The sequence below is a fragment of the Ruminococcus sporogenes genome (genome assembly GCF_054655175.1).
In genome coordinates this window covers 286,748-516,599 of record NZ_BAAHOA010000001.1, presented here as the reverse complement: position 1 = coordinate 516,599, position 229,852 = coordinate 286,748, and the positions used below count along the sequence as shown (strand labels likewise).

General features: G+C 40.2%; 245 protein-coding genes, 4 tRNA genes, 3 rRNA genes, 3 pseudogenes and 3 riboswitches (2 of these 258 cut by a window edge). Of the genes and pseudogenes, 80 read left to right on the top strand and 175 right to left on the bottom strand.

Translation table 11 applies throughout. The features are described from left to right. From ACYQ0N_RS02765 to ACYQ0N_RS02725, 9 genes are all read left to right on the top strand, one after another. Positions 1-3,382 carry the 3' portion of an Mbeg1-like protein gene (locus ACYQ0N_RS02765; protein ID WP_460161795.1) on the top strand. 548 nt of this gene lie to the left of the window's left edge, so the window shows 3,382 of its 3,930 coding nt (coding positions 549-3,930); its start codon lies beyond the left edge, outside the window; the stop codon is at positions 3,380-3,382. 149 nt (positions 3,383-3,531) lie between these two features. Then, the gene (locus tag ACYQ0N_RS02760) at positions 3,532-3,801 is read left to right on the top strand and encodes an ATP-binding cassette domain-containing protein (RefSeq protein WP_460161794.1); all 270 of its coding nucleotides are present in this window, start codon (positions 3,532-3,534) and stop codon (positions 3,799-3,801) included. A 194-nt stretch (positions 3,802-3,995) separates the two neighbouring features. Further along, positions 3,996-4,754 (top strand): response regulator transcription factor, encoded by a 759-nt coding sequence (locus tag ACYQ0N_RS02755; RefSeq protein ID WP_177532501.1) that lies wholly within the window; start codon positions 3,996-3,998, stop codon positions 4,752-4,754. Positions 4,755-4,918: 164 nt separating this feature from the next. After that, positions 4,919-5,638 (top strand): urea amidolyase associated protein UAAP1, encoded by a 720-nt coding sequence (locus ACYQ0N_RS02750; protein WP_177532502.1) that lies wholly within the window; start codon positions 4,919-4,921, stop codon positions 5,636-5,638. 12 nt (positions 5,639-5,650) lie between these two features. Continuing rightward, positions 5,651-6,298, top strand: coding sequence for an urea amidolyase associated protein UAAP2 (locus ACYQ0N_RS02745; protein WP_177532503.1), 648 nt, complete (start codon positions 5,651-5,653; stop codon positions 6,296-6,298). A gap of 105 nt (positions 6,299-6,403) precedes the next feature. Then, positions 6,404-9,991: an urea carboxylase gene (uca, locus tag ACYQ0N_RS02740; RefSeq protein WP_460161793.1), complete on the top strand. Its 3,588-nt coding sequence runs from the start codon at positions 6,404-6,406 to the stop codon at positions 9,989-9,991. 18 nt (positions 9,992-10,009) lie between these two features. Then, positions 10,010-11,704 (top strand): allophanate hydrolase, encoded by a 1,695-nt coding sequence (locus ACYQ0N_RS02735; RefSeq protein WP_460161792.1) that lies wholly within the window; start codon positions 10,010-10,012, stop codon positions 11,702-11,704. Between the two features lie 64 nt (positions 11,705-11,768). Beyond that, entirely contained in the window at positions 11,769-12,158 is a 390-nt protein-coding gene (locus tag ACYQ0N_RS02730; RefSeq protein WP_177532506.1) for a P-II family nitrogen regulator, read from the top strand. A 21-nt stretch (positions 12,159-12,179) separates the two neighbouring features. After that, positions 12,180-13,574, top strand: coding sequence for an APC family permease (locus tag ACYQ0N_RS02725; protein ID WP_460161791.1), 1,395 nt, complete (start codon positions 12,180-12,182; stop codon positions 13,572-13,574). Between the two features lie 291 nt (positions 13,575-13,865). Here ACYQ0N_RS02725 and ACYQ0N_RS02720 read toward each other — a convergent pair whose 3' ends face one another. Then, positions 13,866-14,747 (bottom strand): LysR family transcriptional regulator, encoded by an 882-nt coding sequence (locus ACYQ0N_RS02720; RefSeq protein ID WP_460161790.1) that lies wholly within the window; start codon positions 14,745-14,747, stop codon positions 13,866-13,868. Positions 14,748-14,876: 129 nt separating this feature from the next. Between ACYQ0N_RS02720 and ACYQ0N_RS02715 the strand changes: the two genes are divergently transcribed. The 6 genes from ACYQ0N_RS02715 to ACYQ0N_RS02690 all read left to right on the top strand — a co-directional run bounded on the left by ACYQ0N_RS02715 (position 14,877) and on the right by ACYQ0N_RS02690 (position 17,482). Beyond that, on the top strand, positions 14,877-15,104 hold the full coding sequence (locus tag ACYQ0N_RS02715) for a MerR family transcriptional regulator (RefSeq protein WP_177532509.1): 228 nt from the start codon (positions 14,877-14,879) through the stop codon (positions 15,102-15,104). Next, on the top strand, positions 15,104-15,781 hold the full coding sequence (locus ACYQ0N_RS02710; protein WP_460161789.1) for a flavodoxin: 678 nt from the start codon (positions 15,104-15,106) through the stop codon (positions 15,779-15,781). Before ACYQ0N_RS02715 ends, ACYQ0N_RS02710 begins: the two co-directional genes overlap by 1 nt. 118 nt (positions 15,782-15,899) lie before the next feature. After that, complete coding sequence (locus ACYQ0N_RS02705; RefSeq protein WP_177532511.1) at positions 15,900-16,127, top strand: aldo/keto reductase; 228 nt, start codon at positions 15,900-15,902, stop codon at positions 16,125-16,127. Further along, on the top strand, positions 16,060-16,809 hold the full coding sequence (locus ACYQ0N_RS02700; RefSeq protein ID WP_177532512.1) for a carboxymuconolactone decarboxylase family protein: 750 nt from the start codon (positions 16,060-16,062) through the stop codon (positions 16,807-16,809). Before ACYQ0N_RS02705 ends, ACYQ0N_RS02700 begins: the two co-directional genes overlap by 68 nt. Positions 16,810-16,821: 12 nt before the next feature. Next, positions 16,822-17,298 carry a flavodoxin gene (locus tag ACYQ0N_RS02695; protein WP_177532513.1) on the top strand — a complete coding sequence of 159 codons (477 nt, stop codon included), beginning with the start codon at positions 16,822-16,824 and terminating at the stop codon, positions 17,296-17,298. 16 nt (positions 17,299-17,314) lie between these two features. Beyond that, the gene (locus tag ACYQ0N_RS02690) at positions 17,315-17,482 is read left to right on the top strand and encodes a hypothetical protein (RefSeq protein WP_177532514.1); all 168 of its coding nucleotides are present in this window, start codon (positions 17,315-17,317) and stop codon (positions 17,480-17,482) included. Positions 17,483-17,668: 186 nt separating this feature from the next. On the opposite strand, the gene ACYQ0N_RS02685 is transcribed toward ACYQ0N_RS02690, so the two are convergent. After that, positions 17,669-17,959, bottom strand: a complete 291-nt coding sequence (locus ACYQ0N_RS02685; protein WP_177532551.1) for a winged helix-turn-helix transcriptional regulator — start codon at positions 17,957-17,959, stop codon at positions 17,669-17,671. A gap of 291 nt (positions 17,960-18,250) precedes the next feature. Between ACYQ0N_RS02685 and acgA the strand changes: the two genes are divergently transcribed. The 7 genes from acgA (at position 18,251) to ACYQ0N_RS02650 (ending at position 23,557) form a co-directional block, all read left to right on the top strand. Further along, a complete protein-coding gene (gene acgA, locus ACYQ0N_RS02680) occupies positions 18,251-18,445 on the top strand; it encodes an ACGX-repeat peptide (protein WP_177532515.1) in 195 nt (64 codons plus the stop codon). A gap of 93 nt (positions 18,446-18,538) precedes the next feature. Continuing rightward, complete coding sequence (gene acgM, locus ACYQ0N_RS02675; RefSeq protein ID WP_460161788.1) at positions 18,539-19,570, top strand: radical SAM/SPASM domain protein, ACGX system; 1,032 nt, start codon at positions 18,539-18,541, stop codon at positions 19,568-19,570. Positions 19,571-19,573: 3 nt separating this feature from the next. Then, positions 19,574-20,149 (top strand): nitroreductase family protein, encoded by a 576-nt coding sequence (locus ACYQ0N_RS02670; protein WP_460161787.1) that lies wholly within the window; start codon positions 19,574-19,576, stop codon positions 20,147-20,149. Positions 20,150-20,157: 8 nt separating this feature from the next. Beyond that, complete coding sequence (locus tag ACYQ0N_RS02665; RefSeq protein ID WP_460161786.1) at positions 20,158-20,772, top strand: 4Fe-4S binding protein; 615 nt, start codon at positions 20,158-20,160, stop codon at positions 20,770-20,772. Positions 20,773-20,818: 46 nt separating this feature from the next. Further along, the gene (locus tag ACYQ0N_RS02660) at positions 20,819-21,070 is read left to right on the top strand and encodes a GNAT family N-acetyltransferase (protein ID WP_177532518.1); all 252 of its coding nucleotides are present in this window, start codon (positions 20,819-20,821) and stop codon (positions 21,068-21,070) included. A gap of 276 nt (positions 21,071-21,346) precedes the next feature. Next, on the top strand, positions 21,347-21,544 hold the full coding sequence (locus ACYQ0N_RS02655; protein ID WP_177532519.1) for a helix-turn-helix domain-containing protein: 198 nt from the start codon (positions 21,347-21,349) through the stop codon (positions 21,542-21,544). A gap of 207 nt (positions 21,545-21,751) precedes the next feature. Next, on the top strand, positions 21,752-23,557 hold the full coding sequence (locus tag ACYQ0N_RS02650; protein ID WP_460161785.1) for an endo-1,4-beta-xylanase: 1,806 nt from the start codon (positions 21,752-21,754) through the stop codon (positions 23,555-23,557). 45 nt (positions 23,558-23,602) lie between these two features. On the opposite strand, the gene ACYQ0N_RS02645 is transcribed toward ACYQ0N_RS02650, so the two are convergent. Further along, complete coding sequence (locus ACYQ0N_RS02645; protein ID WP_460161784.1) at positions 23,603-25,321, bottom strand: phospho-sugar mutase; 1,719 nt, start codon at positions 25,319-25,321, stop codon at positions 23,603-23,605. A gap of 147 nt (positions 25,322-25,468) precedes the next feature. On the opposite strand from ACYQ0N_RS02645, the gene ACYQ0N_RS02640 reads away from it, so the two are divergent. The 4 genes from ACYQ0N_RS02640 to ACYQ0N_RS02625 are packed head-to-tail and all read left to right on the top strand — an operon-like array spanning position 25,469 to position 26,752. After that, a complete protein-coding gene (locus tag ACYQ0N_RS02640; RefSeq protein ID WP_460161783.1) occupies positions 25,469-25,627 on the top strand; it encodes a hypothetical protein in 159 nt (52 codons plus the stop codon). Then, positions 25,614-25,940, top strand: coding sequence for an SCP2 sterol-binding domain-containing protein (locus tag ACYQ0N_RS02635; protein ID WP_177532522.1), 327 nt, complete (start codon positions 25,614-25,616; stop codon positions 25,938-25,940). The genes ACYQ0N_RS02640 and ACYQ0N_RS02635 overlap by 14 nt, the downstream gene beginning before the upstream one ends. A gap of 12 nt (positions 25,941-25,952) precedes the next feature. After that, positions 25,953-26,186, top strand: a complete 234-nt coding sequence (locus ACYQ0N_RS02630) for a tautomerase family protein (RefSeq protein ID WP_177532523.1) — start codon at positions 25,953-25,955, stop codon at positions 26,184-26,186. After that, positions 26,186-26,752 carry a Maf family protein gene (locus ACYQ0N_RS02625; RefSeq protein WP_177532524.1) on the top strand — a complete coding sequence of 189 codons (567 nt, stop codon included), beginning with the start codon at positions 26,186-26,188 and terminating at the stop codon, positions 26,750-26,752. The genes ACYQ0N_RS02630 and ACYQ0N_RS02625 overlap by 1 nt, the downstream gene beginning before the upstream one ends. A gap of 38 nt (positions 26,753-26,790) precedes the next feature. Here the strand turns inward: ACYQ0N_RS02625 and ACYQ0N_RS02620 are convergent, their stop codons facing one another. The 8 genes from ACYQ0N_RS02620 to ACYQ0N_RS02585 form a co-directional block, all read right to left on the bottom strand. Continuing rightward, entirely contained in the window at positions 26,791-29,025 is a 2,235-nt protein-coding gene (locus tag ACYQ0N_RS02620; RefSeq protein WP_460161782.1) for a beta propeller repeat protein, read from the bottom strand. A gap of 159 nt (positions 29,026-29,184) precedes the next feature. Beyond that, the gene (locus ACYQ0N_RS02615; RefSeq protein WP_460161781.1) at positions 29,185-30,213 is read right to left on the bottom strand and encodes a 3-deoxy-7-phosphoheptulonate synthase; all 1,029 of its coding nucleotides are present in this window, start codon (positions 30,211-30,213) and stop codon (positions 29,185-29,187) included. A 262-nt stretch (positions 30,214-30,475) separates the two neighbouring features. Continuing rightward, on the bottom strand, positions 30,476-31,429 hold the full coding sequence (locus ACYQ0N_RS02610; protein ID WP_460161780.1) for an InlB B-repeat-containing protein: 954 nt from the start codon (positions 31,427-31,429) through the stop codon (positions 30,476-30,478). Between the two features lie 12 nt (positions 31,430-31,441). Further along, positions 31,442-31,618: a DUF4250 domain-containing protein gene (locus ACYQ0N_RS02605; RefSeq protein WP_177532528.1), complete on the bottom strand. Its 177-nt coding sequence runs from the start codon at positions 31,616-31,618 to the stop codon at positions 31,442-31,444. A 252-nt stretch (positions 31,619-31,870) separates the two neighbouring features. Then, positions 31,871-33,232, bottom strand: coding sequence for a DNA repair protein RadA (gene radA / locus ACYQ0N_RS02600; protein WP_460161779.1), 1,362 nt, complete (start codon positions 33,230-33,232; stop codon positions 31,871-31,873). A gap of 23 nt (positions 33,233-33,255) precedes the next feature. After that, positions 33,256-33,840 (bottom strand): N-acetylmuramoyl-L-alanine amidase, encoded by a 585-nt coding sequence (locus ACYQ0N_RS02595; RefSeq protein WP_177532530.1) that lies wholly within the window; start codon positions 33,838-33,840, stop codon positions 33,256-33,258. Between the two features lie 6 nt (positions 33,841-33,846). Beyond that, positions 33,847-35,421, bottom strand: a complete 1,575-nt coding sequence (locus tag ACYQ0N_RS02590; protein ID WP_460161778.1) for a recombinase family protein — start codon at positions 35,419-35,421, stop codon at positions 33,847-33,849. A gap of 108 nt (positions 35,422-35,529) precedes the next feature. Beyond that, entirely contained in the window at positions 35,530-35,652 is a 123-nt protein-coding gene (locus ACYQ0N_RS02585) for a hypothetical protein (protein ID WP_460161777.1), read from the bottom strand. A gap of 148 nt (positions 35,653-35,800) precedes the next feature. Between ACYQ0N_RS02585 and ACYQ0N_RS02580 the strand changes: the two genes are divergently transcribed. After that, entirely contained in the window at positions 35,801-36,643 is an 843-nt protein-coding gene (locus ACYQ0N_RS02580) for a hypothetical protein (RefSeq protein ID WP_177532532.1), read from the top strand. A 136-nt stretch (positions 36,644-36,779) separates the two neighbouring features. Continuing rightward, positions 36,780-37,463 carry a DNA/RNA nuclease SfsA gene (gene sfsA / locus ACYQ0N_RS02575; RefSeq protein ID WP_460161776.1) on the top strand — a complete coding sequence of 228 codons (684 nt, stop codon included), beginning with the start codon at positions 36,780-36,782 and terminating at the stop codon, positions 37,461-37,463. A gap of 11 nt (positions 37,464-37,474) precedes the next feature. On the opposite strand, the gene ACYQ0N_RS02570 is transcribed toward sfsA, so the two are convergent. The 7 genes from ACYQ0N_RS02570 to rpmG form a co-directional block, all read right to left on the bottom strand. After that, entirely contained in the window at positions 37,475-37,675 is a 201-nt protein-coding gene (locus ACYQ0N_RS02570; RefSeq protein WP_177532534.1) for a hypothetical protein, read from the bottom strand. A 199-nt stretch (positions 37,676-37,874) separates the two neighbouring features. Further along, positions 37,875-37,951 (bottom strand) — tRNA-Arg (locus tag ACYQ0N_RS02565). Positions 37,952-37,995: 44 nt separating this feature from the next. Then, positions 37,996-38,691 carry a 50S ribosomal protein L1 gene (rplA, locus tag ACYQ0N_RS02560; RefSeq protein WP_460161775.1) on the bottom strand — a complete coding sequence of 232 codons (696 nt, stop codon included), beginning with the start codon at positions 38,689-38,691 and terminating at the stop codon, positions 37,996-37,998. A 121-nt stretch (positions 38,692-38,812) separates the two neighbouring features. Further along, entirely contained in the window at positions 38,813-39,238 is a 426-nt protein-coding gene (gene rplK / locus ACYQ0N_RS02555; RefSeq protein WP_177532535.1) for a 50S ribosomal protein L11, read from the bottom strand. 93 nt (positions 39,239-39,331) lie between these two features. Further along, positions 39,332-39,862 carry a transcription termination/antitermination protein NusG gene (gene nusG, locus ACYQ0N_RS02550; protein ID WP_177532536.1) on the bottom strand — a complete coding sequence of 177 codons (531 nt, stop codon included), beginning with the start codon at positions 39,860-39,862 and terminating at the stop codon, positions 39,332-39,334. A 38-nt stretch (positions 39,863-39,900) separates the two neighbouring features. After that, positions 39,901-40,149, bottom strand: a complete 249-nt coding sequence (secE, locus tag ACYQ0N_RS02545) for a preprotein translocase subunit SecE (RefSeq protein ID WP_177532537.1) — start codon at positions 40,147-40,149, stop codon at positions 39,901-39,903. Between the two features lie 16 nt (positions 40,150-40,165). Further along, positions 40,166-40,315, bottom strand: a complete 150-nt coding sequence (gene rpmG, locus ACYQ0N_RS02540) for a 50S ribosomal protein L33 (RefSeq protein WP_177532538.1) — start codon at positions 40,313-40,315, stop codon at positions 40,166-40,168. A 328-nt stretch (positions 40,316-40,643) separates the two neighbouring features. On the opposite strand from rpmG, the gene ACYQ0N_RS02535 reads away from it, so the two are divergent. The 10 genes from ACYQ0N_RS02535 to ACYQ0N_RS02490 all read left to right on the top strand — a co-directional run bounded on the left by ACYQ0N_RS02535 (position 40,644) and on the right by ACYQ0N_RS02490 (position 50,985). Next, positions 40,644-41,717 carry a D-alanine--D-alanine ligase family protein gene (locus tag ACYQ0N_RS02535; protein WP_177532539.1) on the top strand — a complete coding sequence of 358 codons (1,074 nt, stop codon included), beginning with the start codon at positions 40,644-40,646 and terminating at the stop codon, positions 41,715-41,717. Positions 41,718-41,730: 13 nt separating this feature from the next. Beyond that, on the top strand, positions 41,731-42,540 hold the full coding sequence (gene murI, locus ACYQ0N_RS02530; protein ID WP_177532540.1) for a glutamate racemase: 810 nt from the start codon (positions 41,731-41,733) through the stop codon (positions 42,538-42,540). Positions 42,541-42,543: 3 nt separating this feature from the next. After that, on the top strand, positions 42,544-42,969 hold the full coding sequence (locus ACYQ0N_RS02525; RefSeq protein ID WP_460161774.1) for a YwiB family protein: 426 nt from the start codon (positions 42,544-42,546) through the stop codon (positions 42,967-42,969). Between the two features lie 17 nt (positions 42,970-42,986). Further along, complete coding sequence (gene argS / locus ACYQ0N_RS02520) at positions 42,987-44,753, top strand: arginine--tRNA ligase (RefSeq protein ID WP_460161773.1); 1,767 nt, start codon at positions 42,987-42,989, stop codon at positions 44,751-44,753. A gap of 215 nt (positions 44,754-44,968) precedes the next feature. Next, positions 44,969-46,054, top strand: a complete 1,086-nt coding sequence (locus tag ACYQ0N_RS02515) for a PucR family transcriptional regulator (RefSeq protein ID WP_460161772.1) — start codon at positions 44,969-44,971, stop codon at positions 46,052-46,054. A 64-nt stretch (positions 46,055-46,118) separates the two neighbouring features. Further along, positions 46,119-46,802, top strand: coding sequence for a cell division ATP-binding protein FtsE (gene ftsE / locus ACYQ0N_RS02510; protein WP_177532543.1), 684 nt, complete (start codon positions 46,119-46,121; stop codon positions 46,800-46,802). Next, on the top strand, positions 46,792-47,697 hold the full coding sequence (ftsX, locus tag ACYQ0N_RS02505; RefSeq protein WP_177532544.1) for a permease-like cell division protein FtsX: 906 nt from the start codon (positions 46,792-46,794) through the stop codon (positions 47,695-47,697). The genes ftsE and ftsX overlap by 11 nt, the downstream gene beginning before the upstream one ends. A 55-nt stretch (positions 47,698-47,752) precedes the next feature. Continuing rightward, positions 47,753-49,135, top strand: coding sequence for a murein hydrolase activator EnvC family protein (locus ACYQ0N_RS02500; protein ID WP_460161771.1), 1,383 nt, complete (start codon positions 47,753-47,755; stop codon positions 49,133-49,135). A 109-nt stretch (positions 49,136-49,244) separates the two neighbouring features. Next, positions 49,245-50,429 (top strand): S41 family peptidase, encoded by a 1,185-nt coding sequence (locus ACYQ0N_RS02495; RefSeq protein ID WP_460161770.1) that lies wholly within the window; start codon positions 49,245-49,247, stop codon positions 50,427-50,429. A gap of 139 nt (positions 50,430-50,568) precedes the next feature. After that, positions 50,569-50,985 carry a DUF3421 domain-containing protein gene (locus tag ACYQ0N_RS02490; protein WP_177532547.1) on the top strand — a complete coding sequence of 139 codons (417 nt, stop codon included), beginning with the start codon at positions 50,569-50,571 and terminating at the stop codon, positions 50,983-50,985. Between the two features lie 94 nt (positions 50,986-51,079). Here ACYQ0N_RS02490 and ACYQ0N_RS02485 read toward each other — a convergent pair whose 3' ends face one another. Continuing rightward, entirely contained in the window at positions 51,080-51,634 is a 555-nt protein-coding gene (locus ACYQ0N_RS02485; RefSeq protein ID WP_177532548.1) for a manganese catalase family protein, read from the bottom strand. 197 nt (positions 51,635-51,831) lie between these two features. Here ACYQ0N_RS02485 and ACYQ0N_RS02480 point away from each other — a divergent pair, with 197 nt between their 5' ends. Next, a complete protein-coding gene (locus ACYQ0N_RS02480; RefSeq protein WP_177532549.1) occupies positions 51,832-52,143 on the top strand; it encodes a GHKL domain-containing protein in 312 nt (103 codons plus the stop codon). A 338-nt stretch (positions 52,144-52,481) separates the two neighbouring features. Here ACYQ0N_RS02480 and ACYQ0N_RS02475 read toward each other — a convergent pair whose 3' ends face one another. The 27 genes from ACYQ0N_RS02475 to ACYQ0N_RS02345 form a co-directional block, all read right to left on the bottom strand. Continuing rightward, positions 52,482-53,006 carry an ImmA/IrrE family metallo-endopeptidase gene (locus ACYQ0N_RS02475; protein ID WP_460161769.1) on the bottom strand — a complete coding sequence of 175 codons (525 nt, stop codon included), beginning with the start codon at positions 53,004-53,006 and terminating at the stop codon, positions 52,482-52,484. A 22-nt stretch (positions 53,007-53,028) separates the two neighbouring features. Continuing rightward, positions 53,029-53,385, bottom strand: coding sequence for a helix-turn-helix domain-containing protein (locus ACYQ0N_RS02470; RefSeq protein ID WP_460161768.1), 357 nt, complete (start codon positions 53,383-53,385; stop codon positions 53,029-53,031). A 150-nt stretch (positions 53,386-53,535) separates the two neighbouring features. Further along, entirely contained in the window at positions 53,536-53,676 is a 141-nt protein-coding gene (locus ACYQ0N_RS02465; protein ID WP_460161767.1) for a hypothetical protein, read from the bottom strand. An 11-nt stretch (positions 53,677-53,687) separates the two neighbouring features. Further along, positions 53,688-54,347, bottom strand: a complete 660-nt coding sequence (locus ACYQ0N_RS02460) for an N-acetylmuramoyl-L-alanine amidase (RefSeq protein WP_460161766.1) — start codon at positions 54,345-54,347, stop codon at positions 53,688-53,690. 367 nt (positions 54,348-54,714) lie between these two features. Beyond that, positions 54,715-55,170, bottom strand: coding sequence for a phage holin family protein (locus ACYQ0N_RS02455; protein ID WP_460161765.1), 456 nt, complete (start codon positions 55,168-55,170; stop codon positions 54,715-54,717). A gap of 14 nt (positions 55,171-55,184) precedes the next feature. Then, positions 55,185-56,081 (bottom strand): hypothetical protein, encoded by an 897-nt coding sequence (locus ACYQ0N_RS02450; protein WP_460161764.1) that lies wholly within the window; start codon positions 56,079-56,081, stop codon positions 55,185-55,187. A 10-nt stretch (positions 56,082-56,091) separates the two neighbouring features. Then, positions 56,092-56,811, bottom strand: a complete 720-nt coding sequence (locus tag ACYQ0N_RS02445) for a hypothetical protein (protein ID WP_460161763.1) — start codon at positions 56,809-56,811, stop codon at positions 56,092-56,094. A gap of 367 nt (positions 56,812-57,178) precedes the next feature. After that, positions 57,179-59,413, bottom strand: a complete 2,235-nt coding sequence (locus ACYQ0N_RS02440; RefSeq protein WP_460161762.1) for a leucine-rich repeat protein — start codon at positions 59,411-59,413, stop codon at positions 57,179-57,181. Positions 59,414-59,422: 9 nt separating this feature from the next. After that, on the bottom strand, positions 59,423-59,785 hold the full coding sequence (locus ACYQ0N_RS02435; RefSeq protein ID WP_460161761.1) for a DUF6711 family protein: 363 nt from the start codon (positions 59,783-59,785) through the stop codon (positions 59,423-59,425). Between the two features lie 4 nt (positions 59,786-59,789). Beyond that, entirely contained in the window at positions 59,790-60,614 is an 825-nt protein-coding gene (locus ACYQ0N_RS02430; RefSeq protein WP_460161760.1) for a phage tail protein, read from the bottom strand. Beyond that, entirely contained in the window at positions 60,596-61,069 is a 474-nt protein-coding gene (locus tag ACYQ0N_RS02425; RefSeq protein ID WP_460161759.1) for a hypothetical protein, read from the bottom strand. The genes ACYQ0N_RS02430 and ACYQ0N_RS02425 overlap by 19 nt, the downstream gene beginning before the upstream one ends. A gap of 109 nt (positions 61,070-61,178) precedes the next feature. Then, the gene (locus tag ACYQ0N_RS02420) at positions 61,179-61,586 is read right to left on the bottom strand and encodes a hypothetical protein (protein ID WP_177531882.1); all 408 of its coding nucleotides are present in this window, start codon (positions 61,584-61,586) and stop codon (positions 61,179-61,181) included. A gap of 15 nt (positions 61,587-61,601) precedes the next feature. Next, a complete protein-coding gene (locus ACYQ0N_RS02415) occupies positions 61,602-61,970 on the bottom strand; it encodes a Gp15 family bacteriophage protein (RefSeq protein ID WP_177531883.1) in 369 nt (122 codons plus the stop codon). Continuing rightward, positions 61,942-62,277 carry a hypothetical protein gene (locus tag ACYQ0N_RS02410; protein ID WP_177531884.1) on the bottom strand — a complete coding sequence of 112 codons (336 nt, stop codon included), beginning with the start codon at positions 62,275-62,277 and terminating at the stop codon, positions 61,942-61,944. Before ACYQ0N_RS02410 ends, ACYQ0N_RS02415 begins: the two co-directional genes overlap by 29 nt. Before the next feature lie 350 nt (positions 62,278-62,627). Then, positions 62,628-63,110: a phage tail tube protein gene (locus ACYQ0N_RS02405; RefSeq protein ID WP_460161758.1), complete on the bottom strand. Its 483-nt coding sequence runs from the start codon at positions 63,108-63,110 to the stop codon at positions 62,628-62,630. Between the two features lie 5 nt (positions 63,111-63,115). Then, on the bottom strand, positions 63,116-63,523 hold the full coding sequence (locus ACYQ0N_RS02400) for a minor capsid protein (protein ID WP_460161757.1): 408 nt from the start codon (positions 63,521-63,523) through the stop codon (positions 63,116-63,118). A gap of 1 nt (position 63,524) precedes the next feature. Further along, positions 63,525-63,950: a hypothetical protein gene (locus ACYQ0N_RS02395; protein ID WP_460161756.1), complete on the bottom strand. Its 426-nt coding sequence runs from the start codon at positions 63,948-63,950 to the stop codon at positions 63,525-63,527. Further along, entirely contained in the window at positions 63,950-64,288 is a 339-nt protein-coding gene (locus ACYQ0N_RS02390; protein WP_460161755.1) for a hypothetical protein, read from the bottom strand. Before ACYQ0N_RS02390 ends, ACYQ0N_RS02395 begins: the two co-directional genes overlap by 1 nt. 5 nt (positions 64,289-64,293) lie before the next feature. Then, on the bottom strand, positions 64,294-64,671 hold the full coding sequence (locus ACYQ0N_RS02385; protein ID WP_460161754.1) for a head-tail connector protein: 378 nt from the start codon (positions 64,669-64,671) through the stop codon (positions 64,294-64,296). Beyond that, the gene (locus ACYQ0N_RS02380) at positions 64,668-64,886 is read right to left on the bottom strand and encodes a hypothetical protein (RefSeq protein WP_460161753.1); all 219 of its coding nucleotides are present in this window, start codon (positions 64,884-64,886) and stop codon (positions 64,668-64,670) included. Before ACYQ0N_RS02380 ends, ACYQ0N_RS02385 begins: the two co-directional genes overlap by 4 nt. Before the next feature lie 12 nt (positions 64,887-64,898). Next, positions 64,899-65,822 (bottom strand): capsid protein, encoded by a 924-nt coding sequence (locus tag ACYQ0N_RS02375; protein ID WP_177531774.1) that lies wholly within the window; start codon positions 65,820-65,822, stop codon positions 64,899-64,901. Between the two features lie 20 nt (positions 65,823-65,842). Next, a complete protein-coding gene (locus ACYQ0N_RS02370) occupies positions 65,843-66,424 on the bottom strand; it encodes a hypothetical protein (RefSeq protein WP_177531775.1) in 582 nt (193 codons plus the stop codon). A gap of 182 nt (positions 66,425-66,606) precedes the next feature. Then, positions 66,607-67,254 (bottom strand): Rha family transcriptional regulator, encoded by a 648-nt coding sequence (locus ACYQ0N_RS02365; RefSeq protein WP_460161752.1) that lies wholly within the window; start codon positions 67,252-67,254, stop codon positions 66,607-66,609. Between the two features lie 306 nt (positions 67,255-67,560). Then, positions 67,561-68,964, bottom strand: coding sequence for a phage minor capsid protein (locus ACYQ0N_RS02360; protein WP_460161751.1), 1,404 nt, complete (start codon positions 68,962-68,964; stop codon positions 67,561-67,563). A gap of 5 nt (positions 68,965-68,969) precedes the next feature. Next, positions 68,970-70,478, bottom strand: a complete 1,509-nt coding sequence (locus ACYQ0N_RS02355) for a capsid protein (protein WP_460161750.1) — start codon at positions 70,476-70,478, stop codon at positions 68,970-68,972. Positions 70,479-70,482: 4 nt separating this feature from the next. After that, entirely contained in the window at positions 70,483-71,874 is a 1,392-nt protein-coding gene (gene terL / locus ACYQ0N_RS02350) for a phage terminase large subunit (RefSeq protein WP_460161749.1), read from the bottom strand. Continuing rightward, on the bottom strand, positions 71,867-72,286 hold the full coding sequence (locus ACYQ0N_RS02345) for a terminase small subunit (RefSeq protein WP_177533591.1): 420 nt from the start codon (positions 72,284-72,286) through the stop codon (positions 71,867-71,869). The genes terL and ACYQ0N_RS02345 overlap by 8 nt, the downstream gene beginning before the upstream one ends. Positions 72,287-72,458: 172 nt before the next feature. Here ACYQ0N_RS02345 and ACYQ0N_RS02340 point away from each other — a divergent pair, with 172 nt between their 5' ends. Then, the gene (locus ACYQ0N_RS02340) at positions 72,459-73,100 is read left to right on the top strand and encodes a dockerin type I repeat-containing protein (RefSeq protein WP_177533590.1); all 642 of its coding nucleotides are present in this window, start codon (positions 72,459-72,461) and stop codon (positions 73,098-73,100) included. Between the two features lie 174 nt (positions 73,101-73,274). On the opposite strand, the gene ACYQ0N_RS02335 is transcribed toward ACYQ0N_RS02340, so the two are convergent. The 25 genes from ACYQ0N_RS02335 to ACYQ0N_RS02215 all read right to left on the bottom strand — a co-directional run bounded on the left by ACYQ0N_RS02335 (position 73,275) and on the right by ACYQ0N_RS02215 (position 83,249). After that, positions 73,275-73,739, bottom strand: a complete 465-nt coding sequence (locus tag ACYQ0N_RS02335) for a hypothetical protein (protein WP_460161748.1) — start codon at positions 73,737-73,739, stop codon at positions 73,275-73,277. Further along, positions 73,736-73,897, bottom strand: a complete 162-nt coding sequence (locus ACYQ0N_RS02330) for a hypothetical protein (RefSeq protein ID WP_419069869.1) — start codon at positions 73,895-73,897, stop codon at positions 73,736-73,738. Before ACYQ0N_RS02330 ends, ACYQ0N_RS02335 begins: the two co-directional genes overlap by 4 nt. Continuing rightward, the gene (locus ACYQ0N_RS02325) at positions 73,894-74,109 is read right to left on the bottom strand and encodes a hypothetical protein (protein WP_460161747.1); all 216 of its coding nucleotides are present in this window, start codon (positions 74,107-74,109) and stop codon (positions 73,894-73,896) included. Before ACYQ0N_RS02325 ends, ACYQ0N_RS02330 begins: the two co-directional genes overlap by 4 nt. Next, a complete protein-coding gene (locus ACYQ0N_RS02320; RefSeq protein ID WP_460161746.1) occupies positions 74,096-74,362 on the bottom strand; it encodes a hypothetical protein in 267 nt (88 codons plus the stop codon). The genes ACYQ0N_RS02325 and ACYQ0N_RS02320 overlap by 14 nt, the downstream gene beginning before the upstream one ends. After that, entirely contained in the window at positions 74,352-74,528 is a 177-nt protein-coding gene (locus tag ACYQ0N_RS02315; protein ID WP_460161745.1) for a hypothetical protein, read from the bottom strand. Before ACYQ0N_RS02315 ends, ACYQ0N_RS02320 begins: the two co-directional genes overlap by 11 nt. A gap of 1 nt (position 74,529) precedes the next feature. Next, positions 74,530-74,742, bottom strand: coding sequence for a hypothetical protein (locus ACYQ0N_RS02310; protein WP_460161744.1), 213 nt, complete (start codon positions 74,740-74,742; stop codon positions 74,530-74,532). Beyond that, positions 74,735-74,959 carry a hypothetical protein gene (locus tag ACYQ0N_RS02305; RefSeq protein ID WP_460161743.1) on the bottom strand — a complete coding sequence of 75 codons (225 nt, stop codon included), beginning with the start codon at positions 74,957-74,959 and terminating at the stop codon, positions 74,735-74,737. Before ACYQ0N_RS02305 ends, ACYQ0N_RS02310 begins: the two co-directional genes overlap by 8 nt. Continuing rightward, positions 74,952-75,422 carry a YopX family protein gene (locus ACYQ0N_RS02300; RefSeq protein WP_460161742.1) on the bottom strand — a complete coding sequence of 157 codons (471 nt, stop codon included), beginning with the start codon at positions 75,420-75,422 and terminating at the stop codon, positions 74,952-74,954. The genes ACYQ0N_RS02305 and ACYQ0N_RS02300 overlap by 8 nt, the downstream gene beginning before the upstream one ends. Continuing rightward, positions 75,397-75,624: a hypothetical protein gene (locus ACYQ0N_RS02295; protein ID WP_460161741.1), complete on the bottom strand. Its 228-nt coding sequence runs from the start codon at positions 75,622-75,624 to the stop codon at positions 75,397-75,399. Before ACYQ0N_RS02295 ends, ACYQ0N_RS02300 begins: the two co-directional genes overlap by 26 nt. Before the next feature lie 18 nt (positions 75,625-75,642). Next, positions 75,643-76,020 carry a RusA family crossover junction endodeoxyribonuclease gene (locus ACYQ0N_RS02290; RefSeq protein ID WP_460161740.1) on the bottom strand — a complete coding sequence of 126 codons (378 nt, stop codon included), beginning with the start codon at positions 76,018-76,020 and terminating at the stop codon, positions 75,643-75,645. Continuing rightward, a complete protein-coding gene (locus tag ACYQ0N_RS02285) occupies positions 75,983-76,186 on the bottom strand; it encodes a hypothetical protein (protein WP_460161739.1) in 204 nt (67 codons plus the stop codon). Before ACYQ0N_RS02285 ends, ACYQ0N_RS02290 begins: the two co-directional genes overlap by 38 nt. Then, on the bottom strand, positions 76,179-77,138 hold the full coding sequence (locus tag ACYQ0N_RS02280; RefSeq protein WP_460161738.1) for a DUF4373 domain-containing protein: 960 nt from the start codon (positions 77,136-77,138) through the stop codon (positions 76,179-76,181). The genes ACYQ0N_RS02285 and ACYQ0N_RS02280 overlap by 8 nt, the downstream gene beginning before the upstream one ends. Before the next feature lie 32 nt (positions 77,139-77,170). Then, positions 77,171-77,641, bottom strand: a complete 471-nt coding sequence (locus ACYQ0N_RS02275; RefSeq protein WP_460161737.1) for a single-stranded DNA-binding protein — start codon at positions 77,639-77,641, stop codon at positions 77,171-77,173. Next, positions 77,628-77,819 carry a hypothetical protein gene (locus tag ACYQ0N_RS02270; protein ID WP_460161736.1) on the bottom strand — a complete coding sequence of 64 codons (192 nt, stop codon included), beginning with the start codon at positions 77,817-77,819 and terminating at the stop codon, positions 77,628-77,630. The genes ACYQ0N_RS02275 and ACYQ0N_RS02270 overlap by 14 nt, the downstream gene beginning before the upstream one ends. Beyond that, complete coding sequence (locus ACYQ0N_RS02265; protein WP_460161735.1) at positions 77,816-78,289, bottom strand: ERCC4 domain-containing protein; 474 nt, start codon at positions 78,287-78,289, stop codon at positions 77,816-77,818. Before ACYQ0N_RS02265 ends, ACYQ0N_RS02270 begins: the two co-directional genes overlap by 4 nt. Next, positions 78,282-79,079, bottom strand: coding sequence for a PD-(D/E)XK nuclease-like domain-containing protein (locus ACYQ0N_RS02260; protein WP_460161734.1), 798 nt, complete (start codon positions 79,077-79,079; stop codon positions 78,282-78,284). The genes ACYQ0N_RS02265 and ACYQ0N_RS02260 overlap by 8 nt, the downstream gene beginning before the upstream one ends. After that, complete coding sequence (locus ACYQ0N_RS02255) at positions 79,060-79,581, bottom strand: hypothetical protein (RefSeq protein ID WP_460161733.1); 522 nt, start codon at positions 79,579-79,581, stop codon at positions 79,060-79,062. Before ACYQ0N_RS02255 ends, ACYQ0N_RS02260 begins: the two co-directional genes overlap by 20 nt. A gap of 4 nt (positions 79,582-79,585) precedes the next feature. Beyond that, positions 79,586-80,611, bottom strand: coding sequence for a hypothetical protein (locus tag ACYQ0N_RS02250; RefSeq protein ID WP_460161732.1), 1,026 nt, complete (start codon positions 80,609-80,611; stop codon positions 79,586-79,588). Positions 80,612-80,715: 104 nt separating this feature from the next. Continuing rightward, complete coding sequence (locus ACYQ0N_RS02245) at positions 80,716-81,021, bottom strand: AAA family ATPase (protein ID WP_460161731.1); 306 nt, start codon at positions 81,019-81,021, stop codon at positions 80,716-80,718. Positions 81,022-81,286: 265 nt separating this feature from the next. Further along, complete coding sequence (locus ACYQ0N_RS02240) at positions 81,287-81,448, bottom strand: hypothetical protein (protein ID WP_460161730.1); 162 nt, start codon at positions 81,446-81,448, stop codon at positions 81,287-81,289. A 276-nt stretch (positions 81,449-81,724) separates the two neighbouring features. After that, positions 81,725-81,970 carry a hypothetical protein gene (locus ACYQ0N_RS02235; protein ID WP_460161729.1) on the bottom strand — a complete coding sequence of 82 codons (246 nt, stop codon included), beginning with the start codon at positions 81,968-81,970 and terminating at the stop codon, positions 81,725-81,727. Positions 81,971-82,048: 78 nt separating this feature from the next. After that, entirely contained in the window at positions 82,049-82,243 is a 195-nt protein-coding gene (locus tag ACYQ0N_RS02230) for a hypothetical protein (protein ID WP_460161728.1), read from the bottom strand. 77 nt (positions 82,244-82,320) lie between these two features. After that, a complete protein-coding gene (locus ACYQ0N_RS02225) occupies positions 82,321-82,497 on the bottom strand; it encodes a hypothetical protein (RefSeq protein WP_460161727.1) in 177 nt (58 codons plus the stop codon). 320 nt (positions 82,498-82,817) lie between these two features. Beyond that, entirely contained in the window at positions 82,818-83,027 is a 210-nt protein-coding gene (locus ACYQ0N_RS02220) for a hypothetical protein (RefSeq protein WP_460161726.1), read from the bottom strand. An 18-nt stretch (positions 83,028-83,045) separates the two neighbouring features. Further along, positions 83,046-83,249 (bottom strand): helix-turn-helix domain-containing protein, encoded by a 204-nt coding sequence (locus ACYQ0N_RS02215; protein ID WP_460161725.1) that lies wholly within the window; start codon positions 83,247-83,249, stop codon positions 83,046-83,048. A 170-nt stretch (positions 83,250-83,419) separates the two neighbouring features. Between ACYQ0N_RS02215 and ACYQ0N_RS02210 the strand changes: the two genes are divergently transcribed. The 4 genes from ACYQ0N_RS02210 (at position 83,420) to ACYQ0N_RS02195 (ending at position 85,700) form a co-directional block, all read left to right on the top strand. Then, positions 83,420-83,764: a helix-turn-helix domain-containing protein gene (locus ACYQ0N_RS02210; RefSeq protein WP_460161724.1), complete on the top strand. Its 345-nt coding sequence runs from the start codon at positions 83,420-83,422 to the stop codon at positions 83,762-83,764. Between the two features lie 195 nt (positions 83,765-83,959). Beyond that, the gene (locus tag ACYQ0N_RS02205) at positions 83,960-84,838 is read left to right on the top strand and encodes a hypothetical protein (protein ID WP_460161723.1); all 879 of its coding nucleotides are present in this window, start codon (positions 83,960-83,962) and stop codon (positions 84,836-84,838) included. Positions 84,839-84,984: 146 nt separating this feature from the next. Then, positions 84,985-85,218: a hypothetical protein gene (locus ACYQ0N_RS02200; protein ID WP_460161722.1), complete on the top strand. Its 234-nt coding sequence runs from the start codon at positions 84,985-84,987 to the stop codon at positions 85,216-85,218. Between the two features lie 32 nt (positions 85,219-85,250). Next, positions 85,251-85,700 carry a dockerin type I repeat-containing protein gene (locus ACYQ0N_RS02195; RefSeq protein WP_460161721.1) on the top strand — a complete coding sequence of 150 codons (450 nt, stop codon included), beginning with the start codon at positions 85,251-85,253 and terminating at the stop codon, positions 85,698-85,700. Between the two features lie 29 nt (positions 85,701-85,729). Here the strand turns inward: ACYQ0N_RS02195 and ACYQ0N_RS02190 are convergent, their stop codons facing one another. From ACYQ0N_RS02190 to ACYQ0N_RS02180, 3 genes are read right to left on the bottom strand one after another with little or no spacing between them, the layout of a single operon-like run. After that, positions 85,730-86,452, bottom strand: coding sequence for a BRO-N domain-containing protein (locus ACYQ0N_RS02190; protein WP_460161720.1), 723 nt, complete (start codon positions 86,450-86,452; stop codon positions 85,730-85,732). 22 nt (positions 86,453-86,474) lie between these two features. Continuing rightward, the gene (locus ACYQ0N_RS02185; protein WP_460161719.1) at positions 86,475-87,272 is read right to left on the bottom strand and encodes a phage antirepressor KilAC domain-containing protein; all 798 of its coding nucleotides are present in this window, start codon (positions 87,270-87,272) and stop codon (positions 86,475-86,477) included. Positions 87,273-87,298: 26 nt separating this feature from the next. Beyond that, positions 87,299-87,511 carry a helix-turn-helix domain-containing protein gene (locus ACYQ0N_RS02180; protein ID WP_460161718.1) on the bottom strand — a complete coding sequence of 71 codons (213 nt, stop codon included), beginning with the start codon at positions 87,509-87,511 and terminating at the stop codon, positions 87,299-87,301. Positions 87,512-87,731: 220 nt separating this feature from the next. On the opposite strand from ACYQ0N_RS02180, the gene ACYQ0N_RS02175 reads away from it, so the two are divergent. The 4 genes from ACYQ0N_RS02175 (at position 87,732) to ACYQ0N_RS02160 (ending at position 91,301) form a co-directional block, all read left to right on the top strand. Continuing rightward, positions 87,732-88,448 (top strand): helix-turn-helix domain-containing protein, encoded by a 717-nt coding sequence (locus ACYQ0N_RS02175; RefSeq protein ID WP_460161717.1) that lies wholly within the window; start codon positions 87,732-87,734, stop codon positions 88,446-88,448. Between the two features lie 609 nt (positions 88,449-89,057). Beyond that, positions 89,058-89,264 (top strand): hypothetical protein, encoded by a 207-nt coding sequence (locus ACYQ0N_RS02170; protein ID WP_460161716.1) that lies wholly within the window; start codon positions 89,058-89,060, stop codon positions 89,262-89,264. After that, on the top strand, positions 89,261-89,653 hold the full coding sequence (locus ACYQ0N_RS02165) for a hypothetical protein (RefSeq protein WP_177532556.1): 393 nt from the start codon (positions 89,261-89,263) through the stop codon (positions 89,651-89,653). The genes ACYQ0N_RS02170 and ACYQ0N_RS02165 overlap by 4 nt, the downstream gene beginning before the upstream one ends. A gap of 223 nt (positions 89,654-89,876) precedes the next feature. After that, positions 89,877-91,301 carry a recombinase family protein gene (locus tag ACYQ0N_RS02160; RefSeq protein WP_460161715.1) on the top strand — a complete coding sequence of 475 codons (1,425 nt, stop codon included), beginning with the start codon at positions 89,877-89,879 and terminating at the stop codon, positions 91,299-91,301. 29 nt (positions 91,302-91,330) lie between these two features. On the opposite strand, the pseudogene ACYQ0N_RS02155 reads toward ACYQ0N_RS02160, so the two are convergent. The 3 genes and pseudogenes from ACYQ0N_RS02155 to ACYQ0N_RS02145 all read right to left on the bottom strand — a co-directional run. Continuing rightward, positions 91,331-91,423: pseudogene (locus ACYQ0N_RS02155) on the bottom strand (manganese catalase family protein); the annotation flags it as partial. Then, on the bottom strand, positions 91,423-91,674 hold the full coding sequence (locus ACYQ0N_RS02150) for a spore coat protein CotJB (protein WP_177532559.1): 252 nt from the start codon (positions 91,672-91,674) through the stop codon (positions 91,423-91,425). The gene ACYQ0N_RS02150 and the pseudogene ACYQ0N_RS02155, both read right to left, overlap by 1 nt. After that, positions 91,661-91,909 carry a spore coat associated protein CotJA gene (locus ACYQ0N_RS02145; protein ID WP_460161714.1) on the bottom strand — a complete coding sequence of 83 codons (249 nt, stop codon included), beginning with the start codon at positions 91,907-91,909 and terminating at the stop codon, positions 91,661-91,663. The genes ACYQ0N_RS02150 and ACYQ0N_RS02145 overlap by 14 nt, the downstream gene beginning before the upstream one ends. Positions 91,910-92,071: 162 nt before the next feature. On the opposite strand from ACYQ0N_RS02145, the gene ACYQ0N_RS02140 reads away from it, so the two are divergent. Beyond that, a complete protein-coding gene (locus ACYQ0N_RS02140; protein WP_177532560.1) occupies positions 92,072-93,055 on the top strand; it encodes an aldo/keto reductase in 984 nt (327 codons plus the stop codon). 66 nt (positions 93,056-93,121) lie between these two features. Here ACYQ0N_RS02140 and ACYQ0N_RS02135 read toward each other — a convergent pair whose 3' ends face one another. Further along, a complete protein-coding gene (locus tag ACYQ0N_RS02135) occupies positions 93,122-95,002 on the bottom strand; it encodes a DUF5620 domain-containing protein (protein ID WP_177532561.1) in 1,881 nt (626 codons plus the stop codon). A 130-nt stretch (positions 95,003-95,132) separates the two neighbouring features. After that, positions 95,133-95,220, bottom strand: a riboswitch (cyclic di-GMP riboswitch). A gap of 352 nt (positions 95,221-95,572) precedes the next feature. On the opposite strand from ACYQ0N_RS02135, the gene ACYQ0N_RS02130 reads away from it, so the two are divergent. The 3 genes from ACYQ0N_RS02130 to ACYQ0N_RS02120 are packed head-to-tail and all read left to right on the top strand — an operon-like array spanning position 95,573 to position 96,983. Continuing rightward, on the top strand, positions 95,573-95,896 hold the full coding sequence (locus tag ACYQ0N_RS02130; protein ID WP_177532562.1) for an STAS domain-containing protein: 324 nt from the start codon (positions 95,573-95,575) through the stop codon (positions 95,894-95,896). 6 nt (positions 95,897-95,902) lie between these two features. Continuing rightward, positions 95,903-96,340: an anti-sigma F factor gene (gene spoIIAB, locus ACYQ0N_RS02125; RefSeq protein ID WP_177532563.1), complete on the top strand. Its 438-nt coding sequence runs from the start codon at positions 95,903-95,905 to the stop codon at positions 96,338-96,340. Further along, entirely contained in the window at positions 96,333-96,983 is a 651-nt protein-coding gene (locus ACYQ0N_RS02120) for a sigma-70 family RNA polymerase sigma factor (protein WP_177532564.1), read from the top strand. The genes spoIIAB and ACYQ0N_RS02120 overlap by 8 nt, the downstream gene beginning before the upstream one ends. 32 nt (positions 96,984-97,015) lie before the next feature. On the opposite strand, the gene ACYQ0N_RS02115 is transcribed toward ACYQ0N_RS02120, so the two are convergent. The 15 genes from ACYQ0N_RS02115 to ruvC form a co-directional block, all read right to left on the bottom strand. Continuing rightward, complete coding sequence (locus tag ACYQ0N_RS02115) at positions 97,016-98,053, bottom strand: tetratricopeptide repeat protein (protein ID WP_177532565.1); 1,038 nt, start codon at positions 98,051-98,053, stop codon at positions 97,016-97,018. Positions 98,054-98,161: 108 nt separating this feature from the next. Next, positions 98,162-100,450, bottom strand: a complete 2,289-nt coding sequence (locus ACYQ0N_RS02110; protein ID WP_460161713.1) for an ATP-dependent Clp protease ATP-binding subunit — start codon at positions 100,448-100,450, stop codon at positions 98,162-98,164. A gap of 81 nt (positions 100,451-100,531) precedes the next feature. Continuing rightward, positions 100,532-101,416 carry a hypothetical protein gene (locus tag ACYQ0N_RS02105; RefSeq protein ID WP_177532567.1) on the bottom strand — a complete coding sequence of 295 codons (885 nt, stop codon included), beginning with the start codon at positions 101,414-101,416 and terminating at the stop codon, positions 100,532-100,534. A gap of 18 nt (positions 101,417-101,434) precedes the next feature. Next, positions 101,435-102,607 carry a DUF5711 family protein gene (locus ACYQ0N_RS02100; protein ID WP_177532568.1) on the bottom strand — a complete coding sequence of 391 codons (1,173 nt, stop codon included), beginning with the start codon at positions 102,605-102,607 and terminating at the stop codon, positions 101,435-101,437. Between the two features lie 16 nt (positions 102,608-102,623). Then, the gene (gene truA / locus ACYQ0N_RS02095) at positions 102,624-103,358 is read right to left on the bottom strand and encodes a tRNA pseudouridine(38-40) synthase TruA (RefSeq protein WP_177532569.1); all 735 of its coding nucleotides are present in this window, start codon (positions 103,356-103,358) and stop codon (positions 102,624-102,626) included. Next, a complete protein-coding gene (locus tag ACYQ0N_RS02090; protein WP_177532570.1) occupies positions 103,355-106,021 on the bottom strand; it encodes a YfhO family protein in 2,667 nt (888 codons plus the stop codon). Before ACYQ0N_RS02090 ends, truA begins: the two co-directional genes overlap by 4 nt. A gap of 14 nt (positions 106,022-106,035) precedes the next feature. Continuing rightward, positions 106,036-106,839, bottom strand: a complete 804-nt coding sequence (locus tag ACYQ0N_RS02085) for an energy-coupling factor transporter transmembrane component T family protein (RefSeq protein ID WP_177532571.1) — start codon at positions 106,837-106,839, stop codon at positions 106,036-106,038. Beyond that, positions 106,839-107,702: an energy-coupling factor transporter ATPase gene (locus tag ACYQ0N_RS02080; protein WP_177532572.1), complete on the bottom strand. Its 864-nt coding sequence runs from the start codon at positions 107,700-107,702 to the stop codon at positions 106,839-106,841. Before ACYQ0N_RS02080 ends, ACYQ0N_RS02085 begins: the two co-directional genes overlap by 1 nt. Before the next feature lie 31 nt (positions 107,703-107,733). Then, positions 107,734-108,585 (bottom strand): energy-coupling factor transporter ATPase, encoded by an 852-nt coding sequence (locus ACYQ0N_RS02075; RefSeq protein ID WP_460161712.1) that lies wholly within the window; start codon positions 108,583-108,585, stop codon positions 107,734-107,736. Continuing rightward, positions 108,570-109,436 carry a class I SAM-dependent methyltransferase gene (locus ACYQ0N_RS02070; protein ID WP_177532573.1) on the bottom strand — a complete coding sequence of 289 codons (867 nt, stop codon included), beginning with the start codon at positions 109,434-109,436 and terminating at the stop codon, positions 108,570-108,572. The genes ACYQ0N_RS02075 and ACYQ0N_RS02070 overlap by 16 nt, the downstream gene beginning before the upstream one ends. 13 nt (positions 109,437-109,449) lie before the next feature. Continuing rightward, complete coding sequence (locus tag ACYQ0N_RS02065) at positions 109,450-110,148, bottom strand: NAD(P)H-dependent oxidoreductase (RefSeq protein WP_177532574.1); 699 nt, start codon at positions 110,146-110,148, stop codon at positions 109,450-109,452. Further along, positions 110,145-111,497 (bottom strand): phosphoglucosamine mutase, encoded by a 1,353-nt coding sequence (glmM, locus tag ACYQ0N_RS02060; protein WP_177532575.1) that lies wholly within the window; start codon positions 111,495-111,497, stop codon positions 110,145-110,147. Before glmM ends, ACYQ0N_RS02065 begins: the two co-directional genes overlap by 4 nt. 23 nt (positions 111,498-111,520) lie before the next feature. After that, positions 111,521-112,573, bottom strand: a complete 1,053-nt coding sequence (ruvB, locus tag ACYQ0N_RS02055; RefSeq protein ID WP_177532576.1) for a Holliday junction branch migration DNA helicase RuvB — start codon at positions 112,571-112,573, stop codon at positions 111,521-111,523. 12 nt (positions 112,574-112,585) lie between these two features. Continuing rightward, positions 112,586-113,194: a Holliday junction branch migration protein RuvA gene (gene ruvA / locus ACYQ0N_RS02050; protein ID WP_177532577.1), complete on the bottom strand. Its 609-nt coding sequence runs from the start codon at positions 113,192-113,194 to the stop codon at positions 112,586-112,588. 21 nt (positions 113,195-113,215) lie between these two features. Next, the gene (gene ruvC / locus ACYQ0N_RS02045; RefSeq protein WP_177532578.1) at positions 113,216-113,698 is read right to left on the bottom strand and encodes a crossover junction endodeoxyribonuclease RuvC; all 483 of its coding nucleotides are present in this window, start codon (positions 113,696-113,698) and stop codon (positions 113,216-113,218) included. A gap of 211 nt (positions 113,699-113,909) precedes the next feature. Here ruvC and ACYQ0N_RS02040 point away from each other — a divergent pair, with 211 nt between their 5' ends. Beyond that, the gene (locus ACYQ0N_RS02040) at positions 113,910-115,025 is read left to right on the top strand and encodes a bifunctional chorismate mutase/prephenate dehydratase (RefSeq protein ID WP_460161711.1); all 1,116 of its coding nucleotides are present in this window, start codon (positions 113,910-113,912) and stop codon (positions 115,023-115,025) included. Here the strand turns inward: ACYQ0N_RS02040 and ACYQ0N_RS02035 are convergent. Further along, a complete protein-coding gene (locus ACYQ0N_RS02035; RefSeq protein WP_177532580.1) occupies positions 115,022-115,777 on the bottom strand; it encodes an SDR family NAD(P)-dependent oxidoreductase in 756 nt (251 codons plus the stop codon). The genes ACYQ0N_RS02040 and ACYQ0N_RS02035 overlap by 4 nt on opposite strands. 192 nt (positions 115,778-115,969) lie before the next feature. Here ACYQ0N_RS02035 and ACYQ0N_RS02030 point away from each other — a divergent pair, with 192 nt between their 5' ends. From ACYQ0N_RS02030 to ACYQ0N_RS02020, 3 genes are all read left to right on the top strand, one after another. Continuing rightward, positions 115,970-117,298, top strand: a complete 1,329-nt coding sequence (locus ACYQ0N_RS02030) for a hypothetical protein (RefSeq protein WP_177532581.1) — start codon at positions 115,970-115,972, stop codon at positions 117,296-117,298. A gap of 86 nt (positions 117,299-117,384) precedes the next feature. Further along, on the top strand, positions 117,385-118,053 hold the full coding sequence (locus ACYQ0N_RS02025; RefSeq protein ID WP_177532582.1) for a lactate utilization protein: 669 nt from the start codon (positions 117,385-117,387) through the stop codon (positions 118,051-118,053). Beyond that, positions 118,050-118,943 (top strand): SPL family radical SAM protein, encoded by an 894-nt coding sequence (locus tag ACYQ0N_RS02020; protein ID WP_460162161.1) that lies wholly within the window; start codon positions 118,050-118,052, stop codon positions 118,941-118,943. The genes ACYQ0N_RS02025 and ACYQ0N_RS02020 overlap by 4 nt, the downstream gene beginning before the upstream one ends. A 49-nt stretch (positions 118,944-118,992) precedes the next feature. On the opposite strand, the gene metK is transcribed toward ACYQ0N_RS02020, so the two are convergent. Together metK and ACYQ0N_RS02010 are read right to left on the bottom strand one after the other, a co-directional pair. Continuing rightward, complete coding sequence (gene metK / locus ACYQ0N_RS02015; RefSeq protein WP_460161710.1) at positions 118,993-120,180, bottom strand: methionine adenosyltransferase; 1,188 nt, start codon at positions 120,178-120,180, stop codon at positions 118,993-118,995. 112 nt (positions 120,181-120,292) lie between these two features. Further along, positions 120,293-120,397: riboswitch (SAM riboswitch) on the bottom strand. Between the two features lie 196 nt (positions 120,398-120,593). Continuing rightward, positions 120,594-120,863, bottom strand: a pseudogene (locus ACYQ0N_RS02010) (ABC transporter permease); the annotation flags it as partial. A gap of 192 nt (positions 120,864-121,055) precedes the next feature. Between ACYQ0N_RS02010 and ACYQ0N_RS02005 the strand changes: the two are divergent. Then, entirely contained in the window at positions 121,056-121,922 is an 867-nt protein-coding gene (locus tag ACYQ0N_RS02005; protein ID WP_460161709.1) for a HAMP domain-containing sensor histidine kinase, read from the top strand. Positions 121,923-122,129: 207 nt separating this feature from the next. On the opposite strand, the gene ACYQ0N_RS02000 is transcribed toward ACYQ0N_RS02005, so the two are convergent. The 5 genes from ACYQ0N_RS02000 to ACYQ0N_RS01980 are packed head-to-tail and all read right to left on the bottom strand — an operon-like array spanning position 122,130 to position 130,271. Further along, entirely contained in the window at positions 122,130-123,620 is a 1,491-nt protein-coding gene (locus tag ACYQ0N_RS02000; RefSeq protein WP_177532585.1) for a UDP-glucose--hexose-1-phosphate uridylyltransferase, read from the bottom strand. A 15-nt stretch (positions 123,621-123,635) separates the two neighbouring features. After that, positions 123,636-124,625 (bottom strand): UDP-glucose 4-epimerase GalE, encoded by a 990-nt coding sequence (gene galE, locus ACYQ0N_RS01995; protein WP_177532586.1) that lies wholly within the window; start codon positions 124,623-124,625, stop codon positions 123,636-123,638. A gap of 1 nt (position 124,626) precedes the next feature. Further along, positions 124,627-125,919 (bottom strand): galactokinase, encoded by a 1,293-nt coding sequence (locus tag ACYQ0N_RS01990; protein ID WP_460161708.1) that lies wholly within the window; start codon positions 125,917-125,919, stop codon positions 124,627-124,629. Positions 125,920-125,939: 20 nt separating this feature from the next. After that, the gene (lacZ, locus tag ACYQ0N_RS01985; protein WP_460161707.1) at positions 125,940-128,897 is read right to left on the bottom strand and encodes a beta-galactosidase, LacZ type; all 2,958 of its coding nucleotides are present in this window, start codon (positions 128,895-128,897) and stop codon (positions 125,940-125,942) included. Between the two features lie 15 nt (positions 128,898-128,912). After that, positions 128,913-130,271: an MFS transporter gene (locus tag ACYQ0N_RS01980; protein ID WP_177532589.1), complete on the bottom strand. Its 1,359-nt coding sequence runs from the start codon at positions 130,269-130,271 to the stop codon at positions 128,913-128,915. Positions 130,272-130,518: 247 nt separating this feature from the next. Here ACYQ0N_RS01980 and ACYQ0N_RS01975 point away from each other — a divergent pair, with 247 nt between their 5' ends. Further along, positions 130,519-131,379, top strand: a complete 861-nt coding sequence (locus tag ACYQ0N_RS01975) for a helix-turn-helix domain-containing protein (RefSeq protein WP_177532590.1) — start codon at positions 130,519-130,521, stop codon at positions 131,377-131,379. A gap of 117 nt (positions 131,380-131,496) precedes the next feature. Here the strand turns inward: ACYQ0N_RS01975 and ACYQ0N_RS01970 are convergent, their stop codons facing one another. From ACYQ0N_RS01970 to ACYQ0N_RS01940, 7 genes are all read right to left on the bottom strand, one after another. After that, entirely contained in the window at positions 131,497-131,826 is a 330-nt protein-coding gene (locus tag ACYQ0N_RS01970) for a helix-turn-helix domain-containing protein (RefSeq protein WP_460161706.1), read from the bottom strand. A gap of 1,076 nt (positions 131,827-132,902) precedes the next feature. Further along, a tRNA-Lys gene (locus tag ACYQ0N_RS01965) sits at positions 132,903-132,978 on the bottom strand. Positions 132,979-132,995: 17 nt separating this feature from the next. Continuing rightward, a 5S ribosomal RNA gene (gene rrf / locus ACYQ0N_RS01960) occupies positions 132,996-133,112 on the bottom strand. Between the two features lie 47 nt (positions 133,113-133,159). Next, positions 133,160-135,987, bottom strand: a 23S ribosomal RNA gene (locus tag ACYQ0N_RS01955). Between the two features lie 199 nt (positions 135,988-136,186). Further along, positions 136,187-136,263 (bottom strand) — tRNA-Ile (locus ACYQ0N_RS01950). Between the two features lie 4 nt (positions 136,264-136,267). Further along, positions 136,268-136,343, bottom strand: a tRNA-Ala gene (locus ACYQ0N_RS01945). 87 nt (positions 136,344-136,430) lie between these two features. Further along, a 16S ribosomal RNA gene (locus ACYQ0N_RS01940) occupies positions 136,431-137,943 on the bottom strand. The 16S, 23S and 5S rRNA genes sit together here with 3 tRNA genes alongside, the layout of an rRNA operon. Before the next feature lie 461 nt (positions 137,944-138,404). Between ACYQ0N_RS01940 and ACYQ0N_RS01935 the strand changes: the two genes are divergently transcribed. Continuing rightward, a complete protein-coding gene (locus ACYQ0N_RS01935; protein WP_177532423.1) occupies positions 138,405-139,196 on the top strand; it encodes a putative ABC transporter permease in 792 nt (263 codons plus the stop codon). 37 nt (positions 139,197-139,233) lie between these two features. On the opposite strand, the gene upp is transcribed toward ACYQ0N_RS01935, so the two are convergent. From upp to rpoB, 11 genes are all read right to left on the bottom strand, one after another. Further along, positions 139,234-139,863, bottom strand: coding sequence for a uracil phosphoribosyltransferase (upp, locus tag ACYQ0N_RS01930; RefSeq protein ID WP_177532422.1), 630 nt, complete (start codon positions 139,861-139,863; stop codon positions 139,234-139,236). Between the two features lie 6 nt (positions 139,864-139,869). Beyond that, positions 139,870-140,313: a ribose 5-phosphate isomerase B gene (gene rpiB / locus ACYQ0N_RS01925; RefSeq protein WP_177532421.1), complete on the bottom strand. Its 444-nt coding sequence runs from the start codon at positions 140,311-140,313 to the stop codon at positions 139,870-139,872. Between the two features lie 65 nt (positions 140,314-140,378). Further along, complete coding sequence (tsaB, locus tag ACYQ0N_RS01920; RefSeq protein WP_177532420.1) at positions 140,379-141,059, bottom strand: tRNA (adenosine(37)-N6)-threonylcarbamoyltransferase complex dimerization subunit type 1 TsaB; 681 nt, start codon at positions 141,057-141,059, stop codon at positions 140,379-140,381. Next, the gene (gene tsaE / locus ACYQ0N_RS01915) at positions 141,040-141,480 is read right to left on the bottom strand and encodes a tRNA (adenosine(37)-N6)-threonylcarbamoyltransferase complex ATPase subunit type 1 TsaE (RefSeq protein WP_177532419.1); all 441 of its coding nucleotides are present in this window, start codon (positions 141,478-141,480) and stop codon (positions 141,040-141,042) included. Before tsaE ends, tsaB begins: the two co-directional genes overlap by 20 nt. Continuing rightward, positions 141,461-142,045 carry a hypothetical protein gene (locus ACYQ0N_RS01910; protein ID WP_460161705.1) on the bottom strand — a complete coding sequence of 195 codons (585 nt, stop codon included), beginning with the start codon at positions 142,043-142,045 and terminating at the stop codon, positions 141,461-141,463. The genes tsaE and ACYQ0N_RS01910 overlap by 20 nt, the downstream gene beginning before the upstream one ends. 2 nt (positions 142,046-142,047) lie before the next feature. Further along, on the bottom strand, positions 142,048-143,718 hold the full coding sequence (locus ACYQ0N_RS01905) for a formate--tetrahydrofolate ligase (RefSeq protein ID WP_460161704.1): 1,671 nt from the start codon (positions 143,716-143,718) through the stop codon (positions 142,048-142,050). 126 nt (positions 143,719-143,844) lie between these two features. Further along, entirely contained in the window at positions 143,845-144,726 is an 882-nt protein-coding gene (locus ACYQ0N_RS01900; RefSeq protein ID WP_177532416.1) for a DUF368 domain-containing protein, read from the bottom strand. A 497-nt stretch (positions 144,727-145,223) separates the two neighbouring features. Continuing rightward, positions 145,224-145,637: a DUF3788 domain-containing protein gene (locus tag ACYQ0N_RS01895; protein WP_460161703.1), complete on the bottom strand. Its 414-nt coding sequence runs from the start codon at positions 145,635-145,637 to the stop codon at positions 145,224-145,226. Between the two features lie 221 nt (positions 145,638-145,858). After that, entirely contained in the window at positions 145,859-146,488 is a 630-nt protein-coding gene (locus ACYQ0N_RS01890; RefSeq protein ID WP_177532414.1) for a CatA-like O-acetyltransferase, read from the bottom strand. An 81-nt stretch (positions 146,489-146,569) separates the two neighbouring features. After that, positions 146,570-150,295 (bottom strand): DNA-directed RNA polymerase subunit beta', encoded by a 3,726-nt coding sequence (gene rpoC, locus ACYQ0N_RS01885; protein ID WP_460161702.1) that lies wholly within the window; start codon positions 150,293-150,295, stop codon positions 146,570-146,572. A gap of 65 nt (positions 150,296-150,360) precedes the next feature. After that, complete coding sequence (gene rpoB, locus ACYQ0N_RS01880; RefSeq protein ID WP_460161701.1) at positions 150,361-154,134, bottom strand: DNA-directed RNA polymerase subunit beta; 3,774 nt, start codon at positions 154,132-154,134, stop codon at positions 150,361-150,363. A gap of 460 nt (positions 154,135-154,594) precedes the next feature. Here rpoB and ACYQ0N_RS01875 point away from each other — a divergent pair, with 460 nt between their 5' ends. Continuing rightward, the gene (locus ACYQ0N_RS01875) at positions 154,595-155,374 is read left to right on the top strand and encodes a hypothetical protein (protein ID WP_460161700.1); all 780 of its coding nucleotides are present in this window, start codon (positions 154,595-154,597) and stop codon (positions 155,372-155,374) included. A gap of 56 nt (positions 155,375-155,430) precedes the next feature. Here the strand turns inward: ACYQ0N_RS01875 and ACYQ0N_RS01870 are convergent, their stop codons facing one another. The 24 genes and pseudogenes from ACYQ0N_RS01870 to ACYQ0N_RS01755 all read right to left on the bottom strand — a co-directional run bounded on the left by ACYQ0N_RS01870 (position 155,431) and on the right by ACYQ0N_RS01755 (position 173,543). After that, the gene (locus ACYQ0N_RS01870) at positions 155,431-156,231 is read right to left on the bottom strand and encodes a dockerin type I repeat-containing protein (protein ID WP_460161699.1); all 801 of its coding nucleotides are present in this window, start codon (positions 156,229-156,231) and stop codon (positions 155,431-155,433) included. Between the two features lie 257 nt (positions 156,232-156,488). Next, positions 156,489-156,977, bottom strand: coding sequence for a preQ(1) synthase (gene queF / locus ACYQ0N_RS01865; RefSeq protein WP_177532408.1), 489 nt, complete (start codon positions 156,975-156,977; stop codon positions 156,489-156,491). 5 nt (positions 156,978-156,982) lie between these two features. After that, entirely contained in the window at positions 156,983-157,663 is a 681-nt protein-coding gene (gene queC / locus ACYQ0N_RS01860; RefSeq protein ID WP_460161698.1) for a 7-cyano-7-deazaguanine synthase QueC, read from the bottom strand. A 12-nt stretch (positions 157,664-157,675) separates the two neighbouring features. Continuing rightward, positions 157,676-158,257 carry a GTP cyclohydrolase I gene (gene folE / locus ACYQ0N_RS01855; RefSeq protein WP_177532406.1) on the bottom strand — a complete coding sequence of 194 codons (582 nt, stop codon included), beginning with the start codon at positions 158,255-158,257 and terminating at the stop codon, positions 157,676-157,678. A gap of 2 nt (positions 158,258-158,259) precedes the next feature. Beyond that, a complete protein-coding gene (gene queE / locus ACYQ0N_RS01850) occupies positions 158,260-158,922 on the bottom strand; it encodes a putative 7-carboxy-7-deazaguanine synthase QueE (RefSeq protein WP_177532405.1) in 663 nt (220 codons plus the stop codon). A gap of 2 nt (positions 158,923-158,924) precedes the next feature. Beyond that, positions 158,925-159,347: a 6-carboxytetrahydropterin synthase QueD gene (gene queD / locus ACYQ0N_RS01845; protein ID WP_177532404.1), complete on the bottom strand. Its 423-nt coding sequence runs from the start codon at positions 159,345-159,347 to the stop codon at positions 158,925-158,927. Between the two features lie 122 nt (positions 159,348-159,469). Beyond that, positions 159,470-160,558 (bottom strand): hypothetical protein, encoded by a 1,089-nt coding sequence (locus ACYQ0N_RS01840; RefSeq protein WP_460161697.1) that lies wholly within the window; start codon positions 160,556-160,558, stop codon positions 159,470-159,472. A 106-nt stretch (positions 160,559-160,664) separates the two neighbouring features. Next, positions 160,665-161,912 carry a glutamate-5-semialdehyde dehydrogenase gene (locus ACYQ0N_RS01835; protein ID WP_460161696.1) on the bottom strand — a complete coding sequence of 416 codons (1,248 nt, stop codon included), beginning with the start codon at positions 161,910-161,912 and terminating at the stop codon, positions 160,665-160,667. Between the two features lies 1 nt (position 161,913). After that, on the bottom strand, positions 161,914-162,723 hold the full coding sequence (gene proB / locus ACYQ0N_RS01830; protein ID WP_460161695.1) for a glutamate 5-kinase: 810 nt from the start codon (positions 162,721-162,723) through the stop codon (positions 161,914-161,916). A gap of 32 nt (positions 162,724-162,755) precedes the next feature. Beyond that, the gene (locus tag ACYQ0N_RS01825) at positions 162,756-163,703 is read right to left on the bottom strand and encodes a D-2-hydroxyacid dehydrogenase (protein WP_177532400.1); all 948 of its coding nucleotides are present in this window, start codon (positions 163,701-163,703) and stop codon (positions 162,756-162,758) included. 1 nt (position 163,704) lies between these two features. Beyond that, positions 163,705-164,013, bottom strand: coding sequence for a hypothetical protein (locus ACYQ0N_RS01820; protein ID WP_177532399.1), 309 nt, complete (start codon positions 164,011-164,013; stop codon positions 163,705-163,707). Positions 164,014-164,668: 655 nt separating this feature from the next. Next, positions 164,669-165,250 carry a cadmium resistance transporter gene (locus tag ACYQ0N_RS01815; RefSeq protein ID WP_177532398.1) on the bottom strand — a complete coding sequence of 194 codons (582 nt, stop codon included), beginning with the start codon at positions 165,248-165,250 and terminating at the stop codon, positions 164,669-164,671. A 501-nt stretch (positions 165,251-165,751) separates the two neighbouring features. Beyond that, on the bottom strand, positions 165,752-166,228 hold the full coding sequence (locus ACYQ0N_RS01810) for an MGMT family protein (RefSeq protein ID WP_460161694.1): 477 nt from the start codon (positions 166,226-166,228) through the stop codon (positions 165,752-165,754). Positions 166,229-166,313: 85 nt separating this feature from the next. Beyond that, positions 166,314-166,481 carry a cysteine-rich KTR domain-containing protein gene (locus tag ACYQ0N_RS01805; protein ID WP_460161693.1) on the bottom strand — a complete coding sequence of 56 codons (168 nt, stop codon included), beginning with the start codon at positions 166,479-166,481 and terminating at the stop codon, positions 166,314-166,316. Between the two features lie 12 nt (positions 166,482-166,493). Next, positions 166,494-167,642: an ABC transporter permease gene (locus tag ACYQ0N_RS01800; protein ID WP_460161692.1), complete on the bottom strand. Its 1,149-nt coding sequence runs from the start codon at positions 167,640-167,642 to the stop codon at positions 166,494-166,496. Positions 167,643-167,646: 4 nt separating this feature from the next. After that, the gene (locus ACYQ0N_RS01795; RefSeq protein ID WP_460161691.1) at positions 167,647-168,339 is read right to left on the bottom strand and encodes an ABC transporter ATP-binding protein; all 693 of its coding nucleotides are present in this window, start codon (positions 168,337-168,339) and stop codon (positions 167,647-167,649) included. Next, positions 168,332-168,913 (bottom strand): TetR/AcrR family transcriptional regulator, encoded by a 582-nt coding sequence (locus ACYQ0N_RS01790; RefSeq protein WP_460161690.1) that lies wholly within the window; start codon positions 168,911-168,913, stop codon positions 168,332-168,334. The genes ACYQ0N_RS01795 and ACYQ0N_RS01790 overlap by 8 nt, the downstream gene beginning before the upstream one ends. 113 nt (positions 168,914-169,026) lie before the next feature. After that, a complete protein-coding gene (locus ACYQ0N_RS01785; protein WP_460161689.1) occupies positions 169,027-169,401 on the bottom strand; it encodes a TnpV protein in 375 nt (124 codons plus the stop codon). 9 nt (positions 169,402-169,410) lie between these two features. Further along, entirely contained in the window at positions 169,411-170,559 is a 1,149-nt protein-coding gene (locus tag ACYQ0N_RS01780) for a plasmid recombination protein (protein ID WP_444442605.1), read from the bottom strand. A 278-nt stretch (positions 170,560-170,837) separates the two neighbouring features. Further along, a complete protein-coding gene (locus ACYQ0N_RS01775) occupies positions 170,838-171,812 on the bottom strand; it encodes an AAA family ATPase (RefSeq protein WP_444442604.1) in 975 nt (324 codons plus the stop codon). After that, positions 171,805-171,954: a hypothetical protein gene (locus ACYQ0N_RS01770; protein ID WP_444442603.1), complete on the bottom strand. Its 150-nt coding sequence runs from the start codon at positions 171,952-171,954 to the stop codon at positions 171,805-171,807. Before ACYQ0N_RS01770 ends, ACYQ0N_RS01775 begins: the two co-directional genes overlap by 8 nt. Continuing rightward, positions 171,944-172,279 carry a plasmid mobilization protein gene (locus ACYQ0N_RS01765; protein ID WP_444442602.1) on the bottom strand — a complete coding sequence of 112 codons (336 nt, stop codon included), beginning with the start codon at positions 172,277-172,279 and terminating at the stop codon, positions 171,944-171,946. Before ACYQ0N_RS01765 ends, ACYQ0N_RS01770 begins: the two co-directional genes overlap by 11 nt. A 1-nt stretch (position 172,280) precedes the next feature. Further along, positions 172,281-173,355, bottom strand: a pseudogene (locus ACYQ0N_RS01760) (site-specific integrase). Beyond that, positions 173,355-173,543, bottom strand: a complete 189-nt coding sequence (locus ACYQ0N_RS01755) for a LysR family transcriptional regulator (protein ID WP_444442600.1) — start codon at positions 173,541-173,543, stop codon at positions 173,355-173,357. Before ACYQ0N_RS01755 ends, ACYQ0N_RS01760 begins: the two are co-directional and overlap by 1 nt. A gap of 287 nt (positions 173,544-173,830) precedes the next feature. Here ACYQ0N_RS01755 and ACYQ0N_RS01750 point away from each other — a divergent pair, with 287 nt between their 5' ends. Next, the gene (locus ACYQ0N_RS01750) at positions 173,831-174,361 is read left to right on the top strand and encodes a helix-turn-helix domain-containing protein (RefSeq protein ID WP_444442599.1); all 531 of its coding nucleotides are present in this window, start codon (positions 173,831-173,833) and stop codon (positions 174,359-174,361) included. Positions 174,362-174,393: 32 nt separating this feature from the next. Next, complete coding sequence (locus ACYQ0N_RS01745) at positions 174,394-174,978, top strand: hypothetical protein (protein ID WP_444442598.1); 585 nt, start codon at positions 174,394-174,396, stop codon at positions 174,976-174,978. Positions 174,979-175,192: 214 nt separating this feature from the next. On the opposite strand, the gene guaA is transcribed toward ACYQ0N_RS01745, so the two are convergent. The 8 genes from guaA to ACYQ0N_RS01705 all read right to left on the bottom strand — a co-directional run bounded on the left by guaA (position 175,193) and on the right by ACYQ0N_RS01705 (position 184,740). Continuing rightward, positions 175,193-176,734 (bottom strand): glutamine-hydrolyzing GMP synthase, encoded by a 1,542-nt coding sequence (gene guaA, locus ACYQ0N_RS01740; protein ID WP_177532397.1) that lies wholly within the window; start codon positions 176,732-176,734, stop codon positions 175,193-175,195. 167 nt (positions 176,735-176,901) lie between these two features. After that, complete coding sequence (locus ACYQ0N_RS01735; protein ID WP_460161688.1) at positions 176,902-177,597, bottom strand: tRNA threonylcarbamoyladenosine dehydratase; 696 nt, start codon at positions 177,595-177,597, stop codon at positions 176,902-176,904. Then, a complete protein-coding gene (gene hydE / locus ACYQ0N_RS01730; RefSeq protein ID WP_460161687.1) occupies positions 177,587-178,627 on the bottom strand; it encodes a [FeFe] hydrogenase H-cluster radical SAM maturase HydE in 1,041 nt (346 codons plus the stop codon). The genes ACYQ0N_RS01735 and hydE overlap by 11 nt, the downstream gene beginning before the upstream one ends. Positions 178,628-178,638: 11 nt before the next feature. Continuing rightward, a complete protein-coding gene (locus tag ACYQ0N_RS01725) occupies positions 178,639-179,781 on the bottom strand; it encodes an FtsW/RodA/SpoVE family cell cycle protein (RefSeq protein WP_177532394.1) in 1,143 nt (380 codons plus the stop codon). Positions 179,782-179,804: 23 nt separating this feature from the next. Further along, positions 179,805-181,343, bottom strand: coding sequence for a YifB family Mg chelatase-like AAA ATPase (locus ACYQ0N_RS01720; protein WP_460161686.1), 1,539 nt, complete (start codon positions 181,341-181,343; stop codon positions 179,805-179,807). A gap of 255 nt (positions 181,344-181,598) precedes the next feature. Continuing rightward, positions 181,599-182,099 carry a peptidoglycan-binding domain-containing protein gene (locus tag ACYQ0N_RS01715; RefSeq protein WP_460161685.1) on the bottom strand — a complete coding sequence of 167 codons (501 nt, stop codon included), beginning with the start codon at positions 182,097-182,099 and terminating at the stop codon, positions 181,599-181,601. 19 nt (positions 182,100-182,118) lie between these two features. Further along, positions 182,119-183,510, bottom strand: coding sequence for a peptidoglycan-binding domain-containing protein (locus tag ACYQ0N_RS01710; protein WP_177532391.1), 1,392 nt, complete (start codon positions 183,508-183,510; stop codon positions 182,119-182,121). 42 nt (positions 183,511-183,552) lie between these two features. Further along, the gene (locus ACYQ0N_RS01705) at positions 183,553-184,740 is read right to left on the bottom strand and encodes a carboxypeptidase-like regulatory domain-containing protein (RefSeq protein ID WP_460161684.1); all 1,188 of its coding nucleotides are present in this window, start codon (positions 184,738-184,740) and stop codon (positions 183,553-183,555) included. A gap of 218 nt (positions 184,741-184,958) precedes the next feature. On the opposite strand from ACYQ0N_RS01705, the gene ACYQ0N_RS01700 reads away from it, so the two are divergent. Beyond that, positions 184,959-188,246 (top strand): endo-1,4-beta-xylanase, encoded by a 3,288-nt coding sequence (locus tag ACYQ0N_RS01700; protein ID WP_460161683.1) that lies wholly within the window; start codon positions 184,959-184,961, stop codon positions 188,244-188,246. Positions 188,247-188,284: 38 nt separating this feature from the next. On the opposite strand, the gene ACYQ0N_RS01695 is transcribed toward ACYQ0N_RS01700, so the two are convergent. Continuing rightward, positions 188,285-190,375, bottom strand: coding sequence for a beta-propeller domain-containing protein (locus tag ACYQ0N_RS01695; protein WP_460161682.1), 2,091 nt, complete (start codon positions 190,373-190,375; stop codon positions 188,285-188,287). A gap of 14 nt (positions 190,376-190,389) precedes the next feature. Continuing rightward, on the bottom strand, positions 190,390-190,893 hold the full coding sequence (locus ACYQ0N_RS01690; RefSeq protein ID WP_177532387.1) for an RNA polymerase sigma factor: 504 nt from the start codon (positions 190,891-190,893) through the stop codon (positions 190,390-190,392). A 246-nt stretch (positions 190,894-191,139) separates the two neighbouring features. On the opposite strand from ACYQ0N_RS01690, the gene deoD reads away from it, so the two are divergent. From deoD to ACYQ0N_RS01670, 4 genes are all read left to right on the top strand, one after another. Continuing rightward, positions 191,140-191,853, top strand: coding sequence for a purine-nucleoside phosphorylase (gene deoD, locus ACYQ0N_RS01685; protein WP_460161681.1), 714 nt, complete (start codon positions 191,140-191,142; stop codon positions 191,851-191,853). A gap of 350 nt (positions 191,854-192,203) precedes the next feature. Then, positions 192,204-193,532, top strand: coding sequence for an aspartate kinase (locus ACYQ0N_RS01680; RefSeq protein ID WP_460161680.1), 1,329 nt, complete (start codon positions 192,204-192,206; stop codon positions 193,530-193,532). A gap of 109 nt (positions 193,533-193,641) precedes the next feature. Next, a complete protein-coding gene (locus ACYQ0N_RS01675; RefSeq protein ID WP_177532384.1) occupies positions 193,642-194,193 on the top strand; it encodes an RNA polymerase sigma factor in 552 nt (183 codons plus the stop codon). Then, positions 194,126-195,139 (top strand): hypothetical protein, encoded by a 1,014-nt coding sequence (locus ACYQ0N_RS01670; protein WP_460161679.1) that lies wholly within the window; start codon positions 194,126-194,128, stop codon positions 195,137-195,139. The genes ACYQ0N_RS01675 and ACYQ0N_RS01670 overlap by 68 nt, the downstream gene beginning before the upstream one ends. Positions 195,140-195,152: 13 nt before the next feature. Here the strand turns inward: ACYQ0N_RS01670 and ACYQ0N_RS01665 are convergent, their stop codons facing one another. Next, positions 195,153-195,332 carry a type II toxin-antitoxin system antitoxin gene (locus ACYQ0N_RS01665; RefSeq protein ID WP_177532382.1) on the bottom strand — a complete coding sequence of 60 codons (180 nt, stop codon included), beginning with the start codon at positions 195,330-195,332 and terminating at the stop codon, positions 195,153-195,155. Between the two features lie 18 nt (positions 195,333-195,350). Continuing rightward, positions 195,351-196,349: an SPFH domain-containing protein gene (locus tag ACYQ0N_RS01660; RefSeq protein ID WP_177532381.1), complete on the bottom strand. Its 999-nt coding sequence runs from the start codon at positions 196,347-196,349 to the stop codon at positions 195,351-195,353. A gap of 138 nt (positions 196,350-196,487) precedes the next feature. On the opposite strand from ACYQ0N_RS01660, the gene ACYQ0N_RS01655 reads away from it, so the two are divergent. Next, entirely contained in the window at positions 196,488-196,952 is a 465-nt protein-coding gene (locus ACYQ0N_RS01655; protein ID WP_177532380.1) for an aminoacyl-tRNA deacylase, read from the top strand. Between the two features lie 93 nt (positions 196,953-197,045). Here the strand turns inward: ACYQ0N_RS01655 and ACYQ0N_RS01650 are convergent, their stop codons facing one another. The 4 genes from ACYQ0N_RS01650 to ACYQ0N_RS01635 form a co-directional block, all read right to left on the bottom strand. Next, positions 197,046-197,816, bottom strand: coding sequence for a type III pantothenate kinase (locus ACYQ0N_RS01650; RefSeq protein ID WP_460161678.1), 771 nt, complete (start codon positions 197,814-197,816; stop codon positions 197,046-197,048). A 15-nt stretch (positions 197,817-197,831) separates the two neighbouring features. Beyond that, positions 197,832-198,743, bottom strand: a complete 912-nt coding sequence (locus tag ACYQ0N_RS01645) for a CAP domain-containing protein (RefSeq protein ID WP_177532378.1) — start codon at positions 198,741-198,743, stop codon at positions 197,832-197,834. An 11-nt stretch (positions 198,744-198,754) separates the two neighbouring features. After that, the gene (locus ACYQ0N_RS01640) at positions 198,755-200,386 is read right to left on the bottom strand and encodes a glycosyltransferase (RefSeq protein ID WP_177532377.1); all 1,632 of its coding nucleotides are present in this window, start codon (positions 200,384-200,386) and stop codon (positions 198,755-198,757) included. A gap of 135 nt (positions 200,387-200,521) precedes the next feature. After that, a complete protein-coding gene (locus tag ACYQ0N_RS01635; protein WP_177532376.1) occupies positions 200,522-200,899 on the bottom strand; it encodes a transcriptional repressor in 378 nt (125 codons plus the stop codon). Positions 200,900-201,102: 203 nt separating this feature from the next. Here ACYQ0N_RS01635 and ACYQ0N_RS01630 point away from each other — a divergent pair, with 203 nt between their 5' ends. Then, positions 201,103-202,734, top strand: a complete 1,632-nt coding sequence (locus ACYQ0N_RS01630; protein ID WP_177532375.1) for a hypothetical protein — start codon at positions 201,103-201,105, stop codon at positions 202,732-202,734. Between the two features lie 68 nt (positions 202,735-202,802). On the opposite strand, the gene ACYQ0N_RS01625 is transcribed toward ACYQ0N_RS01630, so the two are convergent. The 3 genes from ACYQ0N_RS01625 to ACYQ0N_RS01615 are packed head-to-tail and all read right to left on the bottom strand — an operon-like array spanning position 202,803 to position 204,924. Continuing rightward, positions 202,803-204,419, bottom strand: a complete 1,617-nt coding sequence (locus tag ACYQ0N_RS01625; protein ID WP_177532374.1) for a potassium/proton antiporter — start codon at positions 204,417-204,419, stop codon at positions 202,803-202,805. A gap of 24 nt (positions 204,420-204,443) precedes the next feature. Then, entirely contained in the window at positions 204,444-204,713 is a 270-nt protein-coding gene (locus ACYQ0N_RS01620) for a hypothetical protein (RefSeq protein ID WP_460161677.1), read from the bottom strand. Then, a complete protein-coding gene (locus tag ACYQ0N_RS01615; RefSeq protein WP_177532372.1) occupies positions 204,703-204,924 on the bottom strand; it encodes a DUF896 domain-containing protein in 222 nt (73 codons plus the stop codon). The genes ACYQ0N_RS01620 and ACYQ0N_RS01615 overlap by 11 nt, the downstream gene beginning before the upstream one ends. 155 nt (positions 204,925-205,079) lie before the next feature. Between ACYQ0N_RS01615 and ymfI the strand changes: the two genes are divergently transcribed. The 7 genes from ymfI (at position 205,080) to ACYQ0N_RS01580 (ending at position 212,289) form a co-directional block, all read left to right on the top strand. After that, positions 205,080-205,805, top strand: coding sequence for an elongation factor P 5-aminopentanone reductase (gene ymfI / locus ACYQ0N_RS01610; protein ID WP_460162160.1), 726 nt, complete (start codon positions 205,080-205,082; stop codon positions 205,803-205,805). 22 nt (positions 205,806-205,827) lie between these two features. Continuing rightward, positions 205,828-206,418: an HD domain-containing protein gene (locus ACYQ0N_RS01605; protein ID WP_460161676.1), complete on the top strand. Its 591-nt coding sequence runs from the start codon at positions 205,828-205,830 to the stop codon at positions 206,416-206,418. Positions 206,419-206,612: 194 nt separating this feature from the next. After that, positions 206,613-208,457, top strand: coding sequence for an LTA synthase family protein (locus ACYQ0N_RS01600; RefSeq protein ID WP_460161675.1), 1,845 nt, complete (start codon positions 206,613-206,615; stop codon positions 208,455-208,457). Between the two features lie 61 nt (positions 208,458-208,518). Further along, on the top strand, positions 208,519-208,914 hold the full coding sequence (locus tag ACYQ0N_RS01595) for a thioesterase family protein (protein WP_177532368.1): 396 nt from the start codon (positions 208,519-208,521) through the stop codon (positions 208,912-208,914). A 148-nt stretch (positions 208,915-209,062) separates the two neighbouring features. Then, positions 209,063-209,188: a hypothetical protein gene (locus tag ACYQ0N_RS01590; RefSeq protein WP_460161674.1), complete on the top strand. Its 126-nt coding sequence runs from the start codon at positions 209,063-209,065 to the stop codon at positions 209,186-209,188. Positions 209,189-209,387: 199 nt separating this feature from the next. After that, positions 209,388-210,854 carry a dockerin type I repeat-containing protein gene (locus tag ACYQ0N_RS01585; protein WP_460161673.1) on the top strand — a complete coding sequence of 489 codons (1,467 nt, stop codon included), beginning with the start codon at positions 209,388-209,390 and terminating at the stop codon, positions 210,852-210,854. Between the two features lie 139 nt (positions 210,855-210,993). Further along, positions 210,994-212,289: a dockerin type I repeat-containing protein gene (locus tag ACYQ0N_RS01580; RefSeq protein WP_177532366.1), complete on the top strand. Its 1,296-nt coding sequence runs from the start codon at positions 210,994-210,996 to the stop codon at positions 212,287-212,289. Between the two features lie 44 nt (positions 212,290-212,333). Here the strand turns inward: ACYQ0N_RS01580 and ACYQ0N_RS01575 are convergent, their stop codons facing one another. From ACYQ0N_RS01575 to ACYQ0N_RS01545, 7 genes are all read right to left on the bottom strand, one after another. Then, entirely contained in the window at positions 212,334-212,858 is a 525-nt protein-coding gene (locus ACYQ0N_RS01575; protein ID WP_460161672.1) for an adenylate kinase, read from the bottom strand. A 78-nt stretch (positions 212,859-212,936) separates the two neighbouring features. Next, positions 212,937-214,247: a phosphomethylpyrimidine synthase ThiC gene (gene thiC, locus ACYQ0N_RS01570; protein WP_177532364.1), complete on the bottom strand. Its 1,311-nt coding sequence runs from the start codon at positions 214,245-214,247 to the stop codon at positions 212,937-212,939. After that, complete coding sequence (thiD, locus tag ACYQ0N_RS01565; protein ID WP_177532430.1) at positions 214,248-215,036, bottom strand: bifunctional hydroxymethylpyrimidine kinase/phosphomethylpyrimidine kinase; 789 nt, start codon at positions 215,034-215,036, stop codon at positions 214,248-214,250. Further along, positions 215,036-215,683: a thiamine phosphate synthase gene (gene thiE / locus ACYQ0N_RS01560; RefSeq protein WP_177532363.1), complete on the bottom strand. Its 648-nt coding sequence runs from the start codon at positions 215,681-215,683 to the stop codon at positions 215,036-215,038. Before thiE ends, thiD begins: the two co-directional genes overlap by 1 nt. 39 nt (positions 215,684-215,722) lie before the next feature. Then, positions 215,723-215,820: riboswitch (TPP riboswitch) on the bottom strand. Positions 215,821-215,828: 8 nt separating this feature from the next. Continuing rightward, positions 215,829-216,896: a branched-chain amino acid aminotransferase gene (locus ACYQ0N_RS01555; protein WP_460161671.1), complete on the bottom strand. Its 1,068-nt coding sequence runs from the start codon at positions 216,894-216,896 to the stop codon at positions 215,829-215,831. Between the two features lie 26 nt (positions 216,897-216,922). Beyond that, positions 216,923-217,048 carry a hypothetical protein gene (locus ACYQ0N_RS01550; protein WP_460161670.1) on the bottom strand — a complete coding sequence of 42 codons (126 nt, stop codon included), beginning with the start codon at positions 217,046-217,048 and terminating at the stop codon, positions 216,923-216,925. Positions 217,049-217,177: 129 nt separating this feature from the next. Then, positions 217,178-218,737 (bottom strand): glycosyltransferase family 39 protein, encoded by a 1,560-nt coding sequence (locus ACYQ0N_RS01545; protein ID WP_460161669.1) that lies wholly within the window; start codon positions 218,735-218,737, stop codon positions 217,178-217,180. 285 nt (positions 218,738-219,022) lie between these two features. Between ACYQ0N_RS01545 and ACYQ0N_RS01540 the strand changes: the two genes are divergently transcribed. From ACYQ0N_RS01540 to pyk, 3 genes are read left to right on the top strand one after another with little or no spacing between them, the layout of a single operon-like run. Beyond that, positions 219,023-220,363, top strand: a complete 1,341-nt coding sequence (locus tag ACYQ0N_RS01540; protein WP_177532360.1) for an exopolysaccharide biosynthesis polyprenyl glycosylphosphotransferase — start codon at positions 219,023-219,025, stop codon at positions 220,361-220,363. A gap of 26 nt (positions 220,364-220,389) precedes the next feature. Continuing rightward, positions 220,390-221,958, top strand: coding sequence for a hypothetical protein (locus ACYQ0N_RS01535; protein WP_177532359.1), 1,569 nt, complete (start codon positions 220,390-220,392; stop codon positions 221,956-221,958). 38 nt (positions 221,959-221,996) lie between these two features. Next, positions 221,997-223,418, top strand: coding sequence for a pyruvate kinase (pyk, locus tag ACYQ0N_RS01530; RefSeq protein ID WP_177532358.1), 1,422 nt, complete (start codon positions 221,997-221,999; stop codon positions 223,416-223,418). A gap of 47 nt (positions 223,419-223,465) precedes the next feature. On the opposite strand, the gene ACYQ0N_RS01525 is transcribed toward pyk, so the two are convergent. From ACYQ0N_RS01525 to ACYQ0N_RS01510, 4 genes are all read right to left on the bottom strand, one after another. Further along, positions 223,466-225,631: a glycoside hydrolase family 9 protein gene (locus ACYQ0N_RS01525; protein ID WP_460161668.1), complete on the bottom strand. Its 2,166-nt coding sequence runs from the start codon at positions 225,629-225,631 to the stop codon at positions 223,466-223,468. Between the two features lie 118 nt (positions 225,632-225,749). After that, positions 225,750-226,133: a cytidine deaminase gene (locus ACYQ0N_RS01520; protein WP_177532356.1), complete on the bottom strand. Its 384-nt coding sequence runs from the start codon at positions 226,131-226,133 to the stop codon at positions 225,750-225,752. 77 nt (positions 226,134-226,210) lie between these two features. Then, positions 226,211-227,305: a redox-regulated ATPase YchF gene (ychF, locus tag ACYQ0N_RS01515; RefSeq protein WP_177532355.1), complete on the bottom strand. Its 1,095-nt coding sequence runs from the start codon at positions 227,303-227,305 to the stop codon at positions 226,211-226,213. A 19-nt stretch (positions 227,306-227,324) separates the two neighbouring features. Continuing rightward, positions 227,325-227,717 (bottom strand): hypothetical protein, encoded by a 393-nt coding sequence (locus ACYQ0N_RS01510; protein WP_177532354.1) that lies wholly within the window; start codon positions 227,715-227,717, stop codon positions 227,325-227,327. 190 nt (positions 227,718-227,907) lie between these two features. On the opposite strand from ACYQ0N_RS01510, the gene ACYQ0N_RS01505 reads away from it, so the two are divergent. Further along, positions 227,908-228,501 carry an accessory gene regulator B family protein gene (locus ACYQ0N_RS01505; protein WP_177532353.1) on the top strand — a complete coding sequence of 198 codons (594 nt, stop codon included), beginning with the start codon at positions 227,908-227,910 and terminating at the stop codon, positions 228,499-228,501. Positions 228,502-228,537: 36 nt separating this feature from the next. Here ACYQ0N_RS01505 and ACYQ0N_RS01500 read toward each other — a convergent pair whose 3' ends face one another. Next, complete coding sequence (locus tag ACYQ0N_RS01500) at positions 228,538-229,275, bottom strand: hypothetical protein (protein ID WP_177532352.1); 738 nt, start codon at positions 229,273-229,275, stop codon at positions 228,538-228,540. A gap of 213 nt (positions 229,276-229,488) precedes the next feature. Then, positions 229,489-229,852 carry the end of an ABC transporter ATP-binding protein gene (locus ACYQ0N_RS01495; RefSeq protein ID WP_460161667.1) on the bottom strand. The gene runs 1,520 nt beyond the window's last position, so 364 of the gene's 1,884 nt are visible here — the last part of the coding sequence; its start codon lies beyond the right edge, outside the window; it ends in the stop codon at positions 229,489-229,491.

The following is a 229,852-nucleotide window of genomic DNA, read 5'->3' as shown; positions in this document are numbered from 1 at the left end:
TCTGAACTTTTTTGAAAGTATCCCAAAATTAACAATGTACAATGATGTTCAGCTAAGCGGACATTCCAAGGGTGGTAATATGGTACAATATATTACCGTTGTGTCCAAATATTCCGAATATATTTCAAAAGCACTTTCATATGACGGGCAGGGATTTTCTGAAAAATTTTTGCTTAAATATTTTGAGGAAATACAAAAAAATAAGGATAAGATAGTTTCATATAGCGCTGAATTTGACGTTGTTAATGGCTTGCTATATGAACTCGATATTGAAAGGCACTATATAAAAGCTTCTATTGCAGATAAAAATCCTTTTAATCATCATTACTGGGATGTAGTGTTCAATGAGAATAATCAACTTAATTATGAAGTTGAGGAAAGTCAGCTCAGGAGACAGGTAAATGCATTAATTATATACATTTATGAAGGATTAAGTGAAAAGTATGATCCTCATACCGTTGAAAAAGATATAGCTGCAATCGGTAAATTACTATCCGATTATATGAATGGATTAGGGGTTGAAATTTCCGAAGATTTGGCCACTACAATAAAACATCTGGATGCAACCGGAATGCTTAAGCCAGTAATCAGCAGCTTGGATCAGGTATTAGTAGATTGGGCGGATGAAAAGGAAAATGAAGAATTCGTACAAATAGCAATTGAAAATGCTTTAGCGGATAAAGATAGAATTCTTGCAGTATCGCTTTCAAAAGCTTATGGAGCATTACTTCCGCTTCTCAAGAAATTTGGTATACTTGATAACATTGAAAACAGTTTAAGCGCTGAGGATTATATAGAAGAAACCGCCTTGATAAGAGCTTTAAAAGAAGATTACAAGAGTGAGGTTCATGCTATAGTAGAAAAATATACAACTGAAGAAAATGCAGGATTTATAACTGATTACATAACAAAAATTTTCAGTAAATTTTTACATAATAAAATAGTCGGAACTCCGGGTAATGATAATTTGGATGGCGATGATTTTGACAATTATATTTATGGCTTGCCAGGTAATGATTACATTAACGGCTTTGGCGGAGATGACGTAATTAACGGCGGAGATGACAGTGATTTACTCTATGGAGGGAATGGAAATGACGATATTTACGGAAATGACGGCGTGGATTTTTTAGACGGCGGAATGGGAAATGACTATCTTGACGGCGGAGAAAATAATGACAGCATTATCGGAGACGATGGCGATGATATAATCGTTGACTTGTATGGCGATAATAAAATAAATGGAGGCAACGGAAATGATAATATAAAAACAGGAAGTGGAATTGATACCATTTTCGGAGGTTCAGGAGATGATGAAATATATTCCGGTGACGGAGATGATACAATAGAAGGAAACGATGGTAACGACATAATTTACGGAGAAGGTGGACGTGACACCATTTATGGCGGTAACGGAAATGATTACATAGATGGCGGTGACGAATTAGATAAAATCTTTGGTGAAGCCGGAGATGATACTATCTATGGAGGCGGAATGACTGATTATATCAGCGGTGGAGATGGTGATGACTGGATTGACGGAGGATTAGGAATTGATCTTCTTTTCGGAGATGACGGTGATGATATAATATTTGGTAGAGGTGATAAGGATCATATCGAGGGAGGAAACGGTAACGATCACCTTTACGGAGGTGATGGAGATGATGAAATATACGGTGACAGCGAAGATGACAGCTTAGGGTACACTGGAGATGATATCCTCTACGGTGATTCCGGTAACGACAAACTCTTCGGCGGAGATGGTAATGACGAACTCCACGGTGGTAATGATTATGACGAGCTGTTCGGCGGCGAAGGAAACGATTATCTTGACGGCGATGATGGCGACGACTATTTAGAAGGCGGAAACGGACTTAATCATATGTATGGCGGTGAAGGCGACGATGTATTTGTCGGCGGAGAAGATACAGACTACATGTATGGCGAAGATGGCAATGATGTATTCCACGGCGGAAACGGTCCTAACTATATGTACGGCGGTGAGGGCGACGATAACTTTACCGGCGGCGAAGGTTTTGATTATATAGAAGGCGGTTCCGGAAATGACACTATGAACGGCGGAAATGGATATAATGTTATGCATGGCGGTACTGGAATAGATTACATTTACGGCGGTGAAAATGCTGACCATATTTATGGTGATGAAGGAAACGACCATCTGTATGGCGGTAATGGAAATAATATGATACGCGGTGGATTCGGTAATGATATTATTTATGATGGAAATGATAGCAGCCGCATTTTTGGTGATGAAGGAAATGATACAATCTATGCCGGCGGCGGAAACGATGTAATTGATCCCGGAGAGGGCGACGATTACATTCAGGACGATCACGGCGACGATACGATTATTTTCAAGGCTGGTTATGGTACAGATACTATTTCCGACGCTGCGGGAAATAATACAATACAGCTTTCGGGACTTTCAATATCAGACGCGGTTATGTCAAGAATAAACGGAAGCGACCTTATGATTTCATTCGGCGCAGATAATATCATTATAAAGCAGTACTTTGACGGAGCAGGCTTCCAGAATTTCAATATCAACGGTACGATGATAAACGATCTGATAACAACACTGCACGGCTCCGACAGTAGCGACTGGATGTCTGCTTGGAGCGATAATGGAGTTACAATAAAGGGTGAAGGCGGTAATGATACTATCAACGGAGGAAACGGCGATGATATCCTCGACGGAGGAACAGGAAACGACTGGCTGTACGGAGGAAACGGAAACGATACATATATCTTCGGCAAAGGCTACGGAAACGACACGATCGAGGACTGGGGCGGAAGCAGTATCGTAAAGCTTAAGGACATAAGTTCAAGTGAAGTTACAATAACAAATCTGTGGGATTCCACGCTTGAAATGACTGTAAACGGTACCGAGGACAAGCTTACTATTAACGGCTACAAGTGGAATCAGGGCGGCTATACCTTTGAATTTGCAGACGGAGCAGTAGGAACAGTAAATAAGGATACATGGGAGCTTGAGCTTAGTCAGCCTGCGAGCAATGATGCAATTGTTCAGGAAACCTCTGAGGAAGAAATTATACAGGCGAGTGCAGATTTGCTCAGCGATATATACGCTGACGACAACGTTACTTCTGAATTACTCACAGAAACAAGCGACACCGTTCTGATTGATTCATCAAGCGCTGTTTCTGCGGCAAAGGAAACGGAGGAAATCTCAGATCAGACGGATATACAGGTAATGATACTGACCGAAAATATGTCCGCTTTCGGTACGGAGAACAACGTTTCTGACTGCATGAGCGTCAACGATCCGATGCAGGATACGTCAGCTTTGAATCAACTGCTTGTCGGTACGGCAGGCAGAGTAATTTCAGAGGTATTATGATGGAATAAGACTGGAGAGCCATAATAAAGAAATGGATAAGAATAAGACTGAAAATAATGAGTGTTCTTGCGGTAATAGCCCTGATTTTATTGATAATAATAAAGTTAACGGTTAAATAAGTTAATGACTGCGGCGCAAATCAGACTGCTATGCCCGGCGTTCAGGGTAAAATTATATTCGATCAGGTGCATTTCAGATACAATCCGCAGGGCGGAGAGGTTATCAAGGGAATGAGTTTTGAGATAGAACCCGGAACGATAGTCGGTGTTGTAGGACACAGCGGTTCGGGAAAGAGCGCCATTTCAAAGCTGATTCAAAGACTTTATTTGCCGGAGGGCGGTAAAATATCCATAGACGGTATGGATATTTCACTTGTGAATCACGCAATTAGTGGTAATACACCAGATGAGCGAGGATGAAAAGATACAGGAGCTTGCAAGATTAAGAGAAAAGGCGCTGCACGATGAAGCCAGCGCGCAAAATATAGTAATCATATTGACAATCGTATGTAATTATGCTATAATGCAAATAGTAATATTAATGCAAAGAAGCATATATCGAGTATGTTACACTTGATATATGCTTCTTTTTTTATTTATGGAGTTGATAAATTATGTTGAAGGAATCAGAGTGGAAAATGATTAATAACATACTTCTTGAACTATATATGACAGAAAGCATAGAAGATTTGGCAAGTAAATTCTTCAAAATAATAAAAACATTAATACAATATACATCAGGCTATATGCTGCTGCTTGATAAAAATAAAAATATAATAATAAATAAAATTGTAAGTGAAAACATGGAAGAGAGAATAATGAGAGATTACATAAATATATACTATAAACAAGATTATTTAAACTATTTATACGATCTTACCAATGAAACCGTTGTATATCGTGATACAGATATTCTTGACGAAAGTATAAGAAAAGAGACAAATTTCTACAGAAATTTTCTTGAGCCGGGAAATTTTACATATGGCTGCGGCATTATTATGATTAGAAACTCGGATATATTAGGAATATTTAATATATTCAGAAATAAAGACATTGGAGATTTTACCGAAAAAGATATTTATATACTTAATATATTCAAAAATCATATTGAAAACATTGTATCTAAAGCATTAAAAGTTTCCGAAAACGCAAAAATCAATAATATTATTATTGATGAAATTTCTCAAAAATATGAACTAACTGCACGAGAAAAAGAAATATTGATATTTCTGGTACAGGGATATTCTAATAAAGATATTTCGGAAAAGTTATGTATCAGCCTTGCTACTGTAAAAACTCACATATATAATTTGTATATCAAGACAGGAGTTAAAAGCCGTACCGGTCTTATAAATTTAATTCTCGAAATATAATTTTTTCGTCTTCTCATACTTAAGTATTAAGAAATAATATTAAGTATGAGATAATTATATTTAAAATCAATATTTTTGCTAATTGTATAAAAATTATTTTCTGTTATAATATACATAAAGAAATAAATCAGATGGCATTTGCAGTCATCGGAACGGAGAAAATTATGCAGAAGATATTCTTAAAGGAATTTAAAGCCGGTGAAAAATGGTCGGGATTTATAGGCAAAGGTAAGTATATTCACTTCAAGTCACTTGGAGATAATGCAAATATATCTGTTTTACTTTATAATCTTATAGACAGATCGGAAAGATACAATATGCCTGATACTCTAAAGGCTCAATATACAGCTCATCTTACAAGAGGTAACGTACTCATGAGCGATAACGGAAGAGTTCTTGCAAGCATTGTCGAAGACAGTCTTGGATGGCACGATTCAATATCGGGACATACAACAAGAATCCTGACAGATGAAAAATACGGAAAAACATCATATCAAAAGCAAGGCAACGATTATTACAGATGCGGTGAAGAGAACTTCAAGGTAGAGCTTGTTAGAAACAATATGAGTAAAAGAGATATCGTTCCTTGTGTAAATCTATTTTCAAAGGTTTATGTTGAAGAAGACGGAAGTATGCATTATGATGAGAATCATTGCAAAAAAGGAGCTACCGTAACGCTTAGGACAGAAATGGATATTTTGTTCATAGTATCGAACACGCCAAATCCGCTTGATCCTTCAAATGAATATCCATCGGTTCCTGTAACAATGGAAGTTTATGATGCTCCGCCGGTTGATTTAACAGATTACTGTGTAAATTTCAGAAACGAAAATTACAGAGCTTTTGAAAATACATGGGATTATAATAATTTACTTGGAAAATAGGGAGGAAAATGTATGTTTGGATTTAAAGAAAAAGACAGTAATCTTAAAATTGAAAACGCAGTATATAATGAGGTTCTTGAAGCAGGGCTTGGCTGGATTCATAAATTACATAAGGGTCAGACTTTCAGAATACTTGATATTGAAGGCAATCAAGCTGTAGATACGACCTTTTATGATTTGACAAATCTTGAAGATCATTACAGCGCCGTACAAACTATTGTAATGCAGAAAAACATATATCTTACGACAGGCAGTATTCTCAGAGCTGAATCAGGAAAGCCTCTTCTTGAAATTGTTGCAGATAAAACAGGAAGACATGATACGCTTGGCGGCGCTTGTTCATCACAAAGTAATACGGTAAGATATGCGAGAGAAAAAAGATATATGCATAACTGCCGTGACAGTTTTATGCTTCAGCTGGCAGATTGCGGTGAAGATATCAGAAAAAGAGACCTTGCGCCAAATATAAACTTTTTTATGAATGTTCCTGTGACAAAGGAAGGCGGATTGAAATTTGATGACGGCGTATCGTCTCCGGGGAAATATGTTGAGATGAAAGCTCTTGAAGATGTAATGATCTTAATAAGCAATTGTCCGCAATTAAATAATCCTTGCAATGCATATAATCCTACGCCTGTAAGACTGCTTATTTGGGATTGAGTCAATTTAAATTAATATAGCGAAATTTTATTAAACTGTCATATTTTTAGTTCAACGGCGAACATATAAAATTATGGCAGCTTTTTATTTTTGGAGGAAACATAAATGTTTACTAAAGTTTTAATTGCAAACAGAGGCGCGATAGCCGTAAGAGTAGAAAGAACTCTTGCTAAAATGGGTATTAAAAGTGTTGCTGTATATTCAAAAGCCGACAGAGACAGCCTTCATGTATTGAACGCAGATGAAAAGGTTTATCTCGGTGAAGGAACAGCAAAAGAAACATATCTTGATGTAAAAAAAATAATAAACGCGGCAAAATCAACAGGCGCGGAAGCTGTTCATCCGGGATACGGATTTTTAAGTGAAAATACCGAATTTGCCGCCGAATGCGAAAAGAACGGAATAAAATTTATAGGTCCCGATTCAAATCAAATAAAACTTTTTGGATTGAAACACTCAGCGAGAGAAATTGCTGAAAAAGCAAATGTTCCGCTTTTGTCAGGAACAGGACTTATATCGGATACAGACATTGCTGTTAATTCTGCTGAAAAAATCGGCTATCCTGTTATGATTAAAAGCACAGCCGGCGGCGGCGGTATAGGTATAAGAATTTGTGAGAATAAGCAGGAACTTATTGATTCGTTTGATAATGTACGGCACCTTGCAGAAAGCAACTTTAATGATTCAGGCGTATTTATCGAAAAGTATATAAGAAAAGCGCGTCACGTCGAAGTACAGATTTTCGGTAATACATTCGGAGAAATTGCTGTACTGGGCGAAAGAGATTGTTCTGTACAGAGAAGAAATCAAAAGGTAGTTGAAGAAGCTCCTGCTCCGAATTTTCCGGATTATGTGAGAAAAGAAATGTATAAATCCGCTCGATGTCTTGCAAAAGCGGCGGGATACAGAAATGCGGGAACTGTCGAATTTTTATATGATGAGGAAGCGGAACAATTTTATTTTCTCGAGGTAAATACTCGCTTGCAGGTGGAACATGGAATAACCGAAGAGGTTGTGGGAATCGACCTTGTTGAATGGATGATAAAAGAAGCGGCAGATGAATTAAAAGATATTGACAGAGATTACTCTATGAACGGAAATGCCATAGAAGTCAGAGTATATGCCGAGGATTGTATAAATAATTTTCGTCCGAGCAGCGGTAAAATAGACGATGTTTGTTTAAGCTGCAAGGCACGTGTTGAAACATGGATAAGAAAAAATATTGAAGTTTCCTCATTGTATGATCCTATGCTTGCAAAATTGATCGTTCATGCTGATAACCGTAAAGACGCTGTAAAGAAAATGAATGATGTGCTTTGTGAAACTAAAATTTATGGCGTAACAAACAATACACAGTATTTAAAAGCGCTTATAAACACTGAAAATTACCATAAGGGCAAGCTTTTTACCAAAATGCTTGAAAATTTTGCTCCCGAGGAAAAAGCCATAGAAGTTCTTGACGGAGGAGTTCAGTCAACCGTACAGGATTACCGCGGTATGATTGGCTACTGGACCGTTGGCGTTCCCCCTTGCGGCGCAATGGATAACTATTCATTCAGAATCGCTAATAAGCTGCTTGGAAACTCCGAGGATGCGGCAGGTATAGAGCTTACGCTAAAGGGAGGAAGCTATCGTTTCAGAACATCCGCTTCGTTTTGCATTACAGGAGCCGATATGGAGGCTACGCTTGACGGAGTACCTGTAAAAACGTATTCTGTTGTAAATGCAGCGCCTATGCAGATTTTAAAGTTTAAAACTTGTGAAAAAGGAATGAGAACCTATCTTCTGATAAAAGGAGGAATAGATGTTCCTGTAATTATGGGAAGCCGGTCGACATTCGTTGACGGAAAATCCGGCGGACATAACGGCAGAACGCTAAGAACGGGCGATGTTTTAAGATTATTTGATAATTGCCGAACAAATGAAGTAAAAACGTTTGATGAAAAATATATCCCGGAAATTTCAAACGAATGGATAATAGGAGTTATTCCGGGCCCCCAGCCTACTGAAGAATATTTAAAATCCGATTATTTAAAAACACTTACAGAATCGGAATATACGGTTAATTTCAACAGCGCAAGAACAGGTATAAGACTTAACGGACCGATTCCTCAGTGGGTAAGAGAAGACGGAGGAGAAGCAGGCCTTCATCCGTCAAATATTCATGATAACGCTTACGCTGTAGGAACGCTTGATTTAACAGGAGACCAATCAATACTTTTAGGACCTGACGGTCCGAGCCTTGGCGGATTTGTTTGCCCTGTAACTACAGCAAAAGCAGAACAATGGAAACTTGGTCAGCTTCATCCGGGAGATAAAGTTCATTTCAGACTTATAACTTTGGAACAGGCTAAAGAAATACGAGACGCCGTAGACAAAAACATAAGCCTTGAATATACAAAGGTTATTTTGCCAAACCAATCAGATGATTTAGATTCGTCTTATGCGATTCTTGATAAGGGAAAAGCGTGTGGTATCGATTATATGATTCGTCTTGACGGTGAAGAAAACATCTTAATAGAATTCGGTGAAATGGAGCTTAATATCGAGCTTAGATTCAGAGTTCATATTCTTATGAAAGAACTTGAAAAATCAGATTTACCAATAATAGATATGACGCCGGGTATTCGTTCTTTACAGATACATTTTGATGTGTATGAAACAAATGCAATTGAAACGGCTGAAAAGGCAGCTGAAATAAATAAAAAACTTACTGCGATAGAAGATATAACTGTTCCGTCAAGAATAATAAAGCTGCCTCTTTCATGGGACGATCCGCAAACACAAATTGCCGCGAAACGTTATCAGCAAACGGTAAGACCCGACGCGCCTTGGTGCCCGAGCAATCCCGAATTTATAAGACGAATAAACGGTCTTGACAGTTTGGAAGATGTAAAAAATATTGTTTTTAACGCAAATTATCTTGTTCTAGGACTTGGAGACGTTTATTTAGGCGCTCCTGTCGCTACGCCTACAGACCCGCGTCATAGAATGGTTACCACAAAATACAATCCGGCAAGGCCCTGGACTCCCGAAAATGCGGTTGGAATCGGCGGCGCTTATCTTTGCGTTTACGGAATGGAGGGTCCCGGAGGCTATCAATTTGTAGGAAGAACTGTTCAGATGTGGAATTCTAAGCAGGAAACAGAATATTTTTCAGATGATAAGCCTTGGCTTTTAAATTTCTTTGATCAAATTAAATTCTATCCATGCAGTGCGGATGAAATTTTAAAATACAGAGAAGATTTTCTTCGCGGAGAGTTTAAAATAGAAATAGAAGAAACAACCTTTAACTTAGGTGAATATAAGGCGTATCTTGAAAGTATAAAAGAAAGCAGTGAGGAATTTAAATCACATCAAGAAGCGGCGTTTGAAGCCGAAAGAAACAGATGGAAGGAACAAGGGCTTGACCAATTCATTTCCGAAGAACCTGAAGTAAATACTTTCGAAGATATTGTTTTGCCTGATAATTGCGAAGGTATAAATGCCGCTATTCCGGGCAGCGTTTGGAAAATACTTGTTAAGGAAGGCGATTATGTAAAAGAAGGGCAGGATATAGCCGTGCTTGAAAGCATGAAAATGGAATTCCCTATTTCTGCGGATAACTACGGCGTTATCAAAAAAATATATATCAAGGAAAGCGAACAAGTTAATGCAGGACAGGTTCTTGCCGCGATTAAAATACAAAATTAAAAATCGGAGGAAATAAAAATGTTTTTTCCAAAAAAATTTACCGTAAGTTATATAAAACAAGCTTATCAAAACGGCGAGTTTACACCAACAGAACTTATTGAAGAAATAATTAAACGATCGGAAAAATATTCGGAATATAATGTATGGATTGTAAAACCGAGTATGGAATTAATCAAAAATTATATTGCAAATTTACCTGAAAACGCCGAAGATCATCCTCTATGGGGTATTCCGTTTGCAATAAAGGATAATATAGATCTTAAAGACGTTCCGACTACGGCTGCTTGCCCGGAATTTTCATATGTTCCGAAAAAAAGCGCGTCAGTTGTACAAAAATTAATAAATGCGGGAGCAATACCTATCGGTAAAACGAATCTCGATCAATTTGCAACGGGACTTGTAGGTACAAGAAGTCCTTATGGAGAAGTACATAATGCACATGATGAAAAAATGATAAGCGGAGGTTCAAGTTCGGGTTCTGCCGTAGCTGTCGCACTCGGAATGGCGGCGTTTTCACTTGGAACAGATACCGCAGGCTCGGGACGAGTTCCCGCTATGCTAAATACCATAGTTGGATATAAGCCTTCGCTTGGCGCCTGGTCAACAGACGGAGTCGTTCCCGCTTGCGCAAGTTTAGATTGTGTTACCGTATTTGCAAATAATCTTGAAGACACTCAAATTGTAAACAAAATTGTACGTGGTTTTGATGAAAATTGCCGTTGGAGTAAAGCTATTGAATTAAAAGGAAAAAAGTTACCCGAAAAAATATATCTTCCGAAAGACGAACCGATATTTTTCGGAGCTTATTCCGATAATTACAGAACAAAATGGAATAACGCGGCGGAAAGAATTAAAAATCTCGGGATTAAAATCGAATATATAGATTATGATTTCTTTTACACTGCCGCAAAGATTCTTTACGAAGGCGCATATGTAGCTGAAAGATGGCTTGATTTAAAAGAATTTGTGGAGAAAAACCCTAATAAGACTTTTCCGGTAACCGAAATTATATTAAGAAGCGGTGCAAAAGAAAGTAATACTGCCGCGGAATTATTTAAGAACCTTCATGATTTGCAAAATTACAGACATAAAGCTAGTATATTACTTAAAAATTCTGTCATGATTATGCCTACAGCCGGAGGAAGTTTCACAAGAGATGAAGTAAGAGAAAACCCTATTGAAACAAACAGCATGATGGGACTATATACAAATCATTGCAATCTTTTGAACTTATCCGCAATTGCAATTCCCGAAAACAGTACTGATAAAAATTTACCGTTTGGAATTACAATATTCGGATTAAGCGATTCGGAGAATCTTGTTATTGAAGCTGCAGACAAATTTCTTGATAGCGAATATATCGAATTCGCTGTTTGCGGACTTCATAAAAAAGGTTATCCTTTGGAATATCAGCTTTCTGAACTTGGTGCAGAATTTTTAAGGCATGATGCGACAGCTAAAAAATATAAATTATTTAAGCTGAATACATCGCCAGTTAAACCGGGGCTTATCAAAAGCGGCGGCGGAGAGTCGATTGAAGTTGATATTTACAGAATAAGCAAAAAATCATTTGGAATTTTTTCGGGCAGTGTTCTTGAACCGCTTGTTATCGGCACGGTGGAGCTTGCCGACGGAAGCAAAGCAAAAGGATTTTTGTGCGAACAATATGCTGTCCAAAATTCCGAAGAAATAACAGATAAAAAGAAATTTTAATAATAGATACAAAGGCGTGTTTGATAATTTATCGTCATGTCTTTATTTCAGAAAGGGAAAAGTTATGGAATTTTCAAGGGTAGAAATTATAAGCGGAATGTCAAAAGTAAATGAGCTTATAGAAAAATTTGGTCAGAAAAGCTTTATCAAAAAATTAAATAAGCTTGGCGTAACTGGCCTAACAGTATCGAATGTACTTGGATGCGGGGTTCAGCTTGGTTCTCTGGAATATGAAGAAGATACAAACTCAAATCTTCAGCTGCTTCCCAAAAGCAAGATTATGATTATTTGTGAGAAATCAAATGTTGACGGTTTGATAAAGCTAATAGAAGAAGAACTTTACACGGGACATATCGGAGACGGAAAAATTTTTGTTTCCGGTATTGATAACATCTATAGAGTAAGAACAGGTGAAGAAGGAGTGAAAGCTTTAAATAAATCAGAACTTGATTGAATTAATTAGGAGTGATTAGTTATGAATAAGAAACTTGGTTTATTCAGCGCCGTAGCAACGGGAGTAGGTATGCTTGTTGCAACAAGCTGCTTTATTTCTCTTGCAAGCGGAACAAGTATGGTCGGGACGCCATTTATAATTGCAATTGTAACAGCTTGTTTACTTAATATGATTGTCATTACTTCAATATCAGAATTAAATGCAGTAATGCCAAATCTTACAGGAGGTCTCGCGCAATATATGCTTGCGGGACTTGGACCTGTAGCAACGATAATAGCAATGCTCGGCGGATATATTATTGCAAATATTTTTGCCGCACCTGCGGAAGGCGCGATGTTTGCAAATGTTATGAATGATTTTTTAGGTAATGGTATACCGCCTGCTGTTTGGAGTGTATCGCTTACGGTTATTCTTGTAGTAATAAATTTAATGGGCGTTAATATGTCGGCGCTTGTTCAGTCGATAATCGCATCGTTTATGGTTATTTCTTTATTAATTTTGGGAATAATCGGCGCATTTGGTCTTGGAAGCGGTGAAACGGTTACACAAACTGTAGAATTAAATGTCGGAATAAAAGACGTTTTATCATTAACCGCTGTCGCATTTTGGTTTTTTATTGATTCAGAATTTATTGTTCCGATAGGTAAAGATATGAGAAATCCGAGATTAGTGCCATTAAGTATGTTTTTAAGTCTTGGAATAATGTGTGTAATTCAAATATTTCTTTCTTTAGGATTCAAAAATTATACTTTATATCAAGAGCTCGGTACAGCTGATTCTCCTCATATTTTGTATGCCGTAAATATGCTTGGAAAAGTGGGAAAATATTGGATAATAGCAGTCGCTTTATTTGCCGCGGTAAGCACTCAAAACGCAATTATCGGATGTGTTTCTGAAATTTGCTGCGGAATGGCAAAAAGCAATCTTTTACCTGCAATATTTCAAAAGAAAAATAAGAAAGGCGCTCCTTATGTTGCAATACTTCTTATGGGAATAATAACAATTATAATAGAAGCGACAGGACTTTCATCAGGTGATGCTGTTCAGTTTATGATTTTAACTTCTTCTATTTTTCTTATGCTGTCTTATATCACATATCACTTTGATGTAATAGTTTTAAGAAAAAAATTAAAAACGGTTCCGAGAACATTTAAAGTTCCGCTATTTCCTATACTTCAAATAATAGGCATTATCGGTACGATCTACATGATGTATAATATTTCGACTGATTCTGCTGAAAAACATAAAATTTTTATATTGTTTTTCATTTTATTTGTATTGTTGTTTATATATGCAATATTATGGACGAAACTTAAACTTAAAAAACCACTTTTCAAAAGTATTAGTGTAAGAGAAATAATGGCAATGGAAAGTCCGCTTTATTATGCTGTAAGAAAAAATAAAGAATTTCAGTAAAAACACTGCATACCAGAGAATAGGATATAGTCTGCGAGCCAACATGGGATTCACTGTCGTCCAATAAAAGACGGTTTCCAACATCGTAATTGGCGCACAGGGTACGTATTTTTCTTCCCTCTTCTTTTCCCTGAAGATTTTCATGTTTTTTATTAAGCTCGCAAAGCGCCTTTTAGTCTTCAGCGGTACGCTCGTCAAAACGGACGAGTCTTTCCCTCATAATTTCAAGTATTTCTTTTCTTAGCACAGTTTTTACATCTCTTTCATCAGTTCATCGAGCGCATAATAATTCTATACATTAATATTTGCCTTTATCATTTCCATAAACACCTTAACCGCAGGCGAAAATGTCTGATACTTTTTCGTGACAAGATAAAGCTCAAGGGAAAGCTCAGGATTAATTGGGCGAAACGTGAGATTTCGTCCTACCGTATTTACAAGCCTGTCAAGGCAAAGCGCATAACCCACGCCCTTTTCAACAAGAAAAGTAGCGTTATAAATCAGATTATAGGTTGCAACAATATTTAATTCATGATAATTAATGCCGAACCAGTCTATATTCTGATGTCCCAGAAAAGTCTGCTCCGAAAAGATAAGAGGCAGGCTTTTCAGCATTTCTATGGGGATAATTTTTTCCTGCGCAAGCTCACAGTCCTGCGGCATAAGCAATCCGAAAACGTCATTCTGATGAATATTCAGGTAGTCATATTTCTCCTGTTTTATAGAACCAATCAGCAGTCCTATATCTGCAAGACCTTTATCAAGGCGTTCCATGACTGTATCTGAGTCGCCGCTGTGAATATGAAGCTTCACATTCGGGTAATGTTCATGCAGCTTGCGATAATTTTCAGTGATGAAGTCCATAGCCGCTGTTTCCCCACAGGCAATGGTAATATCTCCAGTGATAATTTCGCCCTCGGTGAGGAATGCCGACTCGGCGCTGCTCATAAGCTCAAGAATCTGCTGCCCCTTGTTACGCAGAAAATTGCCTTCATCCGTAAGCGTAATTTTACGTTTTCCACGAATAAAAAGCTGTTTGCCGAGCTGTGCTTCCAAATTCATCATCTGCTTTGAAAGAGTTGATTGTGTAACGTGCAGGGTTTCTGCGGCTTTAGTAATGTTCTGCTCTCTCGCAATAGCAAGAAAATAGTGCAGAAGTCTTGTTTCAATCATTTTAACTTCACTCCTTTACTCTGATTATACAGCATCTTATCATTCCCGTCAACGATAATTTATCATTCATAATAACTATTTGCAATCTATAAAAACCTGTTGTATAATAAATTATAGGAGGCGGAGGAGATGGAAAAGGAAATCGCCGAATATACCCGTCGTTGTCTTGACGACTGCGGATTTTCCGAAGAACAGAAAGTGCAGTATCTTAAATATTTGGAAAGCGGTCAGCAAAACGAACGCCTGCGGCTGCTGCAAGCACAGCGCAAACTGCTTATGGACAGCCTGCATAATGCTCAGCGGCAGGTTGATGTGATTGACTATTTAATTCAGAAAACAGAAAGGTTAGATTTTTAATGAGAAAACTTGCGTTATTGTATATGACATTCATTTTACCGTTTTTTATGTTTGGCTGCGGAAAAACTACAGATAATGAAATTAATTTCTCTTCATCATCTGAAACAACGGAACAATTCTCAGAAAAAACAAATGCTTCCGGCAACGAAACTGTTTCTTCTGAAACTACAATTGAATCCGAATCGAAAACAGATAATAAATCCAAAATTCTCGTTGCATATTTTTCTGCGACGGGCACAACCCGACCAATAGCGGAGGAAATTGCAAATGTAACAGGTGGCGACCTATTTGAAATCGTTCCCGTACAGCCCTATTCAGAAGAAGATTTAGATTACAGTAATGATAACTGCCGTGCAAATCAAGAACAAAATGATGATACCGCACGTCCTGAAATATCAGACACAGTAGAAAATATAGACGAATATGACGTTGTGTTTATCGGTCATCCGATATGGTGGGGAATCGAGCCCAGAATTATTGATACTTTTCTCGAAAGCTATGATTTTTCAGGAAAGACAATGGTTGACTTCTGCACATCGGGCGGCAGCGGAATTTCTGAAAGTGAAAGCAATCTGAAGGAAATATGTCCCGATTCTGTATGGCTTGAGGGTAAGCGTTTTTTGGGAAGCTCTTCGCATGATGATATTGCGGATTGGGTTGACAATATGAATTTCTAACGTCAGAATCTTTTAGAAAAAGAAAATACACTTATGAAACAGCCAATAATCGGAAACACCGAAATTCGGATTTCAAAGCTTTGGCTTCGTTAAAATAAGAACGATGCACGACCGGACTATGAATGAGAAAGAAATCGAAAAGTCATATAACCTTGGAATAGACTTCTTCGATACAGCAAACTGCTGTTCCTCAGAAACAAGCGAGGAATACCTCGGTAAGGCTCTGAAAAATAATGTTCAGAAATATTTACTTCACAAGAAAAAAGGAGGAAATTTTTATGGAATTAAAGCAAACCGCTGGCAGAACAGCTTTAGGAGAGTTCGCCCCGAAATTTGCACAGCTTAATGATGATGTGCTTTTCGGCGAGGTATGGTCAAGAAAGGATAAGCTGTCTCTGCGTGACCGCAGTATTGTGACAGTCGTGGCGCTTGCGGCACAGGGACTTACCGACAGTTCCCTGAAATATCACCTTGAATCCGCAAAGAAAAACGGAGTCTCCAAAACGGAGATTGCTGAAATTCTTACACACGCCGCTTTTTATATGGGCTGGTCAAAGGCTTGGGCGGTTTTCCGAATGGCGAAAGAGGTCTGGACGGAGGAAATCTGCGATGAATTGTCGGCTCATGCAAACAGTATGATTTTCCCTGTAGGAAAACCGAATGACGGCTTTGCGCAGTATTTTGTCGGCCAAAGCTATCTTGCACCGATTTCAACGGAACAGGTTGGAATTTACAACATAACCTTTGAGCCAAAATGCCGGAATAACTGGCACATTCACCATGCCGACAAGGGCGGCGGACAGATTCTTATCTGCGTTTCGGGACGTGGCTGGTATCAGGAATGGGGCAAAGAAGCGCAGACGCTTCATCCGGGAGATACTGTTAATATTCCCGCGGGAGTAAAGCATTGGCACGGCGCGGCGGCAGACAGCTGGTTTTCACATCTTGCGGTTGAAGTTCCGGGTGAAAACTGTTCAAACGAATGGCTTGAAGCGGTAGATGATAAAATGTATTCTAAATTGAAATAAGGAGAGTTCAATATGAGCAAGAAATTAGTTGCATATTTCAGCGCAAGCGGCGTTACGGCACAGCTTGCAAAAACGCTGGCACAGGCAGTAAACGGCGATTTATATGAAATTAAACCGGAGCAGCCCTACACCGCGGCAGACCTTGACTGGCGTAACAAAAACAGCCGTTCAAGCATGGAAATGAACGATAAATCATTCCGTCCCGCTGTTTCGGGCAAACTTGATAATATATCTGAGTATGACGTAATTTATGTGGGATTTCCAATCTGGTGGTACGTGGCTCCCACAATCATTAATACATTTCTTGAACAGTACGATTTAAGCGGCAAGACAGTTATTCCGTTTGCAACATCGGGCGGCAGCGGCATGGGAAATACCAATGCCGAGCTTGCGCCCTCATGCAAGGGTGCGGTACTGAAAGCCGGTAAGCGTTTTTCTGCAAGCGCTTCCACGAGTGAACTGAAAAAATGGGCTGAAAGCCTTCAATAAACCGGAGATACAGCCAATGAACGATTTTGTTTCCACAATCATGTCAAGATATATTATCCGACGTGAAATTATGGAGCGCTCGTCCGAAAAATTGCTGAATTTCGGTAAAAGGACTCTGTTAGTTTACTTCGGCAGTTTTATCAGCGGCGCTGTTGATTTACGAAATGTGTCTATAATAAAGTAATAGTGTTTTTATGACTAAAAATATACTTAATTAATGCTCCCGGCGATATTAAGGAACATTCCAATCTAAAAAAAGCCTATGAAATGGGTAAAAATATCTGAATTACATAAATCATGCCCTTGTATCAAACGATACAGGGGCTTTGGCTTTTTTATATAATGAGATATGTGCGCTATCTATTCCAGATTATTTTTCAGAAGAACAGACCTGCTTACGATAGTCGGTTCCCCAGTTTGCCAGAGAATCCAAAATCGGCTTCATAGACATGCCCAAATCTGAGAGCGAATACTCAACTCTCGGCGGAACCTCGGCAAAAACAGTACGGATAACAATTCCGTCCGTTTCCATTGCTCTGAGGCTGTCCGTCAGCACCTTCTGACTTATTCCCACAAGAGATTTCTGCAATTCATTGAACCTCCACGGACGGACAAGCAAATTTCTCATAATCAGTAATTTCCACTTGCTGCCAATAAGCATAAGAGTCGTTTCAACAGGACATTCCGGTAATTTATTTGACTTTGTCAAAACGTTTCCCTCCTCAATACATCAAAAATTGATATTACATAAAATTATACTGTAATGACAGTACAATGTCAAGCCTTTAATTACATTTATATTTTGCTGCGTTTTCCTTAAAACTGCGCAATAGTCACCTTTAAGTAACTTAGGTTACTTAAAGGTGCGTACTTGCGGAAACATTCCGAGTATGCTATTCTTAAATTACGGAAAGCAAAGGCTTTGCGAAATTTATCAAGGAGGTCATTTGTTATGGCGCTTTCAAATCTTTCTGCATGGAACAATAATGAGGAAACTAAGACAGGCACATCCTGCGGCTCTGCTTGCGGTACTTCCGATAAGCCTGCTGAAGCTCCTGCCGCTTGCGGTTCTGCCTGCGGAGCTTCAGACAAGCCCGCTGAAACTCCTGCCGCTTGTGGTTCTGCCTGCGGAGCAAGCGATAAATAATTGCTCCAAACCGAGGTTCCCGATGAATGTATTTTCGTCGGGAACATTTAAAAACAAAACGGATTATCCGTTTATTATATGAGGTAAATTACTATGAGACAATATTTTTCTTTTCAATGGCATATTACTGACGAATGTGACCAAAGGTGCAAGCATTGCTATATTTTCTCCGAAAACAACTGCAAAAAACTCGATATGATGAATTGGGAGCAAATGCGGGATACTTTCTATAACTGCCTTGATTTTTGTAAGGTATATGATCGTTTGCCGTATTTTTATATCACGGGCGGCGACCCAATTTTACATCCAGACTTTTGGCGGCTGCTTGAGCTTATAAAAGAAAATGAAATTCCATTTACTATTCTCGGCAATCCATTTCATTTAACAGATGATGTTTGCAGGAATCTAAAAGCATACGGCTGTGAAAAATATCAGCTTTCGATTGATGGTATGCGTGAAACACACGATTGGTTTCGTAAGCCGGGATCATTTGACTGTACTTTAGAAAAAATCGAGTGCATCAATCGTGCGGGCATTCGTTCGGCGGTTATGACGACAGTATCAGGAATGAACATCAAAGAAATACCGGATATTATTGATACGGTTGTAAAGGCCGGCGTAAATGTTTTTGCGTTTGCCCGCTATTGTCCTACCAGCGAGGAAAGAGATACGGGAATGACGCCGCAGGAATACCGTAATTTACTTGCCGCTTGCGATAAAAAGTTTAAGGAATATGAAGCGAAAGGGTGTCGGACATACTTTAACAAGAAAGACCATTTATGGACGCTGTATGAATATGAAACAGGCGAGTTTAAAATTTCTGAAGCCGTAGAAGACGGAACGATATACGGAGGCTGTAACTGCGGTAGCTGTCACTTGACCATAGTTCCGACGGGAGATATTTTCGCCTGTCGAAGAGTACAGAACAGCAAGGTAGGAAATGTATTTGAGGACAGACTTGCCGACGTATGGGTTTGTGAAATGGAAAACTACCGTGACTATACAAAATTTGTAAAATGCTCAAAATGTGAGCTTTTAGCGTGGTGCCGCGGCTGCCCTGCTGTGGCAAGCGGTAAAGACGGTAATTTTTATGCGGCGGATCCGCAGTGTTGGAAGGAAGTGTGAATTATGTTAATGGATATTATTAAAGCTCGCCATTCTATCCGAAAGTATACAGATGAGCAAATCAGCCGTGAGGATATGGAGAAAGTTATGGAAGCAGGTAATTTTGCTCCCAATGCAGGAGGCGGTCAGCGCAGTATTTTAATCGGAATTCATAACAAAGAAATGACAACTGAAATCGGTATAATGAACTTATCAAAGTTTGACCGCAGTAACCTCGCCGGCTCTTACGTTTCAAAGGAACAACCCAGCGCTATTGATGATCCAACCATTAAAAATGGTTTTTACGGAGCGCCGAGTGTCGTGGCTGTTTTCGGGCAGAATGGATTTTCGTTTCGTGAAGCGGACGCTTTTTGCTGCGCTGAAAATATGGTTCTACAGGCAACAGAGCTTGGCATTGCGTCCTGCATTATTTCCCGCGGATCTGAAACATTTTTAAGTGCAGAGGGGCAAAAATTACTTAAGAAGTGGGAAATCCCCGAAAATTACTCTGCGGTTTGCTTTGTTATTCTCGGTTATATCGACGGCGAACAGCCGCACACAAAGCCAAGAAAAGCAGGAAGGGTAAGAATTATTGAATAGGTGATAATATGGACGCTGAAACTTGTATAAACAAGCTAAGGCTTGTGGGAACATTGAGCTTTGCTACGGTTGATAGAAATGGAAAACCACAAATACGTTGTGTGAGTGCAATTCACTATGAAAATAATGCGATGTATTTTTTTACAGCAAGAGGAAAAAATTTCTGCCGTGAACTTCTTGAAAACAATAGTGTGCAGGTTCTTGCGCATACGAAATTTAATGAAATGATTAGACTGTCGGGAAAGACCGTACCTGCTCCAGATAACGAACAGGAAAAGTGGATTGACATTATCTTTTCCGAACAGCCTTATCTTTCTAATGTATATCCTGATAATACCCGTAAAATCGGCATTGTCTTTTGTGTAAAAAACGCGGAAATTGAATATTTCAATCTTGGCGTTAATCCTATTTTCCGAGAGCTTTATACAATCGACAACGAGAAAATATTTTTTAAAGGTTACAAAATTTCAGAAAACTGCATAGGGTGTGGAGCGTGCGAAAAAGTATGTCCCCAGAGGTGTATTGAAAAAGACATACCGTATAAAATTCGTCAGAATAACTGTCTGCACTGCGGAGCATGCTATGAAAAATGCCCTGTTAAGGCGATTGAAAGGTTAGGGTAAAAGCATATAATGTAATACGGAAAAACTAACGAAGGAGAATTAAGATATGAAATATACTATTCAAACAAACAGAATATACAGTGAGGACGAAAATGGTAAGCTTCTTGCTGAAATAACTTTTCCTGAAATAGATAACGGAGTATTCTGTATTAATCATACATTTGTAGACAATGCTCTTCGCGGTAAAGGAATTGCCGACCAGCTAATGAGATTAGCAGTTGAAAAAATTAAAGAAAAAAACGGAAAGGTTACAGCCGCCTGTTCGTATGCGAAAATTTGGTTAGAAAAGAATAAGTAATAATAAAAAAGAATGTAAATATTCCATTAACAATCCTATAATTGCTTGATTTCTTATATAAAATGTTATATACTTAAAATATATTGTACTTTATTGACCCGTCTGAAGTAATCAGACGGGATTTTTAAATAATACCATTTGGTGATGTATTACGGTACTGTTTATTATTCTGAAAAAATTGTAATTTTTTTATTAATAATCATATTTAATGTTGACTAAGGTATTTTATTGGTATATAATGTTATTTATAAAATTTAAGAAAATAGGAGTATAAAAATGAGAATCGATTGTAAAAAGCTTGCATATGCAAGAAAAAAGAAAAGAATTACTATTAATAATGCGGCAAACCGTCTTGGTATACCTCCGATTTTGCTGGGATGTGTAGAATCAGGCCGAAGACCTCTTTCCAGCAATTCAGAGCTTGCAAAAAATTTATTAGAATTATATGAAGTAAACTTAGAAGACGTGATTTAAAATATAAAAGTTTATGATAAATAATCATATAATCAATATATATATCTTAATCTGTATGAATTATATTTAATTATAATTAGATTTGGATAAAATATAATATATTTTTAATATTTTGCGATTTTTTTTGTATAAATAGATTGACAGCCTAATTTAAATATGATAAAATAAAAAATAGAATAATTTAAATTAGCGGAGGGTGGTATTTAAATGAAAAAAAGAATTCTTGCCGGTTTACTTAGCGCAATGATGATTTGTTCTATCGTACCGGTCGCAGATTATTTTACTTCGGGAGATTATTTTAACGCATATGCTGAAAACTCATCGGATTCGTCGGATATAATATTTTCAACTGATTTTGAAGACGGCGACGTTTCCGCGTTTTCAGGCCGCGGAGGCGTGGAAACAATCGAATCCACAACGGAACAATCTCATAGCGGCAGCGCTTCAATGTGCGTAAGCGACAGAACCAAAGGCTGGCACGGTCCGCAGCTCCCGCTCGACGGATTACTTGAACCGGGTACTGAATACATCGCCAGCGCATGGGTAAAGGCCGATTGGTATAATGATATTAAAATGAGTATGGAATATACGGATTCTTCTGGAACACGTCATTTTACAAATCTCAAATCAGCCGTTTCTCAGGGAGATTGGGTTGAGATTTCGGAAGTAAAATTTAATGTTCCGAAAAATGTTACAAATCCTTTTTTATACTTTGAATGTAATGACGGCGCTAATATTTATATTGATGATTTTGAAATAAAAACCGCTCCCGTATACGACATACAATATGATATCGCATCATTAAAAGACGTTTACTCTTCTTATTTTAAAATAGGAGGAGCCGTTACAACTTCTGAACTCGCTATAAAGGGAGCACAGAATCTTATAAAAAAACACTATAACAGCATTACACCCGGAAACGAATTAAAGCCTGACGCGTTGCTTGATAAAGAAGCGTCGCTCGCCATGGCAGAGAACGGAGACGATACAAATCCTCAGATTAACATTTCCGGTGCCAGAGAAATTCTTGATTTCTGCCGTGATAATAATATTTCTGTAAGAGGACATGTTCTGGTATGGCATAGTCAGACTCCCGACTGGTTCTTTAAAGAAGGCTTTAAAGACGATGGAAACTGGGTTTCCAAAGAATTGATGCTTACGAGAATGGAGAATTACATTAAAAATGTTTTTGAAACTTTTGAAAAAGAATATCCAACTGTAGACTTTTATGCGTGGGACGTAGTAAATGAAGCGTTTCTTGACAATGGCAGTCCACGTACAGGAGGAAGTCAATCAGAAAATTCCAATTATTCCCCATGGGTAAAGATATTCGGCGATAACTCGTTTATTGAACCGGCATTTGAATATGCCAGAAAATATGCTCCCGAAGGATGTATGCTTTATTATAATGATTTTAATGAATACATGCCTCAAAAAACAACCGCAATGGTGGATATGGCTAACGATTTGAAAGCAAAAGGGTTGATTGACGGTATAGGTATGCAGTCGCACCTTGACGTTGGTTTCCCTACTGCCTCCGCTTATAAAAAAGCTTTAAAAGCTTTTGCTGAAACCGGTCTTGATATACAAGTTACTGAGCTTGACATTACAACAAGCGACTCAGAATCCGGCTTCAATACTCAGGCACAGCTTTACAGCGATATAATGGACGCCTGCGTTGAATATTCAGACAGTATATCAGCAGTAGTATTCTGGGGAACTACCGATGACAAAAGTTGGCGTTCTACAAAATTTCCTCTCCTTTTCAATGAGGATTTTACGGCTAAACCTGCCTACTATTCTATAATTGACGGCATAGAAGCTCCGGAATATGAAATAGGCGATCTCAATAAGGACGGCTCTATTAACGTTGCCGACGCAGTTTTACTTCAGAAATATCTTATAAACACAATACAGCTTGACGAATCACAATATACGCTTTCCGATATAAATCAAGACGATGAAATAAATGTTTTCGATTTTGTTTTATTGAGAAGAATGTTGCTTTTATAAAAAATAAAGCGTTCACATTAAATGTGAACGCTTTTAATTTTATTATCAGCAGCCGATAAGCTTAGTAAAATCATAATCAAGCTTTTTATTATATTCATAAGCCTCAGCTTCTGTTTTACCTGTCGTAGTATAATAAGCCTTAATCTTCGGCTCGGTGCCTGAAGGACGAATTATAACTCCTGCGCCGTCTGAAAGCCGAAATGCCAGTACGTTCGATTCAGGAAGATCTATATTCGATGTACCGCCTGTAAGTATATTTTTTGAAATTCTTGTCTGATAATCATCAAATCCTTCAACCTTATATCCCGAAATTTTATCTGGAATATTATTTCTGAGACTGGTCATAATATCATCCATTTTTTTCATTCCCGAAGCCCCCTCAAAGGTAAAGCTATGCTGAGTATGAGCGAAAACGCCGTATTCCCTGTACATGTTTTCTCGCGCCTGTATCAGTGAAATTCCCTGAGTTCTATAATAGGCGGTCATCTCGCATATCAGCATTGACGCTATAACAGCATCCTTATCTCTTACATATGTTCCGGCAAGATAACCGTAGCTTTCCTCATATCCAAATATAAACCTATTTTCTTCATTATTCTTTTCAAGAATACCAATCTGTTCTCCAATAAATTTGAATCCCGTCAGCACCTCTATAACTCTGACTCCATACTTTTTAGCAATTTTCTTAACTATATCGGTTGTAACAATCGTTTTAACTGTTACAGGATCAGGCGGCATGGTACCGTTTTCTGACCTTTGACTACAGATGTATTCAAGAAGCATAGCGCCGACTTCATTTCCTGAAAACAAAACATAACTTCCATTTTCATCAGGTACCGCAATGCCCACACGATCACAATCAGGATCAGTAGCAAGAAGCAGATCCGGTTTGACGCTTTCACATAGCTTAAGACCAAGCTCAAGAGCTTCTCTTATTTCAGGATTCGGATACGGACAGGTTGTGAAGTTTCCGTTAGGCAATTCCTGTTCAGGAACAACAGTAACATCCTTAATTCCTATCATATCAAGAATTTTTCTTACAGGTTTATTTCCCGTTCCGTTTAAAGGAGTATATACCACTTTAATACCGCTGTCTGCTACAAGAGACGTATTGATACCCTGACTAAGAACGTTTTTATAATATTCGTTTGTAACATCGTCTGAAATGTATTCTACCATTTTGTTATTGACAGCTTCTTCAAAGCTGACGTTCTTGACGTCTCTGAAAATATCAAGGGAGTTTACCTTTTTAATTACGGCTTCAGCAGACTCAAGGTTAAGCTGACATCCGTCGCTGCCGTATGCCTTATAGCCGTTATACTTTGAAGGATTATGGCTTGCAGTAATCATAACGCCCGCGCTGCATCCAAGCTCTCTTACCGCAAACGACAGCGCCGGAGTAGGCATCAGCTCCTTGTAAATATAAACCTTGATTCCGTTTGCCGCAAAAACGCCTGCCGCAGCTTTGGCAAAAATATCCGATTTAATACGGCTGTCATAAGAAACCGCTACGCTTGGAGAAAAAAACGCCTCGTTTATATAATCTGCAAATCCCTGCGTCGCGCGTCTGACAGTATATATGTTCATTCTGTTGGTACCGGCTCCTATAACGCCTCTCAGTCCTCCTGTGCCGAATTCAAGTTCTCTGTAAAATCTGTCGTTAATTGCTTCGTCGTCATTTTTTATGTCCTCCAGCTCACGCTGAAGATCTGAATCGTCAACTGCGCTGTCACACCATAGTTTGTATAGCTCTTTGATATCCATATTTATCCCTCCGTAAAAATCAGCAAAAAATTTAAAGAAGCCGAATTATTTCACTGAAAATCAACCTATTAAGTTATATTATACCATATTATCAACAATTTGAAAAGATGTTTTTTAAAAATTGTTTTTTAACAAAGGAAAAATAAATTGAAAAAAATAAACAGGTATGATATAATATTAATAATGATTCCAAATATATTATATGACGTTTTTAAGGCCAATGAAATAAAACGGATATTATTGAACAAAATAAAAAAGAGATTACAGAAATACAAATCTTTGGGAGGTAAATATGCCGGAGGATAAAATAACGCTTCTGATAAGAATGATCAGGGAAAAAGCTGAAACAAGCGACATTTCCAGCATAAAAGAGAAATTTGCAGCAGAATTTCAGATAACGGGCGAAGGAGTATTCTATGTCGAAGTAAGGGACGGAAAAATTTCTATTGAGCCATATGAATACAACGACAGGGATTTGCTGATTAAAGCGTCGGCAGATACACTCAAAAAAATTATCAATAAGGAACTAAGCATAGAAAAAGCTTTGATAACGAGAAAAATAAGCGTAAGCGGCAACTTGCAGAAAGCCGCTTTTATTAAAAAAATACTGAAAAAATAACGGAGGTTAAAAATGCCGCATATTTCACTTAAAATGCTTAAAGGAAGAACAGAGGAGCAAAAGAAGCTGGCAGCAGAAAAGCTTTCGAAGGCTCTAATAGACGCTATCGGTTGCTCAGAAAGCCATATTTCAGTGTCTGTCGAGGATTTCACTCCACAGGAATGGCAGGAACAATTTAAAATAGAGGTAACCGAAAATCCGTTTCTGATAAAGAAACCGAACTATGATCCTAAGGATCTGCTTTGATGAAAATAGTTTTGGCGTCAGGCTCGCCCAGAAGACGCGAGCTGTTTAGACTTATAACCGAGGATTTTGAAATAAGAGTAACAAATTGCGATGAAACCATACCGGAAAGCATATCGGCGGAAAACGCCGCCGAATACCTTTCCGTTAAAAAGGCTCTGGCGGCAGTATCCGATAATAAGGAACTGATAATAGGCTGCGATACGGCAGTTGTAATCGACAATCAGATCTTAGGAAAACCCTCCTCAGAGGAAGAATGCCGATATATGCTAACTCAGCTTTCCGGAAGAACTCATACTGTTTTTACCGGTATATCCATGATATACGGCGGCAGCAGACATTCCTACACAACCGCAACCGACGTTGTTTTCTATAACATCAGCGAAAATGAAATATCGGAATACATCAAAACAGGAGAACCGTTTGACAAAGCCGGAGGCTATGGCATTCAGGGAAAAGGTTCATTATTTGTACGTAAAATACACGGAGATTATTTTAATGTTGTGGGACTGCCCGTTTCATCTTTAAAAAGAGAGCTTGAAAGCTTTATAAACAAAATCAAAATATGATATCAATCCGCCTTTAAAGGGCGGATTTTTTATCTTAATTAAATCCTTTCCCCGCATATAAGTCCTCTGCTGCCCGTTCCGAGATAAAACCGTCCTTCTACCCTGCTGTCTCCTTCAACAGCGTTAATTTCGCCGAACATCTGCATATCGGTGTTTATTCTTATCCAACTTTTTCCGTCGTTATCGGAACTGTAGAAGCCGTATTTTCCTCCGATCCATCCGGTAATATACAGCATTTTGTCTGCTCCCAAATATTTTTTTCCTTTAATTCCAAGTCCGATTCTCATAATTCTGTCCCCACTGGCTGAAAGCCGTAATACCCTGCATTCATTTAACCCAAAGCAAAGCTTGTATAATACTCCGCACGCAGTAACATAAAACACGCCCGATTTTCCCATATCCGGCTTTATATCTGTTTTATTATCGCCGTCTATTCTGCCGAAATCAATATCCGGCAAATCAGAGTCTATCTGCCTGAATACAGCTCCGCCATCTTCACTGATAAATAATGTACCATAACTGCCAAACCCATAAAACGCCTTAGGCTTCAGCCGATCAGAGAAAACCTTGACATTTCCTATAAATTTCTTTCCTGACCTATCCAGAAACAATGAAATCCCATAGCTTTCGCACATATTATTGCTGTAAACCACACAATCAGACGGCAGTATGTTTCCTCGGTCTGCAACGCACCATACTATACTGACGCCATCGGCTGATATAGCCGCCCAGCCTGCGTTAACGTTAGGCCTTTCTATTCTGTGAAACAAAACGTCAAGCTTTTCAGATAACCCGAACGGCAGTTCCGGACGGAAATCAAATGTCCGGCACTGATCACGGCTGATAATCAATCCTCCCCTTGTAGTACCCCTCCAGTTTCCTCTTGCCGTAACTACGGTCAGATTCGGATTATTATCAGGAAAATCCGCATTAATGCATGTTATATATCTTTTGTTATCCTCGTCGGTAAACGTATTTCCGGCAAACCTTCGTATATCCGTAAATGCAAATCCTCCAAGATCCCCAAGTATATCGATAAGCATTACATCGCCTGAAGGAGGACTGTAAACGTTGAGGTGCACAGTTTCTTCAATTCCGCAGCAGCAGTCGCAAAAAACAGGCTTATCTGAGCAAAGATTTTCCGTCCTGAAAATTCCGGTTCCCGTATTAAACCAAGCCTCGTTTTTATTATACGGATTTATTTTTACGTCGCTTATCCAGTGAATAATAGAGCTTCCTTCGTTGTTTTCGGGTTTCATATACGGTATTTTAAATTCAACATCGTCAGTTCCGTTCAAAACAGACGTCCAGCTATCGCCGCAGTCATACGATATATAAATATGCTCCTCATCTGAATACATAGTTGAGACAGCAAGAATACCGTGCTCGGAGGAAATACCGCCGAATCCGCACTCCTTGCCGATTTTAGGAGTAATGTCCTCACAGCCGCCTAAACGGCCGTCCCTGCCGATTTTATACCTAAGAACCACTCCCTTGTTTATGCAGCCTGCGTCACAGCTATATGCCATTGGAATATTCCATTTTGCATTACCTGAGCAATTCATCGTTATATAAACATAATTATTATCTGATGAAATACGGTGTCCCGTCAAGCCGGAAAGAGGAACAGATCTATTAAGAATATTATCCGGCTGAGAAAGCTTTTCAAAGGTTTTCATACTGTCATAGGAAACAAAAAGGCTATGCCCCCTCATTTTGTCAGACGGCATATTCTGAAGTCCCGCTGATGATGCAATAATTCTTTTTCCGGAGTCATCGGCATGTACAAAGGTCATGCAGCGTTCCCCAAAGGGATAGTAAGAAACCCAGCTTTCCCCGTTATCCTCCGATTTAAGTATTCCGTCATAAGACGAAGCATAATAAATTATTCCGTTTTTTACCGTAAGTCTGCTGCCGGTTCCTCTTCCTGAAAAATTTCCATGAACCCTTGCCGGCACTCTTTTATATTCAAAGCTTTTTCCGTAATCGTACGATATACATAGCTTAGAATTATAATCGCCGACGCCGCATATAGAATAAAGCGCTCCGTTTTTACTGCACACAGCCGCCGGATATGTTTCAGATAAATCGTCTTCCGTAACAAAATCCATGAGACTTATCCATTTTCCGACAGATCTGTCAAAGCGGTATAATCCCCCTATATCCGTTCTTATATAAAGTATATTCTCTTTGCTGCCGTCGAACTCAATTCCTGTTACATATCCGCCTCCTCCTATGGGAACGTTATAATAATTATAGCTGATCTGATTCATAAAGCACCTCTGTCCGATTACAATTTGCTATTTAGTATACACTATAAGATGATTTTTTGCAATAGATTTCAGCAGAATTTATACGATAAATACCCCTCCCGGAAATAAAAATTCCGGAAGGGGTATAAATATATGATATTAAATTAAGAATAATTTCTTTTACAGCAGATCCGCAATTTCAAGAACAAGCCTTTCGGATTTTTCCCAGCCTAAGCAGGGATCTGTAATAGATTTTCCGTATACGCAATCGTCGACGCTCTGATTTCCGTCCTCAATATAGCTTTCAATCATTAGTCCCTTTACAAATCCTCTTATATCCTCGCTGTGGCGCATGCTATGAAGCACCTCTTTGCTTATTCTTACTTGTTCAAGATATTTTTTTCCTGAATTGGAATGATTCGTATCGACTATAACAGCACGGTTAGCCAGATCTCTCTGAGAATATAGCTCGTAAAGCAGTCTTAAATCCTCATAATGATAGTTTGGAAGATTCTGACCGTGCTTGTTGACAGCTCCGCGGAGAATCGCATGAGCATACGGATTTCCGTCGGTGCTGACCTCCCATCCCCTATAAAGAAAATTATGGCTTCCCTGTGCTGCAATTATTGAATTAAGCATTACTGATAAATCTCCGCCCGTAGGATTTTTCATACCTACCGGAATATCCATACCGCTGGCTGTAAGCCTATGCTGCTGATCCTCGACAGAACGCGCTCCTACGGCAACATAGGAAAGAAGATCGTAAAGATATCTGTAATTTTCAGGATAAAGCATTTCGTCTGCACATGTCATTTTTGTTTCGGCAATAGCCCGCGTATGCAGGTGACGAACGTGTATAAGTCCCTCCAGAATATCCTCAGCCTTTGAAGGATCCGGCTGATGTATCATTCCCTTATAGCCTTCTCCTGTGGTTCTCGGCTTATTTGTATATATTCTTGGAACGATTATTACCTTATCCTTTACCTTTTCCTGCAATATTGCAAGCCTTCCCACATAATCCATTACAGGCTCTTCCTTATCAGCAGAGCACGGACCGATTATTAAAAGAAATTTATCCGAATTACCGGTAAAAACATCTATAATTTCCTTGTCCCTTTTTTCTTTGGTTTCAAGCACCTCGTTAGGCAGAGGATAAAGCGCCCTTATTTCGTTAGGGGCCGGCAGTTTTCTTTTAAAATGCATACTCATTTTAATTACTCCATTTCCGTCACTATCTGTAAAAAGACTGTTAGCCGCAATCAGCAGAAATAATGCACTGCTTTAAATTAGTAAAGCAAATTACTGGAAACAACGCCCCGACAAGCAAGGCTTTCGGGGCAATTATTATAAAAAGCTTTAATCTTTTTTATTCGAACAGCCTTTTAACAAGCAATAATAACCAATTTAAATTCTTCTAAAGTTTTTTCAAGGTTAATTATATCACATAAGGGCTTAAAAGTCAACAAAAAATTTATTTCCATGTAGCAACTATAACAATTTTTTCACCGGTCAGCAAAGCGGGAACCGTAAAGCTTTCGCCGGGCTGATAAATAACGCCATTATACTTCCAGCCGGCAAACACCTTTCCGTCGTATGTAAAATCGCATTCCGGCAATACAAATTCATCATTATAATAAGCCTTAACCGTTACTTTATCCGCTGAATTACCGTTATTAGCCGATATATTGATATTATACTGTGCGGGAGCCCACACTGCTGTGAAGTCAATATTATCCGCTCCCGGAACTACATACTGCGTTCCCGGCTTGTATTCTTTATCATCATAGGAGCATTTCCAGCCGGATACAGTATAACCAGGTCTGGAAAAGCGGCTTGATTCAGCAATAGTAATTTGTGCATTTTCAGCAGACATAACATAAGCTGAAGAATTTCCGTTAATATCATCATAATCTCCGGCATAATAATTTATCTGACAGCGCTTGTACCATACAGGAGTGAAAACCACATCACAATCAGGAATTTTGATGTAATCTCCTACCTTATAAGTCTGACCGTCAAAATACCAACCGTAATGAATATACCCGTCCTTATACAAATTTGCTGAAGCTACTCTTACGCTTGATTTATACACAACGGTATCAGCGTCAAGAACTGACGGATCGGCATATGCGCTTGTATCCGCGCCTTCCGTATCATAGGACAAGGTAAAATATCTGATATTCTTTAATGAATTATTTACAAGATATGTAGAAACGTCCTTATAATCACTGAAAGTATAAACTCCGTCCTGATTTATAATACTTCTGCGTATTTTTATAGCTTCAAACACGCTGTAATCGCTAACGGCCGACACTTCCACACTTCCGTCCTCAGAAGCTTCTGCGCCGGACGCCGGAGCGGTAATCGTCGGAACAGAAAGTAAGACTGCTGCCGTAAGAGAAAAAATTCTTTTTAAAATTTTCATAATCCACCTCTATTACTTAAATCGGTTATACGCTTCTGAGTATTCATATCCGAGGGATTTCAGCTTTTCCGTTATCTCAGAAATTTCTATATTGTAATCCTCGCATAGCTCTCCAAGATTTTTATATTTATCACGAAGCATCGTATTTACAAAGCTTAGTAATATTGCCGGATCTTGCGGAAGCTTCACAGTAATCCCCCTTTCTAAACCAACTGTAAAAAATATAAATGAAAACCCGCTTTAAAATAATTTCCGTCTATTAAAAAAGAGTATATTTTCTCTGGGGTTTTATGTCGCAGATTTACGGTCGATCAAATACATTATTTATTGTACATCACATAAGCGTAAAAGTCAATATAATTCACAGATGTTTTTAAACTTTATCTTTATTTTTTGTTAATATAACAAAAACAGGCAATTTAAATTGCCTGTCAAAAATAATTAAATCAGTGAAAACGCCTGCTTAATACCAGATACGCCTGCCAGCTTAATTTTAAAATCCTCCTGTTTTACAGACGCAAGCGATTGCTTAGGCAGAACACAAATATCAAAGCCCATTCTCTCCGCTTCTTTTATTCGCTGAACTACGTTTGAAACTGCCCTTACCTCTCCGCCAAGACCGACTTCTCCGAACGCAATAAGCCCATCCGGAAGAGGTTTATCCATTATACCGGAATAAAGGCACATAGCGGCCGCCAGATCCCCTGCCGTTTCATCAATACGAAAACCGCCGACAACATTCAGATAAACGTCTAAATTACCGAAAAACATCCCTGCACGTTTTTCCATTACGGCGATAATAATTGCCATACGGTTAAAATCATATCCCTTAGACATTCTCCTCGGAGTTGCAAATCCGCTTTTGGCGGCAAGCACCTGTACCTCTGCGAGTATAGGACGCAGTCCCTCCATAGTACACGTAACGCATGTACCCGATACGCCTTCAGGACGTCCGGAAAGAAGCATCTGAGAAGGATTATCAACCTCGCACAGTCCCTTATCCAGCATTTCAAACACGCCTATTTCGTTGGTCGAACCGTAACGGTTTTTAACCGTGCGGAGAATACGGCAGCTCAGATTTCTTTCGCCCTCAAAATACAAAACCGCGTCGACGATATGTTCCATTACCTTAGGGCCTGCGATAGCTCCGTCCTTATTTACATGCCCTACAATTATAATAGGTATCTCATTATTCTTAGCAGTATGCATGAAAAGATTTGTGCATTCCCTAACCTGTGTAAGGCTTCCGGGACTTGAGGTAACAGAGGTTATGTTCATTGTCTGTATAGAATCTATTATAACTATATCAGGATCGGCAGAAACAATCGTATCGCATATGGCTTCGGCGTCGGTAACAGTCAGGATATAAAGACTATCCGTATCAACTCCAAGCCTGTCGGCCCTAAGCCTTATCTGCCTTGCGGACTCTTCTCCTGAAACATAAAGAACAGAATAATTCTGCCCCAGATACTGACAGACCTGTAAAAGCAAGGTACTTTTTCCTATTCCCGGAGCGCCGCCAAGAAGAACGAGAGAGCCTTTTACAAGTCCTCCTCCGAGAACACGGTCAAGCTCTCCAATTCCTGTTTCATACCTTACGTCGGAATCAACGTCTATTTCTGAAAGCTCCATAATTTTATCTGTCAAATCTGATGTCTTGCGCGCCGAGCCTGTTCTTACTGAAACCGTCTGCTCTGTTTCCTCAAAGCTGTTCCATGCTCCGCATTCCTGGCATCTGCCGTTCCATTTACCGCTTTCAAAACCGCATTGATTACATACAAATATAGTTTTTGATTTTGCCATTTAAACGTCCTCACAATAATTTATTATTTTTTCGCCAGATATTCATTTATAGCCGCAAATATGCTAAAGGCGATTTTGTTCTGATATTCCTCGTCTTTAAGATTTTCCGCCTCCTGAGGATTGGACAGAAATCCGCATTCCACCATAACAGTAGGATTATTACAGAAGTAGCATAAAAACAGCTCCTTGCCGCAAAGCTTTATTTCCCTGTCATTATCCGGCTGTATATATTCAACTATTTTATTCTGTATAGCCTGAGCAATATACTTGCTTTCCGAATTCGTATCGGAATAGAACATCTGAGCGCCGCTGTATTTAGGGTCTGTAAATTGATTTTGATGAATTGAAATACATATTGCGTTAGGATATTCGTTAAAAATTTCAAGTCTGTTATCCATATCCGAGCTTTTCTGATTTGCTATTCCCTCTATACCGTCGTCGTGTATAGAACGGTCGTCATCTCTGGTTAGCTTTACATCATAGCCGTTTGCAGTAAACAAATCTCTCAGACATAAAACAATATTAAGATTTATACCCTTTTCAGGAACTCCGTCTGCTGAAGAACAGCCGCCGTCTATTCCGCCGTGGCCTGCGTATGTGTTAAACAAGGTCAATTACAAATTCCAGTTTATAGTTATTTCTCTCTGTCCGCTTTCATTTTTTTCACCTATAAGAACAGATTCTATGAATTCCTCAGCAACAGTCCGGGTAAGCTTCTCTATTCTGGAATACCTGTCTATTATCATATCACGTTTTTCAGTTGCAGATCTTTTTTCTTCCAGTTCTTCGATACTTTGCCTAATACTTTCCTTACGAGCCTTTAGCCCTTCAATTTTATCGGTATATCTTCTGCTCATCATTATGTATTGTTCCTTTGAAATTGTCCCGTCCAGCTTATCCTCATATAGCCGTATAAGCTTTTCATTATTTTCAGAAACATCTCGGCAAACCGATTCTGATAATTTGATTAGCCTTGAAATACTTTCGTCAATACCGTTTACCACATTTATTTTATCCTGCTGACAGTAATTCTCTATAAGTTTATTTATCTGTTCTAATAAAAGCCTTTCCAGAGCCATACCGCTTATAGACGCTTTATTGGAGCAATTCATAGCTCCGGTCTTATATGTACCGCATATAAGACTGTAATATCGGATAGTCTTTTTCTTATTATAATATACGTTTCTCTTCATCGGTTTTCCGCATACAGCGCATTTCACCTTTCCGGCAAGCGGCGACAGCTCCTGATCCGTCCTGCCGGCTCTTACCCTGCTCTTAAGCTTTTGCCGGACCATTTCCCAAGTTTTTGCGTCTATCACAGCGTCATGGCTACCCGATATTTTTATCCATTCCTCCTCGGCCGCCCTTTTTCTTTTTTTATTCTTATAGCTTACCGTATGCGATTTGCCTTGTACCAGCGTACCGGTATAGGTTTCATTACGTATAATATTATAAATGGTGCTGACAGTCCAAAGCCCCTTCGACGAGCTTTTGCTTTCATTACTGTTCACATACCTGCTGTTTGTCCGGCGTTTATGAGATGTGGGATTCGGTATTCCCGCCTCATTCAGCGCAGCCGCAATTTTCCGGTATCCCCATCCCTGAAGATACCAGAGAAATATATCTCTGACAACCGGAGCCGCCATTTCGTCAATAATAAGATGATTTTTATCTTCAGGATCCACAAGATAGCCATAGGGAGCAAAGGATCCGGTAAATTTTCCCTCCTCCCTTTTATGCTGCAATACCTTGCGGACATTTGCAGATACCTCCTCGCAATACCATTCATTTACAAGCCCGTTGATCTGTCTTGTCTTTTTATTGGTTACGTCAAGGCTGTCCGCATGATCTATTATACTGACAAACCGTACTCCCCATTCGGGAAATTTATCATGTATATATGTTTCGACTACTGCCATATCTCTTGAGAATCTCGACTGCGATTTGCAGAGAACAACGTTTATACAGCCGCTTTCACAATCGGCAAGCAATCTCTGAAAATCAGGTCTGTAAAAATCCGTTCCGCTGTAATCCTCGTCACAATAAATATCAAAAATATCCCAGTTTCGCTGACGGCAGTAATCGGTAAGCAGTGATTTCTGATTCTGAATGCTCTCGCTTTCGTCCGCCTCGGATTTTTTATTCCTATCCTCATCTGAAAGCCTCAGATAAACTGCGGCGCTGACCATAAATTTTCCACCTCCGAATAAAGAGAAAAATGATATGATACTGGATAAGAAATAAATCTAAATAATTATACCATATCACAATTAAATCTGCAACTATTGCCGCCGCGTTTATGTAATCCGTTTAAGCTCAAGATTAATAATTCTTTCAAGCTTGCGGGTTATGATTTCCTGCAATAGCTGAATATCCTCCGGTCTTGTTTTAAATTTACTTACTATAAGAAATTGTTCCATACATTTATCCCTCCTTAATGTTATTATTATATGCTTAATTTCAAGCCTGTATAACTTATCAATCAAGACGGTAGCAAAACCCAAAGCCGGAACATATAATGAGTTGTGAAGACTTTCTTCATAATAATTTATTCAAGGGAGAATACCAATGGCAATTTTATGCAATCTTAGTGTTGATTACTCAAACGATTCGTCAAATGATAGAATACTTCCGTTTAAATTTACTCTTACAGACGATTCAGTTTTATCGCCTGAAGAAGGTGAATTTCAGAAGTTTTGCTATGACGTAGAGGCAACCGGTACCGATAACTCAGACTTTGCTGATCTGAGCCACTTTATACTCGGAATATGTCCTAATCTTACTCAGGCAGATTTCCATTCCGTTACGGTTACAATTAACGGAGTTCCCCAGACAGTAATCTGGGGCGGAAATGTAGAAATCAAAACGCCTGAAAAACCCGATCATCCGACTCAATGTTCGGGACTTAAAATTAATTTTCCTCTTGACAAGGAAACCGGAAACGTCATGCATGTATGCTTTGAACTAAACAGCGTTTCACCGGTAGGACCTACTAACGTATGTCTTTTCGGCGGAAATACAACCAAAACAGGCATGTCAATATGCGGTCCTGCATGTTCGTCAAGCCAGGGATGTACTCAAACTGTATTTCAGCAGGAAACAGTCTGCGTACCTGTAACGGTAAGGCCTTTTGCAATAGCCGGAGAAGCTACTACCGTCTGCTGCGGTGAACCGGTTGTTACAAGCGGAACCTCTCCCTGCACCGGAGGAAGCGAATGCACATTTACCGTTAGACAAACGATATGCGTTGAAGTACCAATCACATTCGGCGCCGACGTAAGAACCGGAACAGCGACTACTTCGTGCGGTACCGCAAGCTCCGGAGAATGCGATTGCATTTCTGAGACTCCCGAAGCTTCATTTACTGATACTGCTTCTGAAAACGGCTGCTCATGCAGATACGATTTCTGATAAGCCATTTATGAAAAAAGCCTGAACCGTTGGTTCAGGCTTTTTAGTTATGTATAAACTATAAACGCTAATGTAAATTAAAACTATTGATTCATGAAGATGATTATGATAAAATATCTCTGTAAGGAGAAAAATCATGACTTATAAAAATATTAATAAAGCCGTATTCATAGACCGGCCAAACAGATTTATCGCTCGCTGCGAAATAAACGAACAAGTTGAAACGGTCCATGTAAAGAACACCGGACGCTGCAAGGAGCTTTTAATTCCCGGAACAACCGTTTTTCTTGAAAAGTTCAACGCCCAAACCCGAAAAACAAATTATGACTTAATTTCTGTAATTAAAGGAAACAGGATAATAAATATTGACAGTCAGGCGCCAAACAAAATATTCCTTGAATGGGCTAAAAGCGGTAGATTTTTACCTGATATATTATTAATAAAGCCCGAATACAGATTCTTAAATTCGCGTTTTGATTTTTATATTGAAACTCCATTTAAAAAAATATTTATAGAAATAAAAGGAGCCACACTTGAAAATAACGGAGTTGTTATGTTTCCCGACGCACCTACGCAACGCGGATTAAAGCATATCTCAGAGCTTATTGAAGTTAAAAAGAAAGGATACGAAGCATATATTATCTTTGTGATCCAAATGGAAAATGCAAAATATTTTATGCCGAATTATATCACTCATAAAGCCTTTGCTGACAAGCTCAAAGAGTGCGACGACAACGGGGTAAATGTGGCGGCGTTTGATACAATTGTAACAGAAAAAAGCATCGTTCTTAATAATGAAGTTGAAGTAAGATACATGTGATATTATAAAAATTAACAGACCTTGTTTAAGACATATGCACCGTGACCTGCGTCAAGTACAATCACCGGCTTATCGCTCTGCACTGAGCCGACCGCCGGTAAAGAATCTCTTTCCATATACCGGTAGGAGCTAAAAACAACTCCTGCACAAACAGCTACAGCCGCGGATACGACCGCTATTCTTTTAAATATTTTTTTATTAATTTTTTTCATAAGCACACCTACTTCTGCAAAATAAAGCGGACCAAGCCGACTTGTCTTATTAATGCTTATGAAAACATATCTGAAAATATGACAGACCTTCTCTACATAAGCCATTATTTTGTTTTTTTAAAGGAATACAGCAATTGGATTGATGGTTACTAAATAAAAAAACCGAAACTGCTTTACAATACAGTTTCGGTTTTGCATATGGCGTTCCCGAGGTGATTCGAACACCCGACCTACCGCTTAGGAGGCGGTCGCTCTATCCAGCTGAGCTACGGAAACATTTGCGGACTTTCGTTATTTGGTCCGCAATAAAATAAAAATAATCAAGCGCCGTACTTAACAGTAGAAACAGGTACGCCAACGCCCATAGTAGAAGTCACAGTACAGGATTTAATGTATGTTCCCTTAGCAGCGGACGGTTTAGCTTTAACAACTGCTTCCATGAGAGTTGCAAAGTTTTCTTCAAGCTTAGAAGCTCCGAACGACGCTTTTCCGATAGGACAATGAATAATGTTTGTCTTATCAAGACGATATTCAATTTTACCTGCTTTGGCTTCAGTTACAGCCTTAGCAACGTCAGGAGTTACGGTGCCTGCTTTTGGGTTTGGCATAAGTCCTCTGGGACCGAGCACCTTACCAAGACGTCCTACCATGCCCATCATATCCGGTGAAGCAATTACAACGTCAAAATCCATCCAGTTTTCCTTCATGATCTTATCAACAAGATCCATGCCGCCTACATATTCGGCTCCGGCTTCCTTAGCGGCGTCATATTTGTCTTCCTTACAGAATACGCATACTCTAACGTTTTTACCGGTACCGTTAGGCAATACAACCGCGCCTCTGACCTGCTGATCCGCATGTCTTGAGTCTACGCCCAGACGAATATGCGCCTCAACAGTTTCATCAAATTTAGCCTTGGCATTTTTGCAGACCAAATCGAGAGCCTCAACAGAATCATACTGCTTTGTGCTGTCAACAGCTTTGCAGCTTTCCATATATTTCTTGCCGTGTTTCATTATAAATCCTCCATATAAAGTGGTAATACCGGACTGCTTAATCGCTCAAAATCCGGTTAGCGGAAATTTCCTCCCACCATTTCGGAAAACAAAAGACAAAAGCTTTCGCATCCGTCAGGTATTAATCAACTACAACGATACCCATTGAACGGGCTGTTCCGGCAATCATACTCATTGCCGCTTCAAGCGAGCCAGCATTCAGGTCAGGCATCTTCTGTTCAGCAATTTTCTGAACCTGTTCTTTAGTTATATTGGCAACCTTATTCTTGTTAGGAACGCCTGAAGCGGTTTCAATTCCGCATGCCTTCTTTATAAGAACCGCTGCCGGCGGTGTTTTTGTTACGAATGAGAAAGAACGGTCTGCATAAACAGTTATAACGACAGGAATAATCATACCGATATCATTCTTTGTTCTTTCATTGAATTCCTTTGTAAACGCCATAATGTTTACACCGTGCTGACCGAGCGCCGGACCAACCGGCGGTGCAGGCGTTGCTTTGCCTGCCGGAATCTGAAGCTTTATATAGCCGACTACTTTCTGTGCCATGCTTTTCGCACCTCCAAAAATTGTGGTAACACCGAGACAATGAAAAATTTTTGCCTCTCCCACCTATAAGCATTTGCAGCTTTTGTTTATTTTTTAATCATCAAGCCTTATAACCTGGTTAAGAGCCAAGGTAGCCTGAGTTTCACGACCGAACATAGAAACCAAAACCTCAACTGTTCCGTCTTCAATATTAATTTTCTGAACTATACCGACAAAACCGTCCATAGCGGTGCCTGAAACCTGAACCTGATCTCCGACTCCGAAATTCACCTCAACTGTGCCCGGACCAAGATCAACTCCCAGCGCTTTCACTTCCTCTTCTGAAAGAGGAGTAGGTTCAGACGCAGGGCCGACAAATCCTGTAACTCCCCTGGTGTTCTTTACTACATACCATGAATCGTCAGTATAAACCATTTTAAGCAAAACATAGCCCGGATAAGTTTTTCTTTCAACATCCTTGGTTTTGCCGTCGGTAATTTCCGTTACCTTTTCGGTAGGAACTCTTACTTCAAGGATAAGGTCGTGAAGCTTTCTGTTTTCCACAACTTTTTCAATATTCTGCGCAACCTTATTTTCATAGCCCGAATATGTGTGAATTACATACCATTTAGCCGCTTCTGACATTTAAAATCCTCCTAAAAGTTTTTGTTCTGCGCTCTTTATCAGCCGATATCCAGCAGAAACTTAAAGAGCTTAAGCAGACCGAAATCAAGAGCGCCTACAAAAACGCTTGAAACAACCATCGTTACTAAAACGACGAGCGTATTGTTAAACACCTGCTTTTTGGTCGGCCATACTACCTTTTTAAATTCACTTTTTAAGTCCTTAAACCACTTAACAATTCTGTTAGGCTTTTTCTTCTTGGACTTGTCCGAGGTCTTTTTTTCTTTTTTAGTTTCTTCTTTTGACATTTATAAGACCTCCGATTTACTTAGTTTCCTTGTGAAGAGTATGTTTCTTACAGAACTTGCAAAACTTGTTCATTTCAAGTCTGTCAGGATCATTCTTCTTGTTTTTCTTCGTACAATAATTGCGCTGCTTGCATTCTGTACAAGCTAAAGTCACCTTTACTCTCATATCGGCACCTCCTGACGATATTCCTCCGTTATACGGAAAATAAATAGTTTGCCTCCCTCAGTTTAGGGCTGATTAACAGAAACGAATGCAAAAAAATAAACCCCTAAAAGAGGTAAATTAAGTATATCATATCTTTTTATAAATGTCAAGGTCTTGAAATAATATTTTCCGAATCTTTTTATAAATAAAAGTATATAATAGTATAAAACTAATTTTTAAGCGGCGGTATCTAATTTATGAAAAATACTTGAAGTTTTTTGTGGAATATGTTAAAATATATTGATACATAACCGTTTATAAAGATATTAAATTTAAGGAGTTGTAGCTAATGTCAAAAATAAAAGTCGCAGTCATATTCGGCGGCGCCTCGAGCGAGCATGATATTTCACTTATTTCAGCAACAAATGTTATTGAAAACATGCCGAAAGATAAATATGAGGCGATCTGCATAGGCATTACAAAAAAAGGACGATGGCTTTATTATCCGGGCGACGTAAGCAATATCGCTTCGGGCGAATGGGAAAAGGATCCCGACTGTTCATCGGCGGTGATTTCTCCGGATCCTCTTCACAAAGGCGTCATAACGCTTGAAAACGGTGAATACACAATAAGAAAGGTTGACGTTGTTTTTCCGGTTCTTCACGGAAAAAACGGCGAAGACGGTACAATCCAGGGGCTTCTTGACCTGTCGAAAATACCTTATGTCGGATGCGGACTTTTAGCGTCCGCGGCATGTATGGATAAAACCCATACTCATTCCATTCTGGATTACAACAATATAAGAACTGCCAGATGGCGTGCGCTCGGTTTGAGAAATCTTAACCATCTTGACAGAGAATGCGCGGATATAGCGGACGATCTCGGATTTCCGATGTTTGTTAAGCCGGCAAACGCAGGCTCTTCCATTGGCATAAATAAGGCTGTTGATTTAGAATCGCTAAAGGAGGCCGTCAAAATCGCATTTTCCCACGACAACAAGGTTATTATAGAGGAATTTATCAAGGGACAGGAGCTTGAGGTGGCTGTATTCGGTTATGATTCGCCATTCGCGTCTTTTGTAGGCGAAATCGGAAAGAACAATGATTTTTACGACTACGATTCCAAATATATTAACAACTCCGTTAATCTTTATATCCCCGCAAAAATACCTGACGAAAGCGCCAGAGAAATCAGAGAAACGGCTTTAAACGCATATAAGGCTATGGGCTGCAAAGGTCTTGCAAGGATTGACTTCTTCCTTTCTGAAAACGGCGAGGTAATTTTAAATGAAATGAATACAATGCCCGGTTTCACATCCATAAGCATGTATCCGAAGCTGATGGAGGATCTGGGAATGTCCTACGGCTATCTTATAGATAAGCTGATAGAACAAGCTATTGATAATGCTGACAGAAACTATTAAAGGAATTTCTTATATGAATAATTACGCTATCGGAGTTTTTGATTCCGGCATGGGCGGATTGACAGCTGTTAAAGAGCTGAACGCTCTTATGCCCGACGAGGACATCATATATTTCGGAGACACCGCAAGGATCCCATACGGCAGCAGAAGCCGTGAAACTGTGTTAAAGTACGCCAAGGAAGACGTAAGCTTTCTGCTAAAGCACAATATAAAAATGATAATCGCCGCATGCGGAACGGTAAGCTCTGTTATAGGCTCAAAGCCTCTGGTTGACAATATGCCGTTTACCGGAGTTATACTTCCGGCGGCTCAGGCGGCCTGCGCCGCCACAAAAAACGGCAAAATAGGAGTTATAGGCACTCCGGCTACAATAAGAAGCGGCAGCTTCGGAAAAGCTATAAAAGCAATTAATCCTCACGCGGCGGTTATCGGAAATGCCTGCCCGCTTTTCGTACATCTGGTTGAAAACGGATATACGTCTAAGAACTGCGAAATAACAAGACTCGCCGCAGAGGAATATCTGACTCCTATTAAAGCGGAAGGAGTAGACACGCTCATTCTGGGCTGTACTCACTACCCTGTTATAAAGGAAGTAATAGCCGACATAATGGGAGACGGCGTAAGACTTATTTCATCGGGAGCGGAAGCCGCGAAATATGCTCAGAGCTGTCTGATGTCGGCGGATCTTTTAAACGACGGCGGACGCTGCGGCAAAAACATTTTTTACGTAAGCGACAGCAAGGAGCTTTTTGAAGAAAACGCTAAACATTTTCTTGAGCATCCCGTAAACGGAGAGGTGTTTAGCTGTAATTTAGGGGAATAAAAATTGAATTCAGAAAAATTTATGATTGAAATGAAAAGTATTCAGTCTATTTATAATGATAAAACCGAAACCGAGCTTGTTACATCGGGAAAATTCAGACGCGACGACGAATCCTTTCTAATTAGCTATAAGGATTCGGACGCAACCGGCTTCAAGGGCTCTGAAACGGAAATTTCCGTAACAGGCAACAGCATTGCTTCCATTATAAGAAGAGGCAGCGCCAACTCAGATCTTGTAATAGAGCCGGGTAAAAAGCATCACTGTCACTACGCCACTCCCTACGGAGAAATGGTTATCGGTATCTATACCCATAAGCTTGAAAACAATCTGAACGATAACGGCGGTAATCTCTATATGAAATATACTATCGACATAAACACAAGCTATATGTCGGATAATGAAATAATAATGAACATCAAAAAAGCATAGGAAGGTTGATTTTACATATGTCAGACTTAATCAGACTTGCCTCGTCGCAGGCAAGGGATATTATACTTGATTCACTGGGGAGGCTTGTTTCCCTAAAAAAACTCCCTGCCGAACCGATACCGGACTTCATAGTTGAAATACCGGCCGATAAAACCCACGGGGATTTTGCGGCAAACGCCGCAATGGTTTCGGCAAGGTCATTCAGACTTGCGCCCAGAAAAATTGCAGAGCTTATCTGCGAAGAGGCGGTACTTGACGGTACATTTTTTGAAAAAATGGAAATAGCCGGACCGGGATTCATAAATTTCTTTCTTTCAAGAGAATGGTTTTCATCAGCCGTCGATACCGTAATAAAAGAATCCGAAAATTACGGAAGAACGGATACGGGCAATGGTAAAAAAGCTATTGTTGAATTTGTTTCAGCCAATCCTACCGGTCCAATGCATATAGGAAACGCCAGAGGCGGCGCAATCGGAGACGGTCTTGCCGAAATACTTGACTGGGCAGGCTACAGCGTTGAAAGGGAATTCTATGTAAACGACGCGGGAAATCAGATTGAAAAATTCGGAAAATCACTTGATCTCAGATATATGCAAATATGCAGCCAAGACGGTCTGAAGGTTTTGGCTGAATGCAATAACGAAACCGGAGCGATAAGCGAAGCGATATATAATAACGCCGATACGTTTCCTATGCCCGAAGACGTTTATCTTGGAATGGATATAATAGCTCACGCTCATAATTATTTTACCGAATACGGCGGCGGTCTTGCCGAAATGCCTGAAGAAGAACGCAGAAAGCGGCTTGTCGGATATGCTCTTCCGAAAAATATCGCAGGGCTGGAAGAGGATCTTAATAAATATCGTATAACATATGATACATGGTTCAGGGAAAGCGATCTTCATAAGGATGGCTCAGTTGAAAAAATAGTCGATATGCTTACTGCCAGCGGATATACCTATGAGCTTGACGGAGCAATTTGGTTCAAATCCTCAGAGCTTGGCGACGAAAAGGACAGAGTTCTTGTCCGCGCAAACGGTATTCCCACCTATTTCGTTCCAGATATTGCCTACCATTATAACAAGCTTGTAACAAGAGGATTTGACAAGGCTATAGATATTTTCGGCGCTGATCATCATGGATATATCCCAAGAATGAAGGCCGCTCTTACGGCTCTCGGAGTAGATCCTGACAGACTGGATATAGTAATAATGCAAATGGTCAATTTAGTTAAGGACGGAGAAAAATACAAGCTTTCTAAACGTTCAGGCAAAGCAATCACTCTTTCAACTCTGCTGGATGAAATCCCAATTGACGCCGCAAGATTTTTCTTTAATCTCCGCGAGCCGAATTCTCACTTTGATTTTGACTTGGATCTTGCCGTTGAAAAGTCGTCACAAAATCCGGTATATTATGTTCAATATGCTCATGCAAGAATATGCAGTCTGCTTACAAACCTTAAAAACGAAGGATTTGAAGCCGCATCGTATGATAAGAAAGAGCTTGATATTCTGGACAAGCCTCAGGAAACCGAACTCATCAGACATCTTGCGTCGCTGCCCGGAGAGATTGACAACGCGGCTAAAACCTACGACCCTTCAAGGATCACAAAATATTCCGTTGAGCTTGCAACTCTCTTTCATAAATTTTACGACGCATGCAGCGTAAAAAACGCTGAAACCGAACAACTGAAAAAGGCAAGGCTTATTCTTTGCAGAGCGGTTTTGCAGACGCTGAGAAATTCTCTTGCAATATTAAAAATTGACAGACCGGAAAAAATGTGATATTATATAATTACAAGTTACATTTTAGTTACAAATAAATTAACCATTTGTAAGTTTCCGACAAATCTCAACGCAGTATTTTTGTGCACTATTTTATAAAACCCTAATTTGTTAACAGTTTGTTAACATTTACGCGTCTTGAATGTGTTACAATTTGTAATATATTAAGGCATTAAGAAGCATTATAAATAAAAAAACAGGAAGGAAATGCTGATATGTCTAACAGATTATTTCAAGGTCTTGTGCATCAAATGAGAGATGCTGTAAACGCCGTTATCGGAGTTGTCGACGAAACCGCTACTATTATCGCATGCAGCGATTTAACCAAAGTCGGCACGACAAACGAATTTGTTTCCCTAGACTTAAACGATTCTCATGATATTTTTATTAGAGACGGATACACCTATAAACCGTTCGGCTCAAGAGTAAAGCCGGAATATGCGGTTTTTATAGAAGGAGTAGACGACAACGCTGCTAAATACGCCACAATAATGGCGATCAGCCTGTCGAACATAAAACAATATTACGACGAAAAATACGACAGAAATAATTTTATCAAAAATGTAGTTCTGGACAATGTTCTTCCCGGAGATATCGTGATCAAGGCCAGAGAGCTTCACTTCAACGCTGAAATAAGCAGAGTGGTTTTTCTTATCAGAATCGTTTCAGCGAACGATATTTCCGCATATGACGTTATTCAGAACCTTTTCCCGGACAAAAACAAGGACTTTGTTTTCAACATCACTGAAAGCGATATTGTTCTTGTCAAGGAAATCAAAAGCTCGGTTGATTCCAAGGACCTTGAAAAGCTTGCACGCTCAATATCCGACACGCTCAGCAGCGAGTTTTACACAAGGGTAAACGTAGGAATCGGTACGTCCGTTATAGGCGTAAAGGAGCTTGCCCGCTCATTCAAAGAAGCGCAGATGGCTTTGGAGGTCGGAAAGGTTTTCGATACGGACAAAAATATAGTAAGCTACGACAATCTCGGAATTGCAAGACTTATTTATCATCTGCCGACAACTCTCTGCGAAACTTTCCTTCATGAAGTATTCAAAAAAGGAAGTATAGAATCTCTTGATCATGAAACTCTGTTTACTATCCAGAAGTTTTTTGAAAACAACCTCAATGTTTCAGAAACTTCAAGAAAACTTTTTGTTCACCGAAACACCCTGGTTTACAGACTTGAAAAGATCAAAAAGCTGACAGGACTCGATCTGAGAGAATTCGATCATGCAATTATATTCAAAATTGCCCTGATGGTAAAAAAATATTTATCGGCTAATCCGGTTAAATTCTAAATATAAGCGCAGGATCGGACAAAACAATTTATGCCGGATTATCGGCTAAAGGAAGGTGTCCCTTTTGGTAGAACTCAAGAATGTATCAGTCACATATTCAACCGGCGTTGACGCGCTCAACAACGTAAGTCTTAAGATTAACGACGGCGAATTCGCATTTGTCGTCGGATCGTCCGGCGCCGGAAAAAGTACGCTGATCAAGCTCATTTTAAAGGAGATAGACGCTACGAACGGTGTGGTTATGGTTAATAACTATAATCTCAGCAACTTGAAAAGAAAAAAAATCCCTTCTTTCAGGCGTACTATCGGTTTCGTCTTTCAGGATTTCAGGCTTATTCCGTCAATGACTGTTTATGAAAATATCGCGTTTGTTCTGAGAGTAATTGACGCTCCGAGAAAATACATACGCAAACGCGTTCCATATGTAATAAGTCTGGTGGGATTACAGGACAAGTCAAATTCTTATCCAAACCAGCTTTCCGGCGGAGAACAGCAGCGTGTCGCTATTGCAAGAGCGCTTGTAAACGACCCTCAGCTCATTATTGCCGACGAGCCTACGGGAAATATAGATCCGGAGCTGTCCTATGAAATAGTAGACCTTCTGAAGGGCATAAATGAATGCGGCACAACTATCCTTATGGTTACCCATGAGCATGACCTTGTACGTCATTTCGGCGGGAGGATAATAAATATCGACGCCGGTGAAATTGTCTTTGATGAAGTGATTGGAGGCAATAATGAAGCTTAGCGGTGTAAGGTATCTGACAAGACAGGGATTTGATAACGTTTGGAAAAATAGAATGATGGCGTTCGCGTCCTTCTGCGTTCTCCTTGTTTCTCTTCTGCTGGTTGGTTTATCAATTCTTTTTTATATCAATATTAACTCCATAATAGGAGGAATTGAGAACAAAAACGAAGTAATCGTCTTTCTAGACGAAAATATTACCCCCGCGCAAACCATGGAGACTGAAGTACTTCTAAAGCAAATTGATAATATCGACGAAGTCAGATTTTATTCAAAGGACGACGCCTTTGAAGATATGAAGAAAAGCATGAGTGAATATGAGGAGCTTTTCGACTCGCTGGGCGACGATAATCCTCTTGTGGATTCCTTCAGAATAAAGATAAAGGATATTTCCCTGACGTCCGAAACAGTTACTCTTATTAACGAATTAGATCATATATATTCAATAAGAGCGCCATATGATTTTGTTAATATTCTTACGGAGATGAAAAAAATTATAACTCTTGTCGCATCTGCGATCATTATAGCGCTTGCTATAGTATCTATGGTTATTATTTCAAATACAACCAAAGCAAGCGTATTTGCGAGAAGAAATGAAATAAGCATTATGAAATATGTAGGAGCGACCAATACGTTTATACGTATCCCATTCTTTGTCGAGGGTATGATAACGGGAATGGCTGCAGGTATTGCGGCAACAGTCATAACATGGCTCGGTTATGACGCAGTCGTTGATCTTCTGACAAACGAAGTGAACATTCTTAATATAATCGGAATGGGAAGTATCGTTTCATTCAGCGACATAGTGTTAAAGGTTGCTTTATCATATATTCTTGCCGGAGCATTTGTCGGAGCTTTAGGAAGCGTGCTCAGTACAAGAAAGCATCTGAACGTATAAAAATATTGCGAAATTTAAGATTGGTGGTGTTTAAGTCGGTAAGACGACGAAAATTATGAACATTTCATTTGGAAAAAATAAGCTAAAGGTAACGGCGCTGGTTCTTTGCGCTATTATTACAGCCGGAAGTTTAACATATGTTAATTACAGCAGCCCTTTGAAATCCGAGGCAAAGACTATTTCTGACCTGGAATCCGAAAAAGCTGAAAATGAAGCAGAAATCGAAAAAATCCAAAAAGAGCTTGACAGCCTTAACAGCGACATTGCAGATCAGGAAGCTATTCAACAGCAGCTTCAGAAAAAGATTGATTTACAGAATGAAAATATTGATAATATAAATACAATAATAAACGACCTAAATAATAAAATCAATGAAAAAGAAGAAAAAATCAAACAGCTTGAAATTGATATTTCCAATAAGGAAACTGATATAAATGAAGGAATGGAGCTTTTTAAGGATCGTTTAAGGGCTATGTATGTTTCCGGTAACGACAGTCTCGCCTCAGCGCTTGTAGGAGCTACCGATTTTTATGACATGCTGTCCAAAATAGAGCTTATTTCCCAGGTGGCCAAGCATGACGATGAGCTTATAGATTCTCTTATGACACAGCTCCAGCAGTTTGAAGAGGCCCAGGCTCAGCTTGATATTGAAAAAACAGAGCTTGACGCTGATCTGAAGGAACAGGAAGCAAATAAAAAGGAGCTTAATGAACAAATCAAACAGCTCAATGAGGATTATGCGGAAACACAGGATTATATAGATCGCAAAGAAGCCGATATGGAATCAAGACAGCGCGATATAGAGTCTCTTAAAGCTGATAACGAGGCTATGGACAATGAAATTGAAGAAATTAATGAAATAGCAAGGCGAAAAGCAGAAGAAGAGGCTGCGGCGGAACTTGAAAGACAACAGCAGCAGGAAGACAACGGCAGTTCAGACAACAGCGCTATCGGAGGCGGAGGAGATCAATCCGGCGACGGAGAAATCTCCGGCTCAACAGGCGGAGGAAACTACAACGGTTCATTAGGCTGGCCTGTACCGGGATTCTACAGTATTTCAAGCGGATACGGCTACAGGTGGGGATCGCTTCACGCCGGAATTGATATTGCCGGAGGCGGTATATCAGGCGCAACTGTAACCGCGGCTGAAAGCGGTACTGTAGTATTAGTAAAAACAGGATGTACTCATAACTACGGCAAGGACAGCAGTTGCGGCTGTAACGGCGGTTATGGAAATTATGTGATGATCGATCACGGAAACGGAATTTCTACTTTATACGGTCACTGCGCCGACGTATATGTATCTGTCGGACAATCGGTTTCAAGAGGCGAAGCCATAGGTTCTGTGGGAAGCACGGGCTGGTCTACTGGTTTTCACTGCCATTTTGAAGTAAGAATAAACGGCTCGACGGTTGATCCTACCGGTTATTTATATTAATAAGAAGCTATACATATTATATAAAACAGGGCAAGACGATCTTGCCCTGTTTTATAGTTCGCAATGAAAAAAAAATTTATATGATATATTAGAAAGGTGTGTAATATCTGTGAAAAAAATCAGTGTCAAATCAGCGGCATTAATAGCCGGCGCAGCCGCACTTCTAACATTTTCAGTTACCTCTTTCTGGGCATTCCAGATATGCAGCGACAGTGTTGCCACACTAAGAAAGAAAGCAAAATCTATTGAAGATATCTACACTGTAGACCAATATATAGACGAATATTATTACGGCAGCTATGACGAGGAAATAATAGTAGATCAAGCTCTTAAGGGAATGGTAAGCGCTCTTGATGATAAATATTCCGCTTATATGACTCCTGATGAATATGAACAGAATCTTATTGACGCTAAAGGCTCTATTACCGGTATAGGTATTACAGTTAATAAAGGTGATAATAATGAAATAAAAATCGTTGAAATTGCAGAAAAAGGACCTGCCGAGAAAGCCGGATTAAAAATCAACGACATTATTATTGAAGTTGACGGAAAAAACGTTAATGAAATGGAATATTCGGACGCTGTAAATCTTGTAAGAGGAAAAGCAGGAACTGAAGTAAATATAGCGGTAAAACGCGGAGATGAAGAGATTTCGTTTAAAATGAAGCGTGAAGAAATAACGACTGAAACAGTAACAAGCCGTATGCTGGAAAATAATATAGCTTATATTAAAATCACGGGATTTAAGGAAAACACCTCGCATCAGTTTAACATCGAACTCAAAAAATGTCTTGAAAATAATGCTTCCGCTATTATTTTTGATGTAAGAAATAACGGCGGAGGATTGGTATCGGCATGTTCAGACTGCCTTGATCCGCTGTTGCCGGAGGGAGATATTGCTATTGCCGAATTTAAAGACGGAAGCACCGAAGTTATATGCAAATCTGACAAAATAGAATTAGATCTTCCAATGGCAGTTCTTGTAAATGAATATTCGGCAAGCGCAGCAGAATTATTTGCAGCGGCATTAAGAGATTTCGGAAAAGCTGTATTAGTAGGTCAAAATACCTTCGGCAAGGGTATAATGCAAAACACATATAACTTAGATAACGGCGGCGGACTCAAGCTTACTGTCGCAAAATACAGAACGGTTAAATCAGAATGTTACCACGGAGTAGGCTTAAAACCAGATTATGAAACGGCGCTTCCTGATAAATATTCCGAAAATCAATCCGATGATATACCGGAAAATGAAGATACTCAGCTGCAAAAAGCGATTGAAATTTTAAAATAGTAATATATAAAGGTATTTTCTGTTAATTTACATTTTGTCCATATTTTATTAACAATTTGTACACCAATTTGTCGGTATTTATGGTAAAATGTAGATATAATCATTTATTGATTAAATTTAATCACCGGAGGATAAAATTATGTGGAAAAAGGCTCAAGGAACCATCAGACCATTAGACGCGCCAATGGCAGGATACGAAAATAAAAACGGTGTATTTATTGCACGTACAGAGTTTGAAGGCGGTATTCATCCGTGTAAGTTTGTCGATAATTTCGGATGCTATGTATCTTACGGAGGAAAAGAATACGGTGTTAAAGATTTCGAATATTACATTGGTAATGTCAAGTGGGTAAAGTGTAACAATCATCAGATACCGGACGGCGCCATTCTCGCAGGAAGAGAAGCTGATGGAAAATTGCTTTACATAGGAAGAACTGAATATGAAGGTATGATTATTACTGGTAAGGTAGGAACTCATTTGGCAAAAGGTATTTGTATCCCATATGCCGGCAAGGAATGGGAACTTTCAGATTATGAAGTACTTGTCGCAGATTAATATCCTGAATTTAATACAAAACTTAAAACTGATTTCGTTTAAATAACGAAATCAGTTTTATTTATCTATCGAAACAGAAATTCAAAAAACCGTATTATTGATTCATTCTTCTACGGCAGTTTCTTCCGCAATTCTTATCAAATGAAGGATTACATGCATAAAAATTACGGGAATTTAGATTATCCTGTGTTATTCTTAACCCTTCGCCGAAACGCTGAAAGTGAATTATTTCTCTTTCTCTTAAGAACTTAATAGGATCTCTTACGTCAGGATCATCTGCAAGACGCAGAATATTATCGTAAGTTGTTCTCGCCTTTTGTTCTGCTGCCATGTCCTCAACTAAATCAGTTATGGGATCACCTTTAGACTGAAAGTATGCTGCAGTAAACGGAGCTCCGGATGCAGCTACCGGATATATTCCTGTTGTATGATCAACAAAATAAGTGTCAAAACCGCTTTCTTTAATTTCTTCCGGCGTAAGATTTCTTGTCAACTGATAAAGTATAGCAGATATCATCTCCATATGAGCCAATTCCTCAGTGCCAATATCTGTTAAAAGTCCTCTTACTTCACCGTAAGGAGCAGAATATCGCTGATTAAGATATCTTAAAGACGCTGCCAATTCTCCATCTGGACCGCCAAATTTCAAAAGGAAATAATACTAATTAAATCAAAATATTCCGTCTGTACAAGAAAATGTTAATTACAATATTTACATATGGACATTAATCGACACCCTTGATATAATTTATATATATCTAAAGGAGGTCGATATTTTGAGAATTGCGGTATGCGATGATCAGGAGTTTTTTGTTAAACTGATTTCCAAAAAATATACGTAACCTGATGGACGACGCCGTGGAAGCATGCCAAAAATGTAAAGGCGAAAAAAGTATTAGCTTAACTGTAGTCAAAGAAATTAACTACATTAAGATCAGGGTGGCAAACAATGCAGAGACAACAAATTTGGCATACAACGGCAAAGCATTGAAAACTTCTAAAAAAGATAAAGCAAGCCACGGTATCGGAACTCAAATTATTAATGATCTGGCAATCATGTATGATGGTGAAACGGATTATAATTTAAAAGACAATAAGTTTACTGCCACGGTTTATCTTAAATGCAATATCCGTCAAAAAGCCGACTCGAAAAGCTGAGGCATAAACAAAAAGCGGCAAGGATCACTCCCTGCCGCTTGAATTATTTTTAAATAAAAACTTGATCAGCACAAGTTATATAAAAGTTACTTTCTCACTTTATCGTCATCGACCCAAAAGCGAAAAACTTTAAAACCGTATGTGCTTGCATATAAACGTTTTCCGTTTTTAGTAATATACGGTGAATAAATCCACATATAATACCACCTTTCTTTTTTGAAAATATCTATATAAAACCTCTTGTAAAATCAAAAAAAATGTGGTATAATTAAATTGTTAGTTTTATATACTGCTGATACAATTTTTTTGATTGTACAAAGTGGTGATTGCTGAGTTCGTTATTGGACTCGGCTTTTTTTATATGCTATTGATGCAGCTTGAAATGAGGTTCCGCATTCGTCTGCAATTTGTTTTACTGTCATACTTTTTATTAAGCTTCTGGGCATTAGCAAAGCGCTTGCAAAAGTATTAGCCTGCCATTCCGGGTTTAAATATGGTTTGATTTCTGATTCATTTACACTTCTGCTTAAACATACGCCTTCTGAATGAAGCAAGTAATGTCCTATTTCATGAGCAAGTGTAAATCTATGTCTGCCGTCCCCCATACAAGCCGCATCATAGACATCATCCCTTATGTACATAACATTTTCAGTAGAATTATAATAGGCATAAGTATTAGGCGGCATATCGATCTTTGAAACATACTCATAATTAAATCCAGCATCTACATTTGGCAGGACATTTTCAATAAAATTAATAACCGGAAAATATAAATTACTTTTTAAATTTAAAGTTTCTCTTATTCGATCGGCTATCATTTCGATATCGCTTGTACTTCTAGGTTTAGCTATTAAATAATCCATCGCATTAAACGTCCTCCATAAGTTACTTTTTCTTATTGATAATTGATAAAATCTCACTGATTTGTTCTGAATCTAAATCATTAAATTTTCTCGCAAAAACTAGGCCTAGATCTTGATGTTCTTTATTAAGGTTTCTTGATGAGATAGTTACTTCATTTATTGTTTTATATAATGCTTCTCGTATAATTAAGGATTGTTCTTCATCTAATCCATAAATTTTTATAATTTTATTTACTAAGGTTGGCGTAGGAGTTCTTTTACCGTTTTCTATAGAAGATAAGTATGATGGAGTAATGCCTATTTTAATTGCCATATCCTTTAGAATTTCGTTAAAATTCAAACGGATAATTCTTAATTCTTTTCCTAACGGTGTTACCATAACATTCCCCTCCTTGCTTTATGATAAATATATTTTAACATAATTTTCAATACTTGTCAAGTGATTTTCTGATAAATATTAACTTTTTTGTTAATATCCAAAAGAAATAAATATCCCCTCAGACAATTAAGTCCGAGGGGATTTAACTTATTACATCTTCTTTTCAAGCTCCGTATGCAGTCTTTTTATAAAATTCTGTCCGGCAATCCCGTTTTGTTTATAACCCCATTGCCCTAATAGATAATTCACTGCGTTCAGAGTTCCGTCTCCAAACCATATGTTTTTATCCATTCCATACTTATTTATTCCGGCCTTTTTCGCAAGGAGCAGCAGCTCTTTAAGGAAAGCACGCCGATAGTGCCGTCGCCCTTCTTGTAGCCCGTTTTGTCCAGTATAGGCTTAGCAGCCGAAACACTGTCAGTCTTAACCGTTATTCCCAGAGTTTTCAGAATACCGTCCGCATAAGCTCTTGCTATCTTACTGTAATTTGCCTTGATATAGTCTGCGTCCGATTTCGTATCTACAAATCCGCCCTCCAGCAAAACGGCCGGAGCGTCGGTCAGCCTGATTATTGCGAAGTAGTCTCTTCCGTTAGAATCAAGCTTTGTCTTTACTCCTCTGCTTTTCATAAGCTTTTTCATTTCCGTATTTATGTTTTCGGCAAGCGTTTTCGAAGTACCGCCTACACGGCTGTAATACACTTCAAAGCCCGTTCCGCCTCCCGCGTTGTAATGAACGTCTATTACAAGATCGGGATTGTACGCGTTGCACATTGCAACCTTGCTGTCCATATCGGTATCTACATCCGCAGTTCTCGACAGCTTATATTCCACTCCCGCCTCTTTGAGATACTGGGCTACAAGCTTTGCGGTCTTAAGGGTATAGTCCTTTTCGGTTATGTATTTGACAGCTCCCGGATCCTTACCACCATGTCCTACTCCTATAAATACTTTTTTACTCATAATAAAACCTCTTTTCTTAAATTTGGATATAAAAAATGCGCTCCTTACGGAACGCTTTGTAAAATATTGACTTTTATTATATAATATTGTATAATTTGTATCAAGGCATACCTGAAACGGTAGGCGGTCAATCCTGCTCCCGGAAGGGAGTGATAATTATGAATTATGTGTCATGGAGCGAACTGCTTCAGTTTGCGGCCTTTCTGACTACATACACAGCGTTAATTTATACTGTGTTTCATAATAAAAGGAAATAACCGCCCTCAGCTACCAAACTAAGACGGTTATTTACTTAACTTACTTATTGGGAGCGACCGTCTATCGGTATGCCCCTTTTTTATTATTATACAACAATTAACCGTATGTGTCAACCGTCTTGGCCGTTTTTATCCTCATTTATTTTCCCTTTAGCGTTCTTTAATAAATTAGCTATCCATTTCGGAATAATATCCGGGTTGCATTCGTAGAGATTCTCGCATATAGATATGCATTCGTTAAGCACTATGTAGCTTCCGATGATTAAACCGAAGGGCAAAGCAAAGGGTACTTCGACAGATACTATTTTTTCAAGAGACATGGGTATGAAGTAGTCCAGAAATACCCCGAAAAACAACGCCGCGAGAAGCGATATCTTTTTCCAGAAGCCGATAAAGCCTCTTTTACTTGACCAGGGAACGCCCGTTATTTTGCTTTTGACCAGTCCCGTAACGAAATCGAATACTATTCCTATCACCACAAAAAGAAGTATAAGCCCGTATTGCTTTGTGGCCGTCGCTATAAACCCTCCGATAACGGAAAGTATGTATTTTATCTTATCGTTCATTACATTAGCCCCCTTTAAATTATTGAATATATCTGTACGCTTCCTATTGCGGAACCGCTTGAATCCATAGCAAGCTCCAGCGTGTTCTTGTCCGGCATAGAAGCCGTTATATAGCCTCCCATATCCTTAGCGGCCTGCGGACCGCTTGATGTGATATACGAAGAGGACGGGATTCCGCCGTATATGCGATATATGTTATCGGCGGATTTCGATAAATACGATATCGGTATCATCGACGATACTCCATATTTAAAGCCGGTACTTGCGGATCCGTTTAAATTTATCAAGACTACAGAGTAGTCGGCTAATCCTGAGATTGAAGCTTCTCCGCTCGTACTCAGAATAGAGCCGTCATACAAAAGATTTCCGCCTGCCGCCGTAGTTATTTTTCCATCGGGCGTTATCTTTACTACCGGATTCTGATAACTGCCTATATAGTAATACTCCAGGGTGTCGGTGCGTCCGTATGCTCCTATTGCTCCAAGCGAGGTTTCCTTATCGGTCTTATAAAAGCTCACTCCCGAAGCCCAAGGAGACCCGTTGCTTGTGGTATATACCCTCATTCCGTTTCTTCCGAGTCCCGCGGCTCTTCCCGTCGCTCCGTAGGGTATGACTATCTCCGAATCAGGATTCATAGTTCCGCCGCTTAGAGGCAGATAATCATGGGTATGATTTGCCTTGGAATAATCATCTGCATTCTTAGCCGCCATACTGCCTAAAGTATACTTGCTTACCATAGGCACGCCATTATCAAGATAAATCGGAACTGTCGGTGAGCCTACGCTTTTTGTAAGTTTTTCTGCGCTTGCAGCCGCCCCGCCCGGCGTTGTACTGCCGGCAAAGTTCTTGTTATCAACATACTCCTTGGTTACAGCGTCTTTGCTTTCATTTATCGGGGAAAGATTTTTCATAAGCTCCTCCTTATCCTACGACGACAGCGTAATAAGAGCCTGCCGTTATCGTAGTGTCGCTTGATATTTTGATTATTACGTTTGATCTGCTGTTTATCGTGATATCGCACATCACCTTTTCACCGCTTGACGTATACACGTCGCATAGTACGGCGGTATCGTTTCCAGCAAGCGATAAACCGTGATTGCACGCCCAAGTACATACGCCGCTTGCAGGCGTAAGAGCAGGGCATAGTATTTTAGCCTTGTGTACTCCGTTTGTAACAAGAGACTGTAGGCTTTCTATAAGGTCCTTGTTGTCCTCCACCGCCTGCGCAAACTCGAATATGGTGTCGAGAGCCTCCGATGGCGCGCCGCCAAGCAGTGCGGAAACCTTTTCGTCCGTATACGATCTTGCGCTTGCGTAAGCCTGTGCGGCCGCTCCCGCCTCTTCAAACGCATTCGGGTCAATTACTTTAATACTCTGAACAGATGGCGAAAGGCTGCTGTTTTTCTTTTTCAATACGGTTAAAACTCCGCTTGAAGTACTTGAAAATTCAAAGGCGTCAAGCGGGTTGTAATTTATCCAGTCGGAACCGTTGTAAATTTTAAGGCAGTTGTTTGTTGTGTCCCAGAAAAAGCTTCCCGCAACGGGAGAATCCGGAGCGGACGACATCGCCTTGTTTTCCAGTACCGCGTTCAGCAGCTGATTGTTACATAAATCAATTCCAGTTTTTGCTTTTACACTCATAATAAAACCTCTTTTCTTAAATTTGGACATAAAAAATGCGCCCCTTACGGAACGCTTTGTAAAATATTGACTTTTATTACATAATATTGTATAATTTGTATTAAGGCATACCTGAAACGGTAGGCGGTCAATCCTGCTCCCGGAAGGGAGTGATAATTATGAATTATGTGTCATGGAGCGAACTGCTTCAGTTTGCGGCCTTTCTGACTACATACACAGCGTTAATTTATACTGTGTTTCATAATAAAAGGAAATAACCGCCCTCAGCTGTCAACTTAAGCGGTTATCCTGTATAATCCTAAAGTTTGGGAGCGACCGTCTATCGGTATGCCCTTTTTTATTATTATACAATTTTTCATAAAATATGTCAAGCGTTAATTAAATAAACCGTTCCCGCCGTAGGCTCGGAAAACCTAAGGGTGACGGTATTTTCATTCGTATACTCTATATCGCAGAGAACAACCGCCCCGGTATCGTCTATGACTGTAACCGACGGCTTTTTGTTTAAGCTGTGAAGTATCACCCAAACCTTTGCTTGAGTATCTTGCGTATATTCTCCGCTTTTATCCTTTCCTTCCCCGTCATTGTTAATATACGGATAAAACCTAACGGCGCAGTCCTCCGGAAACGAAGCCAGAAAATATTCGCAATCATTAGAAATATATACGCTTTTAAGTATGGTTCCGGAAAAAGCATAATTTCCTATGCTCTTTACACGAGGCGGTATATATACGAAATGAAGTTGATTTTGCTGTGCAAACGCCCCGTCGTCTACCGATCTGACAGAATCGGCAAGCAATATGGACGAAACGCTTCCCGTGCATACAAATTTCTCCATATAGCAGTCTACCGTCATAGTATAATCACCGATTTCATTGTAGGTATGGCTGTAAGACTTAGCCGGAGAATATTCCTCCGACGTACCGTCTCCCCACTCTACCACGCCTTTGCAAGTACTCTCCGAATCTATTACCGGTATTCCGGCGGCTGCCGTTCCAATATAGCTGACAGTAGTTATACAACTGCTGAAGCTTTCAAATTTCGGCTCGTCAAAGCGCCCACTTACCGCTATATAAGCGTTAGCTCTTGTATAGTCCTCGCTTATACTTTCTCCGTGTCCGTGGCTGCATTGTATGTAAAAATTAACAGTATAAGTTTTAATTTCCGAAGTATTGACAGGAAGGGATATATCAAGCGTATGCAGTCCCTTGCAAAGATACTGCTGAACCGCAATTTTAGTGTCGTATCCGTTAATAGAATTATTTACAGTCACCGTGCCGGGCTGAATCATATCAATACATATCTGCCCCGTAATTTCTACCGGAGAACCGTATTCCTTAGGTTGAAAGCTGATACGGCAGAGCCGTTTCTGATGAGTTCCGGCAAAAACCGGAGGAAGTCTGTAAATATACTGATTACGCAGATCGGTATAAATCGGAGTATCTCCTCCGCTTCCTGACGAGGTAGTATTTTTCCGGGATTTCGCCTGTATCATGCTGGCGTCGCTGGTTATTTTATGGGAGCCTCTGTAAGTCCAGTCGTTTTTTGTGACTAATATTCGTACACCCTGCCCCGCTACGCCTCCCGTCAAAAGAATATGGTCGCCTGCGTCTATTGTGGGATCACCGAATATTTCCGCTTCCGCTCCGTAATAAGTCAGCATAAAAAGACGGTCGGCTATTTCCTTTAAATATTCCTCCACAACGTTAATTTCACTAAGCCGCAATATGGGATTGTCGTCAATGGCAAGCGTATTTGCAGACGTGGATTCAGGCGGATATATATGCTTGTATTTGTCGCCTGTAAGTCCGGTTAGCGAAACGGAAACGGCGTCATAAAGTTTTTTATTCTTTATGGCTGCGGATTTTCTTTGACTGCCGTTTATTATTCTTGCATAATCCGGATACGCCTCGGAATATCTGCGGTCAAAGTTAATGATTTCAAGCTCGCCTTTTCTGTTTATGACCGCGCATGCGCATAAAAGCTGCGTTATCATTGTCAGAACGTCGCGAAAAGTTTTAATATCCTTGTTGCACGGGGCGGCTGTCGCAAAACCCATTGTCCTGCCGCCGTTGCTCATACCGGAAATATTGTATAAGCTTTCCTCCGATACGGCGACGCCGCAGTTATTGCCTATATGCCCGAGCCACAATGTAACCGGAATATCAAACACGGAACCGTCCCCGTACGGCGGAATAAAATCCTTGTCAAACTTGACCATGTCGTCATAGCATACCAGCTTTGTAGTGCGGCTATCCGGAACGCTTATTTCGGTAACGTTGAAAACTCCCATGGGAATCTCTTCAAAAGTACCGTCGGAAAGTCTTACGCAGCAAAAGGGGCGAATAACCGCCCCCTGATAATTCCCGCTGTCAATATTGTCGTCTAAAAGAGATACGCCGAATTCTCCTATGCATACGGCGCCCAGCTCGAAATCCGAGCCGCTTACGCACTTGCTTTTTACATAGGCAGTACCGCTTTTTATATTCTCGCTGCCTATTCTCCTTAAGCTTCCGCCGGGAAATGTAACCTGACAGTAAAAATCTGTAGTTCTGTCGGGACTGTTCAGAATCGCTCTGCATTCGTCGCTTACCTTATACATAAAACCTCCTTAATATTCGATAAAATTAACGCTGAATTCCCATTGAGCCGCATTTTCCCCGTCAATATTTGTTATCAGATTAAGCGATCTGTCCCCTGCATACATAGTTACGTTTTCAGCATAATAACCGTTTGCAGGAAAGAAAAAGGTAACGTTCAACGCCGGCGCTGAAATAGCGGAGGTAAGCGCCAGCAGCTCGTCTGTTGTAACCCTCCATGTCGCGTTTAGTTTTTTAACGCCGCCTCTTATACGTTCTCTTGACATATACCCCGATTCGCTTCTGCCACTTTCAGAGCTGTCAAGATCGGAAGCCGTAACAGAATATGATACAGGCGGCGGCGTATTATAGCTCCCGATTTTAATTAAATTCATCCCATCACCTTCCGTTTGTAATAAATGAGTTTTTATTCATAAGCTGTATGATTACCTCCTCAAGCATACGCCCGTCAATATTGAACTGCGCGACAAGGTCAAGCTGTCTGAGCAGCTCGTATATTTTCATCAGCAGTTCGTATATACGGTCGTTGCCGTTTCCGCCGCTTTGGGATATGATCCCTTGCAGCTTTGACAGAGGCGAAATAACCTCCGGATCCGTCCGGGCGTTTTTGTTGTCTCCTACCATTGCAAGCGTCGGCTGATATGCAAGTCCGCCTTTGGCTAAGCGCGGAATCGATACGGATTCCATTTCACCGAGTAATCCTAGCTCCACGCCAGGTATGCCGTTTATTGCTCCTATTACACTGTTTATGCCTCTGATAAATCCGTTGATGATTCCAATGAATCCGTTCACTATTCCCTCTATTATTCCAACTACTCCGTTATACATCCCCTTGAATAAATTCACTATGGGGTCGATAACCTTTTCTTTCATAAATGTAGCTAAAGTACTTGCTCCGGTTTTTATTCCTGTCCAAAGCCCGCCAAAGAAATTTGCAATCGGATTTATTATGTGATCACTAAACCAGTTGGAAACGCTGTTCCACACTGATTTTATTCCGTCCCAGCAAGTTGAAGCCAGATTTTTTATACCGGACCATAGCCCGCTGAAAAAATCACCCGCTGCATTCCACGCATTTTTTATGTGTTCCCATGCTGCCGCACCGACTTCTTTTATATCCTCCCAATGCTTTACGCATAAGATTATAATAGCGATGAGCGCCGCGATTCCTGCGACAACCCATGTTATCGGATTTGCCAGCATTGAAGCGTTCCATGCATTCTGAACTGCTGTCGCGATACCTCCGGCGGCCGAAAAAGCTTTAACAGCGTTACTACGGCAATAATTTTAGAGGCTATTGCAAAGGCAATACCGAGAGCGCTTATCATAGTCACAAAAACCTCAAAAAGCGTTTGATGTTCTGATATCCAGTCGCTTAATTTAGTCAAGCCGTCAGATATTCCGGTTAAAACGTCTATTATTATACCGCCGGTCCACTCAGCAATAGGCCTAAGCAAATTGTCAAAAAGCCACTCCCCCATAGGCTTTAACGCTTCTATAGCGGTATTCAGCACATCAAAAACGCCAGCCAGTATACCAAGAAAAGCCGGAAGGAGTTCATTTGCTGTCCATGTACCTAACGGCGTGAGAACATTTTGGAAAAACCAAAGAAGTCCTTCGCCTACGTTTAATGCAAACGGGGTTAATGAATCCCACAAATCATCTAATGCTCCGCTTATTTTATCGTAATCAATACTTTTCACAAGCTTAGTAAGACAATCTATAAAGCCTGGTATTCCTTTTCCAAGCGTCCATTTACCTGTTGGTTTAAGTACTTTTTGATAAAAGCTTTCTATAGCGCCAAAACTGTTTAAACGCCGTTGAAAAATTAGACGTCATTGCTTCAGCAGTGCTTTTAGATTCATTTTTTATAATTTTTAATCCTTTTTTAACACTTTTAGTGCCGTTATTACTGTGATAGCCAACATCTTTCCACGCCTTTGCCATTGCTTCACTTGCCGACATTCCTTGTTTTTTATATTCTGCCGCTAATTTGCCAACTTGAGACCTTGCCGATTCAAAGCTAATTCCGATAGTTTTGACCGCTGTTTCCGAATCTTTTGAAACAGAACTAAAAAAGTTTTTAACCGAAGTTTTAGCGGAAGAAATGCCTTTAGTAAAAGCAGTAGGATCAATATTTAGTCCTAAATTTATGCTACCCACATTAGTTCCCAATCAGATACCTCCTTTCTATTTAGAAAAGGCCGCTTTTGCCATTTCCTGAAAACTGGCCCAGTACTTAGCATAAGTTCCTTTGTCCATTTTTCTTTGCTTTGATTTTCTCTTTTGCCAATCGGAGCGTATTTTCTTTTGTTCCTTATTAAATCCCTTTATAATTTTCGGGTCCTTTTCAGAACGTATTGAAACGATCTGCCCCAGCGGAGTGTCCGGCATGATACCGGACAGTAAAGCGCAGAATTCAGGCCAGGACATGTTTTCCTCATTTCTCAGTCGTATGTTATACTGAGCGGCAAACGATGCTTCTATAAGCTCCCAATCGTCAAATAAGTCGTACCAATATTCTGTTTTATTATTGAAATCGTTTCTGGCTTTCCTCAAACTCTTCAAGCGTCTGACCGGAGCACGCGGCCATTACTGCGTTGAATATCGTCTTATACTCCGGCAAAGGAAGATCAAGACTATTAATCTCGTCGACAGTTTTCGAATTTGTAAGCGTTCTCAGAACGGTATCCATGAATTTAAACTCATCGGCTTTTTTGCCGCTTTTTTCAGCGTTTTCCGATTCCGCTATCATTGCTTGAACTGTAAGCACATTGCTTTTTCTGTTGTTTACAGAAACAATAAGGTTTTCGCTTATCTTAATAACGGGAAGCTCGTTTGTAATTTTTTTTGAAATATCAATCATTTTTATTTACCTCTTTCTTAAATTTAAGCATGAAAAAAGCGTTCCTCTACGAAACGCTTGACTTTTTATTAAATTGTGGTATAATAATAAATGAAAAGGGGCGTCTGCGATAAGCGGTTCACCTCCGAATACAGCGTAAATAATAATCGCCCTATGTAGGAGTGGGGCGGTTATTTTCTTTTATTATTGTTACCAAGCTTAACTATTTCAATAATTACAAGTAATAAAGTAAGTATTTCCATTATGCCCATAGTAACTCACCTCCAATACTGGAGGAAGAATTGAACCGCCTACCGTTTTATGCAGACACCCGCACGGTTATTATACCACAGGTGTCTTTTTTTGTCAATTTATACCGAAGCCGATCCCTTTATATACTCCGGCTTTCCGTGACTTAAAATTTCAAACTCCATAGCGTCTATTGCCGTACTGTCGCCGCCGAGAGACGTTACATTAACAACGCACGGAATCCCCAGCTCGTCGCCGTTGGGGAAAATTATATCAAAAAACGAATAACAATCGTTGCCCGTTTTCATAAATAAGCCGGCTATATAATCGTTTCCCGGGTCGCCGCTGTTTCTTTTCGCGGTCATTGAAATGGTAATGGATTTAGCTGTTACAAGTCTTTTAGTCCAACCTTCGCCGTCCATCGGATTCCATTCCTCGACTCCTCCGTCAATGCTTATGGAAAGCCCTTCGGCGTCGCTTATGGTTTTAGGGCTTTTAGGCATTGCCTGACCGTCCGTGAAATTTAACCCCGCCGTATCTATTCTAAAGGCAATATCATAATTTGCGTGAACTCCGGAGGTATATTTAACTGATTCTCCAGCCATATTAATCATTCCTTCCTTTCATAATAAAAATCGCATTCAATTACATATTCATATATGCCGTTTTCATCCGTATCAACCGATACAGGCTCATCGAGCAACAGCATTACGAACAGTATTCTGTTTCCGTTTATTACCGAATTTCTCGTACTGTAAAGCTCATTCCACAGCCGCTGAGCGGCGCGCTCTGTTTCACGCTGGCTTTTATTCCAATGGCAAAGCAGAGAAACGGACCTTACGCCATAGCTGCTGTTTTTCAATCCTCCCGCCGGTATATTCGGCGGACGAGAACGTTTCAGATTATAAACTCCTATACTCTTGAAGTTCTTATCCGGCATTTTGCCGCTATAAACCTTTTCGTCGTCAGTTATTCCCATTGTTCCGATAAAATCGCGTATATCAGACAGATAAAGCATTTCATACCCCCGTTTCCCGTTTATAAAATTGCTTAAACGCCGCCCTGACCTTTAAATTCTTTTTCCCTCCGTCCTTGTAAGGCTCAAACCATTTTCCGCCGGCATAGGGATTTTCGCCCTTATCAAAATTATATTCAGGGTGAAAATACAGCCGTCGGGCGTAGGGTCCCTCAACGCAGACGAATACCTTACCTATTTTACTTTGTGTCGAATCGATAAAATGCTTTTCGTTCTGTAATGTTCCGGCGGTTGTCTTGCCCGCCGCTTTTTCTTTTTCCGTCGGCACGTCGAACGGTATCGTCTGCGATTGCACAACATCGGTGTGGATAAATTCGGCAGTTTTTTCAAGAGCCGTTATCTGCGCGCGTTCAAGCTGTTTAATAGCTGTTTCATTCAGCTTTATATTACAGCTTACATTTTTTTGCATTATATCAGATCCAATCTTGTATAATTTACGGATCCGTCAGGATTTCTCGCCTTTTGTCCTTTAAAAATACGCCTTAAACTTCCGTTTACCGTTACCGTACCGCCTGTTATATTCGGTATTTCAGGCGCTATATCGCCGGTGAAAAGAACTGTACCGGAAAGTTGTATAAGCTTTTTTTCAGCGGTGAGAATTGTTTGGCCGCTATCCTGATAATTGCACATTTCTTTTATAACAACGCTTTTATTCGGCTCTCCGTATTTATTAAGCCCTTCCTGTTCTATTTCAACGATAACGGGAGTTCTGCACAGTCTTTTCGGCACAAGACACGGATATTTCAATTTAATCACCTCATCAATCTGCAGCACAGACCTGTCTGGGACAGCAGCGCGTAAACATCGCTCCTTATTGCTACCCCTTTATCCGTGTAAACGTTCCACGAGTTTCCAAACTGAGCCGATACCCCGTTGATACTATAGCCGGAAAGTATACTACCGATTTCGTCGTCATTTTCATATTCAAAATCCGCTTGCAGACAAACCACTTCGCGGATAATGCTCTGCTGAAAAGGCGTAAGCTCAGAAAATCCCCGGCCCACTATCCTGTTGTAGGTCAGGGAATCAACGTGTCTTGACGCAAAACCGAGGTATTTATTACGAGATTCTTCCGGTATTGTCGTACCGCCGTAGATGTCGGCATAATATGCGCTGTCTGCGTACATCATTTGTTTTCCTTTTTAGACGGCTTCGTTTCACGTTCGGTTTTCAGCTTTTCAAGCTCTGATCTTACCTTTTCATATTCGCTGAACGGTACGCTTTTGCCTTTGCCGTAGGAAACTATATTTCCGTCTTCGTCTTGTATATCAAAGCCGCGGCTTATGTACGACTGCTTTTCCTGTTCGGTTATATCGTATACCTTGTTTCCTTTTATCGCTTTCATTTTATCATCTCCTTATACGCTTTCCTGTTCCGTATTCTCTTCCTCAACAGTTGCCGGCTCTACGTTCATTGCACAACCGTCTTTTTTCATCTCAAGCAAAAACAGATCCCCGTAATTGCGGTTCTGATACAAATAACCGTCTGCGGTCCTGCTGTCTGTTCCAGGAGTAAAAAGCTTGATATAGCTGTACTTATCCCTACAAACAACGCAGGATGGATGAATAAGAATAAAGTTTATTTGTCTTGCCCCGTCTGCCGGAGTACAGCCGTCCGTAAAATTGTACTGCGTTTTCATTCTGGCGGATGGAACGCTTTTTATTTCAACGTTATCAAGACTATGCACCCGCCTGTCAATTCCCGACTGGCTGCTCACATCGATATTACGCTGAATACCTTCCGCGCGTTTAAGAAGCTTTTTGACAGTCGGAGTTGCGTACAGAATTCTGCCCTCCTCCGGCACTGCCGCCTCGTCCATTGCGGTCATCATATCGTCAAATTTATCAAGTATATTAGCCGCTGTCAAAACGGTAGCGTCGATATTTCCGCCGTAAGTTGTAAGCTCCGCAAAAAGCTTAGAAAAACGATAGCTGTCCTTTTCGGGAATAGCACGCTCAGTCTCAAATGTGTTCTGAATATTTGCAACTGAAAGCGTGAGATTAGTTTCGTCGATATCCATCGGATCGATGAAAAACTCTATATCTCTGTCATGTTCAAGCTTTTTAGGCTCCCAATCGTTTGACATAGTACCGGAATTAAAGCCCGGCGTTCTCGAGTGATCCTTGTAACCGCTAAGCGTCATTCTTGGAAGCTTGATAGTCTGAGCATTGATAAACTGCACCTGCATATTGCTCTTAGTCAGTGCGTCTGAGCAAAGCTCCTTTGAATATTTCTCCTGAAGCAAGCCTGTAAAGGTCGTCGCGTAATCATATACTGCCATTTATATCATCCTTTCTTGTATTAAAGCCCGAACGCCGCTTTAAGAGCTTCATTGTTCGCGTTATTGTCTCCGGAATCTCCATCGGCTCCGAATTTAAAGCCTTTAGCTCCGCCGGCCTGCGGCTTTAACTGGGGTATGTCTTCTAATACCTTTGCTATAGCGTTTTTCAACGCCTCCTGATTGAGCTTTCCATCTTCTCCGGTAACTCCGCTCATATCCGCCATTTTAAGAATATACGGCGCTGTCTTTACGTCAATTCCCATTGTAATGGCTTCCAGAGTGCCGGCTCGCTGAATCTCTGCCGTCAAGGCGGCTTTCTGCGCCTGTGCAAGCTGCGACTGGATTTCATTCAAATCGGGAGTGTTCTTTGCCTTTTCCTCCTTATATACGTTAATCGCGGCTGACATTTCCTCCTGAGACAATCCCTGACGTTTAAAATAATTTCTGAGTATTTCCGATTCCTTCTGTTCTGTGCCGTTTGCAACAATTTCGGCGATTTTGCCATAGTCAATTTCGCGGGCAGGAACGGACTGCGGATCGGAATTGCCGGCATTTTGATTCTGCCCTTGATTCTGATTGTTTACGTTAGCTTCTTCTGCCATAACATTACCTCCAAAAAATATTTAAGCAGTTTTATGCCGTGCTCGGGGCGCGGAGCGTTGACGTACGCTTCGGACGAGATATGCGGATCACCTCCTTTCACTGTCTGCCTATAAGCTTGCGTTTCATATGCTATCACCCCCAAATAGGTATAAAAATAACGCTCCGGCTATTGCCGAAACGCTTAACAAGCTATTTTCTTAACATTCGTTACTTCTATGAAGCTTTTTATCTGGTCGTAACCCCAGCCGCAATTAATCAAAGACGATACGAGCATTTCCATGCTTTCTATATCTCTGAGCTGTTCCGCTGTAAAACAATCGCGGAGATTATCTTTTTTGGGAATACCGTAATGCTCTCTCAGCTTATTGGCGTTCATGCCGAACAAAACCTTGTAAATGCAGTTTGTATATGTCGAATACGCATGACCGTGCATTCTTTCGTTTTCAGTAGACTGCTGCAAGGCTTTCGTGAGCGACTGCCTGACTGCGATCCCCTTTTCTCGTTCTATAAGCTTGCCCTTAAGAATATTTTCCATGACTTCAAACTGATTTATATAAGCCTCTTTAAAAGCGTCAGCTTTTTTGCCTGTGTAGCCCATTACCAAAAATGAGAATCCATTTTTTGTCATGTAATAGCACGGCTGTTTACGGCCTTGCTCATTAATGTATGTCGACTCCGCAAAATTGCGGAGTCGGAATTTGTCTGAACAGCCAAGATTACGAATAGATTTCAGCACATCATCATGACGTTTCTCAAACGTCTCCGCTACATCAAGACTGCTTACAACAGTTACTTCCTGCTTGTTGATTTTCGATACTTCTACTAACATAGTAATAATCCTTTCAGTTATTTTATTTTTGGGTATAAAAATAGCGCATACCTTTAGGCATACGCTGATTTGTATTAAATTGTGATATAACTAAACCGCCTTATCAAGGCGGCTATAACAACTTTAAATCTTCTTCACTGCAATTAAAAAGTGGAAAATCTCCTCCATAACCGTCTTTGCGTTTTCCTTTGATGTCACTTTCAACAGTTATTACTGTTTTGCTTCCGGTTTTTACGATATCAACTATTGTACCGGGGAGATTCTTCGATTTTATTATAACTTTATCATATAAATTAAACAATAATATCAATCCTCTCTATGACCGGTTATCAACCGTGGTTTACTTTCTGGAGTATCTTTTCTCCAAACAATTCGGAATCTTTTCTTATTATTAACACCGAGATACATAAATGTGCTGAAATCCTCTGTTCCATCCTCATTCTTTTTTATATCTAAGACTTTTGAATTATCAAACTCCGAAGTGATATCATTGAAAAGGCGTTCATAATCATTCTCATTGTATCCTACATCAAAAAATTCCTTGGAATGTTTTGCGCCTGGTTTTAATAGAAATTTATTGATTTTATCGGGATGAATTTCAATTCTTTCACTTGCCTTTATTATACCACTTCTACTTGAATTGTCAATATAATTTTCCGCCGTTTTTTTCCACTCGTCAGCTTTTTTACCGTACATGCGCCTATTGTCTTCATCAAGAAAATTTTCGGACATTCTTCTGAACTTTTCCGACTGATTTTCGGCATACCTTCGTTTCTGTTCGGCGTTGTACTGTTCTATAAGCTCCCGCCGTTCTGATTCTGTATAAGGTTTACCCTCGTCAGAAATACCCTCAAAATACGTCGTATGACCGTCCTTACATCTCGGATGGTAAAGTCCCTTTGCTATAGCTGTACTCATAAGCATATGCTTTCCGTCCGGTCTGCCCCCGCTCCATACATCGTCGATAAGTACTTTGCCTACAAACGGAGCGCACATAGGGCACGGATTGCCGCGCTTATTCATAATAACAAGGCTCTCGCCCCATTCCCTGCGCATTTCCCCTTCTCCGGTCAAATACGCCCTTTTGCCTGCGGTTGACAACGACATAGATATATAATCACGAATGCCGTGTCTCGCTCCGTTCTTGTATTCAATACAGTTTATTCCGGCTCTTAGAAAATCCTTTGCCGCCATGTCAACAGCCTTTTCATATGTTCCCGCCCCGCTTGCCGCATAAACCTGAGCGTTAAATACGATCTTTCGATACTGATCGTTTGCCATACGAAGCACGGCATGCTCGGCGCGTTCAGCGTCGTTAACGGTCGCCCTTATCAAAGCGTCCATTTTACGGGTATTCATTTTTATGAATTCTGCTGACGTTTCAGCATGGCCGCTGAATATATGTTTCGGCTTATAACCCTTTTTAATAGCTTCCAGTATTTTTATTTCCTGATTTGCCGATCCGTCGGCTCTCTCCTGTCTGATAAATTCATCTATTCTCGCATTAAGAGAAGCAAATTCCTTGGAAAATTTCTTTTTATTCTTCCGGCGGTATTCTTCCATAACCTTCAGTTGAATGGTCTGCCACATTTCCCAGTTATAGCCCTCCTTTGTTTCTTCCGCGCGGTGACGTTTAAAGTTGCGGAACATAGACGAAATCAATTCATTCTCAATACGGGCAAAAGCTTCGCTGATATCGTAATCAGGCATATTTTTTATACCTCCGGTTCAATCGTTTCAGAATCAAACGTATCGTCATTAATCAGAGTTTCGTCAATCTGCGCTATGCCCTGCTCTTCCTTAAGTCTTTGTATCTCTTCCGCTTTCCATTGCTTGTCCTTACTGTCCCCGTACAGTTCCTCAACGCTTGCCTCGATACTCATAATACCTCCCTGCTTGGCCTTTGATACCGTTTCAACCTGAGATTCAAACGAAGGGTTAGCATATTCTCCGAACGGAATACTGACTTCGACTTCCTCCGGAGCTTTTCCCAGAGACATAATATACGCGTTTATACAGGCGGCCGCTAATTTAGGAAGCTGCTCCTGCATAGCTTCAACTATAGCGTTTCTTGTATAAAGAGTCGCCTTTTCTTTTTCTCTCTGCGCCTCTGCGTTATCAAGCTTTTTTACGTCGATTCCTAATGTCGAGGGGCTTATAATCCCCTGCAAGCACAAATCAAGCGCGGTTACATAGCTTGCAAGATAGCTGTCGTGGGGAATGTCGGGCTGCTTTACTTCAATACACGGTCTTCCGTCCTCGGCAAACGCGCTTGCGGTCTGAATAAATCTGTTGTCAAACGGGTTTGGTTTCAACAGCGTTCCGTTATTCTCATTTTTCGGGATCATATCCTCCGGTATATAAGTTTTCGACCTTCCGGCACGCAGCGCGTCCATCCACTGCGACCATACCTCGTCAAAGGCGTCGAAGCTGTCCAGCTTACCGTCGAAAATACTTCCGCCTCTGTTTTTATATTTTGCGCTTTCAAATATTTTAAAGGGTACTGCAAGTATCTGCGACCCATCAAACGCAATAACGGGTTTAAGATCGCTAAGAGCTGAGACTGCGCTCATATCAACGGGCTTACCATCACAGCAGAGCTCGCTTTTTATGTAACCGAAGCCGTAACGCTCACAAAGTATATATTCTCGTCTATGTTCCCTGAAAAGCGTTTTGAATACGACCTCATGAAGTCGGCCGCGTCTGTATACAAGCTCTATTCTTTCGCCCGGATACCATTCAAGCATAGGATATTTGCTTATATCAGAATCCATTGTAATCTTGAAAGCGCCGTCGCCGATAAAAAGGAGCTCTCTTAAATTTGCTTCAAGATTTTTTCGGAAGCTGTTTTCATTTTCGATATTGTTCCATATATCTCCATGCGCGGGTTTTTTAAACTCAAAGTCGTTCATATCTGAAAGAGTAACCGAAACAAGCGTTTTGACGATCAACGACGGAAGTCCTGTATGTATTTTACGCATTTCCATTCCACGCGAGCATTTAGACGCCCAAAATTTATATTTATCGGCATATTCTGAAACGCTGCCGTAAAGCTGTTCAAGCTCGTTTCCGTCTCCTCTGTACCATATCCGGTTACGGATAGCGTTTACTTCAAAGTCCATAACCTCGTTTATCTGTATGCTGTAGGGATTTGCGGGCATAACGTTTAGCCAGCTTCGCAGCCCCCGCTTTATATTCTCACTCAATTTCTGTATTACACCCACCTTTTCACGCTCCTAACAAATACATAGTTTCCGCAACCCCCGTTGTCGCGTCGGGCGCGTCGTCGTGACGGTTGTCTCCGTCGCGCTGATATTTTATCATTGCGCTGTAATAATCCGGCCATTTGTCTTTCCAGTTCTGCGGAAAATATACATGCTCCATTACCCATGTGGAATTCGAAATGATTCTCGCTTTCTTATTTTTCGATTGATGGAACCATTTTACAACGGTCTGATTGCTTGAAAATTGTTCCCGCAATATGCGTATAACGTTTCTTGCGAAGCCTGAACCGCCGTTATTACTTTCTATCCTCGCCTTGTTTACCTTAAATTCAAAAAATCTGCCCGCAGTTTCTTTTTCTGTTATTTCCATTCCTTGCTGAGTATAATAAACATCAAGTATATACGCCTCTTTCATATACGCGCCCCAGATTACACAACACAAATAATCGCTTCCTTCGTCCGCCGTATCAGTGTAGCTGTATATTCCCTCTAAAAGGCTTCTTCCGCCGCTGTCCTGCGGCAGCTTATTATAGGTTTTAAAGCTTGTATACAGTCGGCCCTTGATATCTATCGGTTCCTGTTGATAATTGGCCGACGCTATATCGGCGCCCATAGCCTTGATTTTAGACATATACGACTTGTATGACAAAACCTCAGGACAAAGCATAGAACCATCGTCCTGCAACGCTTTCATGTAGATATGACGGACTTTAGCTCCTGATTCATAAAAATGCTCCAAAGCGCGGCCCGCTAAATCATCCGAAGCCCAGCGCGTCATAATTATTATAATTTTTCCGCCCTCCTCCAATCGGGAAAGCATAGTATCTGTAAACCATGCCCAGTGCTTTTCCTTTGTCAGTTCGTTATTTGCCTCCTCGGCATTTTTTATAAGGTCGTCGATAATGAGCAGCGTTGCGCCGAATCCCGTCGCCGTACCGGTCGGAGAAGTTGCAAGATAATTATTATATCCGCCCTCCAAGCTCCATAAATTCATTGCTCCGTCGCCGCGCTTAATCGATACTCCGGGAAACACGTCGGAAAAAACGGGTTTATGTACATCGGCTTTAGCCTCCATTATGTCGTTACGAACGTTTTTAGAAAACATAGTTGAAAGCGTTTCGTTATATGAGCCCGTCATGATCTTTTGATTTTTATCGTTTCCCAGCACCCACTCAACCAGCAGTCCGGCAGTCCGAGACTTGCCATGTCGGGGCGGCTCGTTTACGATCATTACTTCGTCGTCAGACTGTATAAAATCCTGGAACTCATTACAAAGATCAACCAAATATCGTCTATCTGCTTTGTAGAAGTCAGGAGCCTTTAAATTACAGTAAGCAAAAAAGTCGCGCCTTGCAAGCTCGATTTTTGCTCCGAGCTTTATCAATTCTCTATCCACTGCCGATCAGCTTCTTTAATTCCTCTGTAGTCAGACCGGCATAAGGGTTTTTAGAATTAATCTCACCCGACAATTCAAGCTTACCGGTATATTCTCCGTCCATTTTATTCAGAGTATCTATCGCCTTGATTCTTGCCTCCGTTTTTTCATTACCGTCAGCCGCTATATCGCTTAATACAATCATGCGGTCCTTTCTTTTCATAATGGCGTTATCCTTAGCCTCTTCCTGAAGCTCGCTATACCTTACCAAAACCTTACCATCTGAAAACAAAGCGCTTGCTTTTACATCGACGGTTGTATCTTTCCATTTCTGTGAAGCAGGAAATGCCTCGCGGTAAGCCTTTCTCTGGCTCATTCCCCGGATGAGGCACTGCACAAATTTCTCATGTCTTGCATTTTCTAATACAGCCATTACAGGCTCACCTTCCTTTCGTTGGAAAGCCCTGACAAAGAGCTCATCCATGTTAAATATTAATAAAGTGTTAACATTTTGTTAATGAATGGTAAATTTCACAAATTTACATTGACTTTATGAATTTTATATATTAAAATATAACCATAATATTTTATTAGGAGAGTTTTTTATGAAAAAATTTAAAAGAATCATTGCCGCTTTAACTTCTTTGGTTTCAGTTGTTTCATTATACGGCGTTTTTTCGGTTTCAGCGTCAGCATCAACAAGATATGATACGTATGCATATGTCTTTTATTCTCCCGTTGATACATATATTAAATTACTACATGGGTCTTCTGATTTTTATTCTAATAGTGACTGTATTTATTTATGGTCAAAAAACGGAAGCTTAGGTGGACAATTTTCAGTTGAAACCATGCATTTAGGATCTGAGCAAAAATCAAACTTTTATTATGAAAACAGCAGCCCAAATTCTAAAGCAGGAATAATGGGTTCTGCTGTTTATAAAGTACCGCAAGGCAAATCTTCTTTTAACGTTGATATAATTTCCCTGATAAACGACAGGAACAATTCGCTTGACGTCAAATCAGTAAGTGTTAATAAGCTCCTTATGGGAGATGTAAACCTTGACGGAAGAGTAAATAACGATGATGTTACACTTCTCAATAAATATATTTCAGGCACAGTAATATTTAATGAAACTCAAATAATAGCTGCTGATGTAACAAACAATGGGGAAATCGATTTTAATGACTATTCATGTATTATAAGGTATGTGACAGGAAATAGCAATATTGTTGTTGAAGAATAATATAAAAAGCATAATAATCAAGTAATATGATTATTATGCTTTTTACTATTTATAACAAGGTTTAATTACATATTCACGGAAAAGCGAACCGGACGCTTTCACGCCCGGAAAGCCTACTGTTTTTTCCGTTGGCTTTTATTTTGGTTTTTGCCATCATAATAATAACATTTTTTATTACGGAATAAAAGGGTATTTCCGGGTGTTTTCGGGTTTATTTAAAAATATAATTTCAAATTCTTTAAGTGCATTTGGATGCAATACTTTTCTTGTATAATCAGAATCCTTACCAATATTTTCAGCAACATCCTCCCAAGGCAACCCGTTGATGTAGTAATCACGTAATAGCGCGGAATATGTGTTATTCGGCATACTATAAATTTCGCAACTTATTTTGATTTTCAGTTGCTCCGCCTTTTCCTTCAATGTTTTAACATCAGTTTCATAATCCACAGCCCGCTCAGCATTGCTTGCTACCTTTTGGGAAATAGCTCCATTATGCTGAGGCGGCAATTCGTTGTATGCAGTCGTTATACTTGTAGCCCTCTCTTCACATTGTTCTATAGACCGCTTTAATGATGCTATTTTTTTATCGATGTCTCGTATCTGCAATAAATACTCTTTAGTTTCATCAAGATTCACGCCCTTACCTCCTCGATCCTGAAAATATCAAGCCTTTTACCCGCTCTGATTATGTACCTTCTGGCGGCTCTTGCAGAATCGAACTCCAAGTACCCGTTATCGAGCGTTCCGAGGTAACGGCTGGTCAGCTTATTAAATACACGGTATTTTTTAATCATATCAGTCTCCTTGACCTAAAGTTATATTTTATATCGTCTATTCTGTCAAAGTTACTGGACTGTCCCGGTCTGCCCTGCGGCAGCTTCGCCGCATGCAAAGCTTTTGTCTCTTCCTTTGTCGCTGATCCGTTAAAATGACAATCGTCCTCATAAGGGCATCTGCCGTTTAAGCAATCGTAAGGCGGATTGCATTTCGGTTTACAATACGGCACTGCTTTTACCCTCTGTACTTTTTAAACAAGCCTTTTTGCGGTATTTACAATCGCCGCATAAATGCTTATCGCGGCATAGTTCAATCGCTCTGTCATTAGCGGCGTCAAACTCTTCTTTAGTTTTATAAAACTTACAAATTTTTGTTTGTTTTAAACCGTCACATTCCTCACTAAGTAGATCGCATTTATATTCGCTGTCGCCAAAACCCGTTTTTGCAAATACGCATCTTTCCTTTTCGACGTTAAAATTCATTACTCTTTCCTCCTGAAATTTCCTCAATGCTTAAATCCGTGATATCCGCGCTTACATCACAAACATCCATTAAAACGCTTTTAACCAACGACTTCATATCCTCCGGTTTGTCCGTTTCAGCCGTAAGCTGAATCTGCGCCGTTGCTCTGACTATGTAGGTTTTCATTTCATTCGCTCCAATCTATTGCCTGACCGCATTTCGGACAATAATCATATTTTTCATAATCTATTTCATAGCTGCTGTCGCAGTTAGGGCAATCGTACATGTCGTATATCAGATTGTCGTCATCGTCATAACCGTCACCGTAAATATTCGGCTTTTTCGGTATCTGCTTTTCGATCGCCTCGGCAGCATACTTTAAGATTTCTTCTTTACTCATTTTCTTCGTCCTCCTCATACATATCAAGGTTTTCATTTATGTAAAATGGCTTGGACGTAAATTTAATACTTAAATGATTTTTCTCAGGTATAGAAATAATCATTGTGCAGTTATTTAAAACTGCAACTTCTGTATCTCCCACTTCCATACTCTGCCCTTTGTGTTTTTCCACGTACTTTTCGTAAAACATCCTCAATGCCTTATCTTCGTTAATCATTTTCTTCTCCTTCCAACAGTTCGGGGTTGTCAAATTTATTGCCTACTAATTTAGCGTAATAACAACAGTGGGATTTGTACACACCGTGTGTTTGACTGCTTCTATAAGTATATATTTTTTCAGTAATTATCTCGGGACCTTCTTCTAATCTATAATTTCGAAACAATTCTGTCATGTAAAATGAACCAGCAAACCACTCTATGAGCATTGTTTTAATCAATGCGCCATTATGATTATGTTTTGTTTTATTATAAAAATAAAACTCAACAATATCCCCCTCAAAAATCTTCCTGCCGTATTCATCCTTCATGCCCGTATACTGTCCGACTGTTTCGGGAATGACCGGATAACAGTTAACATCGCCTATAGGGCAAATATTTGGTCTTTCGTATTTGTTTGCAAGCAAATCTCCAGCAAGCCACGCGCCGTTATACCGCTTACCTCTGAATAATATCGCCCTCATCGGCTGCCTCCGTTCTAACCTTTTCCTTTTCATAATTAGCGCATTTAAACAAGCTTTCAGCAAAATTCAAACCCGCTTGAATACCGTCGTAATATTTTTTGAGTCCATATAAATCACGGTCGTAATCATACTCCTTTCGACGACGATAAGCTTCAATCGCTTCTAACGCTTTGTCAGTATCAATATTTTTTGCCTTATACATAGATTACCTCCTAATTTTTTATCCTCCCTGACTTTCATTAACAGCCGAATAGCTGTCGTTCGTTATTTCAATCTCCGTTCTTGGATTTTTCTTATCCACCTTGCCGCACAGTCTCAGGTCAATGTTGCTGAAGCTGTCGTCGGCAATAATACCCGCCTTTACAAGTCCGTCCAGTATAAACTTCCCGCTGTAGTTGTCGGGATCCCGCCGTATTTTATTTCCAAAAAAATATGTAAGGGTAACAACGGCCTTTTCAAGCGGTTTTTCCGGTTTAGGCCTGCATTTAAGCGATATAAGCTTCGCCCAGTACTTTTTCTTTTCCTGATACTCCCATTTATTTGTCCTCCCGATAAATTTGTTATTGCTCGGAGGTATCTCGTTTATCGTGTATTTCATTCCTGTATTTCTCCATAAGCACGCCGTTCCAACAACCGCGCTTGAAATAATTGCTTTTTTCAGTAGTCACTTTTTGGCCTATTTCACATAAGGCCAGTGAATTTCCGCCAAGCTCGCATTCATGACATGCCACCCATTGAAATCTTCCGTAAATATAGCTATTCATATTCGCCGCCGAAATCATTTACAAAGGCTTTTAAATCCTCCAAATTATAGCTGTGCTCTTGTTCAGGCAGATTTTTAGAGCGATTATCATAATTGCCGTCCAGAACCTTTGCCATATTGGTATCCTTTATAAGCCAGTCGAAAGTAGCCCGCCAATCGCATTTAATTTTTCCTTTTAAGAAATCACTGGATTCTGCTTTTTTAAACAGTCTTTCAAAATCTTTTAGATTATATTTTTTCAGGCTTGCTTTAACAGCTTTCTTTCTGGCTTCTGAATATTGGGTTATTCTGGGATACGACCTGCATATCCGATTATATAATTCAAATATTAACATACAGTTATCCTGGGGAGCGGCAGGTGTAGGCGGTACGCCGTCTTCTTTACTTTCCTTTACTTTACTCTTCTTTACTTTACTTTCCTTTACTTTACTTTGTTTTATTATCGGCTGATTAACTTCAACTATCGGCTGATTTTGGCTTAAAATCGGTTGATTTTCAAATAATTGCAAAATAGAATTCCTTGAAGACAGCTTTTTCATTTTTTCAAAATCTAAAAGCCAGTAATCAAGATTTATATCAACCGCTTTTCGCTCTACAGTAGCTTGATAAAATTGCTCCTGAATACGCTTAGACGATAATATTCCGGATTTAAATAGGTCGCCGCTAAATAGTTCACACGCCACTAAACCCTCGATTATTGCCATTACGGTTTCCGGAGTAGGAGGATACTTTCCTCTTATAATTCCAAGTATCTTCCATACTACGCGATTTTTAGTTTTCTCATCTCCATAATCAATATAATAGCCTTTGCCTCCATAAATTAGGTCAAGAAGAGTAAGCCATACATCAATCGCTACGGAGCCATATTCCATACGTAAATCCGATAATTTTTCATCATTTGTCATTCCGATAAAGTGAGAATAATAATCAATCCCCTCTTTGTTGAACGCCAACTTATCACCTCATTTCAAGATAAAGCACAAAGCTAAAACGGAACTTCTCCGTCGCTTAAAATTTCCTCGAAGTCCTCTAAACCGCCTATTGCCGCCGATTCCTGATTAGCCGTACTTACCGCCGATTTAGGCGGATCGGCGAAGGCATAACCCGCTGCGGAAGCGCTGACGTTGTCTGAGGAATTTTTGAGTGCAAATCCGACATTGTCAGCCTGAACGTCCATAGTATAATGCTTAACTCCGTTTGAATCGGTATAGTTATTGTTCCTCATGCTGCCTATTACTGTTATCGGGCTGCCTTTCTGAAAATATTTGCAGATAAATTCTGCCGTTTGCCTCCATGCAACGACATTTATAAAATCCGCTTCCTGTTCCTTATCCTTTTGATACGGACGATTTACAGCAATGCATATCCGGCAGTTGCTAATTCCCGATTGAGTTGTTTTCAGCTCCGGATCGGCTGTTAGCCGTCCGGATAAGCTGACTAAATTATATACGTTCATTACGGTTCCTTTCTATCATTTTAAAAACAATTCTTTCAAATTCAAATCTTTCCTCATCCGACAGTATCAAAGCTTTTACTTTCTTTTTGTAAGCGTCGTAAAGCGGCCTTATCTTCGGATGGTTTATGTTTATTTTGTAACCGTACCTGTTGGACGGATTGTATAAAGAATCGTTCATTCGAGAAGCTCAATAATACGGGCGCCGGTTTCAGATTTTTCACAGAATAAAAATTCCGTACCATAACCTATATGTATATCTATCATTCTTTTCATAAGCGTTTTCCCGGTCATGGCTTTGGGCCTGTATAACTTCGATTTAGAATCAAGCATGGGGTTTTCCCAGAACTGAACATCAGTAAGCTTCATTATGCCTTTTCCGTGTTCACAGAGAACGATCAATTTTATTCCGTATTTTCTTGCCCTTGAAGCTTCACGCATAAATCTGCTTCTATCCGATCCTAAATCCATAACCAATTCCGAAAGATCCTTTTTTGTATCAATAGATACGGATTGATCCGTTATTTTTACATAGTCTCCAACGAACAACGCCTGACGTATCAGTTCAATCCCTCTGCTTTTAAGATATTGGGCAATATTTTCATGCTTTCCCATCTGCTGACGGGTATCTTCAAATATAGCTTTAATCATTGATTTCTCCTGTTTGTATAATCTCAGGTTTTCTTATTATCTTGCTTGATCTGCAATAAGAACATATTTCGCATCGTTCTCCGTCGATCAGTCCGTCTTTTATTGCCTGATACATCGGAGCGGTCTCTTCAACGATGTCCAAAATGTTACGCAGGTATCCATTATCAAATTCGATCCACGCAACATCAGGTACATCCTCCTTTGTCGCTGCAAGCAATGAAAATGTTGTTGCTTTCCCAAACGTTTGGCAGGCCAGTTCGCTATATATTGCAGCCTGATAATGATATCCCCATGCTTCCCACCATGATACGCGGCGGCCTTCGTCGGCGCTGTATGTATCTTTAAAATCCTTCATACATTTTGTATCAAAAATTTCGCCGGTCTCAGGGTCGTAAAGGTCGAGAAGGCCTCGGAATTTCACGCCGGATATAACGCCTGTAACAAGAACTTGTTTTTTACAGCGTTTAACAATATCGCAAAATATTCGTTGTCTGTTAAAAGATTCTGCCGCATTAACAACTTTTTGATAGTTAGATTTTACATTGCCCTTCGTTTTTCCCTGAGACGATATGATTTCGGGGTGCTGCATGTAAAAGAGCTCTTCATTGCCGCTTACAATCGCCTCAAACATATGACCCTCGGTATAAGAATCTTTATTTTCCGGTTTTATCTCTCCGTTAATTTCGGCCATAATGGCTGCAGGGCATTTCATAAACGCTTTGAATTGCGACGTTGACATATATTCCTTTGCAGCTTCGTTTGAAAAATAGTTATCCGTTGTCAGCTTCATCCTGTTTAACCCCGCTTTCCGCATTTTTACGCTTTGTTGAGCATTCGGAGCATAGTGTAACTCCGTAACGCTTCTGTGTAATCGCTGCTATCTGTACCGCCGAAAACTTATCAAAGTCAGTTATTGTTTTACCACAGTCGGCACATTTATATACAGTACCTTTCGGTTCAGGTGGACGTTTAGCACGAACACGGAGTGCTTCAACCACATCACCGAAGGCTTTAACCTTTTCTATTCCTATCTGTATACGTTTCCCCGCCCATTCTTCGATTAGCGGTGTCCCGTAAAGCTTTGAAATTGTCTTGCAGTTTGTTACGTTCAATATCATCGGCTTTGCACCCTTATCGCTGAAGTGGCAAACTATGCAATCTTCTTTTTTTCCATCTGTTCCGATAACCTTTTCCTGGCGAACATATGCAATGGTTAAAATCAAATCCTTGCCGTCCTCAATGGAATATGCTCCAAGATAATCCGGATTGGTTAGTTTTTTCCAATGTGTCATTTTCTCAATCCTCCAATTCCGTTATAAGCAGCTCGTCTGAATTAGTAGTTCTGGTTGCTATAATCTGTATTCCCTTTTCCATACATCTGCTGTAAAGTTCTGCACGGCTTGCGTCGTCAAGTGCCTCAGCTCCGTCTATTAGTATTAAATCGAGCGTTCCTTTCTGAGCGATTGTTATATCAACGCAAAGATCAATTTTTTCTCCGCTTGAAAGATTTGCCACAGGTCTTCCGAAGATAAGCGGCTTACCGTCTTTTACCGTCAGCCCTTCGATTGGTATTCTGGCAGATTCAAGTACCATTCCAGGAAGTTCGCGAGCTTTGTTTATTTTTTCTGTCAGGCTTTCGCTTTGTGCAATTAACTCTTTGCGGCGTTCCTGCATTTCAAGCATAGATCGGAATTCGGAAACATACTCCTTCATTTGTATTGCTTCGTCCAATTCTGCGCGTATAGGCGCGGTATCTATCGGCTGTTTATCCTTATACTGTTCAGATACCTTAATATCGTTGTCAAGCTTTGCGATTTTTTCACGGCATTCAGCTTCAATTAACGCTTTCTTATCAGAGAGCTTACGATCCAATCCGTTAAGAGCGGTTTCCGCCGCTTTTATCTCTCCCTTTAGTCTTTCAATAGTTTTGTTAAGCGAAACACGTTCGGCGTTTATTGCGCTTTCCTCTGCATTAATGGCTATATCCTTTTCCGCCGTTATCCCTCTTACCTTGTTGTCATAAGCTTCATAAAAGGATTTAGCCCGACTGATAAGCGAATTTATTTCCTGCGCTTTCTGAAGCTCTGCCGATTTGGCGCGCAGATCGTAATCAGCCCACTTGTTTACGTCATAATTCTGCGGAAACTTCAAAGACATATCTTGTATGGTCTGTCTTTTATAATATTCCTCACGGTTAATTTCTTCGCGACGTTTCCAGTAATTTCCGTTTTTTGACTGGATATCCTCCAGTACTGAAAGAATATGCTGTGAATAATCTATACCGCTTGGTATTTCCCCGAATTGCTCTCGGATCCAGTCCATATCCCACTTGAAATCTATGAGCGATAATATGGCTCTGTTCTGCTCTTTATCGCTCCATGAAGCGAATTCAACGGGATTAAGCTGAAGAGGTGTGAAAATATCATTTAAAAAGCTTTGTGGCCGGATAAGTTTTCTCCATTATCTTTTACGCTTAGGTAATCGCTAGTTTCAGGACGCTTTTTTCTTTTTATTTCAATTCCCGTATCGGTAGATATGTAAATTTCACCCTCGTTAGCTCCGTCCTTTACTATATACGGACGATCTGATTTATTTGACAGTATATATTTTATACTATCTATTACGCTTGTTTTTCCGGTCCCTTTTTTTCCTGTTATTTCAACCGGCTTTCCGTCAAGCTCAAGATGATGTATTCCATACAGATTGTCTATTTTTATTTTAGTAGCTCTCAATTACATTTCCTCCTTAGTTACTCACGGTCGTTCAATCATTGGCGCACTTCAAAATGTGTCTTTACAACTTCAATAAATCCTAAATATTCTTTGGCGTATTTACTGTTACCGTGTTCTTCCTTTACCTTATTTTCGAACTCGTCGAGATTCCCACTAAAACACCCGCATAAAACGTGTATATGTCCGTCTTTGCATTTAAAGAAACTGGCGGATCTATTATGAGATCCGAGTCCCTTTTCACAAAGATAATCATTATTACTGTTAATCAGCCCATCACCGTTAACCCAAGCGTCACCGTCAACCCAAGCGTCACCGCCAACCTGAGCGTTTCCTCCAACCTGAGCGTTATCTCCAACCCGAGCGTTACCGTCAACCCAAGCGTCACCGCTAACCTGAGCGTTTCCTCCAACCTGAGCGTTATCTCCAACCCAAGCGTTTCCTTCATGGCTTAAATTACGTTCATTTTCAATGAATCCTCCTAAATCACCGGCTTTAATATCCCCGAATGATCTTAACGCCCCTTATTCTGAAAAGCGTTTTACCGCCTATTACTTTTGTCTCTTTCGTTAATTCATACTTTTTCATACTTGACATTTCCTTTCCGCTATGTTATAATAGCATTGTTAATATTTTTTATTTCCGTCCGCTACTGTGCCAGCAGTGCGGGCGGTATTCTTTTGCGTACTCATAAATTAAACCTCCTTTACCTAAGCATAAAGTCATACTGCTGATCCTTATACCATTGTTCTTCCTGGGCTTCTCCCGCGTCTACCACTATCACTTTTACTTTGTGACTGCTCACACTGTCGCTGACCATTTCCAGTGCGGCGGAAGCTCCCGCAAGCGCGGCTCCTAACGCTAAAAACCACGGATTCACCAGCAGTCCCAACGCTAAGCCCGCCGTCGCTCCTATTAAGCATATCGTTCCGATTTTTTGGTATATGTTCATTGGTTACTCCTTTCGTATACATCGCTTGTCCAAATTTTTAACGCTGAGGTTTCAAACCTCAGACAATTAACTTCCTCATTAAATCAAAGAATCAATCTCTTCCGGGTGTGAGCTAAGATATCTGCTTAAGTTCTCAGATACTTTTTTCATCATCTTAGCTGAAAGCTCGGCTCTTTTTTCCTCGCTGAGCGAATCCCACCTTATCGGGGGATCATCTCCGATACAAACATAGCTGACATGCGGATAAATATCCGTACTTTTCTTTCTCGGCATAAAATCACTTCCTTTCCTCTAAGTTTATGCCTTCACTGATTGTCCGTTTGACATTTGCTATGTATTCTCTACATCCATTATTTCTGTCCGTATCTCTGATTGACATTTTTCAAAAATTTCTCGTGTACCTTATTCAGATTTTCCATATATGTATTTAGCATTTTGTCAACCTGTCTTAGGTGTAATATTGCTCCGATTAATGTTACAATCAAAGAAAGCCCAATCGATAAAAAAACAGTTAATATAAACTCCATAACTTACTCCTTTCGCATACACCGCTTGTGCGAATTGTGTTAATTGACATTTTTCACCATTAGTTCTATAATTGGAATAGAAAGAAGGTGATATAAAATGAAGGTTGAATCCCCGTCTATCGGTATCGAAAAGTTGTGTCAAAAGTTGGGGCCCGCTTATAGCGTGCGTGTCATTGATTGCGAAAATGTTATATACCGCGATTTGGGAAACGGATATGACATCGAAATTAGCGGCTTAGATAATAATAGAAAATCAGTAAACGCCACTATATATGTTTGGGGCACAGAACCACGCGCAATTGTTGATACCGTTAAAAACGTTAATTCTTTTGAGGCTCTCGTTTACATTCTCGAGGGCATTGCATCGACGTATAGCTCTCGTTAAGTGCATAGGTCTCAAGCAATAGAATTAAATCTTCTCTGGACAAGCCCTTGCGCTCCATTAACGCAAACGCGGCTTGTTCTTTTTCTGCACCGCCCTTTACAATAAATCTGCGGTATACGTGCCCGTTTATTACTTGCTCTTTCATAATTCTTTCTCCTTTCGTTTACGCTGATCTAGGTGATATAAATTTATCTGGTGTTTCATGCAAAGCACCTAAAATCAATTCAAATTCTTCAATTTTAAAATTGCGATTTCCATTTAAAGATTGATTGATTTTTTTCACCTCTATGCCTGTTTTTTTTGACAGCTCTACTTGTGAAATATTTTTTTCCACAAGATAAAGTTTCAGTTTTTTTGAAACAGTCATAATAACCCTCCTTTCTAATTCCAGATTAACTGGAGTATGTATTTATTATAATCCATTTTATCTGGATTGTCAAGCGGTTTTAGAAAATAAATTCAGAATTTCTGGATTTTGTGTTTACAATCGCTATCTTTTATGTTATAATCATAGTACCACCTTAAAGGAGAATTACTATGACATTAGGGCAGAAAATAAAAAATGTAAGAAAAAATGCCGGGTATACACAATCTGAATTTGCTGAATTGCTTTCAAGTGAAACCTATAAAATAGGTAACACTACAGTTAGCAATTGGGAAAAGGATTTAAACAAGCCCGATATCGAAACCATTTCAAATATTTGCTACAAATTAAATATTCCTGCAAGCTATTTCATTGAGCCAAAAACCCCAAAAAAAGAATTAAATTCAGTTGAATTATCATTAGTTAATAACTTTCAGCAGCTCAACGAATCCGGCCAGTCAAAACTTATGGAGCGTCTTGACGAACTTCTGGAACTTCCTAAGTATCGAAAAGAGTGACAAACATTTGTTTTATGTCTATATTATAGAACAGCCGTTCTAATATGTCAATAGAAAATCGAACGGATTTTCTTAAATTGTAGATTTTTGTATAATTTTGACAAAAAACGAATAACTGATTGTATAGAAAACGAATTGAATTATCTTATAATATGTGCTATCATATATGAAGATATCATATATGGGGGTTATCATATGAAACTATTAATTTCAATTTTGCTTACAGTATTATACATAATTGAGGTTATCATAATTTTGTTAATCGCAATATTAGTTCCAAGCAATTCAATATTTATAGCGATTCCATTTTTAATCTTAGGCTTTCTATTGGCAATACCAACATTAAAACTAACTAAGTATAAAAAGGGCTTAATCAATAAAAAAAGTAATTTGCCGATTAAGATTGATAATGATTATCAATCAAAAAATGAATGTAAATACGATACCTCGAGACAAAATACGTCATTAACTTTTATTAATTGGGAAATATCTGTTTCATTTAGTAAATCAACTTCATCAAACTTTAACAGAGCTTTATATTTAGCCAAAAAGGCAAATCGTTTCGAAGAAAATAAATTTGAAGGTGAAATCATCTATCAGGCTTATTTTAATGCTGAACCTAAATCCTATTTAGATTTCATAGAATTATACGAATTAATTTCTAATTGGAAATCCGTTAAGGTTATGATTAATAATGAATTTATAGACCGAAAAATAGTTTCCGGTTTAAATTATTGTTATGGAGATAAATGCCGCAGCAGACGCTCAGATTTTTGTTATGGCGCAAGTTACATGACGATGAATCCATTTGGCTGTCATCGACTACAAATTAGTGCCTGTAACCATCCTTGGTTTATGTTTTCTGTGTTAAAAGGTGGATACTATATAATTGATAAACAGGCTATTTACAATCGAGCGTTTGAATATTCACAAGCCTATCGACATTGTCCTAATTTTGATTGGGAAAGAGTAGAATATATCATAAACAAACTCCCTGATAAATTAACTAAAAATCAATATAAATTAGCATGCTCAGATGAAAACTTCATGATAAAAGACTTTATTAAAATATGAATTACAGGTTACGTGTTAATAATTTAGTCATAATTTGTCACTTATTGACAAAAAATTCGATTTTTATTGTCGATATTGCGAATTGAATTACCTCGCCATATATGCTACTATTTTTATATTATAACATATATGGAGGATTAATTTCTATGACATGTCCTAAATGCGGCAGTGAAAATGTAACACTACAAATTGTCCAAACAGGGGGTAAAACACAAAATAAGGGCGGAGGTTGCTTGTGGTCAATCGGCAGATGGACGCTTATTATTTGCACTTGCGGTTTATGGCTACTAATCGGCAAACATAAAGGTACAGGAAAAACCACATTTAAAAATGAAACTATGGCTTTGTGTCAGCAGTGCGGAAATAAGTGGACGGTTTAATTTTGTGTATAATTTTTACAGAGGTGATATAAGTGAAAATTAAAAAAGTAATAACAGCTCTATTATCCGTCGGCTGTTTAGCGTCTGTTTTCATGTCAAATGTAGAAACTATTGACAAAACTCTCAAAACAAGCATATCAGCCGCAAGTTCTATTAAGGGTGATTTAAGCGGAAACGGAAAAATAGACCTTTATGATGCAATAGAAATCTCAAAGTACATTATGGGATTGAGGACACTCACGCATACGCAAGAAATTATTGCAGATTATAACTATGACGGTAGCGTAAATCTCTATGACGCAATAGCAATATCAAAACACATTATGGATAGCAAGCCCGCCGTACCATCGGTTGTTTACTACACTAAAACCGGAAAATGTTATCATTACAGCAACACCTGTAACGGCGGAACATATTATGCTTGTACATATAATGAAGCTATTAAGAAAGGTCTTAAACCCTGTAATAAATGTGTTAATTAACTTCCTCCCCGACTAACATCGGGGAGTTTTTATAACAAAAGCTTTCTGAATCGCTCCACAGCTTTATCGTTATATCTAAACGCGTCAACTTCTTTACTGGAGTACGGAGACTTATCGCGATAGAACTCTCCGTATTCGTCGGTTTTTAATTCGTAAGCATTTGCAATCCGCCCAACCTTTTGAGCCGATACATTAAACATTTCACCGATTTCAGTGGCCGAATACATTTTCTGTTCCGACTTAGGTAAAGGTAACAACGGTTTTCCGGCAAGAACTTCCGCCGACTTAGCCACCAGAATATTTTTATACTGCTCCGAAAGAGTATTGACCGAAGCAAGCTTTAAATATTGATTGGACATTCTAACGCGAGCATTCATTACTTTGACTTCCAAACTCTTGGATTTATCAGTATTGGACTGCGAGACTCGATAGCTTCCTGTTTTACGAATTGATGGTAATACTTCACTTGTTACCCAATGTTTGAACTTTTTCGCATTTGGCATTTTGCTCGAAAGAATAAGACTGTAAAGACCGGACTCGTTGATAACCGTTAAATCTTGGATTCCACCAAGGGTGTCGCATTTTGCTACCCCCTTATCTTCATCATCAACGTGCTTTGCCAGAGCATCTCTTGGATTGCTGTACCCTAAAATAACAGCAACATCCTTGCCTACAAAGTATGGCTCACCATCAATAGCAATTGTTCGAACAGAGCCGAACTCTGTGTTCTCAAAAATTTTAATTTCATTCATTTCAATTTTTTCCTTTCTGCCGCTATGCGGACTGTTTATATTCGACAAGAGGTAAAATTCCATCAGACTTTAAAGTTTCGTATATAAATAGTCTGCCTTTTTGTGTCCAGTAAGTATGTACCTTTGCATGCTGAATACCATCATCGCCATTGTAATTGTGAGTTTTTGTGCTTGTGTAGCCGCACTGCGCATAATTTTGATACAAAAGCCACACTCCGCCTTGTTTGTATTGTATTTTCTTATCATGGAGATAAGAGTTAAGCCAGACCGCTGACTTTCCGTAGTCCTTAGCAATTTTAGTAGTAGACAGCAAATCAGGACAATTAAGCACTACATCATAGTAACTTGCTTTTGGCTTTAATTCTGAAATCTGTTGGTCTTTAACAGCAATGCTTGTTTCAAGCATACAGATTTTATTGTCTTTTTCTTTCAGTAAAGCCTGGGCTTCAACAACTGCTGTCGCTATAAGTTTCATGCCTGTAAGACGTTGATCTTTAACCTCAAAATAATTTTCCACAAGGTAGTCATACACTTCCCACGCTTTATCTGTATTTAAACTCTTAGCATGAAGCAGCGCGCCCTTTTCTGCCCAGAGATAAAAATTACTTGCTTTTGAACCGTCCTCAATTTGATGACGGTTAACAAAACCTCGCTTAGCGTCACCTGTCAAACAATAATAATGCTTTCCCTCTGTATATCTTTCTTTATTTCGATTAAAGTTGTTTGAAATTACTTTACTGTCAGTTCCATACAGCTCTGCAATTTGCACTGTTGTCAAAACTCTCTGCCCATTATTTTCAATTACTTTAATTTCGTTCATTTTTATTACCTCCTTTTTAAATTTAATCAGTTTGAATTTACGGTACGATTTTCTGTACGTCCCAGCAGATAATCAATTGAACATCCGAAAAAGTCTGCCATAGCAATAAGAACTGTTGCAGGAATTTTCCCATTCTTCTGCCAAGTGTAAATCGACTTCCTTTGTACTCCAATCTTATCTGCCAATTCATCAAGTGACATTCTAAGCTTTACACGCTCAACATCAATATTAATGTACATTATCTTATCCCCCTTTCATTACGAAAACCCAAAAAATTGTTTCACCCGTATCGAGTAATTACATTATATACCCATTGTGAAAATTTGTCAACAAAATTGAATTCAAAATGAGTCACAAATAAATCCATTACTTTTTGTCTATTTTGAACAAACCGAAAAAATACAATTGACAATATACTCAAATCGAGTTATAATACAATATAGAAAGCAGGTGTGTTTAATGTTTGATAATCGATTAATAAAATTAAGAGAAGAAATGAAGAAAACTAAAAAGGAAGTTGCTGATGCTCTTGGTATGCCGTATAATACTTATTCAAATTATGAATCAAATTTACGAGAGCCAAATTCAGCAGTGCTAATAAAAATTGCTGATTTCTATAATGTTTCAATTGACTATCTTTTAGGTCTTAGTAACATTAAAAGTGTTGACACTGATATGCAAACTGCTTGTAAATATACAGGTCTTTCAGATGAGGCGATGAAAAATATAAAATCATCACAAAAAATGGATCTATCTTATGAAATATCATTAGATACATTATCCAAAGTAAATGATATATTTTATAATGCTACTGAAATTATAAATATGATTCTTTCATCCAGTTTCTTTTCAGAACAAGTTAGTTTAATAGGAATCTATGTCAATGAAATCATTAATAAATATCATAAGAAGACTATTGTAGATAACTTAGACGGTGAGATAAACAAATTCAATGATACAGAATGTGAGGAAAGATTAAGATTATGTGGCACCAGAAATAAGTTACAAAAAGAATGGGAAGATTTAGAAGAAAGGACTTATTACAATGAATTTCGCTTGACCAAATTGTTCGGTGAATTTTTATCAAATTTGAATTGTACAGCTAAAGAAACAGCCAAGTGCATTAGCCAAAAAGAACATGATTCAAATGCCGACAATAATCCCCAGAAAGAATAGGACGGTAACATCATATCCTATATCACGGCTATGACGGTCAGGAGAAACGTCTCATACCGTATACAATGATTTACAAGTTAGCTTTGAACATAACATAATTACCGCACTCCTTTCGATTTATTGTCGAATCATGATTACATTTTTTATTATACTCATGAATTTCAGGATTGCAATAGCGTTGTCGTGAAATACGCGTATACTGTCGCAGTAAAATTTGGAAGTGGGTTTCAACAGTGCTTTTTTGTGCAATATTAACATGTAAAGGAGCGATAAATTTGCTTTGTATAAAGTGTAAGAAAGAAATACCGGACGATTCCCCTTTTTGCAATTGGTGCGGAAAAAAACAACAATCCCCTCCCCACGCGCCTAAAAGGCGAGGCAAAGGGGAGAAAACTGTTTTTCACAAGCCTTGCGGCGCTTGGCACGTATACGGGCTTTTATCCTAAGCGCGATGTATAAAACCTTTTAAATAAAATATACGAATACGCCTTAATTGAAGATTATTGTAACAAGGTGCATACTGCATAAATTTTATATGATTTATTTGTTTGCTTTATACATGTACATGTAGTCTAAAATATGATATAATATATGAAAGGACGTGATTCAGTGCCAAGACCAAAAACTAAAACAAATTCGCAAATTAAAAATGATTATGCAAGAAAGGTTTATGATCAGTTACGAGTAAATGTCAAAAAAGGTCAAAAAGAAATAATAAAAGCACATGCGAAAAATCAAGGCGAGAGTCTAAATGGATTTATTAATCGCGCAATTAACGAAACAATCAAAAATGACAACGATAAGGAGCAGGAATGAAAATAATAAAATATCCGTCTGAATCAGACGTAAACAAAGCTATATGCGACAATGAGCCGTTATTAGCGCTAATATCCTTCGACGGAAAAACAGTTATTACAAGCCAGATTGACGAAGCTGTAGAACATCATATTTTATTAATGAAAACTGGTTTTAAAGACACGGATATTGATAAATTTTTTAGAATCATTCTTGATAAAGACGGTGCGGACTGGACTTTTGTATGTCCTCCTGATTACAAAAACATTCAAGACAAACAAAGGCGAATCGGTCAGTTTTATAAGGACGGTTTCAGTATTATTTCTGATGTGCTGCATGATTTAGGGTATATGGTAGGTATTAACATTCCCAGGAGATACAGACGGCATTTAAACATGTTGAAAGAATGATGTAATTAATGGAGCGGGATATTTTAAAATTGTGAAAAGTTGTGAAAAGTCGACAAAATATAACAGCAATCATCTTTTTTGGCAGTTGCATTTTTTCAGAAAATAGAATAGAAGAATTTGCTGATTGTTACCAATTAGTGATATAAATTTTACCCTTTAAGGCTGTTGAAAAAAATGTTTAAACTAAAATACCTGCGCATAAAAATTATAATGGGAGGAAAAAATGAAAACAGCGGCGGCATATATTCGAGTGTCCACAGAAGATCAGGTTGAATACTCCCCGGATAGTCAGCTTAAGGCCATAAGAGACTACGCCCGTAAAAATGATATGATTTTGCCGGAGGAATTTATTTTTGTAGACGAAGGAATAAGCGGGAGAAAAGCCGCTAAACGTCCCGAGTTTATGAAAATGATTGGTACTGCAAAAATAAAGCCAAAACAATTTGACGTTATCCTGCTTTGGAAATTCAGCCGTTTTGCACGTAACCGCGAAGACAGTATAGTTTATAAATCCATGCTTAGAAAGCAGTGCGGAATTGAGGTTATTTCCATCTCAGAACAGCTCGGCGAAGACAAGACATCTATCCTCATTGAAGCTCTTATAGAAGCAATGGACGAGTATTACAGCATTAATCTGGCGGAAGAGGTACGCCGGGGAATGACTGAAAAAGCTCAAAGAGGCGAGGTTGTAAGTACTCCCCCTTTTGGCTATGACGTTAAGGACAATGTTTTTGTACCGAATCCTGAAACTGCCCCCATTGTTAAAATGATTTTTAATAAATATCTGAGTGGGCGGGGTTGCCTTGAAATTGCTAAAGAGCTTAATACAATGGGTATCAGAACAAAATACGGGAACAAGTGGGAAAACAGAGGGGTTGAATACGTACTTCGAAATGTGGTGTATACCGGAAAGCTTACATGGACTCCCGTCAAGAGTAAGACAAGAGACTACAAAAATGAAGCTACTATAATAACCCAAGGAAAGCACGAGCCGATTATCGAACAAGAAATTTTTGATAAGGTTCAGGAAATGATTCTCGAGAAGAAAAAGCTGTTTCCAAAGCATTCAAGGCAATCTTCCAATGAATTTATGCTTAAAGGCTTTTTAAAATGCAGTAATTGCGGCGGCGCTCTTGTCTATGCGTTAAACGACAGAGTTCAATGTAACAGGTACTCCAAAGGCACGTGTGAGGTATCGCACAGCGCAAGCTTGAGCAAACTTAACGCATCGGTGATAAACGCTTTAAAGAGTGACCTCGAAACTCAAAATTTTAACATATATAATATAAAATCTGCCGAAGAACAAAAGGGATCAGATATCACTCCGATTCTGATTGAAAAAGAGAAAAAGAAGCTGGAACGAATAAAAGAAGCCTATGCCGCGGGAATTGATACTCTTGAGGAGTACCGTTCCAACAAAGAAAAAATACTTAAGGCGATTGAAGAGCTTGAGAAAAATAAAAAAAGCTCAGTAATTAATAAGGAAGATATGCACAAAAAATTAAGTGCGACAATACGTCAAAGCCTCGATATACTCGAAGATCCTAATTGCAGTGAGAGCCTTAAAAATATAACGCTCCGCAGCTTCGTCCGCCAAATTGTTTATGCAAAGAAAACACAATCGATTGAAATTTTATACCAGGTCTAATTCGCTTATTATCTCCTTTTACAATTTAGACCGCCAAGCTGACTTATTATAAATTTTGCCAGCTTAGGATTGGAATTCTTAATATTAACAGGATACTGCAATTTTTTCTCATATTGCCACATCAGTTAGCGCTCCTTTCCCATGGCCAAGGCTCGTGCGTCCATGTCCAGTTATCTCGGCTTTTCACCTGGTTTGCCGTTAGAGGTCCATATAGTCTGATATATTCCTCTTCTGCCTCGCGTCTTAAATCATTATACCTATGATAAAAATCAAGAGCGTTTCGGCAATTAGGGTGAGTATCCAAATAAAGCTTTATTTCATCAATAGCAAATCCATACATCTGAATTGCTCTGAACAGTTTATCTTTGTCCATTACAGCCTCCTTCGGGTTCAAAAGGAAGATTCAATTCAGGAAAAATTGTTCCCGCAGAAAATGCCGTTGCTTCATCATATGGCTCAGACCATTGCTGAAACGGAACATAAGCCATTCCTACCGGAGTATCTTCCGGAAAGCGGCTTCTCGTCATGTTATTCTGCGTCGTCATATGGCTTACAGATTGTCTCATTTCCGGCCTGAAGCTCATATTTTCAAACATACTGAAATCCAATATAATACCCCCTTGTCTTATTCGTACAAATTTATTGTACATTTTTATTTTATGACATAACTCATGTTTTTGTTACTTGACGTATTAAAAAAATTGTGATAATATGAAAATAGCCGAAAATAATAATCTTTTCGGCATAATTTATATTTAAGGAGAATTTTTATGTTTGTTGCAGATGATAAGAGATATGATAAAATGCCATATAATAAAGTAGGAAAGTGGGGCTTGAAGCTGCCTTCTGTTTCATTAGGTCTTTGGCAGAACTTCAGCTACAGCGATAATTTTGAAAATATGGAAAATATGTGCCGCACGGCATTTAATCTTGGAATCAATCATTTTGATCTCGCAAATAATTACGGTAATCCGTATAACGGATCAGCGGAAGAGAACTTCGGCAAGATATTAAAAAGAGACTTAAAAGTATATCGTGATGAACTCTGTATTTCAACTAAAGCCGGATACGATATGTGGCCCGGCCCCTACGGCGCTAAACACGGTTCAAGAAAATATCTTATTTCCTCATTAGATCAGTCGCTTAAAAGAATGGGACTTGATTATGTCGATATATTCTATCACCATGTCTTTGATCCCGAAACGCCTCTTGAGGAAACTGCTCTGGCGTTGGATCATGCTGTAAGGCAGGGAAAAGCAATGTATGTAGGCATATCAAATTATAACTCTGTTCAGACTGCTGAAATACAGAAAATATTCAACGAGCTTAAAACCCCATTCATTATAAATCAACCTTCATATTCTATGTTTAACAGATGGATAGAAACTGACGGTCTTAAAAATTACGCTGATGAAAACGGTCTTGGTCTTGCAGTATTCTCACCTCTGGCACAGGGCTTGCTTACCGATAAATATATCGGTTCCTCTTTAGCGGCATCAAAACGTCCTTGGATGAATAATACTCCGGACAAAAAAACTATTGATAAGCTGCATAAGCTCAATGAAATAGCTTCGTCAAGAGGACAAAAACTTTCCCAGATGGCTCTTTCATGGGTTCTTCGTGACGGAAAGATTACAACAGTTCTTATAGGAGCAAGCCGGCCTGAACAGATTGCAGAAAATGCTGAATCCGCTTTCAAAACTTCGTTCACCTCAGACGAGCTAATTAAAATCGAAGAAATAATCAATTCATAAAAAAAATATCCGTATCTTATGATACGGATATTTTTTTTATGAAAGGAGATTAAGACGATAGCTTATTTAAGCTAATAATCTTGCAAGATACATATAATCAAATACATTAACTTTCCCGTCGCCATTTAAATCTGCCGATTGATTATCTATTTCAAATCCTGATGTTTTAATACCTACCATATATTTTCTCAGCGCTTCGGCGTCTTCAAGCGTTACTTTTCCGTCCTTATTATAGTCGCCGCTGTCAATTCTATAATTAACTCTAACGGATTCAAGAACTAAATTTTCGTTATCGCCCCACCAATAGCTGATATTAAAACAGCCGTCCTCAGTTATCATTTTCTGAATTTCTTCAGATATTTCAACGCCTATAATTAATTGGCTGCAATCGCAGTTATCTTGAAAATCAATTTGTTCCCATCCATTGTCATTCCTCGATATACCAACACTAATTGTATAGTTATTTATTTTACGTCCGTCCGACGTAAAATTCAATTGAATACTTTCAACTATCTGATTAACAGAAAGCAGATCGCCGGCGTTTATAGTAATCGTACTGTTATTTTCTATTTCTGTATTAAAAGAAACAATTTTAGAATATTGAGAGTTCTTAAGAGTTGTGACCGTAGTAGTTTGTTCAGCGGTCGTAACCGTCGTCACAGGTTCAGAAGTCATTAAAGATGTAGTAACTGTAATCAAATTCTCTGCAACTGTTGTCGTTTCAATACAAGACGTCGTTGTCTCTGCGGTTGATACTATATTTTCATCCGAAGCCGCTTCAGACATTGTCGTTACCGGAGGAGCTGTTGTAACCGCTGACTCTGTTTTATATGTGACTGTTAATGAATCAATATAAAGAGGAGCGGTATTGCCCCACCAATATCCAACCTGTATGCTGCCGCCGTTAATTTTACCGCATATATCAGGATCCGCAAAATTTATAGTATAATTCTGCGACTGAATATTTTCATTATAATCTATCTGATACCACGATCCGTCTACCACAGTACCGATACCCGCAATGAAATTATTTATATTGCCGTTTTTAGACGATAAATTGATTTCAAGCTTTTCAATCGTTCCCTCTTCTGCAATTTCATCCATCTGGATATAATACATTTTTTTATCACTGTCATTAAAATCAAGCTCCGCATTCAGCTCATATTTTTTAATTAATGTACTGCCTGTACTATTTACATCAGTAACAGTTGCAGTTTCTGAAGAAACCGGCAAACTTTCAGTTACTGAAACATCCGTAGCTGTCGACGTAATTATCGGCGCAGAAGCCGTAGCTTCAGTTTCAGCAGAGGTTATAACTGTTGTCGTCTGAGTTGTCACTGTTGTTACAGGCGCTGTGGTTACTATATTTGAGGACTTTGACCATACTGCGGAAATTACAATTTTTGCTCCGGAAAGTATCGCAGGTATTTCAAATTCATCTCCGGCGTTATAAGTTACTCCGTCATATTGCCAGCCTTTAAACTGATAACCGCTGTAAGTAAAAGGATTTTCAGGAAGAATCATAGTCGTTCCGTATTCGGCGTCAATATAAATATTAGCGCTTCCCTCATCGGTTTTTCCGCCTTTACCTGTAAAAGTAATTTTATATGTTTCCGGAACCCAGTTTGCCACAAAGGTAATGTCGTGATCAGGCATAGTATATTGCGAGCCGGTTCCTACCGTCTCCCCTGTTGACGGTACATACCATGATTTAAGATGATAACCGTTTCTTGAAAACCTTGACGACGCAGCCGCGTCAAAGGTTGTATTTATTATTTTCTGAAAGCTTACCTCAGACGCTCCTACAAGATTGTCTACATCTCCCGCTAAATATGTCAGCGTTCGGTAAGTATAAGTTTCTGCTGAAGCATTAGAAAAAATCATTAATATCATTACTAAAGCAGATAAAACTGCAACTATCCTTTTAGAATTTACCACTGTTTTCATAAATAAAATAACACTCCTTCATATTACGGCCGGATACACTCGTTATTTTAATAAAATAAAAAGCTGCGTCTTTTCATGCAAAAAGACGCAGCTATAAACTCAATTAAAATAACAAATGTAAACTACAAGTGTTAGCAACCGGCTGTCATACCGTTTTTAGACGGCTTAGACCCTTAGCTTTGCGTCCTTACTTTTCAATAAGTTTGCCAAATATTAAATTTTAAATCGGAAAGATCTTCCTTATGTTTATATGATAACACTAAAACGTTTAATAGTCAACTGTTTTTTTCATTTTCTACCTTTCATACAAATAATTATCAACAAAACTGTTAAGGATAGAGCAATTTATAATTGTTTATACTATTTAATTATGTATATCCCATTAACATAATTATTAAACGTTTTCAGAACATAAAAATTAATTTCTTCAGGCAACTGAATCTGACAAAAAAGCTCACATAAAATATATTAAACTGTTATTAGAAAAATAAATACACTGTATATAAAAATAATATTTTACCAACAGGAAAAATATAACCGAATCTAAAAATTTCTTTAGGGAGGATAAAAATGTCTGTAAAAATAATCGAAGAAGAAAGCAGGACGGTTGCCGTATTGTCCGGTGAAATAGATCATCACAACGCCAAAAATCTCAGAATGGAAATAGACTTTGCTCTCAGAGAAAATCAGCCTCAGGAACTTATACTCGACTTCTCCGACGTAGGATTTATGGACAGCTCAGGAATCGGACTGGTTATGGGAAGATATAAGCTTATGCAGGAGCTTAACGGTAAAGTTACCGTCAGAAATCCGCCCAATCATATAAGAAAGGTAATGCGCCTTTCAGGAATCGACCGCTTAGCGTCAATCAGCAGCGGACAGGAGGGAATATAAATAAAAATGAATACTGAAAATGAAATGAAAATAAGTTTTGTCAGCAAATCCCAGAATGAAGGTTTTGCAAGAACGGCGGTCTGCGCCTTTGCAGCGCTTATGGATCCGGGGATTGAGGATATAGCGGACATACGGACCGCCGTTTCAGAAGCGGTAACCAACTGTATAGTACATGCTTACAGGGACACTGAAGGAATTATTGAAATTACCGGAAAAATACTCTCCGATAATGAACTTTACATAAGAATCAAAGATAAAGGCTGCGGCATTCCGGACATAAAAAAGGCTATGGAACCTCTTTACACAACCGCTCCGTTTGAAGAAAGAGCCGGATTAGGCTTTGCTGTTATGGAAAGCTTTATGGATAAGCTGACCGTTCGCAGTACAGTTGGCAAAGGCACTGTAATAACTATGAGAAAAAAGCTTGGAGTTAAAAATGAATAAACCCATTGCCGAAGAAAACCTCGGTCTTGTTCACCTGTGCGCAAACCGTTTCAGAGGCCGTGGTATTGAATACGACGATCTTTATTCCGCAGGCTGTATAGGTCTTTTAAAGGCGGTTGAAGCCTTCGACAGCGAAAGAGGCGTAAAATTTTCAACCTATGCAGTACCTGTAATACTCGGCGAAATAAAAAGACTATTCAGAGACGGCGGCACAGTTAAAGTAAGCCGGAGTTTAAAGGAGCTTTCGCTTAAAACAGTAAGAGCCAGAGAAGAAATGTCCAAAAAATTGGGAAGAGAGCCTACGCTAAGCGAGCTAAGCAGTCAGCTTGACGCAGACGAATGCACAATTGCAGAAGCATTATCTGTAAGTCTTCCGCCGGTTTCTCTCACTGATAACTCAGATGAAAGCGGAAGTCAGATAGATATAGCCGTACCTGCGCCTGACACAGAAATCGGCGATATGCTTGCTCTTCGTCAGATTTTAGAGCTTATGGAGGAAAAAGACAGAGAGCTTATTTATATGAGATATTATAAGGGCTGCACACAATCCGCTACCGCCAAAAAACTCTCCATGACTCAGGTACAGGTTTCAAGACGTGAAAAAAAGCTTCTACAGTTTATGAGAGAACAGCTTTTAAAATAAGGGACATGTTTTTTGAGCATGTCCCTTTTAATTTAATTATTTCTGGCTCTTTGAGCAGCCAACTGCGCGTTTAATTTTTCTATAATTTCCTTGACCTCGTTACTGTTTGTAAGGTTATATACGATCTGCATATAAAACAGCGTTTCCTGCGGAGGCGCATTATGCTCCATACAATAGCTTCCCAAAGAGTATGCGATGTTAACTACCTCAGGATTCGGACCGTTCCTTATCTTATATTTTTCGAACGCCGAAAGAACTTCTTCTCTTGTAGGAGGAACAACCTGTTTCCCGGTTATCGCTCTTATATGCTGCAGCTCTCCGTTTACAGCTTCATTCTGAGCATATATTAAGCTTTCATAATAAAAACATACTGCGCTGTCATAATCCTTGATTTCAATACAATAATATCCTAAATTCGTATAACAGCGAGCAATATGATAAGGCGTAGTAGAAATTTCAAGCGTATCCCTAACACAGGCAAAAAGCTGCTGCGGCTCATGCATGAGCTTAAAAGCCTCCGCAAGCTCAAATCTCGGTTCAACATTAACAGGATTATACCTTATAGCCTTTTCAAGCTTATCAACCGCCTCCTGAGGCTTATGCTGCTCAACAAGCAGATAACCATATGATGAAAAATACTGACAGAAGTCAAAAGGAGTTCTCTCATACTTTTTATTCGGTTTGTATATATGAGTATAAATATATTCGTCAAGCCTGTTTCTGAACGAAAACTTTTTGCTTGCCTCAGTTTCACTGAAATATTTATCCGCCTTTTTTTCAATCTCCGAAAAAAGCTTTTCAGCGTCTTCAAGCTTATTATCCTTCACAAGACCGTTAATTTCATTATAAACCTGATCAATGCGCTTTTCCCCTATAAACATTGCGTTTTTGAGATGTGCTTTACTTTCGTCAGGCAGCAGCTCAAAGGACATATCGCTCAATATTTTCAAAATTTCCGCCGAATCAGGACTATCCTTATATTTAGCAGCCTGCTCCTGAAGATACTGTATATCCTTCAGAGGATCGCCGGTAAGGCCTTTTTTTACTTCCTCTATAATGTTACTTACCATATTTTTTCTCCCGTCCAAGTTAATCAGTTATCTTATTATACATCATTTTCAATAAAAAATCAAGACAATAAGCATGAAATTATGTGATTTTTTCCGTTTAAAAGGAAATCACATATAATCAACCTTGATTTCTCCGTTTTCAGACGTGATTCCTATTCCCGCAACCTTACCGTTTCTGTCAATAATTATGTCGGCGATTTTCTCCTCTATTTCCTTTCTTATTACCCTGCGAATATCTCTCGCACCGTAAACCTTTCCAAACGATTTTTCAGCAACAGCCTTAAGAGCGTCGTTATCGTATTTAAGAATAATACCCTTTTCAGAAAGAGGTTCTTTCATTTCGTCCAGCATCAGCGCCGCAATTCTTTCAAAATCCTCCTTGACAAGCGGCTTGAATACTATAACCTCGTCAATACGGCTCAGAAATTCCGGTCGTAAAAATTCTCTCAGCGATTTCATCGCCTTCTCCTTTGATATATCCTCCGCAGATTTATTAAATCCGACTCCGGTTGATTTATCGGTTGAACCTGCATTTGACGTCATAGCTATAATTGTATTCTCAAAATTAACTGTTCTTCCCTGCGCGTCGTTTATCTTTCCTTCATCAAGTATCTGAAGCAGGATATTCATTATATCAGGATGAGCCTTTTCTATTTCGTCAAATAACACGACGGAATAAGGATGTCTGCGAACCTTTTCAGTAAGCTGTCCTGCCTCGTCGTAGCCAACATATCCCGGAGGTGATCCGATCATTCTGGCTACAGAATGCTTTTCCATATATTCTGTCATGTCAAGACGAATCAACGGCTCGGTCGAATCAAACATCTCTGTAGAAAGCGCTTTTACAAGCTCTGTCTTTCCTACGCCGGTAGGGCCGACAAAAATAAACGAAGCCGGACGTCTGCGCTTGGAAAGCTGAACTCTTGTACGCTTTATTGATTCTGACAGCAGGTGCACCGCCTCGTCCTGTCCTACAATGTGTTCTTTAAGTTTTTCTTCAAGGCGTAACATTTTGGAAAATTCGGTTTCAGCAATCTTATTAGAAGGTATACCCGTCCACAGTTCAATAACCTTGGCAATATCGTTTTCACTCACCTGAACAGCAGATACAACCTTTTCCAGCTCGCTTAATTCATTTTTCACTCTGATAATGTCTCCCTTGACCTCTGCAAGAGCTTCATAATTAGGCTCACTCTGCTCCTCTATGGATTTTTCCATATCCTCAAGAACCTTAAGCTTCTTAGTTTTTTCATCATATTCAGCAAGCTCCGGAGTTCTGATACATGTGCATGCACAGGCTTCGTCAAGCAGATCTATAGCCTTGTCCGGCAGAAACCTATCCTGTATATATCTTTCAGATAACACGGCGCATTCCCTTATCAGCTCGTCGTTTATTTTTACCCTATGATAAGCCTCGTAGTATTTTTTTATACCCTTTAAGACCTCGACAGTTTCTTCTATTGTAGGCTCGTTAACGGTCACAGGCTGGAATCGTCTTTCAAGAGCGCTGTCCTTTTCAATATATTTCCGATACTCGCTGAAGGTCGTAGCTCCTATAACCTGAACCTCTCCGCGAGATAAAGCCGGCTTTAATATATTAGCGGCATTCATAGATCCCTCCGAATCGCCCGTTCCTATGAGATTATGAACCTCGTCAATAAACAGTATAATGTTGCCCTCGGATTTCACTTCGTTTACAAGGCCCTTTACTCTGCTCTCAAACTGCCCCCTGAACTGTGTTCCGGCAACAAGCGCGGTCAGATCCAGAAGGTATATTTTCTTATCGGCAAGGTTAAACGGAACGTTTCCTTCGGCAATCTTCTGAGCAATACCTTCGGCAATAGCCGTTTTTCCGACGCCCGGTTCACCTATAAGGCATGGATTATTTTTCTGACGGCGGGAAAGAATCTGAATAACTCTTGCAATTTCCTTATCTCGTCCGACAATATTGTCAAGCTCCCCGTCCTCAGCCTTTTTGCTTAAATTCGTACAGTAATTATCAAGAAATTTAAGCTCCTTTTTTTTCTTCTTCTTTGTATCCTCCGCTTTGGCGGAACCCTGCTTAGATTTCCTTGCAGCGGGAGGATTTGAATCTCCTGATTCGTTCTTTTTAATATCCCCTAACTGCCCGTTGAGTAGATTCTGTATGTACGGAGGCAGCGTGCCGGCTCCGCCCATTTCAAAACCGTCGCCGTCCATAAGCTCCATCATCTGATCGGACATCTGCTCTATATCGTCGTCGGTAATTCCCATCTGCTCCATATATTCGGATACCTGCGGTATATTCATTTCCTTTGCACAAAGCATACATAGTCCCTCATTTTTCTTTTCACTTCCGTGCATTGATGTAATAAAAACAACCGCAGGACGTTTTTTGCATCTGCTGCATAATACCATAATCTTCACACCACGCCTAAAAAGGCGATGCTCCTTTCTGTTTTATTCTGTCGCTTCAGGTATAGCTTTTATCAGGTCATACTACTGAATCCGGTTAAATATATATTTAAAGAACTTTGTCTTTTCAACGGTTTCATAGCTTAAAAATGAGCCGTCGCTTTCAGCTACATTTATCATTATCTTAACAGCCACGGCTATAACTACCAGCACAGCCGCCGCATAAACGACTCCCAGCAATCCTCCGGCAAATCTGTCAAGTCTGTCATAGCCGTTGAGCAAGCCGAATCTGAACGTCCTGTTAATAACAACTCTTATAACGGTCATTAAAATAAGATAGCTGATAAGGAATACAAACGCCTTGACAAGCTTCAAAGCCGGTTTTCTTATATAGTTTTCTTCTATATATGAAGGAACGCTGTCGGGATTTTTAAGTATCATCTCGGTAGTTTTAACAAACAGCTCGTCATTTCCGGAAATTCTTTTTATCAGCTCATGGGTAACATACGGGGGAAGCTTGCCGCCTAACTGTTTTGCAAAAAGCTCTGTAAATCCGGCTGTCAATGTATCGGCAAAGTTTTCCGGAGTATCTACGACTGTTCCGGCTGCCTGATTGGTATACTCATAGAGCATTTCTATAGAATCTTCTGACTCGAGTATTTTTCTGACACGGCTGTCCTCAAGAACTGCCCCGTACCCCTGATCCTCTATAGCTTCTCTTACGGACTGTGCCGGATCGTATCTTTCGATAGCGTCCCCGACAGCCTCCGTACTCGTCTTTTTAATAAATTTATCATAGATAAAATCCGAGCACCTGCTGCTGATAACAGCGGCCAGCCATATTGAAACAACGCACCCGATTATCATTATCAGTATTTTAGAAAATCCCCTTTTAGCGCAGGCGCATATACTCAGTATAACGACTGCGGCAGAAACAATATCATATATCCACCAGAAATTCGTTCCCATTCTTTATCGCCTCATTCTTCAGCTCTTATAATCAATTCTGTCAATTCTGTCATAGCCCAAAAGGAAGATATAATCGTCTATATAAATCATTTCCTCATAGGAGCCCTCGGAGCTTATCTTTTTTTCGCTCCCCCCCTTGAAATTATACTGCGTTATGCCGTCCTTTCCGAGAACGCAAACATGTCCGTCTATAATACGGATACATTTCGCGTTATTATTTTCAAATTCAGAATAATTCGGCTCTTTATTTTCACTGTCAACAGTAGTTATATAGCTTAATCTTTTAGTCTCATTCTGGAAAAGCAATGCTGTTTTACCGTTTTGGTAATCCCAATCAATCAATTTGGCCGGATATTCATATTCCTTCTGCATTTCGCCCTTGCTATTATAATATGCGTATTTAGTATCTCCGATTACCAGTATACCGCTTTCGCCTCCGTAAAGCTTAAGACACAATGTATCCAGCGGCTCAGATACCCAGTTATCCTTTTTGGAATCGAATGAAACTGAAATTATTTTAGAATATACATAACCTCCGCCGGCGTCGGCAGTCGCAAGAACACAGCCGGTCGCCTTTTCGTTGAACGCAAGATCAGTTACCCGTTCAACGCAGTTTCGAGTATAGATTTCCTCCCCAGACTCATCGTATACTATCAGCCGGCAGATATAAGTTTCCGAGCTTGTTATAACAGCGGCTCTTCCGTCATCGCTCAGGCGGGCAAAAATTATATTGTCCTCAAGCTTTTTGGAATATATTATTTTGCTCCTGCTTTCAACTCTGAAACGATTACCTCCGCTTTCATATACCATCGCTTTTTTTCCGGCAGTCTGAAGCATAGCGTTTGAATAAGCGTGCTGTCTTTCTTCATAAAGCTCGCCGTTATCGTTGTATATGTATAGATATGCGTCGCTTAATATCGCAAGATATCCGTTTAGGTTTCCGGTCTGATAATCAATGCCTCCGGAAATACTAAGAGGGAAGTTTCCCTCCGCAAGCTCTCCGTTTGATTTTACGCTCTGAAACCTGCTTCCTATTCCCTCAAGCTTCGGGAACCATACATCTCTTTTCGAATAAAGCATTACGGCAGTTCCGACGATAAACATAAAAGCTGTAAATTTAATGAGCTGCCGACGTCTTTTTTTTCTTTTTCTCAGAAGAACAATGTCAACGTCCCTTGTGTATCTGTCCATTAAAGTCCCTTTCAGTTCAATAAAACACCCTGTTGAGATACAGCCCGTGGGGCTGTGCCGTCTTGCCTGCAAGCAGACGGTTTCTTGATTTGATAATTCCGTCTATATCGTCCGGCTTAATTTTTCCTTCGTTTACCGAAAGCAGAGTACCGACGATAATCCTAATCATATTATACAGAAAACCGTCGCCTTTTACAAGCATTTTAACCGATTCACCATTAATTACTATGTCAAATTTCTCTATAGTACGGATTGTGTTCTGCTTTCCGTCATAATTCGAGCAAAAGCCGGCGAAATCATGCGTACCGACAAAGATTTTAGCCGCGTAAGACACCAGCTCCGCGTCAAATGGGCGTCGGTAATGATACTCCAGATCGGTAGTAAAGGGATTTTTACTTTCGCTGTTGTGAATAAGATAAATATATTCCTTGGCCCTGCATGAAAATCTTGCATGAAAATCAAGCGGCGCATCCTCGCATGAAAGTATTGATATATCATCAGGAAGTTCCCCATTTACGCCCCTTACAAAGCCTTTAGCCGGTATATTGCTTTCCGTCAGCACCGAAAAGCAATAATTATTTGCATGTACTCCAGCGTCCGTTCTTGAGCACCCGTTTATAATACATTTATGATTTAAAACCTTGGAAACATACCGTTCCACAACCTCCTGAACAGTCAGAGCATTATCCTGTCTCTGAAAGCCATGATACGCAGTTCCCCTATAAGCCATCATAACCTTGAGATTTCTCATTTATTTTCAGCCGTTCCTTCTCCTGACATAAACCTTTTCTTTTTAACCTTAGGCACAAAAATCCAAAGCAGTACAAGCGTAGCTACTGACAAAATTGAAATCACTGCGCCTACAACAAAACCCGGAGGACAGTACCTTAATTCAACAGTATGTTCCCCTGCCGACATAGGAACACATACAAATGCATTTTTAATTGACTGAACTTCCGTCTCCTTGCCGTCGACATAAGCCTTCCAGCCGCCGTCATACGGAATGGAAGTATACATTAGACAGTCGTCCTCAGCAATTATATTTCCCTTAATAATAGTATCGTCATATTTGGTAACGTTCAGAGCGCCTTCCAAAAGCTTCCGGTATCCTCTTTCAAATACATCGCTGTTTATCTGATACACATAAATAGTTCCGCTGCCGTTTTTCTGATCCTTAGCGTCAGCCTGAAACGATACGACGTCTCCCGCATTAAAGTCTCCCGCCGCAAAAATATCCATATATTTTCCGGAGCTGTGAGTGCGCATAACAGAATCTCCGACCTTTATTCTTACGTTCTTTATTTCACCGAAATCAAATGTTACATAAAGCGGACCGTCGTCCGGAACCGTATAATTGAATTTAAGATAACAATCCTCGCTTCCGTCGTCCGGAGCGCTGTACTGATAGCTGTAATTTCCGTAGCCCGACTTGATAACGTTAAGCCCTTTGTGCCCTACGTCCTTTATATCTACTCTGGTCAGAACGTCTTCTTCTATACCGGTTGCCAGTCTGAATAATTCGTTTTGATTATCAAACTGGATAAATGATTCGCCCTTGTATTCGCTGATACTGCTTTCCGCCGCAAAGCCTATGGGAAGATAATGATTGTTTTCATAAATTGAAACACCGTCTTTAGAAGCCAGCGGATCCAAATATGTCAGGTCGCCGGAATAGCTGTCGTGAGATATGAGATATTTAAGGTTTAAAAACATATTTATAACAGCCGTATTCTGATTGTAATAATACCTGTTGCCTGCGGCCGAAGCCTGAAGTCCCAGGCTCTTCATTATATTTGTAACGTTGACGTTTGCTGTTGACGAAAACTGGGACACTCCCTTATATCCGTAAAGAGCCGGATCGTTGATTGTATAATTGGACATGGTTTCTATTCTGTAAAAGCCGTTATCTTCAGATTCTACAGAGCCGATCAGGTCCGAAACGCTTTCGCTGTTTCTCGGATAATTGCTGTATCCGGTTACTGTTACCGTCTTAACTCCCGTATTTGCATTAATGCCCATTTCCACCAGACATACTGCGAACACAACATAATTTAAAATCTTAGAGTTAATGAGCTTTCTTTCATAGACAAACATTATGGCAACGAATATAAAACATACGACCACGCTTGAAAGCAACGCCTTTTCAGATTGATCCCTGTAGGATATAACGGCAATAATAAACGCCATTGCAGACATTGCTATCACATCAAATATATTCGCTTCTTCCCTCATCACAATGTAAGCTCTGTATGCCGTGGCAAGAAGGATAAATGATAAAAGAAAAGAGAAACGATACGGCAGCATATTAGTAAAATGAAATCCGTGCCACATATAATTCAAAACGTTCATATTGCAGCTTACAATAATAAACGCAAGATATACAACCGTTATTATTTTTTCCCGTATTTTAATTTTGGACGAACGCAGAAACACTCCAAGAAGAACCACGGCAAACATTCCGCAGTAAAAATTAGGAAGTCCCTCTTTTGCAGTCGGTTCATGAAAACCGATAACGTTTGATATCATTTTAAGCCAGTTTTCATAAAACGTTATAGTTTCCGGAAATTTATTGTCCACACTGTTGGTAAGCTGAAGTCCCAGAAACGCCGGCAGTAATACCGCTGCTCCCATACCGATTCCTATAACGGTAGCTCCCGCAATCTGTCCAAGCCTGCGAAGCGAATGTCTGAAGCTGTGCCAATCGGCTATTACAAGCGCGCCGAAAACCATAACCGTAAATATACAGGTAAAAAGTCCGATATAAAAACTTGATAACAGCGAAAGAGCCAAGGATATAGCATAAAGCTTATATTTCCCTTCTTTAAAAAGCTTTACAGTTCCCAATACGACGAGCGGCAGCAAAGCGACTGTGTCTATCCATATTATGTTCCAGTAATATCCCATGATGTAGCTGCAAAGAGCGTAGCATATCGCAAAGGCGGTTATTGAAATATCATTTTTATTGAATGTGTGCTTTAAAAATACCGCAAAGAAAAGACCGGCGCAGCCAATCTTTATAGTTAAAAACAGCGTCAGCGCTTCCCTTGAATATTCGATAGGGAAAAATACTGAAAGCAAATTCAGCGGACTTGCCGCATAATAAGACAAAAGGGAAATAAAATTCGTTCCCATTCCCGTATCCCATGAATAAAGCATAGAGGAAAAGCTCTGAAGCTTTTCATGCTCAACCCTGAAAAACGGATAATACTGATGCCATAAATCTGTTACAAGTATCTGCTTATCGCCGAAGGGATGTACCTCGCTTTGTATAAAAAATATCCAAATTATTAAAAAAGGCAGTATGAACGAAAGAATAAGAAATACCCTCGTTTCGCCTTTTCTGTTATAAAGCAGAGGATTTGGTTTTCCCGTTTTATTTTTTATTCGATCAGTTTTTAGCTTTCCTTTATTCATATGTCAGCCCTTTCTCAGTCAATAACATTAATAAATATTACAACGGCAAGAAAAAACAACGTTATAGCCAGAGAAATATAATCGGCTATTCCGCTTTTTAACTGCTTCATTCTGGTTCTTCCCTCTCCGCCTCGGTAACAACGGCACTCCATGGCAGTCGCAAGCTCTCCGGCTCTTCTCACTGCCGATACAAACAACGGCACTATCACAGGCACAACGGACTTCACCTTTTCCTTGATTCCGCCGCCCTCCATATCCGCGCCTCGCGCCTTCTGAGCAGACATTATCTTATCCGTTTCCTCAATCAATGTCGGAATAAATCTAAGAGCAATGGTCATCATCATTGCAAGTTCATGAACAGGAAGCTTAAATCTTTTAAGAGGACTCAGAAGTCTTTCAATAGCGTCGGTAAGCGATACCGGAGAGGTTGTGTATGTCAGAAGGGAGGTTCCCGCAATCAGGAGAAGTATTCTTATTATCATAAAAACCGAAGTTTCTACCGCCTCGTCTGTAATTGATATAAACTTCCATTGAAACAGCGGTATACCGCCGGTAATCATAAATAAATTAAGAATCGTCGTAAACAACAGTATCGGCAGTATAGGCTTCAGGCTTTTAGCTATCATTTTAAACGGTATAGAAGAGCACAGCAGCGCCGTTGCCGTAAAAACCGTACCGACCTCAAGACATATGGTGTTGCCGCCGATAAAGAGCATTATAATAAAAAGTAACGTAATAACAAGCTTGAATCTGGCGTCCAGATTATGCACGACGCTGCTTCCGGGAAAATACTGTCCTAATGTAATATCCTTTATCATTACAGCTTTCCTCCGCTTTTTAAATATTCAAGTATTTTTTCCTTGGCGTATTTGACAGTATAAACGTCATTTTCAATATCAATTCCCTTTTTTCTCATTAAATTAAAAACTCTTGTGATCTGAGGAACAGAAAGTCCTATTTTCTCTATTTCATCAGACTGCTTAAATACGTCCGAGGTTTTTCCGTAGCAAAATATCTCCGATTTGTTCATAACAAGGATTTTAGACGCATATCTGGCAACATCCTCCATGCTGTGAGAAACCAGCAAAACGGTGCAGCCCATATTCCTGTGATATTCCTTTATCTGCTCCAGAATAATGCCCCTGCCCTTAGGATCCAGACCTGCGGTAGGCTCGTCCAGTATAAGTACCTCCGGCTCCATAGCCATTACTCCCGCTATAGCCACACGTCTTTTCTCTCCGCCGGACAGTTCGAATGGAGATTTGCCGAGAAGCTCCTCCGAAATTCCTACCGCGGCGGCGGTTTGTCTGACGCGCCTGTCTATTTCGTGCTCGCTGAGCCTCATATTTTTCGGTCCAAACGCAATATCCTTATAAACGGTTTCCTCAAATATCTGATATTCCGGATACTGAAAAACCAGCCCAACCCGAAATCTTACCTGTCTTATTTTTGATTTATCCTCCCAGATATCCTGACCGTCAAGATATATCCTGCCCGACGTGGGCTTAAGCAGTCCGTTGAAATGCTGAATAAGCGTGGACTTGCCTGAACCTGTATGTCCGATAATCCCCGTAAATTCTCCCTTTTCTATTTCAATACTCACATTATTCACAGCCGTTTTTTCAAACGGCGTTCCCTGACTGTAAACATAAGTCAGATTTTCTGTTTTTAATATCGCCAAAATTAAAACTCCTCTTAGATTCCGAAGATATTTATGAAATCAGCTTAATAAGCATATCGGCGCATTCATCTTCAGTTATTATGTGGCCGTCAAGCTCCAGTCCGTATTGATTCAGCTCATATACAAGCTCCGTTACCTGAGGAACATCAAGTCCTACCGACTTTATCAATTCCACCTTTGAAAAAACCTCTCTCGGCGTATCGTCCAGTAAAACCCTTCCCTTATCCATTACGATTACCCTGCGGCACTGCGCCGCTTCCTCCATGTAATGAGTTATCAGTATAATGGTAATACCGTAATCCTCATTAAGTCTTCTAACAGTTGCCATTACCTCTTTCCTGCCGGCCGGATCCAGCATTGCCGTCGGCTCGTCCATTACTATGCATTTAGGTCGCATAGCTATTATTCCGGCAATAGCGACTCTCTGCTTCTGTCCGCCTGAAAGCTGATGAGGCGAATGAAGCCTGTATTCATACATATTTACAGCCCTGAGAGCTTCGTCTACACGTCTGCGTATTTCTGCCGGCTCAACTCCTAAATTCTCCAGAGCAAAAGCAACGTCCTCCTCAACGATGGTTGCAACTATCTGATTATCCGGATTCTGAAACACCATTCCAACCTTTTGCCTGACATCGAAAATACGGCTTTCGTCTTTAGTGTCTATTCCGTCTATATATACTCTTCCCCCACTTGGAAGCAATATAGCGTTCAGGTGCTTGGCAAAGGTAGATTTACCGCAGCCGTTGTGACCTAAAATTGCGGTAAACTCTCCCTCCTTAAAGACCAGATCAATATTATCAAGAACCGGAGATTCTTCCTCTCCGTATCTGAATACCAGCTTTTCAGCCTTAGCAAAATTCTCCATATTCAGCCTTTCTGCCATATAGCCGTCGAACCGCAGGGCAGACAAAGTCCGCTCTTTTCAACCGGAAGACCAATTTCATCAAACGATACTTCTCCGCCGTATTTTGAGCATACCGTTTCACCTAATATATATCCCATTACTGACGGCGAAAGTCCGGTCGTATAACTGTTTATAAGAAAAAACAACGGATCATTGCTTAAAGCTCCCGCACAAAGCTTTACCAAATCAAAAATACCGTCCTCAAGCTTCCATACCTCTCCGCCGGGCCCTCTGCCGTAGCTTGGCGGATCCATTATAATCGCGTCATACTTTCTGCCCCGCCTGATTTCTCTTTCAATAAATTTTCCGCAGTCGTCCACCAGCCAGCGTATCGGCTTATCAGCAAGTCCCGAAAGCGCAGCGTTTTCTCTTGCCCAGTTGACCATTCCCTTGGACGCGTCGACATGGCAAACGCTGGCTCCGGCTTTTGCGCAGGCCAGTGTGGCCCCTCCTGTATAAGCAAACAGATTAATTACGCTTACGGGACGTCCGGCGTTTTTTATCTTATTCATCATAAAGTCCCAGTTTACCGCCTGTTCAGGAAAAAGTCCGGTATGCTTGAAGCCGGTCGGCTTTATGTTGAATTTTAGTTCCCCGTAAGATATCTCCCATGATTCCGGCGGTTTTTTGGTAAAGCTCCACTTTCCTCCTCCGGACGAAGATCGGTGATAATGTCCCTGAGCCCTGTCCCACAAGGGGGATTTATGCGAAGTTTTCCATATTATCTGTGGATCGGGACGAATAAGCAGAATACCGTTCCATGATTCAAGCTTTTCCTGAGATGTGGTATCAATAATCCGATATTCTGTCCAGTTATCCGCTATACGCATATACTGCATTCCTTTACTGTTTATTTTTCCACGGCCGGACCTTTCCGCACCAGCCCTTTTCTTTCCAGTATTCATCATCGACAGGGAAAAATCCCTTTTTATGAAGCTTACTCATAAAATAAAAAAGCGCTTTTGTTTTTACGGAGGGCTTAATCCTGCCGTTTCTGTATTTAACCTTTTCGGCGATTTTTTCAAGACTTTTATTTATTTCGCCCTTTTTCTTTTCCTTGACTCTTTCCCATGAAACCTCCTTAACAGCGGCCCCATAGGTATAGATTCTGCCTATGCCCCAGAAAAACATACTGTCTTTTATATCCTTATTAGCGGATTTCATACCGGCGCCGGCGGCAGTTGAAAGTATTACCGCCTGTTTTGAAAATATTTTTTCCTCGGGACGGTGAACCATCCATCTCCAGCCGTAATGGTCAAGAAATGATTTCATAGCGCCGGTACAGTGATAAACATAAACAGGCGAGGTGAAAATCAAAACATCCGCCCTGTCAATTGCCTCCGTTATAGGCCTAAGCTTTTCGTAGTGAGGACATAGCATTTCGCTTTTTCCAAAGCAATTATTACATCCGCAGCAGAATTCGCCGAAATCGAGCGGCAGAAAAATTTCCGTAACATCGTCCGACAGCTTATCCGCAAGTATCTTTCCCATGTTATAGGTTGAACCCTTATGATTCTGACCGTTTATAACCGTGATTTTCATTTTCCTGTTCTTTCCCTGATTTTATCGGCAATAGCTACTGCAAAGCTGTTGATTTGCTTAAAATCACGCCCCTCAAGCATTACCCTTATAAGCGGCTCTGTACCGCTTTCTCTTACAAGTATTCTTCCGCCGTCGCCAAGCTCATTTTCATACATTTCTATAAGATCGGTTATCTGACTGTCGTTCTTCCATACCTCTCTGTTACGGGGACTGATCTTTACATTTATCATAACCTGAGGAAAATGCTCCATAACCGAAGCAAGCTCAGACATCTTCAATCCCGATTCAGCAAGTATTTCAAGCACCTTTGCTCCTGAGAGCTGACCGTCGCCGGTATTCGCTTCATCAAGGAAAATAATATGACCGCTTTGTTCTCCGCCCAGATTATATCCGCCCTCAAGCATTCTTTCAAGAACATATCTGTCTCCAACTTTAGTAGTCTGCATTTTTATATCATTATTTCTGGCGAAATAGGTAAATCCTAAATTGCTCATAACAGTCACGACGGCGGTATCCTTTTTAAGCTTTCCCTTTTCTTTATAGGCCTTAGCGCAAATTGCAATAAGCTTGTCGCCGTCTACAAGCTCGCCCTTTTCATCAACCGCAAGACATCTGTCGGCGTCTCCGTCAAACGCCAAACCGGCATGACACTTTTTATCAATTACAAACTGCATCAAATTATTTATATGGGTTGAACCGCAGTTCTCATTTATATTAACGCCGTTAGGAGAAGCGTTTATTACATATACGCTCGCTCCGAGTCCTTCAAAAAGCCTTTTTGCAGTTGCAGAAGCGCTGCCGTTCGCACAGTCAAGCGCAATTCTGAGTCCGGTCAAATTTCCCTTTATACATTTCATAATATATCTTATGTAGTCGGACTGGGCGTCACGGTAATAAGTTATTCTTCCGACTTCACCGTCGGCCGCAAGCTTCATATCCTGCGGCTTATCAAGAATAAGTTCTTCTATTTCTTCCTCTATATCATCCGAAAGCTTATAGCCGTCAGAGGAAAACAGCTTTATTCCATTGAATTCAAAGCTATTGTGAGAAGCCGAGATCATAACGCCCGCGTCAGCCTTTTTCTGCTGAACGAGAGCCGCTACCGCAGGTGTGGGAACTACTCCCAGTATCTGAACGTTAGCTCCGACAGAGCAAATGCCGGAAGCCAGAGCCGCTTCCAATACGTCCGATGAAATTCTTGTATCCTTACCGATAAAAATAGTCGGCTTGTGTTTCGTTCTTTTTGTAAGCACTATAGCCGCTGCTCTTCCGATATTCATTGCAGTTTCGCATGTAAGCTCGGTTATGGCAACTCCTCTTGCTCCGTCTGTTCCGAATAGTCTACCCATTTGTCATATATCTCCTTAAGAATTTATAATTTTAGCTGACCGCTTTCATCATCGTCCCGATCCTTTTCAAACCCAAGATGGGCGTACGCCAGGTTTGTAGCAACTCTGCCTCTAGGGGTTCTGGCAAGAAATCCAAGCTGCATTAAAAACGGCTCGCACACGTCCTCAAGCGTAACGGCCTCCTCGCCGATTGCAGACGCAAGCGTTTCAAGTCCCGCCGGACCCCCGTTATATCCTTTTATTAGCATTGTAAGCATTCTCTTATCAAGACTGTCAAGCCCCAAAGAATCAATCTCCAGCCTGTTGAGCGCAATAGACGCTATTTCCGAGGTTATTTCGCCGTCGCCCATAACCTCGGCAAAATCTCTTACACGTTTAAGCAGTCTGTTGGCTATTCTCGGAGTTCCTCTTGAGCGTTTAGCAATCTCGTCCGCTCCGTCGCAGCTGCAGGGAATTCCCAGTATGGAGCTGCTTCTTCTGATAATATCGCTTAGCTGCTCATGAGTATAAAGCTCAAGACGCTGAACTATTCCGAATCTATCGCGGAGAGGCGACGTAAGCTGCCCTGCCCGCGTGGTAGCGCCCACCAAAGTAAACCTTTCGAGATCGACTCTTATAGAACGAGCCGACGGTCCCTTTCCTATAACTATATCAAGCGCGTTATCCTCAAGCGCAGGATATAGAATTTCCTCAATTGCTCTGGAAAGTCTGTGTATCTCGTCAATAAATAATACGTCGTTAGCTGAAAGGTTAGTAAGAAGAGCGGCCAGATCCCCCGGCTTTTCAATTGCCGGACCTGTTGTTATCCTTAAATTCGCGCCCATTTCATGAGCTATTATTCCGGCAAGAGTTGTTTTTCCCAATCCCGGAGGACCGTAAAGCAGTACATGGTCAAGCGGTTCCCCCCTGCGCTTTGCCGCTTCTATATAAACCGCAAGATTTTCCTTGACCTTATCCTGTCCAATATATTCCTGCAACGTCTGAGGACGGAGAGTAAACTCCGTTTCGGTATCCGCTTCCGAATATTCGGGAGCTACCGCTCTTCCTTCAAACTCAATATCTCCTGTTTCTATCAATTTAATCTCCCGTTATTTCATCTGACTGCCGATAATCTTAAGGGCGCGCTTAATAATCTCTCCCGAATCGAGAGAGCTGTCGATTTTTGAAACCGCTGAAGCCGCCTCCGCCTGAGTATATCCTAAAACCATAAGCGCAGACATAGCCTCCGACACGTTATCTCCTGAAGGCGCTTCAGGTATTCTGAAGCCCTCGGCAAGCTCCTTAGACGAGGTTTCTTTTGCTATTTTATCCTTAAGCTCCAATACAATTCGCTGTGCAAGCTTCGGACCTACCCCCTTGGTTTTAGTAAACGCCTTACTGTCCCCGGAAGCAATAGTAAGCGCAAACCTCTGAGAATCCGTATCTGACAGAATAGCAAGCGCAGCTTTCGGCCCCACTCCCGAAACTGTAATGAGCATTTTAAAGCAGCTAAGCTCCTGAGTAGTATAAAAGCCGAAAAGCTCAATATTATCCTCCCTTACATATAAATATGTATAAAGACTAATTTCCTTTCCTACCGCTCCGAGCTGCGAGGAGGTTGAGCATGTGGTTCTGCACGCATAACCGACTCCGCCGCATTCAATGACGGCCAGAAACGGCTCTTTATGTATAAGCGTACCTCTTAAACTATATATCATTTTTATTTTAACTCCGTATAATTATTTTCTTATTCCTTTGCAGCAATGACCGTGACATATGGCAAGAGCCAGCGCGTCGGCGGCATCGTCGGGCTTAGGTATTTGTTCAAGCTTCAATATACGCCTTGTCATATCCATAACCTGCTTTTTTTCCGCCTTTCCGTACCCTACGACAGCCTGCTTTACCTGTAGCGGCGTATATTCAAAGACCGGGACGCCGTGTCTTACGGCGGAAAGCACTACTACTCCGCGCGCCTGAGCCACGTCTATGGCGGTTTTCTGATTATTTGTAAAAAACAGCTTTTCAATAGACATACAATCGGGAGAGAATTTTTCTAAGATATAATCTATATCGTCGGCTATACTTTTAAGCCTCCGCGGAAAATCGGTGTGAGCCTCCGTAAGAATCGCTCCGTATTCAAGCGGAGCGAAATTCATGCCCGAATAATCAGCAATACCGAAGCCGACTATAGCATAACCCGGGTCTATTCCAAGTATACGCAAACAAACTCCTCCAAAAATATATTTATATTTTATTATAGCATATAATGCATCAAAGTTTCAATAGAAATATGTGAATTAAGCTGTTTTTTTTAGTTTTTTTATTAAATGGAATAAGGAAAATAAGCTGATAAATCTTCCAAACTTGATTTTCAGCGTAAATTTATGTATAATACTAATTGAAATAAGGATTAAAACTGAAAGGAATTCCGATATGGATTTAAACGCTTTAAGGGATGAAATAGATTCCCTGGATAAGGAAATTCTAAAGGCATTTGAAAAAAGAATGGAGCTTTGCCGAAACGTCGCTCTTTATAAGAAAGCTAACGGTATGCAAATATTCCAGTCTCAGCGTGAAAAGGAAATAATAAAAAGAGTAAGAGCAGAAAGCCCGGAAGAATTAAAGGGGGCTACAACCGCGCTTTTCACTGAAATTATGGATATCAGCAAATGCCTACAGCAGCAAGCGCTGCTGAAGGGCAGAGAATTTCTAGAGCCTGTTCCGCTGAACATGAGCTCAGGCGGCATGGTAGGCTGTCAGGGAACCTCCGGCTCAAATTCAGAAACTGCCGCAAGAAAATTATTTCCGGAAAATGAAATAAGCTTTTACAGTGAATTTGAGGACGTTTTCAGAGCCGTTGAAAAGGGTGAGATAGAATACGGTATTATTCCTATACATAATTCTACGGCTGGCTCGGTTACCCAGAATTATGATTTAATAAGAAAATATAATGTATTTATAGCAAGAACGGTTAAGGTTGAAATAACCAATTGCCTTGCCGCAAAAAAGGGAATCGCATTTGAAGATATAAAAAAGGTATATTCCCATCCTCAGGCTCTTAAGCAATGCTCCGTATATCTCAGAGACAGCGGGTTCGAGCCTGTGGAATCCAAAAATACCGCTACGGCGGCTAAATACGTAAGCGAATCTAATTGCCCATGCGGGGCTATTTGTTCGGAAACCTGCGCCCGGTTATACGGCTTGAATATACTTAAAAGAAATATTTCAAACGTTATACCAAACTATACCAGATTTATCTGCATAACAAAAAACTTTCGTTTATCAGAGGATGCAAAAACAATTTCCGTAACTCTTGAAATACCTAATATCAAAGGAAGTCTTTACCGTCTTTTAACAAAGTTTTTCGTAAACGATATGGATCTTGAAAAAATAGAAAGCCGCCCTATTGCGGACGGCAGCTTTGACGTCAGATTCTTCCTTGACTTTGCCGGAAACGTCGGCGACGATAAGGTAAAATCGCTGCTTGTGGAGCTTACGGACGAGCTGTATGATTTCAAATTTCTCGGCAATTTCAGCGAAGAGCCTTAACCGCGTTCTTTTTTATGCTGAATATTATAAGTTATTGCGGATAAAAGCTTATTGGGCAATAGCCTTGCGCAGAAAACGCCCAGCTTTATATCCATTGACGGTATAATAACCGTTTTTCCGCTTAAGCATTTGTCTACGGCATATCTTGCGGCATATTCGCTGGAAACAGGCTTTACGCTGAAGCTTACTCCCGCTCTGCTGTTAAAGTTTGTATTTACAGGTCCGGGACAGAAAACGCTTATCCTTACATTGCTCTTTGACCTGCGAAGCTCCTCATGTATTGCCAGCGAAAGTCTGACAACATAATTCTTTGACGCATAATAGGACGAAAGAAGCGGTCCCGTCATAAATCCCGCGCTTGACGCTACGTTTAAAATACGGCCTCGGTTCTTTCTTTTAAAGTCTTTGAGAAAAAGCTTAGTCAATATATGAACCGCTTTGATATTAACATTTATCATATCAAGCTCGTCTTTAAGGCTTGTTTTATCAAACTCTCCGAAAATTCCGTATCCCGCATTATTTATAAGCAGATCTATGTTTTTTCCCGAGCAACGTTTATAAAGCTCAAAAACGGATTTTTCATCGGCAAGATCCAGCGGAATTATTTCTGTCTTTGTTTTAAGCTCAGCAGAAAGCTTTCGGAGACTGCTGATATTTCTGGCGGTCAAAACAAGCTCCCAGCCGAGGGAGGAAAGATATCTTGCCATATCTCTTCCAATACCGGAGCTTGCACCGGTAATCAATGCTTTCATATTAATATCCACCTTTTTTTATTTATATTATAGCACATTCTTAACGCTTTTCCCCGATTTTATTCTGAAAATTTTATGAAAATTTAGAAAAAAGCTGTAAAAGGTATGGACTTAATAAAAGTAATATAGTATAATTATATTTAAAAGTCCCGTTTTTTAAGGATTATAATTATTTTACGGAGGTTTAAAATAATGCTGAAAAAATTCAAGAGGATCATTGCGGCTGCAATTTCATCTGTAATGATTCTTACAAGCGTCGGCTGCACTACCGGAAAAAATACCGCTTATGCGCTGACTGTCGACGGCTATCAGGTTAAAGCCGGCGTTTATATCTATTATTCCTATACCGCTCTCACAGAAGCTAAAAATCTTGCCGCAAAGCAGGATGAAAATCTTGACGTCAGTGATGAAAAGTCCCTAAAGAAAATCAAAATCGAGGGTAAGGATTTTCTCACCTTCGTTAAGGATAAAACGACTGAAAGCTGCGTCGACCATGTAGCGGTTATGAAGCATTTTGATGAGCTTGAGCTATCCCTGACGCAGGACGAGCTTGATGAAATTGACGAATATGTTGAATCCAGTTGGCAAAATAACGAAGATATGTTTACCGAAAACGGTATAAGCAAGGATTCAATTAAGGAAATTATGACTTCAAGCTATAAGAGCGACGCCATCTTCAAAGCATATTACGGCGAGGGCGGAAGTGAAAACGTAACGGAAGATCAGCTAAAGGATTTCTATACCGAAAACAACGCCAGAGTTAAATTTGTAGATATGGATATGCATGATTCAGAGGGAAACGATCTTGACGAGGCAGGCAAAAAGGAACTGCAGGATATGGCGAAGGACTTCCTTAAAAGAGCCGAATCGGCTGACAGCGAAGAAGCCATGCTGGAGGAATTCGATAAATTTCAGGAAGAATACGACGATTATGTAGCTGATAAAGCTGCCGAATCATCGGGAGAAGAAACCACCGAAGCTACAACGGAGCCTGAAACTGAACCTGAAACTGAAACTACAACTACAGAATCCGACGATGAAGCGTCTGATAATACTGAAAATACGGAAGCAACGGAAAGCACAAGCAGTACCGAGGATGAAGCCGTTACGACTGCGCCCGAAAGCGATAATGAAGAAACAACATCAACAACCACCAATCCTTATGCAAATGAAACGATTATTCAGGTTGTGACGACCGCTGAAGGGGCTGAAGAAGAGCCTGACGAATCAAACTATAAGCCATCAAAGGAAATATATGACTGGATTTTTAACGACGCAAAAACAGGAGTTCCTGAAATAGTCGAGGACGAAGATACAATGTATGTTATCGTAAGACTTGATATTACCGAGCGAATGGACGAAGACGACCTATGGTCCGAATCAAACGTCGACAGCGTAAGATACAAGATGTTTTCAGACGATCTGCAGGATATGCTGGACTCATGGGGCGAGGAATATGAAGTTGTAAAAAATGATAAGGCCTATAAACGTTATGATCCGTTCAAGATCAAGGCTGAATAGTCTTAAAAAGCAAATGCTAAATTAATCAGAGGGGACGTTCCTGGAACGTCCCCTTTACAAAATAATAGAAAAACGGAGGATATAAAATGGAAAACGCAGTTAATGAAATAATAAGACTAAGAATGGAAAAAACCAAGAATGCTCTTGAAAATAACAATATGACCGCATATACGGTAAAAACCAAAGAAGAAGCCGCGGATATAGTCAGATCTCTTCTTAAAAAAGGAGACGTTATAGCAAGCGGAGGATCGGTCACTCTTAATCAATGCGGAATTACAGATATAATAAAATCTCCGGATTATATATATCTTGACAGAAATTCCGTTGCGCCTGATAAGACGGCTGAAATATTTAGGAAATCTTTTTCCGCCGATGTTTATCTTTGCAGTTCTAACGCTATTACAGAAAACGGAGAGCTTTATAATGTAGACGGAAACAGCAATAGAGTCGCTGCGATAGCCTACGGTCCGAAATCTGTTATTATTATAGCCGGATACAATAAAATCGTAAGAAATATTGAAGAAGCCTCAAATCGCGTCAAAAAGACAGCCGCTCCTGCAAATACCGTAAGACTTCAATGCGACACATATTGCAGTAAATCAGGAGAATGCGCAGCATTTACAAAAGAATCTCAAGATATAACGTCGGGCTGCTCGTCAGACGAAAGAATATGCTGCAATTTTCTTATATCCGCAAAGCAAAGACACAAAGGAAGAATTAAGGTTATTCTTGTAGCTGAAAATCTTGGATTCTGAAAATGGAATACATTCCAGCTAAAACAATTCTTTCAAAGTGTAAAAGCTCAGAATGGTTTGGAACCGATTATAACATGAATATTTACCGCGGCTGCTGTCACGGGTGCGTTTACTGCGACAGCAGGAGCGACTGCTACCATATATCCGATTTTGATATGGTTAAAGCCAAAAAGGACGCTCTTATTATTCTAAGGAACGAATTGAAGAGAAAGGTTCGTTCAGGAGTTATCGGAACAGGCGCAATGAGCGATCCCTATAATCCCTTTGAGAAGGAGCTTATGCTCACAAGACACAGTCTTGAGCTCATAGACGCTTTTAACTTCGGTGTTTCTGTAATAACAAAAAGCTCCCTTATAACTCGGGATATAGATATTTTAAAGAGTATTGCCGAGCATTCTCCTGTTATCTGCAAGCTTACGGTAACGACCGCTGACGATATACTTTGTAAAAAACTTGAACCCAATGTCTCGCCGTCCTCAGAACGCTTTGAAACGATAAGCCAGTTAAACGAAAACGGAATTTTTTCAGGAGTTGTAATGATGCCCGTTCTACCGTTTATAGAGGACGCTGAAGAAAATATTCACGAAATAGTCAGGGAAACGGCAGAATGCGGAGGAAAATTTATTTATCCGTCATTCGGCGTTACTTTAAGGCAAAATCAACGGGAATATTATTTTAATAAACTAAAACAAATTTTTCCCGAAGATAATTTAAAAGAAAAATATTTAAAGTCATATGGAAATTCATATATCTGCGTAAGCAAAAATGTTCAAAGACTATGGAAACTATTTGAAAACGAATGCAGAAGCTATGGAATACTGTATAAAATGAATGACATTATCTCAGCCTATAAAATCGGTTACGGTATGAGCCAGCTAAGCTTTTTTTAGCGTCAGAACATGCAAAAATCCTCCGTATATTTAACGGAGGATTTTTTTATTATAATTCACGCAGCGCTTTTTTTATTTCTTCAACTCTGTCCGTTCTTTCCCATGCAACGCCAAGATCCTCGCGTCCCATATGTCCGTAAGCGGCAAGCTTTCTATACTGAGGCTTTTTAAGATCAAGCATTTTTATTATAGCGGAAGGTCTTAAATCAAATACCTTTTCCACCGCAGCCGATAGCTTTTCCTCGTCAGCCTTACCGGTACCGAAAGTATCGACAAGTATTGAAACCGGTCTTGCTACTCCGATAGCATAGGCAAGCTGAATTTCACATTTATCCGCTAATCCCGCCGCTACAATATTCTTTGCAATATATCTTGCCGCATAGGCTGCGGATCTGTCAACCTTTGATGGATCCTTGCCCGAAAAAGCGCCGCCGCCATGTCTTGAATATCCGCCATACGTGTCAACAATAATTTTTCTTCCTGTCAATCCGCTGTCCCCCTGAGGACCTCCAATTACGAATCTGCCGGTCGGATTAATATAATATTTTGTATTATCGTCAAGCAGCTCCTTCGGAACAATAGGCTTTATAACATATTCTACTATATCCTTTTTTATCTGCTCAAGAGAAATTTCAGGCGCATGCTGTGACGAAACAACAATTGTTTCAATTCTTACAGGCTTATCGCCGTCATATTCAACTGTAACCTGCGTTTTGCCGTCAGGACGCAGATACCTCAAAGTGCCGTCCTTTCTGACTTCAGTAAGCTTAAGGGCCAGCTTATGAGCCATTGATATAGGCATTGGCATAAGCTCGGGCGTTTCATTACACGCATAGCCGAACATCAGTCCCTGATCTCCGGCGCCGGTAGAATTATCGTCGTTCATATCGCCTTCTTTAGACTCAAGCGCCTCGTTTACGCCCATTGCTATATCGCAGGACTGCTCGTCAATAGTAGTAATTACAGAGCAGGTATAGCCGTCAAATCCGAACTTTGCTCTGTCGTAACCAATGTCGACTACAACCTGTCTTGCTATCTTTGAAATATCAGCATATCCCTTGGTGCTTATCTCACCCATGCACATAATCATTCCCGTTGTGCACACTGTTTCACATGCCACTCTGGAATCCGGATCCTGTTCAAGCAACGCGTCCAAAACCGCGTCTGAAATCTGATCGCATATTTTATCTGGATGTCCTTCTGTTACAGATTCAGATGTAAAAAATTTTTTAACCATAACCCTTCGACTGTTTTAACAGTCGCTCCTTTCAAAAAAATTAGAAAATATTCACCTGTATTTTAAAAGAAAATGCGTCCGGAGCTCCGAACGCAGTGATTTTTATAAAAAATCCTCATCTCTCGGATAAACCGCAGGAATTAGCACCTTTTTTGGTATTTAACAATTAGGTTGCCGGGCTTCACAGGACCTGTTCCTCCACCGCTCTTGATAAGGCGAAATTTTTTCTTGATTCTATTATACACTTATTATCGAATTTTGTCAATATGTAAAAATAAAAGTCGGCAAAACCAAATTTTTTTTAGCCTATTGATTTTTCTAAACTGTCAATCAAAATTTCGTTACACAATAAAACCACTTCCCCAAATTGTTACTCCTGGGAAGTGGTTTTCTGATATTTGTCCTAATTCAGTTTATTCTGCCCGCAGCGCTGCAACGGGGTCTTTCTTTGCCGCTTTTTTAGACGGGATAAGACCGCCGATTAGCGTAAGGATGACGCTAAGAATAATCAGCAGGATTGCACTGCCTACGGGCAGAACCGCATTGATACCGGTCGAGCCTGTCAGGGCGTGGATAACCGCGTTGCCCGGAATCAACAGGAGCAAAGTAATACCTATTCCAATCAACCCGGAACAAAGCCCGACGATAAAGGTTTCAGCATTGAATACCTGAGAAATATTCCGTAAACCATGCCATAAAACTCAAAATAACAGGTGTAATTCGTCCCGTGAAAGACGCCGACAATGCGTCGATTGGCGAGGCAGTCGGATATACCAGCGCATTGACGGAATATCTTATCGACTACACAAACAATAGTGATATTGTTCAGGCACAGCAGGCATCCCCTGACAATAACGTGTTTTACATTTGCGATAGTGAGCATTGGCGTTGGTACGACGCTGGCATTTCTGTTCAGCAAGCTGCCTCTGAAACCGATTCGCACGGTTTGTGAGGCGGCGGATAAAATTGCCGATGGCGATTACAATGTCAGAATTAACCTGAAAGGACCGGCGGAATTCATACAGCTTGCAGAAAGCTTTAATCATATGGCGGAGGAGCTTGGAAGCGTGGAAATGTTGCGCTCAGATTTTGTCAACAACTTTTCACACGAGTTCAAAACGCCGATTGTCTCCGTCCGCGGGTTTGCAAAAATGCTGAAGCGTGACGATTTAACCGATGAGGAACGAAACGAATATCTTGATACGATTATCACGGAATCAGAACGGCTTGCGGAACTTTCAACGAATATTTTGAATCTCACAAAAATTGAGCAGCAGACTATTCTTACCGACAAAAAACAATTTAATGTAAGCGAACAGATTCGGCTTGTTATTGCAATGTTAAGCGGAAAATGGCAGGAAAAGCGGCTTGAATTTGATTTTGACTGCGGTGAAATTTATCTAACCGGCAATGAGGAAATGCTAAAACAGGTGTGGATAAATCTGCTTGACAACGCCATTAAATTTTCTCCCATTAGTGGTACGATAACAATCAAACTGCACCGCACCATTAAATCGGTAATAATCACTGTTTCAAATGAAGGAAACGCACTGACGGAAGAATCGGCAAGGCATATTTTTGACAAGTTTTATCAGGCGGATAAATCTCACGCCGCAAGCGGATATAGTCTTGGTTTGGCTATCGCAAAGCAGATTATAGAACTGCATGGCGGTACGATTACAGCAAAAGGCATAGAAGATTCAAAAATAGTATTTCATATAGAGATTCCAAGCATTGCATAAACGCCGCCTCATATTAACATTGGACAATAGAATATGAAACAACGGCACTGGATTTTCCCATTTCTGTAATAACAATTTCTCTTGCTCTTGCTCACCTCCCTTGTCGAGAGAAACCGCCTACCGTTTTATGCAATACCTTAATAAAACGACGGTTAATGAAAAATGTAAAACGAGCAGTATCGCTTAAATTGCGGTACTGCTCGTTTTTTATAAGGTGTTAATAAATCTCAGAAACGCATCCTTGCCCTGTTTATTACGTTTAAATACGCCAGCGTCGATGAGCGCCTCAAGAAACGCCTTGCCGACCTCTTGCTCAATGATTTCTCTTGCGTTTTCAGCAGAGAAATCTGAGTGATTTTCGAGTATTGCCTCTGCCCATTCTGTGTGTTTGGCAAGTTCGGGAATATCGTTAAGATTTTCGCCGCTTAGCATCGCCTTTTCAAGCATTACAAGCTCCTTTGCAAGACGTGCCGGAAGTATCGCAAGTCCCATAACCTCAATCAGACCTATATTTTCTTTCTTGATATGGTGAAGCGAAGGATTAGGGTGAAATACGCCGAGCGGACGTTCTTCTGTTGTAATGTTGTTTCGCAGAACAAGGTCACATTCGTAAATATCGTCGCTTTTTCTTACGATTGGTGTGATAGTGTTATGCGGAATCCCGTCTGTTTCAGAAAAAATTCCGACGCTTTCATCGGTATATGCTCTCCATTTAACAAGAATATCATTACAGCAATTGGAAAGTTCATCTGCATTATCGGAGCTCACTCTTATTACCGACATAGGCCATTTTACAATACCTGCCTTGATACTCGGATACTTTTCAAACGAAATCTCTATTTCAATCGAAGCATTTGCCATAGCAAAGGTGAAATTACCGCCCTGAAAATGCTCGTGGCTTAAAATCGAACCGCCGACTATGGGCAAATCAGCGTTTGAACCGACAATATAATGAGGAAGATAATCTACAATATCAAACAGCTTTTTGAATACCATAGCGTCAATCTTCATCGGAACATGCTTCGTGTTAAACACGATACAATGCTCGTTGTAGTAGCCATAAGGTGAATACTGTAGTTGCCATTCTTCACCGTTTGCTTTTATCGGGACGGGACGAAGATTTTGCCTTGCAGGGTAAGAGACGTGACCTGCAAAGCCTGCGTTTTCGGGACAAAGCCGACATTTCGGATAAGAGGTGGATTTCTGTGCTTTTGCCGCCGCTATATCGCGGGGATCTTTTTCAGGCTTGGAGCAATTTATAGTGATGTCAAGCTCTCCGTATTCACAGTTGTATTGCCATTTTAAATCCTTTTCAATTCGTCCCCAACGGACATAATTCAGTTTCTTGCTGAAATCGTAATACCAATCCGTTGCAAGCTTCGGATTTTCCGCATAACGCCTGTCAAATTCCGCTACAACCTCTCTCGGCATAGGCGTAAGAATACCCGTAAGCTTTGTATCAAACAAGTCACGGGAATTTGCGGTATCGGAAATTATACCGTTTTCACACGCATACGCAATCAAAGGTTCAAGGATTTCATCAATGCTCTCATCTTTACAATCGGCGGCTGTATCTACCCAATTATTCAGTTTTAAAGCTTCCATAAGCTGATTTCTGATAACATAAATATCATCGGCGGTAATCAGCTCGTTTTTCAAAGCGTAGTCGATTAGCTTCTGCACAGCATCGTAAATCATACCTATGCCCCCTGATTATTTATCGTATCCGTTCGGATGTTTTTTGTGCCAATTCCAAGCGCTTGCAATAATTTCTTCAAGACAGTTGTGAACAGGTTTCCAACCGAGTATTCGCTTTGCCTTTTCGCTTGACGCGACAAGTCTTGCAGGATCGCCTGCACGGCGAGAAGTTTCTGTTACGGGAATAGGGCGCCCAGTAACCTTTCTTGCAGTTTCAATCACCTCGCGTACAGAGTAGCCTACACCGTTGCCAAGATTGAAAATGTCGCTTTTACCGCCGTTGTAGAGATATTTCACAGCAAGAATGTGAGCCTGCGCCAAATCTGTAACGTGGATATAGTCACGAATGCACGTGCCGTCGGGTGTGTCGTAATCCGTGCCGTAAATGGAAATTGTTTCACGCTTTCCGTTGGGGACTTGCAGAATAATGGGAATAAGGTGGCTTTCGGGATTATGAGCCTCGCCGATTATACCGTTTTCGTCAGCGCCGCAAGCATTGAAATAACGCATAGAAACATATCTCAAACCGTGAGCCTCGGCTACCCACTTAAACATTTTCTCCACAGCAAGCTTTGTTTCGCCGTATGGATTTGTGGGACAAGTTCGGTCGCTTTCAAGAACGGGTATGTTTTCTGGCTCGCCGTATGTAGCGGCTGTTGATGAAAACACGATTTTATCAATATTATTCTTCACCATAGCCTCAAGCAGAATCTTTGTGCCGTAAAGATTATTGCCGTAATATTTCAGTGGATTTGCAACGCTCTCACCGACAAGAGAATAAGCGGCAAAGTGAATTACTGCGTCAATTTTCTCCTGCTGAAAAAGGTTGTCGAGAAACTCAAAATCACGGATATCGCCCTGATAAAATCGTGCCTTTTCAGGTATTGCTTTTTTATAGCCTGTTACAAGGCTGTCGGCAATAACGACGTCGCGCCCTGATTTTACAAGTTCAAGTGCGGTATGGGAGCCTATATAGCCTGCTCCGCCTAAAACCAAAATTGCCATATCAGTTTTCCTCCTTTGAGATTTCTACACCGCCTACAGGACGTATTCTCATTTTCACGCAGGATTTTTCACCAAATATTCCGTCCATTTCAGCTATGTATCCGTCTGCGAGATGTAACGGTACAAACGCCTGAATTGTGCCTGCAAAACCGCCGCCGTGTACTCTTACCGCGCCGTTGTCGCCGAGAAATTTTCTGCTTATCTGAATTGCAAGCGTAATAGCCTGATTTTCGGGCGCTGACGCAGAATATTGATTTTGTAAAAGAGCCGCAGATGAGCGTCCCGATTTTCTTACAAGCTCAAGAAAATATTCAAAGTTACCTTCCTCCAATGCCACAGCTTCTGCTTTTGCGCGGTTATTTTCCTCAAAGAAATGCGCCGCGCGAACTATCGCTCTGTCGGAACAGCTTTTGCGCAGCCTCGGAATATCGTTGTAAAACGCGGCTTCGCTTACCTGTCTGAGACAAGGCTTACCGAACTGCCTTGCAACAGTTTCCATTTCACTGCGGATTGCGGTATAATCGTCGGTAAGGTCTGCGTGACTGCTTTTTGTATCTGTAATGCACAGGCAATAGCCGTATTCTTCAAAGTCAAAATTAAAGCTTTTCACTATTGGATTTTCCGCGTCAATAAAGTCAATGGATACAAGACCGCCGACAGAAGAAACCGTCTGATCCATAAGTCCGCTTTGCTTGCCGAAATATACATTCTCTGCAAACTGTCCGATCTTTGCAATCTCTATAGCGCCTGACCTGCCGCCGTTATAATATGCGTCAATAATCGTACCAATCAACGTTTCAAACGCCGCGGATGATGAAATACCGCTGCCTGTAAGTACATCAGAAGTACAATAAAGGTCGAAGCCTCCTATTTCTGTTCCATTGTCCATAAATCTTGCCGCAATACCGCTTACAATAGCCTCGGTTCCAACTTTTCCCGAATTTATGGAAACGTCATTAAGATTTACGCTGAAAACGTCATAGCCCTCTGACTTGAAACGGATAATACCGTCTGTGTGGAAAGCGACGACAGCGATAATATCAAGATTTACCGCCGCCGCAAGTACGCATCCGTGCTGATGGTCAGTGTGATTACCTCCGATCTCCGTTCTGCCCGGCGCCGAAAATATACTTATGTTATTTCTTTCAGGGTATAATTCGATAAATTTATTTACCGCGTCAAGGTAACGCTGTTTCTGATATTCAAGCGTCTGTTCATCTGTTCCGTACAATTTCCTGAATGTTTTTAAAAATTCGTCGCCTTCAATCTCTTGTAAAGATTCACGGATATTCATAATATTTTCCCCTTTCAAAATCAAAGCGAATTTATTATAAATTCAAGAGTTATTTTGTTTTCTGCCTTTATCTTAAATTCCTCGTGAACGGGCGCGCCCCAGGAGTCGTCACCGCCAACACCCATTTGCTTTGCGGCAATGCGTACCCAAGTATAGCTTGCCTCAGGCAGTTCCTCACGGTGGGTTGCATTGTCAAGCTCATATGCGGAATATGGGAGAACGCTCATTTCAAACGGCTGTTCCGCCGCCTTGAATTTAAGCCCGGCGCTGTTTTCATCATAAACGCTTACATAGCGGACACCCGTTCTGTTACCACATTCCTGCGGATTTAGATACTTTGAAAAATTGTCCTGCGCATTTGATGTAAAAACACCGAGCCTTGCACCGTTATTTCTGTCAATGTAGTTTTCATCAGGTCCCATACCGTAGAATGTGAATTTATCATATTGCTTTTTCAGCTTGAAATCCATCGCAAAAACAGGCATATCTGACATACCCTGAACGCCCGGATATTCTGCTTTTACACCGAGTCTTCCGTCAAAATAAGCGTTGTAGATTATTTTGTATTCAAAAGACGGAACGGTAGGCGCGGCGAAAACAAATGTAATTTCAAGATTGTCTGATTTTTCCTCGGTTGTAAGTCTGTCGCCAATCAGCCTCGCACATTTTCCTGCAATCTGCCATTGTGCCATATCTTGAGGATATCCCGCTCCAGTATCATTATCGGTCATTGCTCTGAAAAAGCTGATTTTCGGCGCTCTTGTGATATATTCCGCACCGTCATAGACAAGAGAGCTGATACCGCCCTCACGCTTGTCAAACTGCATCGAGAAGCCTTCTCCGTGAACGCCGATACAAAAATCACCGTAGATAATTTCCGCCTTTGCGTTAGTGATTTCCTTCTCTTCCGCGTTACGGATAATCTCCTGCGCGAAAGAGATTTCGTGTCCCGACTCTGCCCAAAGTGTATTTTCGGCAAGTACTGCGGAAACCGTAAAGACGTATTCTCCGTACTCTTCGGGCGCTTGCATACCGATTTCAAACGTGCCGATTTCTCCTGCGGAAATATTCAGGGTATGCTCCTCTCTTCCGAGAATTTTGCCCTCTTTTTCAAGCGTTACATTGAAAATATATCCCTTTGTATCAATGAACAGATTCCTGTTTTCTATGGTAACAACGCCGTTTTTAACGCTCATTCTGACGTTTGAGTAAAGAGCCTTGACCTCCTGCACTTTCGGAGAGGGAGTACGGTCAGCGTAAACAATTCCATTTGTGCAAAATCCGTAATCACCGGCTCTGTCGTCGAAGTCGCCTCCATAAACGAGAACACCGTCTTTATAAAGCGCCTGGTCTATATAGTCCCAGATAAAGCCGCCCTGATAGCTTTCGTATTTATCTTCAAGGTCGGTGTAAAGCTTCATACCGCCGAGGGAATTGCCCATAGCGTGCATATATTCACAGCTGATATAAGGCTTTTTAGGAGCATTTTCAAGATACTCGACAATGTCGGCGGGCTTTGCATACATTCTGCTTTCCATATCTGTGATATGGTCGTATTTTCTATTCCACACAACTCCCTCGTAATGCACAAGTCTAGCGCTGTCAACCTTATGGAAATAGTCTGCCATTGCCGCAATATCATTACCGCAGTAGCTTTCGTTTCCGCAGGACCAAATCAGAACGGACGGGTGATTTTTATCACGTTCGTACATTGATTTTGCTCTGTCAAGACAAGCCTCTTTCCATTCGGGGAGAGACGCGGGAACGTTTATTGACGGCTCACAAGCGCCCATCTTCTGCCAAGTGCCGTGGCTTTCAAGGTTTGTTTCATCAATGAGGTAAATTCCGTATTCGTCACAAAGCTGATACCAACGACTGTTATTTGGATAATGACTAGTGCGGACAGCGTTCATATTGTTCTGCTTGATGAACTTAATATCCCAAAGCATATCTTCTTCGGTAATCGCTCTGCCTGTTTTGGCATTGAATTCATGGCGGTTTACACCCTTGAAGATGATACGCTTTCCGTTAAGGTACATCAAGCCGTTTTTCAGTTCAAAGGCGCGGAATCCAACCTTTGTTTCCGCTGTTTCTACGATTCTACCGCCGGCGATAATTTCAGCGGTAAGAATGTAAAGGTTAGGTTCTTCCGCACTCCAAGGCCGCACGCTCGGAATAGTTGCTCTGACATTGGCTTTATCGCTCTCATAAACCTTATTTCCGTTTATATCTGTAAGCGTAAGTTTTACGGAGTAATCGCATTCGCCGATAATATCGAGCTCTGCTGAGAAGATACCGCTGCCGTTTTTATAATTGAAATCCGCTGTTATTTTCATATCACGGACGTGGATTTCAGGAATCGCATAAAGATACACATCACGGAAAATCCCTGAAAATCTCCAAAAATCCTGGTCCTCAAGCCAGCTTGCCGTGCTGTAACGGTAAACCTCGACCGCAAGCTTGTTATTTTTTTCTCTGAGGTAAGGTGTGATATTTAACTCTGAGGGAGTGAAGCTGTCCTCGGCATAGCCTACAAACTCGCTGTTAAGCCATACATAAATTGCAGTTTCAACGCCCTGAAAGCTGATAAAGGTTTCCTTGCCGAGAAGCGCCTTGTCAACATCGAAGTATCTGACATAACTGCCCACGGGATTGCGTTTCTGCGGAATTTGCGGAGGAATAAGGCTTTCCCGACCTTCCCAAGGATACTGTGTGTTCACATATTGGGGCTTGTCATATCCTTGAAGCTGAATATGTCCCGGAACTGTTATATCGTCAAAACCGCTTGTATCAAAATCGGCTTTGTAAAAATCGACAGGTCTGCTGTCGGGGTGTTCGGTGAAGGCGAATTTCCAAACGCCGTCGAGGCGCTGACGGAGATTGCCCTCGCTTGTAAAGCAGCTATGGTCGGAATGTGCGGGGATACGATTTACTTCAAAAACTTCGGGATTTGCAAGCCATTCGAGTGAGGGTTTCATAAGTGTTTCCTCCTGTTAATTGTTTATACTTTCTTTAATTTCAGCGTTTGTCTTTTCTACGTTCAGCTTGATGAGAACGATTGTGATTAAAATGTTGAATATCATTGGAAGCCAAAGATACATAACGTGCAGCATATTTAAACAGGATTCTGACTGCACTGCGGCATTTTCAACATATCCGCTTGCGGCAAGAAGCCAGCCTGCGATTGCAGTACCGATACCGCCGCCAACTTTTGTACCGAATGATGTGCAGGAATACATTATTCCGTCAACTTTTTTACCTGTTGTCAATCTTGTATATTCTGACGTTGTTGCAATAAGAGCGTTCATATCGCCCTGCAGCGGACTCATACCAAGCGCCGCGACAGCCGTAAATGCAAGCATAATAGGGATACTTCCCATATATCCCGCAATCAGAACGCCCATTCTTCCGAGAACGCCGACTATATATCCCACAATATTCAGCCTATACATACCACCGAGTTTCTTTACAAGAATCGGAGTAAGCAATAATCCTGCTATCATAGGAATATTGATTGCCCAAGCGAAAACGCCGAAAATTTCTTCATCTCCCAGTACATATTTCATAAAGTAAATTCCCATTCCAAGAGTTGCGGAATAAATCTGCATCAGGAGATACGCTCCGCATATCATCAGAAAATATTTGTTATGCACAAGAAGCTTGAATGCGTCAATAAGACCGTACTTTTCTTCCTTTTCGGTTTCTTCTTTTGCAATTTCTTTTTGTGAAAACTCCTTTACGGAAAAAACAGATATTGTGTTGGAAATCACACCGATAATCGCATATACTATCGCAACTGTTCTCCAAGCGTCCGCGCCGCCTCCAAGATTATTCACAATGTCAACTGTGATAACCTGAATCAGCATACTTGTACCAAATGCAAACATAAATCTGATTGAACCCATCTGTACGCGCTCGTGATTATTTCGGGTTATAAGGGCGGTAAGGGCGGAATAAGCTATGTTATTAGCTGTATAAAAGCCCGCGTTAAGTAAAGTGTATGTGATAAAGAACCAAGCGTACTGCGCAATCTGTCCCATATCCGTTGGTATACAGAAAATTGCTATAAGGCAAATCGCACATCCAAAATATCCGTAAAGCATCCAAGGTCTTGCCTTACCCATTTTTGTTTTGGTTTTGTCGATGAGCGCGCCAAAGAATATGTCGCTTATTCCGTCGAAAATTTTTGAAACTGCAATAAGCGTGCCGACAATTCCCGCATTCAGTCCTACCGTGTCGGTCAGATAAATCATTACGAAGGATGAAAGCAGCGCATATACTACGTTTCCTGCGATATCACCCGAACCGTAACCGACTTTGTTGTACCATTTCAGGTATTTTTTATCAGTCATAGTAATTCTCCTTAAATATAAATACTTGGCTTCAGTTCATCACACCTTTTGAGTTCTGCGATAAAAACGGCAGTGACAGCGCCGTCGTTTGATTTAGATATCTTTTGTCGTCGACTTTATTCTACCACGTATTTTTAATGCAAACCATAAATTAAATAATACAATTTATGCACAAAATGATACAAATCACTTGATTTTTTGTTTTGATTGCCGTATAATGAATTAAGAAAACATAGGAGGATAGTATATGTTCACTAATGTGGCTTATTTGCACAATTCACTTGCGGATATGGTTGACACAAGCCGTTCGCTTGTTGTGACCAGCTGTGGTTATTACCGTGTTCACAGCCGCCCTGTTGTTTCCACGGAGCGACTCAACGGACGAAAGGATTACCAGCTTCTATACATTGCAAAGGGCAAAGGTTATTTTTATTTTGACGGACCACTCGGACAAGAAACCGTTATTACTGAAGGAAATATGATTCTTTTTCGCCCCGGTGAAATACAGTATTATTACTATCATGCTCCCGATAAAACCGAAGTATACTGGGTACATTTTACCGGACGAATGGTGGAGGGTATTCTTGACAACTACGAAATGCCTAATGCCGAAAAGGTTTTCTATACAGGAACCTCCCCCGATTATGCGTGGCTTTATAAACAGATGATTCAGGAATTGCAGCTTTGCCGGCCCAATTATGAAGAACTGCTTGCCCTAAATTTGCGGCATATTTTTATTCAGATCAATCGCTATATCAAAGAAGGCTTAAAAAAAAGCAGCGATGTCCAAAACGAAATTGAACGTGCTGCTCATTATTTTAATGAACATTATAACGAACCTTTAAGTATAGATGATTATGCCGCCTCACGGCATATGAGTACCTGTTGGTTTATTCGTAGTTTCAAACAGATCTTAAAGGTTACTCCAATGCAATATATCCTATCCTTACGTATGTCAAATGCACAAAGCCTACTTGAAACAACGGAGTATAATATCTCTGAAATCGCCGAGGCGGTAGGATATGACAACTCATTATACTTTAGTAGGCTGTTTCACAAGCATATCGGGGTTTCGCCGTCGGAATACAGAAAGAAAAGGACTTTATAAATTTTATGTTCTATAGTCGCCGTGTTCCAAATTTATTAGAGTATAATGGTAACTACCATATAGATGTATTCCAAGCGCTCGTCCTCATCTTAAAGCCTTGCCACCAGCAAGGCTTTTTTACTTTTTCATTCCTTGATCTTCTAACATTTGGGACATTCTTTCATCTATTCTTGCCTTGTTTTCATGATTTAGGCGGTTAAATTTTTCAGTAAAGCGCGATGGCGATATACTTTTACAAAAAGTTTTGTCATTGGTCCTTCCGGCTATGTAATCTAATGATACATCATAATGATCCGCTAATATGATTGCTTTTGAAAAAGGTATATCAATATCGCCTCGTTCGTATTTTCCATAATGATTAGTTGATACATCAATTATTTCAGAAACTTTCGCCTGAGTTAAATCCGCGTCCTCCTTTAAGTCCTTCAATCTTTGATAATAAGCCATAAATATGACCTCCCTGAATTTTATTTTACATAAAATTCTATCATATATATGGGTTTAATATTTAATAATCAAATATATTTGGTATTTTATGTCAAATTTATGATTATATTTATTGGTTTTGTAGATATAATCAATAGATTTTAATCCTCTTTGACATTTTATTTTTCAGACTTTTCCTTTAAGCAATATTTAATCAAAATATTTAGTTTGCTATTTTTTAAGTGGGTAAATTTGAGAAAGAGCAATTCAATATTAAATAGTTCATATAAATCTTCATTATATCATACACGTCCATAAGCAATAATAATAAGAATCATTATACTACATATTATGCTTCTATTACATATAATTAATCGATTACTGCATTTATAATAATTCCAGCCGGTTGTAAAAATATATATATTAATTTAAAATGTATGAACATTTATCTTCTCTAATAAAATTGCAATTTCACTGAAGGATTAATTATTTTCAAAACTAAACTCCGTTGAGTTTTTGTAAAAATTGCCGAATGTGTCCACACAGGCGTTGCTTGCTACTCAGCCTTCCGAATTTTTCAGAAGATTTGTCTCCGGACAAAATTCGGATTTATAGCGCATGAATGCGCTGTATTTTTTTCAAAAAATACAGGGATTTTTTGAGTCTGAAAAATCAGAAATCGAAAGTCCAAAAGCGATCTCCTTAATTTGATTTTAAATTATAATCATGAATTTTTATTTTGTCAAGAGGGCAGAATTATTCTTCTATTCATAAACGTCAATCCGATAAAATAAAAAAACGCCGTAAATACGGCATTTAAAATATATCCGAACCATTAAAAAAATAAAGAAAAAACTTTTTCGACATTGCAAAAAAATAAGGAACCGAGATTAAAATCTCGATTCCTGTAATTGCCGAAAAATACCAGAAAAATATTTTCTAAAAAAATACTTTAATTCTCCAGACATTCCTCCATCGGAATTGCGGGTTTATTGCTTTTTCTAAACAAAGTCCACTACCGAAATTGCATAATCTAAAATCATTGCCATCAAACAATATAACTGTTACTGTAAGCAAATGATTTTAGCTATCTTCTTTGGTGCACCATCGGGGGCTCGAACCCAGGACCCACTGATTAAGAGTCAGTTGCTCTACCAACTGAGCTAATGGTGCATAAATAAAAAGCAAAAAGCCGGCATTGATATATTTTCCCAGGACGTCACCGTCCAAGTATCTTCTACGCAGATGAGCTTAACTTCTGTGTTCGGAAAGGGAACAGGTGGAACCTCATCGCCATTAACACCGGCTGACTCTTTTAAATTGAACAGAAAAGCAAAGATTTGAACTCTGACAAAAGGAAAAGCCCTCGACCTATTAGTATCCGCTGGCTTAACATGTCGCCATGCTTACACCTCAGACCTATCAACCTCATAGTCTTTGAGGGGTCTTACTTACTTACGTAATGGGATATCTTATCTTAAGGCCGGCTTCACGCTTAGATGCCTTCAGCGTTTATCCGTTCCGCACTTAGCTGCCCAGCTGTGCCACTGGCGTGACAACTGGTACACCAGAGGTGCGTCCATCCCGGTCCTCTCGTACTAGGGACAGCTCCTTTCAAATATCCTTCGCCCACGACAGATAGGGACCGAACTGTCTCACGACGTTCTGAACCCAGCTCGCGTACCGCTTTAATTGGCGAACAGCCAAACCCTTGGGACCGAATTCAGCCCCAGGATGCGATGAGCCGACATCGAGGTGCCAAACCTCCCCGTCGATGTGGACTCTTGGGGGAGATCAGCCTGTTATCCCCAGGGTAGCTTTTATCCGTTGAGCGACGGCATTTCCACTCACATACCGCCGGATCACTAACTCCAACTTTCGTTACTGCTCGACCCGTCAGTCTCGCAGTTAGGCTCGCTTTTGCGTTTACACTCTCTGGCATGGTTTCCATCCATGCTGAGCGAACCTTTGAGCGCCTCCGTTACCTTTTTGGAGGCGACCGCCCCAGTCAAACTGCCCACCTAACAATGTCCCCCGCCCTGATTCAAGGGCGCAGGTTAGAATTTCAGCACTTCAAGAGTGGTATCCCAACAGCGACTCCACAAAAGCTGACGCCTTTGCTTCTCAGTCTCCCACCTATCCTGTACATGAAATACCAAAATCCAATATTAAGCTACAGTGAAGCTCCATGGGGTCTTTCCGTCTAGTCGCGGGTAACCGGCATCTTCACCGGTACTACAATTTCGCCGGGCGGGTTGTTGAGACAGTGCCCAAATCGTTACACCATTCGTGCGGGTCAGAACTTACCTGACAAGGAATTTCGCTACCTTAGGACCGTTATAGTTACGGCCGCCGTTTACTGGGGCTTCGATTCAAAGCTCTCACTTCTCCTCTTAACCTTCCAGCACCGGGCAGGTGTCACCCCATATACGTCATCTTTCGATTTAGCATAGAGCTGTGTTTTTGCTAAACAGTCGCTTGGGCCTATTCTCTGCGGCTCTTTCGAGCACTCCTTCTCCCTAAGTTACGGAGTCAACTTGCCGAGTTCCTTAACAACCCTTCTCCCGTTGGCCTTAGAATTCTCTTCCTATCTACCTGTGTCGGTTTGCGGTACGGGCTCTTCAGATATTCACACAACTTTTCTTGCCTCAATCCACATTTACTTCCCCCATTCGGGGTCCCTTACGACCGGGAACACCAACTCCCGGATAAACGCTTCTCAAGTGTCCTTGTGCTTAAATCTTTCAGAGGCTACGGAATTTCTACCGTATGTGCATCGGCTACGCGTTTCCGCCTCGCCTTAGCTCCCGGCTTACTAGGAGCGGACGAACCTTCCTCCTAAAACCTTAGATTTTCGGCCATTATGATTCTCACATAATTCTCGCTACTCATTCCGGCATTCTCACTCGTATAAAATCCACCATCGCTTCCGCTATGACTTCTCCTCTTATACGACGCTCCCCTACCCCACAATCTTTCAATTGCAGCCCAAGCTTCGGTATAGATTTTAGCCCCGTTGAATTTTCGGCGCAGGGTCACTCGACCAGTGAGCTATTACGCACTCTTTTAATGAGTGGCTGCTTCTAAGCCAACATCCTGGTTGTCTGTGCAACCCCACATCCTTTTCCACTTAAATCTATTTCGGGACCTTAGCTGTGGGTCTGGGCTGTTTCCCTTTCGACTGTGAGACTTATCTCACACAGTCTGACTGCTGTACATCAATTATCCGGCATTCTTAGTTTGATAAGGTTCAGTAACCTTTCGGCCCCTAGCCCATTCAGTGCTTTACCTCCGGTAATCTAATACAACGCTAGCCCTAAAGCTATTTCGGGGAGAACCAGCTATATCCGAGTTCGATTGGAATTTCTCCGCTAGCCACACCTCATCCGCCACCTTTTCAACGGGGGTCGGTTCGGCCCTCCATGGAGTTTTACCTCCACTTCAGCCTGGACATGGCTAGGTCACTCGGTTTCGGGTCTATCGCATGCAACTTGACGCCCTTTTCAGACTTGCTCTCGCTTCGGCTTCAAACCTTAAGTTCTTAACCTTGCTGCATACGATAACTCGCCGGACCATTCTACAAAAGGTACCTGATCACACTTTGACGTGCTCTCAGTGCTTGTAAGCACAGGGTTTCAGGTTCTTTTTCACTCCCCTCCCGGGGTTCTTTTCACCTTTCCTTCACAGTACTCTTCGCTATCGGTCATTGGGGAATATTTAGGCTTGGAGGGTGGTCCCCCCTGCTTCCCACGGGGTTTCTCGTGTCCCGCGGTACTCTGGATTCTGCCTGCTGCCTCTGCTTTTCATTTACACGACTTTCACGTTCTTCGGTCAGGCTTCCCATCCTGTTCTATTAAGCTTCGACAATGCTTTTTGCAGTCCGCAACCCCGACTGAATTGCTTCCGTCGGTTTGGCCTCTTTCGATTTCGCTCGCCACTACTCTCGAAATCTCGGTTGATTTCTTTTCCTCTCCCTACTTAGATGTTTCAGTTCGGGAGGTTCCCCTCATATACCTATTGATTCAGTATATGATACATGAGCTTCTCTCATGTGGATTGCTCCATTCGGATATCTGCGGGTCTTAGTTCGCTTACAACTCACCGCAGCTTTTCGCAGTTAACCGCGTCCTTCTTCGGTTCCCAATGCCAAGGCATCCGCCCTGCGCTCTTTCTAGCTTTACCATTTGTCTTTTCTGAGTTCTCAATACATTGTAGTTTTTTTACCCGACTTTTAATTTCTTTATTAAAAATCGTGTCGTTTCACTTTTTGTATTTTCTTCATACTTTTCTTATTCAATTTTCAAGATGCCTTTTTTTCTATCCTTTTTCAAGAACAGAAATTAACAGATAATTTCCATTATCTATTAATTTCTTTTCTCGATGGTGGGCACAAGTGGACTCGAACCACCGACCTCACGCTTATCAGGCGTGCGCTCTAACCACCTGAGCTATGCGCCCTTTTTGGTGGAGATGAGGAGGATCGAACTCCTGACCCCCTGCTTGCAAAGCAGGTGCTCTCCCAGCTGAGCTACACCCCCGACTTCCTGATATCTTCAAAATTAAACAATGCTTTTAACCCTTGTCTGACCGGAACTTTCAGACTCTTTCGTCTTTTCGCTCCTTAGAAAGGAGGTGATCCAGCCGCACCTTCCGATACGGCTACCTTGTTACGACTTCACCCCAGTCATCAATCCCACCTTCGACGACGTCCTCCTTTGCAGGTTAGACTATCGGCTTCGGGTGTTACCGACTCCCATGGTGTGACGGGCGGTGTGTACAAGGCCCGGGAACGTATTCACCGCAGCATGCTGATCTGCGATTACTAGCAATTCCGACTTCATGCAGGCGAGTTTCAGCCTGCAATCTGAACTGAGACAATTTTTCGGGATTTGCTCCACATCGCTGTTTTGCTTCCCTCTGTTTTATTGCCATTGTAGTACGTGTGTAGCCCAGGTCATAAGGGGCATGATGATTTGACGTCATCCCCACCTTCCTCCGTTTTGTCAACGGCAGTCCCATTAGAGTGCTCTTGCGTAGCAACTAATGGTAAGGGTTGCGCTCGTTGCGGGACTTAACCCAACATCTCACGACACGAGCTGACGACAACCATGCACCACCTGTCTATATGTCCCCGAAGGGATTTCAACTATCTCTAGTCTATTCATACGATGTCAAGACCTGGTAAGGTTCTTCGCGTTGCTTCGAATTAAACCACATACTCCACTGCTTGTGCGGGCCCCCGTCAATTCCTTTGAGTTTCAACCTTGCGGTCGTACTCCCCAGGTGGATTACTTATTGTGTTAACTGCGGCACGGAAGGGGTCAGTCCCCCCACACCTAGTAATCATCGTTTACAGCGTGGACTACCAGGGTATCTAATCCTGTTTGCTCCCCACGCTTTCGAGCCTCAGCGTCAGTAAAAGCCCAGTAAGCCGCCTTCGCCACCGATGTTCCTCCTAATATCTACGCATTTCACCGCTACACTAGGAATTCCGCTTACCTCTACTTCACTCAAGAACAACAGTTTCAAATGCAATCTACAGGTTGAGCCCATAGTTTTCACATCTGACTTGCTATCCCGCCTACGCTCCCTTTACACCCAGTAATTCCGGACAACGCTCGCTCCCTACGTATTACCGCGGCTGCTGGCACGTAGTTAGCCGGAGCTTTTTCTTCAGGTACCGTCATTATCGTCCCTGATAAAAGGAGTTTACAATCCGAAAACCTTCTTCCTCCACGCGGCATCGCTGCATCAGAGTTCCCTCCATTGTGCAATATTCCCCACTGCTGCCTCCCGTAGGAGTCTGGGCCGTGTCTCAGTCCCAATGTGGCCGTTCAACCTCTCAGTCCGGCTACTGATCGTCGACTTGGTGAGCCGTTACCTCACCAACTATCTAATCAGACGCGAGCCCATCTCTGAGCGAATTTCTTTGATATATCTATCATGCGATATTTATATTTTATGGGGTATTACCATCCGTTTCCAGAAGCTATCCCCCTCTCAGAGGCAGGTTGCTCACGTGTTACTCACCCGTCCGCCACTAACTTAAAAAAGCAAGCTCTTTTAAGTCCGTTCGACTTGCATGTGTTAGGCGTGCCGCCAGCGTTCGTCCTGAGCCAGGATCAAACTCTTTATTAAGTTTGTATATTAAATACCTTCCGGTATTTACTATCTCCCGTTTCATTACGATTGCTCGCAATTCTTTCGCTTGTGTTTTTACTCTTGTATTAATCTCTCAATTAATACAGAATTTACAAGGGTTTTGTTTTTTCTTAGCATTGTTCAATTTTCAAGATACCTTCGCTCTCTCGCTTCCTTTGAGCGCTCGTCTATTATATCACTTCTTCTCTCTCTTGTCAATACCTTTTGGGAGAAAAAAATTTTCCGACTTCGCTCTCTCTCGTTCGACAGCTTTATTATTATATCACCTCCTTACTCTTTTGTCAATCTTTTTTTTGAGATTTGACGGAATATACAAAATCATGGCCATATTTAATATGCTTTTTAAATGGATTTTACAATATATTCGACATAGATTGACTTGTTTCCCTTTTTAAAGTATAATTCTACTTATAAAAAATATATGAAGGAGGTTAAAAATGCCGGATTATACTGTTTGGCAATGGATTCTTTTCTTTTTTATCTATTGTTTTTTTGGATGGTGCTTTGAAACCGCTCTTGTTTCAATTGAAGAAAAGCATTTTGTAAACCGCGGCTTCTTACGAAGTCCGTTTCTTCCCATATATGGCTTTGGTTCATTGGTAATGATATTGGCAGGACAGCCTTTTAACGACGATCCAGTCGCTATGTTCATATGCGGCGCTTTATCCGCAACTTTGCTTGAATACGTAACCGGCTGGCTAATGGAGCTTTTATTTAAAACAAGATATTGGGATTACAGTGACTGCCGCTATAATTTATCAGGCAGAATTTGCGTCGAAGCAACTTTTTTATGGGGATTTATGACTCTTCTTGTCAATTATAAAGTACATGTGCATCTAATAAAACCCGTTACTGATCTTGACCGCACAGCAATAATTATTATAGATATAGTATTAATAGCAATTTTCGCCGCAGATTTTATTGCTTCTGCAAAATCAGCGATAGATGTAAATCATCTGTTAAAACGTCTGACAGAAATACGGGAAGAGCTATCCCAGCTTAACAGCAAGCTTAAGGAGGCGGCAGAAAATTCTGAAAAACATTATATTGAATCTATCAGCCGAAAGATACAGCAGCTTCAAAATGAACGCAGTTCGGCTTCTGATCATTTGAATTTTCTTAAAAAAGATCTCATAAACGCTCATCCGCGTGCCAGATCAACAAAATTCAACAACGCCCTTACAGAACTGAAAATAAAAATCCGCAGCAAAGACAAGAAAAAGCGTTAGTACAAAATTTCCCGCTGAAAAAATCAGCGGGAATTTTTTATTTTGTACCAAAAATTCTATCCCCGGCATCTCCAAGTCCGGGAATTATATAATTGTTTTCATCAAGACCGTCATCTTTAGCTCCGCAATATATTTCCACGTCAGGATGAGCTTTTTCCAAACGATCTATTCCCTGAGGAGAAGCTATAATACACATAAATTTAATATTTTTTACTCCCGCTTTTTTTATTTCATTGATTGCATCTACAGCGGTATTGCCCGTAGCAAGCATTGGATCTACGACAATAACGTCCCTTTCGGCAACATCCTCAGGCAGCTTGCTGTAATACTTTATAACATTAAAGCTCTCGTTGTCTCTGAACATTCCAATATGACCTATTTTTGCGGCAGGAACCATATTTATAACTCCGTCTATCATACCAAGTCCGGCGCGAAGAACAGGAACAAACGCAAGCTTTCTTCCTGATATAACCTTAGTTTTGGCAACCGCCATAGGCGTTGCGATTTCAACTTCTTTAAGCGGCAGATCCCTGGTGGCTTCATAGCATATAAGCATAGCTGTTTCTGAAACTAGCTCTCTGAATTCCTTAGCGCCCGTGTTTTTATCTCTCATCAAAGAAATTTTATGCTGAATAAGCGGATGTTCAATTAGATGCAGTTTTGCCATAGTTTTTCACTCCTTATTACTCTTTTCTATATCTTTGAATTTGTCTATACGCTTCTGATGGCGCCCGCCTTCAAATTTTGTTTCAAGAAATATACTAACTATTTCCGACGCTGTTCCCGAGCCTATTGTTCTAGCTCCCATACATAAAATATTAGCGTCGTTATGCAATCTTGTATACTTAGCCGTATAATAATCAGCGCAGAGAGCCGCCCTTATCCCGTTCACCTTATTAGCCGCCATCGACATGCCTACTCCGGTGCCGCAAATCAATATTCCTCTTTCACATTTTCCTCCGGCAACACATCCGGCAACCTCGGACGCGATATCAGGATAATCGCACGCTTCGCCGTTGCAGCCTATATCAAGAATATCATAGCCCATATTTTTAAGCTGTTCTATAATTTCTTCTTTTAAATTGTAACCCGCATGGTCACTGCCAATCGCAATCATAATAAACTCCATTCTGACATTATTGCTTAATATACTTTATATTATATCACATTTATTGTGTAAAATCAACGTCGCTCAGCATTAATTAAATCTTTTTCCGCCTTAACCAATTGAAGATAACTGGCTTCAAGCATTTCTGGACGGCAATAATCATGATTAAGGGACGCCAGGCAAATACCTGCCGCGTTCTGATGTCTTAAATGCATAGGCGAAAGCTTTATACAGCCGTTTCCGAATTTTTCAGAGAATTCCTCTGCTCCGTCGCCTGTCATAACAATTTGTTCGCCGTATTCCGAAAGCATTTCCGACAGTCTGCCGTCCTCAATCAGCATATCATCAAGAATCCTATGAGCTTTATTGTCTGAAAATCTGAATAATGCAGTATAAACCAGGTTTTGTCTTGCCTTCATAACCGAACACACAAGACCGTCAGACGGAAAGTTATATGCAAGACCTTCCAAGGTTGATACTCCGCAGCATTCAATTCCAAGTGAAAACGACATAGCCTTAACTGCGGCAACTCCGATTCTGATTCCGGTATATGATCCGGGACCTATACCAACCGCTATTTTATCAATCGAACCAATTTCCTTATCACAGTCAAAAATAAGCTTTTTTACCATAGGCAATATAACCTGAGAATGTGTCTTGGCAGTCAATAAGGATGACTGCCCGAGCATAATACCGTCCTCTATCAAAGCAACGGAGGCAGTTCTTCCCGATGTTTCAATTCCAAGTGTCAGCAAACCGATCGTCCCCCTCCACTGTTATTCTTCTCGTATCATCATCTATACGGTCTATTGTTATATAAATGGTTTCAGAAGGTAATATATCATCTATATTCTCCGACCACTCAACTGCAAAAACACTTTTTTCCAATGGATAATCGTAAAAGCCTGTAGCTTCAAGCTCATCAGAGCTGATGATCCTATACATATCAAAATGATAAAGGCTGATTTCTCCCCTATATTCATTTACTATTGAAAACGTTGGCGACGTTACAATATCCTTTAATCCAAGTCCTGCTGCAAGACCTCTGGTAAAGGTAGTTTTTCCTGCTCCAAGTCCGCCCTTATAAGCAATTATATCTCCCCTTTTCAAAAGCGATCCCAGCTTTTCCGCAAATGCAATAGTTTCCTCAGGACTCTTAGTTATAATTGTCATCATTTTTATCCTCTAAAAAAATTTTCTTTATACTCTTATCCGTCACATCGTTTTCTATTATATAAGCAGTCCATTTATCCGTACTGTCGAGCTTATAAATATAACACTCGACAGGATATTCATCTCCGTCCTTATAGGCGCTGTAATACCTTGCAGCGACGGATTGATTCTGATTTATCCCCAAAGAAACGCTTTTATAGCTCTGAGTGTCAAAATCCGTATATTTTTCAATAAACTCCATGCCGTCTTCAATATTATCTATCCAGACCATTAAAACAGGTTGTTTTCCGCCCGTATATTTAGCGCGGCTGACGCTTACGTCCTCTGAGATGAGGATATTCAATTCGTCAGCAATAATTCCGATCTCATAATCAGAAAGCTCGTATTTAACCGCTGTATTATATCCGTTAAAAAAATATGAAAATACATGATATATAACATAAAGGAATACGACGGTCAAAATTGTTATAACCAAAACTCTCCAGATTTTTTCCGAACGTCCTTTTTCCTTTTCATTATCTGTTCCGGAAACTATGTCGCCCTCATTATCATCTATTATATTCCGCATAATCAGAAAAGTCCCGTTATACTGCCGCTGTTATCGCAGTCTATATTCAAAGCCGCGGGACATTTCGGAAGACCGGGCATTGTCAGTATATTTCCGGTAAGCGCAACCACAAATCCGGCTCCGGAGGATAGCTTAAGGTCTCTTACAGTAATTTTAAATCCTTCCGGTTTCCCCAGATTTGACGGATCGTCAGAAAGCGAATATTGAGTTTTTGCAACGCATACGGGTATATTGCCATAGCCGAGTTTCTCTATTTCCTTCAATGCTTTTTCAGCTTCAGCCGTATAAACCACTCCGTCTGCACGATAAATCTCCTCTGCTATAATATCAAGCTTTTCTTTTATGGACAGCTTTTCATCATAAATTGGTTTAAAATCTGAAGATTTATTTTCAATCGTACTGATAACTTTAGAAGCAAGATCCTTGCCGCCGTCGCCGCCCTTAGCAAAAATTTCCGTCATAGAGGATTCAACGCCCGCATTTTTACAAAATTCCTCAACGATTCTGATTTCATTTTCAGTATCCGTGTAAAATCTGTTTATTGCCACTACTACCGGAACCCCGAACTTTTTCATATTTTCAATATGAACGCCAAGATTAACGATACCCCTGCAAAGAGCGTCAGTATTTTCCTCCTGCAAATCGCTTTTTGGAATTCCGCCGTTATATTTAAGCGCTCTTATAGTAGCCACAAGCACTACGCATTCAGGCTTTAATCCGCCGAAACGGCATTTTATATCAAAGAACTTTTCAGCCCCGAGATCAGAACCGAAGCCGGCTTCCGTAACGCAGTAATCTCCCAGCTTCAGAGCCAGCTTAGTAGCTCTTATCGAATTACAGCCGTGCGCAATATTTGCAAAAGGACCGCCGTGAATCAAAGCCGGAGTATTTTCAAGAGTCTGCACCAGATTCGGTTTGAGCGCGTCCTTCAAAAGAGCGGTCATAGCCCCTTGAACACCAAGCTCTCTGGCGTAAACAGGTTCTCCTGAATATTTGTATCCAACAAGTATATTTCCTAAACGCTTTTTCAGATCGTCAATATTGCTTGCAAGACAAAGTATCGCCATAACTTCCGATGCGACGGTTATCTGAAAGCCGTCTTCTCGGGGAATTCCGTTTATCTTTCCGCCCAATCCCGCAATTATATTACGAAGAGCGCGGTCGTTCATATCCAGACATCTTTTAAAAAGGATTCTCCTCTGGTCAATTCCAAGCTCGTTTCCATGCTGAAGATGATTGTCGACAGCGGCGCAAAGCAAATTATTAGCAGACGTTATAGCATGCATATCACCGGTAAAATGCAGATTAATATCCTCCATAGGAACGACCTGAGAGTAACCGCCTCCGGCTGCTCCTCCCTTTATACCGAAAACCGGTCCCAGAGAAGGCTCTCTAAGAGCTAAAACGGCATTCCTGCCGATTTTATGCATAGCCTGCGCAAGACCGACGCTTACCGTTGTCTTTCCCTCGCCTGCGGGAGTTGGATTTATAGCTGTTACAAGTATAAGTTTTCCGTCGTCCTTATCCGCAAGCTTTTCATAAAGAGCCTCCGACAGCTTAGCCTTATAATGCCCGTAAGGTTCAATATCTTCGTTTTCTATTCCAAGACCGGCTGCAATTTCAGTTATAGGTTTCATTTTTGCGCCGTGCGCTATCTCAATATCACTCAACATATTTTATCACCATTATTTTAAAAGCTAAAATAATTTTTCCTTTCGCACATAATAACAATTTTTATTATAACATTTCACAGTATAAAATGCAAGTAAAAAAGGACGGCGCACGCCGTCCTTAATATATTACGATTCGACTGTTTCCTCAGCTTTATTTTTTCCGGAAAAAAGCTTTAAGCATTGCAGGCCTATAATTACAACGCCTCCTATAAAGAAGAAGAGAATACTGAAGGTATCCATCGTAAGCATTTCTTTCGGAGTTTCCAACGATTCCGGTCCCTTAACAATAGATAACAGCGAACCGAGCATTAAACCGATTATCGCATATACGGTTTGAGAATGAAAATGTTCAAGCGCCGCCTTAACAAGCTTGATAATAACAATAACTCCAAGCAGTATGCCGATTCCGACAGAAATTACAATAGGAAGACCGCTGAAATCCAAATGGAGCAGATCCTTTATAGCATTCATAACCGGCAGGTATACGCCGAATATCAAAAGCATGGTCGAGCCTGAAATACCCGGAAGAACCATTGCCGATATAGCTATCATTCCTACAAGCACAGTATAAATCAATTGTCCTATATTAAAGGCTCCCGCCGAAACCGATCCGCCGTCCGATGGATTTACCATCGTTATAGCTACAACCAGCGCTGCGCCCAGAATGAGAAATACAACGTTGTAAAATTTCTTAAGGGATTCTTTTTCCTCGTATACTATAAGCGGAATAGAAAAAACTATAAAACCTATAAAAAGCGAGCTTATCTGATAAATATGTGATTCAAATACGCTGGTTAAAATTAGTACTGCTGATATGAATCCGACTATCCAGCCTATTCCAAGTCTTATAAGAAACTTAAACGATTTCTTCAAATTCTCTTTTCTTTCAAGCTTGTCCCCTTTTCTGCTCATAAATGAGTTAAGCGAATTGATAAAATCCTCATAATAGCCTAAAAGATAAGCGATCGTTCCTCCTGATACTCCGGGAACGCTATCGGCAAGCGCCATTAAAAGACCGCATATATAAATCATAAAATAATACACAAGTTACTTTTTTAAGTAACATTCTCCTTTCTTTTTTTACACATTATAACATACGTAAAAATCAAAGTCAATCAATTACAATGGTTTTACGTAGATTTAACAATAGCGATTATTTTCTGGATTTTCGTCTGTATGCAATAAAAAATACGGAAACGGCCGCGGCTAATATTACAGATATGAAATAATATCCCAAATCTCAAAATAAACGCTGCGCCTATTATATCTGTAACAATGCTATTAATCAACGCGTCTAACGGTATTAACAGCAAAATTGAAATCCCTGAGGAAATTAGCTTTTCTGGTTTTATTATAACAAAAAGAAAATAAACTAACCAAAGATATATAATTGAAACAACAGAAACTCTTATTCCTATAGAAAATAAAAGACATTCCTCATATTTTTTTAATTAGATATACCTCCATAAATTCCAATTTGTATACTAAATTCAAGTATAAAATCATCACTTCCTGTTTGGCTTTCTTTTTATTCCCAGCAGTTTAACAAAATCATTAAATAAGGTTGTATCCGATGGCTCAAACATCAGCCATTTTCCGTCATGATAGTTTTTAGTTTCATCATAAATTTTTTGCACTTCTTTTGAATAACTATTTCTATCTGTATCAAATTTTAATCGTTCATCTTTCCCTAAGATAATCATAAATCCTACGCAATTTTCCCTTGCGTACAATGCACAAAGCGTTTTTCCGCCACGACGGTATTTATACTCATAAGTCCACGCTTTACCGCCTTTGTTCCATAAGCGTTCCATGTCATACTTTTCATCAATTAAGGCACACAGTTTATTCCATATATCATATAATGATTGACCAACTAAAGCAGTCATTTCTTCTGAATTAGGTATTTTATCCAGCATACTCGTTTCTCCTAACTTCCAATTTCTCAGTTCTATAAAAAGAGAATTTTCGTAGTCCTTTATATAGTATCGTACATTTATCAGCCCTTTCGTTTATTAGAGCATAATAATTATAACTTGTTCCGGATCATGAGTCAATCCACTTCCGGTTGAAATGCACACTAAACTGACGTTTACCTGCTTTCTTATAGTTTAAATAAGCTTTATGGGCCGATAATTAATTAAATGCTGTAAGAATCTAAAAATTCCTGTAATTTATTCGCAAGCTTACCTATGTGAATACCGTCAACAAACGAATGATGCGCCTGTATTGAAAACGGAAGAATAGTTCTGCCGTTTCTTTCAAAATACTTTCCCCAATCGAAAAGTGGCGTTGAATTGTCCTTTTTTCCTGAAACGGTATGGGAAATATGAGTGTAGGAAATCCAAGGGAAAGGCGAAAACTGAAAAACATCAATTCCGAGCGGACCTGTAAAATATTCTTTCTGCGACAGAACAGTATTTAGGGCCAAAGCATTATATTCGTCAAGCGTATCTGTCATTTTTACATTTACAACCTTAAAAAGTTCGGTATCATTATCGAGAAAGGTAAACGCCGTATCAATCTTATCGAATAAAACCACAACTCCATTTAAAAAACGATATCTGAATTCCTCTATCTCATTGGCGCATTTTGAAACTACATAAATCATTGAAAAAGTGAAGGAATATCTGTTTTTTATCTTTTTTAAGAATTCTGTAATATCTAATTCGAATGTAATACAGTATGACGGTTCTATGTAATCTCTGAACACCTGAAAATGCACTTTTCTTTTCCACTCATTTAAATTAATTATTTCATAATTATTCATCAATAGCTCCTTTCATATACCATTGACATAATAAAAAAAACAGCGGAAAGTATTTAAAAACCTTCCGCTGTCTGATTTTTATTAAATATTTGGCATAACCGGTAACTGAGACGGATACGGAATTTCCTGATGATTGTCAGTTTTTACAATCTGAACCTTGTTATAAACGTCCATTCCCGTTCCCGCCGGTATAAGCTTTCCTATTATAACATTTTCCTTCAAGCCAAGCAGCTTATCGCTCTTGCCTCTGATTGCAGCGTCTGTTAGAGCCTTGGTAGTTTCCTGGAACGATGCCGCAGATAGGAAGCTGTCAGAGCTTGACGACGCCTTTGTAATACCCTGAAGAACAGGAAGCGTTGTAACAATCTCCAGATTTTCTTCTCCGTTTTCTATTCTCGTCTTAATCGACTCGTTTATTTGGTCAATTTCCTTCTTATCAACAAGCGCTCCCGGCAGCAAATAGCTGCTTCCGGATTCATCGACCTTGATCTTCCTCAGCATCTGGCGAACAATAACTTCGATATGCTTATCATTTATATCAACACCCTGTAAGCGGTAAACCTTCTGTACTTCATGGATAATATAGTTCTGAACCGCCTGCACGCCTAAAATGTTAAGAATATCCGCCGGATATACGTTACCCTCCGTAAGCTTAGTACCCTTTTCAATAACCTCATTTTCCTTAACTCTTATCTTGAAGTTATATGGAACCATATAGCTTTCTGTCTCTCCGGTTTCATTATTTGTTACAATAACGTTTCTGGTCGTCTTGATCTCTTCGATATTGACTATGCCGTCGATTCTTGAAAGTATAGCGGCATTTTTCGGACGCCTTGCCTCAAACAGCTCCTCAACACGCGGAAGACCTTGCGTAATATCCTCTGCCGAAGCGATACCTCCCGTATGGAATGTTCTCATCGTAAGCTGAGTACCCGGCTCGCCTATAGACTGAGCAGAAATAATACCTACAGCTTCGCCGACAGCGACAAGGTTTCCGTTTGCAAGGTTGGAACCATAGCATTTAGCGCATACTCCATGCTTTGAACGGCAGTGTAAAACTGAACGTATTTTGATTCTCTCCACTCCGGCCTCGCACACTCTCTTTGCGTCCGCCTCAGTCATAAGCTTATCCTTTGATATTATAACGTCTCCGGTGCTCTCGTCCTTAAGATCGTCGACAAGATATCTTCCCACAAGTCTTTCAACCAGCGGCTCAATTATCTCGTTGCCGTTTCTGATCTCATATACCTCAAGACCGTCGTGAGCGTCACAGTCATGCTCGCTTATGATTACATCCTGCGAAACGTCTACAAGACGTCTGGTAAGGTAGCCGGAATCGGCGGTACGTAAAGCAGTATCTGCAAGTCCCTTACGGGCGCCTCGCGATGAAATGAAATATTCAAGAATATTCAGTCCTTCACGGTAATTCGCTCTGATAGGAATTTCAATGGTAGTACCGGAGGTATTGGCGATAAGGCCTCTCATACCTGCAAGCTGCCTGATCTGATTGATACTTCCTCTGGCTCCCGAATCAGCCATCATGAATATAGGGTTATATTTGTCAAGTCCCGTTTTAAGCGCCTCGGTAACATCATCCGTAGCCTGATTCCAAACTTCAATTACCTTTTTGGATTTTTCCTCAGACGATATATAGCCGTATTCATACTGCCTTGTTATTACCTCGATCTTTTTATCGGCTTCCGCAAGAATATCTTTTTTCTGGGGCGGTATCGTAGCGTCGCATACCGCGACGGTAATTGAAGCCTTTGTCGAATACTTAAATCCAAGCGCCTTGATCTTATCAAGTACTTCGGAAGTTGTTGTTGTACCGTGAATTCTGATACATCTTTCAATAATATTTGAAAGCTGTTTTTTGCCTACAAGGAAAGATATTTCAAGATCAAACTGCTTATCAGAATTAGTTCTGTCCACATAGCCAAGATTCTGAGGGATGTTTTCGTTGAATATCAGACGTCCGACCGTACAGTCAATTATTTTAGATACGGTTTTGTCGCCTATTTCCTTTGTGATTCTCACCTTAATAGCCGCATGCAGCGATACGTCGTGCTCGTTATATGCCATTAAAGCTTCGTTTACATCTCTGAATACCTTGCCCTCGCCGGGTTCTCCATCCTTCTGCATAGTCAGATAATAAGAGCCAAGCACCATATCTTGAGACGGAACGGCAACAGGGCAGCCGTCGGAAGGCTTTAAAAGGTTATTCGCGGCAAGCATTAGAAATCTTGCTTCTGCCTGAGCCTCCGCTGAAAGCGGCAGATGCACAGCCATCTGGTCGCCGTCAAAATCGGCATTGAACGCGGTACAAACCAAAGGATGAAGTTTAATTGCGCGTCCTTCTACAAGAATAGGTTCGAACGCCTGTATACCCAGTCTGTGAAGCGTGGGGGCGCGGTTCAGCATAACCGGATGATCCTTAATCACGTTTTCAAGTGCGTCCCATACTTCAGTAGAAGCTCTGTCAACCATTTTTCTCGCGCTCTTTATATTTGCGATAACCTTAGTATCAACAAGTCTTTTAAGCACAAACGGCTTGAAAAGCTCAAGAGCCATTTCCTTTGGCAGACCGCACTGATACATTTTAAGCTCCGGACCTACTACGATAACAGAACGTCCGGAATAGTCGACACGCTTGCCGAGAAGGTTCTGTCTAAAGCGTCCCTGCTTACCCTTAAGCATATCGGAAAGAGATTTCAAGGCACGATTATTAGGCCCTGTAACAGGTCTGCCGTGACGTCCGTTGTCGATAAGAGCGTCAACGGCTTCCTGAAGCATTCTCTTTTCATTTCTTATAATGATATCCGGCGCTTCAAGCTCAAGCATTCTTTTTAGACGGTTATTTCTGTTGATAACTCTTCTGTAAAGGTCGTTTAAGTCGGACGTTGCATAACGTCCGCCGTCCAGCATAACCATAGGACGCAGATCAGGAGGTATAACAGGGATTACATTCAGAACCATCCATTCCGGCTTATTTCCCGAAAGCCTGAATGCTTCTATTATTTCAAGTCTTTTCAGTAGCTTAATCTTCTTCTGACCTGAAGGCAGACCTTTAAGCTCTTCCTTCAGATCCTCTGAAACGACCTCAAGATTATTTTTCCATTCAACGTCAAGCTCTGAGAATTTTTTACATTCGTCACAATCGCATGTCAACGGCGAATGAGTACACTCAGATTTTTTTCCTCCAAGAGAAATCTTTCCCGACATTATAAGTCTGTTCTTAAAAACGTCGTATCGTTCAGGATCATATTCCTGCAAAAGCTTCTGTATTGCCTCAGCTCCCATTTCCGCTGAAAATTCATCGCCGTATTTTTCCCTTGCGTCTAAATATTCCTTTTCGGAAAGAAGCTGTTTTTTTATCAGCTCGCCTGTATTGCCCGGATCAAGAACAATATATTTTGTAAAATAAAGTATTTCTTCAAGGCGTTTTTGAGAAATTTCAAGCACCTGTCCTATTCTTGACGGCGTTCCCTTGAAATACCAAATATGAGATACCGGAGCCGCAAGCTCAATATGGCCCATTCTCTCGCGTCTTACCTTCGCGCGGGTAACCTCAACTCCGCAGCGGTCGCAGACCTTTCCCTTAAAGCGTATTTTCTTGAACTTTCCACAGTGGCATTCCCAGTCTTTAGTAGGTCCGAAAATTCTTTCACAGTAAAGACCGTCCCTTTCAGGCTTCTGGGTTCTGTAATTTATAGTTTCAGGACGCTCAACAGCGCCGTAAGACCAGCTTCTGATCTGTTCCGGTGATGCGAGACCTATTTTTATAGAATCAAAAGTATTAAATTCCAAACCGTTACCTCCTTGTCTGAATTACGACATTGCCGTTTCCGCCCCGCAGGCGGCTCCGGAGCCGACTATATTTCTTCGTCGTCAGCAGATAAATCAAAACTGAACATCGCGCCCGACTCGGAATCATCAAGATCCTCCAGAATATCATCGTCCTCAACATCGTCAAGCGTGAATCCGGCGTCTTCAATCTCAGACTCCTCAAACGGATGCTCATCCGCATTTTCGTCCGCAAACGAAACGGGCTGAGGTATAATATCGTCGTCGTCAAACGACTGCTTAAGATCAATTTCATCCTGATTTTCATCAAGAACCCTGACATCAAGACAAAGCGACTGAAGCTCCTTGAAGAGAACCTTGAATGATTCCGGAATACCCGGCTTAGGTACGTTCTGACCTTTAACTATCGCTTCATAGGTGTTTACCCGTCCTACCGTATCGTCCGATTTTACAGTAAGAATTTCCTGGAGAGTATAAGCGGCGCCGTATGCCTCCAGAGCCCATACCTCCATTTCACCAAACCTCTGTCCGCCAAACTGCGCTTTACCGCCGAGAGGCTGCTGAGTAACCAAAGAATAAGGTCCGACAGAACGAGCGTGTATCTTGTCGTCAACCAGATGATGGAGCTTAAGATAATACATATAACCTACCGTAACACGGTTATCGAACTGTTCTCCGGTTCTTCCGTCGTACAAAACAGTCTTGCCGTCCTCGTCCATTCCGGCAGCTCTGAAGCACGCTCTTATATCGTCCTCGTGAGCGCCGTCGAATACCGGCGTCATAATATGCCAGCCAAGAGCCTTTGCGGCCATTCCGAGATGAACCTCAAGCACCTGACCTATATTCATACGCGAAGGCACGCCCAATGGATTCAGTACTATATCAAGCGGCGTTCCATCGGGGAGGAACGGCATATCCTCCTGTGGAAGTATCCTTGAAACAACGCCCTTATTTCCATGACGTCCGGCCATTTTATCGCCGACAGAGATTTTTCTCTTCTGAGCGATATAGCAACGGACAAGCATATTTACACCCGGACTAAGCTCGTCGCAGTTTTGTCTTGTAAACACCTTGACGTCCACAATAACTCCGGCTTCTCCATGAGGAACCTTAAGAGAATTATCTCGAACCTCTCTCGCCTTTTCTCCGAAAATTGCACGAAGCAGTCTTTCCTCGGCAGTAAGCTCGGTTTCACCCTTAGGAGTAACCTTTCCCACAAGAATATCTCCCGAATGAACCTCGGCCCCTATTCTGATAATACCCTTTTCATCAAGATCCTTTAAAGCGTCCTCGCCTACGTTAGGAATATCTCTTGTAATCTCCTCAGGGCCAAGCTTCGTATCGCGGCATTCTATTTCATATTCTTCTATATGAATCGAAGTAAATACGTCGTTTTTAACTAAGTTTTCGTTTAACAGTACGGCGTCCTCGTAGTTATAGCCCTCCCATGTCATAAAGCCAATAAGAGCGTTCTTTCCGAGAGATATCTCGCCGTCCGCGGTAGCGGGACCGTCTGCAAGTACCTGTCCCTTTTCAACGTTTTCTCCTACGCTTACAATCGGACGCTGGTTAACGCAGGTGCCCTGGTTAGAGCGCTTGAATTTCGTTAATTTATATTTGTGTTCAAGACCGATATTGTCTTCAACAGTTATCTCGTCCGCACTGACAGCCGTAACCTTTCCGCTGCACTCAGATATAATACATACTCCGGAGTCAACCGCCGCCTTATATTCCATACCGGTACCGACAAAAGGCCTTTCGGTTTTAAGCAAAGGCACAGCCTGTTTCTGCATGTTAGAACCCATAAGCGCTCTGTTAGCGTCGTCGTTTTCAAGGAACGGAATCATAGCCGTCGCTACCGATACGACCATCTTCGGAGAAACGTCCATATAATCTACAAGCTCTCTGTCGCATTCAAGTATCTTGTCGCGGTAACGAGCGTTTACTTTAGGTCTTGCAAGCTTTCCGTCCTCGGTCAGCGGCTCGTTTGCCTGTGCGACAATAAAGTTATCCTCCACATCGGCCGTCATATAAACTACTTCGTTGGTGACAACTCCGGTTTTCTTGTCTACTTTTCTATAAGGCGCTTCAATAAAGCCGTATTCATTTATCTTGGCAAATGTAGCAAGATATGAGATCAAACCTATATTAGGACCTTCAGGCGTTTCAATCGGACACATTCTGCCGTAATGACTGTAATGAACGTCACGGACTTCAAATCCGGCTCTGTCTCTTGAAAGACCTCCGGGACCAAGCGCCGAAAGACGTCTTTTATGCGTCAGCTCCGCCAGAGGATTGTTCTGATCCATAAACTGTGAAAGAGGGGAAGAGCCGAAAAATTCTTTGATTGCCGCCGTAATCGGACGTATATTAACTAAAGACTGCGGAGTTATGGTTTCCATATCCTGAGTCTGAAGATTCATTCTTTCCTTTACGACTCTTTCCATTCTGGCAAAGCCTATCCTGAACTGATTCTGAAGCAGCTCTCCTACCGAGCGGATACGTCTGTTGCCGAGATGGTCAATATCATCTACTACTCCGACGCCCTCGCATAAATTAAGATAATAGCTTATTGTAGCATAGATATCATCGAGAATTATATGCTTAGGAACAAGCTCGTCAACTCGCTTCTTTATATTGTCCTCAAGCTCCTCCTCGTCTGCGGAGGATTCAAGAATATCCTTAAGAACCTTGAAGGATACCTTTTCATTAATACCATACTGAGCGGCGTCAAGGTCAACGTAGCCATTTATATCGACCATTCCGTTTCCTATAACCTTAACTTCCTTTTCAACCATTCTTATGGCGTTTTCACCGTTTTCAGTGACATAATATTCTTTGGCTTCAACTGTCAGATAAGCCTCATATACTCCGGCCTGCTCGATTTCCGCAGCCTTATCATAGGTCAGTTTTTCACCCTCGTCAGCCATGATTTCGCCTGTAAGCGGATTTACTACCGGTCGTGAAAGAACATGTCCGGAGATACGCGAGCCGATACCTAACTTCTTATTGAATTTATATCTTCCGAATCTGGCAAGATCATATCTCTTGGCGTCAAAGAAAAGATTATTGAGATGAGAAACCGCGCTTTCAACTGTCGGAGGTTCGCCCGGACGCAGCTTTTTATAAACGTCGATTAAAGCGTCAGAATTGTTTTTAGTTCCGTCCTTCTGAAGAATAGTCTGAGCCAATCTGTCGTCTGAGCCGAAAAGCTCAAATATTTCCTCGTCTGAGCCGACTCCCAGCGCTCTTATAAATGTAGTAAGAGGAATTTTCCTGTTTTTATCTATTCTGACATAAGCGATATCGCTTGAATCCATTTCATATTCAAGCCATGCGCCCCTGTTCGGTATAACTGTAGCTTTAAAAAGATCCTTACCCGTTTTATCCTTTTCAAAGGAATAATACACGCCCGGAGAACGTACAAGCTGTGAAACAATAACACGCTCCGCGCCGTTTATTATAAACGTGCCGCTTTCAGTCATAAGAGGGAAATCTCCCATATAGATTTCGCTTTCCTTGACATCTCCCGTTTCCTTGTTCCAGAGAGTTGCTGTAACTCTCAGAGGAGCGGCATAAGTAACGTCGCGTTCCTTGCATTCTGCAATGGTATACTTAGGCGTATCGTCAATCTTATAATCAACAAAATTCAGGACGAGATTACCGTTATAATCGGTTATTGCGGACATATCGCTTAAAACGTCCTTTAAACCTTCATCCTTGAACCACTGATATGAATTTTTCTGTACCTCGATAAGATTAGGTATCTGAAGCGCCTCGTTTATTTTTCCAAAGCTCATTCTGACATTCTTACCAAGCTGTACTGGCTTGACATTCACCATAGGCGGAACCTCCTTGATTTATTAACGGCTTTAATTTCTATATGCCTAAACTGATTTTTTTCATAAAGCTCTTGACAGAACATAAAAATTTATGTTATACTATTCAGCCAAGAAATATAATCAGTCATACTGATACATTTTATTATTATACAACTCTTTTTTTGCTTTGTCAAGTAGCAAATATAATAAAATAATCCGCTTTAATTTATTTACCTTTTTTAGCGAGATTCATTGACATCTATTGGTTAATATGTTATTCTATATAAAGAGAAGATAATAATTATAAAATTTCATAAATTAGTAAGTGTATGTACGGCATTAATATTATCTTGCAGTTAAACTATATTTATTTTTAAAGCTGACGCTCAGAAAGGTTATAGCAGAACAGCGACATACCCATCAGATACGGACATTATAATGTTAAATGGATTATATCCTAATGCTTAAGGGGGCTATTTTTATGAATATCAAAAAAAGGTTTATCATCTCTTCAATCATATGTTCCTTATTAATTTTAGCGTCGGGCTGCGGAGATAATCAGACGACAGACAATAACACGTCTAAAGCCGAAGTCTTAACGGAGCATAATGTCGTAAGCTTCGCCAAAACAGAAGCAGATATTGCAAAATGCGCTTATACGCTTGAAGAGCTTTATAACGCTTCCGATTTTGTTGCTGAAGTTAAAATAACAGATACGTCTTCGTTTATTTGGCCGGACACAGATATGATCTATACAAATTTAACTCCGGAAATCATAAACATTTACAAGGGTTCATTTAATAACGAATTGTTAACCGTAAGCGGAGGATATATGAATTACAAAAAATATGCTAATTCTCCGGAAATAATCAAAGAATTCGGACACGCTCTTGATACTTCCGAATATTCTGAAAAAGAACTTGAAACCGCTGAGATTTACTATGATTTGTACGGCAATTATATTCCTGAGATTGGAGATAAATTAATCTTCTTTGGCATTAGGGATAGAAATAATGAAACTGAAAATTATTATGTTACTTATTCCAATCAAGGCATTTTTTTATGTGATAACAATGGTACCATTTCAAACCAAGCTCTCCTTGTGGACGATAACGGATTTACCGAACCTTTGGCCAAAGATTTAACGAAGTTATTTAATAATACAGAAAAGCATAAACAAAAAAATATGTTGAATGAAACGTCAACCGTTCTAAATATACCTAAAAGTGAATTTATTAACGAAATAAACAGTATGGAATAAAAATAAATCGGCATTTAATGCCGATTTATTTTTTCTGTAGTATACTATGTTATTATTTACATCAACTGCTTGGAAATTTCAATTGCGTCGTAAAGGTCGCATACTCCGTCGCTGTTTATATCGCCTACCGACTGCTGACCTTCTGTCAATTCAAACTTATTAATCAAATGACCTCCTATCCAGATAACGTCATATAAATCTACCGTTTCATCAAGGTTAACATCGCCTGTTAAAACTTGCTTTTTATCGGTTGAAATCGAAATCGGATTACAGAGGCGATTATTATACAGAGGAATAATCTGATTGACGCACTGTCTTATTTTAATAAATGTAAGTATATTTTCATCGCTCACAGCAACATTATTATATTCAGGAAATGTTATGCTTAAAAGATAATCATAATAAATCGCACCGTCTGTAACTGAAACGTTAATCGGGGAAATTATTTCATATTCTAACGAATCTTCCAATAATTCATGTAAATTTTGTTCAGTTTCATTAGCTCTGTATTCATCCTCTCTTAGTACAGAACAGCCAAATCTTGCTTCCACAGTATATACCATAGAAATTTCATTTTCAAGCATTTCCTCATAATTTTCTAAATCCGGATCATATCCTGCCTGAAACTTTTCTATTGTATTCTCCTTTTCATCTTCATAGAACTGTTTCTGTTCGTTAAAAGGCGCTTCCGCCTCCGGAAATTCTTCAAAATATTCTTCCTTACTCATTTCAAGCAGCTCTTTTAAAGTATACATTTTTTCATTGTATTCTTCCGCTGCTACGGAAGAAAATCCAATAACTGATACGGACATTAAAGCTGCAACTAAAAATAACGATAAAGCTTTAATCGTTTTCATATCTCCTCCTTAAAGTAAGTTCATATTTATTCCAACAACATCTGCAATATCCACACTTCCGTCATTATTATAGTCTGCCAGCTCATATTGAATCGCATAAATAGAGTTCAGATAAATATTAAAGAAATAAATAACTTTTAACTTATTATATTATTTCCCTAACATTATTATACACCATTAACAATATAATTTATATAGTTAGATCGTATTAATCTTTAATAAATCATGAACATTTTGTAAATTTTTTATGAACTGATTTACCTGTTATCCACATTTTCGGGGTACATATCATGATTAAACAGTCTGTTTTCCGCAAGACGTTCCCATTTAGTTCCCGGTCTGCCGTAGTTGCAGTAGGGATCAATTGAAATACCGCCTCTCGGCGTAAACTTCCCCCAAACCTCAATATATTTTGGATTCATTAGTCTAATCAGATCCTTCATGATTTTATTCATGCAGTCCTCGTGAAAATCACCATGGTTACGGTAACTGAAAAGATAAAGCTTTAGCGATTTGCTCTCAACCATTTTTACATCGGGAATGTAAGAAATATAAACTGACGCAAAATCCGGCTGTCCGGTTATTGGACAAAGACTTGTAAATTCAGGACAATTGAATTTTACAAAATAATCGTTTTCCTTATGCTTGTTTTCAAAGGTTTCCAGCATTTCCGGAGCATAATTATCCGGATATACAGTTTTCTGATTTCCAAGAAGGGTAAGCTCCTCTTTTTCTCTTTTTTCCATTTTTTTCACCTTTCCGCAGGATCTTTAATACCGTTTAATTCGAACGCCTTTGCTCTGTCAATACAAGTTCCGCATTTTCCGCATGGCCTGTCCCCTCCCTCATAGCAGCTCCAGGTAAGCTCATAGGGTACGTCAAGGCTGAGCCCGAGCTTTACAACCTCAGCTTTCGACATTCCGACAAAGGGCGCGCTTATCTCAAGCCGTCGGCCGCTTCCTTCATAAATTGCAGTATTCATAGCATTATTAAACGCTTCAGAGCAATCAGGATATGCGTTTCCGGCCGAATCGTCCGCATGGGCGCCGTAATAAATTATACCGCATTTTTTGGATAGCGCAATACTTGCCGCAGAAGCCAGAAACAATCCGTTTCTGAAGGGAACATAAGTTGAAACAGTAGAGCCGTTTGTCTTTTTTAACTGCTCAGAATATGATTCATGCGGAATATTTTGTTCTGAATTTTTTAATAGCGAACAATCGGAATACTGAAAAATCAAAGACAAATCAAGCTCAATTCTTTCCGTTCCATAATATTTCGTTATAGCTGCGGCTGCTTCTATTTCCTTTATATGCTTCTGACCATAGGATACAGAAAGAGCCGTAACATTATCAGCCCCGTATTTTTTTACGGCAAGGCCCAGACAGGTCGTACTGTCTACTCCTCCGCTGAATAAAACTAATGCTTTCATAAAAATTCTCCTTTATTTCAATTGAAGAAGAAACCTTTTCTGTAATTGCAGATCGGTCTTAAATCTTCCCCTGAAGGCAGTATATGAAGAAGAAGAGGAACAATTTTTAATCCCTCTTGCCGTCATGCACGAATGCTTTCCCTCTATGAAAACCGCAATATCCTCAGAGCATGACGCCAACGACATTATCTCAGCTATATCTGACCCCAAACGTTCCTGGAGCTGAAGCCTTTTTGCCGCCATATCTGCAATTCTTGCAGCCTTGGAAAGTCCTATTACCTTTCCGTTCGGTATATAGGCAATTGAAACCTTCATATCATACATAAGCGCCATATGATGCTCGCAGAATGAAAATACCTCAATATCCCTTATTAATACCATATCGCTTTCTCCGCAGGCATAGTCGTCTTCAAAGGTTTTGCTGAACATCTCCGCTATCTGAGAATTTGTATAATTCATACCCTCAAAGATTTCCTCATACATTCTCGCAACCCTGTCGGGCGTTTCCTTTAAGCCCTCGCGTTCGGGATCGTCTCCCAAAGCTTTAAGTAAACCTTTGATATGATATTTTACCGCTTCTTTGTCTATCGCCATATTCAAACTCCCCTCATTCCGGCCGGCCAGATGAATTTATGAAGCTGTAGCTGAAAATTAACGCCGTTCATCTTGTGCTTGAGCATATATCCGACAATCTCCTTAGGATCTATTCTGCCGAACACAGGACTCAGATAAACCGCACACCTTTTATCCAGTCGGTATTTTTCAATGATGTTCCTCGCCGTCTCAAGATCAAGACTGCTGCCACATACAAATTTAACGGTATCACTTTCTGTCAGATAGTCGTAGTTGTCCAAATTCATAAAGCCCTCCATACCGCTCGACGGCAGCTTATAGTCAAGTGTAAACGACGGCGGAAGTTCCATATTTCTGTATAAAGATATATCGGCAGAGCCGTTAGTCTCTATTTCAACGCTAAGACCGTTTTTGCATAGCATATCTATAAGATTATAAATATCCGGCTGTATCAGAGGCTCGCCTCCGGTGAGAGTTACGTTATTTATACGGGAGGATATAATATACTCCAATATATCCTGCGCGGACATTGGCTTCGCGGGCCAATCGTCAGAATTTGCCCATAGCGTGTCGCAGTAAGAGCAGCAAAGGTTACATCCCCTAAAGCGTATAAAGACAGCCGGCTGTCCCGCTTTTCTTCCCTCGCCGTTTATGCTGACAAACCTTTCGGCAATATTATATGCCAAGCCTAACCCTCCTCATACATAGCGCAGTTATTCGGGGTTTCATATACGGTAACATTATGCGGTCTGAATCCGCGCTCTTTGATTATCATAAAGAAATGTCTTGCAAGATTTTCCGCTGTCGGACGGAACGGCAGTTCAACAAGCCTGAACCCGTCTCTTTTAAGGCATTCCATAGTATCGTTTTTTAATGTGTTCTTTTCATATATCAACGAATGGTCATAATGCTCCGCAATAACGCTCAACGCTCTTTTAAGCTCTGAAAAGTCCATGATCATTCCTTTATTCTGACCGTTTCTCTGCAAGAAGGCATTTTTAACCGTTACTTCTACTTTCCACCTGTGTCCGTGAATATTGCTGCATTTCCCTTCATATCCGTATAAAAAATGTGCGCTGTCAAAAGAAAATTCTGATTTTAAAAAGTACATTATATCTCCTCCGAAAATTAAAAGGATACAGAATCGACATCTGTATCCTTGAATTTCAAGTTTATGATGTCCTGGTTTTGTTTAAGGACAGGATGGCACAATCGAACTGTCCATATAAAATTTTATGCAAGCGGTATTGTTTTAAGTGAAATTATATTATAATAATCCTGCGTTTTTTTAAGCGTTACCATTACCCTTTTTTCAGGATCCGCTTTTCCACTGTTCCATGGCGGCGTAGATTTATAGCAGTCCGCATAAACGGTATAGGTATCGTCTGTTTCAGCAATGTCCGTAACCTTCGGATAATAAGAATATAAATCTGTATCCTTTGGAATTATATACTGCTTTTTCTTTTTATTATATGATATAATAATATCACCAATACCGGAATCAGAATGATCAAGCTTCATATCCTCTCCGAACAGCTTTTCAACAATATAAGTCATTTGATCCTGAGGAAACAAAATATCTCCCGTTTCCTGATCCTCAAATACAGATTTTTTCCCGTTTATAACAAGCTCCCATACCGCAATATTAATAAGCTCCTCATTACCTAAATCTGAAACGCTTTCAAAATCCTTTGTTTCGGTAACAATCAGCGGATAGATAACCGATTCAAATTCCGTTTTCTGCATATCGGCAGCTCCCGAGCCGGAAGATTCGCTGAATTTATTTATACCTGTACTAACAGTATTTATAATTCCCGTAACGGCAAATGCTCCAAATACAGCAAGAACAAGTATCTTTAATATTATTTTAACAAGCTCCGAGGCTCTGAATTTAGGAATATCGCCTTTATCTCCGTCATTTTCAGAATCCATAAAACTATTAAAGTCGCCGTTGTCTATAATTCCGTCGTCTTCGCCGCCTGTATCCTCAAATCCGCCGTCCTCATAATCGTCATATTTATGCGGAGCATAAAAGCCGTCCTCTGATTTTGATTCATTATCCCTTCGTACTGAAGCCTCATATTCATAACGTTCCTGCTGTTCAGTCTTAGCCGGCCTGATTTCAGTTCGGCGGCTTTCCGATATGCCTGAGCTTGGTCGATTTATATCGCTATGAGACGTATTCTGTCTGCCGTCAGAAGAAAATTCACGCAGCAGTTCGTCTATTATAGCGTCTGTTTCACTTTTTTCCCTCATAGGCGTATATTTCCATTTACTCCTTTTTTCACGGACAGCAGCGTCTACTTCATCAAGTATATCCATAGAAACCCTCCCATATTTTAAGAAAAGCCGATATACGGCAAGCTGTTATTCAATTTCTGTTTAAGCCGGCGCTGTTATTCAAATTGTTTTTACATACATAGATATTCTATCTTATCTGACCGCTGCCGTTAATAAGATATTTAACGGTTGTAAGCTCGCGCAGTCCCATTGGACCCCTTGCATGAAGCTTCTGTGTTGAAATGCCGATCTCGGCTCCGAATCCGAATTCTCCGCCGTCTGTAAAGCGTGTCGACGCATTGACATAAACAGCCGCCGCGTCTACCATACGCTGAAACCTCTCTGCATTTTCAAGACTTTTTGTAACAATCGCTTCAGAATGCTTTGTCCCGTATTTTGCTATATGATCTATCGCCTCGTCAATTGAATCAACAACCTTGACAGAAATAATATAATCGAGAAATTCCGTACCGTAATCGCTTTCCGACGCCGCTATGACGCAGTCCCCGAGAATTTCGGCCGTTCTCTCGCATCCCCTTATTTCAACATTATGCCCGTCAAGCCTTTCTTTTATAACCGGAAGAGCCTTTTTCGCTATATCCTTATGAATAAGCAGTCCCTCCACTGCATTGCATACGGACGGACGCTGAGTCTTTCCGTTTTCAACAATATCGGCAGCCATTTCAATATCTGCGGAGTCGTCAACATAAACGTGACAGTTACCTGTACCGGTTTCAATCACCGGAACAGTAGCCTGACTGATAACTGCCTGAATAAGACCGGCTCCGCCTCTTGGAATAAGAACGTCAAGATATCCGTTCATTTTCATAAGCTGAGAAGCCGTTTCCCTTGACGTGTCCTCAATAAGCTGAATAACGTCCTCCGGAAGTCCGGCAGCTTTCACAGCTCCGCGCATTACGTCCGCAAGACACTTATTAGAATTTATAGCTTCCTTGCCGCCTCTTAAAATAACGGCATTCCCAGCCTTTAAACAAAGAGTGGCTGCGTCTACTGTAACGTTGGGGCGGGATTCAAAAATAATTCCGATAACGCCCAGCGGCACTCTGGTCTTAGATATTTTCAGCCCGTTCGGTCTTACAAAGCCGCAGTCGACAGAGCCGATTACGTCCTCAGCCTCAGCAAGCTTCAAAACCGCGTCTGCAATACCTTTTATTCTGCTCTCATTAAGCAGTAGTCTGTCCTGCATTGCTTCAGACATATTATTTTTAACGGCGTTCTCAAGATCCAGCTTATTATTTTCAATAATAAGCTGAGTATTGGATAACAAAGCGTCCGCTATTGAAACCAAAGCCGCGTTTTTTGTATCAGTCTGTGCAGAAGCTATAAAAGGCTCCGCACATTTCGCTTTCTTTCCGAGCGTTTCAATATAATTCATTCTAATCGCCTCCGTTTTTTCTGCTATCAGAGATAAAAACAGTCCCGCTTGGATTGTTTTCAAACAAATCATATAATTTATCAGGATTATTCCCGTTCATTATTATCATATCAATACCGGCGTTGTTTGCTATCCTGGCCGCGTTTATTTTCGTAATCATTCCTCCGGTGCCGAACATACTTCCCGCTCCGCCGGCCGCTCCCTCGATATGATCGTCTATTCGGGTTACCACAGGTATCAGTTTAGCGTCGGGGTTCTTGTGAGGGTCACTGTCATAAAGACCGTCTATATCTGACAATATTATGAGAAGATCGGCATTTGCAGTTTCCGCTACAATAGCCGAAAGCGAATCGTTCTCACCTATTTCAAGCTCCAGCTCGTCTATTGCGACAGTATCGTTTTCGTTGACTATTGGTATAACCTTCATGGAAATAAGCTTTTCAAAAGCATTTTCTACATTCCTGCGTCGTTCTGTTTCAATAATAGTTTTTGTTACCAGTATCTGCGCAACGGTTATCCCATAATTATCAAACAGATCGTCGTAAAGATACATAAGCTCGCATTGTCCTACTGCCGCCGCCGCCTGTTTGGTCGGAGTATCGGTAGGTTTTTCCTGTAAGCCGAGCTTTCCTACGCCAAGTCCGACCGATCCGGAGGATACTATTATAAGCTCTTTTCCAGAATTCTGCAAATCCGCCATTACTCTGACAAGATTAGTCATTCTTCTAATATTCAGTCTGCCCGTTCTGTGCGTCAGGGTGGACGTTCCAAGCTTTATTACAATACGTTTTTTTTTCGATATATCCAGCATTTTTCAGACGCCGTAAATGGCGCTTGCTCCTTTCAGTTGACTTTATTCCGAGGCTTTCCGTCCAAGTAAGCCTTTATATTAGAACGTACAATATCAATCAGGCGCAGTCTTGTTTCAAGAGACGCCCATGCGGTATGGGGAGTAATAATACAGTTTTTTGCGTCTTTCAGAGGCGTATTCTCAGACATGGGCTCATCGCATAGCACATCCAGAGAGGCTGCCGCAATTCTGCCGCTGTTTAATGCGTCTGCAAGATCCTGTTCGTTAACAATTGCGCCCCGTGCGGTATTGACAAATACCGCGCTGCTTTTCATAAGCGATAAAGCGTCGGAATTAATCATACCTAAGGTTTTATCGGTAAGCGGACAGTGTATAGTCAGCACGTCCGCTCTTGAAAGAGCCTCTTCAAAGGATACGTTTTCATATGGACAGTTTAAAGGATTCGATCTTGTATTTACCAAAACGTTCATCCCAAAAGCCGCGCCGATACCGGCGACCTTTCTTCCTATACTGCCAAAGCCTATTACCGACAATGTTTTCCCGGCAATTTCCTGAGTTCTAATAGGAAATTTTGAAAATGTTTTAGAGGATATCCAACCTCCGCCTTTAACAAATTCATTATACTCCGATATTCTGCTGAAATGCTCTAAAATGTGCGCAAACGTATGCTGCGCGACAGCGTCGGCTGAATATTCTCCCGCATTACAGACCGTTATTCCCTTTTCAGACGCAGCCTTTAAATCAATATTATTAAAGCCCGTTGCAAAAAGACCGATATATTTTATATTAGGACATTTATTTATTACGTCCTGCGTTATCATTACCTTATTGCATAAAACCATATCCGAATCCGCTATGTATTCAGCAGCCTTTGCGTTATCGGTAATCGGATAACAACGCACTTCTCCGAATTCCCGGAAAACGCTATAATCTATGTCACCGGAGGTTACGGTAGTCCAGTCAAGAATACAGATTTTCATTTTAGATATCCTTTTTGTCTTCTGTAGCGTTTTCAGAGGAAATCTCAGCTTCAAGCTCTCTTCTTCTTTTTTTCTCGGAAATTGCCGCAACAAGAGCGATGATTAGCAAGCCGAATTCAAGTATGCCTATTCCATAAAACCAAAGCTTTGTATCCTTTAAATATATAAGCATAGTCATAGCGACCGCAACAGCCATTACCAACTGATATTTATATCTTACTCTTATAAACTGGATAAGGAAAAAAACAAAAGCTACCACTGCAAATATTAGGTGAGCTGAAAACGGCAGCGGGAAAATATTACCATTCATTATCTTATCTCCATTCCGCCGGCTTAAAAGACGGCTCTGACTTAAAAGCATTTATTTTCTATTGTATCATAGAATTACAATAATTTCAAGTGCTCATTTGCATAAATCAGGATATGAAAGAAAAATTATCATAATATACACAAACCAGTAAATAGCAAGAACAATTGCACTATTTTAATTTATTATCACAGAAAACAGAAAATCCCGAAAATCGCTGCAAAATTTTCGAGATCCATCATTTTATTCCACCTGGCAGATTCAGGTATAAGAGGGCGTATTTAGGGTGATTTCACAGGTAAAATATTCGTAAATATGTTAATGCTTATCCATTTTTGGGACAACTTGTTTTCTTAGTATCAAAATTGTACCACAAAAGTCAAGAAATTATTAGAGTTTCAAACCCTAAACTGTCATTATAAAAGCTTCCCTCAAATTGAGAGAACGGCGGCTCCGCACACATGGGAAATCAATCGCACGGCGGAACGTAATTGGACAACCGCACCCGCCCAAAATCAGAAGGGGCATGGAGCAAAACCAGACGATCAACGGCGGCGCAAATCGTGCGCCGTTCATCTCGACCATTGACGTCCACGGCAGATATTGCTTCTGTTTTATAAAGTATAAGTTTACGAATCTGACTTACTAAACGTACCTGTCATAAGAAATAATGCTTTGCAATTATAGCAACCCCCAAAACAATCAATACGGCAGGGACAAGAACATGTTGATATTTCACAATTTTCCTTTTGATATAGGGGCGGCGTATTAAGGCAAACCCAAGGTAACACCAAAAAGCGATCATAAAGATAAATACAATAATTGTAACTACAAAATCCATAAAAGAATATCCGCTAAACGCCGGAATATATACCCCGATATTGTCGGCGCCATTCGCCATTGTCAATAGAGCAACGCTTATAAGGCTTATTTGTGTGTTTTTCTGTTCTTCGTTTTCCTGCGCATACTGTTGATTATGATAGGTAATCCACGCACGAACGCCGAGGATCAGGGGAAAAACCCCCAAAAGTCCAATATACTTAGATGGAATAACCTGCGTCCCCAGTGCGCCTAATATGCTTAAGGCGGTTAAACAGCCAATACCTAAATACTGACCAATAATAATTTGTATGATACCTCTGCGATTTTGCGTTTGGGCATAAAGTATCATTAACACAAAAATATCATCAATATTAGTGCTTGCAAAAGAGGCAAACGCCGTTAAAAAGGTTGCTGCCATAAATTTATATCTCCCTTTTCAATAATTTCCTATAAAAAAACTTCGCCTATTCAACTCCCTGCTCCTCAATCGGCAGGGGTTAAGGGGGTTATTTTTGCGTCTTTTTCCTGCATAATAATATTATGAATCTCTGGCAAAGAACGCTTACGGACTATTATGAAAAAATAATGGAAAACTGATATTACTATGTCCTTCGGTTATGATCCTTGGCATACCCCGATTGCAAACACAAAATGGCGATTTTAAAAATCCATTACGGTCACTCCCACTCGACAAAACCTAATCAATTTTGTTTAGAAATTATTGTTTGTCGTGTATGTAGTTCTTTTGATTATTTGATATATCCATATTATCCTGCCTATATGAGCTAATGTTATCATTTTGTTATCGGCGTTGATAACACTCGCCCTGTAACTGCGGATAATAGCAATATGCTTCGACTCAAATTATAAGCGATTTTGCTTAGAAAATCAAGATATTAAAATCGTTTTCCGAAAACGCCTATAACGCAAACAGGGCATTTTCATAATCTTTAACATAGTATCTGATATTCTTCCTGCCTTTTTGGACAATCGTATGTCCTTCCGCTTCCAGCTTCTCTTTCTGTGCCTCAATGCCGCCGGGATATTTTGCGTTTAATTCTCCATTCGCCTTTAATGTACGCCAATAAGGTGTTTCATCTTCAGAACGCTGATAACTCGCCCACGCAACAATCGAAACAAATATTCCTGCTGTAATCGGCTCCGTAAAATCGGCTCCACTTCGTTTTGCAAAATAATCTCTGATAGTGCCTACTGTAAGCAACTTTCCATATGGCACAAGCTGCATTACTTTGTCATATTCAATCGGCGGTGCAAAATACATTTTATCTCCGCCATACTTTTCTATACTTTTTTCATCCGTAATCGTCTGAAATTTGGGCATATCCTTGCTATCGTGTAGCATTGCATTAAAATCTTTTTTTTCTTCATTTGCCATTGTCAGCACCTCCTGTACTCAAGTATAAGTCAAAGAAAAATCCTATGCAATGAGGCGGTTTCAAAATTTCTATGTAATTTCAACTTTATGATTTACCATCTAAAAGTGAAATCTTCATATTTTTGACATTGATAAGTGTTTCCTGCTTACATTTCGGGCAGTATAAAGGGAAATTTTTCAGTTCTGTATCTTCTCGTACCATTGTGTGTGTTTTCCCACCGCAAATAGGGCAATATATCCATTTATTCTTCATAGTTCGCTCCCGCTATTCAATCATTATTTCTTTCACAGAGATTTTTTTAATCTTTTCAGAGTAAATATACATTGTCATCTCATAAACAAAGATGAAAACAGCAAGCGAAATAAGCATAATGGGAAAGTCAAATTTATAAACGGGTACGCCCCCCATATCTTTAAATACGACATCCACCATAAGTCGAAGCAATCCATACTGATACACTGTGCCGATTACAAAGCCAATATAGGACATTGGTCTGTAACCGCCGAGAATTGCCCTGCAACACTCTTTTTGTGAATAACCAAACACCCTCATCATAGCAATCGTTTTTGTATTCCCGTTTATTACTGTAGTTATAGCGAGAAACAAGGTTGTAAACGCTAATACAAGTCCGATGACCAACATCATTACACCCATCATTTCACTTGACAAATCTTTCATACTGAAGGACATCTGCGTCATCGCAGAAAAACAAAAGGAAGCAAAAATGATGAAAAACACAAGTGTCTTTTTAGATTTCAAGGTATTCCTTTTCAAATCATCTATAAATGAAATTTCTTTGCTTGTTTCTATTCTATATCTTGGCGTTTTAGAAACCGCTTGCAGATTATCTTTTAGAAGCAGCAACACCGGCTTTTTCAATTTATGCCAAGCGTAGCAAATCGAAAGCACCGAAAAGCACACGGTCGGCAATACCACAAAATAAAGTAAAAGACTCGAATGAAAATTTATCGTTATCTCAGGAAGTATTTTATCTTCATTTTGCAAAGCATAAAACCACGGCATTATGAGAAATGCTCCGCCAAATCCAACCGCTGTTCCGATAAAAGCACTGATTCCGAATACCCAAAAGTTTTTTGCAATTTTAAGATTGGAATATCCTAACGCTTTCAGTATTCCAAGTTCTTTCTTGTGTGTATCAATATAATGCTTAATATAAAAAAACAGCATAATAACCGAAGTTAAAAGCAAACACCCACCACTTACGAGGCAAACAACTTTTGCGGTAGAAACCTGAGCATTATAAAAAACCATTGACAATTCAGATGTTATTTCATTTTCAATCAACTGAATATCAAAATAAAAATTCAAAAACATTGTACACACAAGTACGGCACAGCAGGCAATAATAGAAATGCCGATGAGTTTTGAAACATTTTTAATTCCAATCAGCATATTATCACCAACCAATCTCGTAAGCGGTTTTTTGTATTTTATTTGTATATATTTCAGTTACTTTCCCGCTGTTCATTTTTATAACGGTAGTTGCCATTTCTGCAATATTCAAATTGTGCGTTACCATTACAATTGTAAAGCCATATTTCTTTTGAAGTTTGCAGATATAATCAAGCACCTGTCGTCCTGTTTGCTCATCTAATGCACCTGTCGGCTCATCAAGGAACAACACCTTTGGCTTTTTCGCCAATGCTCTGGCAACGGAAACTCTCTGCTGTTCGCCGCCCGAAAGTTCGCTCGGATATTTATGTAGCTTTTCGCCAAGACCGACTGCTTCAATGATATTTCGATACGCTTTATTCCGTCCTAAATCAGCACCCATTTTTACATTTTTATCGACACTCATATTGGGCAGCAAATAATACTGCTGAAAAATGAAACCGACATTTTCTTTGCGGAATAAGGTCAATTCCTTATCAGAAAGCGTTGTAATATCCGTACCGTCATACAGCACTTTGCCGCTGTCAGGGTATTCAAGTCCCGAAACTACATTTAGAAAAGTTGACTTTCCTGAGCCTGATGCTCCTAAAATAACAGCAAAATCTCCGTCTTTTATCTTAAGGCTTATCCCTTTTAACACCTGAATTTTATTGTCGCTGTTTCCGTAAGACTTGATAATCTCTTTAACCTCAATCATCTATGCTTCCCGCCTTTATACTTTTTAGAATACTGATACAAACCTGTCGTATCATACTGCCGATTTCCTCATCAGTGAAACGGCACATATTAGTGGCACAGAGTGTGGCGATACCGTGTGTATATATCCATAGATGACGATACAGTATTTCGGCAGAAGACTTATCAATTCCATAACCACTCTGAATAGACCGTAAAATTTGCTCATAGCTGTCATCTATTAAGGGCAGCACACCCGTTAAATCAGGAATTTGCGGTTGCTCTGTCATAAAAAGAAGCTGAAACAGCTTTGGCTCATTGATTGAAAAAAGGATATATTCCATTCCAACGCCTTTAAATGCCAAGTCCTGCGACAATCCTTTGGAAATATATTCTCTATATTTTTGCTTAGCAGTTATAATGACCACCTGCTGTACTTCTTCCATATTTTGAAATACCGTAAAAATAGGACGAGCCGAACTCCCCAGTTTTGTTCCCAATGCTCTGGAAGTTAAGGCATCAAATCCGTCCTCTCGAACAATATTTATTGCGGCATCTATAATTTCTTCTCTTGAAAATTTTGCTTTTGGCGGCATATTGTTGTTCCTTTCTTTTCTAAATCGCTTGATTTACATCAACCGATTTAATTATAGTTATAATAAAATGAAAAGTCAATAGGCGGCAGAGATTTCTCCCTGCCGCTTTTGTCTTATGCAAAGATGATTTCCACCTCTACAATCTCTCTTGCACACGTCCGAATGTTATTCATTATCTGCACCCATTCTAAAGCGTTTTTTGCCTTTAACTGCTCTGTGATACCCTGCACCGTTTTCATCTGCTCTGCAAGTAGTTCAAAGCGTTCCTGTGCTTGCCTATCAATGTCTGCAAGATAGGAATTAAGCCTATTGCTTGTAAGTAGGTCGATGTATGTAATCCTGCGGTATTTTTTCAAATACCGCAAATGTTGCTGCCCCCAAACACCGATAACTGTTTCTTTTTCGGCGGGTAAGGTAAGGCAGGGGATAAAATAATCCCCTTGCCGTACATAAGTGCCACCCATTTCTTCAAAAATTGTCTTTGTCATTTTGTTTTCCTACCTTTCATTTTCTTTATTTTTAAAGCGTGTACCACGCTGTTTAGACAGCCTTGCCTGTTCTAACAGGCTGTCAATCTGCCGACTTCCAAAAGCTTTCCGTAACAGCTTATAGTCCTTAATTTCCTCCCGCAAGCGATTATTATCGGCTGTCAACTGCTTATTTTGTTCTTTTAGCCGTTCATTACTTCTATACAGACTTGCGTTTGCCTGATTAAGCCTTTGGTAATCATCAACCGCCTGAAAGCACCTTACCATAAGTGTTTTGACAAGAGATTTCAGCTTCTTAAATAACGGCTCGACTATTTTACTCTTGTAATTTTTTGCCGTCATAAAACCTTGTGGCTCTGGCAGTTGGTACTCAGGAGCGTTATCCAATGCTTCTTGCATTTGTGAGAGTGAAGCTGCCCCTTTATCAAAGTTTTTGATACGCTTTGATAGTACATCAAACTCCGTCTGTTTTTTCTCAATTTTACTTTCTAATCGCTGAATTTCAGCTGCTCGTTCCTGCTTTTTATAATCCAAAACAGATAAGTGCTTTTCGTGTGTGCCTTTCTGCTCCCACTCAATACCGTACCGTTCCATAACACAAGCAAGCTGCTCTTTTTCGGATTGTACCCATTGTGACCACTCCGTATTGCCACGGCTGCCGCCCTTAAATCCCTGTGCGGCAAGAGCCTGTTTCAGCGACACTCTTGTATCAAGACCACGCTTACTGCCTCTTGTAAACGGTACAAAATCAATGTGCAGATGTGGTGTTGCTTCGTCCAAATGCAGATGAGCAGAAAACACTTTAAGGTACGGATTTCTCTCTTGAAAGCCACGATAATACTCATCTAAAATCTGCCTTGCAAGTTGTCCGTTTTCGCTTTCCGCACTCATATTTTCCTTATCGCCTATCTGCAGAATCAATTCGTGGAATGGCTTTTCCTGCTTTGAGTTCCGTATCTTCTCATAATAATCATCAATGCGGCGGTCTGCTCTTGTTTGCTTGTCGTTGTACCTTTCAAGTGCTTCATCAAATAGTTCGTGATAAACTTTTTTAATGTTCTCGTTACAGTAATCTATATTGAGGTGGGAACGGTCAGCGTTCACATTTTCCGCTTTGAATTTACGGCTGTTGTGATTGACCGAGCCTTTCCCGACCATTGCACTAATCGTCCGTTGGATAAAATCACTTCCTTTCCATTCCGCCGCTTGCGGCGAGCCTTTGTTACTTTCTGCGAAAGTAACGCAAAAGCACTTTTGACAGGCAAGCCTATCAAAAATGCAACCTGCAAGCAGGTTTTGCGTTCTCCGAAGGGCAAAGAGCCGCCTTTGAAAAGGCACTCTCTGCACACTCCGCTAAACTTTCATATCGCTCACCACCCACCGAAAAAGAACATTGCAAGATTGCACTTGTTCCACACCTTTGCAATGTTGCAACCTTAAAAGCTGTCTGCTTCTTTTTCTTCGGGAAGTTCCCAATACCATCCGCTGCCTTCCTTTGTTGACTTAACACCGAGAGATTTTTTCGCTTCATCAAGCACCCTTTTCGAGATGCCGATATTCTGTGCTTTCTTCAATATACTCTGTTGTGGATATTTTCCGTTTGACAGACAATCCATTATTAAATTCTCTGCCTGTTCGGATTTCTTTTCACGGCTGACACCGTTTAATAAATCGTCGATAGAAATATCATAATGACCTTTCCACACAAATCCTGTTTCTTTATTCAGTTCAAAGGCGATAGGCTTGCCTTCAGGTGCAAGAGAGGATTTTTCGTGTGCAACTACTCGTACTTCCTTGTTTTCCTTGAGCCTGCCGACAATGAGTACGCTTCGTGCCGTTGCTTGAAAGTCGATTGAGCCAAGACCTCTGTAATTTGCTTTGCCGCCCTGTACTTTATTTAAGTGACCGACAAGGATAACGGCACATCCGTGTTTTTCTGCTACTCGACCTAACTGTGAAAGAACATTGCGAACTTCGTTTGCTCTGTTCATATCAATTTGAGCACCGATATACGCTTGTACGGGGTCTAAAATAATTACCTTTGCACCCGTTTCAATAATTGCCTTCTCCACTCTTTCATCAAGCATTGAGAGAGCAGCTTCCGACTCGTCGATTACCTTGATTTGCGTACAATCGGCATTGCCTGCAAGCAGACGAGGCTTAATTGTATCGCTGAGTCCGTCCTCTGCGGTTTGGTAAATAATTTTTATCGGCTCACGCTCCGTATCATCACAAGGCAGCTTATCGCCCCTTGACAAGATAGACGCTAATTGTAAAATCATCATTGTTTTACCATCACCGGGGTCGCCGTGAATAATGGTTATCTTTCCGTAAGGGATATATGGATACCAAAGCCATTCGACTTCGGTAACAGATATTTCGTCCATATTCAGAATTTTAAGTTCAGCCATTATAACCACCGCCTTTTTCGCTGAAAGTATTGAAGTTCACGGTTTTATCGGTTATACTATTGTCAGTACATTTAGAAAGTGACTGCTCCGTATCTGTTGCCGCAGATACATTCGGAGTGGTCATTTCTTTTTTATTCTCCATTCTCCCCATCTCCTTTCATTCCTCCGAGGATAACGGCAATCAATTCAATTATATTCAGCAATTCCTCATCTACACCGTTTCCTGCTTCAATCCTTTGTAGCTCTGCAATGACGGCTGCAAGTTCCTGTTTCAGAGCCTTATATACTCTCGGATTCCCCTGTACTACCACATCTTGATTTAAACAGCGGCGATAACAGTATTCCTGCTTCGGCAATCCTGATAATGCTACCGCTTTGTTAATGAGTTCATTTTCTTCGGGCGATACCCGAAACCCTACTGTGATATTTCTCCATCTGTTTTTACCATCTCTGTTTTTCGCTGACATTTTAAAAATCTCCTTTCCCCAAGTCATCTAATTTATTTGCCATTTCCGTCTGCTTTGACGGAAATAAGTGAGCGTACTGATAAGTGATTTCAATACTTTCGTGTCCGACACGGTCTGCTATCGCCACCGCAGAAAATCCCATATCAATCAGCAAACTAATGTGACTATGCCTCAAATCGTGAATGCGAATACGCTTCACGCCTGCGGCTTTTGCCCCTCTATCCATCTCGTGATGAAGATAACTTTTCGTTACTGTAAAGATACGGTCTTTCTTTTTCAAGCCGTAGAGCATACCGAGATATTCCTGCATTTCCTCACAGAGAAATTTCGGCATTTTAATCGTGCGATTGCTCTTTTTTGTTTTCGGCGTGGTAATCACATCTTCGCCGTGTAAACGCTGATAAGATTTGTTAATTGTAACCGTTTCCTTATCAAAGTTGAAATCGGCGGCGGTCAGAGCCAATAACTCACCCTCACGAATGCCGCACCAGTAGAGCATTTCAAAAGCATAAAAGGAAACAGGCTTATCCATCATCTCAAAGGCAAACTTTTTATATTCTTCTTTTGTCCAGAATTTCATTTCCTTGTGTTCCTCACTCCCCATATTTCCCACTTTTGCCGCAGGATTGGAACGCAGCTCATAATAGCGTACAGCGTGATTAAAAATAGCTGATAATTGATTATGCAGCGTTTTCAGATAGGTCTGAGAGTACGGCTTTTTCTTCTCGTCACGATAGGCAAGCATTTCATTCTGCCAAGTGATAATCTCCTTTAATCTCGCTGATTTTCAACTTACCGAAAAAGGGCAGTATCTTCGTGCGAATGATATGCTCCTTTGTCAGCCAAGTGTTTTCTTTCAGACGATTTTTCACATCCTTGATATACAGTTCTGTAAAGGCTTCAAAACTCATATCAAGGTCGGAAGAAGTTTGCAACTGAAACATTCGCTCCCATTCCTGTGCTTCTTTCTTTGTGGCAAATCCACGCTTGCATTTCTGCTTGCGTTCGCCTTTCCAATTCACATAGCGAGCCATCACATACCAAGTGCCGTTGTCCTCATTTTTGAATACTGGCATTATTTACTCTCCTTTCCTGCTCCGTAGAGCCTTTCATAAAAATACTGGCGGTTTACACGCCCTGCAATCGTAACAAAACCCTTTGCTTTCAATTCCTCATTTAATTGTCGAATAAGTTTGTAAGCATAAGGCTTTGATACATCAAGCTCCCGTGCTACATCATCTGCACGGATAAATCTGTTTTCCATACAATCCTCCTTTCTTTTTACTAAGCATAATAGTTTAATTTTGTATTCTGATTATACTAAGCATTTTTGTTTGTGTCAAGTGGTTGCAAAGAAAATATTAAACTTTTTTGTTTCATTTTCTATTGACTTTCCCTAAACATATCTGCTATACTGAATGCAGAATGAAATTGCATTCAGTACAAGGTTTTGTCAAGCAGGAAAGGGTGGAGATTTTCAAAGAAAATACTACCCGATGCTTGACAAGTTCTTATACTATTTGCAGATACATAAACAAGGAGTGAAACATTATGGCTATCGGCGAAAGAATACATTTTTTCAGACTTATGCGTGGAATGACACAGAAGTATCTCGGTACGGCTGTCGGCTTCCCTGAAAGAAGTGCTGATGTTCGTTTAGCACAGTATGAAACGGGAACACGGAAACCAAAGGCAGAGCTTACTTCCGCATTAGCACAGGCTCTCAATGTTGCACCGCAGGCTCTTGATGTTCCTGACATTGACAACTACATCGGACTTATGCACACCTTATTTACCCTTGAGGATATTTACGGTCTGACTGTTAGCGAAACAGACGGTGAAGTCTGTCTGAAAGTCAACAAGGATAAAGGCAAGGACGCTGCCGAATTGCTGAAAATGCTCTATGCTTGGAAAGAGCAGGCGGACAAGTTAAACGCCGAAGAAATCGACAGAGAACAGTACGACCAATGGCGTTACCACTACCCGAAGTACGACACCACACAGCTTTGGGCGAAAGTACCCTCACAGGAACTTAGTGACGCACTTGCTGAAACATTTAAAAACCACCTAAAAGATAAATAATCCTAAAACACTAACTAAAAAGGAGAACAAGTATGACACCTGCTGAATGGCATTCAACACTTTTTCAATGCATAGGAATTGTAGTCAGTTTCTTAGCATTAGTAGCATCTATAATTGCGGTCATTTTGACTTACAAAAATTTATCCGAAATGAAAAAACAGCTAAATGAGCAGCAAAAACAATATTTCGAGCAAAATCGTGGTAATCTCATATTTTATGTTCAAAAAAGTGTAACGAGTATAACCCATGACTTAATTATCAAAAACTTTGGTAATTCCCCTGCAAAACTTTTGTCATTAAAAATCACCCCCGATTTAGATTGGAAAAAAGCTGGTCAATCTGACATAGATGATTTTAACATCTCCAAACTAAACAACATTTTTCTTGCCCCACAACAACATATTGGAACTGTCTTTGATTTTTCAAACTTCAATGAAACTGAGTTGGATATTGAAATATGTTACTCTACTTGCAACCAAACCTTTACTGAACAATATAAAGTAGATTTAAACTATCTCCATAAAATTTTAAGCCTTGAACCCCAAATCAAAGATGAGTTATCTGCTCTAAAACAAATAAATAAATCATTAACCTCTCTTTCCGATAAATTTATCTAAGCACGACAAAACGCCCTTAGCCGTGTTCCCCACAGCTAAGGGCGTTCTAATATGGATTGTTATATCTAAAAGCCATTTCTTATCATTCTCTTACCCACAAACCACTGGATAGCGAGAATAATCGCTCTGATATAACTGTTATCAAATTGTTATCAAAAGACTTCTTCAAGTGCCGCAAACCCGCATAAATACTGGGTTTTTACGGTGTTTCATTTTACTCCCACTCAATAGTAGCAGGCGGCTTTGTAGTTATATCATAAACAATACGATTTACATTTTTAACTTCGTTAACTATTCTTGAAGCTGCAATTTCTAAAACCTCATAAGGAATCTTCGCAAAATCAGCGGTCATAAAATCTGTCGTTGTAACGCCTCTCAGCGCAACTGTATAATCATAGGTACGGCTGTCTCCCATTACGCCAACAGAACGCATATTAGTAAGAACTGCAAAATACTGATGTATACTGCGTTCAAGACCGGCTTTTGCAATTTCTTCACGGAATATATAATCCGCATCCTTGAGGATTTCAAGCTTATCGTCAGTAATATCGCCGATAATCCTGATTGCAAGTCCCGGTCCCGGAAACGGCTGACGCCAAACTAAAACCTCTGAAAGTCCAAGCTCGATACCGAGCTGACGTACCTCGTCCTTAAACAGCATTCTAAGAGGCTCTATTATTTCCTTGAAATCAACGTAATCCGGCAGTCCTCCCACATTATGATGGGATTTGATAACCGCGGCATCTCCTGCTCCGCTTTCTATAACATCCGGATAAATAGTTCCCTGAACAAGGTAATCTACCTTTCCGATTTTTTTTGCTTCCTGCTCAAAAACACGTATAAATTCTTCTCCGATTGTCTTTCGCTTTGTTTCAGGATCCGAAACTCCGCGTAATTTAGACATAAACTGCTCCTTGGCGTTAACTCTTATAAAATTCATACCGCTGTCTTCAAATGCGGCTTCAACCTCGTCTCCTTCATTTTTACGCATAAATCCATGATCAACAAAAATGCATGTAAGCTGATTTCCGACAGCCTTTGCAAGCAGGGCGGCGGCTACGGAGCTGTCAACTCCTCCAGATAAAGCCAGCAGCACCTTACCGTTTCCTACCTTCTCACGAATCTGTGCAATAGCAGTCTTAGCATAATTTTTCATGCTCCAGTCGCCGCGGCAGCCGCACACATTTTTTAAAAAGCCGTCTATCATTTCAAGACCGAAATCGGTATGATTCACCTCCGGATGAAACTGAACGGCATACAGCTTTTTTTCATTGTTTTCCATAGCCGCCGCAGGACAGTCGGCTGTATGCGCCGTAATTTTAAACCCCTCCGGAATCTCAGATATGTAATCAGTATGACTCATCCATGAAATACCCTTGTCCGGAAGTTCGCCTATATCGCCGAAAATACGGCTTGATTTATCATAAAAGGTTTCCGTTTTTCCATATTCCGACGTAACGCACGCTGTAACCCTGCCGCCCAGCGCAACAGCCATCAGCTGACAGCCGTAACAAATTCCCAGAATAGGTATTCCCAGTTCAAAGATTTCCTTTGTTATATGAGGGGACTTTTCATCATAAACGCTGTTTGGTCCCCCTGTAAAAATAATACCCACAGGATTTAAAGCCTTAATTTCTTCAATGGAGGTCTTATAGCTTTTTACTTCACAATAAACCCCGCATTCACGGACTCTTCTTGCAATAAGCTGATTATACTGTCCTCCGAAATCAAGTATCAAGCAAAACTGATGTTCCATATATTAGCTCCTATCATGTTTTAATCGCCTTTGGCAGATTTTAAAATCTGTCTGCCTAATCGGATATTTTTTAAATCAGAAAGAAACTGCCGCTGTAAGCTTTTCTGGCAGCTCTGAAATTTAATTATATATATTATGCCATTAATCCGGTAAAATTTCAACTGTTTTCAGCATAAATCCTTAATAATTTCTCCGGCAATTATCAAGCCGGCACAGGACGGCACAAAAGACACGCTGCCGATCGTCTTTCTTTTATAAGCAACCTCCGTGCTTTCTGTTTTATGAGCGCATGGCTGTTCAGTAGAATAAACTACCTTAAGATTTTTTACATTTCTTTTTTTCAGCTCATATCGCATAACCTTTGCAAGCGGACATACCCGTGTTTCATAAATATCGGTTACGGTAAGCCTTAAAGGATCAAGCTTATTGCCTGTACCCATAGAGGATATTATGGGAATTCCAAGCCTGTATGCGTTTTCAATCAGCGCAAGCTTTGAAGAGACCGTATCTATAGCGTCGGCGATATAATCGAATTCCGTTAATTCAACCTCGCCGCCTGTATAAAAGCAATCGACAGCATAAACCTCCGAATTTGGGTTTATGTCCAATATCCTTTTTTTCGCGGCGTCTGTTTTTTTCATTCCTATTGTCGAATGAAGCGCGATAATCTGACGATTAAGGTTGGTTAATACAACCTCGTCGTTATCAATAAGGGTAAGCTTTCCAACGCCGCACCTTGCAAGTCCCTCCGCGATATAAGAGCCTACTCCTCCTATTCCGAAAACAGCCACATGAGAATTTCTAAGCTTATTCATGCTTTTTTCCCCCAAAAGCAGCTCCGTTCTGGAAAACTCATTGAGCACGCCAGTCACCTCTATCCGTTACAATATTGTATCCGGCGGCTTTTACACGTCCCTCGAGGCACATTCTGCACTGTGCGGATTCATCGCCGGTACATATCTTATTGTCATAAAGCGCGTAAAGCTTTCTGAATCTAACGGGCGAAAGGTTAGGCATAACAACGTTTGCTCCCGCTTTTAATCCAAGCTCACGTCCCTCGGGATGTATTGTTCCGAGCGCCGTTGTCGACGGTATCAAAGCGTTCGGAAGAATAAGTCTTGTAAGAGCCACCATAATTAAAGTATCGCGAAGCAATCCCTGAGGATAATCCTTAAAAGGAGTTTCACTATGAGGTATAAATGGACCTATGCCTACCATTTCAGGCTTAAGGCTTTTTATAAACAGCAGATCTGATACAAGATTTTCAGTTGTCTGAAAAGGAGAGCCCACCATAAACCCGGCTCCTGTCTGAAAACCGATTTTTTTCAGACTATTCAGACATTCAATCCGTCTTTCAAAAGACATTTCAGGTGGATGCAGCATGCCGTAATGCTCCTTTGAAGCCGTTTCATGACGCAGAAGATACCTGTCCGCGCCGCTGTCATAAAGACGCTTATAGCTTTCCTCCGTCCGTTCTCCCATTGAAAGCGTAACTGCACAGTCAGAATATCTTTTTTTGATTCCTGATATCATATTACAGAGTTTATCGTCAGTAAAACCCGCGTCCTCGCCTCCCTGAAGCACAAAGGTGCGAAAGCCGAGCTTATATCCCTCTTCACAGCATTCCATAATTTCATCTATTGAAAGCCGATATCGCTTAATATTCCTGTTGTCACGCCTGATACCGCAGTAAAAGCAATTATTTTTACAATAGTTTGTAAATTCTATTAAGCCTCTGATATAAACATCTGTTCCATACGCCTCTCTTCTGACTTTATCCGCGCACTCAAACAGGAAACCGTCGTTTTCACTGTTTTTTATTACAGCGGAAATCTCATCGGTAGTCGCTTCATGAACCTTTGCAATCTTTTTTATTATATCTTTAGTATCCATTATCAGATCCTTTAATCTTCATCGTAAAACATTCTGTATTTCTTATTATTATGAGCGCAGCAGCTCAGCACCATTCCTATAGATACATACATACTTACCAAGGCGGTACCTCCGGCGCTAAAAAACGGAAGCGGTATTCCGATAACAGGCATCACCTTTAAAACCATGCCTATATTCATAAAACAATGGGTGAAAATCATCGCAAAGGTCCCTAAGCATATAAGCTTTCCCAACTTGTCCATTGTATTACGGCTGTCGTTTAATATTTTAATGCAAATATAAGCAAGCAATATGATAACGGCAATCGCTCCGACAAATCCGAATACCTGACCTATATAAGCAAAAATAAAATCATTATGTATTTCCGGTACCTCTACGTAATCATTCCCCCCGAAAAGACCTTTTCCGAAAAGACCGCCTGCTCCGAGAGAAGCAAGTCCCAGATCCTGTTGATATTCCAAACCCATAGGATCCGTACCCGGGTGTAACAGAACAAGAATACGATTTTTATGCAGCGACTGCAAAACATAATTCCAAAGGATATAAATTATCGGAGGCGTTATAACAATAGCCGCAATTATATATTTAATTGAAAGTCCCGCAGAAAACAGCATTATTATAAACATAACCAAAAATACCATAGCCGTTCCATAATCTCCCTGAAGGACTATAAGACCTATCGGCACAGCCGCATGAATAAGAATCAGCAGAAGATGAAGCGGACGGTTAATATTGGCCTCGTCCTTTGACAGATGAAATGAAAACGTAAATATAAAAGCGAGCTTAAGAAGCTCCGACGGCTGTATTGTTGTAAATCCGAGATTAAGCCATGCCCTATCGTCTGCACCAGCTCTCTGAAGGCCAAGACCTGTAAACGTCAGCAGAACAAGAAAAAGCGCCGCGGGAGCATATAAAAACCACAGCCTCGACAGCGTATGATAATCAATGGAAGCTACTATAAGACATACGACGATTCCGAGTGCGGTTGAAACAAGCTGAGTAACATAATAGCCGCTTTCAATGCCGCCTACTTCATTTTTATAAAGAGAATACAGCAGCACGACGCTTATTACCGAGCAAACCGTAACAACTACCAGCAGGCCTTTATCAAGCCGCCTGTAAAAGCCTGAGAATTTTTTTAAAATGGGTTTCATAAATTTTGCTGCCTTTCAATTTTTTACTTTTGTTCTTCGCCGCTCCAGTATTTTCTGTCAAGACTGCGAAACTGTATCGCGGCGGATATATGTTCTTTCTCTATTTTTTCGCAGCCGTTCAGATCCGAAATAGTCCTTGCTACTTTTAATAGCCTGTCATAAGCTCTGGCAGATAATCCAAGACGGTCAAAGGCCATTCCTATAAAAGCTTTTGCCTTATCGTCCATAGGGCAAAAACCGTTAAGACGGTCAGGAGTTATTTTGGCATTGCAGGTAATACCGGTTCCTTTAAACCGTTCATTCTGAATATCCCTTGCGGATGAAACCCTTTTTCTGATCTCCGCCGAGGATTCCTCCTTCTTATCGGACGATATATCGCTGAATTCGACAGGAGCAACCTCTATGTGCAGATCGAATCTGTCCAGCATAGGTCCCGAAATCTTTGAAAGATAATTGGCCACCTGCTTATGACTGCACCTGCATTTTCCGCTTGGATGCCCGTAATATCCGCAGGGACAAGGATTCATCGCCGCAATAAGCATTATTGAAGCAGGATAAACGACAGTTCCGGAGGCTCTTGAAATAGTCACTCTGCCGTCCTCAAGAGGCTGGCGAAGTATTTCAAGAGTCCTTCTGTCAAATTCCGCAAGCTCGTCCAGAAAAAGCAGACCATTATGAGCAATGGAAATTTCACCGGGTTTAGGAATTGTTCCTCCGCCTGCAAGCCCTGCTGAAGAAATCGTATGATGAGGAGCCCTAAACGGTCTTGAAGTCACAAACGGAGAAGCAGGATCAAGCATTCCGGAAATAGAATGTATTTTTGTCGTTTCTATCGACTCGTCAAAGGTCATATCCGGCAGAATAGAAGGCATTCTTTTTGCAAGCATGCTCTTTCCGCTTCCCGGAGTACCTATTAAAAGAGCGTTATGTCCTCCGGCGGCCGCAATTTCAAGAGCGGCCTTAGCCGTTCGCTGGCCCTTAACATCAGCAAAATCCAGAGTAGAGCCTTTATCCCTGACGGGCAGCTTGAATTTTCCGGATTTTTTTATACGGCGGGAACTTGTAAAATGCTCTATCAGCTCTTTTATATCCGAAACCCCGTAAATATCAATGCCGTCGGCTACCGACGCTTCAAAAGCGTTTTCCGAAGGAACGAATACCCCTTTCATTCCCTCTTCCTTTGCAAGCAGAACCATCGGCAGAACGCCGTTTACAGGACGTAGATCTCCGTTTAGTGAAAGCTCTCCGATAAAGCAGAAGCTATCCAGCTCCGCGTTTATATATCCCGCGGCTTTCATTACCGCCATAAAAATTGCCGTATCATGAACAGATCCGCTTTTACGGGTTCCTGCCGGCGCAAGATTCACCATTACCCTCGCTACGGGAAACTCCATACCGCAGCTCCTCATAGAAGCCTTTATGCGCTCTCTGCTTTCCCTGACTACCAAATCCGGCAGGCCTACAATATCAAAAACAGGTATACCCCTGCTTATTTCAACTTCTACATCTACGCTGAAAGCGTTAAGTCCGAAAAGACCAAGACTATTGATTTTTGCAAACATTCCGCCGTCCCCCGAAAGTTATATACTGCACAATCCTTGATTATTATATAAATACATTATATCATGCCGTTTAAAAATTGTAAACATCAATTAAAGAAATAACTCGAAATTTGTAAATTATTATTCATGTAAAATGTTAAATACGACGGCGCAATAAATTCATATGATGCTATAGAAACGGCAAAAACGCTTATCAAATAATATTTATATCCATAAAATGTAAAAATCCTCCTATGATTTAGGAGGATTTTTTAGCTATACCAGTTTATTAAACGCTGAAACGATTTCATTCCATAATTCTGCGTCGATCCCTTCGTAATTATTGCGGTCGCCTGTTACCTCCTTAAACATATTAACGGATTTTTCCGTAGGCTCGTCATATATACCTGTTAAACCTGACGGCGGAATATTATCATACCTATCCGATATAGTATTAAGCATGACCTGAACCAGATAAACGACCGGACCTGCGCTGCCCGGTATCAGCAAGGAATTTTTCCTGAAAGCGTCCGGTCTTATTATATTTATGAAAATCTCCCTGTGTACGTCTGCCAGTTTATCCCATGTATACCTGTCTACTTCTCCCGTCGGCATTAACCCGTATTCCTGTTGAAATATTTTGACAGCTCCCGCGGTTTCCGGGCCGTATATTCCATCAGGAATAATAACAGGAATTCTCACATTATAATGCGAAATTCCAAATAAAAACTGCTGAAGCTCTCTTATATGCTGCCTAAGCTGTTCGTCGCTAAACATAATTAACATTTCCTCCCTCTCACTGAATAACATATCCGGGATTCTGATATGGCCTTTTGTCAAAACCATATTTTAAATCGGAATAAACGCCCGCTATCTCGTTCCAAGTCGGTCCTCCAACTATTCCGTTGACCGGCAGATCGAACTGCCGCTGAAACGCAAGAACAGACGAACGCGTTACCGGACCGAAATAACCCGTATTCTCCACTGCCGGTATATTAGGAAATGTCTGATTAATAAACGAAAGATATTCCTGAAGAATTTTAACATCCTCCCCCGTCATGCCTTCTCTGAGTACTCTGCCCTGATATAGAATAACATCGGAGCCGTCCGTAATCGGTATGGATTCCACGATGCCCTCGTAGGCTCTGTAAATATCAACCCATGTCTGCCTGTCTACCGTTCCCGTCTGCGGAAGACCGTAAACCTGCTGGAAAGACCTTACAGAACGTTCCGTCTGCTCTCCGAAATAACCGGTAATATCGACGGGCATTACGGCGGCGTAATATGCGCCGATTACCGCCAGAAAATACTGAAGAACTCTTACCTCCGGAGTCTGCATTCCTATGCTCAGCTCCGTTATATACTGCTTCTGAATATCCTCCACGCTAAGACCCTCGGAATTAAGCTCCGCAAGCTTTTTTACGCTTGTATAAATGTACATAATTTTATACCATGTAGCCTTATTGACAGTACCGGTTACGGGAAGATTAAAAATTTCCTGAAACTTTTTTACCGCCTCCTCGGTACTGTCGTCATAAATACCGTCTGTAACCGGTATTTTAGGTATCGCCGGATAATTTCTTGAAATACGGTTCAGCCGAATCTGAACGTCTCTGACCTCGTTTGACTGTATACCGGTTTTGAGATCTATTTCAGGAAAAGACGGAATTGCCGCGGAGATCGGCGCGTTTTGAACAATATTAATATCTTCCCCGTAATAATATTGAAGAATCTGATAAGGCGTATAGCCTCTTTCGGCAAGATCAACCGTTCCCCATTGAGAAAGCCCGTCGCAGGTTACGGTTGTGCCGTTGCAGAACTGTGCAAAAAGAGGCTCGACATTTCCCTGACGTACTATGTAATCGTTGAATATCTCGTCTACTATATTGCTTATATTTTCAAAAACTTCACGACCGAATATAAACTTCTGATCATATTGCGTAGAATCCGTAATATCAAAATCATATCCCTTTGAACGGTACCATTCCGTGTAAACGCGGTTAAGAGCGAATGTAACGATAGTATATATATTAGCTCTCAGCGCATTTTCAGGCCAGTTAGGAAAAATCTCGCTGCTCGCCACATTTTTCACATAATCCGGAAAGCTGACCGTAACGTTTCTGGCGTCCTCATCAGGTCTGCCAAGATGCACGATTATTGTTTCCGGAATAAAAGGTTCTCCTGTCATAAAAATTTCTCCTTCTTTATAGTCGGCGGTAAAATCATGCAATTAGAAATCAGGTTCAGTATTTTCAATTACAATTGACCGCCCCATATCGTCATAATTAAAAGGCTCCGGTATCAGATTAAACCTCTGTATCGAAGTTATTCCGGAAAATATCGGAACATTTTCACTGACTTCGCGGTAAAAGCCGTTTGAATAGGCGCTCACCATATATGTTTCATAATGCTCAAACGATTCCGGAGTGTTACCCGTTCCCATAGGCGGAGCCGGAAGCTCTATAATCGGAACAGAACCGCTTTCATCGGTAATTCCCGTAAACATTATATCCTCTTCTTTTCCGTTCTTTTTTGTTACTGAGACTGCTGCTCCCGATACCGGTATTCCGTTTTCGCCGGTTCTAACCTCAACCTTTAAAAAACCATGCTCGCTGTTTACAGGATTAGCCGTTCGACCGGTAGTCCTTGATGATATACCGGGTTCTGTTACTGTAACGGGCTTATTCTCCTGCCGCGGTGATGACTGCCTAATAAAATCAGGTATAATAGGCGACGGAAAACGATTTTCAAAATTTGATTCGTCTTCCCTTACATCGTTTTCCATATTAGAAATTTCTGCTTCGGAAAAAATATTTTCTGCCAATCTCTCAACGGCGCTTTTCTGAGAATCATCGCCGTTTCTATCCATAGTTTCCCTCATCAACCTATTCTGTGTTTCCATACCCGTTTGTCCCTGCGGCATTTCTCTCATCATGTTTGACTGCTGCTCCGTGACCGTTTGCCCCTGCGGCATTTCTCTCATCATGCCTGGCTGCCGCTCCGTGACCGTTTGCCCCTGCGGCATTTCTCTCATCATGTTTGACTGCTGCTCCGTGACCGTTTGCCCCTGCGGCATTTCTCTCATCATGCTTTGCTGCCGCTCCGTACCCGTTTGTCCCTGCGGCATTTCTCTCATCATGCCTGGCTGCTGCTCCGTACCCGTTTGCCCCTGCGGCATTTCTCTAACCTCATTTAAATTTATTTCAGGCTCTGACATATTATTATCAGACATTCTTTCCGCATTATTTATCCTTTGAGTCGCTGAATTATTATTCACAGGTATTGAATTACCTAAAGCAGATGATGGTCCGGACTGTACCCCTTCCGCATTAGAATTCGCATTTCCGCTTTTTGCATACAGCTTCATCATTTCATCAAAATATCTTTGACTTTCATTTCTGAAATCGTTATCGTTCAAAATTATTCCTCCATTCATTTAAAATAAAGTTTTATTAATGTATATTCGTCCGTTATATAAAATATGATTTTTACAGTATTTTGCCATATCATTTGTCTGATTTACAGTAACCCGCATAAGATTTTTGATATTTATCACAAAATTAATCGTTATAGTTGACAAAATTTATAAAATGGTTTATACTTTTTAATGAAAAAAATAATACAGGAGAGCATCATATGAAAAAAAAACGAATAATATCATGCATTATTTCAGCAGCTATGCTAATATGCATGACAGCTACCATGCCTTTTTCGGCGTCGGCTGAAATCGTTGAAATTTTTAAAGACGATTTTGAAAACGGCTTCGGCGGATGGGCTGGCAGAGGCGACGCCTCCATAAGCGTTGTGGACGCTGCCGCAAACACAGGCAGTAAATCGCTTTATGTTAGCGAAAGAACAATCGCATGGCACGGCGCCGCATGCGCTAAAATAAAAGAGCTGCGACCAGGTAAAACCTATTACATCAGCGGATATGTAATGCAAGATGAAGGAAACGATACTGAGCAGATCAATTTACAGATACTATACAAGGATTCAAGCGGCAAAGAACAGTATAAATCAATTGCAAATACCCAGGCAAAAAAAGGCGAATGGGCGAAGGTAGGCGGAAATTATACCATTCCGGACGACGCTTCAAACGTAACGATTTATTTTGAAACGCCGTCTAATCTTATAAACTTTTATATCGACGACATTTCGGCAACGGGCGAGCCTAATGATGACGGTGAAACGGCAGAAGGCTTCACCGAAAATTTTGAGAGTGGAATAAACGGCTGGAGCGGAAGAGGCGACGCCGTTTGCGAAATTGTTTCAGGCGTCGGCTGCGAAGGAAGCAGCGCTTTATTCACTTCCGGCAGAAAAAGCCTTTGGAACGGTCCCTCAGAAAATAAAACAATGGTTCTTTCCGCAAAGGGCTATTATAAATTCACGGGCTGGGTTATGTATAACGGTGACGAATGGTCGGAAACACAGACCTTTTCCATGAATATACAGTTTCAGCAGGAAGGCAAAGAGCAATATATCGAAATCGGACGGGTTACCGCCTCTAAGGGCGAATGGGCTAAAATTGAAGCGAAATATACTATACCGGCTGACGCTGCAAATTTTGTGATTTATTTTCAAACGGCTTGGAAAAATGACGCAAGCGTAACGGATCAGGATCTTATGGATTTTTATATAGATAATGTATCCGCAGAGCCGCTTCCCGAGCCGCAGGCTCAGATGGATATTCCAAGCCTTAAGGACGTATATTCTGATTATTTTATTCTCGGAGGCTCCTGCTCAAAGGGCGATATGGAGGTCCAGGCAGCAAAGGATATTATAGTAAAGCACTACGACAGCATAACATTCGGAAACACATTAAAGCCGGATTCAACTCTTGATCAGTCGGCGTCAAAAAAATATGCTGCTGAACACAACGACGATACAAATCCTCAGGTGAATATTGACGCTGCAAGAAAACAGCTTGATTTCGTAAAGGAAAACAATATAAAAGTAAGAGGCCACGTTCTTGTATGGCACAGTCAGACGCCGGACTGGTTCTTTAAGGAAAATTTTGATGACGACGGCGCATGGGTATCAAAAGAGGTAATGATAAAAAGGCTTGAAAACTATATAAAAAATCTTATGCAGACGCTCAAGGACGAATATCCGGAGGTTGAGTTTTACGCATGGGACGTAGTCAACGAAGCCTTTTCAGAGCAAGGAACAATGCGTGAGGCCGGCTCAAATAATATTGTGTCGGGTCAGTCTGCATGGGTTAAGGTATTCGGCGACGATTCGTTTATCAATTACGCCTTTAAATTTGCAAGACAATACGCTCCGGAAGGCTGCAAGCTGTTTTATAATGATTATAACGAATATACTCCCGCAAAGCGAGACGGAATCATTAAAAAAATTAAAGAGCTTGTTAAGGAGGGAAATATCGACGGCATAGGCATGCAGTCCCACATAGGCATGAGCTATCCTTCCATAGAGCTTTATGAGGAAGCGTTCAGAAAATATGATGAGCTTGGTCTTGAAATACACATTACCGAGCTTGATATAGATCAAAAATCAAACAGTCAGGAAAGCATGCTTGACCTGGCACAGCGTTATCAGGATGTTTTCAACCTATTTAAAAAACTGGTAAATGAAGGTGTAAATCTTACGGCAGTTATAACATGGGGAATTTCTGACAGCAGCTCATGGATCGGAGGATATCCAAATCTGTTCGATACCGATTATCAGGCAAAAGACGCATTTTACGCTGTGGCTGATACGGACAAGGAAATTCAGAAAATAAAAACGTCAAGCTCATTGGAATATAACGGAACTGATTCCGACTATGAAAAGGCGTTCAGGCTGCAAAAGAAAAACGAAATTGTTAATGCAGCGTCCTTCAGAACAATATGGAGCGGAAATACAGTTACTTTCAGACTTGAATCCGCTGTAACCGGAAATGCAAGAATAGTATTTGAAGGCAAAACAGATGAGACGCTTATTTCAAAATCAGTTCATTTAAAGGCCGGAGAAACAAAAGATATTGAAATAGATTTGTCTGAACTCAGTATAAAATCCGGCGCCTCGGCAGGTATGGAGATAATTATTGAAGAGGAAACAGATAAACCCGGCGTTTATAATTATTATGCCTGGAACACAAATGAAATTCAAGGCGCTGAAGACATAGAGTATACCTTCGGCAAGCTTAATTTTATCGGACAGCCGCTGAGCGCAGCAGCATATAAGATATCGGAGGCTCCTGTAATAGACGGTAATATCGACGACTGCTGGCGGCAGGCTGAAGCCGTCGACGTCAATAAATATACTATGGGCAAGGACGGAGCCTACGGTACTGCAAAGGCTTTATGGGATAAAGATTATATTTATTTCATGATAGAGGTTAAGGATAAAAACCTAAGCAAAGCTAACGCAAGCGCATATGAACAAGACACGGTAGAAATATTTTTTGATGAAAATAACGGAAAGACCTCGTATTATGAGGAAGATGACATTCAGATAAGAGTCAACTATGACAACGAGGTGACTGTTACTGACGGAAAATCTCCGGACATATATAAGACAGCGGCAAAAATAACGGACGGCGGTTATATTGTCGAAATTGCCATACCGCATACTATTAAAGAATTTGAAGCCAATCAGGTTGTCGGTTATGACGTGCAGATCAACGACGACAACGGAGAGGGCAAACGAACCGGAATAGCCAATTGGAGCGATCTTACCGGTCAGGGATACATCAACACGTCAGGCTTCGGAGTTCTTGAGCTTAAAAATGATCCTTCGGAATTTGAAATCGGAGATATAAATTCTGACGGACAGGTTAATGCCGCAGATCTTGTAATGCTCCAAAAATATCTTGTACAATCAGTCAGGTATATTGAAAACGCAGACGCTGCCGATATTAACAGCGATAATGTTTTAAACGTATTCGACGCGTCGCTTCTGAGAGGAATTATACTGAAATAAACCAAAAACGGCGTGAAATTATTCACGCCGTTTTTATTTTAAAATTGTATATAATCTGTTTGAGTAATAGTAACGGCGTCCGCCGCCTTAAATTCATCTGACGATACCGCATAGAGATAACCGTCGATATACACCGCTCTTCTGAAATTTTCCGAGTCCTGCCCGTTTTCCTTATTAATAGATCCTTTATAAGTAAAACTGTCGTTTTCAAAAGAATAAAACTGATAGGAATATAAGCTCTGTCCATTTTCGTCGTAATTGTATTTATCTACAGGAAATCCAATTAGATTTCTCTCCGCGTCTATAAACAAGGCTTTACGCTCATAAACTGCCTCGGAATATATATACTCGAATTCGCCGCCGCTTATTAAAGAAACTGAGTCAAGCGCCGCAAGCTCATCGGGATTGCTGTTATCAAACATAGTGACCTTTATTCCGGTCTCCATTCCGGTATCCTCATCCGCTTCCGCACCGAATCCGAGAAGAAGTCCATCGCCCCATTTCTGCATATACGAGCTGTAACCGCTAATCTTAAGCTCGTCAAGCATTACAGGCGAATAAGGATTGCTGAGATCTATCGCATATAACGGATCAGTCTGACGGAAGGTTACCGCATATGCAGTATCTCCGCTGAAATTAACCGATTTAATCTGTTCGTTAATTCCAAAATCGCTTATGCTTCCGACGACCTTCATATCCATATCCAATACATACAAGCTGTTTTTCTGTGTTACCAGCGCATTAGTCGCTATACTGCTGTCCTCTTCGGCAAAAACGGTTGATTCCTCCCATACGTTTTCTGTAACCGCTATCCTGAAAAATCCATTATATTCACTCATAGAAAACTGATCGTTCACATAGCCGTTTACCTTAACGGACGCCTGAGGCGCTACGGCTCCGCCGCTTACCGAAAATCGGGTAATCTCAGATTCATCATATCCTGACACCACATATAAATTCTGCGGAGAACAATATACGTTATTTGTGTAACCGGCGATGGATTTCATATCTACGGGCTGATTAGGGGTTTCGCTGTTCAAATCAAGTCCGGATATGTTGGTATATGAAACATAATCATATAGTTCTGTGATTTTGCAGGACGGTATCATAATATTTTCAGGATCAACATATCGGCTTTCATTACCGACGCAATATTGCGGAATATAATTATCTATATCATCGTCTGACGTTTCTTCATAATCTAAATATTTATCATCGGAAGAAATTATATAAAGATAGCCGTCCGACATAAGCCTAACGTCATTATAACTTCCCTCCTGAATATAATATCCGATCAGTTCCAAGTTTGAGGCGTTAAAAACGGCCGTATAGGTATCAGCCTGAACACCGCAGCCATAGCACGAATCATAATATTCCGAATTCTCTCCGTCGCTATTATTATAATACTCGCACACAGCTATGAGTTTTCCTTTATAAATATACATGTCCCTTATTTCGCCGAACATTCTGCCGATACCAAGCTTGCCAGATACGCTCATTGAGCTGTGATCCAAAAACCTTCCGTTATCAGCCCGAGCAATATAAATATTATCTCCGTTTGCATAAAAAATTCTGTCGCCGTCGGTTTTTACAATATCCGCCTCAAGTACTCCCTCCTCCTGATTATAGGTGTCTGAAAAATCCTTTTTAGCCGATCCGTCAATATCGTCTGTTGAACCGTTTTCAACGACAGATTCAGATTCCATTGCATCCTCATAAACAATGTCTCCGCCGCCAGCATAGCCCTTGACGCCGCCGTTTAAAATCCCTTTAAGAGTATTCCTGAACCTGGTAAGCTTAGTGGCAGCCGTAAAATAATTATAAACCTCGCTGTAATTGTCAGCCGATTTCATAGAACTTGCCTCAGCGGCCTTATTCGTATCGTTTATTACGATTTGATCTTTATAAAGAGACGGCTTCATAAAATATACAGATGTTCCGAAAACAACGGCAAGGGCTGCCGCTGCCGCCGCAATACGCATTATTCTGCTTTTTTTAATCCTGCTTCGTTTTTTCTGAGAATAATTATTATCAAGCGTTCTCTTAATATTTTCCGGCTCAAGCCTTTCAGGAATACTGCAATTTTCAAGGATCTGTTTTATTCTTTTGTCGTTGCTATTATCACTCATAATATCTTCTCCTTTCATTCACAAAGACTTAGACGTAGCTTTTCTTTGATTCGCGAAAGCTTTGAACGTACCGTAGACGCCTTAATTCCGCTTATTTCCGCTATTTCCATACTCTTGTAACCTCCCAGAACCGAAAGAGACAGAATTGCCCTTGATTCATCGTCAAGCAGACAAACGGCTTCCCTCAGCTCCGAGCTTTCAAAATCAAACTCTCCGACATATAAGCTCTCCGGACTTATCTCTGCTCCTGAGTTCATATATTCTCTTTGCCGTTTTTTTATTTTGGCAAAAAGTATTTTCATAATCCACGCCTTGAATGCCTCGGCGTTTTTCAGTCTTCCTATATTTTCGAATGCGTCCGCAACCGCGTCGCTTACCGCGTCAGCAGCGTCGTGGGTATTTCTAAGATTATATAAGGCCGTTCGGTACATATCCTTATACACAAGAGAATAAAGCCTTGAAAACGCTGCGGTGTCTCCCCTTCCGGCAAGCTCGGCGTCTGTTCTGAAATCATGCATTATAAAATCCCCCTTTGAACCGATTCATAATATAAGTGTTTTAAATCGTATGAATTGCTGCACATAAACTTAAAATATGGTAAAGTGTACAAAATATATTTATATTTTTATGAAAATATCACCAATAAACGGTATAACTTTTTATATTATAGCATTAAATTGTTATATTTTCAAATTTAATCTTTACATGGATTTTTACTCATGATATAATATAAAGTATATAAATCGGAAAGGAAGTAGAAATCAATGCCGACACCGCATAACAGCGCAGAGAAAGGCGCGATAGCCAAAACCGTACTAATGCCCGGAGATCCGCTGAGGGCAGAATATATTGCCAAAACATATCTTGATAATCCCGTATGCTACAACAACGTCAGAGGAATGCTGGGATTTACCGGAAAATATAAGGGGACTGAAATATCAGTTCAGGGAAGCGGAATGGGGATTCCTTCTATCGGAATTTATTCCCATGAGCTTTACACAGAATATGAAGTCGACAACATCATAAGAGTCGGAACCGCCGGCGGAATCGCTGAAAATATCAGACTGCGCGACATTATAATTGCAATGGGCGCCTGCACAAATTCAAACTTTGCAGCGCAGTTCAGACTGCCCGGAACATATGCGCCGACCGCTTCTTACAGTCTTCTCAGCAATGCGGTTAAAGCCGCTGAACAAAAGGGGGCGTCTTATCATGTCGGCAATGTACTTTCCAGCGATACCTTTTATGACGACGGCAGCTCTCTTGCAAAATGGCAGAAAATGAATGTCCTGGGAGTTGAAATGGAATCTGCGGCTCTTTACATGAACGCCGCAAGATTCGGTAAAAAAGCGCTTTGTATTCTGACCGTTTCAGACTGCCCGCTTAAAAATCTTTCCACAACTTCCGAGGAACGCAGAACAAGCTTTACCGACATGATGGAAATCGCACTCGAAACAGCGATAATGAGCATTAAATAAGCTTTAAGATTATTTTAAGAATTCTTTGATATAATGCATACATGGATAAGGAAGAGCTTTAAAAAAGTTCTTTAATACTGATCCTTAATTCCCCCTCTATATCTTTATCTTTTCAAGCTATGCATTTTTTGCATAGCTATTTTTTTTGGAATAGAAAAACCATCTGTTTAATTTATATTACATTATACATATTTTACCGTATCGCCAATTGTACGCCTGTGGCAAACAAGCGTATTTACCAAAAGTACACACATATATAAGGAATAATTTGTAATCTATTACACTTGATTTTTTTAAACAAATACAATATACTATTAAAGTATGAGAATTATAGTTATAAGGAGAAATATATGAACGTCAAAGTTGTAAAATTCGGCGGGAGCAGTCTTGCGGACGCAAAACAGATAACAAAGGCCGCAAATATTATAAAAAGCGACAATACCCGCAGATTTGTGGTGCCGTCGGCTCCGGGCAAGCGGTACTCAGAGGACGTAAAGGTTACGGATATGCTTTATAACTGCAATAAGCTTGCAATGGAAAATAAAAGCATCGACAATGCATTTCAGTCAATAGCCGACCGTTATAACGATATCATTAAAGAGCTCGGTATAAATCTCTCTCTTGAAAACGAATTTGATACAATAAAGAAAAATATTGCGGCTAAGGCAGGAAGCGAATATTCCGCAAGCCGCGGCGAATATTTAAACGGTATTATCATTGCAAATCTTCTTGGCTTCGAATTTATCGACGCCGCCGATGTAATCGTTTTTAACTCTGACGGTTCATTCAATAACGACAAAACGCAGCCTAAGCTCCGCTCAAGGCTTGAGCGTGTAAAAGCGGCGGTTATTCCGGGCTTTTACGGAGCTGATGAAAAAGGGAATGTACGCACCTTTTCAAGAGGCGGATCGGACGTTACAGGCTCTATCATAGCGAGTGCTGTAAAGGCGGAGGTATATGAAAACTGGACGGACGTTTCGGGATTTTTAGTATCCGATCCGAGAATTGTTGACAGTCCTAAGTCTATAAGCGTTATTACTTATAAAGAATTGAGAGAGCTTTCATATATGGGAGCGACAGTCCTTCATGAGGACGCGATTTTTCCCGTTAGAACAGCCGGAATTCCTATAAATATCAAAAATACCAATCGTCCTGAGGACGCGGGAACAATGATAGTTTCAGACGTTTCCGACGACGAGCTGAACAAATATACAATAACGGGAATTGCAGGAAAAAAAGGCTTTGCAGCTATAAACATTGAAAAAGCCATGATGAATAGCGAGCTTGGCTTCTGCCGTAAGGTACTAAGCATTCTTGAAGATTTCAATATATCGATAGAACATATGCCATCAGGAATCGACACTCTTTCTCTTATCTTTCCTTACAGCAATATTGAGGGTAAGGAGGACGAGGTCATTTCAAAAATCAGAAAGGCCGTTTCTCCGGATCATATTGAGCTTGAAAAGGGAATTGCCATGCTTGCCGTAGTGGGCAGAGGCATGAGGCGCACAAGAGGTACGGCTGCAAGGATTTTTGCCTCTATGGCTCACGCCAGAATAAATGTAAAAATGATCGATCAGGGCTCCAGTGAGCTTAATATAATTATCGGTATCGGTGAAGAGGATTTTAACGAGGCCATACGCAGAATTTACGATATGTTTATCAATTCGATTGAATAATTTATTTAAATATAGAAACGCTGTCAGATAAAATTTTATCTGGCAGCGTTTTTTTCAACGTTTTAATAAGTTAACGCGTTTTATATACAGAAAAGGCGGTGATGAAAGCATGACGGATGATTACAGTACTGAATATATAAAAGAAATATATGAACGTAATGTCGACGATATTTATGGAATTTGCTTTTCATATCTGAAAAATATTCATGACTGTGAAGACGCGGTATCAGCAGTATTTGTAAAGCTAATGAAAAACAAACCTATTTTTCAGTCGCAGAAACAAGAAAAAGCATGGCTTATAATAACGGCTTGCAACCATTGCAAAAGTATACTGCGTTTTTCACTTCGACATCCCAGACTTGATATAAGCAATCTTCCGGAACAGGGTTACTGGGATAATACAGAAAACACTGAATTACTCGAAATTATATTGTCACTTCCCGAAAAATACAGAATAATACTGTATCTTCATTATTATGAAAGGTATTCCCTAAAAGAAATTTCAAAGATAGTAAATACTAATGAGTCGACAATCCGCTCACGTCTTTTTTACGGAAAAAAGAAACTTATGAAACTGATAGGAGGTACAGAATATGAAAAAATATATCGAGGTGATGGATCATATCAGACCAACAGATGTTCAGAAAAAACAGATGCTTGAAAATGCTTTTTCCGAAGCAAACCAAAAAAGAAAGATATTTCGATTTAAATATGGCTTAATTGCAGCTTTGATTTGTGTAATATTTTCCACAGCCGTTTTTGCCGATGAAATAAAAAATACATTTTATGGAATTTTTAACAGCGATAATATAGTTGGAGACAAAGTTTTAAATGATATTTATACTGATGGTAACGATCATGTTAAAATGTCAGTAAAAGAGGTTCTTTCAGATAAAATCAGCGCATACGCAATAGTTGAATATACAGCGCTTGATGAAAAAGGACGAATATGGCTTGATAATCTGCATGCCGTTCAAAAGCTTAATCCTTTAAAGCTTAATCCGTTAATCAAAGATAATAATGGTTCTCTTTACGGTGTTAATTTTTCTTACGGCTTTGAGGAAATCGAAAAATATCGAAGTGAAAAAATTCATGTTTTCAAGGTTATGTATCATGCTTCGGGTGAAAATTTCGGAACTGAATCTATACAGCTTTCTTATCCGCTTTGCAATAAATGGGAAAATAAGGTTATAATTGACGTTTCCGAGTCTTTAAGAACCGTTGACATAAAAATTGACAGCAGTCAAGCGCCCGATAAATACTATAAACCGCTTGGGATCAAGCTTTCGCCTATTAGCGCTCTTATATACGGCAAAGATTTAGGAATGATAGAATTCGGAAAAACCGCCTCCGGAGGTTATTATCAGAAAATAGTTCATTATGAAGAATTAGATTCTCTGAATCTCATCTTGAAAGACGGTTCAATATATAATATGCTTTTAACGGACAATGAAAATATGGTAAAATGTCAATCTATGATGACGCATGTTGGCAATCCGGCGCTTGACTATGACTGTATTATTTATACAGGTATATTCAAAGATTCCATTGATATTAGCTTGATTAAAGCAATAGAGCTTGACGGCGTATACTATGATCTGAATTAAAAATGCGGACGGTCTAACCGTCCGCATTTTCTCTTTTCCCTTTTTTGCGCTTCTTTACACATTCCGTAAGCAGAAATTCTATTTGACCATTGATTGATCGAAAATCGTCCTCCGCCCAATCCGCAAGCTCAGCCCACAATTTTGGGGACAATCTCAACACAATCTGTTTTTTCGAATCCTTTTTTTCCGCCAAGATTATCCCTCCATTTTATCAGTATATCGATCCGCTGTTCACTATCGGCTGTGCATCTTTATTTCCGCAGAGTACCACAAGTAGATTTGAGACCATCTGAGCTTTTCTTTCATCATCAAGATCGCAAACATTATTTTCAGCCAGATTCTTGAGAGCCATATCAACCATTCCTACAGCTCCCTCGACTATTTTCTGTCTTGCTTCTATTATAGCGGTCGCCTGCTGGCGCTGAAGCATAGCAGCCGCTATTTCAGGCGCATATGCAAGGTGAGTAATTCTTACCTCGTCAATATTAATTCCCGCTATCCTTACTTTGCCCTGCAGTTCCGTTCTCAGGCAGTCGGCAATTTCCTGACTCGATCCCCTGAGGGATTTTTCCTCGCCTTCATCCGAAACATCGTAAGGATAAAGTCTGACAATATTTCTTAATGCAGTATCCGCCTGTGCAGACAGAAAATCTTCATAATTATCAACATTAAAAACCGCCATTGCCGTGTTTTCAACATTCCATATGACGTTTATACCGATTTCAATAGGATTTCCAAGAACATCGTTTATTTTCTGCTTCTCATTTCTTAATGTCATAGCCTTAAGCGATATTTTCTTACTGATTCCTACAACGGCTATTTTAATATCGTTATTATTCTTGGCAGATTCGTTAGCCGCATTTACAGCATTATCATATTTAGGACTTACAGCGGTACAAAAAGGATTCACAAAGAAAAAGCCGTCATTTTTAAGCGTACCCACATACTTACCGAAAAAAGTCAACACCAACGCTTCGTTAGGCTTCATTACCTTAAATCCGCAGTCTATAATTATAGCGGCGATAAACGCGATACTTCCTAATATTATTAAGGCTGTTCCCGCAAACGCTTTATTAACTGTACAAAGAAAAATACCTCCTATAAGACCTCCAATAAAAGCCAGATAAAGAATAATGCTAAGAAACAGCATGGACCATCCGCTTTTGGCTTTTAAAACCTTTTCTTCAGTTATCATTTGTTTCGTTTCCATAATTTCATCCTCCAGACGTTATTATAATGATATCATTCTGATATCATTATAATAACACTAACCGGAGCTTTTGTCAAGCGGTTTTATTGATTTCTTGTAGAAAATATGATATTATAATGTTATGAAAGGACGATCTGCATGGAAAAAACTAATGTCATAAGAATTATTGAGAGAAAAAAATTAAAATATAATTATCATTTTTATAATCCGGAAACAGTAAACGGAGCCGAAGTTGCCGCATTTTTAAAGGAAGATCCGGAAAGAGTATTCAAAACGCTTGTAACCGTTGGAAATAGCAATAAAAATTATGTTTTTATGGTACCCGTATGCCAAGAGCTTGATTTAAAAAAGGCCGCAAAAGCTGTAGCAGAAAAATCTATTGAAATGATAAAATCAAAAGATCTGTTTTCGCTTACAGGTTATATACACGGCGGCTGTTCACCGATCGGTATGAAAAAACAGTTTACCACCGTCGCACATATAACCGCAGAAAAATTCAGTTCAATTTATTTCAGCGGCGGTAAATTAGGATGTCAGATTGAAATGCCGTTTGAAACGCTGAAAACAATCGTCCCCGTAAGAACTTACGATATTATAAAATAAAAGAGCATAGCGTCCCGTTCGGTAGTTTAACTGATTCACTTAACTAAATAATATAAAAAAACACACGGATTTCAAACCGTGTGTTTTTTCGTTTTATATCGTCCTATTTTTATTATATATAAGAACAAGTCCCTTCAGCAAGAGCTCATTATCCAAAATAATTTTTCTGCGACAATAGGGAATTATCTTATCAGCCAGCAAGCCGGTAGCGACAACGTTCGCCCCGCATCCTATTTCTTCCTCAAGCCTGTCTATCAGCCCGTCTACCGAAGCGGCCGTACCATAAACCGCACCGCTTTTCATACATTCAGCTGTATTGCTGCCTATGATTTTTCTGGGCGGTTCAACGGCAATTCTCTGCAGCAAGGAGGTTTTTTCTATTAACGCTTCTAAAGCAGTAGTAACGCCGGTCAATATCATACCGCCTATATAATTCCTGTTTTGATCTATAACCGAAACAGCCGTAGCCGCACTGAAATCAAATATAATAAGCGGAGCGCCGTAATAAGCAATCCCCGCTACAGCTCCGGCAACAAGATCCGCCCCTAACTGAGCCGGATTATCAATAATTATGCTAAGACCGGTTTTAATTCCGGGTCCTACTACCATCATCCTATTCGATATGATTTTTTCAGCCGCTTCTTTGACGATTGACGTTACCGACGGAACCACCGAGGCTATTATTCCGCCATGAATCAAACTTTTTTCAATACCGTGTATTTCAAAAATATTTTTAATTAATATGGCATATTCCAACGGCGTTCTGCTCGTTTGAGTTGAAAATCGCTCGACAAATATAAATTTATCGTCTTTGCTGCATCCTACTACAACATTTATATTTCCTATATCAATAGTTAAAATCATTTAAACGCTCCGTAACTAATCCTGTATAAAAAACTGAGTCCAGTAATACTGATACTGCGTATCAGACTTTTCATAATATCCGACGCCCATTTTTGTAAAATAAGGATCGAGTATATTATCACGATGTCCCTCTGAATTCATCCAGCCTTTTACAACCGCCTCAGGAGAAGAATATCCTCCGCCTATATTTTCTCCGGCATAATTATAAGAGATATTCATCTCTTTCAAAACGGTAAAGCATTCTTTTCCGTCAGGTCTGGTATGAGACATATTTGAAGATATTTCAGTCGCCCTTTTTTGCGCGGCGTTGCACAAGGAATTATCAAGCGTCAAGGCCTTTAATCCCCGTGAAATTCTCTCCTTGTTTACAAGTTCAAAAACTCTGTTTACATATTCCTCCTTTTTCTGTCTTTCAGCCAACTCGTTTTCTATGGAATTCTGAATTAACATTTTACTAATGTCAACTGCGTCGTAAAGATCCACAACTCCGTCGAGATTGTAATCCGCAGCAAACTCGCGGAACCCTCCGCCGAATGAATAGGTATTTATCAGATACCGTGAAATCAATATGGCGTCATAAAGATCTGTTGTTCCATCGCCGGTTGAATCGCCTCTTAATCCGATTTTAACATTAATATCAGTAGGAACCTGATTTACATAAACCGTTATTACATAATCTTCCTGACCTGTCTTATATACGCTGCAAGGGGCCGCTCCGTTAAAGCTTATGCTTTCAAGAGCCTCCTGACTTACCGGCATTCCGTATTCGTTGACGTCTGTCAATCCCCAGTATTTAAAGGATAAATCATCGGAATAATACCAATGCTTACCCTTGTCGCTGAATTGTGCCGACGCTCCGTAGCCCGATGGCTGTATCAGCAAAAGTGACAGTGAAAGAGAGATCAGAAGCTTAATCGTCCTCTTCATAAATATCACCCTCATAAAATTTTTTTAAAGCATTCGCAAGCATAGCGATTGTATTCTTCATAATCAACATTCATTGTTTTAATTTTGCCTTCCCGAAAAAGCTTCATACCGGAAATGATCCCCTCTTTGCTGTCGTCAATTAAAACTCCTCCGTATTTTCTCATAAAACTGCGAGGACCGGGTATATCTGTAGCAACCACCGGTAACCCGAGCGAATCGGCTTCTAAAATAACAAGCCCCAGCCCCTCATATTCTGACGGCAGAATAAACAGATCACATTTTTTTAAAACAGGCATAGGGTTTTCCATTGAACGTATTAGTATAATATTTCCACCTGATTTCCGTGCATATTCAACAGTTTGACTGTAAAGCTCCCCCCTGCCTCCTATAATTATAAGGCATGCGTTAGTATCGGGATATTCGACGCAATACTCTTTAAACGCGTCAATTAGGCGCATATGTGATTTTTCAGGAGAAAATCTTCCGATAGTTATAAATTTTTCAGTATCTGAATTCAATAATTCCAATAGCTCGCCAAGAGATATGGTAGAATCTGTTTTCGGTTGAAATTCAACAGGCATTTTTGATTTTTTTAAAACAGTTTTATAATCATGACAATTCGGAACTACAACCATATTTCCGCCGCCCCCGCTTATCCGGCGTGCGCTCTCCCTCATATCCTCGGTAACCAGCGCAACAGTATCATAATTACAGTAAGCGTTTTTAAGCGTAGGCAAATGCTGATTATTTCTCTGCTTTATTTCCGAGACCATATCATTATGGACAAATATAATCCTGTTACCGTCAAATTGTTCAAACAGATTTATTATACCGTATTCATATCCTGTAAACTGGACGGCGGTACTGACATTAAATTCTCCGAAAAGCCTTTTCCATTCACGCCTGAAAAATTTCTCAAGCCGTTTTATAATAACGCCTGATGAAATATCAAGCTTAAAGTATAAGCAATAACAAATGAGCTCTGAAACAGACATACAGAATTCTCCTGCTATTGGAGCTTTACGAAATCTATCAGGAAGCTTATTTAGTCTTTCAGGATTTTTTCTGATAGAATTTTCCCGATATGTGAGAATATAATCCGAATCGCCGTCAAGATTTGAAAGCAGATTCAACAGAGACGTTGTAAGACCGTTCTGTGCCAAAGAACCGGTATATATAAGAACCCTTTTTTTAATGACAACGTCCTTTTTCATTAAAGGTTCGCGTTCCGCTATTTCAGATATAACGTCACGGTTATAGCCGATAAGGATTTCTCCTGAAAAAATGCCGTTTACATTAAATTCTTTTAAAAAACCTGATACGTCGGCATTTTCTGAAAAAAGAAGATAATCGGCATATGACAGCAGTCTCTGATATCTTCCGAAAAAAACGTCCGGCGAAAACTCACAGATAAGTATTATAATCTGTCCTCTTTTTTTAATAAACCTATCAGGCAGAGAACCATCCGATACTATATACTGTGCATTCGCATAAGATCTTATTCTTTTTAAGCGGCAGGGAATATTTATTCTGTCATTGTCGCTGTAAACAGTTCCTGATTTTATATTTTTTTTATATTTCAAAAGATATATGCTTTCAGCAGTAGAATTCAGAATCCTTCTGATAGCAGATTTTATTTCCATCGGAGCTCCTTTTTAACTTACATTAACAAAAAAGCGCCTTATATAAGGCGCTTTTTTGTTAATGTGGTATAGAGAAAGAAAAGAACAATGAAGATACCGTAAATTTGCATTTCAAGTATCCATATTCTGTTTTTGTTATTTATCGGCACATACCCCGCAAACGCCTTCCATTACCAAAGTATCAATATCTATTTCAAAATCAATACTTTCCTTGAGTTTATCCTTTACAGACGACAGCTCGCTGATATCAACATCAAATACCTTGCCGCACTTACGGCAGATCAAATGCTGATGTCTTGTCAACGTTCCGTCAAAGCGGTCAGACCCGCCCGGAACATTTATTTTTTTTAGCATATTATTTTCAGCCAAGTAATTCAGATTTCTGTAAACAGTCCCCAAGCTCAATTCGGGATGATCTTTTTTTAAAAGCTTATAAACATATTCCGCTGTAGGATGAACCCTGTTTTTAAAAACGGCCTCCATTATAAGCTCTCTTTGCTTTGAATAGCGCATAAAAACAAATCCTTGAAAATCGTAACCTAATCTATTGCTATTATAACAAATTTTCGCTTATATGTCAAGTGTTTTTTGAAAAAATCATACAATATTTTACACTTTTTCTATCTTGCAAGTATTACCATTAAATTAAAATTTTTCTTGACTTTTTATGTAATTAGTAATATAATAATCTTAAAAATTGTAAAAGGAATGAGATTATGAAAATCAAGCAAAATTCTCTCGCCTTGAAAAAAATAGATTCTGCAGGTAAAATAATATATAGGTCAGGGCAATGGATAATTCTTGTATTATGCTTTCTGATATTTATTTATCTAACTTTTCAGAGCCTGCTTTATACTACAAGTATTTATAATGCTCCTGATGATCCGTCGACAGTCATAATGATGCATGATAATTTTTATATAAACGCGGCGGTTATTTCAATTGCATTTATCTGCGGAATTCTTTTCCTACAGAGGCTCATGGATAAAATAAACCCGAAGATTTTCGGCGCCGCGCTTCTCGTCTATACATTTTTATTAGGACTTATCTGGAATCTTCTCACCAAAACGTCTCCTGCTCACGATTCATACAATATTCTTTCAGGATCTCAGCAATTTGCCATTAACGATTACACTCCGCTCATGCCTGAAAACGATTATTTTTATGATTATCCGTTTCAGCTCGGCTATGCATTCGTCGGAGAAATAATAATACGAATTTTCGGTGATAACGCATATTTTATTCTTCAGCTTTTAAATATTCTTGCGTCCGTAGGAATATCCGCGTCTTTAATAACTTTCGCAATACTTATTTTCAAAAAAAGAAAAACTGTAAATTTCACCATTCTATTTCTATTCGGCTGCATTCAGCCTATATTATTTACAACCTTTCATTACGGCAATCTTCTCGGCTTTTCCTTATCCCTATGGGCAATGGTATTCACTTGCGTTTATTTGAAAAACCGTAAAAAGCGATTCATCATATTTTCAGCCGTTTTTATTTCAGCGGGAATCATATGCAAATCAAACAGTCTTATTATTTTAACTGCGATCTGCATAATCCTCATTCTTGATTTTCTTAAAACTCATAAGCTTGCCAATATTACCGCTATCCTGATATCAGTTATAATGGGAATAGGACTTAATCAGCTGATAATTTTTCAATATGAGCAAAGAGCAGACGTTTCACTGGGAGGAGGAGTTCCAAAGATACTATGGCTTGATATGGGGCTTCAGGAAACGTCAGATCCCAACCGTCCGGGATGGTATAATCCGGAATACACTGTAATAAGATACAATTCCATGAACAAAGATGAAAAGGCCGCGGCAGACAGCGGAATAAGAGATATAAAAAAACGTATCTCAAAGCTGATTTCCTCTCCGGCGGAACGAGCGAACTTTTTTGCCACTAAGACGCTTAGTCAATGGAACGATCCTCTTTATATGTCTATATGGGTAAGCTCTACCAGAGGGGCAAGAGAAGAACCCGGCAGCTTTGTAAAAAGCATGTATTCCGGAAATGCGGGAATACTTACGGAAAACTACGCGAATTTCTATCAGTCGTTCATATTTCTTTTCGCTTCGGCGGGAATGCTCGTTATTCTGAAACGTCGAAATATCAGACGCAATAGCTTTATAGCCGTTCTTCCTTTAATCTTCATCGGAGGATTTCTCTATCACCTGTTTTTCGAAGCTATGCCGCAGTATAACGTTACATATTTTACGCTGTTTATACCAATAGCCGCGTTCGGATTTTCAGAATGCTGTGAAAAATATCATGATTCATTAATTGGATTTATAAAATATAAATTCAGAAAAAGCAAAACTAAATCAGAGGAATCAGTATAAAAAATATGCGCCTCCAAAAGCGTCCGACTTTTGGAGGCGCATATCATTATCAGCGATCCTTCTTATAGCTATATGCTGTTTTCCGAATCCGGAACATGTATAACAAGCACGTCGTTTTCCGCAATATCGGTAGGACCTCTCGGAATTACAACCTCGGAGCCGCGTTTGATCAATATTACAAAAGCGTCAGATTCAGCTGAAAATTCCGAAATTTTTTTCCCGATCCATCTGCTTCCGGTATGTATTTTCTGCTCGGCAAATTGAACTGCTCCGCTTCCCTGATAAACAGGGGCGCTTACGACGACGATATCGTCCTCACGAAGAACAGTCTTCCCGTTTGGTATAATACGTTCACCGTTTCTGATAATCAGTACGAACAGCAGATCCCAGGGAATAGATAATTCTCTGATTCTTTTATTAAGCCACGGGTGCTCGTCGCCTGTTATCGTCAGCTTGATAAACTGAACGTCCAGCTCTTCGGCATAGTCGTTGAAGGTTTTTAGAACATTTTCGTTTTTATCTATCATGCCCAGCTTTTTAGACATAAACGGTATAAGAGTACCCTGACATGTTATAGATATAAGAACGATGCAAAATACTATATGAAAAATGTCGTCGGTAAGCGAATCGACATTAACTGAGGCCATGATTGCAAAAACAATAGACGCCGCGCCGCGGAGACCGGACCACGAAACAAGAAGCTGCTGAGGTATACTGCATTTAAGAGGGGTAAGTATTGCAAAAACTGCCGCCGGTCTTGCGACAAAGGTAAGAAACAAAGCAATTGCAAGAGCCGCCGGAAATACCTGAGGAAGCGAGGAAGGAAAAGAAAGCAGCCCCAAAAGGAAAAATATAAGCATCTGCATAAGGCCTGTCAGTCCGTCAAAGAAATGAACCATCGACTGCTTATTCTTTATATCGGAATTTCCCAGAATAATTCCTACAATATAAGCGCTCAAATATCCGTTTCCGCTTATAACAGACGGCAGCGCATATGAAAGCACTGCGACGCCAAGAACAAAAACGGCGTCAAATCCTTCTGTTGAGAATTTAAAATGCGTAAGCACAAACCTTGCTCCCAGAGCTATAACGACGCCGATGACTATTCCATAAACAAATTGTGCAAATATAAGATAAAGTATCTCAAGTCCGCTGACGCTTGAATTCATTGCGGAAATCATGATTGCCGTAAGCATATATGAACAAGGATCGTTGCTTCCGCTTTCCATTTCAAGCAGAGAAGCGGTATTTTCCTTAAGACCCAGCTTTTTTGAACGCAGTATCGAAAAAACCGAGGCTGCGTCGGTAGAGCTTATAACCGAGCCGATCAGCATACTTTCGAGCCAGTCCATACCTAAGGCAAACCTGCAAAATAATCCTGTTATCCCCGCGGTTGCCGCTACTCCGACCGTGGACAAAAGCACAGATTTTACAGCTACGGGCTTTGCCTCGCTCCAGCGTGTGCCAAAGCCTCCGTAGAACATAATAAAAATAAGAGCTATTGAACATATTTTTTCCGCAAAAGGAAAATCGGCAAAAGGAATTTTAAATATTCCGTCCGAGCCGAAGGTCATCCCAAGCAAAATAAAAGCAAGAAGAACGGGGACTCCCAGTTTACCGGAAATTTTATTGAAAATTACGCAAATCAGAATTACAGAAGACGCAATAAGTAACGATAGAGCCATGTACTACCCCTTTGCACGTTCACATTATATGGCCAGCGATATAAAATATCCTGCCAAAAGAGCCAGAAGAACTGCCGCCATTATAAAAGTAACCGCAGCAGTTTTTTTCTTGCCGGATTTGAAATATTCAATTCCGTTCCAAATTGCTACGGCAATAAGAAGCACAGATGAAACGGGCAAAGTAATCTTTCTCGATACTATTTTAAAGATACCGAGAAAAAGAATTATCATTACGACTACACATAATATTATGCGAATTAACGCGGTATTTTTCTGCTGTTTGTTATTTTCCATTTTCTTTTACCTCCGTTTTACAAACCTTTTTCTTAGAGCCGTCCGGCTGTAGTATAAACGTGTTGTCAAGCTGCGCCTCAAGACTGCAAATTATGCTTTTACGGTATTCTGTCCTGAGAGCCTCCTGCTCAAGCTTCTCCTCAGGTGACAGAACCGTTTCTCTTGATTTTCGGGCAAGATAATTTATACGGTCGATTTTTTCCTGTTCCATTGGTACCTCCTTTCATCCTGATTCATAGATAATGCTATTTAATTATATCATATTTTTCTTTTTTCTTCAACAGGCAGTTGATTTTTTATAATAATATTGATATTATAGATAGTATATATTGCTTTAATGATATAAAATCTATAGTTAAAGGAAAGATCAATATGAAAAAAGCCGCGATAATTACCGGAGGGTCAAGAGGAATCGGAAGGGCTTTGGCAATCAGGCTTGCCGAAGACGGATATATTCCAATAATAAATTACCTTGAAAGCAGGGCAGAAGCGGAGGACTTGGCAAAGCTGACCGGCGGAGAGGCTATATGCGCCGACGTTTCCGACCTCACGTCCGTTAAGGAAATGACCGACCAGGTCTATAATAAATTCGGCGGTATAGACGTTCTGGTCAATAATGCCGGAATATCTGTAACAGGACTTTTTACGGATATAACGCCAAAGCAGGAGCAGAAACTTATCGATATAAATATAAAAGGCGTTTTTAACGCTTCACGCTGCGTTCTTCCCTATATGATAAGAGCAAAATCAGGTAAAATCGTCAATATATCTTCCATGTGGGGACAATCCGGCGCTTCATGCGAGGTACATTACTCTGCAACAAAAGCGGCGGTAATCGGATTTACAAAGGCTCTTGCCAAAGAAGTAGGCCCTTCTGGAATAAACGTAAACTGCATCGCGCCCGGAGTGATTGATACTGATATGAACGCACACTACGACAGTGAAGATATCAGCGTCCTAAAGGAGAATACGCCGCTTCAGCGAATAGGCGCCGCCGAGGACATCGCACAGACAGCGGCGTTTCTGGTTTCAGATGCCGCCTCGTTTATCACCGGACAGATAATAGGCGTAAACGGCGGATTTATTATTTAATATATATGACAGGAGAATTGTAATGCTTAATGAAAGACTTAAAAAACAGATCGAATTTATAAAGGAAATAGACAAGTTAAAGGCAATAAAACGTCAGACTCTGCTTATTAATGAGGATAGGGCGGAAAACGACGCGGAGCATAGCTGGCATTTGGGAATGCTTGCTTTTCTTCTGGCAGAATATTCAAACGAAAATATTGATATACTTAAAACGATGAAAATGACGCTTATCCATGATATCGTAGAAATAGACGCGGGCGATACTTACTGCTATGACGAGGAGGGATACAAAACAAAACCTGACAGAGAATCCAAAGCCGCAGAGAGAATCTTCGGAATGCTTCCCGAAGATCAGTATGAGGAACTGATAGGACTTTGGCGGGAATTCGAGGATATGAAAACACCCGAATCAAAATTCGCCTGCGTTCTCGACCGACTTCAGCCTATATTGCTTAATTATTCTAAGGGAGGAGTTTCATGGATAAATCACGGCGTAAGCCGGGAACAGGTTAGAAACAGAAATCTGTGCACAAAAGAAGGCTCTGACGAATTATATAATTATATAATGAGTATTATCGACAGCGCCGCAGATGAAGGAATGCTGAAAAAATAATACTGTTGTTAATTCCGCCAAAAACAAAGATTAAATAAATGTAAAGTTTATTTAAAGAGTAGAACTGTTTAAAAAGTAGGTGAAAAAAGAAAAAATAATATTGAAGTTTATTATTTCATGTGATATATTATAAAATGGATTCAGAAATAAAAAATAATATTTTTTAATACTGAAAAGAAAGAATGAGGGATCAAATGAAAGAAAAACTTATTGCCGTAAAAGAAAGAATAAATAGCTTTAACGGCAGACGCAATGAAAACTCCCGGAAATATAAGATGACCAATCTGCTGCTTACAGTTTTATTTCCCGTTTTTATAGTTTGTATGGCAGAAATAAATCAGGCGAAAAAGCCCGCTAAATTTATACTTTTCGTCGCTGAAAGACCGTCGGTAATGCTATTTAATATACTTATCGCATCGCTGATATTCTATGGACTTATGCTGCTTTTTAAAAAAGGCTGGATTGCCGCAGCTATTCAGTCGTTTATCTATATGGCGCTTAGTATAACGGAGCTTTTTAAATTCAATACGAACGGCAACCATCTTATTATGACTGATATGAAGCTTGTTAAGAGCGTAAAAAGCCTTACATCCTTCGCTTATATAAAAATAACGCCCGTTCTGATAGCATATGTATTAATCGTTCTTATTTATCTTGGCGCCGTTTTCTGGTTCAATCCTAAAATGAAGCTGAAAATTACAAGGCGTATCGTTCCTGCCTTGGCATGCATAGGAGCATGCGTTTCAGTTGTTACAATACCGGCAATATCCAAGCCTGTTTATTCACTTTTTGATCTTGATACAACGGCTGCCGACAACACCTTCAAGCTCAATGAAAAATTTGAAAATAACAGCTTTCTCGCATTTTTCTGCCAGACTGCTTCAGAAAATCTTGCCAATCGTTTAACTGAACCGGAAAACTACAACGACGATACGGTAGCCGCTATGATGAACGTAAACATTGATGACGCGGAAAACACTTCTTTTGAAAATAAAAAGCCGAATGTTATTATGATAATGTCTGAAGCGTACGCAGATTTCAGACGATTTGAGGATCAGCTTGATTTAAATATCGGAGATACATACGACGGCTTTGACAGCGTCGCCGATCAGGGCTATAAGGGAACGGCAATTGTTCCTACTTACGCAAGCTGGACTGTCAGAACTGAATTTGAGCTTAATTTCGGACTTCCCGTAAGATCCTTAAACGATCCTAATATGCCTCAGCGTTTGCTGCTCGACAGAGCTCAGCCTACAATAGCTTCATATTATAAAAGCTGGGGTTACTCCACCGCTTATGTTCACCCGTTTATGGGATCGTTTTATAGCAGACAGAGAGTATATGCTAATTTCGGATTCGATAAGCTTATTTTTGACGAGGACTTTACGGTTCCGATAAATTATTATGGAACATACATTGACGATCAGACTGTATTCAACCAGATTGAAAAGCTTATTAATGAAACTGACGAACCGCTTTTCCTGCATACAACTACAATGCAGAATCATCAGCCATACGATCAGGGAGAAAACCCGGAAGACGAAATGGGCAATTATTTTCAGTGGATTTCTAAAACAGGTACAGATTTTGAAGCGTTTATAAATAATCTTTCCGATATAGACGAGCCGACTATTGTATTTATGATAGGAGATCATTATCCGTCGCTTAAAGGTGAAAACAGCGTTTACGATCAACTGGGTATGAACGGCGACAATTGCAGCGTGCTTTATGAGCAGCCGTACATTTTATGGAGCAACTATGAGCTTGATTACAGCACCATTCCGGAAGAGAAGCTTTCCGCTTTTTATATGCCTTATGTTATCATGGATCTTATAGACGCTCCTAAGGATAGCTTTATTCAAGCAATGGATAATAAAATGGACACTCTTCCCATTTACTCAACAAATTATGATTCATCTGTCGGAAGAGATGAAGAGCTTGATATTTTAACTTATGACAGAATACTTGGAGATATAGTTTCCTCTAATGCAATACCTGAGGAATTACGCAAAACTGCGGAAGAGGCAGAAAACGACTGATATTAATAACAGGGCGTCCGTAAATCCGGATGTCCTTTATTTTAGGTGAAAGGAATAAAAAATGAAAGAAATTAAAGCAGGAATGAAATCGTCGGCAGAAACTGAAGTTAATAAAGAAAACCTCGCCGTTACAATCGGCAGCGGATCCCTTGAAGTCTTCGCAACTCCGATGATGGCAGCCCTCATGGAAAATGCGGCGTCAAAGGCTGTAGCGGCAGCATTGGAAAATGATGAAACAACGGTCGGTACCATGCTAAATATTACTCACACTTCCGCAACGCCAGTCGGAATGAAAGTTACCGCTTACGCAGAGGTTATTCAGTCGAATGGACGAGAAATTACATATCATGTTACAGCTGAGGACGAAAAGGGTATTATTGGCGAGGGAACTCACAAAAGATTTATTGTTTCGGCAAATAAATTTGTCAATAAAACAAACTCAAAATTAAATGCATAATTGAATTTTTTCTAAATATTCGGTAATAATATTTATGCGGTTTAATACCGTTGTTAAATACAGCCGCCGCTTGCTGAAAAAGCGGAACCGTATTCATAAAATAACGCTTTACAGCTATATTTTATAACTGCGGTCTATGGAGATTAAAATGAATAATCAGAAAAACAGTCAGAATCAGCAGAACAACAAGAATAACCAGAACCAGCAGAACAGCCAGAATCAGCAGAACAACCCCAACAGCCAGAACCAGCAGAATAATCAGAACAACAGATAAAAAATCAACAAATTAACAAGGACCTGTAAAAAAACAGGTCCTTATTTTTTATAAATAAAAAAACAACTTAATAAATGGAAAAAATTATCTATTTCGTAGATTGACATTTTTTGATAGAAATGATAAAATTATTAATATAGATAAAGTATGACTTATCTTTTGATACGAATTTTAAAACTTAATGAATGAGAGGTAAAGTATGGACTTAAAAAAGAAGATTGCATCTGCTTTGTCTGCTGCAATCGTACTTATGACATCAGTTCCGGCGCTGGGCGTTTCCGGTGCGGCAGTTATTAACGGCGGGTTTATTAAAGGCGACATAAACCTTGATAAACAGGTTTCATCTGCGGATATCGTTGCCGTATCTCAGTATCTTGCCGGAAAATCAACTCTGACTGAGGAAGAGCTTGTTATTGCGGATATGAACGACGACGGAATTGTAAACATTTTTGATCAGATACTTATTAAAAGGACCGTTCTTACAATCAGGGATATTGTTGAGATTCCTGAAGAAACTGATCCGACAGAGGCTACCGATCCAACAGAATCGACAGAGCCTTCTACCGAGGAAGCGACTACTACTGTAACCGACGTTACCGAGCCTTCCACCGAGGTAGTTACTACTACTGTAACCGACGTTACCGAGCCTTCAACTGAGGAAGTTACTACTATTGTAACCGACGTTACCGAGCCTTCCACTGAGGAAGTTACTACTATTGTAACCGACGTTACCGAGCCTTCCACTGAGGAAGTTACTACTATTGTAACCGACGTTACCGAGCCTTCCACCGAGGTAGTTACTACTACTATAACCGACGTTACCGAGCCTTCCACCGAGGTAGTTACTACTATTGTAACCGACGTTACCGAGCCTTCAACTGAGGAAGTTACTACTACTGAAACAATTTCATTGCCTTATGAATTTAAAATTGCCCCGGATAATGAAGATAATGTAGAATCCATTAAGTTTACCGTTGTCTCTGATAAGGACGACATAGCATATAACGGCGCGGTACAGTTTATTGTAAACGGAGAGTACAGTTCAGATTACGATGTTGTCTTTTCTAACAATGATTCTAATGAGTTTGAGATCAAAGTACCTGAAAATATAACTGATCCTACTGCAATTACATCTATAAAGATTGTAAAATACTGGCAGTCGGACGAAACCGCAAATCTTGCTCTGTCAAACGTTAAAGCAGTTGTCGGCGGCAATGAAACAGATTCTTATGAAGAGCCTGCAAAAACAGCGGATTCAAAGACTATACCGCTCTATTCAATAGGTTCAAATTCTTTCTGGAATGACGGAAATGCAAACCTTTCATCTGAATGCGTTCTCCCGGAAATAAAGGAAAACGGAACCTATACCGCTAAAATCGTTTTAGCTGAAGGTTCTAATACAATAGAATTCCTTGCACTTGCATTTGACGGCCTTTCATCTTCTGATTTTAAGGATCTTGCTTTTAAAGTAAAATCCATTAAAGTTGACGATACTGAGCTTGAAACCGCTGATTTATCAAAGGTATCGGTAAATACCAATATTGAAGGCTCAACAAGAATTTACCTGACCGATACATGGACAACAACAAAGGTCGAGGCTATTCCGTCAGACACTTCTGTAAATCAAAGTATTGAAATCGAATTTACTGTCAGCGGTATAGAATAAAAAAGATTTAATAAATAAATCAGGCGCTTTCCATATGGAAAGCGCTTTTGTTTATATATACAAAATAATAATACATAAAAATTATTGACAAATATATAAAATAATGATATAATTATACAAAAAAGAGGAGAAAATTTCCATGAAACTTAAAAATAAAATTGCCGCTATAACATCAGCCGCAATAGTCATAACGTCGTTGCTAAGCGGCGCGTCTGCCGAAGAAAACGCACAGATTCGTAAAATTAAAGGCGATATAAACAGAGATTATATTATTTCTGTTGCCGACGCAGTCGCACTTAGTCATTGCCTTACCGGCAAGGCGTTTCTGGAAGAAGGCGACGAGTATTACGCCGATATTAATAACGACGGAGCAGTTGACGCCTTTGATCTTATGCTCCTTCGCAGAACTATACTCGGAATACGCGAACAGGATATTGAAGAGGAGGAAACAACCGAGCCGCCTGTTACAACTTCCCCGCCGATAACAACAGAGGTTTCAACTACCGCTGTAAGCGATCCTGTTACACAAACTACGTCATTTACAGAAACAACTGCGTATGTCACCACAACTGAAACAATAACCACGACAATCGAACAGATAGACTTGAGCGACATGCCAGAGGAATATAAATACGCCCTTGATTGGGTATGGGAAAACAGGATAACAGCGGAAAAATCCACTGAACGCTGGAATACGATTTTCGATCAGATAGACGCAGGAAACGGCACACTTAACTATGTAGTAAGATGGCAGTCTTATAAAACGGTTTCACTTGAGCAAAGAATACAGCTTGAGGAAATGATTGAGAAATCCGTCAATGAATGGACAGATTATCTGATCGGTTACGACGACTGGAAATACGGTCACATTGACGTAAATGTCGTGGGATGGGCGGTTATAGACGAAAGCGTAATACTGGATAGACAGTCTGACGAAATTATTTATACAAATTGCACTCCTTACGACAGCCAGTATGATACCACCAATGGCAGGGAAGAAATACCGGTATGGCTTCCAAATGCGCCTGACGAGCTTTCACGTATGTATCATTTTGATACAAATATAGGCTTTGATTACCCCGGCGGTCTTGATAAACGGTTTGATATGTATCTTTGGGCAACTCAGGGATTCCCTGATATAGGAGGCTGCGGAGGAGACTGGGGACAGCGGCTATCTGATAACGCTTATTTAAATATGTTAGACGGAACAGGTATCCACGTATTCCAACACGAGCTGGGACACGGTTTCGGTATAACTGACTTTTACGGCGGAGAGGGAGAATCCGACGGTTTTCCGCCCGGAGGATTCCCTGAGCCTACTATAATGATGGCCGGAAACTCTATGGAAATTACTAATTATGACGGATGGCAGCTCAGATATATCTGGAGTAAAATAAAGGATCAGTCAATAAACGGCAATAACAGATTCAGTTAATAATATAATTTAAAAAAAGGGAGCGATTATATATCGCTCCCTTTTTATTTCATTTTATTTAAGTTTATATCGCATTCATATTCTTTATCAATTAAAATATATTTACATTTATATTTTTTGCACAGTAAAAGATTCTTTTTGTTTTCATTCAGCAAAAACTCTTTGGTACATAACTCATGATCAAGACGATTTTCAATAATACAAGCATATTTGTTTATGTTATCATAATTGTTTTCAATATAATTTTCTGTCATTATTATACAGTAAAAGTCAATATGATAAAGATATTCGGTATCAAAATATCTTTGCCAGTCAAACGGTATATAACATCCCTCAATTATAAGATTCTGATTATTTTCTATCGCCGTTTTGATTATTTCCTTAATAACAGGCCATAAATATTGTGTTAATTTATCGTCGTCTTCCGGAGTTAAATCTGTATATCCGCTTCGTATAAGTCCCATTTTCAGATGATCCGCAGATAAATAAGGAAATTTGTATTTTTCAAGCATTCTTTGAGCCAATGCTGTTTTACCCGTATGTGTAGCTCCGGAAATCAAAATTACCATAGCGCCAACTCCCTAAATTTATAAAATACCAAAGCTGTCCTATAATTTCAAGGACAGCTTTCAATACTAAATCAAAAGTTATTTCTCACTGCAAAATTCAACCTTTTCGCCCGCAAGTATCATATTTGTAGTTCTCATTGCACACATCTTTCCGCACATTGAGCATGTATGCCTATCTTTCGGAGGAGTGCTTTCAAAATATGCCTTTGCCTTTTCAGGATCTATAGCATATTTAAACATTTCATCCCAATCTACTCTTCTGCGGGCGTCGCTCATTTTATTGTCTATATCTCTGGCATTAGGAATACCTTTAGCTATATCGGCGGCATGAGCGGCAATCTTTGAAGCTACTATACCCTCTCTTACATCGCTTTCATCAGGCAATCTTAAATGCTCCGCCGGCGTTACATAGCATAAAAAGTCGGCGCCGTTTGCCGCGGCAATGGCCCCGCCTATAGCCGAGGTTATATGATCGTAGCCGGGCGCTATATCTGTTACAAGAGGTCCGAGAACATAAAACGGCGCGTTATGGCATAAACGCTTCTGAACGGTCATATTTGCGGCAATTTCATTCATTGCCATATGGCCCGGACCTTCAACCATTACCTGAACATCCTTCGCCCACGCTCTTTCAGTTAAAGCGCCAAGCTCTATAAGCTCTGAAATCTGACCGGCATCAGTACTGTCATTAATGGATCCAGGTCTTAGTGCGTCCCCAAGGCTTATAGTTACGTCATATTCTCTTAATATATCTAATACCTCGTCATAATATTCATAAAACGGATTTTCATTTCCGGTCATTTCCATCCATGCAAAAAGAAGCGAACCGCCTCTTGAAACTATATTAGTAAGCCTTCCCTGACGTTTAAACGCCTCAATTGCTCTTTTATTTATTCCCGCATGAATAGTCTGAAAGTCGACGCCCTCCTTAGCGTGAGCTTCTACAACCTTAAGAAAATCCTTAGCGGTTATTTCCAACAGATCCTTTTCAAGGTATCCGATAGCGTCGTACATCGGAACTGTTCCGATCATTGCAGGCGACATCCCGATAAGTTCCTGACGAAAAGTATTTGTTTTTCCGTAGTTACTTAAGTCCATTATGGCTTCACAGCCGAAATCAATTGCCATCTGAACCTTTTTCATTTCCATATCATAATTTTTGCAGTCGCCGGAAATTCCAAGATTAACGTTTATTTTAGTTCTAAGTCCCGAACCGATTCCCTCCGGACTTAACGCTTTATGATTTACATTAGCGGGAATGCAGACGCTGCCCTCTGCAACCTTTTGACGAAGCTTTTCCGCTTCAATATTTTCTTTATCCGAAACAATACCCATTTCCTTTGTAATAATTCCTTTTTTTGCGGCTTCCATTTGTGTTTTATAAATCATTTAGCGACCTCCGTTTTTATAAAAATGATTAAGCGGTCCCCTTCCCTTTCCAAGATCAAGACCATACCTTATAGCTCCGGTTATATAATCCTTAGCATTCTTTACGCTTTCAGCCATACTCCTGCCGAGAGCCAGATTAGCGGCAATAGCTGAGGAAAGCGTACATCCTGTGCCATGCGTATTGGGATTTTCCAGCTTATCTGCTTCAAAAGAATAAAATCTATTACCGTTATAAAGAATATCTTCAGCGGAATCGGTTAAATGTCCGCCCTTAATAAGAACGCTTCCTCTGCACATTCCGTAAATTTTTTCAGCAGCAGATTTCATCTGCTCCCTGCTTTCAATAGGTACTCCTGCTAATACTTCCGCTTCAGGCAGATTGGGCGTTACAATATCAGCAAGAGGAAACAGCTTCTCAATAAGAGAATCCACGGAATCCTCTGAAATCAAACGATGTCCGCTGGTAGAAACCATAACGGTATCAAGCGCTATATTTTCAGCATTTTCCTTTTCAAGAAATCCAGCCACGGTATCTATAATATCCCGACTCGACAGCATTCCGATTTTGACAGCGTCAGGTCTTATATCATTAAAAACCGACCTTAACTGCTTTTCTACAAAATCAGCCGGAATGTCAAATATACCGTCGACTCCCATAGTGTTCTGAGCAGTAACCGAGGTTATAACGCTCATTGCATAGCAGCCATTAGCTGAAACTGCCTTTATATCAGCCTGAATACCCGCGCCGCCTATGCTGTCGCTGCCGGCGATAGTAAGCACTGTCTTCATCATACATTCTCCAATGCTTTCATTGCAACACTTTTTAAAGTCATAGCTGACGTCCTGATATCATCCTGTGCAAACAATGAAGATACAACCGCTACTCCGGCAATGCCCGTATCTTTAAGCTGCATCATATTTAAATAATTAATTCCGCCTATAGCTACGACAGGGATAGGTATCTTCATACATATTTCTTTAAGCTCCTCCAAAGAAATAGGCGTTGTATTTTTTTTAGTCGGAGACTGAAAAACTGCTCCGCAGCCAAGATAATCGGCTCCCGCCGCCCATGCCGCCTGCGCTTCATGCAAATTGTGAGCCGTTGCGCCTATAACGGCGTCTTCGCCCAGCACCCGCCTTGCATACAGCAGATCTCCGTCTTCAAGGCCAAGATGTACGCCGTCTGCGCCCGACTGATCTGCAATTTTTATTGAATCATTTATTATAAGAGGAACTCCGTATTTCCGGCAGACAAGCTTTAAATCCTTTGCCATTTCCAGTATTTCCTCGTAAGACTTGTTTTTTTCTCTGAGCTGAACTATAGTCGCGCCTCCTTTAACAGCGTCTTCGACAGCTTCAGCAAGACTTATTCCGTTTTTCAGACATGAAGAATCAGTAACAGCGTATAGTCTTAATTGTTTATTTACTACTCTCAATTTTTCACTCCTAAAAAAGCGTACCCGCAAAAAAGGAGTACGCTGTTTAATCAATACTCCCTTCGCCGGCATTATCCGTTCAGGTTTAACGGGTTTATTCTCAGCCTGTTTGACAGCAAGCACCCCGGATTATCTTTATTCTGTTTTAATTCAGTTCTACAATCCAGCCGTATTCGTCCGGTATTTTTCCCCACTGAATTCCGGTCATAGTATCATAGAGCATCTGTGAAATTTTTCCGATCTTATTATCGTTGATTTCCATGATCTTATCATTCCATTTCAGATGTCCGACCGGAGAAATAACAGCCGCTGTACCTGTTCCGAATACCTCGTCAAGCTTTCCGGCATCGTAAGCGTCGGCGACCTCCTGAATAGAAATTTTTCTCTCCGTTACCTTATAACCATTTTTACGGCATATTTCTATAGCGGATTTTCTTGTGATACCCGGAAGCACAGAACCCGTCAGCGCAGGTGTAATTACCTCGCCGCCGATAACAAAGAAAATATTCATCGAACCGACTTCTTCAATATATTTCTGCTCAACGCCGTCCAGCCAGAGAACCTGTTCATAGTCCTGCTTGTGAGCCTCGTCCTGACCTGCAAGTGAAATGGCATAGTTCGCCGCTGTTTTGACAAAACCTGTTCCGCCTCTTACAGCTCTTACATAATTGCTTTCAACATATATTTTCACGGGATTCAGACCTGTTGAATAATATGCGCCTGACGGTGAAAGTATTATCATAAACAAATAATGGTCGGCCGGTCTAACGCCTACATACGGATCAGTGGCGATTATAAACGGTCTTATGTAAAGCGACGCGCCCTCCGTATGAGGAACCCAGTCCTTTTCAACATTTAAAAGGGCTGTCAGCGCCTCTAACGCGTCGTCAACCGGTATTTCAGGAATAACCATACGCTTGTTAGACGTATTAAGCCTTTTGAAGTTTTCATCCGGACGGAAAAGCTGTATCTTTCCCTCCGATGTCCGATAAGCTTTAAGGCCTTCAAAAACCTCCTGACCATAGTGCAGACACATTGCGGCCGGAGACAGGGAAAGATTCTGATAAGGAACGATCCTTGCGTCATGCCAGCCTTCGCCCGTATCATAGTTCATAATAAACATATGGTCGGTAAAAATATGTCCGAAACCAAGCTTCGTTTCGTCTGTCGGCTTTTGTTTAAGCGTTTTTGTAAGTTCCATTCTGATATTCATTTAATAAGACCCCTTTTTTGTCTGTATCAGTCGCAGACAGTAATATATTTTTTTTGGAATTTACTTTTTAATACTGCAATCGCCGCTGCTGCACCGACTGCAATAGCGGATATCATAAAAACGGTCAACAAAACTTTATTGCATTTTTTCATTTTCATGCATCTCCCAATAAACTTTAAAAAACTTTTGCTTTTTATATTATATCATAATTTTTTTGATTTGGCTATATAGTTTTTTAAAAATCATAAAATTTTCTTTAAATATTCAAATCTTAGCCATATTTAAACTGCATTTTTCAGAGAACGGCGTATTTCTATTGTTTTATGATCCGAAAACCGCCTGATAAGAACAGCGTAAGCCGCCTTTATAGACGACGCCGACGCCATAATGAACAGCGGAGAGAAATTGACAAGATATCTTGACCGGGTTTCCCATATGACAAAAAATACAAATACGCCGCATATTATAATCTTCAGCAGAATTTCTTTTCCGTCCGTTCTGCCCGAAAACGCTCCGACGGCAAACGAAAATGTAATCATTGCCAAAAGCATAAATTGATATACGGAGCAATACCATTTAAAAACTATATTGCCGGTAACAAAGTTTTTAAGCATAGTGGCTTCTCCGCCGTATTTTTTGTCAAGACCGAGATAATAGCCTATGAAATACGTTCCGTCTCCCCATGTCCAGGAAATTTTCTTGGCCAGATGCTTCATCATTCCAAAAAGACCATAATCTGAAATTCTCTTTTTTATCTCATTTAGATTCGCTTCCTTCTTCTGGTCATAATCGCCGCTGTTTACTGTAAACCAGTAATCGTCCAAATAAAAGCCCCCTCTGTCGTGGAGTCCCATCATAACCCAGTGAGTAGGGGGAAATTTGATTTCCTCCAATTCTTGCTTATCAGCTAAATCAAAGCTTTTAATAAATGCCGAGCTTGCCGCCGACGCAATTACGATTCCGCTTAATAACACACAGGCGGATCTGAAATAAGCCTTACGGTTGAGCTTTGTGCAAAAATATATAAGATAAAGCAGGAACGCTGGTATAAGAATTATAACGCTGCCTTTGATTTTGCAGCCTATAACCAAAAACAATCCGCTGAAAAGAAGCTGTACGACAGATTTTTTAACGCTTTTATTTTCCATGCCGCTAAGGAACATATAAATCGACGCCATTACCCAGGGCATACTCATGGAATCCGTATAAAAATACGGAGTATATGTGTAAAATACTGAAAATCCAGCGCCTATTACAGCGCAAAAAAGAGGAGTAAATTTATCCCTGCTTATTTTTTTTGAAATTAAATACAAAAAAATAAACGACACGTTAAGACCAATAGTATTAAGAAGTATAGGAGCAGCCAAGGGCATTACTCCCGATACGTTACGGCAAAGCGAATAAACAAGAGACAGGATGACAAGCAGAGCCTGATTATTCGGATACCTTACAAAATAATCCATATGTCTTTCAGGAAGATTATTATAAAGGTCGCTTTTATCCCAGGTAAGGCAAAAATCCCTTGCCGCCCTGTCAACATATCCAAGATCAGAAACTGGAGTAAATTTTAAATAAAATGCGGATATAAGTTGTAATACAAGAACAGCCGCCGCAATTACAATAAATATTTTATCTATCTGTTTCCTTGTTAAGCGGACTGTCTTTTTTTTAAGAAAACCGTAAATCAGGATAACGCCCGCTGTAAATACCATACCGCAGACAACTGTAAAGGCAATTGCTGCCGGCGAATATTTTATAAATCCTCTTACAACTGCTGAAATCATTACAAGCAAAAATATAAGAGCAAAACCTCCCTGAAACGCTTTGCTGATCCTAAGCATATTTAATTCCCCTTTTTATTTTTTCTTTATGTACTAATTATAAAATATAAGAGATTAAATGTAAATTGACATTCTGACAGATAAATATGAAAATTTATCCTGTCGCATTGTGTGTTATTACAAATAATACACTAAATACACTTAAAACAGTCCGCAGTAATATTTTTCCCAATTTATCTGCCGATATACGGAATCTCTATTGACTAAAGCTTTCTGATTTGTTATAATACGTATAAGTATAAATATGCTTTTTTAAGAAAAATTTGCAAAGAGAGATTATTTTTAATGAACAAAAACGAGCAATATAAACGTATAATTTCGTTTTTTTCCAGCCTGATCCTTATTCTGTTCCTTTCAGGAGTGTTTATTTATATATGGTATGAATATTACAGCGACGCTATCGTGCTTCCGTTTTACCGCCGAGGTAACTGGGTAGTGATTTTTATTTATATGATACTGACGCTGCTTTTTTTCAAAGCTTACGGCGGTCTGAAAATGGGATACCTAAAAAGGTCTGATATGCTTTACTCTCAGTCAATATCAATGGTGGCCGTAAACATAATAACCTATTTCCAGATCAGCGTAATAGGAAGAGATTTTATGAAGGTCATTCCTATGATATATATGACGGCGGCAGACCTTATAATCATTTCCGTCTGGATTTTCTGTAATAACAGGATTTATCTCAAGCTTTATCCGCCGAGAAAGCTGATAATAGTATACGGAAGCAGAAATGCCGAAACGCTTACTAATAAAATGAGCAAACGCGAGGATAAGTATATGATATGCGAATCCATTAGCATCAAAGAGGACTTTTCACGGATTAAAAATGAAATTTCAAGATATGACGGAGTAATAATATGCGATATAAGCGGTAAGCTCAGAAACGATATTATAAAATATTGCTTTGAAAAATCCAAAAGGATTTATATTTCTCCTAAAATTTCAGATATTATTATAAGGGGCGGAGAGGATATCCGGCTTTTTGATTCGCCGCTGCTGCTTTGCAGAAACGAAGGATTATCCTTTGATCAGCGTCTGTTCAAAAGAATATTCGATATTTTATTTTCCGTTATCGGACTTGCCGTTTTGTCGCCAATTTTTCTAATAATTGCGGCAGCAATAAAAATAGACGACCGCGGAAAAATATTTTATAAACAAAAAAGGCTGACAATGAACGCAAAAGAATTCTATGTTTATAAATTCAGAAGTATGATTCCCGACGCGGAAAAGGACGGAATCCCAAGGCTTGCTTCAAATTCAGACTCAAGAATTACCAGAGTGGGCAAATTTCTGAGAAAATGCCGTTTAGATGAAATACCTCAGTTAATAAATATTTTACGAGGAGATATGTCCGTTGTAGGCCCGCGTCCGGAACGTCCGGAGCTTACAGAAAAATATGAAAAGGAAATGCCTGAATTTCGTTTTCGTTTAAAAGTCAAGGCCGGTCTTACGGGATATGCGCAGGTTACGGGAGTATACGATACCACGCCTTACGACAAGCTGAAAATGGATCTGATGTACATTGAACGTTATTCAATGGTAATGGATCTGAGACTTATTTTAATGACATTGAAAACTATAATTTTTCCGGGCGAAATGAATTCAAACGAAAAAAATAAATAACTGTATTTTACAGAAGGTGGATAAAATTGAAAGGATCAGATAACTTAAGGGATTTCGTCGCCGCCTATTATCCGCAGGATGAGCAATCGGCAGCCAAAGGAAAATTTTCAAAAAAATATCCCGGCGTTCTGACGGAAATTGAAGTATTCGGAGAAAATCAGAACTCATTCAACCAAAAAGCCGCGGATTGCTTTAATGAATTAAACGACCGTCTCATGCGTCTTGAAGACGCTCTCGCCGCAGAAATACAGGCAAGAAAGAAAGCTGAAGCTTCCGTCTCGTCTTTAAAAAAGGAACTTGACTCTGTAAGACTTCGCTCTACCCTCAATTCAAACCAGATTGAGAAAATCGACGGCGCGCTCGTAAAATACAGCGAACGCACTGAGGATTATGTGCTCCGTATATCCCCCGGAGCAAGGCTTAAGGACTGTCCTAAAGGGTGCCGCGAGGTTGATATTGACGCTCAGATAAACATGCCTGAAAGATTTGAAGGTATTAAAAACTCTTTAGGAGAAGAACGTGAAAAAAAACTCCGCGATTTGGAAAAGGTATGTATGAAGGCTGTAAGCAGAGAGCTTTCATATTTTAACGCGTATGAAGAGGTAGTAATCGACTTTTACGGCAGAGAAAAATATGCGGAAATTATTTATAAAAACCTCTGTAAAAACAGTATTTATAAAATAAATTCCGGCGAAGCTACAGGAAATTCCGGCAGATATTTCGTTTACTGCGGCGATACGGCAAGTATTCCTGAAAAAGCCGTTTTGAAATCCGGAATGATATTTATAACGGGCCATAATCCTCTTGAAGGGTTATCAGAAGCTTGCGTCGACGATTTAAGATTTCTTAACGACTGCGGTATTCACAGCTATACCGCAATGAATCAGGACGCCTATACGGCGCTCAGGGAAGCCGGTTTCCGCTGCGTTTCAATTTCGTCGGCAGAGGAGCTTGCCTCTGGAAATATAATTGCGGCAATTGAAGACGGTATAGAAAACGCCATACCAAACGGGGCGGAGAAATATTCCGTAATTTCAGATATACTTTTCCGTGCAGGAAAAAGCTTTATACGCTCTAATAATGATATTATAGATTTTATAATGAACAACAAGCTTAAATCTGAAGAGCCTGAAATAAAATGTATAAATTCTCTTGAGAAAACAGCTTTAGCAGCAATTATAAAAAATTATTTTTCAGCTTCCGATATAACATCGACTGATCTTTCTCAGGAATCCTCAAACAAATATGACCTTATAACCGGTTTTGACTATATAAGCCACTTTGAATACAAAAAAAGAAAAGAGCTTTACAATAAAGCAAGAGATATGCTCAACGACAGCGGTTTGCTTGTTTTCAGCGGAAAGGACCCTGTAACAGGCATTAAATTGAGAGCTATCGACGGATGGGAAAAATACCCCGTCTACGAAGCTATGTGGACGTCAGGTCAGCTTATATCTGAGCTTGAGGAAAACGGATTCCGAATCAAGTTTCTTATTCCGACGGGAACAGGTTTATACGATCGTCTTCCGTCTAAATATAAGAATATACCCTCTCTTTATATTATCGGGGCGTCGCCTCTGAAGCAGGGAAATTAATAAGGGATAAATGATTTGTTATTTCAGGAGGAAAATTTATGAGAAAGACAAAAATTGTCTGCACAATCGGCCCGGCAACAAAATCGGAAGATATGATGAAAAAGCTAATAGAACACGGAATGAACGTGGCTCGTTTCAATTTTTCACATGGTAATTACGAGTACCATAAGGAATGCCTTGAAACGTTGAGAAAGGCTGCGGCAGAGCTCAAGCTTCCCGTCGCTTCAATGATGGATACTAAAGGTCCAGAGGTAAGACTTGGTCGTTTTGTTGACGATAAGCCTGTGGAAATCAAAAACGGAGACATCTATACTCTAACGACAGAAAACTGTCTTTGCACCGATAAAATCGGCAGCGTAACCTTCAAAAAGCTTCCTGAAGACGTAACAGTCGGAACGCGTATACTTATTAACGACGGCGTAATAGAGCTGCTTGCCGAAAAGGTGACTGCTACTGAAATCGTGTGTCGTATTATCCACGGAGGCAGGCTTTCTAATAATAAGGGAATAAACGTACCCGGAGTAAAGCTTTCGATGCCTTATTTAAGCGACGCGGATATGAGCGATCTTGAATTCGGCGCTAAAATGAAATATGATTTTATTGCCGCAAGCTTTGTAAGAACTGCTGCGGATATAAATTATCTCAGGAGATATACGCAGAGTCTCGGCTGGTTCAATGCAAGAATCATCGCCAAAATAGAAAATTTAGAGGGCGTTGAAAATATAGACGAAATACTTGAAGCTGCGGACGGCATAATGGTCGCAAGAGGCGATATGGGAGTTGAAATACCCTTTGAAAAGATACCCGCTATTCAAAAGGATCTTATTCATAAGGGTTATAATGCCGGTAAACAGGTTATTACCGCAACTCAGATGCTGGAATCAATGATTATGAATCCAAGACCTACCCGTGCTGAAATAACCGACGTTGCAAACGCTATTTACGACGGAACAAGCGCTATAATGCTTTCCGGCGAAACTGCCGCCGGCGAATTCCCCGTTGAAGCCGTAAGCGCTATGGCGCTGATTGCAGAAACCACTGAAAAGGATATCGATTATAAATCAAGATTTCATAAAAGAGAAAACGATTCGAACCCCAATATTGCAAACGCCATATCACACGCAACCGTTACAACAGCCCATGATCTTGATGTAAAGGCAATAATTACCGTTACAAAGGGCGGAAGTACTGCGCGCTTGATTTCAAAATACAGACCGCTTTGTCCTATAATAAGCTGTACGACAGACGATACCGTATGCCGTCAGATGAATATGTCATGGGGAGTAACCCCTCTTGTAATAAGCGAAGAAACTAATACTGACGAACTTTTTGAGCACGCCATAGAAGCCGCTAAGGAAAACGGCTTTGTAGAAAAAGGCGATAAGGTAGTTATAACAGCCGGCGTACCGCTTGGAGTTTCAGGCACTACTAATCTTATGAAGGTTGATACTGTAAAATAAAAAATACCATATAAAAAAGCGGCTGTTTAACAGCCGCTTTTATTTTACTATTTATTTAATATAAGTTTTCTGATTCCAATGGAATCAAATACGTTTACCGCCTTATCTGAATTATAATCGGCATTATTGAACGCCTCTTCAGAAATTGCATTTAAATTAAGTAAATATTTATTGATTGCAACAATATCCGCTGACGAAATTTTTCCGTCCAAATTAACGTCGCCTTTTAGCGCCGGCAAGTCTTCTTCGGTAGGCTGGCTGGTATCAGGCGAAGTACCGTCCGGCTCTATTCCGAAAACAAGCTTTCCGTTATGATAAACAGTTATCTTATCGGTTTTAATACCATCCTCCGCATTCAGAATATCCTGATTGGAATAATCATTTGAAGCGTCCCAGCCGGATCCGTAATTCGGATATACCAAAGCGAGCATTGTTTCACACTGATGTCTTCCCTCTGAAATCGGAAGCGCTGCCGCTCCGTTAGGATATGAAACCTCTATATAATAAACATTATCCTTGTATTGGGTTATAGGCGAAATAACAGCGGCATATTCTTCGCCGTACATAAGAGCCTGATCTCGGTCGACTCTTACGACAATATCGTTTGGAGAATAACCTGCCGAAATAACCTCCGATACGTCAAAGTAATAACGATAAGACATATTGTCAACAACTCTCGCCGGCCAAGCAGTATGATTGGTAAATTTAAGACTCAGTGAAACACCGCTGCCTGACGATTGCTTTAGAGCCGCTTCAACGTAAAATTCATCGTCACGCTTTTCAGGCTCAGGAAAATCAGGATCTGTTGCTCCGCCGTATTCATCGGTCATTTTTGCTAAAAGACCGGTGAAGCCCGCATTATAATCGCACGCGACCTCATTGTTAATAAAATTCTGTCTGTCGTCCTCATATTCTCCATTTTGAGTAGGGCCTCCTACTAATGCGCCGTAAAGAATATGTCTATTATTCGGAGGATTGCTTAAGTCGTTGTTCCATGACGCATGTGCGGTTCTATGATGGGCGTTAAGCGGATAATTTTCACCGTAACCTACTACAAAGCTCTGATTCAGCGGATTATCTCCAAGGCAATAATTGGCCTGCGCTTCATAAAATGACTTATAATCAGCCGTATCCCCAAGCGGAAGAGTATCGCATGCAACCGCAGTTAAAAACGCTGCGGAAGTTGCATATCTGAGACAGCCCCATGAATCAATCCATCTGAGACCGCCCTCAAGCTGTGTCACATTATAAGTCCAGTAATCCAGATGCTTCTTAACGCGGTCTATATATGTCTGGTTCTTTGTATTCTGAGCATAGAGAACCATGCCTCCCTGCATAACATCGTCCCAGCACATTGCCCATGTATATTTTAATTCGTCAGAGCCAAGCTCCTTGTCAAGAAATGGTATATAGCCCGTAGCTTTATCAAGATATTCTTTATTTCCGGTAGCCTTATAGAGCCAGTTTGCAGCCCAGAACAATTCGTCATAAAAATGCGACGAACGGTAAAAGCCCTGCGCGTCACTGTCGTCATATTCGGCGTTGCTCTTTGCCGTATCCGCAATTTTAAAAATATTTTCAGCATGCTCAAGGTAATAATCAGTTTTGTCCGAACGTCCCTGCAAAGCGCAGTATCCTGCCGCAAGAGCCGCCGCCATTTCGCCGAAAGCGGCTGAGCATTTCGTGCCTGCATAATATGGCCTGCCGTTATAATTGCCGTTTTCATTCATGCCATATTCATAAAGCTCAACCGGACCCCACCATGTATGATCCTGCTGACCGTTTCCAACCTGAAATACTACTTTATCGCCGAGATCGCATTTGGCGAGATAATCCAGAACAAAGGTAAGGTTATTTACATAATTAGTCATTTCTCCGCATTTATCAATCCCATCCGAGTATTGATAAAGACCCCATGCAACCATAGAGGCCGAATAGGCCATAGGAAGATTGAATTTAACATGATCCCCCGCGTCATACCATCCTCCTTTAATAAAGTCATCGACCGTGGAATCTGCGCGCCATTCGACTCGATTCCATTCAGGAAGAGGCCCCGCCTGCTGACACTCGTAAAAATAAATAGATTTCTGAAGCGCTTCAGCATAATTTAACTTAATATCCGCGGCTTCCGCCTGACCGGAGCCGTATGCTCCCGTAGAAAATGATGTAAAAGTCAAAACGGCTGCGGATAAAAAAGCAGTTATTTTTTTCATTGATTTCCCCCCGATAATTTCTTATGCTTTAATTATTACATTATTCCATGCATTTGTCAATAACTTTTATAAAATTCATACAATTTCAATGTTATTGAAACATTAAGAAATCCATGTATTAATCTATTTCAAATGTATACGGCAATAATTCCGATAAATTTAATACCCTATCGGATAACACGATTTTAAAATCCTTATCGCAAAATTCTGTCATAACCTGAAGACATGCTCCGCAGGGATAACAAACTGCTCCGGCATTATTTTTGCCTCCGGCAACGGCAATTGCCGAAAACTGATTTTTTCCCTCTGAAACTGCCTTAAAAAACGCTGTTCTTTCTGCACAGCAGCCAAGAGAATAAGAAGCGTTTTCAACATTGCAGCCTGTAAAAACACTTCCGTCCGAGGTAAGCAGAGCCGCCCCCACCTTAAAATCAGAATAAGGCGCATATGAATTATTTCTTGCATTCAACGCCTCATTAAATAGAAATTTATAATCGTTCATTAAAATAACTTCTCCAACATATTTAATATTATTATTTACTAAAAAAAGGATGCTTTTTTGCATCCTGTTTTTTTATGCTACACGTTAAACCGGAAAAGAACAATGTCCCCGTCCTGCATTACATATTCCTTGCCCTCCAGTCTGACAAGTCCCTTTTCCTTTGCAGCCGCCATACTTCCGCATTCCATCAAATCATTAAAGCCGACAACCTCTGCGCGGATAAATCCCTTTTCAAAATCAGTATGTATTTTACCCGCTGCCTGAGGAGCCTTGGTTCCTTTTTTTATAGTCCATGCTCTTACTTCAGGCTTCCCCGCAGTAAGATATGAAATAAGGCCCAGCAGCGCATATCCTTCCTTTATAATACGGTTGAGTCCCGATTCCTTCAAGCCCATCTCGTCCAAAAACATAGCCTTGTCTTCCGGCTCCATATCCGAGATTTCCGCTTCAATCTGTGCGCATATAGGGAGTACTGCCGAATGCTCCTCTTCGGCAATTTTTTTTACCATATTATAATTTTCATTATTTTCAATATTATTTATAAAATCCTCTTCACAGAGATTAGCCGCATAAATTACAGGCTTTCCTGAAAGCAGCGGAGTAGACTTTATAATATCCCTTTCGTCGTCGGTATAATCAAAAGCCCTTGCAGATTTACCCGACTCAAGGTGTCCTTTCAGTCTTTCAAGAAAATCAATTTCCGATATATACCTTTTATCGCCCTTTGCAAGCTTCCTGCTCCGGTCAATCCGTCTTTCAATCATTTCAATATCGGAAAATATAAGCTCGAGATTTATCGTTTCAATATCTCTTGCAGGGTTAATCTCTCCGTCAACATGTATGATATCTATGTCCTCAAAGCATCGAACAACATGCACAATCGCGTCTACTTCTCTTATATCGGCCAAAAATTTATTGCCAAGTCCCTCTCCCTTGGACGCGCCCTTTACAAGCCCTGCAATATCTACAAATTCAAGAGTTGCCGGCGTAAATTTCTCCGGATTATACATTTCCGCAAGTCTGTCAAGACGCTCGTCCGGGACGGATACTATCCCTATATTTTTTTCAATAGTGCAAAAAGGATAATTAGCAGATTCTGCTCCTGCATTTGTTAACGCATTAAAAAGTGTACTCTTTCCCACATTTGGGAGTCCGACCATTCCTAATTTCATATTTTAAACCTCTTTAATTTTATTCTCCGAGATATTTTTTACGCATTTCCTCTTGACTTAGAGTTGTTCTTGTGCTTTCTTCTTTAGACTTTTCTAATTTCTTCATTATATCGTCAACGGAATCCTCATCCATGCCGTCCTCAATAAGTATATCCCTAAAATATTTATCTCTATCAATTCTCAAGGATTCTCTTTTTCTTGTAAAAGCATAATTACCATAAGAAGGTCTTGTATAAGAAGATTCTGAATAATCCGGCAATTTAGCAGTCGGTACAGTGTTCTGAACAGCCGTTGTAATTACAGAGCCGGAGCTATCGGCTGACGAGATGCCGTTATTATCTTTACTTTCACACCCATAAAAAAACAAAGTCGCCGCTGCGCCAAGACATAGCAATGCTTTTTTTGTTTTCATTACAATTCTCCCCTATCAGCAAATTAACATAATTATACCACTTTTTATATATTTAAGTCAACCATACACAAAAAATATTCAAATTATATGATATAAACGCCGTTAACAATTTGTACATAAATCGTACACAGTTTATTTATACATATTTCGATTTTATATGGTAAAATGTGTAAAGAAGGGGGTATTTTTAATGATTACATTTATCAGTCGAAAATTAACTGATTTTTTATGTCGGAAATCTGTCATCGACAGCGGTAAAAGTGAAATTTATCAATATGGATATGAAGTGCTTATATCAGGATTAGCGGGTATACTTATCGCCTTGATTATCGGAATAATAAGCGGACGTATTTCTGACGCCGTTATATTTCTCGTTTATTTTATACCGCTCAGGCAACTATGCGGGGGATACCATGCAGACAGCTATTTGAAGTGCAACATTGTATTCACAGGAGTATTTTCCTCAATACTTATTTTTTCATATTTTTTACCGAAAAAGCTTTCTGTTGCGGCAGTAATAATATGCTGTGCGTTTACGTTTATTTCAATGCTGCTATTCTCTCCTGTTGAAAATCCAAATAAGCCTCTTGACAGCGAACAAATTGCAAAAAACCGCAGAAAATGCCTTATAATAACTCCGATTCTTTCGGCGATTTCCCTTGCAGCGGTATTTTTTTATCCTGTATACGCGCTTACCGCGTCAACGACTCTGTTTTCAATAGCAGTTTTAATGATAATACCCAAAATAAAGGACAGACTAAAAGATAATAAAAAAGCGGTATAGCTTTCCTATACCGCTTTTTTCATCAGCTTACAGAGATCAAAGACCTGAAACTGTAAAAGTAACCTCAATTTTCTGATATGTTGCAAATGAAGCAGGATCAACTACCTGAGGAGAGCAGTTTGTCAGATCGCCGTCCGCAGTTCTTGCGTCTGAAGCAACTTCGTCAGCGTTTACATAGCTGTTATAAATATTTGATCTCATTTCCTTACCGTCGTCTGAGGACGTATAAGGCTTCTTTGTCATTTCAATTTCTTTTCCGTCAAGCTTAATGCTGTCTATTGAAATAATCATATTCGGATAAAGCGTCGTGCCGTTTTTTACAATTACAGCCGCAAATGTAAGTCCCTGCATATCGCTGTATCCCGTTGTCTGATTGTAACCGTTTGTAGTAGCGTCAAGCGCAACAGTATACTGTCCGTTACCCTCAATTTTAGCGTTAGTAGCGGCATAAGCTAATGTATCGGCGTCTGTTCCCCAATAATAGCCGACATATCTGCCGTCTGCAAAGGCAAGATAAGCGTCGCCGTCTTCAGCAACAATACTATCCTCTACTACAATCGCATTAACCTGACCGTTAGTTCCGCCGGCATTAGAATCCGCCGCAGAGGAGGAATCAGCGGTTGTCTCAGCTTCTGTTGCAGCTTCCGTAGGAGCCTCTGTAACTACTTCGGAAGACGACTTATCCGATTTTTTATCAGAATCGCCGCAGGCTGTGAAGGAAAGCGCCATAAGCATTGACGCGCAAACGCATGCAAGTATTCTTTTAATTTTCATAGGTAAAATCTCCATTCTGCCGTTTTTTATACGCTAACGGCCCGCTTTTTCACCTGTTTATCTTTTTACCGGATCAGGCGAATTACTCCGGCATATGCTTCACTCTTTAATCAGATACTCTTATAATACACAATTTTTGAGATTTGTTCAATATGTATAATAGACAAACATCATATAATAATAAATATGATTTTCATGCAATTTTACGCAAAATTAACTAAGCTCAAACATACCCGTATATAACTGATAATATCTTCCGCGGCGTTCAATCAGATCCTCATGATTGCCTCTTTCAATTATTCTGCCGTTTTCCATTACCATTATAGCATGTGAATTTCTTACTGTAGAAAGCCTGTGAGCAATAACAAAAACAGTTCTTCCCTCCATAAGACTGTCCATGCCCTTTTCGATAAGTGATTCTGTACGCGTATCTATGGAGCTTGTTGCCTCGTCGAGAATAAGCACAGGCGGATCAGCGACGGCCGCTCTTGCAATTGCCAGAAGCTGACGCTGTCCCTGACTCAGATTACCTCCGTCGCCTGTTATTATTGTATTATATCCGTCAGGAAGATGTTTG

Excerpts from the sequence above, each read along its gene's own strand:
- ACYQ0N_RS02760 (WP_460161794.1), top strand. The coding sequence starts at position 3,532 with ATGCCCGGCGTTCAGGGTAAAATTATATTCGATCAGGTGCATTTCAGA.
- ACYQ0N_RS02755 (WP_177532501.1), top strand. The coding sequence starts at position 3,996 with ATGTTGAAGGAATCAGAGTGGAAAATGATTAATAACATACTTCTTGAA.
- ACYQ0N_RS02750 (WP_177532502.1), top strand. The coding sequence starts at position 4,919 with ATGCAGAAGATATTCTTAAAGGAATTTAAAGCCGGTGAAAAATGGTCG.
- ACYQ0N_RS02745 (WP_177532503.1), top strand. The coding sequence starts at position 5,651 with ATGTTTGGATTTAAAGAAAAAGACAGTAATCTTAAAATTGAAAACGCA.
- uca (WP_460161793.1), top strand. The coding sequence starts at position 6,404 with ATGTTTACTAAAGTTTTAATTGCAAACAGAGGCGCGATAGCCGTAAGA.
- ACYQ0N_RS02735 (WP_460161792.1), top strand. The coding sequence starts at position 10,010 with ATGTTTTTTCCAAAAAAATTTACCGTAAGTTATATAAAACAAGCTTAT.
- ACYQ0N_RS02730 (WP_177532506.1), top strand. The coding sequence starts at position 11,769 with ATGGAATTTTCAAGGGTAGAAATTATAAGCGGAATGTCAAAAGTAAAT.
- ACYQ0N_RS02725 (WP_460161791.1), top strand. The coding sequence starts at position 12,180 with ATGAATAAGAAACTTGGTTTATTCAGCGCCGTAGCAACGGGAGTAGGT.
- ACYQ0N_RS02720 (WP_460161790.1), bottom strand. The coding sequence starts at position 14,747 with ATGATTGAAACAAGACTTCTGCACTATTTTCTTGCTATTGCGAGAGAG.
- ACYQ0N_RS02715 (WP_177532509.1), top strand. The coding sequence starts at position 14,877 with ATGGAAAAGGAAATCGCCGAATATACCCGTCGTTGTCTTGACGACTGC.
- ACYQ0N_RS02710 (WP_460161789.1), top strand. The coding sequence starts at position 15,104 with ATGAGAAAACTTGCGTTATTGTATATGACATTCATTTTACCGTTTTTT.
- ACYQ0N_RS02705 (WP_177532511.1), top strand. The coding sequence starts at position 15,900 with ATGAATGAGAAAGAAATCGAAAAGTCATATAACCTTGGAATAGACTTC.
- ACYQ0N_RS02700 (WP_177532512.1), top strand. The coding sequence starts at position 16,060 with ATGGAATTAAAGCAAACCGCTGGCAGAACAGCTTTAGGAGAGTTCGCC.
- ACYQ0N_RS02695 (WP_177532513.1), top strand. The coding sequence starts at position 16,822 with ATGAGCAAGAAATTAGTTGCATATTTCAGCGCAAGCGGCGTTACGGCA.
- ACYQ0N_RS02690 (WP_177532514.1), top strand. The coding sequence starts at position 17,315 with ATGAACGATTTTGTTTCCACAATCATGTCAAGATATATTATCCGACGT.
- ACYQ0N_RS02685 (WP_177532551.1), bottom strand. The coding sequence starts at position 17,959 with ATGCTTATTGGCAGCAAGTGGAAATTACTGATTATGAGAAATTTGCTT.
- acgA (WP_177532515.1), top strand. The coding sequence starts at position 18,251 with ATGGCGCTTTCAAATCTTTCTGCATGGAACAATAATGAGGAAACTAAG.
- acgM (WP_460161788.1), top strand. The coding sequence starts at position 18,539 with ATGAGACAATATTTTTCTTTTCAATGGCATATTACTGACGAATGTGAC.
- ACYQ0N_RS02670 (WP_460161787.1), top strand. The coding sequence starts at position 19,574 with ATGTTAATGGATATTATTAAAGCTCGCCATTCTATCCGAAAGTATACA.
- ACYQ0N_RS02665 (WP_460161786.1), top strand. The coding sequence starts at position 20,158 with ATGGACGCTGAAACTTGTATAAACAAGCTAAGGCTTGTGGGAACATTG.
- ACYQ0N_RS02660 (WP_177532518.1), top strand. The coding sequence starts at position 20,819 with ATGAAATATACTATTCAAACAAACAGAATATACAGTGAGGACGAAAAT.
- ACYQ0N_RS02655 (WP_177532519.1), top strand. The coding sequence starts at position 21,347 with ATGAGAATCGATTGTAAAAAGCTTGCATATGCAAGAAAAAAGAAAAGA.
- ACYQ0N_RS02650 (WP_460161785.1), top strand. The coding sequence starts at position 21,752 with ATGAAAAAAAGAATTCTTGCCGGTTTACTTAGCGCAATGATGATTTGT.
- ACYQ0N_RS02645 (WP_460161784.1), bottom strand. The coding sequence starts at position 25,321 with ATGGATATCAAAGAGCTATACAAACTATGGTGTGACAGCGCAGTTGAC.
- ACYQ0N_RS02635 (WP_177532522.1), top strand. The coding sequence starts at position 25,614 with ATGCCGGAGGATAAAATAACGCTTCTGATAAGAATGATCAGGGAAAAA.
- ACYQ0N_RS02630 (WP_177532523.1), top strand. The coding sequence starts at position 25,953 with ATGCCGCATATTTCACTTAAAATGCTTAAAGGAAGAACAGAGGAGCAA.
- ACYQ0N_RS02625 (WP_177532524.1), top strand. The coding sequence starts at position 26,186 with ATGAAAATAGTTTTGGCGTCAGGCTCGCCCAGAAGACGCGAGCTGTTT.
- ACYQ0N_RS02620 (WP_460161782.1), bottom strand. The coding sequence starts at position 29,025 with ATGAATCAGATCAGCTATAATTATTATAACGTTCCCATAGGAGGAGGC.
- ACYQ0N_RS02615 (WP_460161781.1), bottom strand. The coding sequence starts at position 30,213 with ATGAGTATGCATTTTAAAAGAAAACTGCCGGCCCCTAACGAAATAAGG.
- ACYQ0N_RS02610 (WP_460161780.1), bottom strand. The coding sequence starts at position 31,429 with ATGAAAATTTTAAAAAGAATTTTTTCTCTTACGGCAGCAGTCTTACTT.
- radA (WP_460161779.1), bottom strand. The coding sequence starts at position 33,232 with ATGGCAAAATCAAAAACTATATTTGTATGTAATCAATGCGGTTTTGAA.
- ACYQ0N_RS02590 (WP_460161778.1), bottom strand. The coding sequence starts at position 35,421 with ATGGTCAGCGCCGCAGTTTATCTGAGGCTTTCAGATGAGGATAGGAAT.
- ACYQ0N_RS02585 (WP_460161777.1), bottom strand. The coding sequence starts at position 35,652 with ATGGAACAATTTCTTATAGTAAGTAAATTTAAAACAAGACCGGAGGAT.
- ACYQ0N_RS02580 (WP_177532532.1), top strand. The coding sequence starts at position 35,801 with ATGGCAATTTTATGCAATCTTAGTGTTGATTACTCAAACGATTCGTCA.
- sfsA (WP_460161776.1), top strand. The coding sequence starts at position 36,780 with ATGACTTATAAAAATATTAATAAAGCCGTATTCATAGACCGGCCAAAC.
- ACYQ0N_RS02570 (WP_177532534.1), bottom strand. The coding sequence starts at position 37,675 with ATGAAAAAAATTAATAAAAAAATATTTAAAAGAATAGCGGTCGTATCC.
- rplA (WP_460161775.1), bottom strand. The coding sequence starts at position 38,691 with ATGAAACACGGCAAGAAATATATGGAAAGCTGCAAAGCTGTTGACAGC.
- rplK (WP_177532535.1), bottom strand. The coding sequence starts at position 39,238 with ATGGCACAGAAAGTAGTCGGCTATATAAAGCTTCAGATTCCGGCAGGC.
- nusG (WP_177532536.1), bottom strand. The coding sequence starts at position 39,862 with ATGTCAGAAGCGGCTAAATGGTATGTAATTCACACATATTCGGGCTAT.
- secE (WP_177532537.1), bottom strand. The coding sequence starts at position 40,149 with ATGTCAAAAGAAGAAACTAAAAAAGAAAAAAAGACCTCGGACAAGTCC.
- rpmG (WP_177532538.1), bottom strand. The coding sequence starts at position 40,315 with ATGAGAGTAAAGGTGACTTTAGCTTGTACAGAATGCAAGCAGCGCAAT.
- ACYQ0N_RS02535 (WP_177532539.1), top strand. The coding sequence starts at position 40,644 with ATGTCAAAAATAAAAGTCGCAGTCATATTCGGCGGCGCCTCGAGCGAG.
- murI (WP_177532540.1), top strand. The coding sequence starts at position 41,731 with ATGAATAATTACGCTATCGGAGTTTTTGATTCCGGCATGGGCGGATTG.
- argS (WP_460161773.1), top strand. The coding sequence starts at position 42,987 with ATGTCAGACTTAATCAGACTTGCCTCGTCGCAGGCAAGGGATATTATA.
- ACYQ0N_RS02515 (WP_460161772.1), top strand. The coding sequence starts at position 44,969 with ATGTCTAACAGATTATTTCAAGGTCTTGTGCATCAAATGAGAGATGCT.
- ftsX (WP_177532544.1), top strand. The coding sequence starts at position 46,792 with ATGAAGCTTAGCGGTGTAAGGTATCTGACAAGACAGGGATTTGATAAC.
- ACYQ0N_RS02500 (WP_460161771.1), top strand. The coding sequence starts at position 47,753 with ATGAACATTTCATTTGGAAAAAATAAGCTAAAGGTAACGGCGCTGGTT.
- ACYQ0N_RS02490 (WP_177532547.1), top strand. The coding sequence starts at position 50,569 with ATGTGGAAAAAGGCTCAAGGAACCATCAGACCATTAGACGCGCCAATG.
- ACYQ0N_RS02480 (WP_177532549.1), top strand. The coding sequence starts at position 51,832 with ATGGACGACGCCGTGGAAGCATGCCAAAAATGTAAAGGCGAAAAAAGT.
- ACYQ0N_RS02475 (WP_460161769.1), bottom strand. The coding sequence starts at position 53,006 with ATGGATTATTTAATAGCTAAACCTAGAAGTACAAGCGATATCGAAATG.
- ACYQ0N_RS02470 (WP_460161768.1), bottom strand. The coding sequence starts at position 53,385 with ATGGTAACACCGTTAGGAAAAGAATTAAGAATTATCCGTTTGAATTTT.
- ACYQ0N_RS02465 (WP_460161767.1), bottom strand. The coding sequence starts at position 53,676 with ATGGATAAAAACATATGGTTTGGAGACGGAACTCTGAACGCAGTGAAT.
- ACYQ0N_RS02460 (WP_460161766.1), bottom strand. The coding sequence starts at position 54,347 with ATGAGTAAAAAAGTATTTATAGGAGTAGGACATGGTGGTAAGGATCCG.
- ACYQ0N_RS02455 (WP_460161765.1), bottom strand. The coding sequence starts at position 55,170 with ATGAACGATAAGATAAAATACATACTTTCCGTTATCGGAGGGTTTATA.
- ACYQ0N_RS02450 (WP_460161764.1), bottom strand. The coding sequence starts at position 56,081 with ATGAAAAATCTTTCCCCGATAAATGAAAGCAAAGACGCTGTAACCAAG.
- ACYQ0N_RS02445 (WP_460161763.1), bottom strand. The coding sequence starts at position 56,811 with ATGAGTGTAAAAGCAAAAACTGGAATTGATTTATGTAACAATCAGCTG.
- ACYQ0N_RS02440 (WP_460161762.1), bottom strand. The coding sequence starts at position 59,413 with ATGTATAAGGTAAGCGACGAATGCAGAGCGATTCTGAACAGTCCCGAC.
- ACYQ0N_RS02435 (WP_460161761.1), bottom strand. The coding sequence starts at position 59,785 with ATGAATTTAATTAAAATCGGGAGCTATAATACGCCGCCGCCTGTATCA.
- ACYQ0N_RS02430 (WP_460161760.1), bottom strand. The coding sequence starts at position 60,614 with ATGCTGGCAAATCCGATAACATGGGTTGTCGCAGGAATCGCGGCGCTC.
- ACYQ0N_RS02410 (WP_177531884.1), bottom strand. The coding sequence starts at position 62,277 with ATGATTGATATTTCAAAAAAAATTACAAACGAGCTTCCCGTTATTAAG.
- ACYQ0N_RS02405 (WP_460161758.1), bottom strand. The coding sequence starts at position 63,110 with ATGGCTGGAGAATCAGTTAAATATACCTCCGGAGTTCACGCAAATTAT.
- ACYQ0N_RS02400 (WP_460161757.1), bottom strand. The coding sequence starts at position 63,523 with ATGCTTTATCTGTCTGATATACGCGATTTTATCGGAACAATGGGAATA.
- ACYQ0N_RS02395 (WP_460161756.1), bottom strand. The coding sequence starts at position 63,950 with ATGCAAAAAAATGTAAGCTGTAATATAAAGCTGAATGAAACAGCTATT.
- ACYQ0N_RS02385 (WP_460161754.1), bottom strand. The coding sequence starts at position 64,671 with ATGATGTACGCAGACAGCGCATATTATGCCGACATCTACGGCGGTACG.
- ACYQ0N_RS02380 (WP_460161753.1), bottom strand. The coding sequence starts at position 64,886 with ATGAAAGCGATAAAAGGAAACAAGGTATACGATATAACCGAACAGGAA.
- ACYQ0N_RS02375 (WP_177531774.1), bottom strand. The coding sequence starts at position 65,822 with ATGGCAGTATATGATTACGCGACGACCTTTACAGGCTTGCTTCAGGAG.
- ACYQ0N_RS02370 (WP_177531775.1), bottom strand. The coding sequence starts at position 66,424 with ATGGCAGAAGAAGCTAACGTAAACAATCAGAATCAAGGGCAGAATCAA.
- ACYQ0N_RS02365 (WP_460161752.1), bottom strand. The coding sequence starts at position 67,254 with ATGTTAGTAGAAGTATCGAAAATCAACAAGCAGGAAGTAACTGTTGTA.
- ACYQ0N_RS02360 (WP_460161751.1), bottom strand. The coding sequence starts at position 68,964 with ATGCCTGATTACGATATCAGCGAAGCTTTTGCCCGTATTGAGAATGAA.
- ACYQ0N_RS02345 (WP_177533591.1), bottom strand. The coding sequence starts at position 72,286 with ATGGCTGTATTAGAAAATGCAAGACATGAGAAATTTGTGCAGTGCCTC.
- ACYQ0N_RS02340 (WP_177533590.1), top strand. The coding sequence starts at position 72,459 with ATGAAAAAATTTAAAAGAATCATTGCCGCTTTAACTTCTTTGGTTTCA.
- ACYQ0N_RS02330 (WP_419069869.1), bottom strand. The coding sequence starts at position 73,897 with ATGATTAAAAAATACCGTGTATTTAATAAGCTGACCAGCCGTTACCTC.
- ACYQ0N_RS02320 (WP_460161746.1), bottom strand. The coding sequence starts at position 74,362 with ATGAATTTTAACGTCGAAAAGGAAAGATGCGTATTTGCAAAAACGGGT.
- ACYQ0N_RS02315 (WP_460161745.1), bottom strand. The coding sequence starts at position 74,528 with ATGAAAACCTACATAGTCAGAGCAACGGCGCAGATTCAGCTTACGGCT.
- ACYQ0N_RS02310 (WP_460161744.1), bottom strand. The coding sequence starts at position 74,742 with ATGAGTAAAGAAGAAATCTTAAAGTATGCTGCCGAGGCGATCGAAAAG.
- ACYQ0N_RS02305 (WP_460161743.1), bottom strand. The coding sequence starts at position 74,959 with ATGATTAACGAAGATAAGGCATTGAGGATGTTTTACGAAAAGTACGTG.
- ACYQ0N_RS02300 (WP_460161742.1), bottom strand. The coding sequence starts at position 75,422 with ATGAGGGCGATATTATTCAGAGGTAAGCGGTATAACGGCGCGTGGCTT.
- ACYQ0N_RS02295 (WP_460161741.1), bottom strand. The coding sequence starts at position 75,624 with ATGTATAAGGCAAAAAATATTGATACTGACAAAGCGTTAGAAGCGATT.
- ACYQ0N_RS02290 (WP_460161740.1), bottom strand. The coding sequence starts at position 76,020 with ATGAAATACACGATAAACGAGATACCTCCGAGCAATAACAAATTTATC.
- ACYQ0N_RS02285 (WP_460161739.1), bottom strand. The coding sequence starts at position 76,186 with ATGAATAGCTATATTTACGGAAGATTTCAATGGGTGGCATGTCATGAA.
- ACYQ0N_RS02275 (WP_460161737.1), bottom strand. The coding sequence starts at position 77,641 with ATGAACGTATATAATTTAGTCAGCTTATCCGGACGGCTAACAGCCGAT.
- ACYQ0N_RS02270 (WP_460161736.1), bottom strand. The coding sequence starts at position 77,819 with ATGAACGATTCTTTATACAATCCGTCCAACAGGTACGGTTACAAAATA.
- ACYQ0N_RS02265 (WP_460161735.1), bottom strand. The coding sequence starts at position 78,289 with ATGATTAAAGCTATATTTGAAGATACCCGTCAGCAGATGGGAAAGCAT.
- ACYQ0N_RS02260 (WP_460161734.1), bottom strand. The coding sequence starts at position 79,079 with ATGAAGCTGACAACGGATAACTATTTTTCAAACGAAGCTGCAAAGGAA.
- ACYQ0N_RS02255 (WP_460161733.1), bottom strand. The coding sequence starts at position 79,581 with ATGACACATTGGAAAAAACTAACCAATCCGGATTATCTTGGAGCATAT.
- ACYQ0N_RS02250 (WP_460161732.1), bottom strand. The coding sequence starts at position 80,611 with ATGGACTGGATCCGAGAGCAATTCGGGGAAATACCAAGCGGTATAGAT.
- ACYQ0N_RS02235 (WP_460161729.1), bottom strand. The coding sequence starts at position 81,970 with ATGAACATATACCAAAAAATCGGAACGATATGCTTAATAGGAGCGACG.
- ACYQ0N_RS02230 (WP_460161728.1), bottom strand. The coding sequence starts at position 82,243 with ATGCCGAGAAAGAAAAGTACGGATATTTATCCGCATGTCAGCTATGTT.
- ACYQ0N_RS02225 (WP_460161727.1), bottom strand. The coding sequence starts at position 82,497 with ATGGAGTTTATATTAACTGTTTTTTTATCGATTGGGCTTTCTTTGATT.
- ACYQ0N_RS02220 (WP_460161726.1), bottom strand. The coding sequence starts at position 83,027 with ATGAAAGAGCAAGTAATAAACGGGCACGTATACCGCAGATTTATTGTA.
- ACYQ0N_RS02215 (WP_460161725.1), bottom strand. The coding sequence starts at position 83,249 with ATGACTGTTTCAAAAAAACTGAAACTTTATCTTGTGGAAAAAAATATT.
- ACYQ0N_RS02210 (WP_460161724.1), top strand. The coding sequence starts at position 83,420 with ATGACATTAGGGCAGAAAATAAAAAATGTAAGAAAAAATGCCGGGTAT.
- ACYQ0N_RS02205 (WP_460161723.1), top strand. The coding sequence starts at position 83,960 with ATGAAACTATTAATTTCAATTTTGCTTACAGTATTATACATAATTGAG.
- ACYQ0N_RS02200 (WP_460161722.1), top strand. The coding sequence starts at position 84,985 with ATGACATGTCCTAAATGCGGCAGTGAAAATGTAACACTACAAATTGTC.
- ACYQ0N_RS02190 (WP_460161720.1), bottom strand. The coding sequence starts at position 86,452 with ATGAATGAAATTAAAATTTTTGAGAACACAGAGTTCGGCTCTGTTCGA.
- ACYQ0N_RS02185 (WP_460161719.1), bottom strand. The coding sequence starts at position 87,272 with ATGAACGAAATTAAAGTAATTGAAAATAATGGGCAGAGAGTTTTGACA.
- ACYQ0N_RS02180 (WP_460161718.1), bottom strand. The coding sequence starts at position 87,511 with ATGTACATTAATATTGATGTTGAGCGTGTAAAGCTTAGAATGTCACTT.
- ACYQ0N_RS02175 (WP_460161717.1), top strand. The coding sequence starts at position 87,732 with ATGTTTGATAATCGATTAATAAAATTAAGAGAAGAAATGAAGAAAACT.
- ACYQ0N_RS02165 (WP_177532556.1), top strand. The coding sequence starts at position 89,261 with ATGAAAATAATAAAATATCCGTCTGAATCAGACGTAAACAAAGCTATA.
- ACYQ0N_RS02160 (WP_460161715.1), top strand. The coding sequence starts at position 89,877 with ATGAAAACAGCGGCGGCATATATTCGAGTGTCCACAGAAGATCAGGTT.
- ACYQ0N_RS02150 (WP_177532559.1), bottom strand. The coding sequence starts at position 91,674 with ATGGACAAAGATAAACTGTTCAGAGCAATTCAGATGTATGGATTTGCT.
- ACYQ0N_RS02140 (WP_177532560.1), top strand. The coding sequence starts at position 92,072 with ATGTTTGTTGCAGATGATAAGAGATATGATAAAATGCCATATAATAAA.
- ACYQ0N_RS02135 (WP_177532561.1), bottom strand. The coding sequence starts at position 95,002 with ATGAAAACAGTGGTAAATTCTAAAAGGATAGTTGCAGTTTTATCTGCT.
- ACYQ0N_RS02130 (WP_177532562.1), top strand. The coding sequence starts at position 95,573 with ATGTCTGTAAAAATAATCGAAGAAGAAAGCAGGACGGTTGCCGTATTG.
- spoIIAB (WP_177532563.1), top strand. The coding sequence starts at position 95,903 with ATGAATACTGAAAATGAAATGAAAATAAGTTTTGTCAGCAAATCCCAG.
- ACYQ0N_RS02120 (WP_177532564.1), top strand. The coding sequence starts at position 96,333 with ATGAATAAACCCATTGCCGAAGAAAACCTCGGTCTTGTTCACCTGTGC.
- ACYQ0N_RS02115 (WP_177532565.1), bottom strand. The coding sequence starts at position 98,053 with ATGGTAAGTAACATTATAGAGGAAGTAAAAAAAGGCCTTACCGGCGAT.
- ACYQ0N_RS02110 (WP_460161713.1), bottom strand. The coding sequence starts at position 100,450 with ATGGTATTATGCAGCAGATGCAAAAAACGTCCTGCGGTTGTTTTTATT.
- ACYQ0N_RS02105 (WP_177532567.1), bottom strand. The coding sequence starts at position 101,416 with ATGGGAACGAATTTCTGGTGGATATATGATATTGTTTCTGCCGCAGTC.
- ACYQ0N_RS02100 (WP_177532568.1), bottom strand. The coding sequence starts at position 102,607 with ATGGACAGATACACAAGGGACGTTGACATTGTTCTTCTGAGAAAAAGA.
- truA (WP_177532569.1), bottom strand. The coding sequence starts at position 103,358 with ATGAGAAATCTCAAGGTTATGATGGCTTATAGGGGAACTGCGTATCAT.
- ACYQ0N_RS02090 (WP_177532570.1), bottom strand. The coding sequence starts at position 106,021 with ATGAATAAAGGAAAGCTAAAAACTGATCGAATAAAAAATAAAACGGGA.
- ACYQ0N_RS02085 (WP_177532571.1), bottom strand. The coding sequence starts at position 106,839 with ATGATAAAGGATATTACATTAGGACAGTATTTTCCCGGAAGCAGCGTC.
- ACYQ0N_RS02075 (WP_460161712.1), bottom strand. The coding sequence starts at position 108,585 with ATGGCAGAAAGGCTGAATATGGAGAATTTTGCTAAGGCTGAAAAGCTG.
- ACYQ0N_RS02070 (WP_177532573.1), bottom strand. The coding sequence starts at position 109,436 with ATGCGTATAGCGGATAACTGGACAGAATATCGGATTATTGATACCACA.
- ACYQ0N_RS02065 (WP_177532574.1), bottom strand. The coding sequence starts at position 110,148 with ATGAAAATCACGGTTATAAACGGTCAGAATCATAAGGGTTCAACCTAT.
- glmM (WP_177532575.1), bottom strand. The coding sequence starts at position 111,497 with ATGGGTAGACTATTCGGAACAGACGGAGCAAGAGGAGTTGCCATAACC.
- ruvA (WP_177532577.1), bottom strand. The coding sequence starts at position 113,194 with ATGATATATAGTTTAAGAGGTACGCTTATACATAAAGAGCCGTTTCTG.
- ACYQ0N_RS02040 (WP_460161711.1), top strand. The coding sequence starts at position 113,910 with ATGGATTTAAACGCTTTAAGGGATGAAATAGATTCCCTGGATAAGGAA.
- ACYQ0N_RS02035 (WP_177532580.1), bottom strand. The coding sequence starts at position 115,777 with ATGAAAGCATTGATTACCGGTGCAAGCTCCGGTATTGGAAGAGATATG.
- ACYQ0N_RS02030 (WP_177532581.1), top strand. The coding sequence starts at position 115,970 with ATGCTGAAAAAATTCAAGAGGATCATTGCGGCTGCAATTTCATCTGTA.
- ACYQ0N_RS02025 (WP_177532582.1), top strand. The coding sequence starts at position 117,385 with ATGGAAAACGCAGTTAATGAAATAATAAGACTAAGAATGGAAAAAACC.
- metK (WP_460161710.1), bottom strand. The coding sequence starts at position 120,180 with ATGGTTAAAAAATTTTTTACATCTGAATCTGTAACAGAAGGACATCCA.
- ACYQ0N_RS02000 (WP_177532585.1), bottom strand. The coding sequence starts at position 123,620 with ATGATTTACGATGCTGTGCAGAAGCTAATCGACTACGCTTTGAAAAAC.
- galE (WP_177532586.1), bottom strand. The coding sequence starts at position 124,625 with ATGGCAATTTTGGTTTTAGGCGGAGCAGGCTATATAGGCTCCCATACC.
- ACYQ0N_RS01990 (WP_460161708.1), bottom strand. The coding sequence starts at position 125,919 with ATGAATATCCGTGAATCTTTACAAGAGATTGAAGGCGACGAATTTTTA.
- lacZ (WP_460161707.1), bottom strand. The coding sequence starts at position 128,897 with ATGAAACCCTCACTCGAATGGCTTGCAAATCCCGAAGTTTTTGAAGTA.
- ACYQ0N_RS01980 (WP_177532589.1), bottom strand. The coding sequence starts at position 130,271 with ATGACTGATAAAAAATACCTGAAATGGTACAACAAAGTCGGTTACGGT.
- ACYQ0N_RS01975 (WP_177532590.1), top strand. The coding sequence starts at position 130,519 with ATGTTCACTAATGTGGCTTATTTGCACAATTCACTTGCGGATATGGTT.
- ACYQ0N_RS01970 (WP_460161706.1), bottom strand. The coding sequence starts at position 131,826 with ATGGCTTATTATCAAAGATTGAAGGACTTAAAGGAGGACGCGGATTTA.
- ACYQ0N_RS01935 (WP_177532423.1), top strand. The coding sequence starts at position 138,405 with ATGCCGGATTATACTGTTTGGCAATGGATTCTTTTCTTTTTTATCTAT.
- upp (WP_177532422.1), bottom strand. The coding sequence starts at position 139,863 with ATGGCAAAACTGCATCTAATTGAACATCCGCTTATTCAGCATAAAATT.
- rpiB (WP_177532421.1), bottom strand. The coding sequence starts at position 140,313 with ATGATTGCGATTGGCAGTGACCATGCGGGTTACAATTTAAAAGAAGAA.
- tsaE (WP_177532419.1), bottom strand. The coding sequence starts at position 141,480 with ATGATGACAATTATAACTAAGAGTCCTGAGGAAACTATTGCATTTGCG.
- ACYQ0N_RS01910 (WP_460161705.1), bottom strand. The coding sequence starts at position 142,045 with ATGCGGAATATAATAGATGATAATGAGGGCGACATAGTTTCCGGAACA.
- ACYQ0N_RS01905 (WP_460161704.1), bottom strand. The coding sequence starts at position 143,718 with ATGTTGAGTGATATTGAGATAGCGCACGGCGCAAAAATGAAACCTATA.
- ACYQ0N_RS01900 (WP_177532416.1), bottom strand. The coding sequence starts at position 144,726 with ATGGCGCTTGCCGATAGCGTTCCCGGAGTATCAGGAGGAACGATCGCT.
- ACYQ0N_RS01895 (WP_460161703.1), bottom strand. The coding sequence starts at position 145,637 with ATGCTGGATAAAATACCTAATTCAGAAGAAATGACTGCTTTAGTTGGT.
- ACYQ0N_RS01890 (WP_177532414.1), bottom strand. The coding sequence starts at position 146,488 with ATGAATAATTATGAAATAATTAATTTAAATGAGTGGAAAAGAAAAGTG.
- rpoB (WP_460161701.1), bottom strand. The coding sequence starts at position 154,134 with ATGGTGAATGTCAAGCCAGTACAGCTTGGTAAGAATGTCAGAATGAGC.
- ACYQ0N_RS01875 (WP_460161700.1), top strand. The coding sequence starts at position 154,595 with ATGAATATCAAAAAAAGGTTTATCATCTCTTCAATCATATGTTCCTTA.
- ACYQ0N_RS01870 (WP_460161699.1), bottom strand. The coding sequence starts at position 156,231 with ATGAAAACGATTAAAGCTTTATCGTTATTTTTAGTTGCAGCTTTAATG.
- queF (WP_177532408.1), bottom strand. The coding sequence starts at position 156,977 with ATGGAAAAAAGAGAAAAAGAGGAGCTTACCCTTCTTGGAAATCAGAAA.
- queC (WP_460161698.1), bottom strand. The coding sequence starts at position 157,663 with ATGAAAGCATTAGTTTTATTCAGCGGAGGAGTAGACAGTACGACCTGT.
- folE (WP_177532406.1), bottom strand. The coding sequence starts at position 158,257 with ATGGCGATAGACAAAGAAGCGGTAAAATATCATATCAAAGGTTTACTT.
- queD (WP_177532404.1), bottom strand. The coding sequence starts at position 159,347 with ATGTACTTTTTAAAATCAGAATTTTCTTTTGACAGCGCACATTTTTTA.
- ACYQ0N_RS01840 (WP_460161697.1), bottom strand. The coding sequence starts at position 160,558 with ATGGATATACTTGATGAAGTAGACGCTGCTGTCCGTGAAAAAAGGAGT.
- ACYQ0N_RS01835 (WP_460161696.1), bottom strand. The coding sequence starts at position 161,912 with ATGAATTATATTGAAACGCTCGGAAAGAAAGCGAAATGTGCGGAGCCT.
- proB (WP_460161695.1), bottom strand. The coding sequence starts at position 162,723 with ATGCTGGATATATCGAAAAAAAAACGTATTGTAATAAAGCTTGGAACG.
- ACYQ0N_RS01825 (WP_177532400.1), bottom strand. The coding sequence starts at position 163,703 with ATGAAAATCTGTATTCTTGACTGGACTACCGTAACCTCCGGTGACATA.
- ACYQ0N_RS01820 (WP_177532399.1), bottom strand. The coding sequence starts at position 164,013 with ATGAATGGTAATATTTTCCCGCTGCCGTTTTCAGCTCACCTAATATTT.
- ACYQ0N_RS01815 (WP_177532398.1), bottom strand. The coding sequence starts at position 165,250 with ATGGCAGCAACCTTTTTAACGGCGTTTGCCTCTTTTGCAAGCACTAAT.
- ACYQ0N_RS01810 (WP_460161694.1), bottom strand. The coding sequence starts at position 166,228 with ATGGCAAATGAAGAAAAAAAAGATTTTAATGCAATGCTACACGATAGC.
- ACYQ0N_RS01805 (WP_460161693.1), bottom strand. The coding sequence starts at position 166,481 with ATGAAGAATAAATGGATATATTGCCCTATTTGCGGTGGGAAAACACAC.
- ACYQ0N_RS01800 (WP_460161692.1), bottom strand. The coding sequence starts at position 167,642 with ATGCTGATTGGAATTAAAAATGTTTCAAAACTCATCGGCATTTCTATT.
- ACYQ0N_RS01795 (WP_460161691.1), bottom strand. The coding sequence starts at position 168,339 with ATGATTGAGGTTAAAGAGATTATCAAGTCTTACGGAAACAGCGACAAT.
- ACYQ0N_RS01790 (WP_460161690.1), bottom strand. The coding sequence starts at position 168,913 with ATGCCGCCAAAAGCAAAATTTTCAAGAGAAGAAATTATAGATGCCGCA.
- ACYQ0N_RS01785 (WP_460161689.1), bottom strand. The coding sequence starts at position 169,401 with ATGACAAAGACAATTTTTGAAGAAATGGGTGGCACTTATGTACGGCAA.
- ACYQ0N_RS01780 (WP_444442605.1), bottom strand. The coding sequence starts at position 170,559 with ATGGTCGGGAAAGGCTCGGTCAATCACAACAGCCGTAAATTCAAAGCG.
- ACYQ0N_RS01775 (WP_444442604.1), bottom strand. The coding sequence starts at position 171,812 with ATGGCTGAACTTAAAATTCTGAATATGGACGAAATATCTGTTACCGAA.
- ACYQ0N_RS01770 (WP_444442603.1), bottom strand. The coding sequence starts at position 171,954 with ATGGAGAATAAAAAAGAAATGACCACTCCGAATGTATCTGCGGCAACA.
- ACYQ0N_RS01765 (WP_444442602.1), bottom strand. The coding sequence starts at position 172,279 with ATGTCAGCGAAAAACAGAGATGGTAAAAACAGATGGAGAAATATCACA.
- ACYQ0N_RS01755 (WP_444442600.1), bottom strand. The coding sequence starts at position 173,543 with ATGGAAAACAGATTTATCCGTGCAGATGATGTAGCACGGGAGCTTGAT.
- ACYQ0N_RS01750 (WP_444442599.1), top strand. The coding sequence starts at position 173,831 with ATGGCTATCGGCGAAAGAATACATTTTTTCAGACTTATGCGTGGAATG.
- ACYQ0N_RS01745 (WP_444442598.1), top strand. The coding sequence starts at position 174,394 with ATGACACCTGCTGAATGGCATTCAACACTTTTTCAATGCATAGGAATT.
- guaA (WP_177532397.1), bottom strand. The coding sequence starts at position 176,734 with ATGGAACATCAGTTTTGCTTGATACTTGATTTCGGAGGACAGTATAAT.
- hydE (WP_460161687.1), bottom strand. The coding sequence starts at position 178,627 with ATGGATACTAAAGATATAATAAAAAAGATTGCAAAGGTTCATGAAGCG.
- ACYQ0N_RS01725 (WP_177532394.1), bottom strand. The coding sequence starts at position 179,781 with ATGAAACCCATTTTAAAAAAATTCTCAGGCTTTTACAGGCGGCTTGAT.
- ACYQ0N_RS01720 (WP_460161686.1), bottom strand. The coding sequence starts at position 181,343 with ATGTTTGCAAAAATCAATAGTCTTGGTCTTTTCGGACTTAACGCTTTC.
- ACYQ0N_RS01715 (WP_460161685.1), bottom strand. The coding sequence starts at position 182,099 with ATGTTTAGCGACGAACAGCTTAGGCAGCATATAAGAGAGCTTCAGCAG.
- ACYQ0N_RS01710 (WP_177532391.1), bottom strand. The coding sequence starts at position 183,510 with ATGACAGGAGAACCTTTTATTCCGGAAACAATAATCGTGCATCTTGGC.
- ACYQ0N_RS01700 (WP_460161683.1), top strand. The coding sequence starts at position 184,959 with ATGAAAAAAAAACGAATAATATCATGCATTATTTCAGCAGCTATGCTA.
- ACYQ0N_RS01695 (WP_460161682.1), bottom strand. The coding sequence starts at position 190,375 with ATGAGTGATAATAGCAACGACAAAAGAATAAAACAGATCCTTGAAAAT.
- ACYQ0N_RS01690 (WP_177532387.1), bottom strand. The coding sequence starts at position 190,893 with ATGCATGATTTCAGAACAGACGCCGAGCTTGCCGGAAGGGGAGACACC.
- deoD (WP_460161681.1), top strand. The coding sequence starts at position 191,140 with ATGCCGACACCGCATAACAGCGCAGAGAAAGGCGCGATAGCCAAAACC.
- ACYQ0N_RS01680 (WP_460161680.1), top strand. The coding sequence starts at position 192,204 with ATGAACGTCAAAGTTGTAAAATTCGGCGGGAGCAGTCTTGCGGACGCA.
- ACYQ0N_RS01675 (WP_177532384.1), top strand. The coding sequence starts at position 193,642 with ATGACGGATGATTACAGTACTGAATATATAAAAGAAATATATGAACGT.
- ACYQ0N_RS01670 (WP_460161679.1), top strand. The coding sequence starts at position 194,126 with ATGAAAAAATATATCGAGGTGATGGATCATATCAGACCAACAGATGTT.
- ACYQ0N_RS01660 (WP_177532381.1), bottom strand. The coding sequence starts at position 196,349 with ATGGAAACGAAACAAATGATAACTGAAGAAAAGGTTTTAAAAGCCAAA.
- ACYQ0N_RS01655 (WP_177532380.1), top strand. The coding sequence starts at position 196,488 with ATGGAAAAAACTAATGTCATAAGAATTATTGAGAGAAAAAAATTAAAA.
- ACYQ0N_RS01650 (WP_460161678.1), bottom strand. The coding sequence starts at position 197,816 with ATGATTTTAACTATTGATATAGGAAATATAAATGTTGTAGTAGGATGC.
- ACYQ0N_RS01645 (WP_177532378.1), bottom strand. The coding sequence starts at position 198,743 with ATGAAGAGGACGATTAAGCTTCTGATCTCTCTTTCACTGTCACTTTTG.
- ACYQ0N_RS01640 (WP_177532377.1), bottom strand. The coding sequence starts at position 200,386 with ATGGAAATAAAATCTGCTATCAGAAGGATTCTGAATTCTACTGCTGAA.
- ACYQ0N_RS01635 (WP_177532376.1), bottom strand. The coding sequence starts at position 200,899 with ATGCGCTATTCAAAGCAAAGAGAGCTTATAATGGAGGCCGTTTTTAAA.
- ACYQ0N_RS01630 (WP_177532375.1), top strand. The coding sequence starts at position 201,103 with ATGAAAATCAAGCAAAATTCTCTCGCCTTGAAAAAAATAGATTCTGCA.
- ACYQ0N_RS01625 (WP_177532374.1), bottom strand. The coding sequence starts at position 204,419 with ATGGCTCTATCGTTACTTATTGCGTCTTCTGTAATTCTGATTTGCGTA.
- ACYQ0N_RS01620 (WP_460161677.1), bottom strand. The coding sequence starts at position 204,713 with ATGGAAAATAACAAACAGCAGAAAAATACCGCGTTAATTCGCATAATA.
- ACYQ0N_RS01615 (WP_177532372.1), bottom strand. The coding sequence starts at position 204,924 with ATGGAACAGGAAAAAATCGACCGTATAAATTATCTTGCCCGAAAATCA.
- ACYQ0N_RS01605 (WP_460161676.1), top strand. The coding sequence starts at position 205,828 with ATGCTTAATGAAAGACTTAAAAAACAGATCGAATTTATAAAGGAAATA.
- ACYQ0N_RS01600 (WP_460161675.1), top strand. The coding sequence starts at position 206,613 with ATGAAAGAAAAACTTATTGCCGTAAAAGAAAGAATAAATAGCTTTAAC.
- ACYQ0N_RS01595 (WP_177532368.1), top strand. The coding sequence starts at position 208,519 with ATGAAAGAAATTAAAGCAGGAATGAAATCGTCGGCAGAAACTGAAGTT.
- ACYQ0N_RS01590 (WP_460161674.1), top strand. The coding sequence starts at position 209,063 with ATGAATAATCAGAAAAACAGTCAGAATCAGCAGAACAACAAGAATAAC.
- ACYQ0N_RS01585 (WP_460161673.1), top strand. The coding sequence starts at position 209,388 with ATGGACTTAAAAAAGAAGATTGCATCTGCTTTGTCTGCTGCAATCGTA.
- ACYQ0N_RS01580 (WP_177532366.1), top strand. The coding sequence starts at position 210,994 with ATGAAACTTAAAAATAAAATTGCCGCTATAACATCAGCCGCAATAGTC.
- ACYQ0N_RS01575 (WP_460161672.1), bottom strand. The coding sequence starts at position 212,858 with ATGGTAATTTTGATTTCCGGAGCTACACATACGGGTAAAACAGCATTG.
- thiC (WP_177532364.1), bottom strand. The coding sequence starts at position 214,247 with ATGATTTATAAAACACAAATGGAAGCCGCAAAAAAAGGAATTATTACA.
- thiD (WP_177532430.1), bottom strand. The coding sequence starts at position 215,036 with ATGAAGACAGTGCTTACTATCGCCGGCAGCGACAGCATAGGCGGCGCG.
- ACYQ0N_RS01555 (WP_460161671.1), bottom strand. The coding sequence starts at position 216,896 with ATGAATATCAGAATGGAACTTACAAAAACGCTTAAACAAAAGCCGACA.
- ACYQ0N_RS01550 (WP_460161670.1), bottom strand. The coding sequence starts at position 217,048 with ATGAAAAAATGCAATAAAGTTTTGTTGACCGTTTTTATGATATCCGCT.
- ACYQ0N_RS01545 (WP_460161669.1), bottom strand. The coding sequence starts at position 218,737 with ATGCTTAGGATCAGCAAAGCGTTTCAGGGAGGTTTTGCTCTTATATTT.
- ACYQ0N_RS01540 (WP_177532360.1), top strand. The coding sequence starts at position 219,023 with ATGAACAAAAACGAGCAATATAAACGTATAATTTCGTTTTTTTCCAGC.
- pyk (WP_177532358.1), top strand. The coding sequence starts at position 221,997 with ATGAGAAAGACAAAAATTGTCTGCACAATCGGCCCGGCAACAAAATCG.
- ACYQ0N_RS01525 (WP_460161668.1), bottom strand. The coding sequence starts at position 225,631 with ATGAAAAAAATAACTGCTTTTTTATCCGCAGCCGTTTTGACTTTTACA.
- ACYQ0N_RS01520 (WP_177532356.1), bottom strand. The coding sequence starts at position 226,133 with ATGAACGATTATAAATTTCTATTTAATGAGGCGTTGAATGCAAGAAAT.
- ychF (WP_177532355.1), bottom strand. The coding sequence starts at position 227,305 with ATGAAATTAGGAATGGTCGGACTCCCAAATGTGGGAAAGAGTACACTT.
- ACYQ0N_RS01510 (WP_177532354.1), bottom strand. The coding sequence starts at position 227,717 with ATGAAAACAAAAAAAGCATTGCTATGTCTTGGCGCAGCGGCGACTTTG.
- ACYQ0N_RS01505 (WP_177532353.1), top strand. The coding sequence starts at position 227,908 with ATGATTACATTTATCAGTCGAAAATTAACTGATTTTTTATGTCGGAAA.
- ACYQ0N_RS01500 (WP_177532352.1), bottom strand. The coding sequence starts at position 229,275 with ATGAAAATTAAAAGAATACTTGCATGCGTTTGCGCGTCAATGCTTATG.